The organism is Caulobacter endophyticus (assembly GCF_003116815.1).
Taxonomy (GTDB): domain Bacteria; phylum Pseudomonadota; class Alphaproteobacteria; order Caulobacterales; family Caulobacteraceae; genus Caulobacter; species Caulobacter endophyticus.
In genome coordinates, this window is the sequence record NZ_QDKQ01000071.1 from 57,672 (window position 1) to 284,629 (window position 226,958).

Below are 226,958 nucleotides of genomic sequence, written 5' to 3' on the forward strand. Positions count from 1 at the left end.
GCTTTGGCGCGGCCTCCGTCGAGGAGGCTCTGGAGCGTCTGTCTGACGCGATGGAGGAGGGCCGCCCCAACGCCTGGTCGCCCACCGAGATGGGCGAACGCTACGGGCGCCTGGGCCGCGGTGTCGTCGCCTTTCGGGCGCAGGTCGAACGTGTCGACGGCCGCTTCAAGCTGGGGCAGGACGAGCGCGACGACGTCTATGCCGACATCATGGCTGGCCTGGGCCAAGGCGATCTGGCCGACTGGATGACGCGGTTCAATCCGGGCCGCTGAGGCCCTGCCATCGCCTAGACGCTGCTTAGCAACAGACTGGTCTCGCTGTTCTGAATGCCGGGGATCTCGCGTACGTCGCGCAGCACCCGGTCGAAGTCGGCAAGGCTGGCCGCGCGAATCTCGGCCACCAGGTCCCAGGCCCCGTTGGTGGTGTGCAGCGAGTGCAGCTCGGGCAGGCCCCGCAGGCTGCGGATCGCCGCCGTTGTCGACTTGCCCACCACCTCGATCAGCATCACCGCCCGCACCTCGCCGGGGTCCAGGTCCTGGCGCACCCGTACGGTGAAGCCCAGCACCGCGCCGCTGTCGATCAGCCGCCCCAGGCGGCTCTCCACCGTCTGACGCGACACGCCCAGCTGGGTCGCCAGCCGGGACACGGGCGCGCGTCCGTCCTCACGCAGCAGGGCCACCAGGCGCTTGTCGAGGGGGTCAAATATATGCATGCGAAAAGTTCGTGTTCGGGCTGTGCAATTCGCCAAGAGACGGCGTGAAATCGATGAGGTTTCGCAATGTCGGCCGTATCGCCGCCCGGCCTAGGCTCTCTCCACTGATCGAGGAGGAGAGAAGGCCTTGCTGTTCGTTGATGTCGCCGCCGTCGTGAAGCTGGTCGAGCAGATCGGGATCGAGACCGTGCTTGCCGAAATGGCGGGCTATATCGAGGAGGACTTCCGGCGCTGGGAGGACTTCGAGAAGTCGCCTCGCCTGGCCAGCCACTCCGACCACGGCGTGATCGAGCTGATGCCCACCAGCGACGGTCGCGAATTCACCTTCAAGTACGTCAACGGTCACCCCGGCAACACGGCCGACGGCCTGCAGACGGTGGTCGGCTTCGGCGTGCTGGCCAATGTGCGCACCGGCTATCCGGAGATGATCGCCGAGATGACGCTGACCACGGCCCTGCGCACGGCGGCGACCTCGGCCATGGCGGCCCGTCACCTGGCCCGCGACGACGCCGAGACCATGGCGATCATCGGCCTGGGCGCACAGTCGGAGTTCCAGGCTCACGCCTTCCGCGCCGTGCTGGGCGTGCGCCGCCTGCGGGTGTTCGACATCGACCCGGCCGCGACCCGCAAGTTCATGGCCAACATGCGCGGACGCGGCTTCGACATCGTCGCCGCCGCCAGCGCGGCCGAGGCGGTGTTGGGGGCCGATATCGTCACCACTGTCACGGCCGATCGGGCCCGTAATCACATCCTGTCGGACAACATGGTCGGGGCCGGCGTGCACCTGAACGCGGTCGGGGGCGACTGCCCGGGCAAGACCGAACTGCAGTCCGATATCCTGAGGCGCGGCGAGGTGTTCGTGGAGTTCACGCCCCAGACCCGCATCGAGGGCGAGATCCAGCAGCTGGAGCCCGATTTCCCGGTCACCGAGCTGTGGCAGGTGGTCAGCGGCCAGGCGCCTGGCCGGCGCGGGGCGGGCCAGATCACGGTCTTCGACTCCGTCGGCTTCGCGATCGAGGACTTCTCGGCGCTGCGCTACCTGCGCGACCGCATCGCCGTCGTCGGCGGGGCCACGCGACTGGACATGCTGGCCGCGCCCGCCGACCCGCGCGATCTCTTCGGCCTGGTGGGCGCCGAACCGGCGGTCGAGCGGGCGCTCGCCAGCTGATCGCCGGCCGGCGCCGCTCCGGGGGGCGGCGCCGGAAGCTCCGATTTCAGGCGGCAAAGCGCTGCTTGCCGCCGACGATGGTCCGCAGGACCTTGGTCTTGGGAAGGCCGGCCGGATCGATGGCCAGCAGGTCGGCGTCCATCACCACGAAGTCGGCGAGGAAGCCTGGCGCCAGTACGCCCAGGCGGTCGTCCTGGAAGCCGGCATAGGCGTTGGTGCGGGTGTAGGCCGTGAGGGCTTCCTCGATCGACACCTTCTCCTGCGGCTGCCAGCCGCCGGGATTGGCGCCGTCGATGGTCTCGCGCAGCACGGCGGCGACCAGGCCCTGGCGCGGGTCGAGCGGGGCCACCGGCCAGTCCGAGCCGAAGGTCACTCGCGCGCCGGAATCGAGCAGCGAGCGGAAGGCATAGGTGCCCTTCAGGCGCTCGGCGCCGATGCGGTTGATCGCCCAGCGGCCGTCGTCGATGGCGTGGTAGGGCTGGACCGAGGCGATCACGTCCAGCGCCTTGAAGCGACCGATCGCGCCCGGCGCCAGGTGCTGGGCGTGCTCGATGCGGAAGCGGCGGTCGCGCTTGCCATTGGTCCTCTCGACCTCGGCATAGATATCGAGAATCTCGTCGTTGGCCGCGTCGCCGATGGCGTGGACCGTCACCTGCAGGCCTGCCTTGTCGGCGCCTGTCACCCATTCCTTCAGGTCGGCGGGCTTGGTGACGACGATGCCGGTACTGTCCGGCGCATCGACATAGTGGTCGTGGAAGAGGGCGGTGCGCGAGCCCAGCGAGCCGTCGACCAGGCCCTTCACCCCGCCCCAGCGCACCCAGTCGTCGCCGCGTCCCTCGGCCGCCACCAGGTCGGCCAACCTGCGCCAGTCGACCAGCGGCACGAACGAATAGAAGCGCAGGTCGGTCTCGCCGCGCTTGCGCAGGCGGCGCAGGCCTTCCTGCGTCACCCAGTCGATCTCGGTGTTGTGCACCTGGGTCACGCCCAGGCTCAGGGCGTAGGCCGCGCCGCGCGCCAGGGCGTCCTCGACCTCGCGGTCACTGGCAGGCGGGATCACGCGCTTGACCAGTCGGCGGGCGCCGTCCTTCAGCACGCCCGTCGGCTCGCCCCTGGCGTCGCGCACGATCACCCCGTCTTCGGGATCGGGCGTGTCGCGGGTGATGCCGGCCAGCCTCAGCGCCAGGGCGTTGAGCAGCAGCATGTGCTGATCCTGGCGGGCGACGGCCACGGGGGTGTTGAGGGTGACCGCGTCGATCCAGGCGTGGGTCGGCAGTTCGCCGCCCCAGCGCTCGTGGTCCCAGTTGCCGCCCTGCAGCCAGGCGCCCGGCCGCAGCGCCGCCGCCGAGGCGCCGATCAGGCGCACCAGCTCTTCGCGGCTGGCCGCGCCGCGCAGGTCGGCGGCGCTCAGCGCCTGCGAAGCGCGCAGGAAGTGGGTGTGGTTGTCGGTGAAGCCGGGCAGCACGAACGCCCCCTGCAGGTCGACGACGCGCGTGCGCTTGCCGCTCATGGCGCGCACCTGCTCGGCGCCGATCGCGGCGATGCGGTCGCCGATGACGCCCAGGGCGCGGGGACGGCCCGACGCGCCGGGCGCGCCTGTCCAGATCGAGGCGTTCACATAGGCCACGTCTAGGGTGCGGCCGGCGGCGAAGGCCATGGCCGGCGCGGCGAGGCCCGCGCCCAGGCTCCCGAGAAGCTGTCGTCTGTCGAGCATCGTCCCGCCGTCCCCGAAAGTTCAGTCGCCGGACGAACGGTCCGGCCTCGCCGCCAGCCTAAGGCGCGCGCCGGGGCTGTTGCATGCGAAAGGCGGTATCTGTCGATGCGCCCCAGCTATCAATGGCTGTGGATGGCAGGGGAGGACGCGGCTTTCGTTCAATCCTGGCATCAACCTATGACCATGTTGTCATTGGTCGTGACGCGGCTCGTGGCTAGCGTCGCCGAAAATAACCGGTTCGGGCTCGGGGCGAACGCCGCGAAGACCGGCCGGGACGCAGAGTAGGGGAGGGCGCCATGGAACGCTCAGACAACCGCGCGGCGGGCGCCCGCGCATGACGGCGCTTCCTTCAGAACGTATGGCTTCAGAAACCCCGATCACCTCCGCTTCCGAACTGACCCGTGGCCAGCGGCTGCGCGCCATCATGGCCGGCTCGGCGGGCAATCTGATCGAGTGGTACGACTTCTACGTCTACGCCTTCATGGCGCTGTATTTCGCGCCGCTGTTCTTCCCGCAGGGCGATCGTACGGCTCAGCTGCTGAACGTGGCGGGCATCTATGCGGTAGGCTTCCTCATCCGTCCGCTGGGCGGCTGGTTCTTCGGCCGCTACGCCGACCGGCGCGGCCGCCGCGCGGCCATGGTGGCCTCGGTGCTGCTGATGGGCGCCGGATCTCTGCTGATCGCCGCCCTGCCGACCTACGCCGTGATCGGGGCCGCCGCCCCGCTTCTGCTGCTGGTCGCGCGCCTCGCCCAAGGTTTCTCCACCGGCGGCCAGTACGGCGCGGCGGCGACCTATCTCAGCGAAGTGGCCTCGACGAAGAACCGCGGCTTCTACGCGGCCTTCCAGCACGTCACCCTGATGGGCGGCCAGCTCAGCGCCCTGCTGGTGCTGATCCTCGTGCAGCAGGCCTTCCCGGAAGACACGATCCGCGCCTGGGCCTGGCGCATCCCGTTCGCCCTTGGGGCGGTGATCGCGCTCGTCGTGCTGCTGCTGCGCGACCACATGCACGAGACGGTGACCCCGGCCGACGGCGCCAAGGACCGCGAGGCCGGCAGCCTGGCGGCTCTGGCCCGCCACCCGCACGCCCTTTTCGTGGTGGTCGCGCTGACCGCCGGCGGCGCGGTGACGCTCTATACCTTCACCACCTACATGCAGAAGTTCCTGGTCAATTCGGCCGGCATGGACGTCAAGACGGTCAGTGGCGTGATGACCGCGGCCATGGTGGTGTTCATGCTGCTGCAGCCGGCTATCGGCGCGCTGTCGGACCGCATCGGCCGCCGCACCTGCCTGCTGATCTTCACCGGCGTCATGACACTAGCCGCCGTGCCGTTGCTGACGGCGCTAGGCAAGGTCGAGGGGCCGGTGCAGGCCTTCCTTCTGGTGCTTGCGGCCCTGACGATCCTCAGCTTCTACACGGCGATCAGCGGCCTGTTCAAAGCCGAACTCTTTCCTTCGCACGTGCGGGCTCTGGGCGTTGGCCTGGCCCACAGCGTGTCGGCGGCGATCTTTGGCGGATCGGCTGAGTACCTGGCCCTGTGGTTCAAGCAGGTCGGGCACGAGGGCTGGTTCTTCGTCTATGTCGCGGGCCTTTGCCTGCTGTCCTTCCTGGTGGCGCTGTCCACGCGAATGCCGCGCCGCGACGACATGACCGCCTGACGCTTCGGCCCTTTCAGGACGCTTCCCATGACCGGCAAGACCTATGACGCCCTCCTGGAGGGCGAGACGATCACCCATGCCTTGCGCCGGACGGTGACCGAGACCGACAACCTGACCTTCTGCGTCTTCACCCACAATCCGCAGCCGCTGCATCTCGACGCCGAGTACGCGGTCGGCACGGAGTTCGGGCGGATCGTCGTCAACGGACTCTATACGTTCTCGCTGATGGTCGGCGCGTCGGTGGGCGACACCACCCTGGGCACGCTGGTGGCCAATCTCGGCTACGACGCGGTAGCCATGCCCGCGCCTGTGTTCCTGGGCGACACCTTGCGTTTCGAGACGCAGGTGATCGAGCGGCGCGAAAGTCGCTCGCGGCCCGACGCCGGGATCGTGGTGTTCGAGCACCGGGCCTTCAACCAGGGTGACCAGCTCGTCTGCCGCTGCCGGCGCACAGCGCTGATGCGGCGCGAGGCGGCGTGATGCGCAGCCTGCTGTTCGCCCCGGCCGACGCGCCGCGAAAGATGGAGAAGGCGCTGGCCTGCGGCGCCGACGCGGTGATCCTCGACCTGGAGGACTCGGTGTCCGAAGCGGGCAAGGCCTCCGCGCGCCGCCTGGCGGTCGAGGCGCTCTCGGCGGCCCGCGCCTGCAAGGCGCTGGTGCGGATCAATCCACTGTCCTCGCCCCACGCCCTGGCCGACCTGGCGGCGGTGGTCGAGGCCGCGCCCGACGCGATCGTGCTGCCCAAGCCCGACGGCGCCGAAGACGTGTCGCGGCTGGGCCTCTATCTCGACGCCCTGGAGGCGAGGGCGGGCATGCCCATCGGATCGATCGGCGTGCTGCCGATCGCCACCGAGACCCCGGCGTCGCTGTTCAGCCTGGGCTCCTACGCCAGTGTCAGGGGCCGGCTGATCGGCCTGACCTGGGGGGCGGAAGACCTGCCTGTCGCGCTGGGGGCGGCGACCAATCGCGGAACCGACGGCGGCTACAGCGACGTCTGCCGGCTGGCGCGCTCGCTTTGCCTGGCCGGAGCCGCGACCGCCGGGGTCGGGGCGTTCGAGACCGTCTATCCGGCCTTCCGAGACCTGGAGGGGCTGGCGGATTACGTCGCGCGGGGAAGGGCGGAGGGCTTCGTCGGGATGATGGCCATCCATCCCGACCAGGTCTCGGTGATCAACACGGCCTTTGCGCCGACAGATCAGGAGCTTTCCTGGGCAAGGAAGGTGGTCGAGCTGTTCGCCGCTTCGCCTGGCGCGGGGGCTTTGGCGCTCGACGGCCGCATGCTGGATCGCCCGCATTTCGAGCAGGCCCGCCGCCTGCTTGAGCGCGCGGGAGCCGGCCCTGCCGAGAGCGGGGCGCGTCAAGCCCTGGCGGGCCAGGGCTGAGCGGGGCGATGACGCGGCGGCTATCGATTGATGAGGCAAATGTCATTGCCGCGCGAATGGCCGCCTCCAATCGTGAATGCAGAGGGGAAGAGCAGTCGGGTCTGCTCTCAAATAAAAAATGGGGATCGCTAGTGTCCAACAAGCGCAACATGCTGGTGGCGACGATTTCGTTGGCCGCCATGTCGACGGGGTTCTCGTCTATCGCAATGGCGCAGGAGGCAAATTCTGAAAGCGTCTCTTCCGCAGGGCAAGTTCTGGTTGAGGAAGTCATCGTCACCGGGACGTTGATCCGTAATCCCAACCTTCAGAAGTCCACCCCCGTGGCGGTGATCGGGGCCGGCGAGATCGCCATGCGCCAGTCCAACGTCGCCGAGGAAGTGCTGCGCACCCTGCCGGGCGCGGTGCCGGGCGTCGGCTCCAATGTCAGCTTCGGCAGCCGTGGCGCGGCGACGGTGAATCTGCGGGGCCTGGGGGCCAACCGCAACGTCGTCATGCTGGACGGCTCGCGCATCGTGCCGACCGACCTCAACGGCTTTGCCGACCTCAACAACATCCCGCTGGCCCTGGTCGATCGCGTCGACGTGCTGACCGGCGGCGCCTCCACCACCTACGGCGCCGATGCGGTGTCGGGCGTGGTGAACTTCATCACCAAGCGCGACTTCAGCGGCGCCCAGATCACCGCCAGCCACCAGGTCACCGAGCAGGGCGACGCCAAGGTCTGGCGGATCGACGGCGTGGTCGGCGGCAATTTCGACGATGGTCGCGGCAACGCCGTGCTGGGCCTCGGCTACCAGAAGTCCGACGCGCTGTTCCAGGATCAACGCGATTTCGCCAGGATCAACATCAACTCGGTGACCGGTGCGACCAGCGGTTCGACCTTCACTGCGCCCGGCGCCTTCTCGCTGCCGGGGCTGGGCACACGCCAGATCAACCCGACCACAGGCGCCTTCTCGACGGCGCCCGCGCCTGAGGGCCTGGCCCGCACGCTGTTCAACGTGAACCCCTACCAGCTCTTCCAGACGCCGCTGAAACGCTTCAACGCCTTCGGCGCGGCCCGCTACAAGGCCAATGACGCGCTGGAGATCTACGGCCAGTCGCTGTTCTCCAAGAACATCGTGACGCTGCAGCTGGCGCCGTCGGGCCTGCAGGGCGAGACCTACACGATCCCCTACAGCAATCCGTACCTTCCGGCCGCCGCCCGCAGTCAGTTCTGCGCCGCCAACGGCCTGAGCACGGCCCAATGCGCGGCCGCCGCCGTCGCCACCAGCCCGTCGGACCCGAACTACCGCACCTTCAACACCACCGGCGTGCGCCGCTTCTCCGAAGGCGGGCCGCGCGGCACCGAGATCACCACCACCTACTTCCAGCTAAAGGGCGGCGTGCGTGGGGCGATCACCGACAATCTCAGCTACGACGTCTACGGGACGTACGGCGAGAGCGAGGTCATCAGCCGCAACAGCGACCTGCCGCGCTTCTCGCTGGTGCAGCAGGCCCTGCTGGCCACCAACGCCAACACTTGCCTGACCAACACCAACGGCTGCGTGCCGCTGAACGTGTTCGGCGCCGAAGGCTCGATCACCAAGGAGATGCTGGCCTTCCTCAACACCACGACCGAGCAGCGGACCAAGACCTCGCTGCTGACCCTGAACGGCGTGGTCAACGGCGATCTGGGCTTCTCCAGCCCGCTGGCCGAAAACCCCGTGGCCATCGCCGTCGGCGCCGAGTACCGCAAGTACGTCGCCTCGACCGATGCGGACTCCCTGAGCAAGATGTCGGGCGAGATCCTGGGCCAGAACGTCACCGTGCCGGTGCGCGGCGAGTACGACGTCACCGACCTGTTCGGCGAGCTGATCGCCCCGCTGGTCGAGGACAGGCGCTTCGTCCGCAGCCTCACCCTGGAGACGGGCGTTCGCTACTCCGACTACTCCACGGCCGGCAAGAACTGGACGTGGAAGGCCGGCGGCAGCTGGGAGCCGGTGTCGGGCGTGAAGTTCCGCGGCAACTACCAGAGCGCGTCGCGGGCGCCCAGCATCTCCGAGCTGTTCTCGGCCACGGCCACGACCACGGGCCAGCTGGTGGTGGATCCCTGCCAGCTGGCCCTGCCGGTCAACAACGCCGCCCTGCGCGCCATCTGCCTGGCCCAAGGCGCGCCGGAAAGCCAGATCGGCTCGATCAATCCGCCGGCGGCCGGTTCGGTCAACGTGACCAGCGGCGGCAATCCCGACCTCGGGGTCGAACACGCCAAGACCTACACCCTGGGCGTGGTGCTGCAGCCGCGCGCGATTCCGGGCCTGACGGTGACGGTCGACTACTATGACATCCGCATCACCGACGCGATCACCTCGCCGACCATCGGCGACGCGGTCGACGCCTGCTTCGGCTCGGTCAACCCGAGCCTGGCCGTCACCGCCGCCTGCACCGCCATCCGCCGCAACCCGCTGACCGGCCAGCTGTCGGGTCCAGTGTCCAACACCGCCGGCCTGCCGCTGCGTTTGTCGAACCTGGGCGTCATCGAGACAGACGGCGTCGACCTGACGGTCAACTACCGCCACGACCTGGGCTTTGGCCGTCTCGACGTCGGCTTCAACGGCAACTGGACCCACGCGTCGAAGTTCCAGGCCACGCCGACCTCGGTCAACCGCGAGTGTGTCGGCTACTACAGCACCAACTGCAACGCCTTCGGCTTCAACGCCACGACCAACGGCGCCATCCAGCCCAAGATCAGCTGGAACCAGCGCACGACCCTGACGGTGGGCATGTACGAGGCCTCGCTGCTGTGGCGCTACATCGACGAGGTGAAGTACGAGCCGCTGGGCTCGACGGCGGTGCTGCCGCAGTTCGCCCGCATCAAGGCCGCCAACTACTTCGACCTGACAGGCAAGGCCAACCTGCCCAATGACGTCACCCTGACGCTCGGGATCCAGAACCTGTTCGACCGCCAGCCGCCGATCGTCGGCGCCAACGCGGGGCCTTCGTCCTTCAACGCGGGCAACACCTATCCGTCGACCTACGACGTCCTGGGGCGGCGCTACGCCGTCTCGGCGACCCTGCGGTTCTAGGGGGAGAGTGAGATGAAGCGCACGATCCTCGCGACGCTCATGGCCCTGGCCCTCGCTGTTCCGGCGGCGAGCCTGGCCCGGGCCCTCGACCCGACCGAGACCTATGTCCTGGCCGGGGCCTTGCTCGACAAGCCGGGGACCGCGCCGCGCGGTCCCTCCACCCTGGTGCTGCGCGGCGGCAAGGTCGCCGAGGTGCGCTCGGGATTTGCGGAGGCGCCGGCGGGGACGCGGGTCATCGACCTGCGCGACCGCTTCGTGCTGCCGGGCCTGATCGACAGCCACGTCCACCTCAACGGCAGGGGCAATCCCTTGCTGGCCCGCATGGACGCCAGCGGCCGCGACGTGCAGGACGTGTTCGTCACCATGCAGATGAGCGCCCGCGCCACGGTCGAGGCCGGCTTCACGACGGTGCGCGACCTGGGGTCGGACCCCCGGTCGATCCGTGCGCTGCGGGACGCGGTTGATCGCGGCGACGTGGTGGGACCGGGCATCGTCAACGCCGGCCAGATGATCTCGGTCACCGGCGGCCACGGCGACGGCCGCAACGGCCTGCGCGAGGGGATTTCCGACACGGTCGAGCTGCACCAGATCAATGTCTGCGACGGTCCCGACGACTGTCGCCGCGCCGTCCGCCGGCAGATCGCCCTGGGCGCGCTGGTCATCAAGTTCGCCGCCACCGGCGGTGTCACCTCCAACGTCGCCGGCGGGCTTGGCCGGCAGATGACGCCCGAGGAGATGAAGGCCATCGTCGAGACCGCCCACGCCTTCGGACGCAAGGTCACGGCCCACAGTCACGCCATGGAAGGGACCAAGGCCGCTTTGCAGGCCGGGGTGGACTCCGTCGAGCACGGCACTTTCCTCGACGACGAGACGATCCGGCTGTTCAGGGAGAAGGGCGCCTTCCTGGTGCCGACCATGCTGGCGCCGGTGGCCACCCTGGCCCAGGCCAGGGCGGGACAGCTGGGACCGGCTGCAGCGGCCAAGGTAGGGGAGGGGCGCTCGGCTGTACCCAACCACGAAAGGGCCATACGCGCGGGCGTGAAGATCGCGTTCGGCACCGACAGCGGCGTGTCGGTCCATGGCGACAACGCCCGGGAGTTCGCCCTGTTGGTCGAGCGAGGGCTCACGCCGATGCAGGCGATTTCGGCCGCAACGGCTAACGCCGCCTCGCTGCTCGGCCGCGGTGACAGCATCGGCGCCCTGACGCCGGGCATGGACGCCGACATCATCGCGGTGAAGGGCAGCCCGCTCGAGGACGTGCGCCGGCTGGAGCAGGTCGACTTCGTCATGCATCGCGGCGCTGTGATCAAGCAGGCGGGGGTGCGTGCGCCATTCCCGCCGACGGAGGGACTGGCATTGAAAGCCGACCGCTAGAAGTCGATGTACAGGCCCAATCCCAAGGCCGACGCAGCGGCAGGATCCATCGTCTTGTCGGTAGGCCAATGTCTGCAATCGACTTCGCAGCCGTGGCTTGGGTGAACTAGGCGAGGGGCGCGCGCTGTTGGCGCCAGAAGGTCTGCTCCGGCCACCGCTCTTCGGACCGATAGAGCGCCTGTCGCCGTTCGGAATATATGGCGGTCACGCGGGCAAGCTCGGCGGCGTAAGCGGTCGCGTCCGGTGTCCGAGCGGTAATGATCGCTTCGGCGGCCGCCAATGCCGTGCGGAGGGCGTTGAAGAGGCCCTGTCCGGCGATCGGATCGAAGGCGAGCACGGCGTCGCCCACCGCAAACCAGCCAGGACCGCTGGACATGGTCGCGGTCAGGCCTCGCGCATCACGAGTGACCATCGGTCCTTCCCACGCCAGGGCGCCCAGGCAGGCGGAAAGGTAGGGCGCGCTCGCGATGGCCGCGGCCTGCTGCGCCTCACACGCGCGCAAGCGCACCGCGTCCTGGGGCAGCGTGTGATAGCCGATCGCCCAGCGACCGTCGCTGAGCTTGCCCGCATAGAGCCAGCCGTCGGGCCTGGCCTCTATGAGGGTGCGCGCCATCGCGGCGTTCTTCTCTGGTCGCGCAACTCGATAGAGGGCGGTCAGCGGCGCACCGCGGCGTCTGGACTGCCCGAGAAGCCGCAGCAACCGCGCCGACCGTCCGGTTGCATCTATGATGATGCGGGCCCGCACGGCGGAGCCCGCGTCTCGAGAGATGACCCAGTCGTCGCCGTCGCGTTCGAGATGGCGGGCGTTGGTTCGCGACCATAGGCTTCCCGCCGCGACGCTGGCGTCGCGCAGCGCCGCGTCGAACCGCGCCCGGTCAAGCCGCGCGCCGGCTCCATAAGGATCTCGAAGGGCGTCGCTCGCGACGGGTCGGTCATCGCCCCAGATCACCAGTCCGCCGGTGACGGCTGAGTGGTGGCAGGCGGCGGTCAGTTCGCCCAGGCCCTCCTGCACCAGCAATCGCTGCGCCGCGCCTGGCAGAACCTCGCCCAGACGGATGGAAGCCGGTCGAAGCCGATCGAGCATGAGCACGTCAAGACCGCTGCGCGCCAGCCGGCGCGCGGCGATCGATCCGGCAGGGCCTGCGCCCGCGACCACGACGTCAAACGTCTTGGCGCGCCCCGCCAGGTCGTCATCGGGGAAAGCTTCCGCGGCGGCTTCAGCGCTTCTGGACACGAACCGCTCGGAAGGCCTCCAGTTGCTCTTGGCTGGCCCAGCCTGCCTGTTCCAGTTTCGTCGGCGGATGCGGCGCCTCGGCCAGCAGACGGACGGCCTGATCGGCGGCGGCCTTGAGCTTTCCGGGCGCCAGCGTCTCGACATAGATGTAGTCGGGGAAGTCGGGATCATCCTTAACGCCGGGACGAGCCTCGACGATGCCCAGTTGGCCAAATTCCGCGATCATGTCGAGCATCACCTGCGGCGGATCGGGGTTCAGGATCGCCCGCAGCCAGTTGACCCGACGGTTATAGGCCTGGACGCGCTCGGCGCGGGGCAAGCTGGTGTCGATGACCTTATTGTAGTCATCTTCGCTCAGCACCTGATTGGGCACCCGAGCCGCCCAGAACGTCGGCAGGTACGGGTCGAACTGCGGATCATAGCCGGACCGGCAAAACGCGGTGTCGCCTTGCCACGGGATCGCCATCCAGCGCGTGATCCCGCCAGGCGGCTGAGCATAGAGCGGACCGTTGACCTTCTCGACCAGCACAGGCGTCATCGTCGGACCGTAGTCGGGTTCGGGTTGGTCGGCTGGTCGCTGACGGATGCGGAACGGCGATGAGTACAGGCTGGCGTGGCGCATCGGCCAGGTCATTTCGCAGCCTGGATGGAAGGTGTCCGAGAGGCAGTAGTGCAAGGCCGCCTGGTCGAGCATATTCGGCTGCTCGGCCAGCGGCGTCTGGTCGATCGTCGCCGGCGGCTTCTCCTTGTCCGGCCAGTCGGCGACGAAGTCGCCTTGCGCCCATTGCCGCAGGATCGCCTCCTGAAGTCCGGTCATGGTCAGCATGTTGCCGGGACCCGTTTCGGAAAAGCTGCCGAAGGCGTCGCCATAGATCCAGGGCTGGACATGCGGCCATTGCACCGGTTCGGCGACTATGGGGGCAGGGGGGCGAAATCCGTTGAAAAGGGTGCCGCGCAGTTCACCATAGGGGTCCTCGCCGTCGCGTTGCCCCGCCGGCTTCAGGGAGAGACGCCCAAGCAGGTCGGGATTGGTGAAGTCGAGCGGACAGCCCTTACCGAAATAGGCGGAAAAGCCCTTGTTCACCCATTGCAGGTTGCTGAGCCGCTGCAGGATCGGCAGGACGTCCCGGCAGAATGATGGAGTTTGCGGCGCCGCCATCCAGCCGGCCTGAACCGACACATCGCACATCAGGTCGTACATCGTACGCCAGCTGACAATGTCGGGTGCGTAGTTTGGCGGCGCGGTGACGACCCAGGCGGACTCCACCGGAATGGCCACGCCATTGATGCTCACCTGGGCGGTGATCGGCCCGTCGGAGGTATCGTCATACCAGTCGTCGGCGTTGTTGAAGCTCGGCGGATTGGCCGGATCGAAGACCGGCGCCCCGGTCGGAGAGGCCGACTTGCCGTGACCGCCCAGGAAGATCAGTCGACCGGCCTCGTCCGTCTGGATCTCGCCGAGCGGTACGACGACCGGCTCGGCCGCCGCTGCTTGGAACACGCCGGTGTCGAACGCATAGGCCGGCCCCGACACGGATCGTCCAGAGATGCTGCGGGGGCCCGGATCGATGGCCAGGGTCGCGCGGTCCTTGACCTTGGGATTGCGCAGCGAAAAGGCGTTATCGGGGGCGTTCAACGCTTCGGGAATGTCGAGCGCGTACTGGAACTGGTACCATTGCGCCTTGCGGTTGGCGACGTGCGCTGTCCAGGTGACGTCGGCGTTGTCGCTCGTCAGCTCGCTGACGACCTCTCCGGCGGCGTTGTAGCCATAGATGCGGAAGCGCGCCGCCTGGCGTTTGATCGCCCCGGTTTCGTCGCGATAAAAGTCGGGCGGCGGGGCGCTTTCGGGCGGCGCATCGACCACTTCAGGCCCAATGAACCAAGCCTCCTCGGCGTCGCCAATGCGCGCTATGCCAATGGCGGGATGGATCGCGGCGCGTACGATGGTCATATCTTTCCCCTCGGGAGCTTGGACAACCAGTGGACGCGGCGTATCGGGCTCGCCCAGCGGGATGCCATTGACGTTGCGACGCAGGTCCGCGGCCGCCGCGTAGACGACGCGCCGCGCGTCGGCGATCGAGCCGACGGGCTTGTGCGGTTCGGTGACGCGCCAGATGTTCATGGAAAGGTTTTCGCCGTAGTCCGCCTGACCGCGCGCATTGACGTCCTGCGCCGGAATGACGAGATCGGCGACATGGAAGGGCGCGCTCAGGTCCTCCGGCCACACGACGGTCGCCGCGTCCAGCGGCATGGCGTCGGGCGTCGTGCGCAACTGCACCATGAAGCGGAAACGCGCTTCGCCAGCCTTCAGGCGGGCGGCCAGGTCCGCCGCCAGATAGGTGGGATCAGCCGGATCCGCGGCCGGCGGATCGACGTAAAGCGTCGGCTCCAGCTTGTACTTGGCGTAGGTCTCCCCGAAGCCAAAAGGCAGGCCGCTCCAATAGGACGTGGCCAGCACGCTCGCGACGGGCTTGGCCATGGCGTCGAGCAATTGGGCGGTTTTCGGATGCGCCTTGAGGTAGGGGTCGTAGTCGTGGTTGACGACGCCCGCCTGGGTGAAGGCGCACATGTCACTGGCGGTGTCGACGAAGAAGACGTCGAAATTCTGCAGAATGAAGTCGAAGGTCGGCGAGTCCGGATTGCCGATCAGCTTCTTGCCCGGAACGTCAAAGAGCTTGATGCCGATACCCAAGGTCGTCTTGTAGTCGTCTAGCGAGGGCAGCGTATCGGACGAGAAGCGGACCCAGGCTTCGAACACCTTGCCAGGGTTGGAGAAGAGGCCGACGCGATAGGGTTCGGGCAGATCAGAACGGATTTGGAATTGCGCCGCCGCCACGCCATGCGGCTTTAGGAAGACCGGCCGCAAGGCGGGGCATTGCCCCTTGGCGATACGACCGGCCTGAACCATGTCGACGAACATGGTCTTCAGCGACATGATCGGATCGGCTGCGCAATCGACCGACGTCTGGGCGGCCGGATCGGACGACTCCGCGCCGTTAGACGCCTTTAGATGATCCATCGGTTCCGCCCCTGGAACTGCGAGAAACAACTATAGCAAGAGTGGTCCGATTTTCGCAATCAATGAGATTGGCTGCTGGCAGCTTATTGCTGACGGCCCGAATGCACGCCGCGCGGCGTCTTTGCGGGCCTTCCGGCTGAGCCCACGGCGGCGCCGTGCGTCAGGATCGTCTTCACCCGGCCAAGGTCGATCCCGATCATGACCGGCCTCGCGCCCGAAGGTCGATCAGGTCGGCAAATCTCGTATGCTTAGACGGCTTCGACGGAGGCCTCCGCCCGATGTCGATCTCGCGCTCGCTGCGGTAACGTTCGACGCTACCGCGATCGTGCTCTCGAAGGAGGCCTGTGCGGCCGTGCTCAAGAACCGCCGCGCTTATGCAGGATCGCCCCGATCCGATGGGCGAGATCGGCGATGGCGAACGGCTTGGCGATGATCTCCATGCGCGCGGCCAGGAAGGCCGACTGGTCAGCGGCCTGTTCGGCATAGCCCGTCATGAACAGGATCGGCAGGTCGGGACGTCGCTCGCGCGCGATGTCGGCGAGCTGGCGGCCGTTCAGGCCGGGCAGGCCGACGTCGCTGATCAGCAGGTCGATATGGCGGTTCGACTGCAGGATCGGCATGGCGTCGCGGCCGCTTTCGGTCTCGATCGCCTGATAGCCCAACTCCTCAAGAACTTGGACGACGAGCAGGCGCACCGAAGGATCGTCCTCGATAACCAGGACGGTTTCGCCAGAACCCGCGCCGGCGTTCATCGCGTCGTTCGTGGCCTGGTCGGCGATCTCGCCCCGGTGGCGGGGCAGATAGAGATGGATTGTCGTGCCTAAGCCTTGCCGGCTTTCGATGCGGACGTGGCCGCGCGACTGCTGGACGAACCCGTAGATCATCGACAGCCCCAGGCCCGTGCCCTGGCCGAGCGGCTTGGTCGTGAAGAAGGGATCGAACACCTTTTCCAGCACGTCCGGCGGCATGCCCGAGCCGGTGTCGGAAACCCTCACCTCCACATAGTCGCCCGGCTCGGCGCGGTCGCTGTGGACGAGCGCCTCGGCGGGCAGGGTCACGTTGTGGCTTGAGATCGTCAGGCGGCCGCCGGTCGGCATGGCGTCGCGCGCATTGATCGCCAAGTTGAGGATCGCGCTTTCCAGCTGGTTGTCGTCGGCCAGGGCGGGCCAGAGATCCTGGTCGGCGGCGATGCGAAGCTGGATCTGCTCGCCCAGCGTGCGGAGCAGCAGATCGCCCATCGACTCGGCCAGGGCGCCGACATCGAGCGGCCGGCTGTCCAGCGTCTGGCGACGGGAGAACGCCAGCAGGCGATGGGTCAGCGCCGCCGCCCGCTGCCCCGACTGCATGGCCGCCTCCAGGAAGCGATCGATGTCGGCGATACGTCCCTCCGCGATGCGCCGGCGAACCATGTCGACGCCGCCCATGATGCCGGTGAGCATGTTGTTGAAGTCGTGCGCCAGTCCGCCGGTCAACTGGCCCACGGCCTCCATCTTCTGGCTCTGGCGAAGCTGGTCTTCGAGCAGCTTGCGCTGGGTGATGTCGCGCCCGACGGCATAGACGGCGTCGCCCTCGGGCAAGGCGGTCCAGTTGATCCAACGATAGTCGCCGTCCCGCGTGCGGACCCGGCAGTCGAAATCGGCGAGCGGCTCGCCATGACGCAGGCCGGCGGCCTTCTCCAGGGCCTGGGCGAGGTCGTCCGGGTGAACGAGCTGGCCCATGGCCGTGCCGACGAGGTCAACCGCTGAGTAGCCGAGCAGCTTTTCCCATGCCGGGTTGACGGCGCGGTAGACGCAGTTGGTGTCCGTGATGCTCAGGAGGTCGCGCGACAGTTTCCAGACGCGATCGAGTTCCTGGGTGCTGGTTTCGACGCGAACCTCAAGCGCCTGCGTCAGCGCCCGCAGGCGGGCTTCCGTCTCCTTGGTTGCGGTGACGTCGTAGACCACGCCGATGAAGCTGAGGCCGCCGGCCGCCGCGGGCTGGTATTCTCCGCGCGCGGCCAGCCAGCGCTCCTCGCCAGTGTCGGCTCGGCGGATTCTGAATTCCTGGAAGGCGGGGCCGACCTCGTGATGGCCGTCGCGCCCGGCGATCAGAGGCGGATCGTCGGGGTGGACGACGGAGTTGATGGTGCGGACCGGCAGGCTGCTGGCCGGCTGGAGGCCCAGAAGTCGGCAGAAAGCTTCCGAAACCTCGGCCGTGCCGAAGCCGCTGAGATATTCGAAAGAGCCGACGCCGCCGGCCGTTTGGGCGATGCGCAGCCGCTCCTCGACCTTCTTCTGCTCGGTGATGTCGACCAGAACGCCGGTGAAGCGGGCAGGGGCTTCGGCGTCGTCGAGATAGGTCCGGCCTCGGGCGGAAACCCAGCGCAGCTCGCCGCCGGAGATCAGGCGATACTCCCGTGAGAACACCTCTGCGCCGTTCAGCGCGCCGGCGATGGCGATCTTCAAACGCATCCGGTCGGACGGATGCACGCCCTCGAAGAAGGCCGAGGTAGGCAGGCCTTCCGCGGCTTCCACGGGATCCAGCCGGTAGAGGTCGGCGAACCGGGCGTCGGCGATCAGCCGGCCCGAAGGAATGTCCCACTCCCAGGCTCCGGCCGCGCCGGCCACGCGCTGGGCCAGGCGAAGCCGCTCCTTGGCTTCGATCAGACGGCGCTGATTGACGCCCAACTGGTCGCCGACGGCCGCGTCCTGGTATTCCACGCTAACGTCGACCTGGGTGGCCAGCCGAAACGCGGGCGAGCCGCTGGCGTCGCGCAGGGTGGTGATGCTGATCCGGTTCCAGAACAAGGCGCCGTCGCGGCGTTGGTTGAGAAGATCCGCCGAGGCCGCTCCGCTGGACACCAGGTCTGCGGTCAGCTTGGCCAGGGTAGCCGCGTCGGTCTGGGTCGTCTGCAGGAAACGGCAGTTGCGCCCCACCGCCTCGCGGGCCTCGTATCCCGTCAGCACTTCGAACGCCCCGTTGACGAAGACGATGGGATCGTCCGGCTGGCGGGGATCGGTCACGGTCAGGGCGACGCCCGCGCCCGCCAAGGCGTCGAGCATCGGGCCGGCCAGGGCGCGCAGGGCGTCGAGGTCCGCGCTGGCGCCCCCTTCACGATGGCGGGTCGCTGGTCCGGCTAGATCGGTCATGACCTCACCACAACGCCAAGCTGGACAATAGGTTCAGACAGTGAGGGCATCAGCCGACGTCGCCCGCCACCCGCTCGATGAAGTCGTTGATGAGAGTCTTCAGGGCCTGCAGCGAAGGCAGGTCCATCAGCATCGCGATGTAGCCGCGGATGTCGCGGTCATTGATCGCGAAGTTGATGTAGAGGAAAAGCACCACGCCGCCATCGGCGTTCTCGTCCGACAGCGTGAACAGCGAGGCGCCGTCGCCGCGCAGCACTTCCGGCAGCGACATGGTCAGCGGCTGCTGCAGCATGTTGGCCATTGTGGCCAGGCAGCTGTTGAGAACGACGTTGCCGGTCTCGGCCAGCGCCTCGTTCTCCATCTCGGCGGCCTCGTCGACGGAAAGCGCGCCGCCGGTCACCGCGTGCACAAGGGCCATGCTGTTGGTCTCGGGGAAGATCAGCAGCGCGCGGCCCGAGAAGACGCCCTGGAAATCCTGACGGACGGCGACCAGTTCGCCGCTCTCGCGCTCGCGGATCAGCACGGCCGCGCCTTCACGAGTCATGACCTCGACGGCCGGCACCGACAGCAGCACCTGCTCACCGACCATCTTGCGCAGACTGCTCGCCGCGCGGCTGACGCCGATGTTGACCAGTTCGGTCAGGGCGTCGCGTTCCAGTTCTTCCAGGAAGATCGTGTGGGCGCTCATTGCGCCGCCGATCGCAGACGCAGGGCGGCGCCGGAGATGAAGCCGCGCATGCCGTCTTCGGTGACCGGCTTGGGAATGAAGGTCGCGCCGGCCTCGCGCGCCCGGGCGATGATTTCGTCCTGCACGTTGGCGGTGGCGATGGCGATCGGCATGTTGGGGAAGCGCCCGCGCAGTTCCTCGGCCAGTTCCAGGCCGTCGCGGCCGGGCATGTTGAAATCCAGCACCACGACGTCGATCGCCTGGCAGTCCAGAAGCGCCAGGGCCTCGTCGGCGCCGCTTGCTTCAAGCCTATTCCAGTCGGGCTGCAGCGCCGCGATGGCCTTGCCCACGACGATGCGGGCCAGCTTGCTGTCGTCGACGATCAGAACCGTCGTCCCCATGATACTCTCCAGTTCGCCGGCCTTCCGGGGCAATCGGCGTTACGACTATAACTTGGTCGGGCGGAGCCCGGCGAGCGCCGGCGCCAGATGGTCTTTCAAGAAGCCCTCCGTCGGCCACGCGACCACCGGACGGCCGAAGGCGAGCATGGCCTGGACGACTGCGGCATGCATGCCTTGGCAGGCGGCGAGGTCGAGCTTCGCCTCCGGCGCCTTGTGTAGCAAAGCCACCAGAGTCTCTGTGTCTTCTACCCGACACTGTCCTTCGAAGCGAATGACGTCGCCGTCCAGCCGCAGGCTCATCCGACCAACTCCTGAAGATCAAGCACCATCAGCACCGTCCCGTCCGCCAGCAGGGTCGAGCCGTTGACGCCCGGCGCGTTGACCAGCAGGCCGCTCATCGGCCGGATAGTGGCGTCCAGGCGATCGACGACGGCGTCGACGACGATCCCGACGGATTCGTCGCCGACCTTGGCGACGACGACCCTCAGCACCTCCGGCCGCGTAGGCCTGGAGGCGCCTACGAGGTCGGCCAGGTGGACCAGGGGTACGACCTGATCGCGCAGGACGAAGGCTTCGGTGTCGCGCACGGGCGTCAACTGGCCGATCGCGACGCGGGCCGTCTCGGCTACGCCCTCGATCGCCAGGCCGAACCGCTCGCCGCTACAGGTCACGACCATGATCTTGGTCAGCGCCATGCTGATCGGCAGGACTAAGCGGATGGTCGAGCCTTTCCCGACCTGGCTGGCGATCTCGACCCGCCCGCCCAGGCGCGCGACGGCCGAGCGGACGGCGTCCATGCCCACGCCGCGACCCGACAGATCACTGGCCGTCGCGGCGGTAGAAAAGCCGGGAAGGAAGATCAACTCCAGGGCGGCGCGGTCGTCCAGCGCTGCGGCCTGGCTCTCGTCGATCAGGCCCCTGGCGAGCGCCATGTCCTGGATTCGTCGCGGATCCATGCCCGCGCCGTCGTCGATCACCTCGATCACGACCCGGTCGCCGGCTGATCGGGCGGAAAGGCGCAGCGCGCTGGCGGCGCTCTTTCCCGACGCCTCCCGCATCGCGGGGGTCTCTATCCCATGGTCCAGCGCGTTACGCAGCACGTGCAGGAGAGGCTCGTACAGTCCGTCGACCACGGCCTTGTCGACCTCGGTCTCGCCGCCCTCGACCTCGAAGCTCACGGTCTTTCCCAGTGACCGCGCGACTTCGCGTACAAGGCGCGGGAAACGGTTGAACAGCGGGGCGAGGGGCGCCTGCCGGATCCGGCCGACCGTTCCGTGCAGTTCGCCGACAAGGCGGTCGAGCCTGGCCTGCTGCGCCCGCAGCGCCTGGGCCAGGACGTGGCCTTCGGCGAGGCGTTCGGCTTGCGCGGCCAGCAGCGCCAGCCCGCCCTTGGCGATCACGAGTTCGTCGGTGAGATCCGACAGGTGATCGACCCGTTCGGCCGCGACCCGCAGGGTGCGGACCTCGGCTTCCACGGTTTCGACACTGGCCGTCTGGGCGAGCTCCGACAGCACGACCTGATCGGCCACCAGGCGCAGGGCGGCCTCGACCGCTCCGCGCTCGGCCGTCGAAACGGCCTCCATGACAAGGTTGCAGGTGAAGGGATCATACCGGGCCAGATCGCCGAATGGCTCGCGTGGAGCGATCCGCAGATCGACGAGCCCCGGTACGGCTCGGATGATCGCGAGAGGATCGTCCCCGGCGAAATAGCAATCGGCGCGGGGCGTGTATCGGATCGCGACGCCGCCAAGTCTGGTCGTGACGGGATCGGTGTCGCTGGCCTCCGGCGGCGGGGCGCGGCCCATGAGCGCGGCGAGGCGTTTCTCGACCTGTTCGGCGCCGGTCTTCAGGACCGCGGATGCGGCCAATTCGTCCAGCCAGCGGTCGGTCTGATCCACCACCTCGATTAGCGCGGGCAAGGCCGCCGGATCGGCCGTCGCGCCGCTTCGCATGGCGCCCAGCAGGTCTTCCGCCGCATGCAGCAGGCGAACCATCGGCGGCAGGTCGAAGAGGGCGGCCGATCCCTTCAGCGTATGGATCGCCCGAAAACAGCTATCGAGCGCGATCTTGTCGGGGCCGCGCGCGAGCATCTGCAGGTCGTGCGCCGCCTGTTCGGTCAGATCCCGACCCTCGATCAGGAAATGCGGCAGAAGATCGTCGTTCAAGCCGGTCGCTCCGGCCGCTGATAGACTACGGCGTCGTCGAACCGGCGCGCGACGAACCGGTCGCTGATGCGGTTCATGGACTCCGTGTGGCCAAGGCATAGATAGCCGCCGGGCGTGAGCCGGTCGTAGAGGTTCCTGGCCGCGGCCAGCCGCGAGGCGTCGTCGAAATAGATCAGCACGTTGCGGCAGAAGATGACATCGAACTGGCCTTGCGCCGCCAGGGACGGTCCGTCGATCAGGTTGGCCGGAGTGAAGGTCACCGACTCCCGCAAATCGTCGATGATCTGCCAGCGATGGCGCTTGGCGGGCTCGAAATAGGCCTGCCGAAGCGCTTGCGGCAGGCGGGCGAGGGAGCGCTCGGCATAGGCGCCGGCGTGCGCGGCTTCCAACGCTCGGGTGTCGATGTCCGAGCCGACGATCTCAACGTTGTAGGCGTCGACCATGCGCCAGTTCTCGAGCAGCCAGATGGCGATGGAATAGGCTTCCTCGCCGGTCGAGCAAGGGGCCGACCAGATTCTGATCTTGTCGCCGGGCCGCCGCTTGCCGGCCAAGTCGGGCAGCAGGTCGCGGCTCAGGCAGGCCAGCTGGTGCTCTTCGCGATAGAAGTAGGTCTCGTTCACGGTGAACGCATTGATCAACGCCTCGCGCTCGGCTGGTTCGGCGCGCAGCACGCCGAAATAGGCGCCGAAGCTCGCGCAGCCGGTGGCGGCCATGCGATCGGCGACGCGTCTTTCGATGTAGTAGCGCTTGGATTCGCCGAACAGCATTCCGGTCTGGCGATAGAGGAAGTCGCTCAGCCGCTGCAGGTCTTCGGGGGCGAGGGGAGGCGAGCTCATCGCATCAGCATCTGGATGAGACGGCCGGCGATGTCGTCCAGGTCCTCGACGAAGTCCGCGCCGTCGGCCCTAACCAGTTCGCCTGGCATGCCCCAGACGACGGCGGAGGCTTCCGACTCCGCGATCGTGCGTCCGCCGGCGGCGCGCAGGGCCGCCATGGCGCCGGCGCCGTCGTTGCCCATGCCGGTCATCAGCACGCCGGCCAGCCGGTCGGCCGCCAGGTGGTCCATCGCGCTGACCATCAGCCGATCGACGCTCGGGTGCCACCGGTGCTTGGCGCTGGAAGGCGCGGGCAACACCACCAAGCCTTCGGAACGGCGGCTGACGATCATGTCGGCGTCGCCCCGCGCCACGTACACCACGCCTGTCTCGATCAGGGTCGGCGCCGTGACCTCGACCACCGACAAGGCGCAGAGGCCGTCCAGACGCGCGGCCAGAGAGCCGGTGAAGCTGGCCGGCATGTGCTGGGCCACCAGAACCGGCCACGGGAAGGTCTCGGGCAGATCGGACAGAACCACGTCGAGGGCGGCGGGGCCGCCGGTCGAGGTCCCGATCACCACCAGGCCGGACGGGGCGCCCGAGGCCGAGGATGTCGATCGCGTCACCGACGTGCGCTTCCTCGCGCCCGCCGCGCCCGTCGTTCGACGTGCGCGCAGGCGCTCGACCAGCCTGAGGGAGCTTCGCACGCGAGCCTTGGCGGCCAAGGCGACCGTGTCGATCAGTCTCGGGGCCAGTTCGTCCGCGGACAGCGACAGCACGCCGCCGGGCTTGGGCACGAAGTCGACGGCCCCGAGCTCGAGGGCCGTAAGCGTGGTCTCCGCGCCCTCGCTCGTCAGGGACGAGACCATGACGACAGGGCAGGGGCGCTCGACCATGATCCGGTCCAGCACCTCCAGTCCGTCCATCCCGGGCATCTCGACGTCGAGGGTCACCACGTCCGGCTTGAAGGCGTGCAGCCGTTCCATCGCCTCCACGCCGTCACGCGCGAACTCGACCTCGAAGTCGCCTTCGCGGAGTATTTCTCCGAGGACCCGGCGGACCAGGGCGGAATCATCGACGACGAGGATCCGGGTCACGAAGCGATCGACTTCGCCGTCAGGTCGCTCAGCAGGTCGGCCTCTGCGCGGTCCAGCAGGGCCTTGGGATCGATCAGCAGCACCACCTCGCCGTCGCGCTCGACGGCCTGGTCGAAGACCCGGCCGCCCTCGTCGGTCAGGTCGGGAGCCGGCAGGAGGTCAGCCGTATCGACTTCCAATATGCTGTCCACGCCGTCGACCGCGAAGCCGGCCTGCAGGGCGCCGATCGTAACCACCACGACCCGGCCCGCTCCCGTTGAGGGGCTGGTCACCGAGAACCGCAGACGCTGGTCGATCACCGGAACGACCTTGCCGCGCAGGTTCATCACGCCGCGCACATAGGTTGGCGCTCGGGGCAGGCGGCTCAGTGTCTCTGGCAGCCGCACCACTTCGTCCACCGCCGCGATCGGCAGGCCATAGCGTTCCTCGCCCAGGCGCAGCACCACGAAGCGCTCGCGCCGCGCGTCGCCGACGGGGGTGGCCATCTTAATCTCCTTGGAACCTGCGGCCGAGCCCAGCAGGCGTGCGACGCGGTCATCGGCCAGCAGCTTCTCCGGCGCGAGCACCGAGACCAGGCCCTTTCCGTCGGCCAGGCGCAGGACGGAGTCGATCCGAGCCTCGCCTTGCCCGCGATTGAAAAGGCTGGACGCTGGCCCCAACCTATCCTCGGGCGCGCGCAGGATCGCGCTGACCTCGTCGACGACCAGACCCAGTTCGTGACCGCCGACCCGGGTTACGACCAGCCGGTCCTTGTTCTGCTCGACGCGCCGGGGCAAGCCCAGGAGCCCGCGCAGAGACACGATCGGCAGTACGGTTCCACGCCGTTCCGACACGCCCAGCAGCAGTTCGTCGGTCCTGGGCAGGCTCGATACTTCGGCGGGGACAGCGCTCACGTCCAGCACCGACTCGATCGGCAGCGCATAGGGCTGCCCCGCCAGGTTGAAGCGCAGATAGGCGTACTCGTGAACAAGGGACCCGACCTTGGACGAATCGGTCCGCTCTGCGCTTTCGGACCGGGCAGCCGATCTGAAGGTCGCGAAGCGCGCGTCCAGGGCCGCGCCCAGGTCGAACCAGCGCGCGCCGTCCGCGTCGTCCAGCAGCAGGCGGCCGTCCTCGGGCGCGCCCGCGCCGTCCACGGTCTTCACCGCCTCGATCCCCTCGACCGCCAGGGCCAGCGGCGGCTCCCGGCGCAGCACGATGACGCGATCGACCGCCGCGACCTCGCCGCCCAACAGGCTGCTGAGGGAAACCACCGGCAGTACGCGGCCGCGCAGGTGCGTGACCCCGAGCAGCCCCGGAGGGCCGTGCGGCATCCGGGTGATGCGAGGGCCGCGGATCACCTCGACCACGCCTTCGGCGGCCATGGCGACCCTGGCGTCGCCGGCGCGAACGGTCAGCCGTTGGCATGACGCGGTCATGGTCAAGGCTTCGCGGTCTGCTGCAGTTCTCCGGCCAGCAACGCGACCTCCTCGATCGCGGCGGCCAGGTCCTCGGCGCCCTGCGACTGCTGGCGGGCGGCCGTGGCCGCCTGGGCCGCGGCCGCCGAGGCCTGCTCGGCGGCCGCGGCGATCTGCTGCACGCCGGTCAGTACCTGGGACGCGGCCGAGAGGATGGAGACGGACGCGCCGGCGATCTCCTCGGCCCCGACCTTCAGCGCCTCTACGTCGCCTGCGACGACGAGCAGGCGTTCTTCGATCACCCGATTGCGGTCGATCTCCAGCTCGGCCACCGCCAGGGTCTGGTCGACCTCGCGCCGCACCTTGCCGACCTGTACGCCGATCGTGGCGATCAGCTCCTTGACGGTGTCGGCGTTGGCGCCAGCGTCGCGGGCCAGGGTGCGGATATCGCCCGAAACCACCGCGAAGCCGCGTCCGGCGTCGCCGGCGCGGGCGGCCTCGACCGCGCCGCTGGTCGCCAGCATCGTCGTCTGGACGGCCACCAGGGCAAGCCCGTCGACCAGCCTACCGATCACGCCGATCTCGGTTTCCAGGGTCTCGATAAGGTCGCTAACGGCGAGGTTCTCTTCGGTGGCGCGCGAGACGCCCGAGACGAGGCCCGTGATGGCGGTGCGGCTCGCCTGAAGCTTGTCCTGCATGGCGGCAGCCCGTCCGGCGGCGGCTTCGCCGTTGGTGCTGGACAGCCGCGCGGCCTTTTCGATCTGAGACATGGCCGCGCTGGCCTGCTGGGTGGCGGCGGCCTGCACCTGGGCGCCCCGGCTGATCTGGTCGATCGCCACCAGAATTTCCCCGGCCGCGCCGGACAGTTCCTGGATGGTGGCCGACAGTTCTTCCGCCGCAGCCGCGGTTTCCTGCGCGGCTTCCGCCACGCCGTCTTCACCCGACAGCGTCTCCGCCATTTCCGACAATGTTTCGGCCGCGCCCTGGCTTTGGTCCAGCGACTGGCTCTGCTGCAGCACGGCACGTTGAGCCTCCGCGGCGGCGGCGGCCTGCTCTTCGGCGGCGCTGGAGACGCTCTCAGCGCCGCGCCGGGCCTCGTTGGCCGCGCCGACGGCTTCTACGGCGGCGATCAGTATGGCCTGACCGTCTTCGCTGAGGCGGCTCATCTCGTCGCGAATTTCGCCCAGGACGATCGAAATGCGCTCACCAGCAGTCGCTTCGCCCTCGGCCAAAATCGAGGCGGCGCGAAGGCGCTCGCCGATCTCCCGCACCCTGTCGGTGACACGCCCGGCGGCGGCGCGGATGTCCAGCGAACGCTTCTCGGCGGTTTCGGCCAGGGCGCGTACTTCGTCGGCGACGACCGCGAACCCACGTCCTTCATCTCCGGCGCGCGCGGCCTCGATCGCCGCGTTCAGGGCCAACAGATTGGTCTGGTCGGCCAGGTCGGCGACACCGGCCGTGATCTCGCCGATGCGCTCCACCTGCCGCTCCAGGGCGCCGACCGTATCGACGCTGGCCAGCTGGCGGCGGGCATTGGCCGCCACGGCCTTCACCGAGGCGCCGATCGCGGCGCCGGATTCCGACAGCAGGCCCTGCAGCGCCTCGGCGCGCTGGCGCGAGGTTTCGGCCCGCTCGCGCGCCACGCCGAAGGAAACGGTCATGTCGGTGATCGCCGCCAGGGATTCGTGAGCCGCGCCGGCCGCCTCCTCGGCGCCGCTGGAGATCTGCCCGAGAGTCCTGCGCAGTTCCTCCACGGCGCTGGCGGCCTGGATTATGCCGCTAGCCAGCTCCAGGGTCGCAGCCCCGATCCGTTCCGATGCGGTTTGGCGGCGGCTTGAGGGCTTGCGAGCGACCGTTCGTTTGACGGGAGCCGTCGGTGCGCCGTCCGATGCGCCGGCCGTGCGTTCCTTGGCCCGTCCGGCCAATCTCGTCGTCTTCACCAACGCCATGCGCCCACCCCTGCCTGCGACGCCACCGCGTCGCGATATCGCAGATGTCTGTTTGGCGCCGAGGGAGTAGTCAAGCTTGGGTCGGGAAGCCGGCCGTGCCTGGCTGTCCTGCTGTCATGCCGGAAACTCTCGCGGCGCGCCCTCCGTCCGCGACCCGATCCAACCTAGCTCGCGAAATCGCAAAAGGTTCCCGACACGAGGGCAAGCAACTATCCGCGGCCCTCGGGTCACCGTCGAGGCAGGGCGTAGGCGATCACATGGTCGCCCGCCGGGGTCTCCATGAAATGATGTCCGCCAGCCATGATCACCACGTACTGGCGACCGTCCTGCTCATAGACCATCGGATTGGCCTGGCCACCAGCCGGGAGCACGTCGCTCCACACGGTCTTGCCGGTCTCGATGTCTATGGCGCGGAACAGGTTGTCGGTCGCCGCGGCGATGAAGACGAGGCCGCCGGCGGTGACGACGGAGCCGCCGTTGTTCGGCGTGCCGATGTCGATCGGAAGCATCGATGGGATCCCGAACGGGCCATTGCGCCGCGCCGTGCCGAAAGGACGGTCCCACAGGGTCGCGCCGGTCTTCAGGTCGATGGCCCGGATGCCGCCGTAGGGAGGCTTCTTGCACAGCATGCCGGTGCCCGGCATCCGCCAGCCGGCATTGACGGCGATGGCATAGGGAACCCCCGTCTGCGGGTCGGCCGCGCCTTCGCCGCCGGGCTTGGAGGGCTTGGCGCGCGGATCGCCGCGGGGAAACCAGCCCTTGGCGTCAGCCACGGCGCGCGGGATCAGCTGGTTGTAGTTGGGCATGTCGTTGTAGTTGGCGACGATCACGCCGCGGCGCGGGTCCAGCGCTACGCCGCCCCAGTCCGAGCCGCCGTTGTAGCCGGGATACTGGATCCATCGGGCCTTGGCCTCGGGAGGCGTGTAGGGGCCCTTGTAGACTGCGCGCTTGAACTGGATGCGGCAGATCATCTGGTCGATGGGCGACATGCCCCACATGTCCTTCTCGGTCAGCGGGGCCTTGGCGAGGGTGTGGTAGAGCGAGAAGGGCTGGGTCTTGGCGCGCTCTGCCGGCTCGACGCCGCCGCCCGGGACAGGTCGTTCCTCCACCCTTGTCAGCGGCCGACCGGTGGCGCGGTCTAGCACGTAGATCTCGCCCTGCTTGCTGGGCAGGATGATCGCCGGAACGGTCCCGCCGGCCGTGGGAAAATCGACCAGCGTGCCTTGCGAGCCCAGGTCGTAGTCCCACACGTCGTTGTGAGCGGTCTGGAACTTCCAGCGCGGTTTGCCGGTCGTCACGTCCAGCGCCACCAGGGCCGAGGACCATTCCTTTTCGGCTGGGCGTCGCAGCGAGCTGTAGTAGTCGGCGGCCGAATTGCCCATCGGCAGATAGACCAGGCCCAGGGCCTCGTCGCCCGTGGCGGTCGTCCACATGTTGGGCGTGCCCGGGGTGTAGGTGCGGCCGGGCGGAGGCTGGGCGGAGATGTCGGGCGCCATCATGTCCCAGGCAAAGCGCATCTGGCCGGTGACGGCGTCATAGCCCTGGATCACGCCCGACGGCGCCCAGCGCTTCTGGCCGTCCAGCACCTGGTGGCCGGTAACGATGATCCCGCGCACGATGGTCGGAGCCGAAGTGATCGACACCATGCCCGGCACGACCTGGCCCATGCCGAGCTTGATGTCGACCTGACCGTTCCGGCCGAAACCCGGGCAGGGCTTGCCGGTGCGGGCGTCGACGGCGATCAGGCGACCGTCCAGCGTGCCCTCGATGATCCGCGTCGCGCAGGCCGCGCCTGGCGGGGCATCAGGCTGGGCGAAGTAGGTCACGCCACGGCAAGCGGCCGTGTAGGGGATGGCGTCCTTGGAGACCTTCGGATCGTAGGTCCAGCGCTGCTTGCCGTCGCGGGCGTCCAGCGCGAACAGCTTGTTCATCGCCGAGCACAGATAAACGCTGTCGCCGATCTTAAGCGGCGTGGTCTCGGCGCCGAATTTGTCGGGAATGTCGCCGGTGCGAAAAGTCCAGGCGCGCTCGAGCTCGCCGACATTGGCCGGGGTGATCTGGGCGGCGGCCGAGAAGCGCTGGGCGTCGTGCGAGCCGCCATAGGCGATCCAGTCGCTGCCCATCGCCCGGCCCGGGCCGGCTATGGGGGGCGGCAGGGGCTTGGCCGGCGCGGCGCGGTTGGCCATGGCGACGACGCCGCCGCCGGCTCCGACCAGCAGGACGAAAGCCGCGAGGCTCGCCAGCATCGACTTGCCGCCATGTCGGGTCAGCGCCGGCAATGACAGAATGACCAGCAGCAGGATCACGAGCGGCGCGACCAGACGCGGCACGAGGCTCCAGCCGTCGAGCCCGGCCTCCCAAACCGCCCAGATGAGGGTGACGGCGAAGACCGCCAGATAGGCCACGGCGCCCGCGAACCTGAGGCGGGCGAGCAGAAGGCCCGAGGCGAGCAGACCGACGCCGGCGACGACGTAGTAGGGAGACCCTCCCAGCACCGTCAGCCAAGCGCCGCCGATACCCAGCACGAGGCCGATGAGAACCAGGAGCGCGCCCAGCAGGCGTACCGCGATCGACATGCTTCCCTCCGCCGCAGCTTGGTTCGACAACACCGGCGAGCGACGGGCGTTCCTCCACGCGGTTCTGAACCTAGAGGCGCCTGGCGTGTTCAGCCGTCATGACCAACACCTCGCTCATCCCCTCCGCCCTGATCGGCGCCGTCGCAAGCGCGCGATCGATGACACCCATGGCGACGATCGCGTCGGCGCGACTCGTCCATCGCGCCGTTCCTGGCAAGCTGGTGCTGCTCGACCATCCTCTGTTCAAGTTCGGCGCCCTGGCCATGGGGATCGGCGAATTGCTGGGCGACAAAATGAAATCCGCGCCCGACCGGACGGTGTTCCTGGGCCTCCTCGCCCGCGTCGCCAGCGCCGGCATAGCCGGAGCGGCCCTGGCGCCGCGCGGCCGCGAACGCGCCGGGGCCGGGGTGGCGATCGCCACGGCCGTGCCGTTGGCCTATCTGACCTTGGCCGCCCGCAAACGGGCCATGTCGAAGTTCGGCCAGACGCCAAGCGGTCTGGTGGAGGACGCGCTGGTGGCCGCCGTGGGCATCGCCACGGTCGCGTTCTTCACTCGCCAGCGCTGAGCGGCGCGGCTCAGCCGCCTCAAGCTACGCTTCTGCGCGCCGGCAGTCGGCCGAAGTGTTCTCATCCGAGGAAATCCACATGACCGATCAGGACCCCAGCGAGCCACAGGAAAATCAGTCTCCGGCGACGCGACCCGGCGGCCTGGAGGCCCCGCAGCACCCGGCGCTCGATCCGAACCAGAAGACCGACGCCACCCATGACCCGACGGCCGGAGACCCCGGCAACGGCGCCGACTAGGCCGCTCTTACCGCACGGCCCGAAGCCGTGGCACGCTATAGGCGGGGATCAGGGCCATGGGTTCGCGCTCGCCGCCATCAGCGGCGAGCCAGCGCGCCAACTGGCGCAACGCCACGGGGGCGCAGAGCGTACGATCGTCCTTGCAGGCTAGGATGTGCGGCTTGGCGTCCGGCTGGAATTCCACCTCCATGTCGAGCGCGCGGGCCGCGCCGCTTCCCGGCCTTTCGATGCTGGTCGGTCCCAACCGTTCGGCGCGATCCAGAACGAGGCGAACGGGCGCATAGCCGGCGCCGCGCAGGGCGGCGAGCGCCAGAAAGAGCTTTTCCTCGTAGTCGATCTCGACACTGGCCATGGCGCCCCTCCCCAGAAGCCAGGCCATGGACGCGCCGAACGCGAGTCCTGTCAACGCGGAGAGGGCGCGACCAAGGGTCTCATTCGATCGTCCACCAGAAAGGCGAGCCGCCCGTCAGGCGTGACAAAGACCTTCCGTCGGGAAGGGCGGCGTCGGCCCACCAAGTCGCGTCCGCCTTGGGCGCGCGGCCGAGGATACAGGTCTCGGCGCAGCGGATCGCCGCCACGACCAGAAGGCGGCGGTCGCCAGCCGCACGCTCGAAGCCGATTGCGCTTTCGGCGCGTGCGCCTTCGATCTGCAGCGGCGCCAGGGATGCCGTGAAGAGGTCAGGGTGTTCGCGTCTGGCGGTGAGCAGGTCATGGATCAGGGCCTGTTTCGTCGCGCCGTCGCGCCAGTCTTGCTCGCCGTTCTGTTCGAGCGCGGACCGGCGCTGGTCGTAGTCGACAGGCCGTCGGTTGTCGGGGTCCACCAGGCTGAAGTCCCAGAACTCCGTTCCTTGGTATAGGTCCGGTGCACCGGGCAAGGTCAGCTTCAGGCCGGTCTGGACGAGGCTGTTGGCGACGCCTGCGGGCGCGATGCGGTCGACGAAGGCGTGGGCGTTCTGCCGAAATTCACCTTCGTCTTCGGTCAGCAACCGCTGAAGATAGGTCTCGCAAGCTGCTTCGTAGGCCTCGTCCTGCACCGTCCACGAGGTCCGCAGTTTGGCCTCGCGCAGCGCCTTGCGCTGCCAGCCCGCCAGGCGGTCGGCGAAAGCGGCCATCGCCTTGGCGTCGTCGGGCCTCAGGTCCAGGGGCCAGGCCCCGACGATCATCTGGTGCAGCATGTGCGCATCGCCTGGGTCGACGCCCTCCAGCGGCGCCAGCGAAAGCCAGGCCTTGGCGCGTTCGGACCAAAGGTCGGGGATTTCGCTGAGCACCGCCAGCCGCGCGCGCACGTCCTCGCCGCGCTTATGGTCGTGCGTCGCTGTCGCCAGCAGGCTGCTTGGGAACGCTTCGCCACGCTCGGCGGCCCGTTGCAGGAACCGCTCCGGGGAGGTCGAGAAGCGCCCGGGATCGAAGCCGACGTCGTTGCGTGATAGCAGCCGGCCGTAGCGATAGAAGGCGGTGTCTTCCACGGCCTTGGCCGCCACGGGCGCTGACAGCTGTTCCAGGCGGCGGATGGCGTCGGCCCGAAGATCGGCGGGAACCTCGCCCTGTCCGGATAGCCAGGCGGCGATTTGATCCAGCGCGGGGGCGGAGGCTGGTTGCGACGCCTTGGCGCGCGCGAGGGCCTCGGCGGGCGCCAGCTGGGTGTCGGCGGCGTAGGTTCGATAGGTCCTGAAGGCTTCGACCAGCGCAGCCAGGGCGCGTCGCAGAGCGGGGAGGGGCAGGTCGCGCGTGGCGATGTCAGAGCGCGCCAGCCGGTGGAAGGCGATCGCTGCGGCGTCCAGTTGGCCGGCGAAGCCGCCAGCCAGGATCTCGCGCCGGGCCATATGTTCCTCGGCCTCGAAATCGGCTGAACGTCCGCTGATCTCCTGCCAGAGCGCGGCCAAAGGGGCTGCCCCCTTCGGATCGTGCTGCAGGGCCGAGATCTCGTTCATGACCTCGTAGCCGGTGGTCCCGTCCACGCCCCAATTCGAGGCCAGGGCCTCGTCAGCGCCGAGGATCTTCTCGACCACCAGCCACGGCGTGCGCCCCGGATCGGCCGAACGCAACGCCTCCCGCAGCCGTCGGCAATAGGCCGGCGGATCGGCGAGGCCATCGACATGGTCCACCCGCAGGCCATCGATCAGGCCCTCGCGATAGAGGCGAAAGGGAAGGGCGTGCACTGCCTCGAAGACGGCGGGATCCTCGATGCGCAGGCCGGCCAGTTCGGTGATGTCGAAAAAACGCCGCCAGTTGATCGCGTCGCCGGCCGTCCGCCACCAGGCCAGGCGATAGTGCTGGCGCTCGAGAAGGTCGTGCAACCGCGCGCGGCCTTCGGTGGTCTGCGGGTCGTAGGCGGCGAGGCGGGTGGGAACCAGGTCCTCGATCCGCGACACGCCGGCGGTTGAGAGAACCTCGGCATAGTCGCAGCGGCGTAGCGGAAACCGGTGGGTGTCGTGGGCCAGGACCGAAATACGGCCTGGTTCGACGCCCAGCCGGATCGCGCCGCACGACAGAGCCTCTGCGTAGGGGGCGCCCAGGAACGGCGCCAGCAGCTTGCCGGTCAGCTCGGGATCGGCCGGTGCCCAATCGATGTCGAACATGCGGGCAAAGGGGCTGGCGCGGCCGTTTTCCAGGACGTCCAGCCACCAGGCGTTGTCGCCGCCGCCGACCGCCAGGTGGTTGGGCACGATGTCGAGGACGACGCCCAGGCATTCGGCCCGTAGCGCAGCGACCATGGCGCGAAAGCCGTCCTCCCCGCCCAGCGCCGGATTGATCGTGGAGGGGTCCACGACGTCGTAGCCGTGCATCGAACCGGCCCGCGCCGTGGCGATCGGCGAGGCGTAGACATGGCTCACGCCGAGCTTGGCCCAGAAAGGCGCCAGGCCGGAGGCGTCTGCGAAGGTGAAGCCGGCGTGGAACTGCACGCGATAGGTGGCGGACGGTTTCATCGGGGTCTCTGGGCGTTCAGGCGAGCCAGGCGGCGGCCGACGTCGGGCGCGCTCAGCAGCGCCTGGCTCGTCGTCGGCAGCCGCCGCCGCCAGTTGGGGTGGACGTCGACCACGCCGGGGAGGTTGGGTTGCTCCTCCAAGCCGAGCAGGTCTTCGATGGGGATGAGGGCGAGCTCGCACGGGGTCTGGCCGACCACGGCGAGCGCGGCGTCGACGACTGGATCGGGCGCTTCCGGCGCCGGCGTCACGCCGTCGGCGAGCCCGGCCTGGGACGCCATCTTCCAGAAAGCGGCGCGGTCTTCGCTACGCTGTTCGCGTTCGTCGTCGCGATCGCCGGGCGCGCCCAGATGCGCGCGCCAGTCGATGTCGCGCCCGCGCCACCAGCCGGCTGTCGGCGGCAAGTCGTGGGTGCTGGTCATGGCCACGGCGCGGCGGTCCCAACCCTGGGGCGGGGTGAAGGCGCCGGCCTCGTCGCGCTCGAAGGGCAGCACGCGCATGCCCAGCAGGCCATGCTCGTCGAGGTCGGCCCTAAGCCCGGGCGGCACCACGCCCAAATCCTCGCCAATGACCACCGCGCCGGCGCGATGCGACTCGAGCGCGATCAGCGGCAGCAGGTCTTCGATGGGATAGCGCAGATAGGCGCCCTGGTCGGCCGAGGCGCCGTCCGGGATCACCCACAGGCGGCCCAGCCCCAGAGCATGATCGATGCGGACGCCGCCGGCATGGCGCAAGGCCGCGCGAAGCGTTTCGAGGAAGGGCCGATAGTTGGCGGAGAGGAGGGCGTCGGGGGCGAAGCTGGTCAGGCCCCAACCCTGTCCCGCGGCCTGGAAGGCGTCGGGCGGCGCGCCCAGCGTCAGGCCGAGCATCAGTTCATTGGGTCGTCGCCAGGCATGCGAACCGCCGGGATCAAGACCGACCGCCAGGTCGGCAATGAGGCCGATGCCCATGCCCGCGCTCTTCGCCTCAGCCTGCGCCTGCTCCAGACCCAGGTCCGCCAGCCACTGCGCGAAAAGGAAGAAGCCGACCCGATCGCCCAGTCCCAACCGGCCGACGGCGGTCTCCGCAAGGGCGACGTCCCGATACTCCGTGGGCCAGCGACGCCACCCTCCCGCGCCGAAGATGTGGCCGAGGCGTTCGTCGAGCGCTTCGAAGATGGCGTGGCGGCGAAGCTCGGCGCCGCCGGCGGCGATGAAGTCTTCGAAGCGCCGATCACCGGCGAAGGCGTGATAGGCCGCGTTCAGTCGCGCCGCCTTGGCCCGCGCCGCATCAGACCAGGCGATCAGCTCGGGTCCGCCCGGCGGCAGGGGCGCGACGCCGAGTGCGGCCGGATCACCATAGAGGATGTTCAGGTGGTCGCGGCTCGATGGCGAATAGGGGCTGCATCGTTCTGGCGCGGCAGGAAACAGCGCGTTCGTCGGGCTGATCGCCAGGGCGTCGGCGCCGGCCTGGCCTGCAGCGCGGGCGAAGACGGCCAGGGACGCGAAGTCGCCGAATGCGCCATGGTCGCGTAATCCATAGATTTGGGCGGTCAGGCCCCAGGCGTCGCGGCCGAGCAGGTCGCGCGGCGTGACGCAGCGCGGGGGACAGACCGCCAGCGTCATCAGGCGGTCGTCCAGTTCCAGTGTGTGGTAGCCCGGCTGGGAGATGTTCAGCGTCAGTTCGTCGCCGTCGCGCATGGCGTCGAGCCGGCGTCCGTCTTCCAGCGTCACATGGGCGCGAGCGGCCCCAGTGAACGTGATCGGCGCATCGACGCCTACGATCAGCATGTCGGGGGAGGGGCGGTTTCGCAGGGCCGCCAGAGCCTCGCCGGGCGCGGCGACATCGTGGCCGAGGGCGGACAGCACCGCGCGGACAGTATCCAGCTCTACCCGGCGTTCGCGACCGTCGAAGTCGGTCCAGTCGACCAGGACGCCGACCGCGTCGGCCAGCGCCAGAAGTTCACTATCGCTCATGGTTCTTGCGCCAACCAGGCGGCGAAGGCGGCGGGCGGCAGCTGGCCATCGCTCGGAGCATCGCCCACGACCACCAGCGGAGGTCCCGGGGGCGCCGGCGACAGGGGCGCGGCTGCGTCGCCGAGATTGACGGCCAGGATGTAGGTCTTGTCCCCCAGCCGCCAGGCCGCCTGCACAGCCTTGGGGCCGATGGCGCTGGCCCCCAGGCTGATCGCGCTGTCGAGATGCGGCGCGAGGTTGTCGCGGCGCAGGCGCAGCAGATGGCTGATCAGCTCGCGCCAGCGCTCGGCGTCAGGACCGGCGAGCGGACGCGACGCCTCGAAGGTGGACGGCGCGTTGGGGTCGGGAATGGCCTCGCGCGATTGCGGGTCGGCGAAGGCCGGGAACTTGGCGAACTCCCGCCGCCGGCCCTCGCGCACGGCGTCGGCGAGGTCGTCGTGGAAGTCGGTGAAGAACAGGAAAGGCGTTTCCGATCCGCTGTCCTCGCCCATGAACAGCATCGGAATCTGCGGCGACATCAGCAGCAGACCCATGGCCGCCCGCAGGCGATCCTGCGAGACCAGCGTCGTCAGACGCTCTCCCAGCGCCCGGTTGCCGATCTGGTCGTGGTTCTGCAGGAAGTTGACGAAGGCGGTCGGCGGCAGATGCGCGCTCGCCCCGCCGCGGGGCTTGCCGTCGTGGTTGGGCGAGCCTTCTCCCTGGTAAATGAAGCCCTCGGCGAGGCATCGCGCCAGGCGCTCGGCCGGCCGGTCGGCGAAGTCCTGGTAGTAGCTGCTTGTTTCGTCGGTCAGCAGCACGTGCAGCACGTTGTGGAAGTCGTCGTTCCACTGAGCGTCGAAGCCGCGCGTCAGGCGCTCGGCGTCGTTGGCCTCGTTCTCCAGCACCAAGTGGATGTGGCGATCCGGGAAGCGGGCTCGAACCTCGGCGGCCAGTCGGTCCAGGAAATCGTTGTCGCCGATCGCATGCACGGCGTCGAAGCGCAGGCCGTCGAAGCGAAAGGTCTCCAGCCAATGGATGGCGTTGTCGATGAAGAACCGCGCCACCGGCTCGCGCCCGAAGGCGATCGCCGGCCCCCATGGCGTTTGGCGCGCCTCGTCGAAGAAGTCCTTGGCGTAGGCTGGCAGGTAGTTACCGTCCGGGCCGAAGTGGTTGTAGACGACGTCCAGCAGCACCATCATGCCCAGGCCGTGGGCGGTGTCTACCAGGGCCTTGAGATCGTCCGGCGATCCATAGGCGCCGGCGGGCGCATAGGGCAGCACGCCGTCGTAGCCCCAGTTGCGTGAGCCGGAGAAGGCGTTGATCGGCATCAGCTGCACGACGGTGACGCCCAGCGCCGACAGATCCTGCAGCCGTTCGCTTACGCCCACGAAACCGCCAAGCGCGCCGGCGTGGACTTCGCAGATCACGGCGTCCGACCAGGCTCGCCCGAACCAGCCGGGGTTTCGCCAGGCGTAGGCGTCAGGTCCGACCAGGAGGCTCCAGCCGTGCACGTCTTCGGCCTGGGCCCGGGCTGCGGGGTCGGGCACGACGAGATCATCGTCAATGCGGAAGCGGTATTTCACGCCCGGCGCGGCGTCCGCATCGTGCTCGAACCAGCCCTCGCCAGCCGGGGTCATGGCGAACGCGCCGGTTCCATCGAGCTCGACGGCTACTCGCTTTCGGCCCGGCGCCCAGAGCCGAAAGCGCACCTGCGCGTCGTTCAGCCAATATGGTCCATGACCTTGGGTCATTCAGGCGCTCCGACCCCGCGCAGGATGACGGCCGCGCCGCCCGGCAGTTCGAGTTTGTCGTCGACCGGGCCGGGCTCGGCATCGGGTTCGGCGCTGTCGATCAGCCGCTCGAAGGTCAGGCCTTCGGTCGGAAGCACGAAGGTCAAGGACTCGGCCGCGCCGTTCATGGCCAGGGCGATCAGCTCTAGCGGCCCGTCGGGCAGGCGGCGGGCGCGGCGCATCAGCAGGGCGCGACCCTCGGGATTACGCCAGTCGTCCTCCGACAGCCGCTGGCCGCGTTCGTCGAACCATTCGATGTCGAGGACGCCGGGCGCGATCTCGTCCTGGCCGTACAGGAAGGCGCCGGCGCGCAACAGGGGGTGGGCCTTGCGCAGGGCGATCAGCCGGGCGGTGAAGTCGATCAGCGCCTGGCCCGGGTCGCTGGCGGCCAGGCTCCAGTCGAACCAGCTGATCTCGTTATCCTGGCAATAGGCGTTGTTGTTGCCGTTCTGGGTGCGGCCGAACTCGTCGCCGCCCAGCAGCATGGGCGTGCCCAGCGATGCCATCAGCGTCGTCAGCATCGAGCGCCGCACCCGATCGCGGTGGTCCTGGATGGCCAGGTCGTCGGTGGGGCCTTCGGCGCCCCAGTTGCGGGAGTAGTTCTCGCTGTGGCCGTCCTGGCCGTTTTCGCCATTGGCCTCGTTGTGGCGGCCATCGTAGCTGACCACGTCGTTCAGCGTCATGCCGTCGTGGGCGGTCAGCATGTTGACGCTGGCCCAGGGACGGCGGGCGCGGCGGTCGAAGAGGTCGCCCGACCCCGACAGGCGGGCGGCGAGGTCGGGACGCTGGTCGGCGTCGCCCTTCCAGAAGCGGCGCGTGGTGTCGCGGAACTTGTCGTTCCACTCGGCGAAGCTGGGCGGGTGCTGGCCCAACTGGTAGCCGCCAGGACCGATGTCCCAGGGCTCGGAGATCAGCTTAAGGCGGCCCAGCACAGGATCTTGCCGCAGAACGTCGAAGAAGGCCGCGCCCGGCGAGAAGCCGGCGTCGCCCTCGCGACCCAGGGTGACGCCGAGGTCGAAGCGGAAGCCGTCGATCCGGAACGACTGGGCCCAGTAGCGCAGGGAGTCGGCGACCATCTGCACCACCCTGGCCGATGCCATGTTGAGGCTGTTGCCAGTGCCGGTGTCGTTGATGCAGTGGCGCGGGTTGTCGGCCAGCAGCCGGTAATAGGTGGCGTTGTCCAGGCCCCGCAAGGACAGGGTCGGCCCCAGTTCGCTACCCTCGGCGGTGTGGTTGTAGACCACGTCGAGGATGACCTCGATGCCGCTGGCGTGCAGGCGGCGCACGGCCAGGCGGAACTCGTCGTGGCTGCCGGTCGCCAGGTAGCGGGCCTCCGGCGCGAAGAAGGCCAGGGTGTTGTAGCCCCAGTAGTTCGACAGGCCGCGCTCCTGCAGGAAACGGTCCTGGGTAAAGGCGTGTACCGGCATCAACTCCAGCGCCGTAACGCCCAGGCGCTGCAGGTGGGCGATCACCTTGGGATGGGCGAGCGCCGCGAACGTGCCGCGCTCCGACGGCGTGACCTCTTCGAGCAGGGCTGTCAGGCCCTTGACGTGGGCCTCGTAGATCACCGTCTCTGACCACGGCGTGTTTGGCCGCCGGTCGCCGTCCCAGTCGAAGGCGTCGGCCGAGACGACCGCCTTTGGCATGGCCGGAGCGCTGTCGCGGCGGTCGAAGCTGAGGTCGCTCCGCGGTGAGCCGACGTGATAGCCGTGCAGGGCGTCGGTCCAGCGCAGCTGGCCGGCCAGCCTGCGGGCATAGGGGTCGAGCAGCAGCTTGTTGGGATTGAACCGGTGGCCCTGTTCGGGCGCGTAGGGTCCATAGGCGCGGAAGCCGTAGAGCTGGCCGGGGCGAGCGTCGGGAAGATAGCCGTGCCAGACCTCGTCTGTGCACTCGGGCAGGGGAAAGCGCGCTATCTCCTTGCGGCCGGACGGGTCGAACAGGCACAGGTCGATCCGCTCGGCGTTGGCGGAGAACACGGCGAAATTGACGCCGAGCCCATCGAAGGTCGCGCCCAGGGGGTAGGGAGCACCGGCTTCGAGGCGTTCAGGCAGTGGGGTCAAGCTTCAGGGTCCTTCATAGCGCAGGAAGATCGCGGCCAGCGGGGGCAGGGTCAGCTCGACCTGCTCGCCGTCGCCGACGGAAAAGCTCGTGACGCCGCCCTGGTTGCCAAGATCGCTTCCGCCGTAGATCGCGGCGTCGGAATTGAGGATCTCGGTCCAGCGGCCGGGCAGAGGAACGGGCACGCGCCGGCGCTCGTGCGGCGCGGGCGTCATGTTGACGGCCACGACCAGCGGCGTGCCGCCGTGAAACGAACGCCGCTCGAACAGGAAGACGCCGTCGCCTTCGTTGTTCTCGGCGATCCAGGAAAAGCCCCGGGGATCGGCGTCGGTGTGGTGCAGGGCGCCTTCGTCCCGGTAGATCCGGTTGAGATCGCCGACCAGACGCTGCAGGCCGCGGTGGTCGGCCTCTTCCAGCAGGGGCCAGTCCAGTTCGCGATCGTGGTTCCACTCGCGTAGCTGGCCAAGCTCGCCGCCCATGAACAGCAGCTTCTTGCCGGGATGAGCCCACATCAGCGCCAGCAGCGCCCGCAGATTGGCAAATTTGCGCCAGCGGTCTCCGGGCATCTTGGCCAGCAGCGCGCCCTTGCCGTGCACGACCTCGTCGTGGCTCAGCGGCAGGATGAACTTCTCGCTGAAGGCGTAGACCAGCCCGAAACCGATGTCGTCGCCGTGCCAGCCGCGATGCACCGGATCGCGGTGCATGTAGCGCAGGGTGTCGTTCATCCACCCCATGTTCCACTTGTAGGTGAAGCCGAGCCCGCCCTGGTCGACCGGTGCGGTGACGCCCGGCCATGAGGTCGATTCCTCGGCGATCGTGACGGCGGTGGGGAAGCGCTCGGCGATCGTTGCGTTCAGACGCTGCAGGAAGGCCACCGCCTCGAGATTCTCGCGACCGCCATGGATGTTGGGTTTCCACTGTCCAGGCGCGCGGCTGTAGTCGCGGTAGAGCATCGAGGCCACGGCGTCGACGCGCAGGCCGTCGATGTGAAATCGGTCCAGCCAATGCAGCGCCGAGGCGATCAGGAAGGCCTGCACCTCCTCGCGGCCGAGGTTGTAGATCAGGGTGTTCCAGTCCGGATGGAACCCCTCGGTGGGATCATCGTGCTCGTACAGCGCCGTGCCGTCGAAGCGTTCGAGACCGTGGGCGTCGTTGGGAAAGTGGGCCGGCACCCAGTCGAGGATGACGCCGAGCCCGGCCTGGTGGCAGCGGTCGACGAAGCGCGCCAGGGCCTCGGGCGAGCCGTATCGCGCCGAGGACGCGAACTGCGACAGCGGCTGGTAGCCCCAGGAGCCGCCGAAGGGATGCTCCATGATCGGCATCAGCTGCACGTGAGTGAAACCAAGGCCCGTGACGTAGGGGATCAGCTGCTCGGCCAGTTCGTCCCAGTCATGATGCTGGCGCTCGTCCCAGGGCCGCCGCCAGGACCCGGCGTGGACCTCGTAGATCGAGATCGGCGCGCCGGGGTGCTGGCGTTCGCCGCGCGCAGCCATCCAGGCATCGTCCCCCCAGGCGTGATCCAGCAGAGGGGCCACGATCGAGGCCGTGGCCGGCGGAGCTTCGGTCGCACGGGCCAGCGGGTCGGCCTTGCGGCGGATCACGCCGTCGGCGCCCTCCACCTCGAACGTGTAGCGTTCACCCGCGGCGAGGCCGGGAATGAAGATCTCCCAGACGCCTCGGTCATGGCGCAGCCGCATCGGATGACGCCGGCCATCCCAGTCGTTGAAGTCGCCGACAAGGCTGACGCTGCGGGCGTTCGGCGCCCAGACCGAAAAGGCTACGCCGTCTACCTCGTCCACCCTGCGTGGCGCCGCGCCCAGCCGTTCGGCAAGGCGAACTGGATCGCCGCCGCCGATCGCCGCCAAGTCCTGGTCGGAGAGAACCGGCCCGAAGCCGTAAACGTCCTCGATCTCCTGGGGACCGTCCGGCCAGATGATCCGCAGGCAGTAGGCCGAGCGGGCTTTCAATTCGCCCTCGAACAGGCCGGGAGAAACCTCCGTCAGGGTCGCCAGTCGGCGGCGGGTCTTGCGTGCAATGACCTCGACCGCCGCCGCACCCGGCTGATAGGCGCGCACCACCCCGCCATGCCGCCCCAGGAAGCCGAAAGGGTCGGCCGCCCAAGATCGCCCCGTCTCAACGCCCACCCGAATGCCTCCGCTATGCTGCGGGTGCACAACGGACGATCACGAAATCCGTGCCCGACAACATCAAAAAGAAAAGCACGGAACCCTTGGCCTCGCTTGCTGTTTCGCCGAACGTCTCATGGAGTTTCCTGGTCATGACCTTCGGGGCGCGTCGACGTCTTGTGTGCGGTAGCGAACATTTCTCGCAAGCCTTGAGCTTCGGCTTTTCCCGATGAGCGGCCCCGACGTTCTTTCCGTCACCGCCGAAATCTTTCCCCTCATCAAGACCGGCGGCCTGGCGGACGTGGCCGGCGCCCTGCCGCTGGCGCTGGCCAAGCAGGGTGTTCGGGTCACCAGCCTGGTTCCCGGCTACCCGGCGGTCATGGCCGCGCTGGAAGGCGCCGAGCGCATTCATCGCTTCAACAGCCTGATGGGCGGCCGGGCCAGCCTGCTACGCGCCAGGGCCGGAGCGCTCGACCTCCTGGTCATCGATGCGCCACACCTCTACGATCGGCCGGGCAATCCCTACCTGCAGCCGTCGGGCAAGGAGTGGGCCGACAACGGCGTACGCTTCGCAGCCTTGGCCAAGGTTGCGGCCGAGATCGGCATGGGCCTTTTGGCGGACTACCGTCCCGACGTCATCCAGGCGCATGACTGGCACGCGGGCCTCACGCCAGCCTATCTGCGCTACGCCCGCAAGGACGCCGGCCGCAGAGCGCCGCCGGTGGTGCTCTCGATCCACAACCTCGCCTTTCAGGGGCGTTTCCCGGCGCGTCTGCTGGCCAAGATCGGCTTGCCGCAAGAAGCCTTCGCGATCGACGGGGTCGAGTACTACGGGGACATCGGCTACCTGAAGGCGGGCATTCAGTTCGCCGACCAGGTCACCACCGTCTCGCCCAGCTACGCCGCCGAGATCACCACCGAGGAGGGCGGCATGGGCCTGGGCGGACTGCTGAAGTCGCGCGCAAGGCATCTGGTCGGCATTCTCAACGGGATCGACACGGAGGTGTGGAATCCCGCGACCGATCCCGACATCAAGGCCCAGTACACGGCCGAGAACGTGGAGCTTCGGGCGATCAACAAGCTGGCGGTCCAGTCGCACTTTGGCTTGCGACCCGACTCCGAGGCCCCGTTGTTCGGCATCCTCAGCCGCCTCACCGACCAGAAGGGCGTCGATCTTCTCTTGGACGCGCTGCCGGTTCTCTGTGCCGAAGGCGCGCAACTGGTGGTCTGCGGTCAGGGCGAGGCGCGGTACGAAGCCGCCTTTGCCGAGGCTGCCAGGACCTATCCGGGTCTCGTGGGACGCTTCGTCGGCTACCGCGAGGATCTCGCGCACCTGATCCAGGCCGGGGCCGATGCGATCCTTGCGCCGTCGCGCTTTGAACCCTGCGGTCTCACCCAGCTTTGCGCCATGCGTTACGGCGCTATCCCGGTGGTCTCGCGCACCGGCGGATTGTCGGACACCATCATCGACGCCAACTCCGCCGCCATCGCCCGCTCGGCCGCGACCGGCGTGCAGTTCGCTCCACCGACGCGGGACATGCTCGAGGACGCCATACGTCGCACCTGCGCCCTCTATCGCGATCCCATCGGCTGGCGGCGCGTACAGCTGAACGCCATGGCCTCCGACAGCTCCTGGCGGGTTTCGGCCGGCGAGTACGCGGCGATGTTCCGCCGCCTGCTGGTCGGTCGAGATGTGGTCATGCCCGCCAACGACGCCGCGCCCGAGGAACCGCGCAGCTTCGCCGGCTATGGCGAGGAGCCGGCGCGGCGGCCGTCGCGCCGACGCTCGCCCAGCCGGCCTCTGCCCACGCAGGAGATTCCGCGAGCGGCAGAGAGCGCATGATCGTCGCCGACCTGATCCGCCTGCTGAAAACCTGCGACCCCAACGCCATCGTGCTCATCCCGCGCGACGGCGGCCCGGGCGATGCGACGGAGCGGGTGGCGGAGGCAGCCTCGATCCCGGCCGAGCGCTTCGCCGGCGGTCCGGCCGCGACCCACGGCGCGCTGCGCCTGCTAGGTCTGCCGGCGACGGTCGGAGCGGAGATCACGGCCGACTGAAATCCGCGGCAGGGTATCAAAGGATACGCGGCGGGGCCGTGGCCGAGAGGCGTGCGTTAACTCGGCGCGCTCCAGGAGTTTTCCATGACCTCGCCCGACGGTACGTCCCGCGAACGGGCTTTCAAGGCCGAGCTGATAGAGGTCGTGCCGCGTCTTCGCGCCTTCGCCCGAAGCTTGGCGGGAGACGCTCATGCGGCCGACGACCTGGTGCAGGACACCCTGCTGAAAGCCTGGAACGCCCGCGAAAGCTATGTCGTGGGCACCAACATGAAGGCTTGGGCCTTCATGATCCTGCGCAACCAGTTCTATTCCGGGAAGCGCCGTTCCTGGCGACTGCTGGAACTGGATCAGGAGACCGCCGAGCGAACGCTTGTGGCCGCCGACGACGCCCACGCCGTTCTCGATCTCGACGATCTGCGGCGCGGTCTGGCGCTGCTTCCGGAGGAACAGCGCGAGGCTCTGATCTTGGTCGGCGCCGGCGGCCTTTCCTATGACGAGGCGGCCACGATCACCGGGGTCGTTGTGGGCACGGTGAAAAGTCGCGTGAGCCGCGCCCGCGCATCTCTGGCTCGTATTCTCGAAGAACAACGGCTGGAGCCGCGCTCCGCGCCGGTCGGCGCCGCCATGGCGTTGATCCTAGGCGAGGTCGACAGGATTCGTTCCCGCGCGGCCTGAAGTTCAGGCTTCGCGCAATCGGCGATGAATATCCGCCGCGGCGATGGCCGCTTCGGCGGTGGCGACCGTGATCTGATTGAGGCCCCGGACCACGTCGCCCGCGGCGTACAGCCCATCGATCGAGGTCTGCTGGTGACGATCGACGATCAGGTTGCCGCCGTCGTCGTGCGCCGCGCCCCAGCGCACCGCCAGCCTGCTTTGCATCTCGCAGCCGAGCGCCAGGTAGAGGCAGTCGAACGTGCGCTCCCGGCCGTCGACGCTCACCTGGACTGCCTCGTCAAAACGAATATCGGCTGGCGTTACCGACATGACCCCGACGTCGTCTGCCAACAGCCGCCCAACGTCTGGCAGGGCGTCGAGCGAGCCCTGGTGCAGCAGCGTCACGCTGTCCGAATAGGTCTTCAGGAACAGGGCTTCCCGCGCGCCGAGCGGGCCGTCGCCCAACACCGCTATCCGCTGGTCTATGGCCTCGTAGGCGTCGCAGATCGGGCAGATGCGCACGAGCGCCCGCCGGACGGCTTCGTCGATGCCGTCTATATCGGGCTTGCGGTCGACCACGCCTGTGGCCAGCAGCACGAACGGCGCCTTCACTGGCGTCGACGAGCCGTCGAGGGCGACCTCGAAGCACTCCTCGACCCGGGCCAGGCTGTCGGCGCGCGCCTCGATTGTCGTGGCGCCGTAAAGTTCGGCCTGCCGCCGCAGTCGGCTCAGTAGCGCCGGCCCACCGACGCCGTCGGGAAAACCTGGCGTGTTGTGGCTTTCGGGGATCCAGTTGGCGCGGGGCTCGCCGCCGTCGAGGACCAGCACCCTTCGACGGAAGCGACCCAGATAGGTGGCGGCGGTCAGGCCGGCCGGCCCCGCGCCGACCACGATGGCGTCATAGCGCATGGCTTGCCTCCACGGGTTGGGACGACCGCGGGCGTCCCAGAATGCGGGTCACCGCCAGGTCTGCGGTGACATTGCCCAGCGTGCGGAAGAGGTCGGGGATCGTCTCCACCGCCAGCAGCAGGGGCAGCGCCCCGAGCGGCGCTCCTAGCGCCAGGGCGACGGGACCGATGGTGGCGAAGAACGACACCTGTGCAGGCAGGCCGACGGCCGCCAGGCTGACCGCGGCCGCGACCAGAACGGCCACACACACGGTGGCGGGCGTCAGCGCCACGCCATGGGCCTTGGCCAGGTAGATCGCCACCGCGACATTTGCCGCTCCGCTCGCGGCCCGAAAGATCGCCACGGCCAGCGGCAGGACCACGCTCGACACCGAGACCGACGTCCTCATGGCGCTCGACGCATCGATCATCGCCGGCAGGCAGGCCAGCGACGACTGGGTGCCCAGCGCGATCGCCTGGACGGGACCGGCCCTCCTGGCGAAGGCGAACGGCGAAATCCTGCCCACGAGCGCGACAAGGATGTAGGCCGCGACCGTGACGGCCAGGCAGGCGAAGACCACCGTCAGCACGTAGTGCAAAAGGGCGCCGGCCGCGCCGCCGCCGGCCTGCGCGCCGACGCCAAAGCCCAGCGCCATGACGCCCAGTGGTCCCGCCAGCAGCACCCATCGGACGATCACCAGCATCGTCTCGACCAATCCCTCGAAAACCCTGGCGAGCGAGATGCGCAGATCCTCGCGGATCCGCGTCATGGCGAAGCCGAAGAACAGGGCGAAGACGACCAGCGGCGTCATGCTCGTCTCGGCGGCGGCCTTGACCGGATTGGCAGGGATCAGGCCCTCGAACCAGGCGCCTTGTTCGACGGGCGGGGACGGCGCCTGTGTGCTCCGCAAGGTCAGGCCGCCGTCGGGGATCGGCAGCCAGTCGAGCAGAGGCAGTGTCACCAGCGCCCCGATGGCGCAGGCGCCGATCAGCAGGGCGGAGAACCAGGCCATCGCGCGGGCGGTCGCGCCACCGGCCGAAGCACTGGACGCCGCCGAACCGATGGCGGTCACGAGCAAGCCGAACACGAGTGGAACGACGGTCATAGTCAGGGCGTCGAGCCACAGGCGTCCGATGGGCGTGGTCATGGCCAGCGCGGGCTCGCTCAAATGCGGCGCCTGTCCGCCCACGGCCATGCCCGCCGCCAGGCCGATCGCCAAGCCGATCAGGATACGGGTGGACGGGGTGTTCCAGCCGAGCGGGGGGCGAGGCGGTGCTGAGGCGTGGTTCATGGCGTCTCCCGAAGTCGCCATCGCAAACGCCACAGTCAGCCAATCGCTCCGCTAATGGTTCAGTGAAGCAGTTGGTTTGCGAACTATGCAACAAGGAAAATAGCGAGGAACCGCGGCGAGCGCGCTGGATTCATCGGGATCCAAGGCATGGTCGAGCGCAGTTAAATCAGTTCCTTGGGAAAACAAATGTTATCCGGAGGGCATGTTTCATCCGAAGACCACATAAATCGCCTTGAAGGCCCATTGTTCGGCATAGTAGAGCGGCAGAAAAGCCGCGAAGCGGACAGTGTGAGTGATGGTCGACAGGCAGCGAAAGCTGAGCGAGCGCGATAGCGCCGAACGCAATCGGCTTCTTATCGATTCCATCGTCGACTATGCGATCTACCTGGTCGATGCGGACGGAATGATCGCCACCTGGAACACCGGCGCGGCGCTGTTCAAGGGATATGCGGCCGAGGAGGCTATCGGTCGCCACTTCTCGATCTTCTATACTGAGGAGGACCGCGCGCGAGGAATGCCCGCTCGCGCGCTGGAGACGGCGCGCAGCGAGGGGCGCTTCGAGGCCGAGGGCTGGCGCGTGCGCAAGGATGGCTCGCGCTTCTGGACCCACGTCGTCATCGACCCAGTCTTCGAGCACGGCGAAGTCATAGGTTTCGCCAAGATCACGCGCGACGTCTCGGCCCGCAAGGCGGCGGACAAGGCGCTTTACGAAAGCGAGCAGCGCTTCCAGCGCCTGGTGCAGGGCGTCCGCGACTACGCCATCTACATGCTCGATCCCGTCGGCAACGTCACCAACTGGAACTCCGGCGCCGAGACCATCAAGGGCTACAAGGCTGGCGAGGTTCTCGGGCGCCATTTCTCGATGTTCTACACGCCCGAAGATCGCGCCGCTGGCGCGCCCAAGGCGGCGCTGGCCAGGGCGCTCGAGCACGGCAAGTTCGAGGGCGAGGCGATCCGCGTGCGCAAGGACGGACAGTCGTTCTGGGCCCATGTCCTGATCGATCCGATCCGCGACGAGGGCGGACGTTTGCTCGGCTTCGCCAAGGTGACGCGAGACATCACCGAAAAGCGCCGCGCTCAGGACGAGATCGAGCGCACTCGCGAGGCGCTGGCCCAGGCCCAGAAGATGGAGGCGATCGGCCGGCTGACGGGCGGAGTGGCGCACGATTTCAACAACCTTCTCACGGTCATCCGATCCTCGGCGGAGTTCCTGCAGCGCGCCGACCTCGCGCCGCGTTGGGGCAAGTACGTGGAGGCGATCGCTTCGGCCTCCGAACGAGCAGCCTTACTGACGAGCCAGTTGCTCGCCTTCGCGCGTCGCCAGCCCTTGCGGCCGGAGACGTTCAACGCGGTCGCTCGCTTGGAAGGCCTGGGACAGATCATCGCCGCTTCGGCGGGCTCGTCTGTCCAGGTCCGTCAGTCCTACGAAGCGCGCGAACTCTGGGTCAGCGCCGATCCTGGACAGTTCGACACCGCGATCATCAACATGGTGGTCAATGCGCGCGACGCGATGCCGGAGGGCGGCGGCATCACCATCCGCGCAGGACGCGCGGACGGGGTGCCGGCCGTTCGGGGGCACGCCGCAGCGCCTGGCGAGTTCGTGGCCATTTCGCTGGCCGACACCGGTACGGGGATGTCGATCGAGACCCTCGCCCAGATCTTCGAGCCCTTCTTCACCACCAAACCGATCAATCGTGGGACCGGCTTAGGTCTCAGCCAAGTCTATGGCTTCGCCAAGCAGTCACGAGGCGAAGTCGCGGTGGAAAGCCGGGAAGGGGAGGGATCGACCTTCACGCTCTTCCTCCCCAGGACCTCGGCCGGGCCTGTCGAGGCGGTTCGACCCGAGCCCGAGGAACTCGTCGAGCCGATGCGCATCCTTCTGGTCGAGGACAATATCGAGGTCGGCCAGTTCGCCACCGGCATGCTCGAGGAAATGGGGCATGCGGTGACGAGAGTCTGCGATGCCCAATCGGCCCTGTCCGCCCTGGAGGCGGCGACAGGCGCTTTCGACCTTGTGTTCACCGACGTGGTGATGCCAGGAACGAGCGGCGTCGATATGGCCCGCGAGGTCCGCGAGCGTTGGCCAAGCCTGGGCATCATACTGACCAGCGGCTACAGCCACGTCCTGGCGGACGGCGCGCACGGCTTTCCGCTTCTAAGCAAGCCATACACGCTCGACAGCCTGTTGCGGGCCTTGCGCAAGGCCCGCTGACATTCACGGGCTAATCCCGCCGGCGTGACGAGGCGACGGCCTGGATGACCTTGTCCATGGCCGCGGGCTTTTTCAGCCGTTTGACCTCCAGTAAGTCTGGTGGAAAGGCGATGTCGTCATAGCCGGTCAGGAACACGAACGGCACCCGCGCCGTCTTCAGGGCCCGGGCGACCTTCAGGCTGGGGCCTCTGCCCAGGTTGACGTCGAGCACGGCGCTGGTCGGCATCTCCTCGTCGATCGCGGCCAGGGCGGCTTCCTCCGCCGAGAAGGGGCCCAGCACCTGCGCACCGGCGTCCTGAAGCGCCTGGGCGGCCTCCGAGGCCAGGAGGAAGTCGTCTTCCAGCAGCAGGATGCGTTGGCCCGAAAGATCCGGCGGCGCCTCGTCGAGCGCTTCGTCGAAAACCGTACCCCGATCGGGAACGCCGGTTTCGAGCACGCTGGCGCGATGCATCAGCGGGAAGGCCAGCCGGCACGCCGCGCCGTCCTGGCCGATGAGCAGCTCGCTCTCGCCTTGAAGATCGTACGGCACGCGGCGCTCTATCAGTTCGCGACCAAAGCCCCGTCGCTCGGGTTCGTCGCCAGTCTTTGTGCTCGTGGCTTGCTCGCGCCAGAGGAATGAAAGCCAGCGGCGACCCTCCCTCGTCTCAACCGACCAGGACACCTCGATCCTGCCGTCGGGCACGGAAAGCGCGCCATGCTTGAGGGCATTGGTGGCCAGTTCGTGCACGGCCAGCGTCACAACCTCGGCGGCCTTGGGCGGCAAGGTGAGATCCGGCCCTTCGACCTGATAAAGGCTCTCGTCCGAGGCCTGCGCGGCCAATTCCTCGCGCACGATCGACGCCAGGTCGATGCCGGTATTGGCCGAGCGGGTCAGCAGCGCCTGGACCCGTGCAAGTATGGCCAGACGGCCGCGCCACGCGGCGGCGAATTCCTCGAGCGAGGCCGATCCGCGCAGCGTGCGGTCCGATATTGTGCGGATCATGGCCAGGGTGTTGCGCACGCGGTGCTGCACCTCGGCCAGCAGGATGGCCTGGCGTTCGGCCGAGCGCTTGGCCTCGGTTATGTTGGTGAACAGTACAGCGACCTTCCGCTCGGTCGGATCACCCACCCGGAAGGCATAGAGGTCGAAAATCCGGCCCTCCAAAGCGCCAGAGGGCTCCTGGAACCGCAGGCTCTCACCGGTTTGAGCGACGCGATCGTAGATCTCGATCCATCGCCGCTCGATCCCGGGCGCCAGTTGTTTGATGGTGCGGCCCGTGGCGTTGGTCAGGCCATTGTGCTTCTCGAAGGCTGGGTTGACCTCGATGAAGAGCCAGTCGTCGGCCACGCCGTCGGCGTCGTAGAGTATCTGGATGATGCAATAGCCCTCATCCATCGACGAGAAGAGCGTGCGGTAGCGCTCTTCCGAACGTCGCGTCTCCTGTTCGGCGCGGGCCCTCATCACCTCGGCCCAGGTCCGCTCCGCGACCTCGCCCATCAAGGCGATCTCCCGCTCGTCGAACCGATGCGCCGACTGGAAATGCACGAAGAGAACAGCGCGCAGTTCGCCGTCCTTCAACAGTGGCACGTTGACCGTGGCTCCTAGCGCCAGCGCCTCGTGCGCGGCCTTCTCGGCCTCTGTCAAACCAGGGTCGCCGGCGATGTCGTCGCGCACCACCGTCCTGCCGTCCCGAAACGCTGCGAGCAGTTCGGGGCCATAGTCGTCGTAGCGATAGCGACCCTCGATACCCGGCACGCCATCGACATAGTTTCGGACCACCGCGATCTCGCCGCCGCCCAGGTCCTCGGCATAGCCGACGCGGTTGGCCCCGAGACGCTGGCCAAGGGCCTGGGCGGCCACCAGTTGGATTTCGTTGGCGTCGCCCATTGGGCGCAGGGTGTCGGCGAGTTCCAGCAGGAAGCCCTGCCGTTCCCGATCGCTTTGCAGCGCCGCCTCGGCCGCGTGCCGGCGCGTGGTGTCGGTGGCGACGATCAGGAATCCGCCGACCGTGCCGTCGTCCAGGCGGATAGGGGTCCAGGTGGCGGTGAACCAGCTGGTCGGCGGCGCGCCCTCGACGACGTCGAGCTCGAACGGGGCGTCCTCCCAAAGCTGGGCTTCGCCGGCGAACACGCCCCGCAGGGCCGGACGCAGCGTGGGCTCAAGCTCGGGCCAGATGTCGCAAAGCGGCTTGCCAAGCGCCCAGGGATGCCGGTTGCCGAGGATCGTCCGATAGAGGTCGTTGTAGATGAGCCGCGCATCCGAGCCCCAGCAGACGCAGGCTGGCTGCGCCATCGACAACGCCATATCGACCGCGGCCCGCGCCACCGGCGGCCAGGCCGTGAAAGGGCCCAGCGGCGTGTCTTCCCAGCGAAGCTCCAAGGCCGCCGCCCTCATGCCGCCATCGGTTTGCGGCCGGCCATTCTTACTCGCGATCATGATCCTTCCCAGCCACTCGACGTACCAACGCGCGATGCGGGATTTGGACGTCGTCAGAAAGGGGCGACCTAAAGGATGGTGATGGAGGGCAGGTCGCCGGCGCCGTGGAACAGTCGCCCTCGAATATCAAAGGACGCTCCTGGCAACGTCCCTTCGCCGGTTGAATTTCGGCTCCGGACCCTCCAGCAGCAAGGACGACACATGCCCAAGGTGATCGGCAAGGACACCGGCGCGGCTTCGATCGCGGCCGAGTTCGCCACTGAACGCGGTCAAGCCGGCGAGCTTCACCAGATCGCGCCCGACGGCGGTGACGTGCTGACCACCCAGCAGGGCGTTCCTGTCGCCGACGACCAGAACACCCTGCGGGTCGGCGAGCGCGGTCCCGCCTTGCTGGAGGACTTTCACTTCCGGGAGAAGATGTTCCACTTCGACCACGAGCGCATTCCCGAGCGTGTGGTCCATGCCCGTGGCTACGGCGTGCACGGGACCTTTACCCTGACGGAGTCGCTCGAGGAATTCACCCGCGCCAAGGTGCTGACCGAGGTCGGCGAAAGCACGCCGATGTTCGTCCGTTTCTCGACCGTCGTCGGCAACAAGGGGTCGTTCGACGTCGCGCGCGACGTGCGCGGCTTCGCGGCGAAGTTCTACACCAAGGAGGGCAATTGGGACCTGGTGGCCAACAACATCCCGGTGTTCTTCATCCAGGATGCGATCAAGTTTCCAGACCTGGTCCATGCGGCCAAGCCGATCCCCGACCGCGAGTTTCCCCAAGCCCAGACCGCACACGACAATTTCTGGGACTTCATCACCCTGACGCCGGAGTCGATGCACATGATCATGTGGGTCATGTCCGACCGGGCTATCCCCCGCTCGTTCCGGTTCATGGAGGGTTTCGGCGTCCATAGCTTCCGGCTGATCAACGCCGACGGCAAAAGCACCTACGTCAAGTTCCACTTCAAGCCGCGCCTGGGGCTGCAGTCGCTGACGTGGAACGAGGTCCAGAAGATCAACGGCGCCGATCCCGATTTCCACAGGCGCGACCTTTGGGACGCCATCGATCTTGGCGCGCCGCCGATCTGGGACCTGGGGGTGCAGCTGTTCGATGACGACTTCGCCGATCAGTTCGAGTTCGACATTCTGGATCCGACCAAGATCATTCCCGAGGAACAGGTCCCGGTGCGGATCGTCGGCGAGTTCGTGCTCGACGGCCTGGTCGACAACTTCTTCGCCGAAACCGAGCAGGTCGCCTTCTGCACTCAGAACGTCGTTCCGGGCATCGGCTTCACCAACGACCCGCTGCTACAGGGGCGCAACTTTTCCTATCTCGACACGCAGCTGAAGCGCCTGGGCAGTCCCAACTTCACCCAATTGCCAATCAATGCGCCGCGCTGCCCGGTCAGCAACTTCCAGCAGGACGGCCACATGGCCGTGCGCAACGTGAAGGGGCGCGCCAACTACGAGCCCAACAGCTGGGGCGGGCCGCGCCAGAGCCCCACGCTGGGCTATCGGCATTTCGACGCCGCCGAGAACGGCCGCAAGGTTCAGGAACGACCCGGCTCGTTCTCCGATCACTACAGCCAGGCGCGGCAGTTCTTCATCAGCCAGACGCCTATCGAGCAGAAGCACATCGGCGATGCCCTGGTGTTCGAACTCGCCAAGTGCGAGCGGGTCGACATCCGCCAGCGCATGGTCGCCCACCTGCGCAACATCGACGAGGGCTTGGCGAAGGTGGTCGCCAATGGCCTTGGCCTGCCGGCGCTACCCGATCCGGCGCCGGCGGCTTCGCCGACGATGACGACCCTGGAGCCCTCCGATCCGCTGTCGATCGTCAAGCGCGCGCCGGGCAGCTTCGCGGGCCGCAAGCTCGGCATCCTGGTCACCGACGGCGCGCCGGTGGCGCTGGTCGAGGCCTTGACCGAGGCGGTGAAGGCGTTGCCGGCCGTCTACGAGATCATCACGCCCAAGGCCGCCGGCGCCGTGCTCGACGACGGCACGATCGCGCAGGCCAAGCATAAGATCGATGGCGGGCCTTCGGTTCTCTACGATGCGGTGGTGCTGGCGGTCTCGGCTGAAGGGGCGGCCCTGCTGGCGAGCGACAAGACCGCCAAGGACTTCGTCAACGACGCCTTCGCCCACTGCAAGTTCATCGGCTACACCGCTCAAGCCCTGCCGCTGCTCGCCAAGGCGGGCGTCGCGCCGGAAGATCATGATGAAGGCCTGATCCAGATCGACGGCGCAGACGACGTGGCGGCCTTCCTCGCCGCTTGCGGGCAACTGCGTTTGTGGAACCGCGAGCTGAAGGTCGATCTGGACGCCGCAGCCTTTCTAGAACACGGCGGCAACCCGCCGAGGGGCGCGTAAGTCGGGGGAGCTGAAGGTCAGGAAAGCCAATCGTCCAAGGCCAGGGCGCGCGAGGAGGCCGTGCGCGCGCCCATGCTGTTGCGCATGATCTCGAGGGCCCAGGCGTCCCGTTGCGGATCGTCGCTGGCCACGAGGTTCTCCGGAACCCAGAGGCCGTACTCACGCATGTGGGCGTCGGCGGCGGTGAACAGCACGCAGATGTCGGTGGCGACCCCGGTCAGGATCAGGCGCTGGATCCCCAGTTGCGGCAACAGCACCGGCAGGGTCGTGGCGTAGAAGCCGGAGAACCTCGGCTTGATGACGAAGAAGTCCTTCTCGCGGGGCTTCAGCTTTTCGACGATGTCGCGGGCCGGACTTTCCGCGCGAGCCGCGTGGGCGACGATTTCAGCGCGCTCCCCGCGCCACTGGCCGAAGTTGTCATTGACGTAGATGGTCGGAACTCCGGCCTCGTCGGCCTGAGCGCGAAGGCCAAGCAGGTCGTCGACGATGCTTCGGCAGGCCTTGCGAAGGGGCTCCGCCCCGGGGAAGGCAAGGTCGTTGATCAGGTCGATGATCAGGAGGCCAACCCCGCTGGGCGACTTGATCGATAGGCATGGATCGTCCGTGTGCATACCGGCGCAACGCACGAGGGCGCCGACGGCGCCGTCGAGCGTCCAATGACATGCAACGGCAGGCGGCCATCGGCGTTCGCGAGGCCAGAATTATGGCAGCGTTTTCAATCTATTACATTTGATGCTCGCCGAAACGGCGCTGCCCGCGCGCCGTTCTGCCTCCGACCGGGGGCGCCTGTTCCCCCTGCCGGCTTCACCGGAAGCCAGGGCCGCTGGCGCGGGCGCGCTGCTCTGCCGGCCGCTTCATCGATATCGACGGAGATTTCATGCCGACAGACACCGATGCGCCGATCACGCCGGCCAATCTGGTCAAGCAGCCCGGCGGCCAGACCTATGTTTCCCGGGCCATCACCATCGACCGCCCCCGGGAGGAACTCTACGCCTTCTGGCGCAACCCCAAGAACCTCCAGCGCCTGATGGACAACGTCGAACGCATCGACGTGATCGACGAGCGCCGCTCCCATTGGGTCGTCAAGGGGCCGGCGGGCGCCGACATCGAATGGGACAGCCTGATCGTCGAGGACCAGCCTGGGCGGCGCATCGCCTGGCAGGCCGACGAAGGCGCCCAGGTCGCCAACCGCGGCTGGGTCGAATTTCGCGACGGCCCGCCGGGGCGCGGGACCGAGGTCCACGCCCTGATCGAATACGACGCGCCCGGCGGAGTGCTCGGCCGGCTGATCGCCAAGCTCTTCCAGCGCGAACCCAACACCCAGACCCGCCGCGAACTGCGGCGCTTCAAGCAACTGATGGAGACCGGCGAGATCACGACCTCGGAAGGTCCACGCGGCGCCGGCCGTCACGAGAAAAAGGAGGCCTGATGCGCGCCCTGACCTGGCATGGAAAGCACGACGTCCGCGTCGAAACCGTCGACGATCCCAAGATCGTCAATCCGCGCGACCTGATCTTGAAGGTCACCGCCACCGCGATCTGCGGCTCGGACCTGCACATCTACGACAGCTTCATTCCCTCGATGATGGCCGGCGACGTACTCGGCCACGAGTTCATGGGCGAGGTGGTGGAGGTCGGGCCGGGGCTGCGTGGCGAGGGCGATAATGCGCCCCTGAGGGTCGGCGATCGAGTCGTCGTGCCGTTCAACATCGCCTGCGGCGCCTGCCGGCCCTGCAAGACCGGGCAGTTCTCGGGGTGCGACAACTCCAACCCCGCCGACAAGGGCGACATCAGCGAAGTCGCCTACGGCCACGCGGTTTCCGGGATCTTCGGCTATTCGCACATGACTGGCGGCTATGCCGGCGGCCAGGCCGAGTACGTGCGCGTGCCCTATGGCGACGTCGGGCCGGTCAAGGTGCCCGACGGCCTTACCGACGAGCAGGTGCTGTTCCTGTCGGACATCTTTCCGACCGGCTGGATGGCGGCCGAGAACTGCGGGATCGAGCCGGGGGACACCGTCGCGGTCTGGGGCTGCGGGCCGGTGGGCCAGTTCGCGATCCGCTCGGCGCTGCTGCAAGGCGCTGCGAAGGTCATTGCCATCGACCACCACGCCAATCGCCTGGCCCTGGCCAAGGCAGCCGGCGCCGAGGTGCTGAACTACCACGAAGTCAAGGTCCGCGAGGCGTTGATGGAGCTGACCGGCGGCAGGGGGCCAGACTCCTGCATCGACGCGGTCGGCATGGAGGCCCACGGCTTCTCGCCCGACAACATCGCCGACGCCGCCAAGGCCGCCGTGCGTCTGGCCACCGACCGCACCCATGCGCTCCGCGAGGTGATCATGGCCTGCCGCAAGGGCGGCCATGTCTCGGTGCCGGGCGTCTATGGCGGCATCACCGACAAGTTCCCCGTCGGCGCCTTTATGGAGAAGGGGCTGACCATGAAGACGGGCCAGACCCACACCCAGAAATACATGAAGCAACTGCTGGAGATGATCGAGGCTGGCCAGATCGACCCGACCTTCGTCATCAGCCATCGCCTGCCGCTGGAAGAGGCGGCCGAGGGTTACCGCCTGTTCAAGGAGAACCAGGACGAGGTCACTAAGGTGGTGCTGCGTCCATGAGCCTGGAGGAAAGACACATGAACGCCCCGCGTCCCCTCGCCGTGGTCACCGGCGCCTCCAGCGGCATCGGCTACGAGCTGGCCAAGCGCTGCGCCGATCATGGTTGCGACCTGATCATCGCCGCCGACACCTCCCTGACGGAGGCCGCCCAGGTTCTACGGGACCTTGGGGCCGACGTCGTGGCGGTCCGCGCTGACCTCTCGACCATCGACGGTGTCGACCAGCTCTATGCCGCCGTTTCCCAGGCCGGTCGGCCGGTCGACTATCTCCTGGCCAACGCCGGACATGGCCTCGGCCACGCCTTTCTCGACCAGGATTTCGCCCAGGCGCGTCATGTGATCGACACCAACATCACCGGCACGATCTATTTGCTGCACCTGATCGGCCGCGACATGCGCGGTCGCGAGCAGGGCAGGATCCTGCTTACCGGATCGATCGCCGGCCTGATGCCCGGCTCCTTCCAGGCTGTCTACAACGGCACCAAGGCCTTCATCGACAGCTTCTCCTTCGCCCTGCGCGATGAGCTGAAAGATAGCGGCGTCACCGTCACCTGCCTGATGCCCGGCCCGACCGACACGGCCTTCTTCGAGCGCGCCGGCATGACCGACACCCAGGTGGGGCAGGCGAAGAAGGACGATCCGGCCGATGTCGCCAGGACCGGCTTCGAGGCGATGATGCGCGGCGAGGGCGACGTCGTGCACGGCCTGAAGAACAAGGTGCAGGCCGCGGCGGCGGCTGTCACGCCCCAGTCGGCTCTGGCTAGACAGCATCGCAAGATGGCCGAGCCCGGTTCCGGAGATTGATGGCTCCGCGCCACGCTTGATGCTTCACGATCGCTATGGGGCGGCCTCTACCCGGCGTCGGTCTGCAGGACGCTGCGTCTGGCGATCAGCGGAAAGGCGATAGTGCAGCGCACGCCGCCCGGCGCGAAGGTCAGCGCGCCTTCGCCCATCAGTTCGTAAGGCACGCGCTGCTCGATCAGCACCGAGCCGAAGCCCGACCGTCGCGGCGCGGCGGCGGCGATCTTCACCCCGTGCTCGCACCAGTCGAAAGCCAGCCAATCGACCCCGTCTCTCGCCGCGACCGTCCAGCCGATTTCGAGGCGGCCGCTGGCATTGGACAGGGCGCCGTACTTGGTGGCGTTGGTGGCCAGTTCGTGGACGGCCAGGGTCATGACCTCTGCGGCCTTGGGCGGCAGCAGGATTTCCCGGCCGCCGATTGTGACCCGTTCCTCGTCGGCCACCTGCGCCAGTAGCTCGTCGCGCACCAGGCTTTCCAGGTCGACACCCGCGCCTGGACTGCGGGTCAGGAGCACCTGGGTGCGGGCCAGCGCCGACAGCCTGCCGTCGAGATGGGCCGAAAGGTCTTCGACGGTTTCGCTGGTCTCGGCCGTCCGGCTGACGATCGATCGGATCACGGCCAGGATATTGCGCACCCTGTGCTGAAGTTCAGCGACCATCAGGTTGCGGGCCTGGCCGGCTCGCACGCGCTCCGTGGTCTCGATCAGGATCAGGAAGGTGGCGACCACGCTTCCGTCCTCGTCGCGGACCGGGGAGCAGGACAGGGTGAAGCAGGCGTCCTCCACCGCGCCGTCGCGTCGGAAGGGCAGGGGATGATCCTCGAGCGTCACCGTCTCGCCACGCCAGGTGGCCTCGCGCGCGGGCGCCAGGGTGGCGCGGGCGGGTTCCAGCGATCCAAGGCCGGCATGGCCAAGATCGTCGCGTCCGTCCAGCAGGGCGGCGTACGCATCGTTGTAGAGGGTGGTGGCTTCGCTTCCGGCCCAGAGCACGGCGGGAAAGCCGCAGCCGAGCAACACATCGATCGCCGTTCTTCGGCTTTGCGGCCAAGTCTCCGATGCCCCAAGCGCCGTCTCGCGCCAATCGAAGGCGCGGATGCGGCCGGCCATGCCGGGTGAGGCCACTTCGCCGCTGGTATCCCCCATGAATTGCCTTCTTACGCTTCAATGTCGGATGTCCGACGTAGCTAGCTTCGGAGCCTGTGGCGATAACGCGAAGCTTGGAAGATCGCCACAATCGGAGCGAAAGTTTTCTCAGAACGCACCAATACGGGTCGACGGCGCGTTGAGCATATCAGATGATAAAGACCGGGATGGGGCTCGCTGCTAGCACGGAGCGAGCGATGAAGATTCGGATGGCACCCTCAAGGCCTGGAAAGGCCTGCGCGTCATGCTAGGCGTCCCCGCTCCGCGGACGAGCGAGAGGGCGTACCTCACCCGGCTGAGACGTCACGGCCACCTTCATGACGAAGACGTCGTCGCGCTCGAGGCGCAACTGGGCCGTATCGAATCCTATCCGGCGGGCAAGGACCTGGCTCTGGTTGGCGCGCCGCCGATGTTCGTGATGTCGGGCTGGGCCTGTCTTTCGCGAACGTTGCGGGATGGGCGTCGGCAGATCCTGGCCTTCCTCCTGCCCGGCGACGGCGTCGGATTCGACTTGCTCACAAGGTCTCAGCGCTCGATCGAAGCCATAGCCCTGACGCCCTTGAAGGTCCGCTACGCCCAAGCCGGTTTCACGGCCGGCGGCGATCGCCTGCCGCGCGCTTTCGCAGCCGCGGCGATGGTCCAGCAGGGGCGGATGATCGACCAGATGGTGCGTCTCGGCCGCCAGACGGCCTATGAGCGCATGGCCCACCTGTTGCTGGAACTGCATGGACGCCTGGCCGAGATCGGCGAGGTTCGCGGTGACAGCTTCCATCTGCCGGTCAAGCAGGAGGTCCTCGCCGACGCTCTGGGCTTGAGCTTGGTGCACGTCAACCGCACCCTGCAGCAGATGCGCAGGGACGGCCTGATCGACATGCGCGGCTCGCAGATGACCTTGTTGGACCGTCCGGCCATGGAACTGGCTTCTGACCAGAGTTCCTAGGAATTAACATAGGTTATTTGGCCCCTTCGGCGGTTCTCCTATGCCTGGCCCGAGTTGAGCGGGGCTATGCATGGCGGATTCTCTGGAAGGCTTGGCGGTCTTAATCGTCGAGGACGAGTTCTATCTCGCCGATGATCTGGCCTCCGCGCTTGGCGAGGCGGGCGCACGGGTTCTGGGGCCCTTCGGCCGGGTCGAGGACGCCCAACGCCTTATCGAGAGCGGCCAGGCGGTCGATATCGCCATCCTCGACATCGATCTGGTTGGAGACAGGGTCTTTCCCGTAGCGGACATGCTGCGGGAGCGCGGGACGCCGTTCCTGTTCGCCACCGGTTACGACCCCGACATCATTCCCAGCCGCCTTTCCGACGTGCCTCGCCTCGAAAAGCCGGTGACGACGGCGGCCGTTGTCCGGCTTCTGCTGGTCCTGCATCTGTCCCGATGACGGATACCGACCGCCGCCTGGGCGTTTGAGAAGAACCTCGCCGTCATGGAGGGCTCCCATGCCCGAAAGGACGTCTCCAGAAACGCCCGATCTTTCCGGCCGACGCGTCCTCGTCGTCGAGGACGACTTCTATCTGGCCGGCGACACCAGCCGCGCCCTGCGCGAGGCGGGAGCCGAGGTGGTCGGTCCCGTTCCGCGCCCCGGCCCTGCATTGGAGGTCTTGGCGCGCGAGGATCTCGACGCCGCGGTGGTCGACATCAATCTCGGCGAAGGCCCATCGTTCGCCCTGGCCGACGCGCTGAAGCGCGCGGGCGTGCCGTTCCTCTTCGTTACCGGATACGACGAAGCCCTGATCCCGCAGCGCCTCTCGAACGTCGCGATGATCCTCAAGCCTGCCGACAAAGCCGCGATCCTGGAAGGCGTCGCCGACCTCTGGCGGGTTCCCGCCATCAAATGACGCAGGGGCGAGCCCCGGTTCGCCTCGAACGTTGGTCCTCCTGAAACCGAGGAGGGACTTAACTCATGCGCGCGACGGCTCTTATCCTGGCGACCGCCTGCCTGTTGGCGGCCTGCAACAAGGCCCCCGACGAACAACGGGCCGAAGGGCAGAAGAATGAGCCCGCCAACATCGCCCAGGACGTCGCCGGCGCGGCGACCGGCGTCGCCACTGGTGCGACCGGCGCCGTGAACGCCGAGGCCTTCGCGCGCGACGCGGCGATCGGCGGGATGTACGAGATCGAGTCCTCCAAGCTCGCTCTTGAGAAAGCCGCCAATCCCGACGTGAAGGCGTCGGCGAAAATGATCATCGCTGACCACGAGGCCGCCGACGCCAAGCTCAAGGCCCTCGTGGCGGCCGGCAAGGCGCCCGGGCCGCTTCCCACCGCCTTGGATGAGCGCCGCAAGGGCATGCTCGACAATCTGCGCGGCGCCTCGGCCAAGGATTTCGACGACCGCTATCTCGACCAGCAGACCATGGCCCACCACGAGGCGCTGCTGGCCTTCAACGGCTACGCCAAGACTGGCGACAACGCAGACCTGAAGGCCTTCGCCGCCGAGACCGCACCGAAGCTGGAAAAGCATGCGCAGATGGTCACCAAGCTCGACCGCTCCACCAACGCCGACGACGAGACCGGCTCCGGCAGCGCCGCCAAGCCCAACGCGGTCGGAAAGGCCGCTGACGACATGCGCCACTAGGCATGCATGCGCCCGTCAGCCCGCCGACTGTGAAAGGGCCGTTGGGACGCGACCTTCCGGCCTATATTTCCAATGGTCTCATAGGCCTGCGTCTTCGCGAGACCATCGTGCAAAGCGGCATGGCGCTGGTTTCGGGCTTCGCCGGCGTCCATCCCGAACGCGGGATCGAAGGTATCGCCCAGGCGCCGTTTCCATTCGGCGTCGATCTTGCCGTCGACGGCGTCTGGGTCAGCGACGCGCCCCATGCCGTCGAGCCGGTCGACCAGGTCCACGACTTCGAGACGGGCGAACTCGTCACCCGCGCCATCCTCCGTCTCGGCGACAGGGTGCTGTCCTTGCGGACCGTCGCCTTCTGCAGTCGAACACAGCCGACGATCGTCGCACAGGAACTGGTCGTCGAGGCCGATGGGCCGTGCCGCCTGGAGTGGCGCAGCTTCGTCGACGTCAAGGGCCTCCGCGGTCGCCTTGCGGATCTTCGCCTGGATACGCCAGGTGAAGCCGAGACGGTCGGCGACGGCGTGCTGTGCTGGGAAGGAAACGGCGGCTCGGGCCGTTGCGGCGTCGCCTTCGCCTCCCGGGCGCCAGAGGGAAGCGATAGGAGCCAGGCCCTGTCGCATCCGCTGGCCCCGGCGGTTGTCACCCACGCCGTGCCGCTGGCGACCGGCAAACCCCGCCGACTGCTGCAGGTCGTCAGCCTCGTGCCCAGCGTGTTGCATCGGCAGCCCGACTACGAGGCGGTGCGGATGCTGGCCCGGGCGCTCGAAACCGGCTTCGATCGCCTGCGCGCGGACAACCGCGCCTGCTGGAAAGACCTGTGGCTTGGCCGCATCCGGCTGATCGGCGCCGAGCCGCGCTGGCAGGCGCTGGCCGACGCGGCCTTTTATTACCTGAACGCCTCGGTGCATGGCGCCTCGCCATGCTCGACCTCGATCTTCGGCTTGGCCAGCTGGCACGACTATCACTACTATTACGGCCACGTGATGTGGGACATCGACGCCTTCGCGATCGAGCCCCTGTCCCTCCTGCAGCCCCAGGCGGCTCGCGCGCTGCTCGACTTCCGTAGCCGGGGCCTCGTCGCCGCCCGCAACAACGCCAAGCTGATGGGGCGCGAGGGCCTGCAGTTTCCCTGGGAAGCCGCGCCGCTCACCTACGAGGAGGCTGCGCCCGGCGGCGGCTCGGGGGCCTGGCGCGAGGATCACGTCACGCTCCACGTCGCGCGCGCCTTCGCCCAATACGCCGCCGCGACCGGCGACGCCCGCTTCGCCGACGAGGAGGCCTGGCCCGTGCTGGCCGGCGTCGCCGACTGGATCGCCAGCCGCGTGACCTCTCGTGACGAGGGTTACGCCTTCCTGCACCATGGGGGTCCGGCCGAACGGGTCGAACCGGTCGACAACGACGCCCTGACGATCATGGCCGCCAAGGTGGTGCTGGGGCAGGCCCTGGCCGCCGCTCGCGTCAAGGGGCTCCATCCACGCGAAGCTTGGGGGCGCATCGCCGGTGGTTTGGCGCCGCCCATGCGCTCGGACGGCGCGATCGCCGCCCATGACGGCTTCGTGGTCACCGAGGAGAAAGGGGCCACGCCGTCGCCGCTGATGGGTCTTTATCCCTACGGCTATCCGGTAGACCCCGACACCGAGCGCAGGACCTTGGCCTTCTATCTTGGCCGCTGGGAAGATTATGTCGGCTCGCCGATGCTGTCCGCGCTCTATGGCGCCTGGGCCGCGATGGCGGGCGACCGTCGGCTGGCGCTGAAGCTGCTGGATGAGGGCTATGGCCGATACGTCGTCGGCCGCTTTCACCAGACCCTGGAGTATCGCCTCGACAAGATGCCGGACGGCGCCCCTGCCGGACCGTTCTTCGCCAACATCGCCGGTTTCCTTTCGAGCTTGCTGTTCGGGTTTACAGGCCTTCGGATCGGGTCCGGTGAACCGGAAAGCTGGTCCAGCCGTCCCGCGATCCTGCCTGCCGGCTGGCAAGCGATCGAAGTCGATCGCCTGTGGGTTCGGGGCAGGGCGATGCGCTTGCGAGCGCGGCACGGCGAGCCTGCGACTCTCGACGACGCATGAATCCGCACCCGTACTGAGGAGCTTTCGCGATGAAGCGCTACGCCTATGGCTGGCTGACCGCCGCATTCTTCCTGATCTCGATCGTCGGCCACTGGGCCTTCGGCTGGTACGCCTTTGTCGACGAGCAGCAGGCCCTGCACCAACCCGCGGCGCTGTCCGCCTATCTCGTGGAGATGGGCCGCGACACTTTCGAGAACTGGCAGTCGGAATTCCTGCAACTGATCTGGCAGGTCGTGGGCCTCGCCTATTTTCTCTATGTCGGCTCGCCCGCCTCCAAGGAAAACGACGACCGCACCGAGGCCAAGCTGGACGCCCTGATCCGTCTCCAGGCCGGCGAGAAGGCCGAGGCGATCCTGGCGGATATCGACCGGCGCTTCCTTCGCACCCATGGCCACCCGAAACCCCATGGCCATGGCGCGGAAAGGGTGGTCGCGGGCCGCGAATGAGGCGCCGCCGAGGGGCAGCGCCAGGTCAAGCGGAGGTTTTTTGAATGAGCAGCCGCGCATCCTGCGGCGCGGCGCTCTTGATGTCGTTGTCGAAGTAGCTGAACACCCCGATCCCGTCCTTCAGCCGCGCGTCGATCCACCTGGCCCAGTCGTCGAGGACGTTGGCCGTGTAGCGACCATGATATCGGCCGCCCGGACCATGGCCGCGTACATAGGCGAAGTCGGCGGTGACCTCCCAAGGCGACGGCGCGTCGTGGTGGTCGGAAATGCAAAAGGCCGCGCCGTGGTCGCGCAGGATGTCGAGGACGCCGGCGTCGTACCAGCTGTCGTGGCGAAACTCGACGGTGACCTTCTCGCCGCGCGGGATCCACGACAGAAAACGCTTCAGGCGCTCGTCGTCGCGGCGAAGCATCGGCGGCAGTTGCACGAGTGCGGGCCCTCGCTTGTCGCCCAGCGGCGCCATGCGGCCGAAGACGAGGTCGACGCTGTCCTGGCAGTCCTTGAGCTTCTTGTTGTGGGTGATGTAGCGCGACACCTTCCAGGCGAACAGGAAGGTGTCCGGAACCTGGTCAGCCCAACCGTTCACGGCTTTTTCCGACGGCAAGCGGTAGAAGCTGCCGTTGATCTCGGTCGTGTCGAAGACCGAGGCATAGTAGGCAAGCCGATCCTTCAGCCTGACGGTCTCCGGATAGAACGGGCCGCGCCAGTCGTCATAGGTCCAGCCCGAGCAGCCGATGCGAGCGGTGGCTTCCATCTTGTTATCCTGATCAGCGCAGCGCCGCAGCAGGGAGAAGGTTCCGTGCAGGCTGCGGCGCGGATGCGACTCTCGGGTTGCCGGCGGCGTAGACGGGAAATCCCTGGCTCGATTTTACAAACAACGTCCCGGTTCTTCGCGATCCAGTTCGCCAAGCTTCACAAGTTCTCGAAATAGGCGCAGCCGAGGCGCGATTGAGCTTACATTGCGGGGTCTGGTTCTAGGAGCGCTGAAGGCCAGCTTCTGGCGCTGTCTAGCTGGTGACACGAGCTCAGAACTGTTGCGAAGAGGGGATGCCGGCCCGTAAAGCAGGCAAGTGGTTGTCCAGTCAGCTGAGACGCTGCTGGACGCAACTGAGGTCGGATTCATGTCGCAAGCTGAACTCCCAAGCCGTGCAGCCTGATCTCAACGCCCTTTCGGTCTTCGCGCTTGTCGCCGAGGAGCGCAGCTTTCGCGCGGCGGCCGACCGCCTCGGCGTGACGCGCTCGGCGGTCAGCCAGACCATGAGCCGCTTGGAGGAAGCTCTGGGGATCGCTCTGGTTCGACGCACGACCCGTAGCGTCAGCCTGACCGAGGAAGGCGAGCGTCTCTACATGCAGGTCGCGCCTTCGCTCGCCGAAATGCGCGCGGCCGTAGAGGCGGCGGGCAACCTCGATGAGCGTCCGCGCGGACAATTGCGCCTGGCCGTTTCTTCGATCGCCGAGCGCTTTCTTTCGGGACCGTTCCTCGCCAATTTCGCCAGCGCCCATCCCGACGTGCAGCTGGACGTCAATGTGACCGACGAAGAGTTCGACATCGTCGCCGAGGGCTATGACGCCGGGGTACGGCTGGGCGAGGTGATCGAGCAGGACATGATCGCCATCGCCGTCGCCAGCGAAGAGCGCCAGCTTGCCGTCTGCGCCCCGGCCTATCGCGACCGCTTCGGCGCGCCTGCGCATCCTCGCGACCTGGCGGCGCACCGGTGTATCGGCTGGCGACCTACGCCGAAGTCGGCGCCCTACCGCTGGGAGTTCGCCGAAGGCGGCAAGGAGTTCAGCGTCTCGGTCGAGCCGGAGATCACCACCAACGACATGGCGTTGATGGTCAAGTTGGCGGTGGCCGGCGCCGGGATCAACTTCGGGATGGAGGAGTGCTTCCGCCCCTCTATCGAGCGGGGCGAGCTGGTTCCGCTTCTTGAGGACTTCTGCCCGCGCTTCGCCGGCTTCTATCTCTACTATCCCAACCGCCGGAACATCTCGCCCAAGCTTCGGGCGCTGGTTGAGCACATTCGACGCTGGAAGTGATGCTCGGGAAGCGCGGAAGAGCCGCCTTCCTCCGCCGCGGCCGTGCCGTCGGCGGGGAAAGCGGCCCGCTGAGCGAGCGGCGGCTCATGCAGCCGCCGCCTGGCGCTAGGAGACCTTCAGCAGGTGCTCGTAGCCCATCATCCCGAAGACCCGCGCGGTTTGCGCCTCGACCACGTCGTTGACCAGCGGGGCGCCGTAGTCCGAGTAGTCGACGACGGTGCGCATGGGCTTCTCGCCCTTAGGGATCGACAGCACCCGCGCGATCTCGTCGGCGACGCCCTGGACGGGCGCGTCGGCGCCGGCCAGGAGCGCGCGCAGGCCCGGCCCGATGTTGTCGAAGTCGTCCTTGAACCGCTCATAGCCCTCGACGACGTCCTGGTCGCCTGGATGGACGGCTGACTGGAAGTGGGCGGTTCCGTCAGGGAAGATGCCCGGCATGACGATCACCGTTTCGACGCCGAAGCGGTTGACCTCGTAGGCGGTGACCTCGGCCAGGGCGTCCAGCGCGTACTTCCCGGTGATGTAGGGTCCCACGAACGGCGTGACGATGCGGGTGATCGTACTGCCGACATAGAGCAGGACGCCGTCGCCCTGCTTGCGCAGCTGGGGCAGGGCGGCTCGGTTGAGCCTGTGGGCGCCGACGACATTGGTGTTGAGGCAGTCGGTCAGCTGCTCGGGCGTGAAGCCCTCGTAGACGCCGATGAACAGGTGGGCCGCATTGTGGATGACGATGTCCAGGCGGCCATGATCGGCGACGACCCGATCGACGGCGGCCTGGCAGGAGGCCTCGCTGTGGATGTCCAGGTCGACGACGCGGACATAGCCGCCATGGTCCTGGGCGTAGGTTTCGAGCGCCTCGCGGCGGGCCAGGCTCCGCCCATTGGGATCGCGAACGCCGGCATAGACCGCGTAGCCCTGGCGGATGAGGGTTTGGGCGGTGAGCAGGCCCATGCCCGTTCCTGCACCCGAGATGATCACCGTTTTCATCATATCTCTCCTTGATCGCGCTCCAGAAAAGAAGGGGATCGCCAGCGTGGAGGCGTGCGCCAGCGATCCCGGCAAGCAGGGGCTTGAGGCTCGGATTGGTTGGATGTTGATGAGGAGGCCGGGCGTTGGCCCGGCGAGGGGCGACTAGCGTTCGCGAAAGAAGATCATTCCGCCGTGGTGAAGCTCGTCTGGGGTGACGAACTCGCCATCGGCCGTGAACCCGGTGTCGTCCCAATAGGCGATATGGGTGGCGTCGACTTCGTACCGCCCACGATAGGCGCTCTTCCTGGCCCCGCGCGCTTCGTCGTAGCGTCCGTTGGCGAGCAGTTCCTGGCGGATGCGACCGTCAGCGGTGACCCACATGCCGACATAGGGGTGCTGTGCAGCTGTCTGCGGCGTCATGGCTGGGCTCCTTTCTGCCGAAGTTTCAGCGCCGGGCCTGCAGCGTCGAGGTCCCGAAAATCAGCTGCTGGGCCATCGGACGCCCGATGAAGCGGTCCGGGAAGATCGGCGTCGGCGCGCTCGCCGCATTCAGTCGGGCCAGCTGGCCGTCGTCGAGGGTCACGTCCAGGGCGCCGAAGTTGTCCTGCGCCTGCTCCAGCGTACGCGCGCCCATGATCGGCGAGACGACGGCGGGGTTGGCCAGGGTCCAGGCGATGGCCACCTGCGAGCGCGACACCCCAAGTTCCGCGGCGACCTCACCGACGACGTCGGCGATGTCGAGCGAACGCTGATTGAGGTGGCCGGTGGAGGCGATCACGCCCTTGCGGTCGGCCGCGACGTCGGAGCCGTTGTCGTCCGAGAGGTCCTCGCGACGGTACTTGCCCGTCAGGATGCCGCCGCCCAGCGGGGACCACGGCATGACGCCCAGGCCCAGTTCGCGCGCCATCGGCATCAGCTCGTGCTCGACGGTGCGTTCCACCAGGCTGTACTCGATCTGCAGGGCCACCAGCGGCGCCCAGCCACGCAGGTCGGCGATCGACTGGAGCTGCGCCACCCGCCAGGCTGGGGTGTTACAGATGCCGACGTAGAGGATCTTGCCGGCGCGAACGAGGTCGTCCAGGGCGCGCAGCACCTCCTCGGGACTGGTGGTGAAGTCCCAGGCGTGGAGGTACATCAGGTCGATCCGGTCGGTGTCGAGCTGGCGCAGGCTGGTCTCGACCGAGCGGACCAGGTTGTAGCGGTGGTTGCCCCCCGAATTGATGTTCGAAGGATCGCGCGCCATGGTGAACTTGGTGGCGACCACCATCCGCTCGCGCTTGTCCTTGATGAAGCCGCCCAGCATGCGTTCGGAGGCGCCGTCCGTGTAGTTGACAGCCGTGTCCACGAAGTTGCCCCCGCGATCGGCATAGGCGTCGAAGATCCGGCGGGCGTCGGTTTCGTCGGCGCCCCAGCCCCAGTCGGAGCCGAAGGTCATGGTTCCCAGCGCCAGCGGCGATACGCGAAGCCCGGAGCGGCCGAGCAGGCGGTAGTGATCGAGAGCGGTCTTGAGGGTCATCGCGATCTCCTTTCGGGAGGTTCAAGGTGGTTGGTTCTCGTGCCGCCGAAGCAGCTGCCTGAACCTAGCCACGCCTCATTGTCGCGATAAGTCGGCCATTAGTATCCAATGTGGTTAGTAATTCTAACCAGTGTCGGCTGGCGGGGGCGATCTGCAGGAGCTGTGGTGGGCCGGGGAGGGGAGTTCCTTCACCCCGCCTTGCTGACTTCCCGAACGATGTCGAGGAACGCCCGGAGCGCAGAGGGGACGCTGCGATGTCCTGGATAGTAGACGGCTGCGGCTTCGGTGGCCTGGAGCCACGGCGACAGCACTTCGCGCAGTTGCCCGGCGGCGAGCGCGGCAGCGGCCGCGGCCTCGACCACATACGCCACGCCGAGGCCACAGACGGCGGCGTCGACCATCAGCTCCTCGTCGTCGAGCACGACGGGCCCAGTCACATCGACCGAAAGCGCCTGGCCGTTTCGCTCGAAATCCCATCGATAGAGCCTGCCGCCGGGCAGCCGGTGGCCGATGCACTCGTGCATCTTGAGATCCTCGGGAGTCTTGGGCGAGCCCGCGCGATCCAGATAGGCGGGCGCCGCCACGCAGACAAACCGCATGGGGCGGGTCAACGGCACGGCGATCATGTCCCGAGGGATGGAGCCGACCAGTCGCACGCCGGCGTCGAAGCCGCCGGCCACGATATCGACCAGCTCGCCCTCGACGACGATGTCTACGCTCACTTCGGGGTGGCGGGCGGCCATCAGCGGGAGCACGTCCCTGACGATCAAGGCCGCGCCGACACGCGGCGCATTGATCCGCACCGCGCCGGTCACCTCGCCGCGAAAGCCGGCAACGCTTTCGAGAGCGTCGTCCAGCGCACCCAGCACCGGTTTCAGCCGGGCTAGCAGTTCCAGGCCGGCCTGGGTGGGCGCGACGCTGCGGGTCGTCCGGTTGAACAGGCGCACGCCCAGCCGCGTCTCCAGCGCGCGGATCGTATGGCTCAAGGTGGAGGGCGCCGTCGCAAGCTCATCGGCCGCTCGACGGAAGCTGCGATGGCTGGCGACGGCCACAAAGGCCGTCAGGTCGGTGATCGAAGGACGCGACATTGATGGTGATTTCACATCAAGCCATGCCGATTTCAAATTCTAATCGAACAGTCCGCGACGCCGCATCTAAGCCCCGTCGACGGACCTTCCGCCGTCGGCAGCAGAAAAGGAGCCACTCATGGCCGAGCGCGACGCGATCTTTCCTAATTCCAAGAACGCCCTCAACGACCTTCACCAATACTCGCCGGCGATCCGGTCAGGCGACCTTCTCTTCGTGTCCGGCCAGGTCGGCGCACGCGGCGACGGTTCGCCCGAACCGGACTTCGAGGCCCAAGTCCGGCTGGCGTTCGCAAACCTGAAGGCGACGCTGGCGGCGGCTGGATGCGGGCTGGACGACATCGTCGACGTGACCAGCTTTCATACCGATCCCGAGAGCCAGTTCGACACGGTCATGGCGGTCAAGAGCGAGATGTTCCCGCAGGCGCCTTATCCAAACTGGACGGCGCTCGGCGTGACCTGGCTCGCCGGCTTCGACTTCGAGATCAAGGTCATTGCGCGCATCCCTCGATAGGCTGCCCGACACGTGCGGGGCCGAGCCGAACATTGCCGGCTTGGCCCCTGACGCTTGCCGAAAGCGGATTGAAGGTTTGCTTGCTGGAGGAAGGCCAAGAACAGGAGGGCGGAGAACTGCTAACCGCCCAAGTCGAACAGGATCTTTCCTTTGCGACCGGAGCTCGCTTGGTGGGCCAGCGCATCCCGGAAGGCTTCCAGCGGATAGTGGGCCGCCACGACCGTAGTCGCCGCGCCGGCGCGGATTTTCACGAAAGTCTCCTCCATGGTCACATGAGGCGAGGCATTTTGTGTTCGGCATGGAAGCGTCCTTGATGGGCATGATCACGCCGCCTTGCGGCTGGCGGCGGCCGTGAGCGCGGCCGAGACAAAGAGGATCAAGGCGGCGACGGTGAAGGCGGCGGCATAGCCATTGGCGTCGACCAACAGGCCTCCGAGGCCGGCCCCTAGGGTGATGGCCAGTTGGATGACGGCGACCATCAAGCCGCCGCCGGCTTCGGCGTCCTCGGGCAGCGTCCTGCTGAGCCAGGTCCACCAAGCCGAGGATGACGGCGTGCTGATCAGACCCCAGAGACCAAGGAGTGCGGCGGTGACGATAGGCAGGGCGCCGAACCCGATCAGCGCCAGCGCCAGGACCGCCATTGCGGCTGGCGGCGCGATCAGGGCGATCCGTAGGCCTTTGCGCAGCAAGGGGCCGACAAGGACCGAGCCGACCAGGCCGGCAAGGCCTATGAGCAGGAGAAACAACGACAGAGCGCCGGGACCAACACGCGTCACGCCTTCCAGGAACGGGCGCAGATAGGTGAAGAGCGCAAAGCGTCCCGCGAACAGGGCGGCCACTGCGGCCATGCCGATGGCGACCCTCGGAGCGCTCAGGACCTGGAGAACGCCAGCCGACCGCACGGTCGAGGTCGCCGGCAGGGCGGGCAGGGTCAGGTATTGCAGGTTGAGGGCGCGAGGCACGTCGGCCTCGGGCACCAGGCGCATCACCGTAGCGGCGGACATCGACCAGAAACCGCCGACCACAACGCCGATGAGGGCGCGGCCGGCCATGAAGAAACCAGGTCCCGGAGCGAAGGCGACCATCAGGCCCGAGAGGATCATCAAGCCGGTAAGCCCGAGCAGTACCTGCCGGCGATCCAGATCGCGGATCAGCCGTGGGATCATCAGACTGGTGATCACGGCGAAGGCGCCGGAGATGGCGATGGCCTGGCCGGCCTGCCCCTCGGTGATGCGAAGGTCGGAGGCGATGGGCGTCAGCAGGCTGACGGGCAGGAACTCCGAGGCAATCAGGGCCGAGACACAGAGCGTCAGGGCGTAGACGGCGCCCCATGAACCTTGGCGGGCCTTCGCGATAGGGCTTTTTGCTGCGGCGTCGACGGACATGATTTCTCACGCTGATCGGGGGCGTGCCCGGGACAGTGAGATAGCGGCCATTGAGGGTGGGGATTAGAGGTCGATCGCACGATGGACCGATGAATTTTGCTCAACGATCGTGAGGAGGATCTAGAGGCCCAGCGGAGCCATCTCGCGCACCAGGTCGATGAACAGGCGAAGCGCCGCCGGCACTTGGCGGCGACTGGAATAGTAGATGTGGTAGCCGCCGCCGATCGGCGCCCAGTCGTCCAGGACGGTTTTGAGCCGCCCGCTTGCCAAGTGCTCGCGCACCATGGTGTCGGCCACGTACATCAGGCCCGCGCCCTCCAAGGCGGCGGCGACGCCAAGACGACCGTCGTCAACGGTCAGGCTGCCCGGGACGGCGATCGCCAGGTGTTCCTCGCTCCGTTCGAACTCCCAGCGATAGAGGCTTTCGTCGCCGATGCGGATGCGGATGCAGCGGTGAGCGACCAGATCGTCCGGGTGCTGCGGAGCGCCGAACCGTTTAAGGTAGGCGGCCGAGGCGATGACGATCCAGCGGATATCAGCCGACAGGCGCTGGGCGATCATGTCTTCCGGAACGGTGCCGCCGTAGCGGATGCCCGCGTCGTAGCCAGCCTCGATGACGTCGATCAGGCGATTGCTGACCGACACCTCCAGTTCGACGTCGGGGTAGCGCTCGACAAAGGTCGGCAGGACAGGGGCTACGAGGTGATCGGCGGCGTCATTGGGAACGTTCAGGCGAACGCGGCCCATCGGCGCGTCGCGGAAACGGTTGACGATATCCAAGGACTGGCCGATCTGCGCGAACGGCTCCTGGATAGCGGCGTGCAGCGCCTCGCCGGCCGCAGTCAGCGTCACGCTGCGGCTTGTACGGTTGAACAACCGCACGCCGAGCCGCTCCTCAAGGCCCCGCAGGGCATGGCTGAGGGCCGACGCGCTAAGGCCAAGCTCGAGACCGGCGCGGCGGAAGTTTCGATGCCGCGCGATCTCGAGGAAGTAGGACAGATCGGCGAAGTCGGATCGACGGAACTGCATCTGTTGGCTTGTCTGCCGCGGTGGGGACGGAAGTACCGACAACTAGCCTCAGTTTGGCCTCATCGCACGCCGTTTCGCGCGGACCGTTGAGCCGGCCTCAACGGGCGTGCCTGCCAACTCTCAGTTCATTGCGCCGTCAAGGACGGGCGGACGGATCCGCCCCAGCTTGCTGCGCAGCGTCTCCAGGCTGCCGGCCTTGGATGGACCCGGCGCACGGCCGACGCCTTGACGTCCGCAATATGAAGGTCGATCAGGTCGGCAAAATCTCGTATGCTTGGACGGCTTTCGACGTGGGCTTCCGCCCGATGTCGATCTCGCGCTCGATGCGCCGAGCCCACATCTCCGCATCTTTGCGTTGGATGAAGGTCTGGCTCGTATATTGGCCTCGACGCCGAATGACGACCCGCCACTTGCCGGAGGGAAGCTCTTGGATCGTTGCCGATGTATGTGCATCCCGTGTGCGGTGAGCGATCGTAGAGCGGCGAAAAGTGTCGTAGCAGGGCGTGCAAAGGGCGAACTTGCACAAGTTGCAAGATCTTGATCTTAGTAATGAAGCAATTTCAAGCACATAGATTTTCCGTTGCGCCCATGATGGACTGGAGTGATCGCCATTGTCGGTCGCTGCATCGGGTGCTGTCGTCGCGGGCGCTGCTCTATTCGGAGATGGTCACCACCGGCGCGGTGCTGCACGGCGATCGCGAGCGACTGCTTGCCTATGACGCTGGCCAGCATCCGGTGGCGCTGCAACTGGGGGGCTCGGAGCCTGCGGATCTCGCCGCGGCCGCGCGGATCGGCGAGGACTACGGCTATGACGAGATCAATCTGAACGTCGGGTGCCCGTCCGACCGCGTGCAGAGCGGGAAATTCGGCGCCTGCCTGATGCGCGAGCCCGATCTCGTCGCCGACTGCATGGCCGCCATGGCGGCCGCCGTGAAGGTTCCGGTCACGGTCAAGTGCCGCATCGGCGTCGATGACCAGGATCCGGAAGAGGCGCTGTTCACGCTCGTGGACAAGTGCGTCGCCGCCGGCGTGTCGACCTTCATCGTCCACGCCCGCAAGGCCTGGCTGCAGGGCCTGTCGCCCAAGGAGAACCGCGACGTCCCGCCGCTCGACTATCCGCTGGTCTATCGGCTCAAGCGCGAGCGTCCGGGCCTGACCATCTCGATCAACGGCGGCGTGCCCGGCGTCGACGCGGCGCTGGAGCACCTGCAGCACGTCGACGGCGTCATGCTGGGCCGCGCGGCCTATCACGAGGCCGGCCTGCTGGGCGCGGTCGATCGCCGGGTGTTCGGACTGGATGCGCCGGACGTCACGCCCTTCGAGGCCGTCGAGCGCTATCGCCCCTATATCGAGGCCAGCCTGGCGCAGGGATGGCGCCTGGCCGGGATCACCCGTCACATGCTGGGTCTGTTCCACGGCCTGCCGGGCGCCCGCGCCTGGCGTCGCATCCTCACCGTCGAGGGGGTGGGCGAGGGGGCCGGTATCGAGGTCGTCGACAAGGCTCTGGAAGCCGTCCGTCGCGCCGTCGAGGAGCGCGACACCCGTGGCGCCCAGAACACGGTCGAGACCGCCGCAGGCTGAGCCTTAGGAACTCTTGCGGCGTCTTGCGGGTTTGCCGCCCGAACAAGACTTCAAGGGACTTCCGAAAATGAAGATGCGGATTTTCGCGGCGACGGCGGGCGTGGCTCTTCTCGCGGCCGCCGGCGCCCACGCCCAGGACGGCGGCAATTTCGCGCTCGGCGCCAATGTCGGCACCCCGGGCCTCGGCGTCGAGGCCCAGTTTAGGCTGAACGACAGCCTGGTCGTGCGCGGCGGCGGCGACTGGCTCGACTTCGACCACGACGAGACCTATGGCGACGTCGCCTACAAGGGCAAGATCAAGTCCAAGACCGGCGGCGTCTTCCTCGACTGGCACCCAATGCAGGGCGGGTTTTTCGTCTCGGGCGGCAGCTATTTCGGCAAGCGCAAGCTGAACCTGGCCGGCACGCCGACCGGCGACACGCAGATCGGCGGCGTCACCTTCACCCCCGCCCAGATCGGCACCATCACCGGCGACGTCGAACTGTCGGACGCCCAGCCGTTCGTCGGCCTGGGCTGGGACAACACCTTCACCCGCGACGGCGCCTGGGGCTTCCGGGCCCTGGCCGGCGTGTCGTTCAGCGACAGCCCTAAGGTCGACCTCACCGCTTCGGGCGGCACGCTGTCGAACGACCCGACCTTCCAGCAGCGCCTGCGCGAGGAAGAGGCCGAGGTCCGCGACGACGCCAAGGACTTCAAGTACTTCCCGGTCGCCCAGGTCGGCGTGACCTACCGCTTCTAGGCCACCAGAGGCGCGCGGACGGCGCTCGCCGCCGCCTGTGCGTCGGCCGGCGCCAGCAGCACCTGCAGGCCGCGCTGGCCGCCGTTGATGTAGACCCGGTCCAGCGCGAAGGCCTCGTCCTCGATGGCGGTCGGGACCTTCTTCCTCTGACCGAAGGGGCTGACCCCGCCCACCTTGAAGCCGGTCAGGCGCTCGGCGTCGGCCGGCTTCATCATGGCCGCCGCCTTGCCGCCAAAGGCCGCCGCCAGCTTCTTCATGCTGACCTCGCGGTCGGACGGCACGATCACGCAGACCGGCTTGCCGTCGACCTGGGCCATCAGGGTCTTGAGCACCTTGCCAGGCTCGACGCCCAAGGCCTCGGCGGCCTGCAGACCCACGCGCTCGGCGCCCGGGTCATAGTCGTAGGTCGCCACCTCGAAGGCCACGCCGGCCTTGGAAAGCGCCAGGGTGGCGGGCGTGCTCTTGGACATGGAAGCTCCCTTCGACTGCGCGCCGGTTGATGGCGCAAAGCGAAGAACCGGTCTAGCAGTCGCTCGCAGTTTTCCGACGGACCGCCTCAAGATGACCCGCGCCGAGATCGAGCCCTTCCACGCCATCGGCATCAGTCGCCTGGCGCACCAACTGAAGGGAGAGGGGGCTTCGATCATCCACATGGAGTTCGGCCAGCCCTCGACCGGCGCGCCCGCGCCCGCCATCGCCCGCGCCCATCAGGTGCTCGACACCGACGGCATGGGCTACTGGGAAAGCCCGGCGCTGAAGGCCCGCATCGCCCGCCACTACCAGGAGGCCTATGGGGTCTCGATCGAGGCCGAGCGGGTGGTGCTGACCTGCGGCGCCTCTCCGGCATTGGTGCTGGCGCTGTCGAGCGCCTTCTCGCCCGGTGATCGCGTCGCCCTGGCTCGGCCGGGCTATGTCGCCTACCGCAACAGCCTGAAGGCGCTTCACCTGACGCCGGTCGAGATCGCCTGCGGTCCGAAGAGCCGCTACCAGCTCACCGCCCGGGCGCTGGCCGACCTCGACCCGGCGCCGGCTGGCGTCATCATCGCCAGTCCCGCCAATCCCACCGGCACGATCATTCCGCCGGAGGAACTGAAGGCCATAGCGGACGTCTGCCGCGAGCGCGGAATCCGCATCGTCTCCGACGAAATCTATCACGGCCTGTCCTATGTCGGGCCGACCCACTCGATGCTGGAGTTCGAGTCGTCTGCGCTGATCGTCAACAGCTTCTCAAAGTACTTCAGCATGGTCGGATGGCGCCTGGGCTGGCTGGTCGCGCCGGCCGATCTCGTTTCGCGCGCCCGGGCCTTCGTCGGCAACCTGTTCCTGACCGCCCCGTCGCTGAGCCAGCACGCCGGCCTGGCCGCCATGGACGCCCGCGACGAGCTTGAGGGCCATGTCGCCGTCTATCGCACCAACCGCCAGCTGCTGCTCGACGCCCTGCCGTCCTTGGGCCTCACCGCCATCGCTCCGCCCGACGGGGCCTTCTACATCTGGGCCGACATCGGCCACCTGACCGACGACAGCCTGGCCTTCTGCGAGCGCCTGCTGCGCGACACCGGCGTGGCCACCGCGCCAGGCCTCGACTTCGATCCGGTCGAGGGCCGCCACTTCATCCGCTTCAGTTTCGCGGTCTCTACGCAAGAGGTGCGCGAAGCCCTGGAGCGCATTCAACCGTGGTTTGCAGCTCAGGTGCGAAATTCCAGATAATGCGTTGACTATCCATTATGTGAGAATAAAGCTGCGCCCGTTCCGGTGTTGAAAGGGTGGCGACGGCTGCTCGCGCGGCGTCTCGACCGCCCCGGTACGGGAGGGCGCACCGCCATGGATCCTTTCAACCGCCGCGATTTCCTGCGCACCGCCGCCCTGGCCGGCGCGGTCGCCCCGATGGCGGCTCAAGCCGCCCAGGCCAAGGCTGCGTCCAAGGCGCCCGCCAATCTCGACGCCGAGGGCGTGCGCTGGCTGGACGGCGCGCCGCCTGCCGCCCACGAGGGCCAGACCTTCGGCCTGCCCTGGCCGCGCGGCGCCCAGAAGCCCAAGGCGACCTTCGCCATCGCCGGCGCTGACGGCCAGCCCGTGCCAGTCCAGACCTGGCCGCTGGCCTACTGGCCCGACGGTTCGCTGAAGTGGACCGGCCACGCCATTCCCGCCGACGCAGGCCGCGCCGAGACCCTCAAGGTGGTGGCCGGCAAGCCCGCTGCGCCGGCCGCGGCCGTCTCCGTCCGCGAGAGCGCCGACGCTGTCGAGATCATCAGCGGCGAGCAGTCCTGGACCATCCCGCGCAAGGGCGCCGACATCATCGCTCGCGCCACCGTCGCCGGCCGCGAGACCGTCCGCAACGTGCGCCTGGTGGCCCTGACCCAGGACAAGCCCGACTTCGACAGCGGCCCGGTCGCCGAGACCCGTTTCGAGGGTCGGATCGAGAGCCTCGTCGTCGAGCAGAAGGGGCCCGTCCGCGCGGTCGTGAAGCTGGAAGGCAAGCACCGGGGCGCCGGCCGCGAGTGGCTGCCCTTCACCCTGCGTCTCTACGTCTATGCCGGCGGCCGATCGCTGCGGATCATGCATAGCTTCGTCTTCGACGGCGACGAGAACCGCGACTTCATCCGGGGCCTGGGCCTCGTCGGCCAGGCGCCGATGACCGACCCGCTGTACGACCGCCACGTCCGCTTCGCCGGCGAGAACGACGGCGTCTGGGGCGAGGGGATCCGCCCGCTGACCGGCCTGCGCCGCGATCCGGGCAAGGCCTGGCGCGACGCCCAGGTCGCCGGCCAGAAGACCCCGGGGCTGGAGGGCATGGCCCCGACCGTCTCCAAGCGCCTGGACCTGATCCCGGCCTGGGGCGACTTCACGCTGAGCCAGCCCAACTCCGACGGCTTCTCGATCAAGAAGCGCACCAAGCCGGGCCACGGCTGGATCGACGCCATCACCAGCGGCCGGGCCACGGGGCTTGGCTATATCGGCGGGGCCAGCGGGGGCGTGGCCTTCGCCATGACCGACTTCTGGAAGCGTTGCCCGACGCGGCTCGATATCCGCAACGCCCATACGGACTTTGCCGAATTCACCGTCTGGCTGTGGTCGCCCGACGCCCCGGCCATGGACCTTCGTTTCTACCACGACGGCATGGGCATGAACGATCACCCGGCCGAGCGCGAAGGCCTGGAGATCACCTACGAGGACTACGAAAAGAACTGGGGCCGGCCGCTGGGCATCGCCCGCACCAACGAGATCACCCTCTGGGCTCTGCCCTCGACGCCCTCGCGCCCCGACTTCGCGGCCATGGCCGCCCGGCTGCGCGCAACGCCGCGCCTGGTGGCCACGCCGGCCCGCCTGAAGGCCGCCGGCGTGTTCGGCGACTGGAGCCTCGTGGATCGCTCCACCCCCACGCGCCGGGCGCTGGAAGACCAGAATGACGGCCTGCTCGAGTTCTACATGCTCGATGTGGAGCAGCACCGCTGGTACGGCTTCTGGAACCACGGCGACGTCATGCACACCTATGACAGCGACCGTCACGTCTGGCGCTACGACATCGGCGGTTTCGCCTGGGCCAATTCCGAGCTGTCGCCGGATCTTTGGCTGTGGCTGTCTTTCGTGCGCTCGGGCCGGGCCGACGTCTTCCGTCTGGCCGAGGCCATGACCCGGCATACCGGGGAGGTGGACGTTTGTCATATCGGCCCGTACCGGGGGCTGGGCACGCGGCACGGCGTGCAGCACTGGGCCGACAGCTCCAAGCAGCCGCGCGTCTCCAACGCCGCCTACCGCCGCTACTACTACTACCTGACCGCCGACGAGCGGGTGGGCGACCTGATGCACGCCCTGATCGACTCCGACGAGAGCCTGACCCGCGTCGATATCGGCCGCAAGCTGCCGGGCGCCCAGCCCTCGCGCCCGCCGGGCGTGGTCGACATGGGCTTCGGCACCAGCTGGAGCGCCTTCGCCGCCGCCTGGCTTACCGAGTGGGAACGTACGGGTGACAAGCACTGGCGCGACCGCATCGTGGCCGGCATGGACACCATCGCGGCCATGAAGCAGCAGTGGTTCGCTGGCGGCACGGACTTCGACCTCAAGACCGGCAAGTTCCTGGGCAAGGGCGAGACCGTCAGCGTCTCGCACCTCAACGCCGTGTTCGGCGCGGTCGAAGTGCATTCCGAGCTGTTCCAGCTAATCGACAATCCGCGCTATCGCGAGGCCTGGCTCGACTACTGCCAGTTCTACAACGCCTCGGACGCAGAGTTCCGGGCCAAGACCGGCGCGCCGGCCAAGGGGCGCAACCTCAAGGAAGGCCATTCGCGGCTGACCGCCTACGCCGCCTTCCACCGCAAGGATCCGGCCCTGGCCCAGCGGGCCTGGCGCGAATACTTCAGCGGCGATGCGGGCCTGGGCATCGGCACGATCGCCACCAAGCGCCGTGTCGATGGTCCCGCGGTCATCGAGCCGATGGAAGAGATCCCGCGCATCTCCACCAACGCCAGCTCGCAATGGGGCCTGGCCACCATCCAGAACCTGGCTCTGATTGGCGACGTCCTGGAAGAAGCCCGCGCCAACCTGCCGGCCGTCGGCAAGCGCGGCCAGGATTTGGGCAAGGACACGTTCTAGGACTGGTTTGCTCGGGTTAGCCGAGCTGCTCACCATCCGTAAAATCCCTGCGTTCGCGGGGGTTTTACGGAGTAAAAAACTACTCCGCCGCCTCCAGCATGGCCGGCGGTTCCTGCGCGCCGCCGCGCTGGACGGCCAACGGCAGGCGCACCTGGGCCATCAGGCCCTCGCCGGTGTTGGACAGGCGGATTTCGCCGCCGTGGGCGCGGACGGTGGTGCGCGAAGTGGCCAGGCCCAGGCCCACCCCCTGCTTGGTCGAGGTGCGGGCCGCGACGCTGCGATAGAAGGGGGTGAAGACACGGCCCAGCTCGTCCTCGCTCATGCCCGGACCCCGGTCGCGGATCTCGGTCACGGCCTCGTCGCCGTCGACATAGAGGCGCACCCGGGCGCTGTCACCGTACTTGACGGCGTTGTCCACGAGGTTGGTGAACACCCGCTGCAGGCCCAGCACGTCGATCTCGACCTGCGGCGCGGCGCCGGCCTCCAGCACCACGTCGCCGCCGGTGATCTCGGCGTCGTCGACCACGCATTCGACCAGCGAGCGCAGATCCACGTGCTGACGAGCCCCAGCCTCGGCGTTCTCGCGCATGAAGGCCAGCACCGAATTGATCATCGCCTCCATCTGGTCGATGTCCTGGCCGATCTCGCGGCGCAGGGCCGGCGAGGCGCGCTCCAGCCTGAAGCGCATGCGGGTCAGCGGGGTGCGCAGGTCGTGCGAGATGGCCCCGATCATCGCCGTGCGGTCGTTGATGAACCGGGTCAGGCGGGCCTGCATCTGGTTGAAAGCCCGCGCGGCGCGGCCGATTTCGGCCGGCCCGTTGGCGGCCAGCACCGGCGAGGACGGGTCGCGCCCTAGAGCTTCGGCGGCGTCGGCGAAGCCGGCCAGCGGGGCGACAAGACGGCGGGCGAACAGGTAGCCCACTGGTCCGACGATCGCGAACGATACCAGGAACCACAGCAGGACCCGGCGCTGCCAGCTGTTGGGGAAGCCCTCGGGCTTGGGCTGCAGGGTCACCCAGCGGCCGTCGGCGATGCGCAGGGCGGCCACGAAGTCGCCCTCGATATAGGGCGCGGGCGCCAGGCCGAATAGGCCGCGGGCCGTCGGCGCGGGCAGGGCGCGGCCCTGCGGTTGGGGCTTGGCCTCGGCGACGACGGCGGGCCGGAGCGCTTGCGGCGCGGCCAGGCTCGGCGCGGCGGTCACCGTCTCGACCAACGGGCGGACGCGAGGCGTCAGGGGCGGCGGCGTGGCCACGATGTGGGCCGCCATCGGCTCGGGCGAGGCCTGCGGCGGAGGCGCGGCCACGGGCTCGGATGGTTGGGAGACCGCCATGAAGGTCGAGGTGCGGAACGGGGCGGTGAACAGCGGGTCGGCCGAGAGGCGTTGCGCCAGGCGGGGCATCACGCGCGGCGGTCCGGCGATCGCCGAGCCGCCTGCGCCGAGGCCGGCGGGACGGCCGAAGCCGCCCTGTCCTGGGCCGCCTTGTGCGACCTGTCCGGGTCGGGCCTCGCCCGGGCGCATGGCCGGACGCGCGTCGCCGATCACGCCGCCGGGGCGATAGTCGGCGCGAGCCAGGCCCTGCTGCGGGATCCGTCCCTGGCGCCAGGCGCCGCCGGGCGTCGGCGCGCCGGAAAAGGATCCGGCCGGAAAGCCCTGGGCCCCCACGGCGCCCGGCGGGCGCATGCCGGGCATCGGCCGGGGCATGCCGCCGGGGCCGGCCATCGGCTGGGCCTGGGCGTAGGAGGTGAACAGCAGGGTGATGGGCGAGGGGCTGGCCTCGGCCCTCTGGCGCAGCGCCCCGCCGCCCGCGCCGGCGAACGGCGGCGGGGCGTAGAACAGCAGCCGCACGTCGTCGGGATCGGCGTTCAGCAGCCGCGCCAGGTCGGCGCTGGAGCGCTCGGAGGCGACCCAGCCGGCGCTGTTGAGGCTCGGCGGCTCGTTCTCGATCGTCCGGACCAGCGGGCGACTGGAGCCGGTGTCGATGGCTGCGCCCCTCAGGCCGGCGGCGATGTCGGCCAGGCTGTGCTGCTCGGGCGGCTTGGGCGGCAGCAGCAGGGTCAGGGCCAGGGTGGCCAGCTGGGCCACCACCAGGCTGCCGACCAGCAGGCAGACGATGCGCAGGGCGATAGGCGCGTCGGGGCGGCGCAGCTGGGCGATCAGGCGCTTCATTCGATCACCACCTTGGCGTCCAGCACGTAGCCGACGCCGCGATAGGTCTTGATCAGTTCCTGGTCGCACTGGGCCTCGATCTTGCGGCGCAGACGGCTGATGTGCAGGTCGACGCCCCGGCCGACGGTCTCGGCGGCCTCGCCGCGGATGACGGTCAGCAGGTCTTCGCGCGAGACCACCGAGCGGGCGTTGTCGAGAAGGAGCGAAAGGATGGCCAGTTCGCCTCGCGTCAGCAGCAGCAGCATGCCGCCCGGGGCGGTCAGCTGGCGGGCCGAGAGGTCCAGGCGAAAGCCAGCGAAGGCGTAGATGTTGCGCTTGGGATTGCGGCCTTGCGGCCCGGCGGCTGCGCGGCGGCGCATCAGGGCCTTGACCCGGGCCAGCAGTTCGCGCGGCGGGATCGGCTTGACCACATAGTCGTCGGCGCCCAGTTCGAGGCCCAGGATCCGGTCGACGGCCTCGCCCATGGCGCTCAGCATCAGGATCGCCGGGCCGTCGGGGCGGGCCAGCTGCCGGCACAGAGACAGGCCGTCCTCGCCGGGCAGGTTGACGTCCAGCACCACGACGTCGACGGCGTGGGCCTCCAGGATCTCGCGGGCGGCCTCGACGGCGCCGGCCTGGCGCACGGCGTAGCCCTGGGCGCCGAGATAGGCGGCCATCTCGCGGCGAAGGACGTCGTCGTCCTCCACCAGCAGGACGGTCGCGGTCTCGGTGATCGAGGCGTCGGGGGTCATGGGCTCCCGGTTATGACATGGCGAAAGCATCCGCGTCCCGGCCGCGGGCAGGGCGAGGGGGCGGCGGCGCGCGTCATGACGTCGCGGCGGCGCCTGCGGGGCGCCTGGGGGCGCGACTGGCGCGGGAGGCGGGCTCAAGGTTCCGCTCCATGGTTGCGGCGCGGACATGCCTCTTCAATTCGAACTGCCGGCGATGGTCGCCAAAAAGTACGGAATCGTTGCGGATCCTGGCCCATGAGCCAGCTTTGCAGGCGTAACGCGTCTGCAATTTGTCGCTATGTATCCGCCTTGTATCGTTCGGCGCGGCTGCAGATACGCAAGGCTCGGACGTGTTGGGAGTCGGCCGGCGGCCTGTCGGTCAACGCCCGCTGGCGACAGGACCCAGGAGCAACCGCAGTGCGCCGGCCCCTGGGTCCCGGATCGGCCTTCGGCCGTTCGGAAAGGCGCTAGTTCGCGATCTTCGGCAGCCCGTCCATGATCGCCGTCAGCGCCAGCACCGTCTGGCCTTCCATGGCGCTGTGGCCGGCGTCGGTCTTGACGTAGCTGGCCGGCGGCGCGCCGATCTCTTCCAGGGCCGCGACCAGGCGCGAGGCCTGCGACAGCGGGCAGACCTGGTCGAAGCGGCCGTGGACGATGTGCAGGTCCAGGCCCTTCAGCTTGTCGACGTTGCGCACGATGTAGTCTGGCTCCAGGAACAGGCCATTGGCGAAGAAGTGGGCCTCGATCTGGGCGAAGCACAGGGCGAAGTCGGCCTCGCCGAACTTACCCGCGTCGGCATTGTCGGGGATCATGTTCGAGATCGTGCCTTCCCAGACCGACCAGGCCACGGCCGCCTTCAGCTGGCGCTCACGCTCGGCCGCATCGGCCGGGACCATGTCGAAGATCTTCTTGTAGGCGCCCATGATGTCGCCCCGATCCTCGGGCGCGATCACCTCGACGAAAGCCTTCCACTCGTCGGGATAGGCGATGTAGGCGCCCGGTTCGGTCAGGGCGTAGGGCGTCTGGGTGAAGGCCGCCGCATTGCCCTGGTACATGTAGAGCAGGTCTTCGGTCGCGCCGAGGAAGATGCCGCGCAGGATCAGCGAGGCCACTTTGTCGGCGTGGCGGATGGCGTAGGTCAGCGCCAGGGTGCTGCCCCAGCTGCCGCCGAACACGTGCATGCGGCCGGTAATCCCCAGCGCGTCGCGCAGCCTGTTGATGTCGTCGACCAGGTGGTCGGTGGTGTTGTTGGTCAGGGCCGTCTGCGGGCCGGCCGAGGCGACCGTCGGCTCGCTCTTTCCGCAGCCGCGCTGGTCGAACAGGATCACGCGATAGCGCTTGGGATCGAAGAAGCGGGCCATCGGCGGGGCGCACGCGCCGCCGGGGCCGCCGTGCAGGAACATCACCGGCTCGCCGTCCGGATTGCCGTATTCTTCCCAATAGAGCTTATGGTCGGGCGCGGTGTCGACCTGCAGCAGGCCGCTCTTGTTGGCGATCGGCTGATCGTACTTCCATTCACCAGTGACCTTGCTGGTGGTCCGCAACCGCGAGAAATTCATAACTCGACCTTTCGTGAGGCTGTCCGCCCGTGTCGCTTAGATGCGCTCGTCAACGACGACCGCAAGTCAAATCGGCCGATCTCGACAGGATCGGGGCGGCCGCGTAACTCAGCCTTCCGCCGCGCCCGCAAGGAGGGATCATGGCCAATCCCGTCTCGCTGCTGGCGCCGGCCCTGATCCCGTCGTGGAACTTCTTCGACGTCATCGCCGCCTCGCCGCGCGTCGAATACGCCCTGGCCGACGCGCGCGACGCCGTCTTGGACGCCTGGACCGAATTTAGGCCGCGGCCCCAGCGGCTGTCGCCGGTCGCCATGCTGGCGCGGCTGTTCTGGAACGCCCGCTGGAACGAGAGCCTGTTCCTGGTCAGCTGCGCCGAGCGTCTCGTGGAGGAACCGACGGCTCACGGCGAGGACGAGATCTTCCGCCGCATCGCCGCCGACCTCGCCGGGCAGCCGGACGCCGCGCCGTGGCTGTCGTTCCGGCTACTGTTCATCGATCCCACGGGCGAGCGCGAGGTGCTCTACCAGGCCGCGCCGCGCCGGCTGGCGGACCTCGACCTCCGATGAGCTTCGATCATGCCCTTCGCCTGACCGAGGCTTTGCTGGCCCTCGCCCTGGTCCAGCAGAGCCTGGAGCACCTGCGCGCCTTCCGCCATGAACGGTTTCTGTTCGGCGTGCGCATCGTCCTGTGCCTGCTGGTTCTGGTCGGCGTCGCCTCGCCCTGGCCGCTGGTGGCCCTGGCGGGCCTGTCGCTGCTGATCCTCCAGCGCTTCCAGGGCCCCTACAACGGCGGCAGCGACCGGCTGGGCCTGCTGGCGCTGTGGTGCGTGACCCTGGCGCGGGTGCTGCCGGTCGAGCAATGGCGCGAGCTGGCCTTCGGCTATCTGGGCGTGCAGCTGATGCTGTCCTACTTCATCTCCGGCTGGGTGAAGATCGTGAACCCCGACTGGCGCAGGGGCGTGGCGCTGCGCCAGGTCTTCGCCTTCTCGGCCTATCCCGTCGCCGAGAGCCTGCGCGGCTGGGCAGGCCGGCCGCGATTGCTTGTAGCCATGTCGTGGGCGGTGATGCTGTTCGAGCTGGCCTTTCCGCTGACCATGATCTCGCAGCCGTCGCTGATCGTCGGTCTCGTCGTCGCGGCGACCTTCCATCTGGTCAACGCCTGCCTGTTCGGCCTCAACCGCTTCTTCTGGACCTGGCTGGCGGCCTATCCGGCCATCCTCTGGCTGCAACAGCGCCTGTTCTAGCCCCAGGCGGGGAAGGTAAGGCAGGTCGGTCGATTGACGGCCAGCTCCTGGCCGGTGGCGGTCAGGCGGCCCGATGCGCTGTTGCGCGCAAGAACCGTCACCGTATCCGAGCCTTGGTTGGCCACCAGCAGCCAGCGGCCTGACGGATCGAGGCCGAAGCTCCATGGCGTCTTGCCGCCGGTGGGGACGCGCTGGATCTCCCGCAGTCCGCCCCCGACCTTGTCGACCTCGTAGACGATGATGACGTCCTCCACGCGGATCGAGGCGTAGACGAAGCGACCGTCGGGGCTGACCGCCACCTCGGCGCCGTTGATCGGCGGCAGCCCGCCAGCACGCAGGGTCTGCAACAGCTCCAGCTGGCCGCCCCGCAGGCGATAGACGTGGATCTCGGGCGTGATCTCGCTGAGCAGATAGAGGTATCGGCCGGTCGGATGCAGCGCCATGTGGCGGGGTCCCGTTCCAGGCGGCAGCACGGCGGAGGCTTCGCTCGCCGGACCCAGCGTCTGGGCGGCCGCATCGTAGGGGTGGACGAATATCCGGTCCGCGCCCAGGTCGGCGACGAGGGCGTGACGTCCCGTCGGGTCGACCAGCACCGCGTGGGCGTGCGGCCCATGCTGCTGCGGCGAGGGCCCCGAGCCCGTATTGGCCTGCACCGAGACCGGCGGTTCCAGTCCGCCGTCGCCGCGGACGGGCAGGGCGGCGACATGGCCCGTGCCATAGTGCGCGACCAGCAGGCCGCCGGCTTCGCTGTCCAAAGACATGTGCGCCGGACCACCGCCGCCGGAGGCGACCGTCGAGATCACCGTCAGGGCGCCGGTCGCCGGATCGGCCTTCAGCGCATGGACCTTGCCCTGTTCGCCTTGGCCGTAGCCGGTCTCGCTCAGGGCGTAGAGCGCAGGCAAGGCGGGATGGGCGACCAGCCAGGTCGGGCGCAGCAGGGGCGCGACGACGCCGATCGCAGTCAGCTTGCCGGCGCTAAGGTCCAGTCGGGCGGCGAAGATCCCCTGGCCGTCCTTGTCGGCCTGGCCGCCGACATAGACCAGCCGCTCGCCCCGCGACGCCGCATGCGAGACCGGCGCGGCCATCAGGCCGAGCGCGCCGGCGGCGACCGTGCGGCGGGTGGGCGAACCGTGTCTGGAATCGGTCATCGGCGTCTCCTCGCACCGTGCTTGTCAGGCTTTCGGCGCCTCGTCGATAAGACCACTCGGGTTTCTGCTTCGAAGAAAATCGCGCCGGGTTTGACGGAAATCGGCGGGCCGTGCATCGCTCCCTCCAGAACAACTCGACCAGAGTGATTGGGGCGGAAACGGTGTCGGAGGGGCGTGCGCGCGTCGTGGCTTGGATCGGGCGGGAAATCCTGCCCCACGAAGCCGACCTGCGCGCCTGGCTGCGGCGGGCCTTCGCCACGGCCGGCGACGTCGACGACATCGTGCAGGAGACCTACTGCCGCCTGGCGGGGCTGGCCCATGTCGACCACATCGGCGAGCCTCGGGCCTATCTGTTCCAGGCCGCCCGCAGCGTGGCGCTGGAGCAACTGCGGCGAGCGCGGGTGGTGCGGATCGACACGGTGACGGAAATCGACGCGCTGAACGTCGAACTGGACGAGCCTTCGCCCGAGCGCATCGCCGGCGGCCGGCGCGAGCTGGAGCGGGTGCGGCGGCTGATCGCCGCCTTGCCCGACCGCTGCCGCCGGATCTTCGAGATGCGCAAGATCGAGGGATTGCCGCAACGCGAGATCGCCCGCCGCATGGGCGTGACCGAGAACGTGGTCGAGAACGAATCCGTGAGGGGGCTGCGCGCCATCCTCGCCGCCCTCGCCGAGGGTGAAACCGAACAACCCACGGCCGTCAGGAGGCCGAGTGCGCATGACCGAACGCGAAAGCGCCGCTGACATCGAGGCGGCCGCCGCCCGATGGGTGGTGCGCGCCGATCGCGGAGACCTGGATCCGGCCGAGCTGGAGGCCTGGCTGGCTGCCGATACGCGTCGGCAGGGCGCCTTCGTACGCGCCCAGGCCGCCTGGGGTCTGCTGGATCGTGGACGGGTGCTGGGCGCACAGGAGCCCAAGGACGCGCCGCGTCGCCGCATTGGGCGCCGGGGCCTGCTGGCCGGATTGGGCGCGGCGGCGGCGGCGTGCGTCGCCGTGGTCGTGTCGCCGCGCCTGCTGTCGGCGCGCTACGGCACTACGGTAGGCGAGATCCGCCGCGTGCCGCTGGCCGATGGTTCGCTCGCCGCCATCAACACCGACACGGCGCTGGAAGTGGCGATGAAGCCGCGCAAGCGCGAGGTGCGCCTCGATCGGGGCGAGGCCTGGTTCCAGGTCGCCAAGGACGTCGAGCGTCCGTTCGTGGTCGAGAGCGGTCCGGTGCGGGTGAGGGCGGTCGGCACCGCCTTCTCCGTGCGCCGCCGCGACGGCGGCTGCGAGGTGCTGGTAACCGAAGGCGTAGTCGAGGTCTGGTCGGAAGGCGCTGGCGAGGTCCCGCGACGCGTGACGGCCGGCGAACGTGTCTTCGCCTCCGACAGCGCTGGCGCGGCCCAGCCGGTGCCGGCGTCGCTGGAGATCAACCGCGAGCTGGCTTGGCGGGAGGGCCAGATCGTGCTCGATGGCGAGGCTTTCGGAGCGGCGGCGCAGGAGTTCAACCGCTACAACGCCCGCAAGATCGTCATCGCCGACCCGGCCCTGGCCGAGCAGAAGCTGGTCGGCTGGTTCCGCACCAACGAGCCCGAAAGCTTCGCCCGCGCCGCCGCCGCCAGCTTCGGCGCCCGCGTCACCGTGCGCGGCGACGCCATCCTCGTGCAGTCCGTCGCGCCTTTGGCGGAATAGGGATTTCGCCGCTCACGGAGGACGGCCTCCGAAAAAAATTCGCAGCGTTCTGACGGAAACCGGTTTCCGGCCCGTCGCTCAAGACAGGCGCTCCCAGAAGCGCCGTGCGAAACAAACAAATAGGGAGGGCGCGGAATGGGTTATCCGCGAGACGTCTACGGAAAATCGGCCCTGATGCTGGCGGCGGGCGCCGCCGCGGTGCTGGCCAGCAGCCAGGCTCAGGCCCAGACGCGCAAGTTCGACGTGCCGGCCCAGGCCGCGGCCACCGGCATTCCCCAGTTCGGCAAGCAGGCCGACCTCCAGATCCTGGCCCCGCAAGCGGCCGTCCAGGGCAAGCGGGTCAACGGCGTTCACGGGACCTACACCGTCGCCGAGGGCCTGTCGCGTCTGCTCGATGGCGCGAACCTGACCGTGGTTTCCAACGACGGCCGCACCGCGGTGCTGGGTCAGAAAGGCTCGGTGCAGCTGGCCTCGACCGCGCCCATCGCCATTCCGCAGCAGTCAGAGCCCGTCGGCGACACCATTGAGGAGCCGGCCGCCGTCGAGGAGGTGGTCGTCACCGGCTTCCGCGCCAGCCTGGGCAGCGCCCTGAACATCAAGAAACGGACCAGCGGCGTCGTCGACGTCATCAAGGCCGAGGACATCGCCGACTTTCCCGACGCCAACCTCGCCGAGTCCATCCAGCGCGTGCCGGGCGTGTCGATCGCCCGTGACGCCGGCGAGGGACGCCAGATCACCGTCCGGGGGCTGGGTCCCCAGTTCACCCGCGTGCGCATCAACGGCGTCGAGGGGCAGAGCACGGCCAGCGGCACCGACAGCTCGGGCGGCGCCAACCGCAACCGCGCATTCGACTTCAACGTCTTCGCCTCGGAGCTCTTCAACAGCATCACCGTGCGCAAGACCGCCTCGGCCTCGACCGAAGAGGGTTCGCTGGGCGCCACGGTCGACCTGCAGACGGGACGGCCCTTCGACTACAAGGGCGCGACCCTCGTGGTCTCGGCCCAGCAGGGCTACAACGACCTGTCGGAAAGCTGGGACCCGCGCTTTGCCCTGCTGGCTTCCAACACCTGGGCCGACGGCAAGCTCGGCGCCCTGGTCTCGGTGGCCTACACCGAGCGCAACCTGCTGGAAGAGGGGCACGGCTCGGGCGGCTGGCTGAACGGCACGGAGGTCGGCGGCTTCAGCCCGGCCTCGACCTTCAGCCAAGCCAGCTCGGCCAGCGTCTTCACCCCGCGCTTCCCCCGCTACGGCCGCCTGACCCACGACCAGAAGCGCCTGGGGATCACCAGTTCGCTACAGTTCCGGCCCGACGAGAAGACCTTGGTCACGGCCGACTTCCTCTATTCGGACTTCAAGGCCACCCGCACCGAGAACTGGCTGGAAGCTCTCTCGTTCGCCCGCAACGCCGCCCAGGGCGGCCGCCCCGAGATCATCGTCCGCGACGGCGTGGTGAACTCGAAGGGCGACATGGTCTATGGCCTGTTCGACGACGTCGACGTCGAGAGCGAGACGCGTTTCGACAAGCTCCGGACCAAGTACACGCAGGCCACCTTCACGGCCGAGCACCGCTTCACCGACCGTTTCAAGGTGACGGGCCTGGTCGGCTTCTCGAAGTCCGACTTCGACAACCCGATCCAGACGACGGTGATCCTCAACCGCGAGAACGCCGACGGCTTCTCCTATGACTACCGCAACAACGCCAAGCTGCCGGCGATGAACTTCGGCTTCGATGTCACCGACCCGCTGGCCTACAATTTCGGCGCGGCGCGTTCGGAAATCCGCTTGCGGCCGCAGGGCGTGACCAACACCATCCAGACCGCCCAGCTCGACGGCGACTATGAGCTCAACGACACCTTCCGCCTGAAGGCGGGCGTGAACCTGAAGAAGTACGAGTTCGACTCCTGGGCCCTGGCGCGTGTCAACGAGTCCGTCGTGCCGACCCTGCCGGCCGGCGTCACCCTGGCCAGCCTGACCAACCTGGTCAGCGGCTTTGGCAAGAACCTCGGCGGTTCGGGCTATCCCACCAGCTGGGCCGCGCCGGACCTGAACGCCTTCGCCAAGCTGTTCGACATCTACAGCGGCACGGGCCTGTTCGAGCTGTCGGGCGCCAGCAACTCGGCCGCGCGCGGCAACATCCGCAGCGTCGAGGAGAAGGACACCGCAGCCTACGTGCAGCTGGACTTCAACTCCGACCGCTTCGCCTGGCCGATCCGCGGCGACGTCGGCGTGCGCTACGTCAAGACCGAGCAGAGCTCGACCGGCTACCAGCTGGTCTCCGGCGCGGCCCAGCAGGCCACGGTCGATCGCGACTACGAGGACGTGCTGCCGGCCCTGAACCTCACCGCCGAGGTCACGCCCGACTTCCTGCTGCGCTTCGGCGCGGCCAAGGTCATGACCCGTCCGAACCTGGGCAGCCTGACGCCCGGCGGCAGCCTCAGCGTCGTGGGCGTGTTCAGCGTCAGTTCGGGCAATCCCTATCTCGACCCGATCCGGGCCACGACCTACGACCTGTCGGCCGAGTGGTACTTCGCCAAGGACGCCCTGCTGTCGGTCGGCCTGTTCTACAAGGACATCGACAGCTACATCCAGACGCAGCGGGTCTCGCAGACCTTCGCCGCCTCGGGCCTGCCGACCAGCCTGCTCGACGGCCTGGCCGGCGTGTCGGCCAGCGACACCTTCCTGTTCAGCAAGCCGGTCAATACCGAGGGCGGCCCGCTGAAAGGCATCGAGATCAGCTACCAGCAGCCGTTCAGCTTCCTGCCGGGCCCGCTGCGCCACACGGGAGCGATCTTCAACGTCACGATCGTCGACTCCAAGATCGACTACATCTCGTCACGCTCGGCCACGGGCTTCGTGCAGAACGACCTGGTGGGCCTGTCGAAGAACGCCTTCAACGCCACCCTCTACTACGAGGACAGCAAGTTCAGTGCCCGCGTCTCGGGCGCCTATCGCGACAAGTACCTGACCGCCGTGCCCAGCGGTACCTCGACCAACGACATCGACGGGGTGCGCGACACCTTCACCGTCGACGCCTCGGCTTCGTACCAGATCAACAAGCGCCTGAAGATCACCTTCGAGGGGCTGAATCTGACCGACGCGTTCAACGAGCAGTACACCGACAGCGTGCGCGACAGCATCTACGTCTATTCGCACACCGGCCGGCAGTACAATTTCGGCCTTAGGTACTCGTTCTAGGCCGCACCGAACCTTCCTCCTCCCAGGGGAATGTTGGGCGTCGGCCGTCCCTCCCGGCCGGCGCCCGCTCTTTTTCTTTCGAGGCTTCGATGACGATGGTTTCGCGACGGGCCGTGGCGGCCGGACTTCTGCTGCTTCCTGGCGTCGCCTCCGCCGCACCACGCTATGACGCCGTGCTTAAGCGCCCGGACGATCCGCGCCGGTTCTCGGCGCCGACCTACGACAAGCTGTCGGCGGCCGTTGCCGCGGCGCCGGCGAACGGGACGCAGCCCTTCCGCATCCTGGTGACCAAGGGCGCGTTCGACGAGCAGGTGGTCATCGACAAGCCGTTCATCCACCTCGTGGGCGAGAGCCGCACGGGCTCGATCATCACCCATCTGGCCGCCTCGGGCCTGACCGCGCCCGACGGCAAGCGCTGGGGCACCTTCCGCACGCCGACCGTGTTCGTCCGCGCGCCGGACTTCGCGGTTCGCAATCTCACGATCCGCAACGCCTTCGACGGTCTGGGGGAAATGACCAAGCCCGGCGGCCTGCATTCGCACGACGGCGGCGGTCCGCAGGCCGTCGCCCTGATGCTCGACAAGGGCAGCGACCGCGCGCGGTTCGCCCAGGTCGATATCCTCAGCTACCAGGACACCCTGTTTCCCGACGCTGGCCGCAGCCTGTTCGAGCGCTGCCTGATCACCGGCAGCTACGACTTCATTTTCGGGGCGGGCAGGGCGTTCTTCAGGGACTGCGAGATCCGCTCGCTGCCGCGACCGGTCGACCCGGTCGACGGCTATGTCGTCGCGCCCAGCACGCCGATCGACCAGCCGTTCGGCTTCGTCTTCAAGGATTGCCGCCTGACCAAGGCTGTGGGCACGGCGCGACACTCGGTCTATCTGGGCCGGCCCTGGCGCCCGTCCAGCCAGTTCCCGGATGGTCGCTATGGCGACCCCAGGTTCGTCGGAGCAAGCGCTTTCATCGACTGCTGGATGGACGACCACGTCGCCCCGGAGGGCTGGACGCAGATGTGGTACACTGACAAGGACGGCAATCCGCGCACCATGCTGCAGCCGGAGGACGCCCGCTTCTCGCAATACGGCTCCAAAGGCCCCGGCGCGGCCGCCTTCCGGCGCGGCCGCACGCTGAGCGCGACCGAGGCCAGGGCGATGGACGTCCGCGCGGTGCTAGCCGGCTGGTCCGTCTGAGGCTTCAGCGCGCGAACGGGAAGGGGGTCACCGACTTGCTGGCCTCTTCGACCAGCAGGGTGCGGTTGATCGGGGCGGCGGCGCGCTGTGGGCAGGCCGGCCGCTCGCAGATCCGGCACGAGGGGCCGATCTCCACCGCCAGCGGCGAGGCGATGTCGAGCCCGCGCGAGGCCGCCAGCTTGCTGGCGAACTTCAGTTCGCAGCCCAGGCCGATCACCAGTTCGTCCTCCAGCCCCGCCTGCAGACCCGAGGTCCGCCTCACGGTGCGCGACAGGGTGAAGTAGCGCTCGCCGTCGGGGGTCTCGATCACCTGGGTGACGATGCGCCCGGGAGTCTTGAAGCTGTCGTGGACGTTCCAGCGCGGGCAGGCCCCGCCGAAGCGCGAGAACGGGAAGGGGCCGGCCGCGAAGCGCTTGGAAATGTTCCCCGCCGCGTCCAGCCGCATCATGAAGAACGGGATGCCCCGCGCGCCAGGACGGCTCAGCGTCGTCAGGCGCTGGGCGGCCTGCTCGTAGCTGACGCCGAAGCGCGGCCGCACCCGCTCGATGTCGTAGCCGCTGGCCTCCATGGCCGCGTGGAACGGCTCGTAGGGCATCATGATCGCCGCGGCGAGGTAGTTGTCGAGGAACACCTTCAAGAGCTGGCGCGTCGCGCGGTCGGGCGCGGCGAAGCGGTCGGCCAGGCGGGTGAGCGCCTCGGGCGCTTCCATCAGGCCCAACTGGTAGCACATGGCGAAGATGCGGCTGGCCGGGGCCAGGGTCTCCGACACCATCAGCCGCTTGCGGTGGTGGTCATAGCGGCGCAGCGAGCCGGCCATGACCTCGGCCGGCATGACCCTGGTCTGGATGCCGTGGCGGGCGACCAGGCGCTCGCGCACGGCTGGCCCCAGGTCCTGTAGGTCGGCGTCCAGCGCCGCTACGATGGCTTCGGCCGCCGTCTCCAGCTCGGCGAAGTGGTTGCGTTGCGAGCCGACGAGATCGCGCACCCAGTCGGTCGGCGATGACGAGGCCGCCGGCGTGCCGTCGGGACGCTCGAAGGCGCCCAGGTCGATCATCCGGCCGCGGTCGAGATAGGCGCGATAGAGGCGTGCCATGGCCTCGGCCAGGCCCGGCGAAAGCTCGGCCACCTCAGCCGCCTCGTGGCGGCCGATGCCGAGGTCGGCGAACATCTTGTCGGCCAGCACCTCTTCCAGGCCCGCCCCGCCGCCCGGATCGTCGGCCGACAGGGTGCGCAGATCCAGGTCATAGGCCTCGGCCAGCCGCAGCAGCATCTGGGCCGTCACCGGCCGCTGGTTGCGCTCCAAGAGGTTCAGGTAGCTGGGCGAAACGCCCAACTCATCGGCCATGCGGCTTTGGGTGACGCCCAGGTCGCGGCGCAGGCGTTTGAGGCGGCCGCCCAGGAACAGCTTTTTGTCGGTTGTGACCATGCCTGTCACGTTGTCATGATTTTACAAAATACACAAAGTCGATTTGTGACAAATCGTCTTCAATAGGTTCGACCGCCTTGCCGCATCGGCGTTAGCTCCCTGTCACAGCTTACAGCCCGCCTCCCAACAAGCGGGCCCCGATGGGGAAGACGAACGACCATGCGCAAGACCTACGCCGAGCACCGCCAGGACCTTATCGCCCGCTATCCGCAAGGCGTGACGTCCGGCGGCGTCGCCATCGACGACATCATCCAGCTGAAGCTGCAGAACACCTTCAACACCCATCTGGACATCGCGCGCGAGATGGCCGTCGTCATGCGCGCCGACATGGCAGCCTATGACGCCGACTCCAGCAAGTTCACCCAGTCGCTGGGCTGCTGGTCCGGCTTCCACGCCCAGCAGATGATCAAGTCGGTCAAGCGCCTGCGCGGCACGACCAAAGGCGCCTATGTCTACCTGTCGGGCTGGATGGTCGCGGGTCTGCGCAACCGCTTCGGCCACCTGCCGGACCAGTCGATGCACGAGAAGACCTCGGTCGTCGACCTGATCGAAGAGATCTACGTCTCGCTGCGCCAGGCTGACGAAGTGGCGATCAACGACCTCTTCAAGGCGCTGAAGACCGCCCGCGACGCCGGCGACCAGGTCGCCGAGCAGGCCGCGATCAAGGCCATCGACACCTTCGAGACCCACGTCGTTCCGATCATCGCCGACATCGACGCCGGCTTCGGCAACGAGCACGCCACCTACCTGCTGGCCAAGGAGATGATCAAGGCCGGCGCCTGCTGCCTGCAGATCGAGAACCAGGTCAGCGACGCCAAGCAGTGCGGCCACCAGGACGGCAAGGTCACCGTGCCGCGCGAGGACTTCATTGAAAAGCTGCGCGCCTGCCGCCTGGCCTTCGAGGAGCTGGGCGTGGACGAGGGCGTCATCGTCGCCCGCACCGACAGCCTGGGCGCGGGCCTGACCCAGAAGGTTCCGGTCAGCCAGGGCGAGGGCGATCTGGCGGCCGAATACATCAAGTGGCTGAAGACGGAAGCCATCACGGCCGAGAACCCGCTGCGCGACGGCGAGATCGCGATCATGAAGGACGGCGCCTTCGTCAAGCCGGTGCGGATGGCCAACGGCCTGTTCGCCTTCCAGGACGGCACGGGCCGCGCCCGGGTCATCGAGGACTGCATCGCCAACCTGACCCAAGGCGGCGCCGACCTGCTGTGGATCGAGACCGATACGCCCAACGTGGACGAGATCGCCTCGATGGTGGCCGAGGTCCGCAAGGCGGTGCCGAACGCCAAGCTGACCTACAACAACTCGCCTTCGTTCAACTGGACCCTGAACCTGCGCAAGCAGGTCCGCGCCCAGTGGATCGCCGAGGGTAAGATCCACGAGGACTCCTATCCCGACGGCAACGTCCTGATGTCGGCCGAGTACGACGCCACCGATCTGGGCCGCGAGGCTGACGAGCGCCTGGCCCGCTTCCAGGTCGACATCTCGGCCCGCGCGGGGGTGTTCCACAACCTGATCACCCTGCCGACCTTCCACCTGACCGCCAAGAGCGTCGACGAGCTGTCGCGCGGCTACTTCGGCGACCAGCGGATGCAGGCCTACGTCAACTCGGTGCAGCGCGAGGAGATCCGCCGCGGGGTCTCGGCGGTGAAGCACCAGCACGAGGTCGGCTCCGACCTCGGCGACACCTTCAAGGAAATGGTCGGCGGCGAGCGGGCGCTTAAGGCCGGCGGCCACGCCAACACCATGAACCAGTTCGCCGCCGAATAGCCCGGCGTCCGAAACCGACAACCCACTGGCGAAAACCTACAGGAGAGAACGCCATGACCAACGTCACGCAATTCGCTCCGGCCGCGATGCCGGACTCGTCGGCCCAGGATCGCGCCGTGGACCGCCTCGCCGAGGCCTCGCACCGCCTCAACGAAGCCGTCCGCCGCGCCATCGAGGCGGGCTACTCGGTCGAGCTGGTGCGCACCTCGCGCCACCATGACGGCTCGGGCAACTGGGGCGACCAGATCGTCCCGACCGTCCGCGCCAACGAAGCGCCCAAGAGCGCGTAAGACGCTCGGGCGCCTGCGGGCGAGGGGAGGCGCCTGCTTCCTCCTCTCGCCCGCCACACTGCAATCGTCATCCCGGAGGGCGCGCAAGCCCCATCCGGGACCCAGGGGCCGCCGTACGGCGTCGAGGCTTCTTCGCGGTGGCCGGCGCGGTGCGCGCGGTCCCTGGGCTCCGGTTTTCCTTCGCCGGAAAGGGATGACGAAACTTGGGTGCGCAGGCCGCATCCGATACATCCTTCCAAGTCCGCGTCACCACACCACGGAACACGCCATGCCTCTCGACATCGCCGCCAACGTCCAGATTCTCGGCCCGATCGAGGGTCGTGCGGTAGAGATCCTCACGCCAGAGGCCGTGGCCTTCGTGGCCGACCTGCATCGCCGCTTCGACGGCCGCCGGCGCGAACTGCTGGCCGCCCGCCAGGCGCGCCAGGCCCGCTTCGACGCCGGCGAGCTGCCCGACTTCCTGGCCGAGACCTCGCACGTCCGCGCCGCCGACTGGCGTGTCGCCCCCATTCCCGCCGACCTGCTCGACCGCCGCGTCGAGATCACCGGGCCGGTCGATCGCAAGATGATCATCAACGCCCTGAACTGCGGGGCGAAGGTGTTCATGGCCGACTTCGAGGACGCCACGGCCCCCACCTGGGCCAATGTCATTGAAGGCCAGGTCAACCTGAAGGACCGCTGGAACGGCGTCTTGGACCACGTCGATCCGAAGTCCGGAAAGGCTTACGCGCTGGGAGCCAACCCGGCCGTCCTGAAGGTGCGGCCGCGTGGCTGGCACCTTCCCGAAAGCCACCTCGAAGTCGACGGCGCGCCTGTCGCCGGCGCGCTGTTCGACTTCGGCCTCTACGTCTTCCACAACGCCAAGGCCGCCCTGGCGCAGGGCTCGGGCCCGTACTTCTATCTGCCCAAGCTGGAGAGCCATCTGGAGGCGCGCCTCTGGAACGACGTCTTCGTCCGCGCCCAGGAGGCCCTGGGCCTGCCCGTCGGCACGTTCAAGGCCACGGTGCTGATCGAGACGATCCCCGCCGCCTTCGAGATGGATGAAATCCTGTTCGAGTTGAAGGACCACATCGTCGGCCTCAACTGCGGCCGCTGGGACTACATCTTCTCGTTCATCAAGCGCCTTGGCCGCCGGCCTGAGTTCCTGACCCCGGACCGCTCGGCCATGGTCATGGGCAAGGCCTTCCTCGGCGCCTATTCGCTGAAGCTGGTCCAGACCTGCCACCGTCGCGGCGCCTTCGCCATGGGCGGCATGGCCGCCCAGATCCCGGTCAAGGGCGACGAGGCCGCCAACCAGGCCGCCTTCGCCAAGGTTCGCGCCGACAAGGAGCGCGAGGCGGGCGCCGGCCACGACGGCACCTGGGTGGCCCACCCCGACCTGGTGCCGGTGGCCATGGAGGTCTTCGACCGCCTGATGCCGTCGCCCAACCAGCTCGACAAGACGCTGGAAGGCCTGGAGATCACGCAGAGCCAGATGCTGGAGCTGCACGACGGCGCCCGCACCGAGGCCGGCGCCCGCGAGGCCATCCGCGTCGGCGTGCGCTACACCCAGGCCTGGCTGGAGGGCCGGGGCGCGGTGCCGCTCTACAACCTGATGGAAGACGCGGCGACCGCCGAGATCTGCCGCACCCAGCTGTGGCAATGGGTGCGTCTCGGCGCCGAGCTCGAGGACGGTCGGGCGCTGACCTCGGAGCTGTTCGTCGGCCTGTTCACCCAGGAGATGGCCGACCTGCGCCGCGAATTCGGCTCGCCGCGCCTGGAAGAGGCGGCCCATCTCTTCACCCGGATGGTGCTGTCCGACACGCTCGAGGAATTCCTCACCCTGCCGGCCTACGAGCTGATCGGCTGACCTTGCTGATCGGCCGGTCCCGGCGCGGCGGCGCTCCCCCGGAGCGCCGCCGCGTTGCGTCGGGCCGCTGACACTTAAGGACCGAAAAGACCGGAGCCATGCAGGCGCCGGCGCGTTTGACGCTCGACCAGTAACGAAGGCGGGCGTCGTCATGACCAGCTTCTCCCTGCGTCGGGATCTCCTCACCCGACCCATCTTTCATTGGGCCCAAGGCGTGCTGCCGGCCCTGTCCCAGACCGAGCGCGACGCCATCGACGCAGGCGACGTCTGGTGGGACGCGGCGCTGTTCACCGGCGATCCCGACTGGAACGAACTGCTTTCGTTCCCCAAGCCCCAGCTGCGACCCGACGAGCAGGCCTTCATGGACGGCCCCGTCGAAAAGCTCTGCGCCATGGTCGACGAGTGGACCATGACCTGGGAGACGCGTGACCTGTCGCCCGAGGTCTGGACCTTCCTGAAGGAAAGCAAGTTCTTCGGGATGATCATTCCCAAGCAGTACGGCGGCCTGGGCTTTTCTGCCTTCGGTCATGCCGAGGTCGTGCGTCGCATCGCCACCCGCTCGGTGACCACGGCGGTGACCACCATGGTTCCCAACTCGCTCGGCCCGGGCGAGCTGATCATGCGCTTCGGCACGAAGGACCAGCAGGACCATTGGCTGCCACGCCTGGCCGACGGTCGCGAGGTCCCGGCCTTCGGCCTCACCAGTCCCGAGGCCGGCTCGGACGCCTCGGCCATGGTCGACGAGGGCGTGGTCTGCCGCGGAACCTGGGAAGGAAAGGAGGTCCTGGGCATCCGCCTCAACTGGCACAAGCGCTACATCACGCTGGGACCCGTCTGCACGGTGCTGGGCCTGGCCTTCAAGCTGCGCGACCCCGACCACCTGCTGGGCGAGCGCGAGGACATCGGCATCACCTGCGCGCTGGTGCCGACCACCACGCCGGGCGTCGAGATCGGCCGGCGCCACCTGCCGGCCTTCCAGACCTTCCAGAACGGTCCCAACTGGGGCACGGACGTCTTCATCCCCATGGACCTCGTCATCGGCGGCGTCGATCGGGTGGGGCAGGGGTGGAAGATGCTGATGACCGCCCTGGCGGCCGGTCGCGGCATATCGCTGCCGGCCCTGTCGGGCGCCGCGGCGGCCTTCAGCGCCCTGACCACCGGCAGCTACTCGCGCGTGCGCCAGCAGTTCGGCATCTCGATCGGCAAGTTCGAGGGCGTGCAGGAGCGCCTGGCCCGCATCGCCGGCAACGCCTACCTCGTCGATGGCGCGCGTCGCCTGACCTGCGCGGGTCTGGACCTTGGCAAACATCCGTCGGTTATCTCGGCCCTGCTGAAGTCCGGCGCCACCGAGCGAATGCGCACCGTCGTCAACGACGCCATGGACGTCCACGGCGGCAAGGCCATCATCGAAGGGCCGCGCAACTACATGGGCGCGCAATACCGGGCCATTCCCGTCGGCATCACGGTCGAAGGCGCCAATATCCTGACCCGCAGCCTGATGGTGTTCGGCCAGGGCGCGATCCGCGCGCATCCCTACATGCTCAGGGAGATCCTGGCGCTTGGCGACGCCAACGCCCAGCGCGGCCTGGAGCAGTTCGACGAGGTGTTCTGGAGCCACGTCGCCCACGCCCTGCGCAATGGCGTCCGCACCTTCGCGCGCAGCTGGAGCAATGGCGCTCTGTCGCCGGCCCCGGACGCCGGCCGGGCCACGCGCTTCTACCGCCAGGCGGGCCGCTACAGCGCCGGCTTCGCCCTGGCTTCGGACCTGGCCCTGCTGACCCTGGGCGGCGATCTCAAACGCAAAGAGATGTTGTCGGCCCGCCTGGGCGACATTCTCTCCGAGCTCTACTTCCTGTCTGGCGCGCTGAAGCGCTGGGAGGATGAGGGCCGCCAGGACGCCGACTTCCCGCTGCTGCAATGGTGCGCCGACACCGCCTTCGCCACCATCGAGCAGCGTTTCGACGAGGTGTTCGCCAACCTGCCCAACCGCCTGGCCGGATGGCTGCTGCGGTCGGCGATCTTGCCCTTCGGCGCCCGTCGCCGCGGCCCCTCCGACAGGGTCACCCAAGCCTGCGCAGAGCTGCTGCTGCACCCTTCGGAGACCCGCGATCGCCTGGTCGAGAACGTCTATGTCGGCGGCAAGGATCAGGCCGTCGGTCAGCTGATCGACGCCTTCGAGCGCGTGGTCGCCACCCAGCCGATCCATGATCGCCTCAAGGCCCAGAAGATCCGCGACTGGAAGTTCGCCGCCGAAAGGGGGCTGGTGACCGAAGCAGAGGTCGCTCAGTTGGAGGCCGCCGACAAGGCCGTGGCCGAGGTGATCGCCGTCGACGACTTCGCCCACGACGGTCTGGCCACGGAAGTCCGGGCCCAGGCCCGGACCGACGCGGTCAGCGACAAGCGCGCCAGGGCGCAGGGCGACGGCGAGATCCCCGAACGGCCCGGCCAGGGCGAGGCCCGCAGCTTCGAGGTCCGCGCGTGAGCCGGCCGGTCTATGTCGTCGACGGCGCCCGCACGCCGTTCCTCAAGGCGCGCAAGGGGCCGGGACCGTTCACCCCGGTCGACCTGGCCGTCCAGTGCGGGCGACCGCTGCTGCTGCGCCAGCCCTTCGCGCCCGACGCCTTCGACCAGGTGATCCTCGGCTGCGTCAACGTCATCGCCGACGAGCAGAACCCCGCCCGCGTCGCGGCGCTGCGCCTGGGCTGCGGCCCGGAGATGACGGCCTTCACCGTGGCCATCAACTGCGGCTCGGGCATGCAGTCGATCGACACCGCCTTTCGCTACATCCGCGAGGGATCGTCAGACCTGATCCTGGCCGGCGGCGCCGAAGCGCTCAGTCACGCGCCCCTGGTGCTCAGGCAGTCAGCCGTCGAGTGGCTGTCGGCCTTCCAGGGCGCTAAGTCGCCGCTCGACAAGGCCAAGGCGGCTGCGGCCTTCCGGCCCGACATGCTGCAGCCGGTCATCGGCCTGGAACGCGGCCTGACCGACCCGATCACCGACCTGGGCATGGGCCAGACCGCCGAGGTGCTGGCCCATTACTTCAACATCAGCCGCGAGGCGGCGGACGCCTACGCCGTCGAGAGCCACAAGCGGCTGGCCCGCGCCCAGGCCGAAGGCTGGCTGGCCGGCGAGGTCGAGCCCGCCTTCGCCCGCGACGGCACGGTCTACGACCATGACGACGGCGTGCGTCCCGACAGCAGCGTCGAGAAGCTGTCGACCCTGAAGCCCGCCTTCGAGCGGCCGTTCGGCAAGGTCACACCCGGCAATAGCTCGCAGATCACCGACGGCGCCTCGTGGGTGATCCTGGCCTCTGAAGAGGCGGTGAAGAAGCACGGCCTGACGCCGCGCGCCGTCATCCTCGACAGCGAATGGGCCGCTCTGGATCCGTCGATCATGGGCCTTGGACCGGTGCTGTCGTCCTCGGCCCTGCTCAAGCGCGCGGGCCTGTCGCTGGGCGAGGTCGATCTCTGGGAGCTGAACGAGGCCTTCGCCGCCCAGGTGCTGGCCTGCCTGGCGGCCTGGGAGGACGAAGCCTTCGGCCGCGAGATCCTGGGCCTTTCCGGAGCGGCCGGGACCATCGATCGCGAGCGTCTGAACGTCGATGGCGGGGCCGTCAGCCTGGGCCACCCGGTCGGGGCCAGCGGCAACCGCATCGTGCTGCACCTGATCACCGCCCTGGAGCGCCTGGACCTCAAGCGCGGGATCGCCACCGAGTGCATCGGCGGCGGCCAGGGCGGCGCCATGCTGATCGAACGGGTCTGAGGAGGGAAACGACCATGCAAGACCGTGTCCTGACCCTGCTCGAACCCCGCGACTTCGACCTTGGTCCCAAGCCGGCGGGCGACGGCCCCTACAAGCACTGGAAGCTGACCCGCGACGTCGACAACGTCGCCTGGGCGGTGGTCGACAAGGCCGGCGCTAGCGCCAATACGCTCGATGACGCCGTGCTGGTCGAGCTGGACCAGATCCTCGACCGGCTGGAGGCCGACCGGCCCGCCGGCCTGGTCATCCGGTCGGCCAAGGCCTCGGGCTTCATCGCCGGGGCCGACGTCAGCCAGTTTCGCGGCGCGACCGATGTGTCCGAGGTCGAGCAGCGCATGGCCCGCGCCCATGCCATCACCGACCGGCTGGAGGCGGTGACCTTCCCGACCGTGGCGGTGATCCACGGCTACGCCCTAGGCGGCGGGCTGGAAGTCGCCCTGGCTTGCCACAGCCGCATCGCCGTCGAGGGCGCAAAGTTCGGCTTTCCCGAGGTGCAGCTGGGCCTGCATCCCGGCCTTGGCGGCACGGCGCGGTTCACGCGCCTGATCGATCCGCTGCAGGCCATGCAGTTCATGCTGACGGGCAAGTCGATCCCCGCCCGCAAGGCCAAGGCGCTCGGCCTGATCGACGTCATCGTGCCCGAACGCCACGTCCGGGCGGCCGTCCGCGCGGCGGTCAAGGGCGAGCTGAAGCACGACCAGCCCAGCATTCTCGACCGCCTCAAGGACAGCGGTCCCGCCCGGCGTATCGCCGCCCGGCGCATGCGCGAGGAGGCCGCCAAGCAGGCCCCTGGCGAGCATTATCCGGCCCCCGGCGCGCTGATCGATCTGTGGGAGCGCCATGGCGGCGACTTCGAGGCCATGAAGGCCGCCGAGATCGGCTCGTTCGCCCGGCTGATGGTGTCGCAGACGGCCCAGAACCTGATCCGGGTGTTCTTCCTGCGGGAAAAGCTGAAGGGCCTGGCCGGCGGCAAGTCGGCGATCAAGCGGGTCCACGTCATCGGGGCCGGGGCCATGGGCGGCGACATCGCCGCCTGGTGCGCCTGGAGCGGCCTCACCGTCACCCTGACCGACGTCAAGGCCGAGCCGATCGGCGGAGCGATCAAGCGAGCCGCCGCCCTCTACGGCAAGATCGGCCGCGACGACCGCCTGAAGGTGCGCGACGCGCTTGACCGCCTGATCCCCGACCTGAAGGGGCAGGGCGCCCGGCTGGCCGACCTGGTCATTGAGGCCGCGCCCGAGAAGGTCGACCTCAAGAAGAGCCTCTACGCCAAGCTCGAAACGGTGATGAAGCCGGGCGCGATCCTGGCCACCAACACCTCGTCGATCCCGCTGGAGACCCTGCGCGAAGGGCTGCAGCGACCCGAGCGTCTGGTCGGACTGCACTTCTTCAATCCGGTTTCGCGCATGCAACTGGTCGAGGTGGTGCGCCACGACGGCTTGGACGCCGAGGTCGAGACCGCCGCCCGCGCCTTTACCGGCGCCATAGACCGCCTGCCGGCGCCGGCGAAAAGCGCGCCGGGCTTCATCGTCAACCGCGCCCTGACGCCGTACCTCGCCGAGGCCCTGGTCATGCTCGACGAGGGCGTCTCCAAGGAGACCATCGACAAGGCGGCCGAGGACTTCGGCATGCCGATGGGCCCGATCGAGCTGGCCGACCAGGTCGGGCTCGATATCTGCCTGGCCGTGGCCGACATGCTCAAGCGCGAGCTGGGCTGGGCCATTCCCGACACGCCGCAATGGCTGCGCGACAAGGTCGAACAGAAGAAGCTCGGCAAAAAGACAGGCGAGGGCCTCTATGTCTGGAAGGAGGGCGAGCCGGTGAAGGCCCACGACGCGCCCAAGCCCGATCCCGACATGGCCGACCGCCTGATCCTGCCGCTGGTCAACACCGCCGCGGCCCTGCTGGGCGAGGGCGTCTCGGAGGATCCCGACGTCGTCGATGCGGCGATGATCTTCGGCGCCGGCTTCGCGCCGTTCCGGGGCGGGCCGCTGCACTACGCCCGTCGGCGGGGCGTGTCCGAGGTCAAAGCGCGGCTGGAGGAACTGGCCGGCAAGTACGGCGAGCGCTTCAAGCCGGCGGCTGGATGGTCCAAGCTGGAAGGATGACGCCGCGCTTCACCGACCCGGACGCGCTGGCCGACGCGATCATCGAACGCGTCGGCCGCCGCATCGTGCTGGGCCTGCCGCTGGGCCTGGGCAAGGCCAACCACGTGGTCAACGCCCTGGTGGCGCGTGCGTTGAAGGATCCGTCGATCCATCTGCATGTCTTTACGGCCCTGACCCTGGAGCCGCCGCGCCCCAAATCCGACCTGGAGAAGCGGTTCCTGGGCCCGATCATCGAGCGCACGCTCGGCGGCTATCCGGCGCTGGCCTATGCCGAACTGCAGCGGCGCGACGCCCTGCCGTCCAACATCGAGGTCGATGAGTTCTTCTTCCAGGCCGGCACGCGGCTAAGCACGCCCAGCGCCCAGCGCAGCTACATCTCGGCCAACTACACCCACGCCGCCGGCTATCTGCGCGAGCGCGGCGTCAATGTCGTGGCCCAACTGGTCGCCCGGCGGGGCGATCGCCTTAGCCTGTCGTGCAACACCGACATAACGCTCGATCTCCTGGCGGCGCGAAGGGCGGGGCAGGACGACTTCATGCTGGTCGGCCAGGTCAATGACGAACTGCCGTTCATGCCGGGCGACGGCGACCTGCCGGCCGACGCCTTCAGTCACCTGCTCGACGGGCCGGACGTGCAGTTTCCGCTGTTCGCCCCGCCCAAGGAGCCGATCCCCGACGCCTCCTACGCCATCGGCTTCCACGCCGCTTCGCTGGTGCGCGACGGCGGCACGATCCAGATGGGCATCGGCGCCATCAGCGACGCGGTGGCGCAAGGGCTGATCGTGCGTCACCGGCGGCCTGACGTCTTCGTCGACACCGTCCGGCGCCTGTCGCCAGACCAAGCCGCGCCGGTCGCCTGCGGACCGTTCGAGATGGGGCTCTACGCGGCCACCGAGATGTTCGTCGACTGCCTGCTCGACCTCTGGCGGGCGGGCGTGCTCAAGCGTCAGGTCGACGGCGCGGTGCTGCATGGGGGCTTCTTCCTCGGCCCGCGCGCCTTCTATCGGGCCCTGCGCGAGATGCCCGAGGACGAGCGGGCGAAGTTCCAGATGCAGGCCATCTCCGGCATCAACGAGATCTATGGCGACGAGGCGGCCCGCCGCGCGGCTCGCGTCGACGCCCGCTTCGTCAACACCGCCATGATGGCGACCCTGCTGGGGGCCGCAGTCTCCGACGGCCTCGACGACGGCCGCGTGGTCAGCGGGGTGGGCGGCCAATATAACTTCGTCGCGCAGGCCTTCGCCCTGGAGGGGGCGCGCTCTATCATCACCCTGCCGGCGGTGCGCGGAAGCGGCCGCAAGGCGGCGTCGAACATCCTGTGGTCCTACGCGCACGGCACGATCCCGCGTCACCTGAAGGACGTGGTCGTCACCGAATACGGCGTCGCCGACCTGCGCGGCCGCACCGATCGAGACACCATCGTCCGTATGCTGAGCATTGCGGACTCCCGCTTCCAGCCCGAGCTTCTCGACGAAGCCAAGCGGGCGGGAAAGGTCGAGGCCGGCTATGTCATCCCGGAGGCGTTCCGCAACAACACGCCCGAGCGGATCGCCGAGGCGCTGAAGCCGGCCAGGGACGCGGGTCTTGCGCCGCTGCTGCCGTTCGGCTCGGATTTCGACGCCGTCGAGCAGGGCCTGCTGCCGGTGCTGGGGCGATTGAAGGCCGCCCAGGGCGATTCGCGGGCGCTGCTGGCCTATGTCTGGAAGGGGCTGGGCGCGCCGGCGCCCGGGGATGGCCTTCGCCGGCTGGGTCTCGAACAGCCCAGGACCTTGAACGAGCGGGTCCTGGCTCTGGCCGTGCGGGGCGCGGCGGCCGGCTGAGCGTCAGGCGAAGATCTTGATCACCGTGGCCAGGATTTCTTCCTTTGAGCGCACGCCCATCTTGCCGTGGATGTGCTTGATGTGGGTGCGCACAGTCAGCACCGAGACGCCCTTGATCTCTGCGATCCGATCCGCGCTATGCCCGGCGATGATCTCTGCCAGGATCCGGGCTTCCATGATGCTAAGGCCGAACAGGGCGCCCAGGCGGGGCAGGTGCGCGGGGGCGTCGAAGTCCTTGAGCACGATCACCAGGGCCAGCTGATCGCCGTCCTGCACCGCACGCATGCGCAGCAGGAAGCGCCGATCCCCGTCGTCGCTCTCGATGAACTGGCAGACCTCCTGGCCGCTAAGGGCCTCGGCCATGCGCTCCATCAGGAAATGGTGGGTGCGGCGATCCACGCCGCCGATCTTGCCGCCGCGATCGACCAGCGGGCTTGGGCCGGACAACAGGGCCGCCGCGGCCCGCGAGCGCCAGAGCACGGTCGCCGTCTGGTCGATGACGATGCGGGCGATCTGGTCCTCGTCGAGGCAGAAGCGCACTGCACTGGTGTCGAACATCGTCGCAGCCGCGTGAGAGCCGTCCATCTTTCCCTCCCTCGCCGACCTTTGGTCGACGCTGGACCCAGCTGCTTTGGCTAGGCCGACTTTGTATGCAGTTAAAGCCAACTAGGGATAATTTATCCACAACCTGGGATTACCAGGTGTTGCGTAGCGTCGGTTTGTCGCACGATTTTTGAGAATGCTTATCACTGAGGTCTAGGTATATATATTTGTATTACTAAGCGCACTGTAGGTGTCCGTATTTTATTCAAATTCTCCTGGCTGGTGAAACTGTACTAGCTACCCAAGGTGGGGGATTTCAGGTCCTCGGTTCTCTGCAATCGTTCATTAAGAACTTGTTAAGAGAAACGGGGTCTGGGACATGGCTGGCAAGCAACTGACGCTTCCTCGCGCCGTGCGCACCCAGCGCAAGCCGTCCTATAGGGACTGGATACTTGGCGGGAGCTTGCTGGCGGGAATGATCCTGGCCGCGAGCGTGACGGAAAGCCGGGCGCAGGTTACGGCCTACGCTGGCGGCTCGCCGTCCAATATCGTCCTGTCCATTCCCGTGACGGCTTCCGTGGGCGGCCGCTGCGGCTTCGCGCCGGGCGCCGCGCCGAGCGGGAGCAAGGACGTGGGCGAGGTCAACAACGCCTTCACGGCGGACTTTCCCTTTACTCTGCAATGCACGGTGCCTTTCCGGGCGGCGGTGATCTCGGCCAATGGCGGCCTGCTGGCTTCCGGCGTCACGCCGGCCACGGGCTACACCAACCTGGCGCCCTACCTGGTCGACCTGAACCTGGTCGGAGACAGCGGCGTCGGCACGGCCAGCGCTACCTGCGACACCGGCGACCTGAAGACCACCTCGGGCGCGACCTGCGGCTTCAAGGGGCCGGCCTCGGCCAGCCAGGGCCTGCGCCTGAACGGCTCTTCCTACGACGTCGGCGGCTCGTATGTGCGGGTCCATCGCGCCGCCTATGCCGGCGCGCAGATCCTGGCCGCCGCCAACACCTATTCGGACTCGCTCACGGTGACGCTCAGCGTCTCGCCGTGACCCGCCTTCCGGGCCCGCTCCCCCGGCGGATCCGGCGTCCTTCGAAGGGGGAGGGGGTGCATGCCCCGGAACAAGCAGAAGTCGGCCCCGCCGACACAAGACCTTGGGAGTGAAGAGATGAAGAAGACGATCCTTCTCGGCGCCGCCGCCCTGCTGGGCCTGGCGATCGCCCCGGCCGCCATGGCCCAGACGGTCACCGGCACGGTCAACGTCACCGGCAGCGTCGCGGCCAAGTGCGTCGTCATCACCGGCGGCAGCGGCGGCACGTTCTCGGGCTCGATCCCGCTGGGCGAACTGGCCCAGGCGGACGGCACGCTGTCGACCACCCTGGCGGGCTCGACCAACGCCAGCCCCGGCGGCTCCACCCAGTTCCGCGTGAACTGCAACAGCGCCGCTCCCAAGGTGACGCTGAGCTCGACCCGCCTATCCCTGACCCCCAGCGCCGCCGCACCGACCGGCTACACCGGCGACATCGACTACACCGCCGCGCTGGACGCCGCCCTGGCCAACAGCACGACCCAGACCGTCAGCTACGTGACCGCCGCCGCCCTGCCGGCCGCCACTGTGCAGAGCCTGTCGAGCAGCCTGGCCAACAGCGCCGGCAACCTGACGGTCAAGGCCTACGCCCTGAACACCGCCTCGGGCGCGCTGCTGATGGCCGGCAACTACCAAAGCACGATCTCGATCACCATCGAGCCCTCGTGAGCGGACGAGAAAGGGAGGAAGCGCCATGCGTAGCACCTTTCTCCTGACCGTCGCCGCGGCGAGCCTCGCGCTCGCCGCCGCTGCGGGCCAGGCGCAGGCCCAGAGCGTGACGGGCACGGTGCAGGTCAACGGCACGGTGGCCAATCGCTGCCTGTTCGTGACCGACAACGTGGTCCTGGACCTGGGCGAACTGTCGCTGCAGACCGGCGACGTCTCGGCCATCGGCCGGCTCGACGGACCCAAGCTGACCAGCCGCACGGCCACGCTGAACGGCTGGTGCAACGGGGTGTCGGCGACCATGGCCGTCGAGGCCCAGCCGATCTTCAACACCAGCTTCACCAGCACCGCCCCAACCGGGTTCGAACGGCGGATCGACTACACCGCCACCGCCACGGTCTCGCCCGCCAGCGGGTCGGTGTCGGCGTCCGACAGCACACTGGCCTCCGGCGCTGGCGCGGCCAGCACCACGGGCCTCTTCGCCAGCGACATCGTCGTCAGCTTCGCCGACGCGGCCACGCCGGCCGGCGGTCGGCTCGTCTCCGGGTCCTATTCGGGCTCGGTCGCCGTGACGCTGGCTCCGGCCACCTGAGGGGAGAAAGGTCGTCATGATCCTGCACCGAACCTGCCTTGTCGGACTCGCGGCGACCGCTCTTCTCGCCCCGCTGGCCGGGGCGACCGGCGCCTGGGCCCAGGATCCCGTCCAGGGAACCGTCGGGCTCGACGCCCAGGTCGCCCAGGTCTGCGTGCTGGGCGCGCCCAGCCCCGGCGCCCTGGCCCTGGGCCAGATTTCCGAGAGCTCGGGCGTCCGAGTGGGCCGGCTGGCGACCATCGCCAACCAGTCGATCCAGCTGCCCGGGACCTTCTGCAACTACGCCGGCGCGGCCCTGGCCATCTCGGCCTCGCCGCTGGCGGTGACCGGAACCACGACCCAGCCCGGCTTCGTCGGCTCGGTGGACTACACCTGCACGATCAGCGCCTGGGGCGCGACGTCGGCCACCGTCCGCACCAGCGCCGGCAATGCGTCGGGTGTCGGGTCGCCCTCGACCAGCAGCGCGCCGAAGGAGACCGACCTGACACTGGTGGTCTCGGACTTCGCCACGGCCACCGACAGCCAGCTGCAGCCGGGCGCGTACCTGGCGCTCGTCACCATCACGCTCGGGCCCGACGCGGGCCTGGCCGCTTCGGGGAGCTGAACCATGCGGCGCTCGCCTTTCCTCATCGCCCTGGCGCCGCTGGCCATCGCCGGCGCCGCCTCGGCCCAGACCTACGGACCGTCCGACAGCGTCGGGCCCATCCAGATCACCGCCACCGTGCCCGACAACATCTGCACGATCGGCGACCTCAGCGATGGCGACAACCTGTTCGACGTCGGGGTGATGATCGACACCACCACGGGCCTGCTGCTGCCCAGCCTGTCCGCGCCGCCCAAGGTGCTGACCGGGACGCAGTGCGGCGCGCCCAGCCAACTGACTATCGCCGCCACCCAGATGACGGCCCAGGCCTTCACGAACGCGGCGCCCACGGGCTTCTCGCGGGCCGTCGACTACACGGCCACGGCCTCGGGCTGGACGCCGGTGGACGCCAGCTATTCGACGGGCGCGGCCGCCAACGCCGGCGCGTCCCAGACCCGCGACAGCGGCGGCTCGGGCCAGATCACCATCAGCCTGTCGAACTTCGCCACGTCCGGCGGACCCAGCCTGCGGCCGGTCGCCGACGACACCTACCAGGGGGCGATCGTCGTCACCCTGGCGGCGGCCAGCTGAGCGGGGAGGGCGTCATGACCAGAACCAACCGCTTCAAGGCCGCCGTCCTCGCCGGCGCCTCGGCCGTCACCCTGCTGCTGCTGGGCCAGTTGGCCCGCGCCCAGGAAACCGACAACACCCGCGACTTCGTGGTGCGCGGCCAGGTGCCGAAGGTCTGCACCATCGCCGCGCCGACTATCGGCGCGGGCCAGGTGGTCAACTTCCTCAGCCTGACCGGCGGAACCCTGCAGGTCGACCAGCTGACCGATCCCGTCACCCTGTCGACCCGGGCAGCCTCGGCCCAGGTCAACTTCGCCGCGGTGTGCAACTACGCCCACCAGATCGTGCTCGAGAGCCAGAACAACGGCCTGTGGCGCTCGGAGCTGGGCCTGACCCCGGCGCCGACCGGCTTCAGCGACGCGGTGCCCTACACCGCGACCCTGGCCTGGGGGCCGGTCAACAACCGCTTCGAGGCCGACGCCAGCGCCCGCCGCATCCGCGACAGCGCCCAGCTCGTCGACCAGCCGGTCGTCGGCGACGTGACCCTGCGGCTGGATATCCAGCCGGGCGCCACGAACCTGCAGACCAACGCCCCGCTGGTGTCCGGCGTCTACCGCGACACCCTGCGCCTGACGGTGGAACCCCAATGAAGACCGTCCTTCTCATCGCCGCCGTGACGCTGGGCGTCACCGCCGCCGCCAGCGCCCAAACCCTACCGACGGGAGACGAGGCCTCGAGCGAACTGCAGTTGATCGGCCAGGCGCCCAGCGCCTGCGTGCTGTCGCCGCCGTCGGCGGCCGCCGGCGTCAACACCAGCTTCGCCGCCCAGGGCGGCCAGGCAGGGGTGGTGCGCTTCACCCAGTTCGTCGATCCCCAGACCGCCCAGCCGCGCGACGCCTCGATCAGCCTGGCCTTTCCGGTGGTTTGCAACTCGGCCCACCGCCTGGTGGTGCGCACCGATGGCGCGGGCATGAACCGGGTCGGCGGCGGCGCGACCGCTCCTGGCTTCCGCGACCGCCTCGACTTCCAACTGACGGCCGACTGGGCCGGCGCCAGCGCGTCGGGCGCCAGCACGGTCGCCACCCCGATCAACCTGGCCACCGCCAACGGCGCGGCCGGGCAGATGAACCTCGTCGTCGCCGTCACCGGCGGCGGGGCGCCGATGGTCGCCGGCGACTACGCCGGAACCCTCGTCGTCGAGCTCGAGGCCCAGAACTGACCCACGAACCGAACTGAATCCATGAGGAGCGGACACCGAATGACTCGTTCGAAAACCTTCCGAGGGCGCTTGCTGGGGGCGGCTTGCGCCGGTCTCCTGGCGCTCGCGGGACTGGCGGCGCAGGGGGCGCCGGGCCTGGGCGGGGGCGCCCTGGCCATGACCGTCCAGCCCGTCGTCATCGACCTGAAACCGACCGGTCGGGGCATGTCCCAGATCGTCACGGTGCAGAACACCTTCGCCAATCCGCTGCCGGTGGAGCTGCGCGCCGAGGAGCTGTCCTTCGACGAGAAGGGCGCCCGCCCCAGCGACATCCCCAGCAACGACCTGCTGATCTTTCCGCCCCAGGCGGTGATCCAGCCGGGCGAGACCCAGTCGTTCCGGATCCAGTGGGTCGGCGATCCGGCCCTGGCGCAGAGCAAGCACTACTACGTCACCGTCGCTCAGATGCCGGTGAAGCTGCCGGAGGGCCAGTCGGCCATCCAGATCCTCTACAACTTCCAAGTCCTGGCCAGCGTCGCGCCCTCGGGCGGCAAGCCGGTCCTGGCCCTGTCGAAGAGCGAGATCGGCGCGGACGCCGACGGCAAGCCCGTCCCGGTCGTCTACGTCGCCAACACGTCCAACACGCACGGATACCTGTCCCGCGGAAAGCTGAAGATCATCGAGAAGGACGCCTCGGGCAAGGCGGTCTTCACGCGGACCATTCCCGGTCCGGAGATCCAACAGACGATCGGCTTCGGCCTGATCGCCCCCGGCCAGACGCGGCGCATCGCCGTTCCCATCGAACTGCCCTTGACGGCGGCAGCAGGAGGCTCCCTTGAGGCCCAATTCTCGTCAGACGAAGGGCGCTAGGTCGCGCGCCTACCGTCGCTGGCTGATGGCGGGATGCCTGGCCGGCGCGGTCCCCTTCGCCGCCCCCTTGGCCGCCCTGGCCGAGCCCATCCCCTACGCCATGCTGGCCTCGACCCAGGAGCCGACCAGCGCGCCCTCGGCCGGCGCGGCCACCGCGGCCGACGCCCGCCGACAGTTGAACCCCACCGGTCGCGACGTGACCCTGACGGTCCCGCTGAAGGACGGCGAGTTCTATGTCGGCGACATGCCGCTGGCGATCTCGGCCGATGGACAGCTGTCGATGCCGTCCGACCGCCTGCTCAGCCTGGTCGCTCCGCTGCTCGACGCCCCGGCGGTCGGCGCCCTGCGCACGGCCCTGGCCGGGCGCGGCGTGGTATCGCCCGAGGTGGTCTCGTCCGCCGGCATGTCCATGACCTATGACCCTCGGGCGCTTGAGCTGCGGATGAACATTCCTCCGGAGCTGAAGGTGGTGCGCAGCCTGCAGGTCACGCCGATGGACCGCATGGGCCTTGGCTCCTACGTCGCGCCCGCCGGCTTCAGCGGCTATCTCAACATCCGCGGTTCGGTCGACTACGTCGAGCAGGGCTTCGATGAGGGCTTCGGCGACCCGACCTTCCTGCTCGACAGCGCCGTGCGCCTGAACGGCGTGGTGTTCGAGAACGAGGCCGTCTGGCAACCGGGCGGAACCGAGGACTTCCAGCGGCTGGGCACGCGCTTCGTCTATGACGACGTCAAGAACGTGCTGCGCTGGACCGCCGGCGACCTGCAGGCCGTCGGCCGCGGCTTCCAGTCCGCGCCCGACATGGCTGGCCTGTCGATCTATCGCTCCTACAGCGTGCTGCAGCCGCAGACGATCGCCCGCCCGCGTGGTCGTGAAAGCTTCACCTTGGCCCGGACCTCCGACGTCAGCGTGATCCTCAACAACCAGCTGACCCGGCGCATCCGCCTGGATCCTGGCCGCTACAACGTGCGCGACTTCCCGTTCGCGCAGGGCGCCAACGACGTGCGCCTGGTCATCGAGGACGACACCGGCCGTCGCGAGACGCTGCAGTTCAACGTCTTCTTCGACCGCGCGCAGCTCGATCCGGGGTTGTCGGAGTTCGGCCTGTTCGCCGGCGTGAAGGCGCCGCTGCTGCTCGACGGACCCGACTACACCGAGGAGTGGACGGTCAGCGGCTTCTACCGGCGCGGCATCAACGATCGGGTGACCCTGGGCGTCAACGGCCAGGCCGACGACACCACCGTCATGATGGGCGCCGAAGGCCTGTTCGGCACCAAGATCGGCACCCTCGGCGTCGACTTCGCGCTGTCGCACATCGACACCTACGGTTCCGGCTATGCGGCGATCGTCAGCTTCCAGCGGCTGTTCCAGTTCGCCGGCGGCCGCGCCGACGCCCTTAACCTGTCGTTCGAGACCCGCAGCCGCGAGTTCGGGCCTGTCGGGACCTTCTTTCCCGACAATCGCTACAACTACGAGATCGGGGTCGGCTATTCGCACGCCTTCAGCGACGCGATCTACGCCAGCATCGATGGCCGCTATTCCAGCGGCCGCGACGAGTTCCCCGACGCCAGCGCCTATCGCCTGGGCATGGGCTACCGCCTGACCTCGAACCTCGCGGTCACGGCCAACCTCATGTACGACGACGTGCCCGGGCGCCGCGAAACCTCGGCCCTGATCTCGCTGTCCTGGCAGTTCTCTAACAACTCCAGCCTGCGGGCCGAGTACGACGGTCGCGAGGATCGGGCGCGGATCGCCTATCAGACGATCCATGGCCAGGGCGTGGGCTCCTACAACGCCTTCGCCGAGGTTTCCCGCTCGCCCGACGACTCCGCCTTCAACGGCAGTCTCAACTACATCGCCAACCGGGCGGAGCTGGGCGTGTCGCACTTCCAGGCCTTCGATGGGCCGGACAATGGGCGCACCTCGCTGCGGGCGGGAACCTCGATCGGCTTCGCCGACGGCGCGGTGTCGGTCGGGCGGCCGGTCTATGACAGCTTCGCGATCATCAAGGGCCACAAGAGCCTGAAGGGCGCCGACGTCGTCGTGAACCCGACCCCGTTCGGCTACACCTCGAACACGGGCGAACTGGGCACGGCGCTGGAAACCAACCTGGCGGCCTATGCCGAGAGGACCATCACCGTCGACGCGCCCAACGCGCCGGCCGGCTATGACCTCGGCTCCGGTTCGTTCCGTCTCTTCCCGCCGTACCGCTCGGGCTATCGCCTGGAGGTCGGCTCGGATTACTCGATCACCGCCATCGGCCGCATGGTCGACGCCGAAGGCCAGCCGCTGGCGCTGGTCTCGGGCCGCGCGGTCGAGGTGACGCCCGGATCCAAGAGCGAGCCGATCACCATCTTCACCAACCGCGTCGGCCGGTTCGGCGCCTCGGGCCTGCGGCCCGGTCGCTGGCGGCTGGAAATGGGGACGACGCCCCCGACGGTCTACTACCTCGACGTGCCGCAAAGCGCCGAGGGCTTCGTCAAGACCGACGACCTCAAGCCCAGCGCGTCGGGAGGCTGACATGAAACGCCGATCGCATTCCCTGTTCATCGGACTGGCCGCCGGCGTCGGCGGGGTCATGCTGGCCGCGGGCGCGGCCCAGGCCCAGTGCGTGACCTTCGATCCTGTCGTCTTGTCGGGCACCTTCGACCCGTTCAACCCGACCGGCACGACGGTGCAGACTCTCGCCATCACCGCGCGGCGCCCGCCGGCGGTGGGCGGCAAGAAGACGCAGGAGGTGAACTTCATCTATCTGCGCCGGCCCGACACCCCGTCGAGCCTGACGATCGTCCAGACCTCGACCGGCGGCCAGATCCTGGAGAACCCGCCTGGGCACGTGCTCGACCCCAACAACGTCAATCCCAACGAGGTCGAGCTCAACTTCGGCGGCGTCGGCCAGCCCGACGTTCAGACGTTCATGGTGACGATCACCGTTCCTAGCGGCGCCGACCTGCCGGCCGGCACGACCGACCTCTTCCTGGACCAGAAGTACTACTGCAAGCGCACCGGCGGCGCGGCCGACGAGCAGGGGGTCATTCCCAACTCGCTCGACATCCGCATCAACGTGCTCAGCGCCCTGCAGGCCAGCTTCGTCGGGCCTGCGCTGGACTTCGGCGAGATCGGCGCGCTGACGACCGCCTCGCTGCCGTCGACGCCCAATTCGGTCAAGCAGCGCACCGGCAATGTGCGGGTGGCCAGCTCGGGCCCGTACTCCGTGGCCCTGACCTCGGCCAATCAGTTCCGGATGACCTATGCGGGCGGGAATCTCGCCACGGCCAACCAGCGGATTCCGTACCAGCTGGACTTCCTGGGGCAGAGCAAGACCACGGCCTCGCCGACCTTCAACACCGTCATCTGCGCCCGCGCCGGCCTGTCGGGCCAGTACCTGGCGGTGACGCCGACTCTGCTGGAAGGCGGGGCCGGCAAGGTTCCGTCGCCCAACTATCAGGACATCCTGACGGTGACCGTGACGCCCCTGGCCGTGCCGACGGCCACCACCCCTGTCGCCTGCATGTAACCTCGGCCCAGCCTGAAAAAGCCCCGCCGGCGCGAGCCGACGGGGCTTTCCTTTTGCCGGCCGCCCGGGGGGAAGGGCGGAGCAAAAACGGGATCAGAGCGCGGTGATGTTCACCGACAGGTCGCCAACCTGGCCGGCGTCGGCGCCGGGATCCAGGCGCAGGCTATGGCTCTGCGAGGCCGCGGTGCTCGAGCGGCTGATCAGGGTGACGCCGGTCGACGACAGCTGGATCTTCTGGCCGTCGACATAGACGGCCGCGTCGCTCAGGCCCTGGGCGTGCGTCAGGCGCACTTCATAGCCCGAGGCGCTGTTGCAGAACTCGGTCATCCGGCCGAGGTCGGTCGGCTCGGCGCTCGAGGCGGTGGTGGCGTCCAGGCTGACGCGGCAGATGACCGGCACGTGCCCTTCGAGACGAAGCTCGTAGCTGGCCGGCGCGGCGGAAGCGGTAGTGGCGGCCAGAGTGGTGAAGGCGGCGGCCAGGATCATCGGAAAGCGCATTGCAAACCCCAGAAGTGAGGATGATGGGAGGATCATCACGAGGGAGGGTTAAGCAGAGCGGCCTAAAGGACGGTAAACGATTTGCATAGTAAGAATGACAGCATGTCGCACTTAAATATAGGCTATGTCTCTTATTTAATATGATTTGAATAGTGTGTTTTTACTATGCGTGTTCACGGCTGCCGTGAGGCTAAGCCGTGGAGGGGATTTCTGGGTTGTGTTGGCAGGCTTCAGTCAGCGCGGGTGCGCGATCGACCGGCGCCGGGTCAGGACGAGGGGGTGCTGATGTCCTGACCCGGCGCTCGGCGGGCGGGGCGCGCCGCCGAGGATCGTCGATGGCGTTGCGGACAGCCTCGGCGAGCCGGTCATTCGTCGCGGCGGTGACAAAACGGGGGGATTTGCCCTCGCGACTTGTAAATATTAACATATACAGATCGTGCGGCAATAATTCGGCCTTACTAACTGTAAGAATAGATCGCTGAGTTTATCTCATTCGAGAATGTCGGCCGAAGAGATGACAGAGACCAGTTCGGCCTGGCGGTGCACGCCGACCTTGACCATGGCCGACGCCATCTGCACGCGCAGGGTGTTGATGCTGACCTTGCGCTCGGCGGCGATCTCGGCCGGCTCGCGGCCCTGGGCCACGCGGGCGACGATCTCGGCCTCGGCCGGCGAGAAGTTGAACATCATCCGAGCCCGCTCGGCGATGTGCGGCGAGGCGCGGCCGACCTCGCGGACGGTGACCAGGGCGCAGCGGAAGCCGCTGTCGTCGGTGCTGAAGGGTTCGATCAGCACCACCAGCGGCTTCTGGCTGCGCGAGCGGTGAACCAGCATGGCGCCCGAGCGGCCCTGGCGCACCGCCGCGGCGATGCGGTTGTGCAGGGCCTCTGACTCGAAGCCGTTCTCCGCCGTCAGCAGTCCGCCCTTTTCGGAGAGGCCGTCGCCGTGCGCGACATAGCTCCAGGCCAGGTCGTTGGCGGCGTAGACGCAGCCCTCGCTGTCGGCGACGATGACGCCGAAGTTCACCAGATTGAGGATTGCGTTGGCGACGTGCGACTCGAACACGCCGCGTTCGACCTCCGAATCCACCACCTCGATCATCTTTATCAGTCCCATGTGCGACGCCCCGTATGGCTCGCCGCCGGTTCAGGAAGAAAGATCAGGCCCGTGATCGCGACGAAACTCTCGATTGGAATGCTGTCGCAATTGAAAACCGTATTGATTTATTCTGCCCACCGTCGGCTGGTTTACTGATTGGATATTATTTCCGGCGGGCTCGCATACCCTCCATTGGGTAGTCCAAATGACTAAGTCGGAAAGGCAACGTTGTCAGATTTGCGGGAAAGGCGCGGTTTTCTCCTGTTGGGCGAAAAGTGCGCAAATACAGGGAAATGTCCTTTTCTTGCTTTCAAAGTTGTAAGTGGGTCAGGCGCTGGCTGATCGCCAGCAGTCCCGTGGTCGCGCCGACGTGCAGGGCGCCGGCCGCGATGGCCACGCCGTAGGGGATGCCCGCACGGGTGCGGATCCAGCCGCCGAACGCGCCGGCGTAGGGACGGGCCGCCAGGGCCACCAGGACCAGGGCGCCGCCGGCGATGGCGGTGGCCACCAGCAGCAGCAGCAGGTTCTCCATGCCCGCGAACAGCGCCGCCACGGCCAGCAGCTTGACGTCGCCGGCGCCGATCAGCCGCCGGGCGAACATCGGCATGCCGGCCAGCATCACCAGGCCGAAGGCGCAGAAGCTCGACAGCCAGTTGGGCGTCGACCAGGTCAGGAGCTGGGCGAACAGGAACAGCACCGCCAGGGCGGCGACGGTCCAGTTGGGGATCTTGCGGGTCCAGGCGTCCCAGCCGGCCGCGACGACGAAGAGCGCGGCGTAGGCGACCGATCCGGCAAGGCGAACGAAGTCGATTTCCATCGGATTAGTCTCCCGACCGCCCTAAGAGCCGCCGCCGGGCATGGGAACGACCTCGGCGGGCGGTCCTCCGGCCAGAGTCGTCTGCGGCTGGGCCAGGGCCTGCAACACGCCAGCGGGCGGCTCGCGCCCCTGCAGGCGGGCCGAATAGGCCATGTTGCTCAGGACGATCCGCGAGTGAGGATCGGCTTCCATCGCGCGGGCGTAATAGCGCTCGCTCAAGTCGAAGCGGCCCAGCTTGTCGTAGACCACGCCCTGGGCGTTGAGCACCCGCACGTCGCCGGGCGCGCGGGTCGCGGCCAGTTGCAGCAGCTCCAGCGCCAGCGCGTAGTCGCGAGCCTTGATCGCCTGCGCCGCGCGGCCATAGAGCCGGTCCACCGCGGCGGCGGGGGCGGGCGGGGGCAGGGCGGCCAGGGCGCGGATCTCGGTCTGCGCGGGCTTGGGGCCCATGAAGGCGCTGGCCAACTGCTTGAGTGTGGCGCAGCCCGACAGCGGGACGAGCAGGGCGCAGGCGACGGACACGATGAGGAGCTTGGGCATCTCTAATGCCTCTTCATGGCGGGCATGAGGTTGTGGACGACGTCGAGGCCGGCCGGCAGCAGCAGAGCGGTGATGATCACCGGCAGGATGCAGGCCACCAGCGGGATGGTCAGCAGCACGGGGATGCGCATGGCCTTCTCCTCGCCCTTCAGGAACCGCTTCTCGCGCAGTTCGCCGGAGTAGGAGCGCAGGGTCTGGGTGATGCTGGCCCCCAGGCTGTCGGTCTGGATCATCAGGGCGGCGAAGGCGCGCAGGGCGTCGACATTGACCCGGTCGGCCATGCGCCGCAGGGCGTCGGCGCGGCTGCGGCCGGCCCGCAGCTCCTGGGAGACCTGGCTGAATTCGCGCGAGATCTCCGGGTGCGAGGGTTTGATCTCCTGGCTGACGCGGATGAAGGCCGCGTCCACGCCCAGGCCCGCCTCGACGCAGACCACCATCAGGTCCAGCGCATCGGGGAACTGGTGCTCAAGGCGCTCGCGGCGGCCGGTGGCCTTCAGATCGACGAAGATCGCCGGGATCACCAAACCCAGGCCGCACAGCAGCAGGGCGCCGGCGATCAGCGGCAGGCCGACGACGGGCTTGGCCGACAGCTTCTGGGCCAGCAGCAGGATGGCCGGCAGGCCGATGGCGCTGACCACCCGCACGAGGAAATAGCCGGGCACGGCGGCCGGGCCCTCGAAGCCGGCCTCGGCCAGGGTGCGGGCCAAGCCGGTGCGCTTCTCAGGCGTGTCGGCGCGCGGCGCGCGGGCCTGCAGCCAGTTCAGGAAAGGCGTCTTGGGCTTGGAGTCCTTGAGCAGGCCGCCGGTCGGGCCGGTCGCCAGGGCCGCGCCGCCCGCCGCTCGCTCTCGCATGCGGCGCTTGAGGGCGGCGCCCGCGTCGACCTGGCGAAACACCAGCAGGGCCATGGCGCCTACCGCCAGGAAGACGGCGACCTGCAGTCCGACGGAAACGAAAAGGTCCATGGCGAGGCCTCAGTACTTGAAAGTGACGATCCGGCGGATCATCAGCTGGCCGATGAGGTAGAGGACCACAACGCCGCTCACGACGGGCCAGAACGCCGGGTCCGAGAACTTGGTGGTGTAGAATTCCGGACGGAACACGCTGACCACGCCCACGCAGAACAGCGGCAGCAGGCTGAGGATCAGGGCCGACATCCGCCCTTCGCTCGACAGGGCGCGGATGCGCTTGGCCAGCGAGGCGCGGCCGCGGATCACCGTGGCCAGGCCGGCCAGGATCTCGGCCAGGTTGCCGCCTGTCTCGCTCTGGATGGCGATGCTGACGGCGAAGAAGGCCACGTCGGGCGATCCGGTGCGCCGGGCCAGGTTCGACAGGGCGTCGCGGAACTCCACGCCATAAGTGGTCTCGTCCAGCACCAGGCCGAACTCGGTGCCGATCGGGTCGGGCATCTCCTGGGTGACCAGGCCCACCGCCGAGATCACCGGATGGCCGGCGCGCAGGGCGCGGATCATCACGTCCAGGGCCAGCGGCAGCTGTTCCTCCAGTTTCGCCAGGCGCGCGGCGTGGCGCCGGACGATCCATATCGCCGCCACCGCGCTGCTGACGGCGGTCGCGCCGACGGCGGTGACCAGCACCTGCGAGACCGGCGTCTCGACCGGCTGGCCGCGCAGGAACACCAGCGCCAGCAGCCACAGGCCGGCCGCGGCGGCGGCCACCACGCCCAGCACCTGCAACGGACCGGCGGTCAGTCCCGACTGGCGCAGGTAGAGCGTGGCGCGACCATGCAGAGCGCCGTAGGGGGTGCGGTCGATCCAGCTGCCGCGCGGATCGCGCACCAGCGACTCGTAGACCTTGTCCTGGCTCATGCCGGCGGCCATCAGGGTCAGGCGTCGATTGACCCTCTGGGTCTGTTCGCGGGCCGACAGCAGCAGGCCGAAGATGGTCTGGCCGGCCAGCACCGCGGCCACGAAGGCCAGCACCAGGGCCATGGGAAAGAGAAGTCCTTGCATGGCGTCACCCCGAGATCCGGCCGGGCGAAAAGAGATTGGAAGGCAGCTCGACCCCGCGGGCGTGCAGCACCTCCATGAAGCGCGGGCGCACGCCCGTGGCTTCGTAGTTGCCGGACACCTTGCCGTCGGTCGTCCGGCCGGCCCGGCGGAAGCGGAAGATCTCCTGCATGCAGATGACGTCCTCCTCCATGCCGGTGATTTCCGACACCGACACGATGCGGCGGTGGCCGTCCTCCATCCGCTCGGCCTGAACGACAACGTGGATGGCCGAGGAGATCTGGCCGCGCACCGAGCGGGCGGGAATGTCGAGGCCCGCCATGCCGACCATCTGCTCCACTCGCGAAAGGGCGTCGCGCGGCGTGTTGGCGTGGACGGTGGTCATCGAGCCGTCGTGGCCGGTGTTCATGGCCTGCAGCATGTCGAAGGCCTCGCCCGAGCGGACCTCGCCGACGATGATGCGGTCGGGCCGCATGCGCAGGGCGTTGCGGACCAGTTCGCGCTGCTGCACCTCGCCTTGGCCCTCGATATTGGCCGGGCGGGTCTCCAGGCGGCCGACATGCGGCTGCTGCAGCTGCAGTTCGGCGGAGTCCTCGATGGTGATGATCCGCTCGCGCTCGTCGATATAGGCCGACATGGCGTTGAGCAGGGTGGTCTTGCCAGAGCCCGTGCCGCCCGAGATCAGCACGTTGCGGCGGGCCTGGACGATGGCCTCGAGCACCATGGCCATCTCCTGGGTGATGCTGCCCAGCTCGACCAGGCGGCTCATGGCCAGCGGCACGCGCGAGAACTTGCGGATCGACACCAGGGGGCCGTCCACGGCCAGCGGCGGGATGATGGCGTTGACGCGGCTGCCGTCGGCCAGGCGCGCGTCGACCATCGGCTGGCTCTCGTCGATGCGCCGGCCCACGGCGGCGACGATCTTGTTGATGATCCGCACCAGGTGCCGGGTGTCCTGGAACCGCACGTTGGTGCGATGCAGGCGGCCCTGCCGTTCCACATAGACCATCTCGTGGGTGTTGATCAGGATATCGGTGACGGTGTCGTCCTTGAGCAGCGGCTCGAGCGGGCCAAGACCCAGGAGCTCGTCCAGGATCTCGTCGACCAGCTGGTCGGTCTGGGCGGGGGTCAGCAGGCGCTTTTCGTCGGCCAGCAGGCCGCTGACCGCGCCCCGGATCTCCTGGCGCAGCGTCTCGCGCGGGGTGCGGTCCAGCAGGCTGAGGTTCAGAAGGTCGATCAGCCGCTGATGCAGGCGCACCTTCAGGCCCAGGGCGTCGTCGATCGGCGCGGGCTGGGCGAAATCGGCCGCGACGGCCTGGCTTTCGATCCGGCGTGTTTCTTCGCTCCAGAGCATGATCTATCTCCCGACCTGGGCGAGGGCGACCGGCTGGGCCGGAACCAGGGAGTCGGCGAGACGCCCGATCGCCGCCTCGAGCTTGCTGCCCCGGCGCACCGCGCTCAGCGCCAGGCCCTGGTTGATCGCCTGGTGCATCAGCTTGCGATCCTCGGGGATCACCATGTCGAAGGGCCGGCCGATGGCCTGCTCGGCCGCCTTCAGCGACAGGCCGCTGGCGCTGTCGGGCTCGACCTGGTTGCAGACCAGCGTCACCGGTACGTCGTCCAGCCGCTGGGCGCTCAGCATGTGCAGCTGCCGGCGGGCCAGATGCACGTGCGGCACCGACAGGTGGGTGACCAGCATGATCCGCTGCGACTGGCGCAGCAGGCGGTTGGTCCAGGCGGTCCAGACGGTGGGCAGGTCGACCAGGGTGGTCTCGAAGTCGCGGCGCAGGGCGGCCATCAGGCCGTCGACCAGGGTCGGGCTCAGGGCCTCGACCGGCATCATCTCCTGCGGGGCGCCCAGTACGGACACGCCGCTGCGGTGGGTGGGCAGGGACGAGGCGAAGGGCATTTCCTCCACCGCGCCGCCGGCCGCCAGCACCTGGCCCACCGTCACGGCGTCGCCGACGTCGAGATAGAGGGCCGCGGCGCCCATCTGCACGTCCAGGTCCGCCAGGCAGACGCCAGCTGCGCCCGCGCGGCCGGCCAGCATCACCGCCGTCTGGACCGCCAGCGATGTGGCGCCGACCCCGCCGCCGGCCTTGAGCACGCTGATGATCTCGCCGCTGCGCTTGTGGGCCCGGCCGGTGTCGAGGCGGCAGAATATCCTTTCCAGGGCGATGGCCAGGGTGGTGTCGCTGACGGGGGCGGGAAGCACGTCGGCCGCGCCCTGGTGCAACAGGCGCCGCGTCGCTTCGATGTCGGCGCCGCGCATGGCCACCAGCACTTCGAACCGCCCGGCGCTGGCCGCGATCCGCGAGGTCATCCGCTCCAGCTCTGCCGGGTCGCCGGCGTCCACGCCGACGATCAACAGGTCGAAGGCGTGGGCGGCGCGCTCGGGCCAGGCGCAGTCCAGCAACCGGAAGGTCACGGCCGGGAACATCGCCGACAGCATCGCCACCGGCGGATCGGCGCCCAGGCCCGCGCCGCAGAGGCCCACGCGCCAGGCCGTCGGACGGCTGGGCTGGGGCGGCGGGGCGACGGTCTTGGGACGGCCGAAATGGAGCAGGCTCACGACAGGCTCTCTCCGCTGAGTGTCGACGTCATGGTCGGCAGGGTGAAAGGGGCGACGCCGAAGATCTGCAGCGCGGCGCTCTGGAAGGTCAGGTTGGACACGCTGACGCTGACCAGCGGCTCCATGTCGGGGGCGTACGGGTTGCCCACCTTGCCGATGCCGACATGGCGATAGGTGATGGTCACGTCCGCGGCGGTGATGTCGGGCTGGTAGGCCTGCATCTTGTTCAGCACGGCGGTGAAGGTGGTGTTGTCGAAGCCCGGCGAACCGCCGCTGCCCTGAGTCTGCGTGCAGGTCGTGTTCGAGCCGGTGCAGCTGAAGGCCATGTCGGGCACGGCGCCGCCGCCGGCGATGCCCTGGGCGATGCCGTCGTAGCCGGCCATGTAGGTCGAGACCATCGGGCTGACGACGGCCAGGCGCGCACCCTCGCGGGTGGCGGTCTTGGCGGTGTTGATGGTCCAGCCCAGCCGGCCCATGTCGATCACCGCCAGAAGCATGGCGATGAAGGCGAAGCACACCAGGCCGAACTCGGCGGCCGTGGAGGCGTCTTCGTCGCGGGCCAGGCGCCCGAGGAGGGGAGCAAGGCGGGTCATTCGGTCCACGCCTGCTGGGCGCTGACCGTGAACGAGGTCAGCGAGACGCCGGTCAGCGGACCAAAGGATTCGATGTAGGGCGGGGTCGCGCTGACCTGCACCCGGGGCACGCCGGTCATGCCGTCGTAGCGGCCCGAATAGGTCCCGCCGGCGTTGCTGACGCAGGTGACGGTGACCGTCACCGTGGCGTTGCTGGTCCAACTGGCGATCAACGGCGCGCCCGAGCCGTCCCTGGTGCCGGTGCGGGTCAGGTTTTGGACGTTGGTCACGTCGCCGGCGTTGGTCAGGCCCGCGCAGGTCATCGGCAGGCGGGCGGCGTAGCGGGCGGCGTCGCGCACCGACGAGACGGCGATGTGGTAGTTCCAGAAGAGCCTTCCCGCACCGACGAAGGCGAAGCACAGCAGCACCATGAACGGCAGCACCAGGGCGAACTCCACCGCCGCCGAGCCCTCGCGCCCGACAAGCAGCCGGTCCAGCAGGCGGTGGGAAGGGGAAGGGCGCTCAATCATAGAGGCGCACCGAGTAGAGCATGGTCTCTGCGCCCACCGCCGAGGTGTCGGTGGTGGCGCCGATGACCTCGCCATAGATCGAGTTGCTGACGGCCGGGCCGATCAGGAACAGGTCGACATAGGCGATGACGTTGACGGTCGAGCTGCCGTGCACGTTGTCGGCGTTGCAGTTGACGACGACGGCTGAGATCGTGCGGCGATCGGGCGAGACCTGGGCGCCGGTCTTGTTGCACTGGGGCGCGGCGTAGTCGTGCGAGCCGCTGGTGGCTGTCTGGCTGTCCGAGAAGGCGCCGGCCGGCTTGGCGATGGCGCTGCTCAGCATCGCCAGTTCCCACTTGTAGACCTGATAGCGCGTGGGGCTGGTGGCGCCGGCCACCGGGGCGGGGCCGTAGGCCAACCAGCCCGTGCCGGTCGCGCCCGCCGGAACCTGCGGCGTATAGGTCGTCGGATTGATGCCCGAGTGGTTGGTGGCGAAGTACTGGGCGACGTTCCAGACGCCGCTGCCGACCACGCTCGACTGGTTGCAATCGCGGGGGAAGCCCATGCCGGTGGCGACCGCGGCGCTGCTGGAGCAGCTGTTGCTCGGCACGGCGACGGTGGGCGTGCAGGCGTTGGCGCCGGCGTTGGTCTTGGCGCCGACCATGGTGTTCATCGCCGGCAGGTACAGCGGGTCGTTCTTCAGGCCGCTGGCCGACGACTTGTAGACGTCGAAGCGGACGTTGAAGTAGTCGTCGGCCGAGGCGATGTTGCCGGTCTGGGTCTGGGCCACCGACCCGAAGCACTCGGTCAGCGGGGGGCTGCGGCCCATGGCGTTCTTGACGTCGGCCGCGCCCGACCCCACCGACAGGAACCCGAAGTTCCCGGGCCCCCAGGCCCCGTTGCCGCCGGGCGGCGGGGTCAGGACGAAGTTCTTGCCGATGTAGCTGTCCCCGTCGAACACCAGGCTGGTGGCCTCGTTGGGATTGCAGATCATCAGCGGCGGCACCTTGCAGATCGCCGTGCCGTAGCCGGCCACCGCGCGGGCGGTGGCGTTGAAGCCGGCCGCGCCGGTCAGCGCCCCGAACACCAGGCCGCGCGAGCGCGGCGCCAGATTGATGCGGATGAACTTGGCCGCGGCGTCGGTGGTCGCTGTGACGTCGGGGTCGCGACTGGAGAGAAAGATGATGTCGCTGGCGGCGACGGCCACGTTGGCCTCGTAGGTGTCGCCCAGGGCCTGGCGGTTGCTGACCAGGCTGCCCATGGCCGCCGTCTGGGCGCGTCCCATCGCCCCGCTCGCGCCATCCAGCTGGCTGGCGCCGGCCAGGGCGGCGGCGTCGACGGCGTTCTCCAGTTCGGCCCGCAGGGCGAGCGCCCGGCTGACGTCGAAGGCAAGGCCCCCGATGGCGACCAGTCCGATCAGGGCCACTCCTGTTAGGGTGGCCACCGTGCCGGAACGATCCTGGATGAAGCGCTTGGCGAGGGAAGGAACGGGCGACATGGTCAGTTGGCCGGAGACTTGGCCGCTCCCTTGTTGTCGATGCTGGAGGTGCTGGCCTGGGCGGGCTGGATCACCTGGTTCTTGCCGTAGCGGGTCGCCGCCAGGGTGGCCCGGACGCCGTCGCCGCCGGGCTGCAGCACGCCTTCGTAGCGGGCTTCCGGATCGGCCTTCTGGGCGGCGAGGTTGCTGCGCAGGGCCACGCCGAAGTCCGGCGACAGGTCCTTGCGGGCATCGGTGCAGCCGGTGAGGGCGGCAAGGGACGCGGCGACGAGCAGGGGCCTATTGAAGGACATGGCCTTGAGGTCCATCGACCCCTCCCTTGGCTGGTTGGGTGCTCGACTGGGTCTTGCCCAGCAGGAACAGCTCGGTGTCGGACGGCGGGACGAAGTTGTCGGCCGGCGTCGCCTGCCGGGCCCGGGTCGGCCGCACCAGGTGCGGGGTGACCAGGATCACCAGTTCGGTCTGGTTGCGCTGGTAGCTGGTCGAACGGAATAGCGAGCCCAGGATCGGCAGGTCGCCCAGCATCGGGAACTGGCGGATCTGATCCTGGTAGTCGTCGCGGATCAGGCCTGCGATCGTGAAGGACTCGCCGTCGCGCAGCTCGACCGTGGTCTTGGCGCGGCGCACCTTGATGCCGGGGATCCGCAGGCCGTTGCTGACGAACGAGGCGTTGGGGTCGATGCTCGAGACCTCGGGGTTGACCACCAGGTTCACCATGCCGTCCTGCAGGACGGTGGGGGTGAAGGCCAGGCCGATGCCGAACTGCTTGAACTCGACCGTGATCGTCGTCTGGCCGCCGCTCTGGTTCTGGGCCACGGGAACGGGGAACTCGCCGCCGGCCAGGAAGTTGGCCGTGTCGCCCGACATGGCCGTCAGGTTCGGCTCGGCCAGGGTCTTGACCAGGCCCTTGGTCTCCAGCGCGTCGAACAGCACGTCCAGGTCGACGTCGCCGGCCCGCAGCGGAAACTTCAGCAGGCCGAAGGTGTCGGTCAGGGTGGTGGCCACCCCTGTGTCGCCGGTGCCGATGACGAAGTTGTGGTAGTTCGGCGAGGCCGGGTTGGCGGTGTTCATATTCAGCCGCAGGGCCTTGGCCGTGGCGCGCTCCATCTCGACGATGCGCACCGACAGCGTGACCTGCTGGCTGCCCTGCACCGACAGCATGTTGACCACCTGACCGGGTGCATAGCTCTCGGCCAGGGCCGCGGCGCGGCCGGCCACGGCGCCGCTGCTGGCGGTGCCGGTCAGCACGATCGATTGGTTGCCCGAGGCGACCTTCAGGTTCTCCTCGTTGGGCAGGGCGTCGCGCATCCGCTGGCGCAGGGTCTCGACGTCGGCGCCGACCACCACGTTGGCGGCCGCCACCAGCTTGCGGCCGGGGCCATAGGCGGTCAGCGTCGTGCCGCCCAGCTTCTTGCCGACCACATAGACCGACCGCGAGGTCAGGGGCAGCACGTCGGCGGTGTCGGGATTGCCGATCATGATGTCCGTGTACGGAGCGGGCAGCTCCAGCACCTGGGCCTTGCCGACGGCGACATTGACCTCGACCTTGCGGACGGCGACGTCCGACAGAGCGGCCGGGGGCTGGGCCAGCGCGGTGGTCGGAGCCGCCGCCAGCAGGGGCAGCAGTCCGGCCGCGGCGGCCAGCAGCGAGCGTTTCAGGGTCATTTGAGCGGGTCCTGCGCCGCGCGCCTCAGCGGCGCGCCGGCGGGAGGGAGGGGGAACGGTGCGGGCCATGGTCACAGCCCCACCCGATAGCCGGTCGTTTCGACGCCGCGGGTCACGCGGACTTCGGTCGAAGGCGGGGCCATGGAAGAAGAGGCGGACCGGGGCGCGGCCGGACGGCGGGGCGCGACGGCCCGGACGGGCGTCAGCGCGGGCGCGTTGACCTGGGTAGGTCCCATGCCTCGCGACAGGTCGGCCAGCGTCATGGTCCGGCGGCCCAGCGGGGCCTGGTCGGAGATCTGCCGCAGGGCCAGCGACACCGCGCCCACGGCCTGGGCCAGGGTGATGGCCTGGGCCTGGTCGGGCGTAACCTCGACGGTGATCGCCTTGACCACTACGGGCTTGTCGGCGCCCTGGTCGTCGGACTGATCGACGCCGACGACGCGGACGTTCTCGGCCAGCACCTGGGTCAGGCTGGTCTCGGGCTGGTTGTTGTCCTTGCTGCGGGTCAGCAGCACGTCCACCCGGTCGCCCGGCAGCACGAACCCGCCGACGCCGGCGACGTCGTTGGCCCGCAGCGACACCGCCCGCATGCCTTCGCCCAACGAGCTGGCGAGGTTGGAGCGGCCGCCCGAGCCCGACACGCGGTCGGCCAGGATCGGCTCGTTGGCGGCGATGTCCTTCAGCGCGATGCGCGCGCCGCCCGGGCCTGACGCGGCCTCCGGGATGGAGCGGAAGGCGCCGGCCGGCACGGCGTCGGTCGGATAGTGCGCGACCTTGAGCACGGTGGACTGGAGCTTGAAGCCCCTCGCCAGCGGCTGGGCGGCGACGACGACCGGCGTCGAGCCGGTGTCCTTGACCACCGGGGCGTCCACGCGCCCGGCGCTCATATAGACCCGTGCCGCGAGCACGGCGCCCAGGCCCAGCACAGCGGCCGCGCCCAGGGATATGACGGTTTTCGTCTGCATTGTTGCAACCCCCTCCCCACGTCAGCGGGGAGCCTGTCCTGGCTCACCGCCATGGGTCGGCGACGCGGCTTGCCGCCCCGCGCCGCCGACGACTTGGTTCAGCAGTTCGCGGCCGACGGATTGGCCACGCAGGTGGCGGCGTCCGTGATGGCCGTGCCGATGTTGGTGCCCAGCAGCACCGCCGCGACGGCGATCGCGCTGCCGATGATCGCCAGGATCAGGGCGTATTCGGCCGCGGCCGCACCGTCTTCTTCAAAGAACAGTTCGCGCAGAGTATTCATGGCGTATCCTCCTCTAAGTTTTCTCAACCGCGCTGCTTTAGGCGCGGACAAAGAAGAGGTTTCCCCCTTCGTCGGAGATTTAACGTCTTAATTCTTTGGTAAGTAAATACATCGGCCGCCTTAATATGAAATCGGTATGGCGGGCCGCGATGCATATGGAGGATGCACTATTTTTCAGTATTTAGGGCGCGCAGGTCGCGTGTTTGGCGAATATGCTTTTGGGTGCGTGCGCCTGTTTGCCGCCAATAGGTTGTCGATGCGAGTTCTTCGCTCGGCGACCGCGATCAAGATTTCGGCCGGAGGTTGCACTACTCAATTTGGGGTGCCTGTTTGACCGCCTCCAATGCTCCGCAAGACGCCTTTCCGAGCCCGCGCCGCGTCGCCCGGGCGGGTGTCTTCCATTTGAAATAATTGATATTTTTGCTCGGCGTAAGCAGCGTGGTGCGACAGGATGACGCCCCGGCCACGAACCGCTCCGGGGCGCGATGCGCCGTTTGTCACCGCAGTGTTCGTCAACCCCGGAGAGAAACTGCTGGTTTGTGAAACCAAATATCACCATTCAGTCACGGTTTGACGCCTGGGGGATCGGAACGTGGCGAAGAAGCAGACCATTTCCCGGCTGGCTCAGGCCGCCGCGCTCGTCGACCAGCTGATCCACGCCATCGACACCGAGGGCCTTTCCAGGCGAGAGGCCGCCGCGGCCGCCGCCCAGGTGCTGGGCCTGGTTCAATCCCTCTCCCTGCGCGGCGATCCCGACGCCTCTGCCCTCAAGGCCGCCCTCGGCCGCCTGGCCGAGCGCCTGGCCCTGGCCAAGGACGATCCGGCCGCGCCCGAGGCCCCCGCCGTCGAAACCTCCGTCGCCGGATCCCGCTTCGCCAAGCGGCTGAAGCGCCTGGCCATGATCGTCACCGCGGGCGCGGTGCTGACCGCGCCGATGGCCGCCGCCGCGCGCGAGACCGGCGCTGGCCTGGCCGGATCTCTGATGGGGTCGTCGGCGGTGTCGATCGCCCTGATGGGCGCGCTGCCGGTTTATAATGTCGGCGACATGATCGTGAACCCCGTGTCGGGCGCCAGCGAGAAGGTGGTCGAGAAGCTGACCACGGTCGCGGTGCGCACCGAGGCGGGCAACATCATCCTGCTGGCGACCACGGTCGGCGACACCTTCACAGATCCCCAGGACGGCAAGTCCTACGAGGTTACGGCGGTCACCAAGAACACCGACGACCGGGTGATCGGCGTCACCGTCAAGGAAGCCGTCTCGGGGGCGAACTCCAACTTGGTCGTCGTCACCAACAAGTCGACCGACATCGGCAATGTCACGACCCCGCCGGGAACGGGCGGCGCCGGCGCGGGCAGCTTCGCGTTCACGCCGGCCACCGGCGACGTCAAGACCTTCGCGGACGCCAAGTTCGGAGCCAATGGCGGCAACGGCCATGATGGCGGCGGGGTCAGCATCTGCATCCCGTTCATCGGCTGCGCGACCATCGCCTACAGCCCCAGCGCCGGCGGGGCGGGCCAAGCCGGCCCGGCCGTCAGCCACGACCTGACCGTGGCCAACAACGGCGACATCCAGGTCGTCTCCGACAACCTGCCCGGCGTAGTGGTGTCCAGCGTCGGCGGCAACGGCGGTTCGGGCGGCGACGCCTATGGCAACATCAAGGGCGCGGCGGGCGGCGCGGCGGGCGCGGGCGGCGCGGTCACCCTGAGCAGCGCGGTGACCATCGTCACCGACGGGGTCAATTCGCATGGCGTCTTCGCCCAGAGCCGCAGCGGCCAGGGCGGCCAGGGCGGCACGGGTTATATCGCCGGCAGCGGCGGCACGGGCGGCACGGCCGGCCAGGGCGGCTCGGTCGCCGTCACCAATACCGGCGCGATCTACACCGGCAAGGCCGGGGCGATCGGCATCCTGGCCCAGAGCCTGGGCGGCGCGGCCGGCGGCGGGGGCGACAGCTACGGCATCATCGGCGATGCGGGCAGCGGCTCTGTGGGCGGCAACGGCGGCGCGGTGCTGGTCCAGCAGGCGGGCCTGATCCAGACCAAGGGCAAGGACGCTCACGGCGTGCTGGCCCAGTCGATCGGCGGTTCGGGCGGCAACGCCGGCGACGCGGGCGGGATCGTCACCTTCGGCGACAGCGGCCAGGCCGGCGGCACGGGCGGTTCGGCGCAGATCACCGCCCAGTCCGGCTCGACCACGCTCACCGAAGGCGAGGGCGCCCATGCCCTGTTCGCCCAGTCGGTGGGCGGCGGCGGCGGCAACGGCGGCGTCTCCATCGGCCTCGTCGCCCTCGGTTCGGGCGGCGGCGCGGGCGGCGACGGCGGCACGGCCAAGGTCACTGTCGAGAGCGGTGCGACCGTGGCCACAAAGAACGCCGACGCCCACGCCATCTTTGCCCAGTCGGTCGGTGGCGGCGGCGGCAGCGCCGGCGTCAGCGGCGGCCTTGTGGCGCTGGGCGCCAAGGCCGACGCCGGCGGCGTCGGCGGCGCTGTCGAGGTTTCCAGCAGCGGCGTCGTCTCGACCGACGGCGTCGACTCGCGGGGCGTCTTCGCCCAGAGCGTGGGCGGCGGCGGCGGTGCGGCCTCCGGCACGGGCGGTCTGGTCTCGCTCGGCGGGGCCGGTGCGCTCGGCGGCATTGGCGGCTCGGTCACGGTCACGACGGGCGCCGGCGGTTCGGTGAAGACGACCAAGCAGGGCGCCGATGCGATCTTCGCCCAGAGCGTGGGCGGCGGCGGCGGATCGGGCGCCAGCTCCGGCGGCGTCGTGGCCCTGGGCGGCACGGCCGGCGGCGGCGGCGCGGGCGGCGCGGTGATCGTCACCAACGGCGGCGTGGTCGAGACGGCCGGCGACAAGGCGCGGGGGATCTTCGCCCAGTCGGTGGGCGGCGGCGGCGGTTCGGGCGGCGACGGCGGCGGCCTGGCCACCATCGGCGGCAAGGGCGGCGCGGCCAGCACCGGCGGCGCGGTGACGGTGGCCAATACCGGCGCGATCACCACCAAGGGCGATCTATCCAGCGCCATCCAGGCCCAGAGCGTGGGCGGCGGCGGCGGCGACGGCGGCAGCACCGGCGGCGTCTTCCTGACCATCGGCGGCGGCGGCAGCACCGGCGGCGGCTCGGGCCTCGTCACCGTCAAGCACGCGGGCGACATCTTCACCGGCGGCGACGACTCGCACGGCATATTCGCCCAGAGCGTCGGCGGCGGCGGCGGCAACGGGGGCTCCAGCGTCTCGGTCAGCGCCTTCGCGGGCGTGGCCATCGGCGGCGACGGCTCGCTGGGCGGCGAGGGCGGCATGGTCGATATCGACCTCAGCCAGAGCACCATCACCAACGGCGGCTCCACCAGCCTGGTCAATCCGCTGATCGTCACCGACGGCGAGCGCTCGCGCGGGATCTTCGCCCAGAGCGTGGGCGGCGGCGGCGGCAGCGGCGGCTTCGCGGCCCAGGTCTCGGCCGGCTACGGCGTCGGGGCCAGCGCCGCCGTGGGCGGTCGTGGCGGGGCCGGCGGCAAGGGCGGCGCGGTCGATATCGACGGCGACGTGCTGATCCTGACCAAGCGCGACTATTCCGAAGGCCTGTTCGCCCAGTCGGTGGGCGGCGGCGGCGGCTCGGGCGGCTTTGCGCTGTCGTTCGCCTTCGCGGGGGGCGAGACCGCCGCGGCGGCCTTCTCGGTGGCGCTCGGCGGCAAGGGCGGCGACGGCGGCGAAGGCGGCCTGGTCGATATCAAGTCGGGCGGCGCGATCCTCACCGAAGGCAAGTTCTCGACCGGCCTCGTCGCCCAGAGCGTGGGCGGCGGCGGCGGCAACGGCGGCTACACCGTCAGCTTCTCGGGCGCCGGCGCAGGCGTGGCCTCGGCCTCGGCGGCCGTGGGCGTCGGCGGCAGCGGCGGCAAGGGCGGCAAGGGCGGCGTGGTCGATGTCGACTTCGACGGCGCCATCACCACGGGCGACGATGACTCCATCGGCGCGCTGATCCAGTCGGTCGGCGGCGGCGGCGGCGGCGGCGGCTTCAACGTTTCGGGCGCGATCGCCGTGGCCGGCACGGCCGGCGTCGGCGCCTCGGCCGGGGTCGGCGGCAGCGGCGGCGACGGCGGTTTCGGCGACGCTGCCACGGGCCGGATCGGCGGCGACGTGACCACCGGCGGCAAGCGCTCGACGGCCGTGATCGTCCAGAGCGTGGGCGGCGGCGGCGGCTCCGGCGGCTTCAATGTCGCCGGATCGATTGGCGGCGCCGGTACGGCCGGCGTGGGCGTTTCGGTCGGGATCGGCGGAGCGGGCGGCGGCGGCGGCGACGCCGGGACCGCCGCCGGCACGGTCGAGGGCGACATTCACACCAAGGGCGACCAGTCCGGCGGCCTGCTGGTTCAGAGCGTGGGCGGCGGCGGCGGCTCGGGCGGCTTCAACGTCTCCGGCGCGATCGGCGTCGGCCAGACGGCGGGGGCGGGGATCTCGGTCGGCGTAGGGGGCGCGGGCGGGGGCGGCGGCGACGGCAAGCTGGTGATCGCCAGCATGACCGGCGACACCCTGACCGAAGGCGCGGACGCCGACGGCGTGGTGGCCCAGAGCATCGGCGGCGGCGGCGGGGCTGGCGGCTTCAACGTTTCCGGCTCGATCGGCGGCGCGGCCACGGCGGCCGGCGGCATCAGCGTCGGCGTGGGCGGCAGCGGCGGCGACGGCGGCAAGGGCGGCGAGGTTCGCCTGGACGTGGTCGGCACGACCGCCACCAAGGGCGCGCACAGCGACGCCATCATCGCCCAGAGTGTTGGCGGCGGCGGCGGAAGCGGCGGCTTCTCGGTCGCGGCGGGCATCGGCGTCTCGGCCAACGGCGCGGGCACGGTCAGCGTCGCCGTGGGCGGCAGCGGCGGCAAGGGCGGCGACGCCGACATTGTCACCCTCAAGGTCAATGACGGCGCGGTCGATCCGCTGGGCGACCTGATCGCGGCGGTGACCGAGGGCGACGGCGCGCGCGCCGTCGTCGCCCAGTCGGTGGGCGGCGGCGGCGGCGCCGGCGGCTTCACCATCGCGGGCGGCTTCTCTGCGGCCAAGAACGGCGCGGGCAACATCGGTGTCGGCGTGGGCGGCGGCGGCGGCGACGGCGGCGACGGCAAGGCCGTGACCGGCAAGATCACCGGCGACGTCGGGACAAAGGGCGCGGACGCCTCGGGCGTGCTCGTCCAGAGCGTGGGCGGCGGCGGCGGCAGCGGCGGCTTCAACGTCACAGGCGGCATCGCCGCGTCCAAGACCGTGGCCGGCAACATCCTGGTCGGGGTCGGCGGCCTTGGCGGCAAGGGCGGCGACGCGGGCAAGGTCGACGGCGGCGTCACCGGCGACATCGTCACCGTGGGCGATCGCGCCTTCGGGGCCAGCTACCAGAGCCTGGGCGGCGGCGGCGGCGCGGGCGCCTTCAACATCACCGGCGGGATCAGCCTGGCCGCCAGCGGCGGCGGGAGCGGCACGCTGGGCGTCGGGGTCGGCGGCTTCGGCGGCGACGGCGGCAAGGCCGGCGAGGTCGACGCCACGCTGACCGGCAATATCTCGACCAAGGGCGACGACGCCCACGGCGCCCTGCTGCAGAGCGTGGGCGGCGGCGGCGGCTCGGGCGGTTTCAACGTTACCGGCCTGGTCAACGCCTCGCAGGGCGCCAACGGCGCCATCGGCTTTGGCCTGGGCGGCTTCGGCGGCGGCGGCGGCGGCGCCGACATCGTCAAGGGCGTGCTGACCGGCAATGTCGCCACGGAAGGCGACGGCTCGTTCGGCGCCATGCTGCAAAGCCTGGGCGGCGGCGGCGGCAACGGCGGGATCAATGTCAGCGGCTCGGTGGCCCTGTCGGCCAGCAGCAACGCCGCGGTGGCCATCGGCCTGGGCGTCGGCGGCTTTGGCGGCGGCGGCGGCGACGCCAGGGACGTGACCGGAACCGTGACCGGCCGCTACCAGACCTCGGGAGACGAGGCCGACGGCGTGGTGGCCCAGTCGATCGGCGGCGGCGGCGGTTCGGGCGGTCTCAATGTCTCGGGCGCGGTGGCGGTCAGCGCCGGCACGGCCGGGACCGGCTCGGTCGGCATCGGCGGCTTTGGCGGCGCGGGGGGCGGTTCCGGCGCCGTGACCCTGACCCGCGTGGGCGACACCCTCACCGACGGGGCCAATTCGGACGGAATCATCGCCCAGAGCGTCGCCGGCGGCGGCGGTCAGGGGGGCATCAACGTCGCCGGCGGCCTGTCGGCGACCACCAAGGGCGGCGCCGGCAGCTTCGGCTTCGGCCTTGGCGGCTTCGGCGGCGACGGCGGCGACGCGGGCGACGTGAAGGCCAGCGTCACCGGCAATGTCTGGGCCCAGGGCCTGGAGTCCGACGTCACCACGCCGCAGCAGGTGGTCAAGATCCCGCTGCTCGGCTCGGAGTTCGAGTTCATCATCCCGGCCGACCGCACGCGCCTCAACGGCTCCAACGGCGTCGTCGTTCAGAGCGTGGGCGGCGGCGGCGGCTCGGGCGGTCTCAACGTCACCGGCCAGCTGTCGCTGACCAAGCCCGGCGGCTCCTCGTCCGCCCGCGCGATCTCGCTCGGCGTCGGCGGTTTCGGCGGCGCGGGCGGCGACGCCGGCAAGGTCGACCTGGCCATCGCCGGTCCCGCCGCCGACCACGTGCAGGTCACCGCCGTCGGCGACGACCGTTACGCGGCCGTGGCCCAGTCGATCGGCGGCGGCGGCGGCGCGGGCGGCATCAACGTCTCAGGCGGCCTCGCCATGGACGGCCAGCTGGTCGCGGGCGTCGGCGGCTTCGGCGGCGACGGCGGCCTCGGCAAGGACGTCAAGGCCGACGTCACCGCCAACCTGTTCGCGGCCGGCGATCGTTCGCGCGGCCTGATGGCCCAGTCGATCGGCGGCGGCGGCGGCGCTGGCGGCATCAACATCTCCGGCGGGATCAGCGCCGACACCTCGGGCGACGAGCCCTCGGTCGTCTTCGGCATCGGCGGCTTCGGCGGCGCGGGCAACATCAGCGGCGACGTCACGGTCTCCCAGGACGGCCAGGTCTGGGTCGAGGGCGTCGACGCCATTGGCGTGCTGGTGCAAAGCGTCGCCGGCGGCGGCGGCTCGGGCGGCCTCAATGTCGCGGCCGACGTCAACATGGGCAAGTCGACCTCGTCCTCGAACGGCTTCGCCATCGCCGTCGGGGTCGGCGGCAAGGGCGGGACGGGCGCCGACGCCGGCGACGTCTCCCTGAACAGCCTCGGCGACGTCATCATCAACGCCCGCCTGAAGGCCAATCCGATCGCGGGCGAGGACACGCTCGAGGCGGTCGATTTCACCGGCGGCGCCAAGGGCGTGCTCGTCCAGTCGATCGGCGGCGGCGGCGGGGTGGGCGGCGTCAGCGCCACCGGCGCCATCGCCCCGTCCGGCAATCCGGTCGCCCTGGGCGTCGGCGGCTCGGGCGGTTCGGGCGGCGACGCCGGCACGGTCACCGTCGTGCGCGGCTATGCCGACGACGGCTCGGTCGAGGCCCGCCTGATCCGCACGTTCGGCGACGACTCCAGCGGCCTGGTGGCCCAGAGCATCGGCGGCGGCGGCGGCTCGGCGGGGATGAACTTCACCATCGCCGCCACCGTGGCCAACAAGACCGATAACCCCGTCGCGGCCATCATCACCGTCGGCGGCGACGGCGCAGGCGCCGGTTCGGGCAAGAAGGTCGACGTCGCCCACGCCGGCAACATCGTCACCGACGGCGCCCATAGCGACGGCCTGATGGCCCAGAGCGTCGGCGGGGGCGGCGGCTCGGGCAATTTCAACATCGGCGCCGGCGTGCTGAAGGACGCCTCCGCCCTGAACATGGCCATCGGCGGCGCGACGGGCGCGGCCGGCGACGGTGGCGAGGTCACGGTCGACCATCTCGGGACCATCGTCACCAAGGGCGACAATTCGGTCGGCCTGCGCGCCCAGTCGATCGGCGGCGGCGGCGGCAACACCGGCCTCGACATGGCCATGGGCCCGCTGAACCGCAACGAGGTCAACATCACCATCGGCCGCATCGGCGGCTCGGGCGGCGTCGGCGGCAAGGTCGACGTGACCTCCAAGGGCGCCATCGACACGACGGGCGACGAGTCCTCGGCCATCTTCGCCCAGAGCGTGGGCGGCGGCGGCGGGGCCTCCAGCGCCACCACGGTGAGCATCACCGGCACGCGCGGCCAGGGCGAGAACGCCGAGTCCTTCGGCGGCGCGATCAGCGTCGGCCTGGATGGCGGGCTCGGGGCCAAGGGCGGAGACGTCAAGGTCGACGTGGAAGGCGCGCTCACGACACGCGGCGACGACGCCCGCGGGATCTTCGCCCAGAGCCTGGGCGGCGGCGGCGGCGTCGGCGGCGGCGCGTCCAACACCATCGTCCGCGCCTCGGCCGCGGCGGCCGTGGGCGTCGGCGGCAAGGGCGGCGTCGGCGCGATCTCGGGCAAGGTCGAGGTCGACAGCGACGCGACCATCGTCACCGAGGGCGCACGCTCCGACGGGATCCTGGCCCAGGCCATCGGCGGCGGCGGCGGTCTTGGCGGCATGACCCGCACGATCGCCTTCCAGGTCGGCGGCGCGCCCTCGGGCACGACCACCCGCACGGCTACGGTCAGCGTCGGCGGCGACGGCGGCTCCGGCGCGGTGGGCGGCGCGGTCGAGGTTGCAAGCAGCGGCGTCATCTACACCAAGGGCGACGACGCGTTTGGCGTCCGCGCCCAGTCGATCGGCGGCGGCGGCGGCATCGGCGGCGCGGTGCTTCAGGTTCGCGCCCAAGGCACGAACAGCAACGACTCCTTCGACCTCAACATCGGCGGCTCGGGCGGAACGGGCGGCGCCGGCGGCGCGGTCGAGGTGCTCAACACCGGCCTGATCGTCACCGAAGGTCGCGGCGCGGCAGGGATCTCGGCCAACAGCATCGGCGGCGGAGGCGGCGACGGCGGCATCGTCGTCGACGTGGTCGGCGGCTACACCGGCGCGGACAAGCAGAGCCACCGCTACGTGATGAACATCGGCGGTTCGGGCGGCGACGGCGGCACGGGCGGCGACGTCACCGTGACCAACCGCGCCCTGGCCGGCGTCAAGGACAGCGGCGCGATCTCGACGTCGGGCGAGCGGGCCTACGGCGTCTTCGCCCAGAGCCTGGGCGGGGGCGGCGGCAACGGCTCGACCATCCTGTCGCTGACGGCCCTGAAGAGCGGCGAGAACAGCGCCTCGATCGGCCTCAACATCGGCGGGATCGGCGGCTCGGGCAACGCCGGCGGCAAGGTCGTGGTCGACAACGCCGGCCTGATCCAGACCACCGGCGCGGACGCCTACGGCGTGCTGGCCCAGTCGATCGGCGGCGGCGGCGGCAACGGCGGCATGGTCATCGCCGCCAACCTGTTGATCGGCGCGCTCGGCAATGCCCCTCTGGTTTCGCTGGGCGGGCTCGGCGGCGACGGCGGAGACGGCGGCGAGGTCATCGTCACCAACAGCGGCCGCATCCTCACCACCGGCGCCCGCGCCCACGGCATCGTGGCCCAGAGCATCGGCGGCGGCGGCGGCGACGCCCAGATGGCCTTCAGCCTGACCGGCGAGGCCAAGAGCCTGATCCTCTCCAACGCCCTGGCTGCTACGGTCGGCGCCGTCGGCGGCGGTTCAGGCGGGCAGGGCGGGGCGGTCACCGTCAACCACTCCGGCGACATCACCGTGCTCGGCGACGGCGCCATGGCGATCAAGGCCGAGAGCATCAACGGCGGCGGCGGCACGCTCGGCCTCGACTTCTCGGGGATCATCGGCCTGCCGGGCCAGCCCTATCTCAAGCCCGACGGCTCCACCGGCCGTGTGGATCCGATGGTCGTCGCCAAGGCGGGCGCTGAGAACGTCTCCAGTGCGGCCGGCGGCCTCGTCACCGTCAAGACCACGGGCACGTTCGGCGCGGCGGGCAAGAACGGCGTGGCCTCGTTCGCCCAATCGATCGGCGGCGGCGGCGGCGCGATCGACCTCAATCTGCTGCTTTCTGGCCAGCTCGACGAGGTCAATGTCGATGCTCCGGTCGCCACCCAGGTCCAGCTGGGCCTCGGCGGCTCGGGCGGCCAGGACGTCGGCGGCGGGACCCTCGTCAGCGAACACGCCGGCCAGATCGTCACCACCGGCGTCAACACGGCCGGGGTGCTGGCCCAGTCGATCGGCGGCGGAGGCGGCCGCGCGAGCGGCGACATCGCCGTTCCGGCCGGCGCGCTGCTGGGTGCAACGACCCTCACCCTCGGCGGCCAGAACCAGACCGACGCGGCCGGCGGCGCGGTCACCCGCATCCAGGGCGGTGCGGTCACCACCACCGCGGCCAGCGCTTCGGGCGCGATCCTGCAGTCGATCGGCGGCGGCGGCGGTTCAGCCGGCGTCAACCTGACGGGCGCGGGCTCGACGGGCGCGACCGTGGTCGCGGCCCTGGGCGCGCAAGGCGGTTCGGGCCTCTCCGGCGGCGACGTCACGGGCGTCTTTACCGGCGGCGTCACCACCGTGGGCGACCATGCCCTGGGCCTGGTGGTCCAGTCGATCGGCGCAGGCGGCGGCGAGGTGCATGTCACCGGCTCGCCCAAGCTGACGGTCGCCCTGGGCGCTACGGGCGGCACGGCCGGCGACGGCGGCGACGTGACCCTGGCCAACACCGGCGCGGTCTATACGGCGGGCGCGGGCGCCCACGGCGTCTTCCTGCAGTCGGTCGGCGGCGGCGGCGGCGCGGCCTTCGGCGGCTCCTCGGCCTCGACCGTGGCGCTCAACGCCGGCGGCGTCGGCGACGGCGGCCATATCGACTTCCGCCAGGCCGGCGACATCGTCGCCACCGGCGCGGGCGCCTATGGCGTCGTCGCCCAGAGCCTCGGCGGCGGCGGGGGCTGGGTCGACGGCAAGTTCGCAGGCTCGGCGGGCGGGCAGGGGCAGGGCGGGGCGATCGACCTCGTGCTCTCCGGCCAGGTCTATGCCGGCGGCGCCGACTCCACCGCCGTACTGGCCCAGAGCCTGGGCGCGGACGGGGCGGGGAGCATCGCCGTGCGCACAACCGGTTCGGTGCGCGGCGGCTCGGGAACGGGCGCCGGCGCCCAGATCAGCGGCGGGGCGGCTAACGCCCTGGCCAACACCGGCCTGATCTCGGCCGTCTCGGGCAAGGCCATCGTGTCGGGCCAGGGCGACGAGCGGATCGACAACCGCGGCGTCGTCATCGGCGATATCGACCTGGGCGCGGGAATCAACGCCTTCGACAACCAGTCGGGCGGGGCCTTCATGGCCTTCAGGACCATCGACCTGCGCGATCCGGCCGGAACCGGTCCGCTGTCGACCCTGGGCGGCGGGATCTCCACCCTCGGCGTGTCGGCCCAGGCCGTTCCCAACGGCGCGGCGACCTTCACCAACAGCGGCGACTTCCTGATGGGGCTCTCGGCCTCGCGCGCGCCGATCGACCTGGCCGCCGGCGCTGCCTTCGCCAACCTCGACGCCCTCGGTGACGCCAAGACCAACGCCTATTACGGCGCGCGGGTGATCAACACGGTCGCTCTCGACGGCCACTTCGTGCAGACGGCGACCGGTCGTTCGGTCTTCGACGTCGCCTTCGGGCCCTACGCCTCCGACCGCGTCGACGCCACCGGCGACGTGGCCCTGGCCGGAACCGGCGACGTCACCCTGACCTGGCTCCAGGATTCAAAGCCCGTGACCCTGTTCACGGCCGGCGGCTCGGTCAGCGACAACGGCTTCAAGGTCACCGACACCCTGGCCATGGACTATCGCGTCCAGGCCAGCGGCGGCGCGGTTCAGCTGGCCTTCGACACCCGCTTCGACCAGGGCTTCCTCGCCCTGAACGAGCGAGCGCTGGGCCAGCACATGAACTCGGCGGTCAAGGTCGGCGACAGCGGCGGCATCGGCCGCCTGATGGCTCTGATCGGCAACCTGCAGGTCGGCCAGGAGGCTGCCTACAAGTCGATCTTCGCCAGCCTGAACCCCGAGCCGCACCTGGCCCCGCTGCGCAGCCAGCTGGCGACCGCCAACGGCTTCTCGCAGGCCATGTTCGGCTGCGCCAACCCGACCCTGCAGGTGGACGGCAAGTGCTCGTGGGCGACCATCGAGCGGGCCGTGGCCGACGGCGAGCGCGATCCCGACACCCTGGCCGTCAAGGCCGAGGGCGGCCGCCTGCGCGGCGGCTTCGAACAGACCCTGGACGACGGCTGGTCGTTCGCCACGGCGGTCGGCTACGAGCGTCTCGACCGGGTGATCGTCGACGGCGGCCGCTCGTGGTCGCAGGGCCAGGGCTTCAGCGCCGGCGCGGGCTTCAAGCATCGCTCTGGCGGGGCGGAGATGGCCTTCTCGCTGTCGGGCGGCTGGCAGTGGATGGAGACGGCGCGCCTTGTCGACCTCTTCACCATCGGCCGCGCCGAGTCCGATCCGGAAAGCGGCTACATCCGCGCCGACACCCGTTTTGCCTACGTCGTCGAGAACGGCCGCCTGTTCGTGCGTCCGGCGCTCAACATGTGGGGTACGGGCCTGCATCAGCGGCGCTTCGAGGAGCGCGGTCTCGACGGCATGGGCGCGCGGGGCCTCTCGCACACCCAGCTGATCTGGACGGCCAATCCCGAACTCACCCTGGGCTTCGTGATGAAGGAGACGGCGCGCAGCCAGGCGGCGGTGTCGTTCACCGTCGGCGGGCTGTTCAACTCGACCGACAGGATAGAGATGCCGTTCCAGCTGATGGGCGCCAACGCCTCGTCCGACGCGGCCGACATCCGCACCGCGCTCGACCGTTCGGGCTGGCGCGCGGGGGTCGACTTCCAGGTGATCGGCGACGACAAGGTCTCGGTGAAGTTCAACTACACCACCGAGTTCGGCGACCGGACCAGCAACCAGGCCGCCGGCCTGAACGTGCGGGTGCGGTTCTAGGGGCGACGGCTTTGGGAGGGCGCCGTTTCGGCACGGCTCCTCCCGAAGTTGTCCCCAAAGGTGCGACATCCGGGGCACAGTCGGGTTTAATTGACGCTGCGGCGCGCAACGCTCTGGCGGCGCAGCGGCTTGATCTCCATGTGGGGGCTCGAAGGACCCCCATGGACAACTTGCTTCAATCCGTCGCCGCTTTCGTCACCGAGCACCAGAGCTGGGCGGGCTTGATCCTTGGGGCCCTGACCTTCGCCGAATCTCTCGTGCTGATCGGCGCCTTCGTGCCGGCGACGGCACTGATGCTGCTGGCCGGCACCCTGATCGGCGGCGGCGTGCTCGATCCGTTCGAAGTGCTGCTGTGGTGCACCATCGGCGCCGTGCTGGGCGACGCGGTCTCCTACGCCCTGGGCCGGCGGCTGGGTCCGCGCGTCCTGCGCATCCCGGCCTTCCGCGATCACCGCCGCACCATCGCCCGCACCCGGCTGTTCAACCGCCGCTTCGGCGTCGCCTCGATCTTCATCGGCCGCTTCTTCGGTCCATTGCGCGCCTTCGTGCCGATCATGGCCGGCATCCTGCAGATGAAGTCCTGGACCTTCCAGACCGCCAACTTCCTGTCGGCCATCGTCTGGATCGCCAGTCTGCTGGCCCCCGGTTACCTGGCCGCCCGTAGCCTGTCGGGCGTCAGCCTGGAACTGGGCCTGGCCATCTCGGCCGGCGTGGCCCTGACCGTGCTCGGAGTGGTCGTCGCCTGGCGCTTCGCCGCCTCGCGTCGCAGCGTGGCCGCCGCCAAGGCCAAGGCCGCCTCGGCACAGGTCGAGAGCGGTGTCCAGGTCGTCGAGCTGAAGCCCAAGCGCGCCTGAGGCTAGGCGGCCGCGCCGGCCGTCAGCCAGCGACCGACCAGACGGCCGCCGCGATCGTGAATCCTGACCTCGGTGGGCGCCAGGGCGTCCTGCGCCAGCTTGCGCGCGCGCCGCTCGGCTTCCCCGCCGCCGGCGAAATGCAGGACCTCTCCGGTGTCGTGAATCCTCACGCACCAGCCGCCTTCGCACGGAACGACATCGACGACCCCTGGCATGTCGTACCCCTTCGATACGCTGAACTCGGGCTGCCAAACGCCGGTCTCGGGAAAGGGTTCACCGCAGCGTTCACCCTATTTGCGACGAAGTATTTCCAAGGGCTGGCGTTTTGTCTGAGCTTTCATAAAATGATATAAAGTACCAAAATATGGGATTCGCCTCGACGCGAATTCCAGGGAGAAAACTATGGCTCATTCCTTGACGCGCGGCGTCTCGCGCCTGGCCCTGGCGGCCGTTCTTGGCCTCTGCGCCCTGCCGGCCTTCGCGGCCGACCGCCTGACGACGCCGCTGGCCGACGGCTGGACCTTCTTCCAGGGCGACCCCGAGGGCGCCGAGACGGCGGCCTTCAACGACAGCGGCTGGACCAAGGTCTCTGTGCCGCACGACTGGGCCATCAGCGGGCCGTTCAACATCAAGGCCCGCGCCGGCGGGGCGGGCGGCTTCCTGCCCACCGGCATCGGCTGGTATCGCAAGACCCTCGACGTCAAGCCGCCCACGCCCGGTCGCCGAATCTATGTCGAGCTCGATGGCGTGATGGAGCGTAGCGGCGTCTGGATCAACGGCCATCACCTGGGGCATCGCCCCAGCGGCTATGTGGCCCTGCGCTATGACATCACCGACTTCATCAAGGCCGATGGGTCGAACGTCCTGGCCGTGCGGGCCGACACCGAGCACGCCCCGTCCTCGCGCTGGTACGCGGGCTCGGGCGTCTACGGCAAGGTCCGCCTGATCGAGAGCGCCGCCCAGCACGTCGAGCAGGGCGGGGCGTTCGTCAGCGTCACCAGGATCGCCGAGGGCAGGGCCACGGCCGATATCGCCGTCGACGTGGTCAATGACGCCAACCGCGCCGCCAAGGCCGGTATCGAGGTCGTGCTGCGCGATCCGGCCGGCAAGGAGGTCGCCCGCGGCGCCGTGCCCGCCGTCGCCATCGATCCGGCCCGCACCGAGACCCTGAAGCTCTCGCTCGACATCGCCGCGCCCAGGCGCTGGGACATCGAGACGCCTAACCTCTATCGCGCCGAGATCCGCGTGGTGGGCGAGGGCGGGCAGGGCCTCGACGCCGAGACCGTGCCCTTCGGCGTGCGCGAGGCGGCGTTCAAGGCCGACAGCGGCTTCTCGCTGAACGGCAGGAACATCAAGCTCAAGGGCGTGGCCCTGCACATGGACGGCGGCGCGGTCGGCGCGGCCGTGCCGATGGATGTCTGGCGCCAGCGCCTGGCGGCCCTGAAGGCCCAGGGCGTCAACGCCATCCGCACCGCCCACAACCCGCCGTCGCCCGGGTTCCTCGACCTCTGCGACCAGATGGGCTTCGTGGTCATGGACGAGCTGTTCGACCAGTGGAACGTCTCCAAGACCCCTGGCGACTACCACCTGTTCTTCAGCGACTGGCACAAGCGCGACGCCCGCGACATGGTCCGCCGCGACCGCAACCACCCCAGCATCGTCCTCTGGAGCGCCGGCAACGAGATCCATGACACGGCCTATCCGGTGCAGGCCAAGGCGGCCCTGACCAGCCTGCTGAACGTCATGCACGCCACTGATCCGACCCGGCCGGTGACCATGGGCCTGTTCCGTCCCAACGTGACCGGTGACTACCAGAACGGCTTCGCCGACATGCTCGACGTGGTGGGCCAGAACTATCGCGAGAACGAGCTGATCGCCGCCCACAAGCAGAATCCGGCCCGGATCATCGTCGGCACCGAGAACAGCAAGACCCGCACCTCCTGGGTCGCCGTGCGCGACTACCCGGCCTATTCGGGCATGTTCCTGTGGACCGGCATTGACTACCTCGGCGAGGCCGACCGCAGCGGCTGGCCCAACATCGACAACCCGGCCGGCATCGTCGATCGCACCGGCGCGCTGAAGATCGTCGGCATGCAGCGGGCCTCGTGGTGGTCGGAGAAGCCGGTGCTGCACGTGGTGCGCAACGCCATGCCCGCCGCCCCGCCGCCGTCCTCGGACGGCGCTGGCCCGGCGCCGGCCCTGCCGACCATGGTCGCCGTCGCCACCCCGCCGCCCAAGGTCGCCATCTTCGACGACTGGACCCCTTCGGACCTGGCGCCGCACGAGGAGACCATCGAGGTCTATTCCAACTGCGCCAGCGTCGACGTCGCCCTTAACGGCCGCTGGCTGGGCGCCAAGCCGCTGCCGGCCGACGCCTCGCCGCGCCAGTGGGCCGTCACCTTCGCGCCGGGCGAGGTCAAGGCCGCCTGCCGTGATCCGGGCGTCAAGCTGGAGGACGTGCTGCGCACCGCTGGCAAGCCCGCCCGCATCGAACTGGCCGCCGATGGAGACAAGGTGGGCAGGAGCTTCGACGACCTGGCCTTCGTTCGCGCCCGGGTGGTCGACGCCAAGGGCGTCGTGGTGCCGTCGGCGGCTGACGCCATCACCTTCCAGGTCTCGGGCGCGGGCGCCTTCGTGGCCGCCGACAACGCCGCTCCCACCGACCATACGGCCTTCGCCTCGTCGACTCGCAAGGCCTGGCAGGGCAAGGCCGTGGCGCTCGTGCGCGGGGCGGGCGAGGGGGCTTGGCTGACGGTCACCGCCACCGCGCCGGGGCTTGTCGCGGGCAAGGCGTCGCTGAAGGTGGTTAGCGAGCGCGCTCAGTGAACATGTTCTGCGACAAAGCGTCACTTTCGTACGGTTGGGGGTTGAAAACCCAGCTGGTAGCGCTAACTACAACCCCGTGAGGCGCGAGCGCCTCTGCCCTTCCTGGGCGTTTCCTCCCTAATGAACTAAGCCCGGCGGGTAACCGCCGGGCTTCTTTTTTGTCTATTTGTCCGTGGTGACCCGGAAGACCATCTTGTTCTGGTAGGTCTGGCCCGGGTCCAGCCGCACCGGCGCGAACTGCGGCTTGTTGGGCGCGTCGGGGAAGTGCTGCGGCTCCAGCGCGATGCCGTCGCCCTGGCGATAGATCTTGCCGCTCTTGCCGATCGTGGTGCCGTCGATGAAGTTGCCGGCATAGAACTGGATGCCCGGCTGCTCGGTCAGGATCTCCAGCACCCGCCCGCTCTTGGGGTCGGCCAGGCGCGCGCCGAGGCGAAGGGCGCCGCCCGACTTGCCCGTCAGCACGTAGTTGTGGTCGTAGCCGCGCCCGGCGACGATCTGCGGATCGCTTGCATCACGAATGCGATCGCCGACGGCGGTCGTCTTGCGGAAGTCGAACACGGTGCCAGCCACCGGCGTCGTCTCGCCGGTCGGGATCAGCTCGCCGTCCACGGGGCTGTAGCCGTCGGCCGGGATGGTCAGCACATTGCCCATGGCGCCTTCCGGGGCGCCTTCGCCGGCGACGTTGAACAGGGCGTGGTTGGTGATGTTGACGATGGTCGGCTTGTCGGTCGTCGCGCCGTAGGTGACGGTCAGCTGGTTCTGCTCGTCCAGGGCATAGGTCGCCGTGGCGGTCAGCGTGCCGGGATAGCCTTCCTCGCCGTCGGGGCTGACATGCTTGAAGGTCACCGAGGCCACCGGGCCGGCCTTGGCCTCGACCACAGTCCAGACCACCTTGTCGAAGCCCTTGACCCCGCCATGCAGCGCCGCGACGCCGTTGTTGTTGAGCGCCAGCTGGTAAGTCTTGCCGTCCAGCGTGAAGCGGCCCTTGCCGATGCGGTTGGCGAAGCGGCCCACCGAGCCGCCGAAATAGTTGGCGGCCTTCACGTATTCGGCCGCGTCCTTGTAGCCCAGAACGATGTCGGCCTTCTTGCCGGCGCGGTCGGGGGCGACCAGGGCCTGCAGCGTGGCCCCGTAGCTGATGACGGTGGCGCTGACGCCCTTGGCATTCGTCAGGGTTATGGCCTCGACCGCCTGGCCGTCGGGCGTCTGGCCGAACGACTTGCGGCTGATTTCGGCGCTCTGGGCGGCGAGCGGAGCGGCCGCGGCGGCGGCGAACAGGGCAAGGCTCGGCAGGGCGTGACGCCAGGTCTTCATCGGGTTTCCTCTCAGGCGGACCGTTCGCGCTCTCTGTCGGCGTTGACGGCCAATATGCCGCCATATACTCAGACAAAAAACCGCCACGCAACGCCAAGACGTCGCGAGGCTCGACACGGGAGACCCGGGAATGCCCGCACCGATCACCACGCCCTCAGGAGCCGGCGCGGCCAGCGTGGGCGACGCCTGCGCCCAGCGCTCGGCCCTTACCCTGCTGGCCAGCCTCTTCTTCATGTGGGGCTTCATCACGGTCATCAACAACACCCTGCTGCCGCACCTGCGCTCGGTGTTCGACCTCAGCTACACCCAGACGACGCTGATCGAGTCGGTGTGGTTCATCGCCTACTTCTTCGCCTCGATCCCGTCGGCCAAGCTGATCGAGGCGATCGGCTACAAGAAGTCGATGGTCACGGGCCTGCTGATCATGGCCGCCGGGGCGCTGCTGATGATCCCGGCCGCGCGCATTCCGTCCTACGGCGTGGTGCTGACGGCCCTGTTCATCATCGCCTCGGGCATCACCCTGCTGCAGGTCGCCGCCAACCCCTATGTGGCCGTGGTCGGCCCGCCGGAGACGGCGTCCTCGCGCCTGAACCTGGTGCAGGCCTTCAACTCGCTGGGCACCACCCTGGCCCCGCTGTTCGGCGGCTATCTGATCCTCAGCCGCAGCGCCTCGGGCAACGCCGAGGCCGGCCATGTCATGACCCAGGCCGAACGCCTGGCCGACGCCCAGTCGGTGCAGCTGCCCTACTTCATCGTCGCCGTGGTGCTGGTGCTGCTGGCCGTGGTGATCGGCCGCTACAAGCTGCCGGACCTGGGCGGTTCGAACCGCCGCGCCGCCGCGCAGGACCGCAAGAAGCATTCGCTGTGGAAGCACCGCAACCTGGTGCTCGGCATCCCGGCGATCTTCATCTACCTGATCGCCGAGATTGGCGTCTCCAACCTGTTCATCAACTTCGTGTCCGATCCCAAGATCGGCAACCTGACCCACGCCCAGGCCTCGAACTACCTGTTCCTGCTGTGGGGCGGCATGATGGTCGGCCGCTTCATCGGCAGCTTCTGGATGCGCAAGGTCGATCCGGGGAAGGTGCTGGCCATCTTCTCCAGCCTGGCCTTCGTGGTGATGGTCATCACCGTCTTCGCCAGCGGCCCGGCCGCCATGTGGAGCCTGATCGCCGTGGGCCTGTTCCACTCGATCATGTTCCCGACCATCTTCACCCTGGGCATCAAGGGCCTGGGCGCCCTGACCGAGGAGGGCTCGGGCCTGCTGGTCATGGCCATCGCCGGCGGCGCGCTGGTCGTGGTGCAGGGCGTGCTGGCCGACAAGTTCGGCCTGCAGATCTCGTTCCTGCTCACCGCCGTCTGCGAACTCTACGTGCTGTTCTACGCCCTGTGGGGCAGCAAGACGACGGTCGAGGAAGAGCCGGTGGCCCTGGAAGCCCAGTCGGCTCCGGCCGAGTGATCGGGGAGGGGAGCGGCTCGCCGCTCCCCGGCCCATTGCGCAAAAGAGAAGGCCTCGCACCGCAGGGTGCGAGGCCTTCTTGCTTCGTGGGGCCGAAGGACGAGACCACGCAGTGCGTTTCAGAGCGCCTTCACCACCACCGTGACCTCGGCGGGCGCGGCGTCCTGGGCCAGGGGGTTGCGCACCGGCAGGCCGAACGGGGCGGCCTCGATCTCGAACACGTCGCCGACCTGCGTCTGGAAGCCTTCCGAGAACGACAGGGTGGCCGTGCCGAAGAAGTGCACGTGCACGTCGCCCGGGCGGCGGAACAGCGCGTACTTGAAGTGATGGTGCTCCAGGTTGGCGATGGTGTGGGACATGTTGGCTTCACCCGACAGGAAGGGCTTTTCCCACACCGTCTCGCCGCCGCGCACGATCCGGCTGGCGCCGCGCACGTCGGCCGGCAGTTCGCCGCTCAGCAGTTCCGGGCCCAGCGCCGCCTGTCGCAGCTTCGAGTGGGCCAGCCACAGGTAGTTGCCGCGCTCGATCACGTGGTCGGAGAACTCGTTGGCCAGGCAGAAGCCCAGGCGGTGCGGCGTTCCGTCGGGGCCGATCAGGTAGACGCCGGCGATCTCGGGCTCTTCGCCGCCGTCCTTGGCGAACGAGGGCGAGGTCAGGGGCTGGCCGGGGCCGACCAGCTGGCCGCCGTCGCCCTTGTAGAACCACTCGGGCTGCACGCCTTCCTGGCCGTCGGCGGGCTTGCCGCCCTCGACGCCCATTAGGAACATCCGCATGGAGTCGGTGAGGTTCTCACCAGACTGGGCGGCCTTGTGCATCTTGTCGCGACCCTCGGCCGAGCCCAGGTGCGTCAGGCCGGTGCCGGTCAGGATCAGGTGGGCCGGGTCGACGTGGTCGATCGGGGCCAGCACCCGGCCCTCGGCCAGGGCGGCGGCGACGTCGACGGTTTCGCCCAGCGGCTGGGCGGCGTCGGCCAGGCTGACGCCCTTGTCGATGGCCAGTTGGCCCAGGGCGTAGAGGGTGTCGGCGGACCCGACCTTGCGGGCGGCGCCCGTCTCGTCCACCGCCGCCAGGGCGCGGGCGCCGTCGGGCGTCTTCAGCTGCACGAACCGCAGGGGCATCGGGTCGATCCTCTCGTCTATAATTAGTCAGACAAATAGCGATCGGTGCGAGCCTGTCAAACCCGGATCGCAGGGGTTCGCGCCGTCGTCGGGGCCTGGCGGGGATCTGTCGCCTGAACCCTGTGATCGCGCCTATCACCTGATTTATCATACTTTTAAGCGCGGCCGGCGCGGCGTCCGCCAGCGCGCTGACTGGTGAATTTCCTTGTCGTCAGACAATTAGTCTCGCTAGAGTCGCTCCGTGACCGGCGGCGACGCCGTTCGGTGATTTGCGGAGGCGGTGTGGTCAAGGGCAAGGGAACGGGCGCGGACGGCGAGTTCGAGCGCGAGGAAGGCTTTTCCGGCCGCATCCATGGCTCGATCGCGCGCACGCTCGGCATCGCCATCGTCTCGGGCCAGTACGCCCCGGGCGACGTGCTCAACAACGAGATCGACGCCAGCGAGCAGCTGAACGTCTCGCGCAGCGCCTACCGCGAGGCCATCCGCATCCTGGCCGCCAAGGGACTGGTCGAAAGCCGTCCCAAGGCCGGCACCCGCGTCAGCCCGCGCTCGCGCTGGAGCCTGCTGGACCCCGAGGTCCTGGCCTGGTTCTTCGAGGCCGAGCCCAGCGAAGAGTTCCTGACCAGCCTGCACGAGCTGCGGATGATCGTCGAACCCGCCGCCGCGGCTCTCGCCGCCGAACGCCGCAACGACGAGCAGCTGGAGCGCATGCGCAACGCGCTGATCCAGATGCAGCAGCACACCCTGTCGACCGAGGCCGGCCGCGCCGCCGACCGCGACTTCCACGACACCGTGCTGGAAGCCACCGACAACGAGCCCCTGCGCACCCTGTCCAGCAGCATCGGGGCTGCCGTGCGCTGGACCACGATCTTCAAGCAGCGCGACCGCGAACTGGCCCGCGACCCGATCCCAGACCACTGGAAAGTCTTCGACGCCATCGCCGCCAGCCGCCCAGACCAGGCCCGCCAGGCCATGGAACGGCTCGTGGGTCTGGCCCAGGACGACACCCGCGCGGCGATCGCCCGGCGGACGGGCGCGGCGTAGGGCGTTTCCGCATTAGGAACCTCCCCCTGTGGGGGAGGCGGCCGAAGGCCGGTGGGGGGAAGTTCTCAGGTGCCGCAGGGCTGGCCGATCCCGCACCACTCCCCCCACCGATCGCTCCGCGATCGCCTCCCCCACAGGGGGAGGTTCCCAGTTACGGGGATAGAGCAGCGTGCATCCTCTGCGTTCAGCGGATGAACCCCAACGATCTCAACTGCTTGCAACTTTCTCGCGCTCATCAATCAGACGCGCTCAAACCCGCTGCATAATCAAAGCTGTCCCGTCGCAGGGAGAGGGCGCAAGGATCCGGCCCGAAGCGGCGACGTGGATGCGATCGAGCGGGGCTTAAGGAGCGGCGTGAGCCGGGCCTGAAGGCTTAAATGAGGATGGGGGACGTAAACCCATCCATCGGAAGGCTGCCGTTCATGGCCTTCCGCCCGTCCAAGGGTTCGCGCCGCCATGCACGCCTGGCCGCCAAGAAACGGGGCGCACTGCATGGGGAAGGGGCACAGGGCGGAAGAGGCCCGCGCGCCCCGGCCTGAGGACAAACGATCGCGCGGGGCGTTCTGCTTCGTCGAAACGGTACTTAGAACAAACACATCCGGGCGAGGCCCGGACGCCCCGCGCTCTCTCCATCAGCTCAGCGGCAAGCCGCGTGAGGCGCGAGCCCGTACCCAAAGATCCTCCCCCCGAAGGGGGAGGTGGCCCGAAGGGCCGGAGGGGGAAGTCCCAGATTGGGTCAGCACATCCCCAACGCCAGCAATCCCTTCCCCCTCAGTCGCTCCGCGACAGCTCCCCCTTCAGGGGGAGCATCTGGCGAACCAAGCCGTCGTGACAACCCTCACACCCCAATCATCCGACAAACCAACCGCCCACAACCCCGCCCTATATCGTTGTATTGCTGGCCGCCGACCGTCGATGCGCCTCGATTGACGCTCCTCTCGCGCGAGTATACTCAGACAAATAACAAGGGGCCTCTGTCGCGTCGTGCGCGGCAGGACGCGCGCCTGTCCGAGCCGGCGTCGCGCGCACGGCGAGCAGAGGGAGAAACGACGTGAATTCCAAGATGCTTAGGCACGCCCTGATGGGCGGTGTCGCCGCGGCCCTGCTGATGGCCGGCGGGGCCCTCGCCCAGACCAAGGTCAGCGGGACCCTGCGCGCGGACCAGCCCGGCGCCGTCATCCAGCCGGAAGTCTACGGCCAGTTCGCCGAACACCTGGGCCGGGGCATCTACGAAGGCGTCTGGGTCGGCGAGGACAGCAAGATCCCCAACATCAAGGGCTACCGCAAGGATGTGGTCGACGCGCTCAAGGCGCTGAAGGTGCCGGTCGTGCGCTGGCCGGGCGGCTGCTTCGCAGACGACTATCACTGGCGCGAGGGCATCGGCCCGCGCGACAAGCGTCCCGTCAAGGTCAACGTCATGTGGGGCGGCGTCGAGGAGCCCAACACCTTCGGCACCCACGAGTTCATGGACTTTGCCGAACTGATCGGCACCAAGACCTATGTGGCCGGCAATGTCGGCACCGGCACACCGCAGGAAATGTCGGAGTGGGTCGAGTACCTGACCTCGCCGACCAATTCCTCGATCGCCAACATGCGCCGCGCCAACGGGCGCGACAAACCCTGGAAGGTCGACTACTTCGGCGTCGGCAACGAGAACTGGGGTTGCGGCGGCCAGATGACGGCCGAGCACTACACCAACCTCTATCGCAACTTCGCCGAGTTCGTCCGCGCCCCGCGCGGCAACCGCCCGGTGAAGGTCGCCGCCGGTCCCAACGCCGAGGACTACAACTGGACCGAGGTCCTGATGAAAGGCGCGGCCAAGAACATGAACGCGCTCAGCCTGCACTACTACGTTATCCCGACCGGCAACTGGACCAAGAAGGGTTCGGCCACCGTGTTCGACGAGCAGGGCTGGGGCGACACCATGGTCCAGGCGCTGAAGATGGAAGAACTGGTCACCAGGCACAGCGCGGTGATGGACAAGTACGACCCCGAGAAGAAGGTCGGCCTCTATGTCGACGAATGGGGCGTCTGGTACGACGTCGAGCCGGGCACCGAGCCGGGCTTCCTCTACCAGCAGAACACCATGCGCGACGCCGTGGTGGCCGCCGCGACGCTGAACATCTTCCACAAGCACGCCGACCGGGTGCGCCTGGCCGCCATCGCCCAGATGGTCAACGTGCTGCAGGCCATGATCCTGACCGACAAGGAAAAGATGGTCCTGACGCCTACCTACTGGGTGTTCGACCTCTACAAGCCCTTCCAGGGCGCGACCTTCCTGCCGGTCGAGATCGACACCCCGCAGTACGTGATCGGCAAGTCGTCGGTTCCGGCCGTGACCGCCTCGGCGGGCAAGGGAACGGACGGCGCGGTGCACGTGGCGCTGGTCAATCTCGACCCCAACAAGTCGGCGACGGTCAGCGTCAAGCTCGCCGGCTCGACCGCCAAGACCGCCAAGGGCCGTGTGCTCACGGGGCCCGAAATGGCCTCGCGCAACACTTTCGAGACGCCGCATGCGGTCAAGCCGGCCGAGTTCAAGGGCGCGACCATCAAGGGCGACACCCTCACGGCCACCCTGCCGGCCAAGTCGGTGGTGGTGCTCGACCTCAGCTAGAGGTCGGGCGGACCGCCGAAACGATGAAGAGCGCCGGCGAAAGCCGGCGCTCTTTTTACGTGACACCTTCAAAGCTCGTCATCCTGGGATCGGCCTCAAGCCGTTTGGGATGACGATCGGAGCTTACGGAAGGGTCGTTGGACCTCGCGGCTCGACCGGCTGGGGCGGAGCCGCCGGCGCCGCCGGAGCCGGAACCACCGGAGCCGGCGCTGTCGGATCGACAGGGCCCTCGCCCTCGACCGGCGGGGCTTCGGGCGGCAGCGGCAGGCCGTCGGGGCCCAGGATCGGTTCGGCCAGGCTGGCGTCCTCGGCGGCGCTGAGCGCGTCGTCCTCGACCGGCTTGGGCGCGCCGCCGGTGGCGGCCAGGGCGAAGGTCTTCCAGATCTTGGCCGGCAGGCCGCCGCCGACGACGCCGTTCATGGCGCTGTTGTCGTCGTTGCCCACCCAGACGCCGATCACCAGGTCGCCGACATAGCCGACGAAGATCGCGTCGCGATAACCCTGCGTCGTGCCGGTCTTGCCGAAGGCGCCGGGGATGGCGGCTTCGACGCCGGTGCCGCGATGCACGGCCGAGCGCAGCAGGTCGCGCATGCCGGCCAGCTCGGCCTTCGACAGGGCGCGGGCCTTCTTCGGGGCCTTGAAGTCGGCCAGGCCATGCGGCGTCACCGGGGTCTCGCCGGCGGCGATGGCCGCATAGGCGCCGGTCAGTTGCACCAGGCTCATCGGGCCGGTGCCCAGCGCCAGGGTCAGGTCGTCGGGGATCGGCTCGGTGACGCCCAGGTCGCGGGCGGTGTCGACGATCGCCTTGCGGCCGACCTGCTGGGCCAGTCGGACGGCCGCCACGTTGGACGAGCCGGCGAAGGCGGTGATCAGCGGCACTTCACGGCCGGCGTACTTGCCCTCGTGGTTCTTCGGGCTCCAGCCGCGCACGTCGACCGGCGCGTCCAGGATCGGCGAGGTCGGGGTCATGCCCTGGCGGATCGCCGCGAGATAGACGAACAGCTTGAAGGCGCTGCCGGGCTGGCGGCCGGCGTCGGCGCGGTTGAACTGGCTTTGCTTGTAGTCGCGGCCGCCGACCATGGCCACGACGCTGCCGTCGGTGCGCATGGCCACAAGCGCGCCTTGCGTGACATTCAGCACCTTGCCGTCGCGGGCGATGGCGTCGTTGAGGATCTTCTCGGCCTTGGCCTGCAGCTTGGCGTCCAGCGTCGTCTTGACGATGGTCTCGCCGTAGCGGGCGTCATAGGCGGCGCGGGCCTGCGGGAAGACCCAGTCGGCGAAGTACGAGCCGGTCGGCAGCTTGTCGCGCGGCGGGATCGGATGCATGTCGCGCTTGGCCCGGTCGGCCTGGGCTTGGGTGATCACCTGCGTCTCGACCATGGCGCCCAGCACGACGTCCATGCGCTCGCGGGCGCCTTCGAAGTTCTCGGTAGGGGCCAGGCGCGAGGGGGCCTTGACCATGCCGGCCAGCATGGCCGCCTGGCCGACGGATAGCTTCTCGGGCGTGGTGTCGAAATAGTGCCGGGCGGCGGCGCGCAGACCAAAGGCGCCTTCGCCAAAATAGACCGCCGACAGATAGCGCGACAGGATCTCTTCTTTCGAGAGCCGGGCTTCCAGCCACAGCGCGATCAGCGCCTCCTGGGCCTTGCGACGAAGATTGCGGTCGCTGCTGAGGAAGGCGTTCTTGGCCAGTTGCTGGGTGATGGTCGAGCCGCCTTCGGAGACGCCGCCGGCCTTGGCGTTGGCGCCCAGGGCCCGCGCGATGGCCTTCGGGTCGACGCCCATGTGCGAATAGAAGCGCCGGTCCTCGATGGCGATGAAGGCGCCCGGCACATAGGCCGGTAGCTTGGAGGCCTCGATCGGAGCTTCCTTGTAGGAACCGCGGCGGGCGATCGGCGAGCCGTCCGAGGCCAGCAGCACCATGGTCGGATTGTTGGCCGGCTCCAGCGCCCGGCCCAGCGGCAGCGACCACAGGAGCCACGTCACGACCGCCACGATGGCCAGCACCAAGACGCCGGCGCCGATCTGCCAGGGACGCTGCTTCCAGATCGGAACCCGCCTGGGCTTCACGGGCTCTTCGGGCGTGGTGATCGCCGGCGTTTCCGGCGCGGTCTCGGCTGGGGGCTTCGGGGCCTTGTCTTCGGCGTCGTCGGGACCGGTTTGCGGAGCGGCGGGATCGGACATGCGCGATTGGGACTCGAAAAGGACGCCGAGGCGAGCGAGGCGCGTCAATACCACAGGCGAGGCGACCGCCCAGCCCACAAGCTCTATTTGGGGAAACGCCGGTTCAGGCCGGAACGCTCCGCCGCTTCTCCAGCAGCAGCAGCGTCAGGGCCGCCAGGAAGCCGAAGCCCAACAGCAGGGCCGACAACTGGTGGGCCTTGTCCCATTCCAGGCTTTCGACCAGGCGATAGATCTCGATCGACAGCACCTGGGTCTCGCCCGGAATGCCGCCGCCCAGCATCATCACCACGCCGAACTCGCCGATGGTGTGGGCGAAGGCCAGGAGGGCGGCGACCGCATAGCCGGGGAGGGCCAGAGGCAGGGCGACGCGGGCGAAGATGTCGGCCTTGCCCGCGCCCAGCGTCGCGGCGACTTCCAGCGGCTCGTCGCCGATGGCGAGGAAGGCGTTGCGCAGCGGCTGCACGGCGAAGGGTAGGGAATAGACCAGCGAGCCGATGACCAGCCCCTCGAAGGTGAAGGCCAGGGTGCGGATTCCCAGCGGACGCAGAAGGGCCATCAGCGGACTCTCGGGACCCAGAGCGATCAGCAGATAGAATCCGAGCACGGTCGGCGGCAGAACGATAGGCAACGCCACCAGCGCTCCCACCGCCGGCTTCAGGGCCGAGCGCCCGCGCGCCAGCCACCAGGCCAGGGGCGTGGCCAGCAGCAGCAGCAGGACGGTCGTGACCGTCGCCAGCTTCAGGGTCAGCCAGACGACCTCGACCATGGGCGTCAGCGCACCTCGTAGCCGTAGCGGCGGATGATCGCCTTGGCCTCGCGGCCTTTCAGGAAGGCCAGGAAAGCCTTGGCCGCCTCGCTGTTCGATCCGGTCTTCAGCAGCACGGCCTGCTGGTCAATCGGCGTGTGATTGCTCTTGGGCACCACCCAGCGCGAGCCGCCCTTGTCGTCGACCACCTGCGACAGGGCCACGAAGCCGAGCTCGGCCGCGCCGGTCTGGACGTACTGATAGGCCTGGGTGATCGACGAACCGGTGACGATCCGGGGCTTGAGGCCGTCATAGAGTTTCAACCTGGTCAGGGTCTCGACCGCCGCCAGGCCGTAGGGCGCGGCCTTGGGGTCGGCGATGGACAGCTTCCGGAACCTGCCGCTGGCCAGCACCGCGCCCTGGCCGTCGACCAGGCCGGGCGTCTTGCTCCACAGAACCAGGCGTCCGGTGGCGTAGGTGAAGCGCGAGTTGGGCACGGCCAGGCCTTCGCTTTCCGCCTTCTGCGGCCGCTCAACGTCGGCGGACAGGAAGACCTCGTACGGCGCGCCATTGGCGATCTGGGCGTAGAACTGGCCCGACGAACCGAAGCTGAGCGTGGCCTTGTGGCCGGTGGCCTTCTCGAACCGGGCGGCGATGGCCTTGGCCGGCTCGGTGAAGTTGGCGGCCACCGCCACCTTGGTCTCGCCCGCGAAAGCCGCGCCGGCCGCCAGCGACAGGGCCGCGGTCAGGACGGCGGCGAACAGAGGGCGGCGGGCGAGGATCATCGGCGGCTCGGATCAGGCGGATATGTATAGCGAGTACATAACGAGCTTTGAGGCGGTGTCAGGCTGTTTTTTCAGCGCTTGGCGGGCCACAAGCGATCCGAACGGAGTCGGAGGACATCGATGAGCGGAGCCGGTGATCTCAGCGCCAGCCTGATCCTGCGACGCGGCGCCCTGGCTCGCGTCGGACTGGAGCGCGTGGCCCTCATTGAGGCCGTGGCCGAGCTCGGCTCCATCAGCGCCGCCGCCAAGCGCCTGGACCTGTCCTACAAAGGCGCCTGGGACGCGGTGCAGGCGTTGAACAACCTCTTCGACGCCCCGCTGATCGCTGCCGGCGCTGGCGGCCGGTCGGGCGGCGGGGCCCAGGTCACGCCGCGCGGCTACGCCGTGGTGCGCGCCTTCCGCGACATGGAGCGCGAGGTCGGCGCCGCCCTGGCGAGGCTCGAGGCCGGGCTGGCGTCCGAGGTCGGCGAGGACCTGTTCTGGAGCCTTGGCTTGCGCACCAGCGCCCGCAACGCTCTGCGCGGAACCGTGGTGGCCCTTGGCCCGTCCGGCGTGACCGTCGAGGTGCGGCTGGCGCTCGGCGACGGGCTCTCGATCGTGTCGGTGATCACCCGTCGCAGCGCCGAGGAGTTGGGCTTGGCCGTCGGCCGCCCGGCGGTGGCGCTGATCAAGTCGAGCTTCGTGCGGCTGACGCTCGACGCGCCGGCCGGCGCCGCCGACAACGTCCTGGCGGGGCAGGTTCTCGACCGTGAGGACGGCGAGGCCGCCAGCGAGGTCGTGGTCGCCCTGGCCGAGGGCAAGACCCTGGTCGCTACGGTCCCGAGCGTCCTGGCCGCTGGCCTGGCGCCGGGGGCCAGAGTCCACGCCGTCATAGCTCCGTCCGACGTCATTCTGGCCGTGGACTAGCTGGGCGCCGCCCTTGGTCGCAGAGGCGCAGTCGCTGGCCTGCTTTAGCAATATGCAGCGGCGCCCGCGGATTGAGCGGAACTCTGTTCGAGCGTGACCATGGCCGCAAAACGCTCCCCCGTGGCGTCGAGGCTCCTTAGGGCGTTGGACATGCGCGTTCTCGTCATCGATCCTGACCCGGCCCGGGCCGCCCTGGTGGCGGAAGGGCTCGAGGGCGTGCATCCGCTGGAGGTGCGCCGTTCCGAGCGCTTCGACGAGCGCGAGGCGGCGCAGTTCGCGCCCGACGTCGTGGTCATCGCCGCCGAGAGCCCTGATCGCGACACGCTGGAAAGCCTGCGCGAGGCCAGCCAGTCCAATCCACGTCCCGTCGTGATGTTCGTCGACCGCTCCGAGCCCGGCCTTGCTGAGCAGGCGGTCCGCGCCGGCGTCGCCGCCTATGTTGTCGATGGCCTGGCGCCCGCCCGCGTGCGGCCGATCCTCGACGTGGCCATGAGCCGTTTCGCCCTGACCCAGCAGCTTCGCGGCGATCTGGCCAAGGTGAAGGCCGACCTGGAGTCGCGGAAGACGGTCGAGCGCGCCAAGGGCCTTCTGATGAAGGAGCGCGGCCTCGACGAGGACGGCGCCTATCGCCTGCTGCGCAAGCTTGCGATGGACCGGGGCAAGCCGATCGGGGCGGTGGCCGCCGATCTGCTGGCCTTCGCGGGGGTGCTGAAGGGAGACGCGTCGTGAGCGGCCTGGCCGATCTGAAGCTGGGCTTCATTCCTCTGACCGACTGCGCGCCGCTGGTGGTGGCCAAGGCGCTGGGCTTCTTCGCAGAGGAAGGCCTCGACGTCTCGCTGAACCGCGAGGCCTCCTGGGCCACCATCCGCGACAAGGTCGCCGTGGGCGCCCTCGACGGCGCCCACATGCTGGCGCCGATGGCCCTGGCCGCCGCGGCCGGGGCTTCAGGCGGGCTGACGCTGGACGTCGGCCCGTCGCTGATCGCGCCCATGGCCCTGAACCGCAACGGCAGCGCCATCACGGTTTCCAGGTCGCTGGCCGACACGATGCGCGCCGCCGATCCGCAGGCCATGGCCGGGCCGCCTGTCTCGGCGCGAGCCCTGGCCAAGGTGATCGCCGAAAGGGCGGGGCAGGGTGCGCCGCCCCTGACCTTCGCCGTCGTCTTCCCTTATTCGATGCACAACTACGAGCTTCGCTACTGGCTGGCGCAGGCGGGTGTCGATCCCGACAAGGACGTGCGCCTGGTGGTCACGCCGCCGCCGCGCATGGTCGAGCAGATGCGTGCGGGCGAGATCGACGGCTTCTGTGTCGGCGCGCCGTGGAATGCCGTGGCCGAGCGCGAGGGGCTGGGCGAGATCGTCATCACGGCCTCGGCCTTCTGGCCGGGCGGGCCCGACAAGGTGTTCGGCGTCACCGAGGCCTGGGCCCACCACTATCCCGATGAACTGCGCGCCGCCTTGCGGGCGCTGATCCGCGCCTCCGCCTGGTCCGACGACCCGGCCAACCGTGACGAGCTTGTCGTTCTGCTTGCCCGTCCCGAGCATGTGGGCGTCTCGCCGAAGGTGCTGGAGCGCGCCCTGGCCGACGAGATCGTCTTCCACCGCGATGGCGCCGGCGTGCCGCGGCGCGAACACGCCCTTTGGTTCCTGTCGCAGATGGTCCGTTGGGGCCAGGTCGCTGCCGACACGGATATCCACGCGGTCGCCGATGCGGTCTATCGCCCGGACATGTTCCGCGCCGCGGCCCTGTCGGCCGGGCCGCTGCTCGATCCTGCCCAGGCCTTCGCCGATGGCCCAGGAGAGCTCGCGCCGCTGTTCGAGGGGCCAGCCTTCGATTCCACCCGCGCGGGTCCTTACGCCACGGCGTTTTCGATCGGCCGCGCCCGCGTCTGACGGGCTTCGGGTCGAGCCGCCTCTTCGCATCTGCACAATTCGAAGGCGTCGCCGGCGCCTTTTTGCTGAGCAATCACGCTGCGCATGCGTTGTTCGGGCCGCGTCGCCGACAGCGCGTGACATCCGTCCCCGGACCGATGTTCAGTGAGTTCAAGCCTTCGGACAACGGCGTCCGTGGCTGCCAGAGACGACCGCTCGGATGCGGTCACCCGACGAGGCGACGACGCCTCGCTCTCGCAGACACGCAACACTCCGAGGCGCATCATGATTTCTCGTGACTTCCTCAAGGCTGGCCATGCGCCGACTCTGTTCGCCGCGTTCCTCTATTTCGACCTTTCGTTCATGGTCTGGGTGATCCTGGGTCCGCTGGGCGTCGCCATCGCGAAAGATTTCGGGCTCGACCCCGCCCAGAAGGGCCTGATGGTCGCCATTCCGGTGCTCGCCGGCGCGCTGCTGCGCCTCGTCAACGGCATCCTGGTCGACCGCATCGGTCCAAAGAAGACCGGCATGATCGGCCAGCTGATCGTGCTCGCTGGCCTGGCCGTGGCCTGGAGCCTCGGCATTCACAATTACCATCAGGTCCTGGCCCTGGGCGTGGTGCTCGGCGTGGCCGGCGCTTCGTTCGCGGTGGCCTTGCCGCTGGCCTCGCGCTGGTATCCGCAGGAGCATCAGGGCCTGGCCCTGGGCATCGCGGGGGCCGGTAATTCGGGCACCGCCCTGGCGGCCCTGTTCGCGCCCATGCTGGCCAAGACCTTCGGCTGGCAGAACGTGATCGGCCTGGCCGCCATTCCGCTGGCGCTCGCCTTCGTCGTCTACATGCTGCTGGCCAAGGACGCCCCCGAGCAGCCCGCGCCCAAGAAGCTGGCCGAGTATCTCGACGTGCTGAAGGTGCCGGACGCGTGGTGGCTGATGCTGCTGTACGCCGTCACCTTCGGCGGTTTCGTTGGCCTGGCCTCGTCGCTGACCATCTACTTCAACGCCGAGTATGGCCTGGATCCTGTGACGGCCGGCTTCTTCACCGCCGCCTGTGTCTTCGCCGGTTCGTTCATCCGCCCGGTCGGCGGGGCGCTGGCCGACCGCCACGGCGGGGTGCGCACTCTCAGCGTCGTCTACGCCCTGGCGGCCCTGGGTCTTGCGGTCGCCAGCTTCAAGCTGCCGACGGCCTGGTTCGCCCTGGCGGCCCTGATGTTCTCGATGCTGGCGCTGGGCGCGGGCAACGGCGCGGTGTTCCAGCTGGCCCCGCAGCGCTTCCGCAAGGAGATCGGCGTCATGACCGGCCTGATCGGCATGACCGGCGGCATCGGCGGCTTCTACCTGGCCTCGACCCTTGGTTTGGCCAAGAAGATGACCGGCGACTACCAGATCGGCTTCCTCGGCTTCGCGGCGCTGGCGTTGTTCGCCCTCCTGGCCCTGCACGGCCTCAAGGCCCGCTGGCGCGCCGTCTGGCCGACCCTGCACGGCGACGCCGCCCCGGTCCGCGTCTGATCCCTCTCACCGCAACGAGCTAGAACCATGACCAAGGAAAAGCTGGTCGTCATCGGCAACGGCATGGCCGGTTGCCGGGCGGTCGAGGAAGTCCTCAAGCGCGATCCCGAGCGCTACGAGATCGCCATCTTCGGCGCCGAGCCGCGGGTCAACTACAACCGCATCATGCTGTCGCCGGTGCTGGCGGGCGAGAAGACCTTCGACGACATCGTCATCAACGACGAGGCCTGGTACCGTGACAATGGCATCACCCTTCACGCCGGGCGCTGGGTCACGGGGGTCGATCTCGAAGGCCGCAAGGTGATCGCCGAGGGCGGGCTTGAAGTCGCCTACGACAAGCTGGTCCTGGCCACCGGCTCGGATCCTTTCCGCCTGCCGCTGCCGGGCGCCGACCTGAAAGGCGTGGTCACCTTCCGCGACCTCGACGACGTCGACGCCATGATCGCCGCCTCGGCCAAGCCCGGCGCCCGCGCCGTGGTCATTGGCGGCGGCCTCTTGGGCCTCGAAGCCGCCTACGGCCTGGCCCGTCGCGGCATGGGCGCCACCGTCGTCCACCTGATGGACGTCTTGATGGAGCGCCAGCTCGATGAGAGCGCCGGCTATCTGCTGCGCGAGGCCCTGCTGGAACGCGGCGTCGAGACCGTGCTCGGCGCCCACTCCGAAGCCATCGTCGGCGAGGACGGCCAGGTCACCGGCCTGAAGCTGAAGGACGGTCGCACCCTGCCTTGCGACATCCTGGTGATGGCGGTCGGCATCCGGCCCAACGCGACCCTGGCCAAGGCCAGCGGCCTGCAGGTCAATCGGGGGATCATCGTCGACGACGCCATGCGCACCTCCGATCCGGCGGTGTTCTCGGTCGGCGAGTGCGTCGAGCACCGCGGCGCCTGCTACGGCCTGGTGGCGCCCATCTGGGACATGTGCCGCGCCCTGGCCGAAGAGCTGACCGACGGGGAGGGGGCCTATCAGGGCTCGGTCCTCTCGACCCGCCTGAAGGTCTCCGGCGTCGACGTGTTCTCGGCCGGCAAGTTCGCCGGGGGCGAGGGCTGCGAGGACATCGTGTTCCGCGACGCCGCCCGCGGCGTCTACAAGCGCGTGGTCATCGAAGGCGGCAAGGTGGCCGGCGCGGTGCTGTTCGGCGATGCCGCCGACGGCGGCTGGTACTTCGACCTGATGAAGGCCGGGACCGACGTCGCCGAGATCCGCGACACCATCATCTTCGGCCAGGCGATCACGGAGGGGCTGTCCGGCCTGGACCCTAGCGCGGCCGTTGCGGCCATGCCCGACACGCAGGAAATCTGCGGCTGCAACGGCGTCTGCAAGGGTGCGATCACCTCGGCGATCACCGCTCAGGGCCTGACCACGCTGGACGACGTGCGCGCCGTCACCAAGGCCTCGGCCTCCTGCGGCTCGTGCACGCCGCTGGTCGAGCAGGTCATCCGCGCCACCCTGGGCGACGGCTTCAAGGCCCAGACCGGTCCCAAGCCGATGTGCAGGTGTACGCACCACCCGCACGGCGTGGTGCGCGAGGCGATCCTGGCCCAAGACCTGAAGTCCATGCCCGCGGTCATGCAGGCCATGGAATGGACCACGCCCGACGGTTGCGCCTCGTGCCGTCCGGCCCTGAACTATTACCTGCTGTGCGCCTGGCCCGGCGAGTACAAGGACGACAGCCAGTCGCGCTTCATCAACGAGCGGGTCCACGCCAACATCCAGAAGGACGGCACCTACAGCGTCGTTCCGCGGATGTGGGGCGGCATGACCACCCCTGACGAGCTGCGGGCCATCGCCGACGTCGCCGACAAGTACGCCATCCCGTCGGTGAAGGTCACCGGCGGCCAGCGCATCGATCTTCTGGGCGTCAAGAAAGACGACCTGCCGGCGGTGTGGGCCGACCTCAACGCCGCGGGCATGGTCAGCGGCCACGCCTACGCCAAGGGTCTGCGCACGGTGAAGACCTGCGTCGGCAGCGACTGGTGCCGGTTCGGCACCCAGGACTCCACGGGGCTCGGCATCAAGCTCGAGAAGTTCATGTGGGGCTCCTGGGCGCCGGCCAAGGTCAAGCTGGCTGTCTCGGGTTGCCCCCGCAACTGCGCGGAATCGACCTGTAAGGACATTGGCGTGATCTGCGTCGACAGCGGCTACGAGATTCATGTCGGCGGCGCTGCCGGCCTGCACATCCAGGGCACGCAGCTGCTGACCAAGGTCGCCACTGAGGAAGAGGCGATCCAGCTGATCTCGGCGGTCATGCAGATGTACCGCGAGGGCGGCTGGTACCTGGAGCGGATCTACAAGTGGATGGCCCGCATCGGTCTGGAAACCATCCACGCCGCTACAGTCGAGGATCTCGACAACCGCGCGGCGCTGTTTGCTCGTTTCGTGAAGTCGCAAGAGACCGCCCAGGTCGACCCGTGGGCCGAGCGCGCCACGGGCGGCGTGGAGGCCGGTGAGTTCAAGCCTATGGCGACGCTTCCGATGAGGATGGCTGCGGAATGACGATCCAGACTTTCGACATCGATCCGGCCTGGCACGACGTCGGCGCGTTCACCGACATCCCCGAGCGGGGATCGCGGCGCGTGGCGACCGCTCAGGGCGACGTGGCGGTGTTCCGCACCAGCGACGGCCAGGTCTTCGCCCTGGTCGACCGCTGTCCGCACAAGCATGGTCCGCTAAGCCAAGGCATCGTCCATGGCCACGGCGTGACCTGCCCGCTGCACAGCTGGGTCATCGACCTGAAGACCGGCCATCCCACCGGAGCCGACGCCGGCAAGGGCTGCACGCCGGTGGTTCCGGTGCGGGTGCAGGACGGCCGCGTCCTGCTGGCCCAGCCGGTGATGGCGGACTGACCCCATGGCCGACGGCTCCGGCGTCATCACGACGGTCAGGACCACCTGCCCCTACTGCGGTGTGGGCTGCGGCGTCGCCGGCGCGGCGGGACCCGGCCGGGCCCTGGCCGTGTCGGGCGACCGCCAGCATCCGGCCAATCTGGGGCGACTGTGCTCCAAGGGTTCCGCCCTCGGGGCGACTGTCGGCCTGGGCGGGCGTCTGCTTGAGCCGTCCATCAACGGCCGGACGGCAAGCTGGGGCGAGGCCACGGCGCTGGTCGCCAAGCGCTTCCGCGACACCATCGCCCGCCACGGCCGCGACAGCGTCGCCTTCTACGTCTCGGGCCAACTGCTGACCGAGGACTATTACGTCGCCAACAAGCTGATGAAGGGCTTCATCGGCTCGGGCAACATCGACACCAACAGCCGCCTCTGCATGGCCTCGGCCGTGGCCGCCCACAAGCAGGCCTTCGGCGCCGACCTGGTGCCCGGCTGCTACGAGGATCTCGACGAGGCCAACCTCGTGGTCTTCGCCGGCCACAACGCCGCCTGGACCCACCCGATCCTGTTCCGTCGTCTGGAGGCGGCCAAGGCTCGTGGCCAGAAGCACGTGGTCATCGACCCGCGCCGCACCGACACCGCCGAGGGCGCGGACCTGCATCTGGCCATCGCCCCGCAGAGCGACGTGCGCCTGTGGAACGGCCTGCTGGCCGAGATGGACCGTCGCGGCCGGCTCGACCTCGATTACGTCGCCGAGCACGTGAACGGGATCGAGGCAGTGCGCGAGGCCTTGGCGGACGCCGACCAGTCGCCTGCCGCCGTCGCCGCCGACTGCGGGATCGCGCTGGAAGACCTGCTGGCCTTCTATGACCTGTTCGCCGCCAACCCGAAGACGGTCAGCCTGTTCTCGATGGGCTCCAACCAGTCGGCACAGGGCGTGGCCAAGGGCCTGGCGATCCTCAACGTCCATCTGGCCGCGGGTCGCATCGGCAAGCCCGGGGCTTGCCCGTTCTCGATCACCGGCCAGCCCAACGCCATGGGCGGACGCGAGACCGGCGGCATGGCCAACACCCTGGCGGGCCACATGGACTTCGCCTCTGAGGATCGCGACCGCGTGGCCCGGTTCTGGGGCGCGCCGCACACGGCCCGCGCGCCGGGCCTGAAGGCCGTCGAGATGTTCGAGGCGGTGCGCTCTGGCAAGATCAAGGCGATCTGGGTGATGGCCACCAACCCCGCCGTCAGCCTGCCCGACGCCGGCGCGGTGCGCGAGGCGCTGGAGAAGTGCCCCTTCGTCGTGGTCTCCGACTGTGTCGAGACGGACACCACGGCCTACGCCCACGTGAAGCTGCCGGCCCTGGCCTGGGCCGAGAAGGACGGCACGGTCACCAATTCCGAACGCCGGATCTCGCGCCAGCGCGCGCTGTTCCCGGCCCCCGGACAGGCCCGCGCCGACTGGCGGATCATGGCCGACGTGGCTCAAGGCATGGGTTTCGACGGCTTTAGCTGGCCCTCCCAGGCCTCGATCTTCCGCGAGTGGGCCCGCCTGACCGCCTACGAGAACCAGGGCGCGCGCCTGCTCGACCTCTCTGGCCTTGCGGCCATGACCCCCGACGACTACGCCGCTCTCACCCCGATCCAGTGGCCGGTCCGCACCGGCGGCGGGGGCACGCCGCGCCTCTTCGTCGACGGCCGCTTCCAGACCCCGGACGGCCGGGCCCGCATGGTCCCGGTTCGCCCCAAGGGTCCGGCCGACGCGGTCAGCGACGCCTTCCCGATGTCGCTCAACACCGGCCGCATCCGCGACCAGTGGCACACCATGACCCGCACGGGCCTGGCCCCCGACCTGTGCCGCCACGCGCCAGAGCCCTTCGTCGAGATCCACCCGCGCGACGCCGAGGCCGCCGGGATCAAGGACGGCGCCCTGACTCGCGTCTCCACCGCGCGCGGGGAGGCTGTGGCCCTGGCCAAGGTCACCGACCGCCAGCGGCTGGGCGGGCTGTTCATGCCGATGCACTGGACAGACGCCTTCGCCCCGTCGGGCAAGTCGAACCATCTGATCGCGCCGAACCTGGATCCGACCTCAGGCCAGCCGGAGTTCAAGCACACCCCAGCTCGGGCGCGGCCTTATCGCGAGACCTGGAAGGGCTTCTTCCTGACCCGCGAGATCGTCGCTGCGCCGACCAATCTGGATCTCGTCTGGCGGCGCATTCCGCAGGACGCCGCCCAACTGCACGAGTTCGCGGGCAGGGGCGACGCCGCCGAGCGCGAGACCTTGCGCAAACGCCTGACCAAAGGCTTGGCCGGCGAGACCACGGTGTTCGAGGACGTCGGCGCCGGCTCACGTCGCGAGGCCTGGATCGAGGACGGCAGGCTGGTCGCGGTGCTGTTCCAGACCGCCGCCGGCCGCCTGCCGCCGCGCGACTGGCTGGCCGACCTGTTTGCGCTCGATGCGCTGACCGCCGAGGCTCGCTCGGCCCTGCTGATCGGTCGTCCGCCCGGCGCGCAGGTCGACAAGGGACCGATGGTCTGCGCCTGCCTGAAGGTGGGCGCAAAGGCGGTCGACGCCGCCATCGCCGCCGGGGCCGCCACCGCCGATGCGGTCGGTGCGGCTACGGGCGCCGGAACCAACTGCGGCTCGTGCCGTCCGGAGATCGCCCGGATGATCGCGGCCGCTTCGCTCAAGGCCAAGGAGACCGCCGATGTCGCATGACGCTGCTGCTCTGGGAGACGTCCTGCTGGTCGGCGCCGGTCCTGGCCCGGTCGACCTGATGACCCTGCGCGCCGCCCGCGCGGTCGAGAGCGCCCAGGCGCTGCTCTATGACGCCCTGGTTTCGGACGAGGCGATCGCCCTGGCCCCGGCCGGCTGCGTGCGCATCCTCACCGGCAAGCGCTCTGGCCGTCCCAGCATGAAGCAGGAGGCGATCAACCGCCTGATGCTGCGTCTGGCTCGCCGCGGCCTGCGGGTGGTGCGGCTGAAGGGCGGCGATCCCTCGGTGTTCGGCCGGGTGGGCGAAGAGGCCGAGTTTCTCCGGGCGCATGGCGTGTGCGTCGAGGTGGTGCCCGGCGTCACCGCCGCCAGCGCCGCCGCCGCCCAGTTCAACTTTCCGCTCACTCATCGTGGCGAGGCCCGGCGGGTGATCTTCACCACGGCCCGCGTTGGCAGCGGCGACGTCATCGAGGACTGGGCCGCCGCGTCGGATCCGGAAGCCACGGTCGCCGTCTACATGGGCGGAGAGGCGGCTGCCGAGCTTGGTCGTCGCCTGATCGCCGCCGGTCGCGAGCCGAGCACGCCGGCCCTGGTGGTGGAGCGGGCCGGCGATCCGGCCGCCGCCTTGCGCACTGGCCGCCTCGACGACCTGCCGCGCCTGCTGGCGGGCGGAACCGGCGGACCGGTCCTGATCGTCATCGGCGCGGTGGCTCGCCGCGCCCAGGACCTGCGCTGGACGCCGGAACTGTCGGAGATCGAGGCCGCCGCCCGACGGGCTTGAGGCTTCAGGCCGTCGCCATCGCCGTCGCGCCGTCTTCCTCCCCACGCACCCGAAGCTGCGGCCCGGCCGGCCGGCCATAGGCCTCGCGCAGCAGGCGCGAGGGCGAAAGCTCGCACGGCGCCGTCAGAAGGCCACGCCGGCGCAAGGCCAGGCCCCAACGGGCGCTGCCGGTAAGCACCGAGGCGGCCGGGGCGATGATCAGGCCGATGGCGGCCGGCAGGATCCAGACGCCCAGCGTCGGCCCGGCCAGGGCGGCGCAGGCCAGCAGCACGCAGCCTGCGACGATCTCGGGCGCATGGCGCTTTAGGGCTTCGCGCCACAGCGTTCCCTCGGCCTCGCGGCGCTGAGCCGCCCAGCCGGAGTCGCGGCCCGCCAGGATGTCGACCAGGCAGCGGGCGTGGCCGAACAGGATAGCCGGCGCCGTCAGGGTCGAGTGCAGGGTCTCCACCGCCACCGAGACCAGCAGCGGCCCGACGCCGCCGAAGCCCTCGGCCTTGCCCTCCTTGCAGGTCAGGATTACGGCCAGCAGCTTGGGCGCGAACAGGAAGCCCAGCGAGACGGCAAAGGCCGCCGCCGCACCCTCGACCAGGAAGAGTTCGGCCCGCGCGCCGCCCAGAACGGGGAAGGCGGCCAGCATGGCGCTGAGCACGACCAGCAGCAGCCACACCGGGGCCAGCGCATAGGCCAGGGCCCCGCGCAGCAGGTGCAGGCGGCTGACCGGGTGCAGGCCCTTCACGCCCAGGATGCCCAGATGCTGCAGGTTGCCCTGGCTCCAGCGGCGGTCGCGCACCAGCATGTCCGAGAGGGTGGGCGGGGCTTCCTCGTGCACGTCCTCCAGCGACGGCGCCATGCGCACGGCCCAGCCGCCGCGCCGCATCAGGGCGGCCTCGACGAAGTCGTGGCTGAGGATCGCGCCGCCGAACGGCGCCTTGCCCGGCAGGTGCGGCAGGCCGCAGCACTCGGCGAAGGCCTTGGTGCGGATCATGGCGTTGTGGCCGAAATAGTTGGCCTCGGCGCCGCTCCACCAGGCCAGGGCCCAGGTGGCCAGGGGGCCGTAGACCCAGCTGGCGAACTGCTCGGCGCGGCCGAACAGCGTGGTGCGGCCAACGATCGTGGTGCCCGCCTGCAGCACGCCCAGAGCAGCGTCGGTTTCCATCGCCCCGGCCATGCGGCGCAGCGACTTGGCGCTGATCAGGCTGTCGGCGTCCAGCACCGCCATGCATTCGTAGGCCCCGCCGAAGCGGCGCACCCATTCGGCCAGGTTGCCGGTCTTGCGGTCGGTGTTCTGCTCGCGGCGGCGGTAGTAGAGACGGGTAGGCGAGGGGCCCGAGCGCGCGGCGATCACGGCAAGGCGCTCGGCCTCGGCGATGTCGGGATCGCGTGTGTCGCTCAGCACGAAGACGTCGAAGGTCGACGACAGGCGCTCGCGATCGAGATCGGCGCGCATGGCCTCGATCCGCGCGAATACGGCGGCGACGTCCTCGTTGTAGATGGGCGCCAGCAGGGCGACCTTCTTGCGCAGGTGCGGCGGCGGATCGTCCAGCCGTCGCTCCCAGGTGTAGGGGTTCAGCGCGAGCTGGAAGCCGCCCAGGGCCGCGGCGCAGGAAAAGCCGGTCCACGCCAGCAGCACGGCCACGAGCAGGGCGTCGATCCATTCGAGCAGGGTGACGCCGCCGGCCGTGAAGGCGTCCAGCATCGTGGTCAGGCCGAAGGCGAAGGCCAGGATCGTGAAGGCGCCCAGGCCCAGCCGCCGGCGCTGGCGAGAACGGGCCAGGCGACGCCAGCCGACGTCCGGCGCCGACAGCTCGCGAACGGGCATGTCCAGCGCGGATTCGGCGGGAAGCCAGGCCGCCGGCGGCGCCTTATCGGAAGCGTTGCAAGGCGGAAGCCGGTCGGCGAGGCGTATGTCCATCAAGGGTCCTTTCGCGCGAAGAACCCTCACGGCGACGATCAGTTGCGATGCGAAGGAAATATAACCATGGTCAAGTTTGCAGGACCGTGGCCGCGCGTATGTACTGCTGAATAACTTCGCATATTCAGCCGTTTGGGCATAATCTGGCCCCGCTTGCGGCGAGGGTGTGGCGCCATGTTGCGGTGCGGAAACAGTCGGGTCCGCGAGCCGCAACCCCCGCCTGGTCGCAACGTCGGCGATCAGGCCGCCGCCAGGGCCCTGAAACCGCGCTCCAGGTCGCCGATCAGGTCGATCGGATCCTCCAGCCCGATGTGCAGGCGCAGCAGGGGACCTTCGAAGTTGACCGGTGTGCTGCGGCTCTTCAGCTGCGGATCGCAGTGGATCGCCAGGCTCTCGAAGCCGCCCCATGAGAAGCCGAGGCCGAACAGGGTGAGCGCGTCGAGGAAGGCGTGCACCGAGCGCTGGGTCGTGGGTTTCAGGACTACGCCGAACAGGCCGCAGGCGCCGGAGAAGTCGCGCTTCCAGATCGCGTGGCCGGGGTCGTCGGGCAGGGCGGGGTGCAGCACGCGGGCGACCTCGGGCCGCTGCTCCAGCCAGCGGGCCACCGCCAGGCCGTTGGCCTCGTGGCGCGGCATCCGGGTGGCGAGGGTCCGCAGGCCGCGCAGCATGGTGTAGGCGTCGTCGGGCGAGACCGACCAGCCCACGTCCCACATGGCGTTGCCCAGCTCGTCGCCGATCACCGGGTCCATGGTGGTGGCGCTGCCCATGAAGCAGTCCGAATGGCCGCCGACATATTTGGTCAGGGCCTGGACGCTGATGGTCACGCCGTGCGCCAGCGGCTTGAACAGCAGGCCCGCGCCCCAGGTGTTGTCGATCAGGGTGAGGATGCCGCGCGCCTTGGCGGCCGCGGCGATGGCCGGCACGTCCTGCATCTCGAAGGTCAGCGAGCCCGGCGCTTCAAGCAGGATCAGCCGGGTGTTGGGCTGGGCGAGGGCCAGCAGGGCGTCGGCGTCGAGGGCGGGGTCGTAGTAGCGGGTGGTGACGCCGAAGCGGGTGAGGAAGCGGTCGCAGAAGCGGCGCGTGGGCTTGTAGGCGCTGTCGACCACCAGCACGTCGTCGCCGGCCTTGAGCACCGCCATCATCGCCCCGGTGATCGCCGCCAGGCCCGAGGGATAGAGCGTGACGTCCGGCGAGCCTTCCAGCTCGGCCAGGGCCGCCTGCAGCGCGGCCGGCGAGGACAGGCCGGTGATGCCGTAGGTCAGCTGGCTGTCGTCGTACAGCGAGGCGGCGCTGGGCATCAGCACGGTCGAGCCGCGCTGGATCGGCGGATTGACGGTTCGCGCCAGCGACGGGGCCTGCAGGCCCGAGCGGATCAGGCGGGTCTTTTCGTCCATGGCGGCGGGGACTCGTGCGTACGGATGGAACCTGTCGTTTAAGGGCGGCGGCGCTCCCGGTTCAAGGACTGGATCAACGTCATGGCGAGCGGGGCGGGGAATCTGCCATTCAGGGCGGCGCGCGTCGGCGGGGGCCGGCGTCTTCGGGGAATTCACATGCGACTTCGATCCATGCTCGCGGCGGTCTTGTGCCTGGCCCAGGCGCCGCTGCTCGCCGCCGGCGGCGCCCATGCGGCCGAGGATCCGCCGCCGACCCCGCCGCCAGTCGAGGTGGAGGCGCTGGCTGGCTGCTGGAAAGGCCAGGGAACAGTGATGGGCAAGCCGGTGACGATCGCCCTGAAGGCTGCGCCGATCGTCGGGGGCGCGATGATGCTGGTCCAGGCCGACAGCGCCGCCAAGGCCGATCCGACCGACGCCTATGCCGCCCACCTGCTGCTGGGCGGGCGCAAGACCAAGGCGGGCGAACCCGCCGCCATCGTGGGCCTCTGGGCCGACAGCTTCGGCGGCGACGGCGCCTCGCAGGGAGCGGGCAAGGTGACGGCGGACGGCTTCGAGGTGACCTATCCGTATGGCGAGACCGCTTTCGTCAATCGCTGGGTCCGGTCCGGGGAGCATCTGGGCTGGTCCATCGTCATGCGCGGCGCGGGCGGCAAGGAGCAGGGCTTCGCGAGTTATGAGCTGGACCGGGTCGGCTGCCCGTAGAGGGGGCGTCAGGATGCTCCCTCTGAAGGGGGAGCTGTTGCGGAGCGATCGAGGGGGCTGACCTTATCAGGGACTTCCCCCTCCGGCCCTTCGGGCCACCTCCCCCTTCGGGGGGAGGATCTTTGGGTACAGGCTCGCGCTCTCATGCGGCTTGCCGCTGAGTGGATGGAGAGGGCGCGGGGCGTCCGGGCCTCGCCCGGATGTGTTTGTTCTAAGTACCGTTTCGACGAAGCAGAACGCCCCGCGCGATCGTTTGTCCTCAGGCCGGGGCGCGCAGGCCTCTTCCGCCTTTGACCCCTTCCCCATGCAGTGCGCCCCGTTTGTTGGCGGCCAGGCGTGCATGGCGGCGCGGACCCTTGGACGGGCGGAAGGCTAAGTCGGCAGCCTCCCGATGGATGGGTTTACGTCCCCCATCCTCATTTAAGCCTGGCCCGGCCCTGCTCACGCAGCTCCGGCGGCCCCGCTCGATCGCGTCCACGTCGCCGCTTCGGGCCGGATCCTTGCGCCCTCTCCCTGCGACGGGACCCAATGATTATGCGGCGGGATTCAGCGCGTCTGATCCAGGCGTTTGAGAAAGTTGCAAGTGGCTGGATTGGTTCAGGTCTTTGCGCCGAACGCCGGGGATCCACGCTGCTCTATCCCCGTCTGACCCACCTTCCGTAAAATCCCCGCGAAAGCGGGGACCCAGGTGTTTTCTGAAACGCGCGGCGCTCGACGATAAAAAGCCTAGGTCCCCGCTTTCGCGGGGATTTTGCGGGTGGGGTGTGGTCTTGCTCCGAGAGGGCTGCCAGCCCTGCCCAAGCTGGGGACGGTAATCCTTAGCGCCGACGCTGCCCCCTCCGGCCCTTCGGGCTGCCTCCCCCTTCAGGGGAGGATCTTGGGAGGCGCCTTCTTCGTCCTTCGGATCTTGTCGCCGCTACTCCGCCGCCGCCGCACCGCGCATGCCGCCCATTATCCGCTGCGCCTGCTCGATCAAGGACCGTCGGCGCTCGGCGGCCTGGGCGTGCTGGCGTTCGACCTCGGCGAGGTCGGCGGCGCAGTGGGGGCAGTCGGTCTCGTGGGGCCAGACGTACTGGTCGCAGGAGCGGCAGACCTTCAGCCGGGGCGGAAGGGCGCCGCCGACGGCGGTGCGCTGGCGGTGGGCGATGTGCACGCGGGCCGGATCGCGGACGGGCAGGGGAACGGCCTGGGCGCCGGGTATGGCTTCGCGGACCAGGGCGAACTCACCGATGGCGAAGCTGTCGGGCGGGGCGTCCTTGACCTTGGTTACTCGCTCGCGCCAGCCGTGGCGGGCGAGGTCGAGGACCCGGTGGTGGCAGTAGGGGTTGTTGCCGCGCTTGCCCAGCAGCGACTCCGAGGTCCAGGTGCAGCCGGCCCGGCAGACGTCGGCGTAATAGCAGGTGCGGCAGTAGTCGTAGAGCTCCTCGACGTCGCGCACGCGGCCGAAGGCGATCTTTTCGCTGTAGCGCCAGATGTCGGCGAGGCTCATCTCGCGGACGTTGCCGGCGGCGTAGAGCGAGGTGGCCAGGGACGGGCAGCCCTTGATCGTGCCGTCGGCCTCGATGCCGATGCCGCCCTGGCCGGCCGCGCAGCCGTTCCAATGGTCGGCCTCGTCGCCCAGGCCCCGCCACATACGCTCGTAGGGGCCGAAATAGCCGACATTGTTGCCGACGATCATCAGGAGCCCCCGCTCCAGCCCCTCGCGATAGAGCCTGGCCAGGAGCGGCATGACGTCGAGCAGCTGGTAGGGCTGCAGCAGGAGGTCGGGATTGTCGACGGCGTTGCCCATGGCCACGGTCAGCTGGATCTGCCAGTGGGTGGCGCCGGCCTCGATGATCCGCTCCATCAGCTCGGGCAGGTGAGCGGCGGTCTCGGCCCCGATCTGCGTGTTGACCGAGACGGCCAGGCCCCGGGCCTTGGCGCGCCTCAGGGCGCTGATCGCCTGGTCGTAGGAGCCTGGCACGCCGCGCACCCGGTCGTGCAGGTCGGGCAGGCCGTCGATCGACACGCCGATGCCCTGCAAGCCGGCATCGGCCGCCTCGTCCAGGCGCTTGTCGGTGAGATTGCGGGCGCCGGTCTGGACGGCGGTGCGGATGCCGTGCGAGCGGCTGCGGCGGATCAGCTCGATCCAGTCGCGGCGCAGATAGGCCTCGCCGCCGATCAAGGTCAGCTCGCGCGTGCCCAGGGCGGCCAGGTGGTCGATCAGTTCCAGCGCCTCGGCCGGGTTCAGCTCGTCGGGACGCGGCCGGCCGGCGCGCGAACCGCAGTGCTGGCACTTGAGATTGCAGGCGAGGGTGACCTCCCAGACCACGTGGACGGGGGTCAGCTGCTCATAGTCCTCGTCCGTGCGGAAGCGGACGGACTTGCCTTCCGGGCTGGTCCGAACGGCGGGCGGCAAGGTGTCGGTCATGCGCGCTTTTCCCCCGAACGCGATGGGCTGGCCCCGAAACGCGATGGGCGGCGGCGTCGCCGAAGAGGCGCCGCCGCCCGCGCCTGACTAGCTCTTGCGGCCTTCGAGCTTGGCGATCTCGAGCTTGAGCAGCGGCAGCAGGGTGGCCACATCGCCGTACTCGGCCAAGTGGGCCTCGGCCGCGGCCTCGGCTTCCTTCAGGCGCGAGAGGTCGCCCGAGGCGATGGCGTCGGTTACGGCGACGCCGTAGGGCTTGATGTTCATGCGGATCAGGCCTCGGCTTTGGCGATTTCGAGCTTCAGGGCGGTCAGCAGCGTGGCCACGTCGCCGTACTGCTGCAGGTGGGCCTCGGCCTCGGCGGCCAGCTTCTTCAGCTGTTCGAGATCGCCGGAGGCGACGGCGTCGGTAATGGTGACGGCGTAGAGCGGTCGGAACGACGACATGGCGTTTTCTCCCCACGGGCGCGCCGGCGGCTCCGCCGGTCGCGCGGTTGCGTGCTCGGCGCGGGCTGCGCGCCGATGGTCGTTAAGCTGACGGGCACTGGCGGGGAGAGGCGCGCGGCGTGGCCGCGATCCAAGGCGGTGCGGGACCGACCCCCAACACGTCGAGGGTCGGCCACGGAATGCGCCTTGTCAATCCAGGATTGTATATCCTGAGCGTGTAATCTTTGGGTGTTTTTACACAGCCGGCCCGGTCGCGACCGGGGCGTCGTCGCGCCCGCCCCATTCGGTCCACGAGCCGTCGTAGACGGCGGCCCTCGGCTTGCCCAGGCGATTCAGTGCCAGCGACACGACCGAGGCGGTGATGCCCGACCCGCAGGTGGTGGCGATCGGCTTGTCGATGTCGACGCCGGCGTCGGCGAAGACGGTCTTCAGCTGGTCGGCGGGCAGCATGGCGCCATCGGGACCCAGCAGGGCCGACAGCGGGATGTTGCGCGAGCCGGGAATGTGGCCGCTGGCCAGGCCCGCGCGGGGCTCGGGAACCTCGCCGTTGAAGCGCGGAGCCGCGCGGGCGTCGATCACCTGCTCGCGGCCGGTCTCCAGGTTCTTCTTCATCTGGTCGAAGGAGCGGACGAGGTCGGCCTGCAGGCGCGGGGTGAAGTGGCGCTCCTGCGGGACGGCGGGACCGTCCTCAAGCGGGCGGCCCTCGGCGATCCACTTGGGCAGGCCGCCGTCCAGCACCACGACGTCCTCGTGGCCCATCACGCGGAAGTTCCACCACACGCGGGCGGCCGGCAGGATGCTGGTGCTGTCGTAGACGACGATGCGCGAGCCGTCGCCGAGGCCCAGCTTGCGCACCCGCGAAGCGAACTTCACGCCGCTGGCCAGCATGTGGGGCAGGGGCGAGGTCTCGTCGGAGATCTCGTCTATGTCGAAGAACACCGCGCCGGGGATGTGGCCGGCCTCGAACTCGACCTTCGGATCGCGCGGCGTGCCGGGCATGAACCACGAGGCGTCGACGATGCGCACGTCCGGGGCGTCGAGATGGTCGGCCAGCCAGGCGGTCGAGACGAGCGGATCGGCGTGGGTCATGGCTGGCCTTTCGGATTTAGGCGCCCTGATCGGGCGGCGGCAACTTCACGTGCGTCGCAGCCCCGCGCAAGCGCGCCTTTACAGCCAGGGCGGGGTCGGCAGGCCCTTCTCGGCCAGGAAGGCGGGGTTGAAGAGCTTGCTCTGGTAGCGCGAGCCGTGGTCGCAGAGGATGGTCACGATGGTGTGGCCGGGGCCAAGGTCGCGGGCCAGGCGCACGGCGCCGGCGACATTGATGCCCGTCGAGCCGCCCAGGCACAGGCCCTCGTGCTGCACCAGATCGAAGATCTGCTGCATCATCTCCTCGTCGGAGACGCGGTAGGGGTGGTCGATGGCCAGGCCTTCGAGATTGGCGGTGATCCGGCCCTGGCCGATGCCCTCGCTGATCGAATTGCCCTCGGCCTTCAGCTCGCCGGCGGCGTACCAGTTGTAGAGCGAGGCGCCGCCCGGGTCGGCCAGGCCGATCTTCACCTCCGGCTTGCGCTCGCGCAGGGCCTGGGCCACGCCCGCCAGGGTGCCGCCCGAGCCGACCGCGCAGATGAAGCCGTCGACCTTGCCGCCGGTCTGCTCCCAGATCTCCGGGCCGGTCGTGTCGTAGTGGGCCTGGCGGTTGGCGACGTTGTCGAACTGGTTGGCCCAGATCGCGCCGTTGGGCTCGGTCCTGGCCAGTTCCTCGGCCAGGCGGCCGGAGTAGCGGACGTAGTTGTCGGGGTTGGAGTAGGGGGCGGCGTCGACCTCGACCAGCTCGGCGCCGAGCAGGCGGATGGCGTCCTTCTTCTCCTGGCTCTGGGTGCGCGGGATGACGATGGTGGTCTTGTAGCCCAGCGCCGAGGCGACCATGGCTAGGCCGATGCCGGTGTTGCCGGCCGTGCCCTCGACCACGCGGCCGCCCGGACGCAGAAGGCCCTTGGCTTCCGCGTCGCGGATGATGCTGAGCGCGGCGCGGTCCTTCACCGACTGGCCGGGGTTCATGAACTCGGCCTTGCCCAGGATCTCGCAGCCGGTGGCCTCGCTGGCCCGGTTGAGGCGGATCAGCGGCGTATTGCCGATGGCGTCGAGAACGTTGGCGGTGACGGGCATGGTCGAAAATCTGCGGCTTCGCGCGAAGAGGCGCCGTTGGAGGCAACGGTAGATCGCGATGCGGCCGCCCGGATCAATCCAGTTTTCCTGAAAGCGGCGGCTTTCGGGCCAGGTTCAGTGGGCCGTGGGTTCGGTCTGGATGACGTTGAGCAGGGCAAGACCCCCAGCCGCCGCCGTCGCCGCGCACCAGGCGCCGCAGAGGCCGTCTATGCCCACCAGGCTGTTCTCGACCGCGTCGGCCATGATGCCCTCGGCGACCAGGGAGGACGGCTCGCCCAGCAGCTGGTTGTCGTGCAGTTCGCGGCACCAGGCGCCGACCGCCTCGACGGGGGTCTCGGCGTCGAACTGCGAGAGGTAGGTGCCGCCGTGATAGTCGAGGACCAGGGTGAAGAGCGACACTGGCAATGCTCCTCTAGCTCTTGGCCAGGCCAAGCTGGACGACGTTGGTCCGCTCCGTGCGGAAACCGGCCTCGCAATAGCTGAGATAGAAGCGCCACAGCCGGCGGAAGCGCTCGTCGAAGCCCAGCGGCCGGATCTGGTCCCAGGCCGCCTCGAAGCGCCTGGCCCATTCGGCCAGGGTGTCGGCGTAGTCCTGGCCAAAGCGCCGCACGCCGTCCCAGGAAAGGCCGGCCTTGTCGGTCTCCTGGCGCAGGCGGGTCTCGCTGGGCAGCATGCCGCCCGGGAAGATGTAGCGCTGGATGAAGTCGGTGTGCCGGCGGTAGCGGTCGAACAGGTCGTCCTTGATGGTGATGATCTGCAGGCCGGCGCGGCCGCCCGGCGTCAGCACGTCGTGGATCTTGCCGAAATAGGTCGGCCAGTATTCCTCGCCGACGGCCTCGAACATCTCGATCGAGGCCACGCCGTCGAACTGGCCCCGCACGTCGCGATAGTCGATCAGCCTGATGTCGGCCTTTTCGGCCAGGCCCTGGTCGAACAGGCGCTTCCTGGCGAAGTCGTGCTGGGCGGGCGAGATGGTGATGCCGGTGACCTTGGCTCCGACCTCCCTGGCGGCGTACTCGGCGAAGCCGCCCCAGCCGCAGCCGATCTCCAGCACGTGCTTGCCGGGCGCAAGGCCGATGGACTGGGCCAGGGCCTCGTACTTGCGGGTTTGGGCCGCGTCGAGCGAGGCGGAGGCGTCCTTGTCGTAGAGGGCCGACGAATAGGTCATCGTCCGGTCCAGCCACTGGGAATAGAAGGCGTTGCCCAGGTCGTAATGGGCGTGGATGTTGCGCTTGGAGCCGCTGCGGTCGTTGCGGTTCATCCAGTGGAAGATGACGTTGATCAGGTGCATGACGGGATTACCCCGCACCAGCGCCGCCAGCTTGTCGAAGTTCAGCGCGAAGGCGGTCAGCACCGCCGACAGGTCGGGCGTGTCCCACTCGCCGGCCATGTAGCCCTCGGCGAAGCCGATGTCGCCCGAGGCGAAGGCGCGGCGGATGAAGCGATAGTCGCGGATGCGGACCACGGCGTCGGGGCCCGGCGTCTTGCCGTCGATGCGCAGCGGCTTGCCCGAAGGCAGGACGAAGGTGAGGGATCCGATCGCCCAGTTCTCGACGGCGATATGCAGCGCCGTGCGGAAGGCCGGCGGCGCGGCGCGGAGATCTTCGTCACGCCACGAGGCGGGCAAGGTGTCGGTCATCAGCGCTCCCAATCCCTTGAATGGGACAAGTAAGACCCCCGAAAGCCGAACTGTAAATGGGGCCGCTGGGCAACGTTCACCAGGGGATCATTCGTCGCCGGGCTCTCCCCTGAGCTGGCGATAGGCCTCCAGCGCCGCGGCCCTGGCGCGGGGATGGTCGACGACCGGTTTGCCGTAAACGGCCCTGGCGCCGGCGCTCAGGCGTTCGGGCGCGGCCCACGGCTGGTGGATCACGTCGGCCGGCAGGTTGGCAAGCTCGGGGATCCACTGCTTGACGTAAGTCCCCTTGGGATCGAACTTTTCGCCCTGGCCAATCGGGTTGAAGATCCGGAAGTAGGGCGAGGCGTCGGCGCCGCTGCCGGCCACCCACTGCCAGTTGCCGACATTGTTGGCCAGGTCGGCGTCGACCAGGGTGTCCCAGAACCAGGCCTCGCCCTCGCGCCAGTCGACCAGCAGGTGCTTGATCAGAAACGAGGCGGTGATCATCCGTACGCGGTTGTGCATGAAGCCGGTGGCCCACAGCTCGCGCATGCCCGCATCGACCAGCGGATAGCCAGTGCGGCCTTCCGTCCAGGCTTCGAAGCCGCGCGGGTTCTTCGACCACGGAAAGGCGTCGAATTCGGGTCGGAAGTTCTTCTTCGGAAGCTCCGGCCAGTGGAAAAGGATCGAGTGGTTGAACTCGCGCCAGCCCACCTCCGACAGGAACTTCTCGATCTCGCCGTGCGGGGCGTCGCCGGCCTCGGCGGCGTTGCGGGCGGCGGTCCAGACCTGGCGCGGGCCGATCTCGCCGAAATGCAGGTGGGGCGACAGGCGCGAGGTCGCCTCCAGGCCGGGGACGTCGCGGCCTTCGCCATAGCCGTCGACCGGGCCCGAGAGGAAGTCGTCCAGCCGCGCCAGGGCGCCGGCCTCGCCGGGCGTCCAGATGGAAAAGCCCTTCGACCAGTCGGGCTTCCTAGGATGCAGGCCCCAGCCGTCCAGGGCGTCGCTGTGGGGCCAGTGCTTGGGGGCTTCCAGCCGCTTGGGCGCGGCCTCGACCTCGACGTGGGTCAGGTGCGCGCGGGCCGCCCGCCAGTAGGGGGTGAAGACCTTGTAGGGCTGCCTGGAGCCGTTCTGTACGGTCCAGGGCTCGTTCAGCAGGCCGGCGATGCAGCTTTCCACCACTACGCCGTCGGCCTTCAGCGCCGTCTTGATCTCGGCGTCGCGGGCGATGGCGGCCGGTTCGTACAGGCGGTTCCAGGCGACGCCGGCGGCGCCCGCGTGGACGATCACGTCCTTTAGCACCTCCTGGGCCGGGCCACGCCGCAGGATGAGCTTAGAGCCGATGCTCTTGAAGCTCTCGGACAGCGCCCGCAGCGACTTGTCGAGCCACCACAGCGAAGCCGCGCCCATAGGCCGCACGCCGCTTGTCTCGTCGAGTATATAGAGCGGGATCACCGGCCGACCCGTGCCGGCGGCGGCCTTCAGGGCCGGATTGTCGGCCAAGCGCAGGTCGTTGCGCAGCCACACGATAACGGGTCCGGGGACGCCTGGATCGATCCGCACTTGCACCTTTCGGCCGTTGGGGCCACCTGTGGGGCCAATTCGGCGCCACCTTGTTCGCCACTCTCTAACTCGGAAGTCCCGCCTTGAGTCAGCCCGTCGCTCCCAACGCCGTCGTCGAAGTGAAGACGGAGACCGGCAAGGCCGTCCGCATCGGCAACGCCGAACGCCTGACCTTCATCGCTGGTCCCTGCCAGATGGAGAGCCGCCAGCACGCGCTGGAAACGGCCCACGCCCTCAAGGAGATCGGCGAGCGCCTGGGCGTCGGCCTGATCTACAAGACCAGCTACGACAAGGCCAACCGCACCTCGGCCACGGCGGCGCGCGGCATCGGCCTCTATGACAGCCTGCCGATCTTCCAGGAGATCCGCGAGGTCACCGGCCTGCCGACCCTGACCGACGTGCACGAGATCAGCCACTGCGATCCGGTGGCCGAGGCTGTCGACGTGATCCAGATCCCGGCCTTCCTGTGCCGCCAGACCGACCTGCTGCTGGCCGCCGCCAAGACCGGCCGGGCGATCAACATCAAGAAGGGCCAGTTCCTGGCCCCGTGGGACATGAAGAACGTCATCGCCAAGGTCACCGACGCGGGCAATCCCAACGTCATGGCCTGCGAGCGCGGCGCCTCGTTCGGCTACAACACGCTCGTCTCGGACATGCGCTCGTTGCCGATCATGAAGGAGATCGGCTGCCCGGTGGTGTTCGACGCCACCCACAGCGTGCAGCAGCCGGGCGGGCAGGGCACGTCGTCGGGCGGCCAGCGCGAGTTCGTGCCGGTGCTGGCCCGCGCCGCCGTGTCGATCGGCGTGGCCATGGTGTTCATGGAAACCCACCCCGACCCCGACCACGCCCCGTCGGACGGCCCCAACATGGTGCCGCTGAGCCAGTTCGAAGGCCTCGTGGCCGAGCTGCTGGAATTCGACGCCCTGGCCAAGCGCAAGCTGGCGGCTTGATCCTGGTCAACCTCTCCCATGGGGAGAGGAAGGGGCCCACCGCGTAGCGGTGGGAGGGTGAGGGGGTAAACCCTCACCGCTTAAACCCCTCATCCTCCCACGCCTGCGGCGCGGGCCCCTCCTTCTCCCTCTGGGAGAAGAGTGGTGGGGTTGCCCCTTGTATGGCGTGTGCCATAACCCGCCCATGTCCAGACGCATCGTTCTCGTCACCGGCGGCGCCGGGTTCATCGGCTCCAACATCGTCGCCAGACTGTGCGAGGATCCGGCGCTCGACGTCGTCGTCTGCGACTGGCTGGGCCAGGCGGCCGAGGGCAAGTGGCGCAATATCGCCAAGCACCCGATCGCCGACTTCGTCGCCCCCGAGCAGCTATTCGACTGGCTGGCTGTGCGCGGCGACGAGGTCGAGCTGGTCATCCATATGGGCGCCATCTCGTCGACGACCGAAGCCGACGCCGACCTGATCGTGCAGTCCAACTTCGTGCTGTCGCGCGACCTCTGGCGCTGGTGCGCCAGGAACCAGACGCGCCTGATCTACGCCTCGTCGGCCGCCACCTATGGCGACGGCACGCAGGGCTTCGACGGCAAGGACGACATCGACACCCTGATGGGCCTGCGCCCGCTGAACGCCTACGGCTGGTCCAAGGCGCTGTTCGACGTGTTCGCCGTGCGCGAGGCCGCCCGCGGCCACGCCCCGCCGCAGTGGGTCGGCCTGAAGTTCTTCAACGTCTACGGCCCCAACGAGGACCACAAGGGCGGCATGAAGTCGGTGGTCTGCCAGATCTGGCCGAAGATCCAGGCGGGCGAGGGCGTGCGGCTCTTCAAGTCGCATCACCCGGACTACGAGGACGGCGGCCAGCTGCGCGACTTCGTCTACGTGCGCGACGTGGCCGACGTGATCGCCTGGCTGGCCAAGAGCCCGCACGTCAACGGCGTCTACAACCTTGGCTCGGGCAAGGCCCGCTCGTTCAAGGACCTGGCCGAGGCGACCTTCGCCGCGATCGCCCGCGAGCCCGAGATCACCTATTTCGACATGCCCGAAGTGCTGCAGGGCAAGTACCAGTACTTCACCGAAGCCGACATGAGCCGCCTGCGCGCGGCCGGCTACAACGCGCCGATGACCTCGCTGGAGGACGGCGTGGCCGACTATGTGGCAGGCTTCCTGAACACGGACGATCCCTACCGCTGACGAGGCCCGCCATGCCCGCCGATCCCGCCGTCGTCGATACCGATTGCTGCATCGTCGGCGGTGGTCCGGCGGGGATGATGGCCGGGCTTCTGCTGGCCAGGGCGGGGGTGAGGGTCGTGGTGCTTGAGAAGCATGGCGACTTCCTGAGGGACTTCCGGGGCGACACCGTCCATCCTTCGACGATGCAGGCCATGGCCGACCTTGGCCTGCTGGATGACTTTCTGAAGCTGCCGCATACCGAGGTCCGCGCGCTGTCGGGCCAGGTCGGCGACGAGGTCGTCCACCTGGCCGACTTCAACGGCCTGAAGACCGCCGCGCCCTTCATCGCCCTGATGCCGCAGTGGGACTTCCTCGACTTCCTGGCAGACGCCGCGCGGCGCTATCCGACCTTCGACCTGCGCATGAACGCTCGCGCCGAAGGCGTGATCGAGCGCGACGGCCGGGTGGCCGGCGTCCGCGCCGCGACCCCCGACGGGCAGATGGAGGTCCGGGCGCGGCTGGTGATCGCCGCCGATGGCCGCCGCTCGCTGCTGCGCGACGCCGCCGGCCTGCCGGTCGAGGATCTCGGCGCGCCGATAGACGTGCTGTGGATGCGCCTGTCACGCAGGCCGGCCGACGATCCGGAGGCGCCGCTGGGGCGGGCGAGCGCCGGGCGGATGTTCGTGACCATCCCGCGCGAGGGATACTACCAATGCGGCTACGTCGCCGCGAAGGGCGGCTTCGAGGTCATCAAGGCCGCCGGCATCGAGGCCTTCCGTCGCGACGTCGCCCAGGCCGCGCCTATGCTCGCCGACCGGGTGGGCGAGCTTGCGAGCTTTGACGACGTCCACCTGCTGACCGTCGCCGTCGACCGGCTGACGCGGTGGTCGAAGCCCGGCCTGCTGTGCATCGGCGACGCCGCCCACGCCATGTCGCCGGTCGGCGGGGTGGGGATCAACCTCGCCGTCCAGGACGCCGTCGCGGCCGCCAACATCCTGCATGACGCCTTCGCCCTGGACGACGCGGCTCTCGACGAGCGGGCCCTGGCCGTGCAGCGCCGTCGCCTGCCGCCGACGAAGGCCATGCAGTCGCTGCAGGTGCTGATCCAGAACCGTCTGATCGGCGCCGCGCTCAGCGGCCGGCCCCTGAAGGCGCCTGCGGTGATGAAGCTCTTCGAGCGCTTTCCACGCCTTCGCCGGATCCCCGCCCGCGTGCTGGGCCTCGGCTTCCGCCTGGAGCGCGTAACCTCGCCCGACGCCTTCTCCGGTTGACCAAGGGGCACGCTTGCGGACCCTTGCCGCGCGCGTAACCTGAACCTCGATAAGTCGCCGGATAAGGCGTCGGTCAGGGAGTGGAACATGGTCGGCATCGCCGCCTGGGGCGCCTATGCGCCGCGTCTTCGCCTCAGCCGCAAGGCCGTCGTCGCCGCCAACGCCTGGATCGCGCCGGGCCTGGCCGGCAAGGCCAGGGGCGAGCGGTCCATGGCCAACTGGGACGAGGACGCCCTGACCATGGCCGTCGAGGCCGCCCGCGACGCCCTGGGGCCGGACGACGAGGGCAGGGCGGCCGTGAACGCGGCGATCTTCGCCTCGACGACCGCACCCTTCGCCGATCGCCAGAACGCCGGCGTCCTGGCCGCCGCCCTGACGCTGGAGCCCTCGATCGCCTCGGCCGACGTCACCGGTTCGCAGCGCTGCGGCCTGACGGCGCTCGGCCAGGCGCTCGACGCCGCCGCTTCGGGCAAGCGCGTGCTGGTCGCCGCCGGCGAGCATCGCCGGGCCCGCGCGGCCTCGCCCCAGGAACTGGATTTCGGCGACGCCGCCGTCGCCTTCGTCATGGCGCCCGATGGCGCCGCCGCCGAGTTCCTGGGCCGGGGCACGGTCACCGACGATTTCGTCGACCACTTCCGGGGCGCCGACGCGCAGTTCGACTATGCCTGGGAGGAGCGCTGGATCCGCGACGAGGGCATCGTCAAGCTGGTTCCGCCGGCCATCCGGGCGGCGCTTGAGGCGGCGAGGCTCGACGCCGCCCAGGTCGACCACTTCTGCTTTCCGTCGGTGTTCGCCGGCATGGGCGCGACCTTGGCCAAGGTTCTGGGCATCCGTCCCGAGGCGGTGCGCGACACGCTCGGCGCTCAACTTGGCGAAGCAGGCGCGGCCCATGGCCCGCTGCTGCTGGCCCATGCGCTGGAGGAAGCCTCGCCCGGACAGATCGTGCTGGTCGCTCAGTTCGGCCAGGGCGCCGAGGCCTTGCTTTTCCGCGTGGGCGATACCGCCGTCCGCCCGGCGCGCGGCGTCACCGGCTCGCTGGCCGATCGGCAGGAAGAGACCAACTACCTGAAGTTCCTTGTCTTCAACGACCTCGTCGAATGGGACCGGGGCATGCGGGCCGAGAAGGACAACAAGACCGCCCTGACCACCCTCTATCGCAACCGCGACCAGATCCTGGGGCTGGTCGGCGGCCGCTGCCGCGAGACCGGCGTCGTCCAGTTTCCGCGCACCCGCATCTCCGTGGCCCCCAACAATCCGGCCGTCGACACCCAGGAGCCCTACCGCTTCGCCGAGCGGGCGGCCCACGTGCTGACCTACTCGGCCGACTACCTGACCTTCTCGATGAGCCCGCCCAACCACTACGGCATGATCGTCTTCGAGGGCGGCGGGCGGATCATGCTCGACATTACCGATGTGGCCCCGGGCGAGGTCGAGACCGGCCTGCCGGTGAAGATGGTCTTCCGCATCAAGGACCGCGACGAGAAGCGCGGCTTCGTCCGCTATTTCTGGAAGGCTGCGCCCGACCGGTCGGCTATGGCGGCCGTCACGGCCCAGGCGGCGGAGTAGGGCGGTGTCAGATCGCCCGCGCGACGTCGGTGGCGGCGAAGTCCTCGCCCTTGAACAGCAGAGGCAGGCCGCGCGCCTTGGCCAGGGCGTAGGCGAAGCAGTCGCCGAAGTTCAGGCCGTGGCGGCCGGCGCCGTATTCGGCGAAGGCCCGTTGCGCGAGCGCCAGTTGCGGCTCGTCGAAGGGCTCCAGTCCGATCTCGAATTCGGTGACGAAGCGCTCGATGTTCTCGACCTCGGCCGGGCCTTTGCGGCGCAGGCAGACGATCTGAAGTTCAAGGCGGGTCGCGGTCGACATCACAAGCGCATCCGCGTCGGCCACCATTCTCATGAACAGGTCCGCCTCGGGCTCGCCCCAGAGGATGGCCAGCACCGCGGACGTGTCGAGGACGATCACTTCGGCAGGCCGTCTTCGTCGTACAGCAGCTCTTCGGGCGTTCGAGGATCGAGGACGGGAAGCGCGGCCGAACGCGCCTGCAGCTCGGCTATAAAGGCCAGCTTTTCCTCGCGCGTCTTGGGCCGTCGCCTGGGCGGCATGCGATCGAGTTCGGCGCGCACCGCCTGGGCGAAGACGTCGTGCAGGCTCAGACCCTTACGATCCGCCAGTTCCTGCGCCATGCGCAGCGTTTCCTCGTCGTGGATCACCATGCCCATGGCCTCGACGTTACACCCGATCAATACGCCCGAGAAGGCGAGCTGAAGGAGACCCCGATGGCCAGCGGCATCCGCGACAAGGTCGCCATTCTCGGCATGGGCTGCAGCAAGTTCGGCGAGCGCTGGGACGCTGGGCCCGACGACCTGATGGTCGAGGCCTATGTCGAGGCGATGAGCGACGCGGGCATCGAGGCCAGCCAGCTCGATGCGGCCTGGTTCTCGACCCACATCGACGAAATCGGCACGGGCAAGGGCGGCACGCCGCTGTCGATCGCCCTGCGCCTGCCCAACATCGCCGTCACCCGGGTGGAGAACTTCTGCGCCTCGGGCTCGGAGGCCTTCCGGGGCGCGGTCTACGCGGTGGCCGCCGGCGCGGCCGACATCGCCCTGGCCGTCGGCGTCGAGAAGCTGAAGGACACCGGCTATGGCGGCCTGCCGTTCGGCGCGCCCGGCACGCTGGCGCCGCAGGTCATGCCCAACGGCTCGGCGCCCGGCAACTTCGCCCAGCTGGCCAGCGCCTACCGCGCCAAGCACGGGGTCTCCAAGGAGGACCTCAAGCGCGCCATCGCCCACGTCTCGGTCAAGAGCCACGCCAACGGCGCCAAGAACCCCAAGGCGCACCTGAGGAAGCCCATCACCGAGGAGCAGGCGCTGAAGGCCCCGATCATCGCCGAGCCGCTGGGGCTGTTCGACTGCTGCGGGGTGTCGGACGGCGCGGCCGCCGCAATCGTCACCACGCCCGAGATCGCCCGGGCGCTGGGCAAGCATGACCTGGTCACGGTCAAGGCGCTGCAGCTGTCGGTCTCCAACGGCTACGAGAGCCAGTACAACGGCTGGGACGGCAGTCACTTCCACACCGCCCGCATCGCGGCGGGCAAGGCCTACAAGGAGGCCGGCATCGAGCGCCCGCGCGAGCAGGTCTCGATGATGGAGGTGCACGACTGCTTCTCGGTGACGGAGCTGGTCACCATGGAGGACCTGTTCATCTCGGCCGAGGGGCGGGGCTGGCGCGACGTGCTGGACGGCTTCTACGACGCGGACGGCGCGCTGCCGTGCCAGATCGACGGCGGGCTGAAGTGCTTTGGCCATCCGATCGGCGCCTCGGGCCTGCGCATGCTCTATGAGATGTACCTGCAGCTGCAGGGACGGGCGGGCGAGCGGCAATTGCGCGACCCGGTGCTGGGCATGACCCACAATCTCGGAGGGGCCCCGGCCAGCAATGTCTGCTCGGTGGCCATCATCGGGCGGGAAGGGGCGTAGTGCGACGCCCCGACCTGGTGTAGTCGAGACACATGTCGGGACGCTTCAAGGGCTTCAAGCGCTGGATCTTCGCAGGATGCGTCCTCGTGCTGGGGATCGTCCTGACGGCGGCGTTCTACTGGCGCTACGATATCCTGCGCACGACGCTGGACCCCAAGGTCCCGTTCCAGACCTACGACCCGCCGCCGGCCCCCAACTATGCCGATCCGGCCGCCTGGGCGCTGCTGCCGCGCGGGGCCACGGGCATGGACCGGGCCGCCGACGTGTTCTTCGTCCATCCGACCACCTTCGACGGCGGCCGCGACTGGAACGCGCCCTACGACCAACCCAAGGCCGGCCGCTATCTGAACCGCGTGGTGCTGCCCAACTACGCCGCGCCGTTCTCGCGCGTGGGGCGGATCTTCGCGCCCCATTATCGCCAGGCCAGCCTCTACACCTTCCTGACCCTTCGCGACGACGCCCGCGAGGCGCGCCGCTTCGCCTATGGCGACGTGCGCGAGGCCTTCCGCGCCTGGCGCGACCACTACGATCAGGGCCGGCCGCTGGTGCTGGTCGGGGTGGAGCAGGGCGGCAGCCTGCTGGCCCGCCTGATCGCCGAGGAGATTGCGCCCAATCCCGCGCTCAAGGACCGCCTGGCCGGGGTCTACCTGATCGAGACCGCGGTGCCCGCCGACGAGTATGGCCCGGCCGCGCCCGTGCCTGCCTGCGTCCGCCGCGACGAGGCCGGCTGCGTGGTGGCCTGGGCCTCCCTGACCGACGGCGACTTCCAGAAGGCCCAGGAGTGGCTGGGCCGCTCGCTGACCTGGATGGGCGGCGACCAGCTGGAAAACCTCAACGGCCGCAAGCCGCTGTGCGTCAATCCCGTGCTCGGCGCACAGACCGACGAGCGCGCTCAGGCCAGGCTCAATCTCGGCGCTGTCAACGCCACCGGCCTGGAATGGGGCGCCCGTCCGGCCTTCCTCAAGCGCCAGGTCTGGGCCCAGTGCGAGAACGGCCTGCTGCACACCGGCCGGCCCAAGTCGGCCTCGCTGCGCGACACCGGCTCCTGGACCGATCGCCGCAAGGTCGACGGCTACAACCTGTTCTGGGCGGATATCGAGGCGGATGCGGCGGCCAGGGTGGCGGCGCTGGCCAAGCGGGCGCCGCCGGTGATCACGACGCCGAAGGCGTAGGGGTCGACACCGGAAGTCCTGGCCCCGAGCGGGAGCACCTTGGGGCCGGAGGCGATCTCGCAGCGGAGGCGTCACGCACGATCCTGCCGCTAGCCCTCCAGCCAAGCCGCCGATCCTGCCCCTTGCGTCAACCGCCCAGCTTGCTTTCCTGCAGCTTCGCCACCAATGCGCGACTTGTCGCCGCTGGGAGGCGAGCATGCTTGAACCAAGTCGCAAAAGGTCCACATAAATAACGACCATCCGCCCAGTCCCGGGCGGACGGACTGTACGACTCAGGCGCATCGTCTGAAGTGACGGCAGTCCGCATGGCGAGGCGCGGGGTTTGCGCGCCGGCCGGGAGTGAAAATATGTCTGAGATCCGTACGCTTCCTGTGTTGCCCCTGCGGGATATCGTTGTGTTCCCGCACATGGTGGTTCCGCTGTTCGTGGGCCGCGACAAGTCCGTGCGCGCCCTCGAGGAAGTAATGCGCGGGGACAAGCAGATCCTGCTCGTCACCCAGAAGAACAGCGCCGACGACGATCCGGCCCCGGCCGACATCTATGACGTCGGCGTGATGGCCACCGTTCTGCAGCTGCTGAAACTGCCTGACGGCACCGTCAAGGTGCTGGTCGAGGGCAAGGGCCGCGCCGCGGTCGTGCGCTTCACCGACCAGGAAGCCTATTACGAGGCCCAGGTCGGCGAGGTCAGCGAGGACCAGGGCGCGGGCCCCGAGGCCGAGGCGCTGTCGCGCGCGGTCGTCGAGCAGTTCGAGAACTACGTCAAACTCAACAAGAAGGTGCCGCCCGAGGCCCTGGCCGCGATCCCGCAGATCGCCGAGCCGGGCAAGCTGGCCGACAGCATCGCCGCTCACCTGTCGGTGAAGATCGGCGACAAGCAGCACCTGCTGGAAATCTTCGACGTCACCAAGCGCCTGGAGAAGATCTTCGCCCTCATGGAAGGCGAGATCTCGGTGCTGCAGGTCGAGAAGAAGATCCGCTCGCGCGTGAAGCGCCAGATGGAGAAGACCCAGCGCGAATACTATCTGAACGAGCAGATGAAGGCGATCCAGCGCGAGCTGGGCGACCCGGATGACTCGCGCGACGAACTGATCGAGCTCGAGAAGCGCATCAAGAAGACCAAGCTTTCGAAGGAAGCCCGGGCAAAGGCCGAGGGCGAGCTGAAGAAGCTGCGCAACATGAGCCCGATGTCGGCCGAGAGCACGGTGGTCCGCAACTATCTGGACTGGCTGCTGTCGATCCCGTGGGGCAAGGCCAAGAGCAAGAAGATCGACCTGGCCGAGAGCGAGGACATTCTCGACGCCGACCACTACGGCCTGGAAAAGGTCAAGGAGCGGATCCTGGAATACCTGGCCGTGCAGGCCCGGACCAATTCGTTGAAAGGCCCGATCCTGTGCCTCGTCGGCCCTCCGGGCGTCGGCAAGACCTCGCTGGGCAAGTCCATCGCCAAGGCGACGGGTCGCGAATTCGTGCGCATGAGCCTCGGCGGCGTGCGTGACGAGGCCGAGATCCGCGGTCACCGCCGCACCTATATCGGCTCGATGCCCGGCAAGGTCATCCAGTCGATGAAGAAGGCCAAGACCACCAACGCCTTCGTCCTGCTCGACGAGATCGACAAGATGGGCAGCGACTACCGCGGCGATCCCGCCTCGGCCCTGCTCGAAGTGCTCGATCCGTCGCAGAACTCGACCTTCGGCGATCACTACCTGGAGGTCGACTACGACCTGTCGCAGGTGATGTTCGTCACCACGGCCAACAGCCTGAACATGCCCCAGCCGCTGCTGGACCGCATGGAGATCATCCGCATCCCCGGCTACACCGAGGACGAGAAGCTGGAGATCGCCAAGCGTCACGTCCTGCCCAAGCTGGCCAAGGATCACGGGCTGAAGGACAGCGAGTTCGTTGTGCCGGACGCGGCCATCCGCGACCTGATCCGCTACTACACCCGGGAAGCCGGCGTGCGGTCGCTGGAGCGGGAACTGGGCAACCTGGCCCGCAAGACGGTGCGTGACCTGGCTCGCGAGAAGCTGACTAGCATCACCATCGACGACGCGCGCCTGGCCAAGTACGCCGGCGTCAAGAAGTACCGCTACGGCGAGACCGACGAAGTCGACCAGGTCGGCATCGTCACCGGTCTGGCCTGGACGGAGTTCGGCGGCGACATCCTGACCATCGAAGCCGTGAAGATGCCGGGCAAGGGCCGCATGACGGTCACCGGCAACCTCAAGGAGGTGATGAAGGAGTCGATCTCGGCGGCCAACAGCTACGTCCGCTCGCGGGCGACGTCGTTCGGCATCAAGCCGCCGATCTTCGAGAAGACCGACGTCCACGTGCACGTGCCGGACGGCGCCACGCCCAAGGACGGTCCGTCGGCCGGCATCGCCATGGCTCTGGCCATGGTCTCGGTGCTGACCGGCATCCCGATCCGCAAGGATATCGCCATGACCGGCGAGATCACCCTGCGTGGCCGGGTCACCGCCATCGGGGGTCTGAAGGAGAAGCTGCTGGCGGCCCTTCGTTCGGGCGTCAAAACTGTGCTGATCCCGCAGGAAAACGAGAAGGATCTCGTCGACGTGCCGGAAAGCGTGAAGTCGGGCCTGGAGATCATTCCGGTCTCCACGGTCGACGAAGTGCTGAAGCACGCGCTGGTCGGACCGCTGACTCCGGTCGAGTGGAGCGAATCGGAAGAGCCCCTTTCGGGCCCCGCCAAGGCCGACGACGCCGGGGACGACGCCGTTCTTACGCACTAACAGTAACTTATTGTTGATAAGTAGGGCGGCGCGGGATCTTTCCGCGCCGCCTTCGTTTGACGGGGCTTGCGAAGCCCGCATACTTCCACGCGAGCGAAGCGGCGTAAGCTGTTGCAGCGCCGCCGCTTATTGGCTGGGAGACAAAAATGACCACGAAAGCCGAACTCGTCACGGCGATCGCCGAAAAGGCGGGCATCAACAAGAACCAGGCGAAGGACGCCCTGGAAGCTTTCATCGACACCGTGACCACTTCGCTGAAGTCGGGCTCGGACGTGCGTCTGGTGGGCTTCGGCACCTTCAAGGCCGTGACCCGGGCCGCCGGCACCGCGCGCAACCCGCGCACCGGCGAGACCGTCGAGCGTCCGGCCTCGAAGACCGCCCGCTTCCAGGTCGGTGAAGGCCTGAAGACCACCCTGAACGGCTGATCCCGTTTCGGTTTCTAAGGGGCGGGGCGTTGGATGACGGCCCGCCCTTTTCTATGCGCGCTTCCCATGCGGCCCGACTGCGGCTAGAAGGCGCGACCCTGCGAAGGGGCGGTTAGCTCAGCGGTAGAGCGTCTCGTTTACACCGAGAGGGTCGGGGGTTCGATCCCCTCACCGCCCACCAGGATCCTTAAAGGCCAATGCTGACACCAGGCTGTCAGCGGACCTTCGGCAGTCTCCCCAGCATTGGACGCCAAAGGGAGATCGCCATGTCCGTCAAGGGAAGCTGCCATTGCGGCGCCACCCAGTTCCAGGTCGAGACCGCGCCGACCGAGCTGACCAGTTGCAACTGCTCGTTCTGCTCCAAGCGCGGCGCGCTGGTCGCCTACTACACGCCGGAGACCTTCAGGCTGCTGACCGCGCGCGACCGGGTTTCGACCTATCAGTGGGGCGGTTACATGGGCTCGCACCATCACTGCGCCATCTGCGGCTGCGGGACCTACAGCGAGTTCCCCGACTTCAGCACCGGCGTGGCCGACTACGACAACCCGCGTGTCAGCATCAATGTGCGGCTGCTGAACGACTTCGACCTGTCGCCGCTGCCGGTGACCTATCTGAACGGCCGCGACGATTGGTGAGCGGCTAAACCAGCGTCTCCAGCGCCTGGGCGGCGTGGCGCTCCTCGGCGTCGCGGGAGATCCCGTCGCCCAGGGCCTTGGCCGCTTGGCGGTAGGTCGGATCGTCGAGCAGGCGGGTCAGCGCCTCGGCGATGCGGTCGGGAGAGGCGTCGGGCGCCAGGGTGATGGCCGCGCCGCGGTGGGCGGCGCGCATGGCGTTGTCGTTCTGGTCGCGGCCCATCGGCAGGCACAGCAGCGGAACCCCGGCCATCAGCGGCCGCAACACCGAGCCGTGGCCGGCGTGGGTGACGATGGCGGCGGCGTCTTTCAACACCTCGCCGTGAGGGGCGCTGCGCACGATCTTCACGTGGGCCGGCGCCTCGAACTGCGCCGGATCCAGCGTTGGACCGGTGGTCACCAGCGCGCGAACGGGCAGGCTGGACAGGGCTGCGATGACGTTGCGCAGCGTCGCCTCCTGCGCCTGGTAGAGGCTGGAGAACGACACCAGCACCAGCGGCGCGTCGCCCTGCGGCAGCGGCGCGGGCTCCACCCAGGCCGGATCGGCCAGGTATGGGCCGACATGGGAGAACGGAGCAGGCAGGGGATCGGGCGCGAAGTCGAAGGCCGGGCTGGTCGCCAGCAGGATGGCGTCGGCGGCGTCGAACTGGGCGAAGAGATCGTCCAGCGCCGGCAGGCCATGCTCGGCGCGGGCGGCGTTCAGCGCCGGCAGGCCTGATTGGAACAGGCCCCGGGCCATTTGGGCGACCATGGCGTGCATGGCCCGCTCCTGATCGTCGGCCGCCGGGGCCATGCCGGCCCCGAACGGCGGCGCGCCGGGCAGGTTGGGCAGCGACCAGATATTGGCCGAAAGCAGGGCGAGCTTCGTTCCCCGCGTCTGGGCGGCGACCATCACGCCCAGCAGCAGTTCCTGGGTCACGACCACGTCGGCCGGGAAATCGTCCAGGGCGTCGAGCGTGTCGCGGGCATAGGCGCCGGCGGGGCCGGTCATCACCCGTTCGAGCAGACGCTCTATGACGGCCATCGGATTGTCGGCCTCGAAGTCGCGCAGACGATCGTCGTCGCGGGTCTTGCCGGTCTGGAACGGCGCGGTCGTCCAGGGACGGAACGGAACGCCCAGGGCCTGGGCGTCGGCGGCGTTGGCCGGATCGCTGATCGCCAGCACCTCGTGGCCGCGCGCGATCATGTCGGCGGCGACCATCAGCAGCGGCTGCACATGACCGCCGCCTTCCCAGGTAGTGAACAGAAAACGCGCCATGTCGGATACCCCCGTTGGCTCCTCCTACGACGCGGGAGCCGATCAATCCAGGGAACCGAAATATGGTTTTTGCGCCGGTGCGCGACGCGACGTAGGGTGGCGTCACGCGGCTGGACAACGGTCCAGCTTCGGAGGAACCTCCCGCCGCCCGAGCACCTTATGGCTTGGCGGCCGCGTAAGACGGCTCCCTCTGCAGTAGCGAGGTACGGCGTGATCGATTTGCTGCCCTCTTCTCCGCCGAGCCCCGACGCCGGCGCGCCGCAGGACCAGATTCGATCAAAACCAGGCCGGCCGGCCCGTCTCGTCGATACGACGATGCTGTATGCGCCGCGCAGCGGCGGGGTGCGGCGCTATCTGAACGCCAAGCGCGCCTGGCTGGCCGAAAATCGGCCCGGCGTGCGCCACACCCTGGTGGTGCCAGGGCCGCGCGATGCTCATGACGGCCACGGACGGGTGTCGATCTACGCCGCGCCGCTGCCGTTCGGCGACGGCTATCGCTGGCCGATCGGCAAGACCAGCTGGATGGAGCGGCTGATCCGCCAGCGTCCCGACGTCATCGAAGCCGGCGATCCCTATACGCCGGGCCTGGCCGCGCTGAAGGCGGGCGACGCTCTGGGCGTGCCGGTCGTCGGATTCTGCCATACCGATCTGGGGGCCCTGGCGGCGCTGCACATCGGTGAATGGGCGGAAAAGCCGGTCCAGAAGCGCTGGGCGGCGATCTACCGCCAGTTCGACCAGGCCGTGGCCCCCAGCCATTTCATCGCCGGTCGCCTGGTTGAAGCGGGAGTTCGCGACGCCATCGGCCTGCCGCTGGGTGTCGACGTAGACACCTTTCATCCCGCGCGTGGGGATCGCGCGGCCCTGCGCAAGCGCCTGGGACTGACAGATCGCCACCGGATCCTCGTCTTCGCCGGCCGTCCGGCGCGGGAAAAGAAGCTCGACGTGCTGGTCGACGCGGTCGAGCGGCTGGGCGAGCCCTACGTGCTGCTGCTGATCGGGGCCGGCGCTGGCGCGCGGGCCAGCGATCAGGTGATCGCCATGGACTATCAGCGCGATCCCGAAGCCCTGGCCGCGATCCTGGCCGGCTGCGACGCCTTCGTTCACGCCAATGACAACGAGCCTTTCGGCCTGATCGTGCTGGAAGCCATGGCCTGCGGCCTGCCGGTGGTCGGGGTGGCGGCCGGCGGCGTGGCCGAAAGCGTCGACGAGGAGGTTGGGGTGCTGGCCTCGGCTTCGGAAGGCGGCGTGTTCGCCGAAGCGATCGAGGCGCTGTTCGCCCGCGACATGGCCGCCCTGGGCCGCGCCGCGCGGCTGCGGGCCGAAACCCGCCACGGGTGGACGCCGGTGTTCCAGCGCCTGACCGAAATCTATGCCCGCCTCAGCGGAGCGCGGGCCTTTCTCGGCGAAGCGGCCGTCGCGGCCGCCTCGCACTAGAGAATAAAGAGAACCTCAGGCGGCGCGGCGAAGTTCGTCGCGCAGGCCTGCAAGAATCTCATAGCTGCGCAGGCGCGCGGCGTGGTCATGAATCTGCGAGGCGGCCATCACCTCGTCGGCGCCGGTGGCCTCGATCACCGCGCGCAGCTTGTCGGCCACGGTCGCGGGCGAGCCGATCGCCGAATAGCGGAAGGTGTTGTTCACGCCGGCCAGCTCGGCGGGCGAGGCGATGGCGGTGATGTCGTCGACCGGCGGCGGCAGCAGGCCGGGGTTGCCACGGCGCAGGGCCAGAAACTGCTGCTGGGTTGAGGTGTGCAGGCGCTGGGCCTCCTCGTCGGTGTCGGCGGCGCAGACCCCGATGCAGATCATGAAGTAGGGCTTGTCGAGCTGGGCCGACGGGCGGAAGCCGCGGCGATAGACCTCGACGGCCTGCATCAGCTGTTCCGGCGCGAAGTGGGCGGCGAAGGCGTAGGGCAGGCCCAGGGCCGCGGCCAGCTGGGCGCCGTAGGTGCTGGAGCCCAGCAGCCACAGCGGCACGTCCTGGCCTTCGCCCGGAACCGCGCGCACGGCTTGGTCGGGCGTGGCCGGTTGGAACCAGTGCTGAAGCTCGACGACGTCCTCGGCGAAGCGGTCGACCGAGCCCGCATAGCGGCGCAAGGCGCGGATCGTGGCCTGGTCCGTACCCGGCGCGCGGCCAAGGCCAAGGTCGATTCTGCCCGGATGCAGCGCCGCCAGCGTACCGAAAGCCTCGGCGATCATCAGCGGCGCGTGGTTGGGCAGCATGATTCCGCCAGACCCGACTCGAATCTTCGAGGTTCCGGCGGCCACGTGACCAATAACCACGGTTGTGGCGGCGCTGGCGATACCGGGCATGTTGTGGTGCTCGGCCAGCCAATATCTGTGGAAACCTAGCGACTCGGCGTGGCGAGCGAGGTCCAAAGTATTGGCGAGCGCCTGACTGACCGTTGTTCCTTGAGGAACCGGCGACAGATCGAGGACGGAAAACGGAAGATCGGCGGACTGGGTCATGTCCGCTACATGGGATGCGACCGGTCGGTAACAACCGTTGGCCGACACAATTTGTCGCAGTGGCCGCGAGGACCGCGCGCTCAAGCGGCACGAAGCGACGCCTAAGCGGGCAGACTTGAAAAAGGGGGGAGGGGAGAAATGGCGCGAATGACGGGGCTCGAACCCGCGACCTCCGGCGTGACAGGCCGGCGCTCTAACCAACTGAGCTACATCCGCGTCGCGTAAGGCCGTTAAACCCTACGAAGCGCTCGCTTTTAACTCGGATCGCTACCTTCGAGAAGAAGGTGGCGCGAATGACGGGGCTCGAACCCGCGACCTCCGGCGTGACAGGCCGGCGCTCTAACCAACTGAGCTACATCCGCATTTGCTGTCCGCCGAGGCGGAAGTGCGACCCGCCGTAGCGGCGAGGGGCGTCTGATATGTCGGGCCGAGACTCGTGTCAACGGCCATGTCGCAGAACCTGTGGATGGCTTGCAGTTGCGATCGTTTCTCAATGTGGCCCGGGCGTTTGAAGCGGGGGAAACACTGGGCTACAACGCGGCCGATTCAAGCCAAGGGCTGTCATGAACGCCTTCCTTCTCCAGTACCTGCCGATCGTGATCTTCCTCGGGATCGCGGCTGTTATCGGCATCGTCTTCATGTTGGCTGCCGCCGTGCTCGCGCCCAAGGCGCCGGACCCGGAAAAGCTGTCCGCATATGAATGCGGCTTCAACGCCTTCGACGATGCGCGCATGAAGTTCGACGTCCGGTTCTACCTGGTGTCGATCCTCTTCATCATCTTCGACCTCGAAGTGGCGTTCCTGTTCCCGTGGGCCGTCACGCTGCTGAAGTTGCCGCACGACGTCGCCGCCTACGCCTTCTGGTCCATGATGGCGTTCCTTGGTGTTCTGACCGTCGGCTTTATCTACGAATGGAAGAAGGGCGCCCTCGAATGGGAGTGATCGTTCCCGCCAACAGCTCGCCCGTCGTTCCGGCCGGCGCCGCTGGCCGCTCGACCGTGCAGGGCTATGACCCCAAGCTGCACGACGCCTTCTTCGACGGCGTATCGCAGCAGCTGGCCGACAAGGGCTTCATCACGGCCGCCGCCGACGACCTCATCACCTGGGCCCGCACGGGCTCGCTGATGTGGATGACGTTCGGCCTGGCCTGCTGCGCCGTCGAGATGATGCACTCGGCCATGCCGCGCTACGACCTGGAGCGCTACGGCTTCGCCCCGCGCGCCAGCCCGCGCCAGTCGGACGTGATGATCGTCGCCGGTACGCTGACCAACAAGATGGCTCCGGCTCTGCGCAAGGTCTACGACCAGATGCCCGAGCCCCGCTACGTCATCTCGATGGGCAGCTGCGCCAACGGCGGCGGCTACTACTATTACAGCTACAGCGTCGTTCGCGGCTGCGACCGCGTCGTGCCGATCGACATCTACGTGCCGGGCTGCCCGCCTACGGCCGAAGCGCTCGTCTACGGCGTGCTGCAGCTCCAGAAGAAGATCCGTCGCACGGGGACCATCGAGCGATGAGCCAAGACCTCGAAGCCCTCGGCCAGGCGATCGTCGCCAACTCGGCCGGCGCGATCGCCTCGTACAACGTGGCGTTCGGCGAGCTGAACCTGCTGGGTTCGGCCAACCGCGTGGTCGAGCTGCTGACCTACCTGCGCGATCACCCCGACTACCGCTTCCACCAGCTGGTGGACCTGACGGCGGTCGACTATCCGGAACGCGCCGCGCGTTTCGACGTGGTCTACCACCTGCTGTCGATGGTGAAGAACGTCCGCGTCCGCGTGAAGGTGCAGACCGACGAAGACACCCCGGTGCCGAGCGCTACGCCCGTGTTCCCGGTCGCCGATTGGTTCGAGCGCGAAGTGTTCGACATGTACGGCGTGTTCTTCGAAGGCCACCCGGACCTGCGCCGCATCCTGACGGACTACGGCTTCCACGGTCACCCGCTGCGGAAAGACTTCCCGATGACGGGCTATGTCGAGGTCCGCTACGACGACGAGCTCAAGCGCGTCGTCTACGAACCCGTGAAGATCACCGAGTACCGCGCATTCGACTTCCTCTCTCCGTGGGAGGGCGCCAAGTACGCCCTGCCGGGCGACGAGAAGGCGGAGAAGGCTTAAGTCATGACTGGCACGAACGCTCCCGCCGCGGCGACCGACTTCTTCCGCGACGAACCGACCGTTCCGGCGATCCCGGAAACCCCGGTCCGCAAGTTCAACATCAACTTCGGCCCCCAGCACCCGGCCGCGCACGGCGTGCTGCGCCTGGTGCTGGAGCTCGACGGTGAAATCGTCGAGCGCGTCGATCCGCACATCGGCCTGCTGCACCGCGGCACCGAGAAGCTGATGGAAGCGCGCACCTATCTGCAGAACATTCCGTACTTCGACCGCCTCGACTACGTGGCGCCGATGAACCAGGAGCATGCGTTCTGCCTGGCGATCGAGAAGCTGCTGGGCGTTGAAGTGCCCAAGCGCGGCCAGATCGTGCGCGTGCTGTTCTGCGAGATCGGCCGGATCCTTAACCACCTGCTGAACGTGACGACCCAGGCCATGGACGTCGGCGCCCTGACGCCGCCGCTCTGGGGCTTCGAGGAGCGCGAGAAGCTGATGGTGTTCTACGAGCGCGCCTGCGGCGCTCGCCTGCACGCCAACTACTTCCGTCCGGGCGGCGTCCACCAGGACTTGACCCCGAGCCTGATCGACGACATCGAGACCTGGGCGAAGGCTTTCCCCAAGATCTGCGACGACATCGAAGGCCTGATCACCGACAACCGCATCTTCAAGCAGCGCAACGTCGATATCGGCGTCGTGAGCAAGGAAGACGCCTGGGCCTGGGGCTTCTCGGGCGTGATGGTGCGCGGTTCGGGCATCGCCTGGGACCTGCGCCGCAACCAGCCGTACGAGAACTACAACGAGTTCGAGTTCGACATCCCGCTGGGCAAGAACGGCGACTGCTACGACCGTTATCTCTGCCGCATGCAGGAGATGCGCGAGAGCACCAAGATCATCCTGCAGGCCGTGGCCATGCTGCGCGCCACGCCGGGTCCGGTGCTGAGCGAGGACAACAAGGTCAGCCCGCCCCGTCGCGCCGAGATGAAGCGCTCGATGGAAGCCCTGATCCACCACTTCAAGCTCTATACCGAGGGCTTCAAGACGCCGGAAGGCGAGGTCTACGCGGCCGTCGAAGCCCCCAAGGGCGAGTTCGGCGTCTACGTCGTCAGCAACGGCACCAACAAGCCGTACCGCTGCAAGATCAAGGCTCCGGGCTTCTCGCACCTGGCCGCCATGGACTGGATGAACCGCGGCCACCAGTTGGCCGACGTTTCGGCCATCCTGGGCTCGCTCGACATCGTGTTCGGCGAGGTCGACCGATGAGCCTGGAAACCATCGCCCAGGCCCAGCTGGACGCCTACAACGCCCAGGATCTGGACGCCCACTGCGCCCACTTCGCCGACGACGTGGTCGTTGCCGGCCTGAACGGCGAGGTGGCGCGCACGGGCATCGAGGCCTACCGCGCCTTCTACGCCAAGACCTTCGCCGAGTTCCCCAAGAACCACGCGAAGCTGCTGAACCGCATCGTGGTCGGCTCGAACGTGATCGATCACGAGCACGTCGACCGCGGCAACGGCGACGCGCCTTTCCAGGTCGCCGCCATCTACACCTTCAAGGGCGACAAGATCGTCCGCGTGGATTTCGCCCGATGAGCGTCCGTCGTCTCGCCAAGGAACAGCCCGCCAGCTTCGCCTTCTCGGCCGAAAGCCAGGCCAAGGCCGACTGGTGGAAAGCCAAGTACCCCGCCGCCCGCAAGCAGTCGGCGGTGATCCCGATGCTGTGGCTGGCCCAGAAGCAGGAAGGCTGGGTGCAGGAGCCCGCGATCCAGGAGATCGCGCGCCAGCTCGAGATGCCGGTCATCCGCGTTCTCGAAGTGGCCACCTTCTACGTGATGTTCCAGCTGGCCCCGGTGGGTAAGACCGCCTTCGTCCAGCTGTGCGGCACCACGCCCTGCCAGCTGCGCGGCGCGCTCGACCTGCGCTCGGTGCTGGAGAAGAAGATCGGCCCGGCCCACTCGGTCTCGGCCGACGGCAAGTTCAGCTGGGAAGAGGTCGAGTGCCTCGGCGCCTGCTGCAACGCCCCGATGGCGGCCATCAACGACTACTACTACGAAGACCTGACGCCGGAGAGCCTGGCCCAGATCCTCGACGACTTCGCCGCGGGCAAGGCCCCGCAGCCGGGCAGCTACGAGGGCCGCAAGTCCTCGGAGCCGAAGGACAAGATCCAGACCTTGACCGATCCGAAGCTGTACGACGGCTCGGCGGCCAAGAAGATCAAGATCCCGAACCTGCCCGAGAAGCCGAAGAAGACCAAGGCGGAGCCCGCCGCCTGATGACCGACGTGGCCGTCCAACAGAAGAAGCGCTTCACGACGATGATCGCCATCGACGTCGTGTGCTTCCTGCTGGCCGGCGCGGCGATCGTCGGGCACGTGGCTTTCCACGTCTCCTGGCTGCTGCCGGTGTTCGTCCTGGCGATCGTCGCCGGGCTGGGCGCCCAGATCTGGTTCGTGCTCGGCTGGCTGAATGCCACCAAGCCTGAAACGCCGGAAGCGGGGAGGGCGCCATGAGCGACGACCTCGCCGACAAGCGGCGGGCCTACGTGGCCACGATCCGAAGCCTGTACCGCAAGGAACGGGCCTTCGGTTTCCTGGCCAGCCTGGCGGGCGTGCTGCTGCTGATCTGGGGCCGGGAGGTCCCCGGCGCGCCAGCCTGGGCTACGCCCACAGGTCTTTTGGTGATCGGCGCCGGTTGGCTGCTTTTCGCCTATGTCATCGTCCGGCGGACGCGCTATGTCCGCACCCATCCATTCGATCCGCAAAGCTAGAGTCATGGTCGGTATCCTCGAAGACAAGGATCGCATCTTCACCAACCTTTACGGGCTCCAGGACTGGGGTCTGGAAGGTGCGAAGGCGCGCGGTTGCTGGAACGGCACCAAGGATATTCTGGACGCCGGGCGCGACTGGATCATCGAGAACATGAAGAACTCCGGTCTGCGAGGCCGTGGGGGCGCTGGTTTCTCGACCGGTCTGAAGTGGTCCTTCATGCCCAAGGAAGTGAAGGAAGGTCGTCCGCACTATCTCGTCGTCAACGCCGACGAGTCCGAGCCGGGCACCTGCAAGGACCGGGAGATCATGCGGCATGACCCGCATCTCCTGATCGAGGGCTGCCTGATCGCCTCGCGCGCCATGCTGGCCCACGCCTGCTACATCTACATCCGCGGCGAATACGTCTTCGAGCGCGAGCGCCTGGAAGCGGCGATCAAGCAAGCCTACGAGGCCAAGCTAGTCGGCAAGGATAACATCCACGGCTGGGACTTCGACATCTACGTCCACCACGGCGCCGGCGCCTATATCTGCGGCGAAGAGACGGCCCTGCTGGAAAGCCTGGAAGGCAAGAAAGGCCAGCCGCGCCTAAAGCCTCCGTTCCCGGCCGGCGCTGGCCTCTATGGCATGCCGACCACGGTCAACAACGTCGAGAGCATCGCCGTCGCCGGTACGATCCTGCGCCGCGGCGCGGCCTGGTTCGCCGGTTTCGGCCGTCCCAACAACGCCGGCACCAAGCTGTTCTGCGTCTCGGGCCACGTGAACCTGCCCTGCAACGTCGAAGAAGCCATGAGCATCCCCTTCCGTCAGCTGATGGAAGATCACTGCGGCGGCATCCGCGGCGGCTGGGGTAATCTCAAGGCCGTCATCCCCGGCGGTTCGTCGGTTCCGATGATCCCGGCCGAGCAGTGCGAAGACCTGCCGATGGACTTCGACGCCCTGCGTAACCTGAAGTCGGGCCTGGGCACCGCCGCCGTCATCGTCATGGACAAGTCCACCGACCTGGTCCGCGCCATCGCCCGCCTGTCGTACTTCTACAAGCACGAGAGCTGCGGTCAGTGCACGCCGTGCCGCGAAGGCACCGGCTGGATGTGGCGCGTCATGGAGCGCATGGCCACCGGCGAAGCCGATCCGAAGGAAATCGACACCCTTTTGGACGTCACGACCCAGGTCGAGGGTCACACCATCTGCGCCCTGGGCGACGCGGCCGCCTGGCCGATCCAGGGTCTGTTCCGCCACTTCCGCCACGAGGTTGAAGAGCGGATCGCTTCCTATCGTAGCGGTCGCCTGCACGTGCAGGGCGCCAAGCTGATCGCGGCGGAGTAACGAGAATGGCAATCGCCAAGGTCAACGGCGTCGAGGTCGAGTTCGAACCCGGCATGACGGTTCTGCAGGTTGCGGAACTGGCTGGGGAAGAGATCCCGCGCTTCTGCTATCACGAACGTCTGAGCATCGCCGGCAACTGCCGCATGTGCCTGGTCGAGGTTAAGCCCGGCCCGCCGAAGCCGCAGGCTTCGTGCGCCCTGCCGGCCGCCGAGGGCCAGGAGATCTTCACCAAGACTCCGATGGTCAAGAAGGCCCGCGAAGGGGTGATGGAGTTCCTGCTCATCAACCACCCGCTGGACTGCCCGATCTGCGACCAGGGCGGCGAGTGCGACCTGCAGGACCAGGCCGTCGGCTACGGCCGCGACGACAGCCGCTACGACGAGAACAAGCGCGCGGTCGAAGAGAAGGCCATGGGCCCGCTCATCAAGACCGTGATGACGCGCTGCATCCAGTGCACCCGCTGCGTCCGCTTCATCACCGAAGTCGCCGGCTCGCCGGAAATCGGCCTGATCTCGCGCGGTGAAGACGTCGAGATCACGACCTACCTGGGCGCCGCGGTGACCTCGGAACTGTCGGCCAACGTCATCGACCTGTGCCCGGTCGGCGCCCTGACCTCCAAGCCGTACGCCTTCGAAGCCCGCCCGTGGGAACTGAAGAAGACCGAAAGCATCGACGTGATGGACGCGCTCGGCTCGTCGATCCGCGTCGACGGCCGCGCCAACGCCGTGCTGCGCGTGCTGCCGCGCATCAACGAGGAGGTCAACGAAGAGTGGATCTCCGACAAGACGCGCTACGCCGTCGACGGCCTGCAGCGCCAGCGCCTCGACCGTCCGTACGTCCGCGTCGACGGCAAGCTGAAGCCGGCCACCTGGGCTGAAGCCTTCGCCGCCGTCTCCGCCAAGATCAAGGCGACCGCGCCCGAGCGCATCGGCGTCATCGCCGGCGACCTGCAGGACGCCGAAAGCCTGAAGGCGACCAAGGACCTCTTCACCGCTCTCGGCGTGAAGAACCTCGACGCCCGCCAGGACGGCGCGGCCCTGGGCCAGGGCCCGCGCGAGAGCTGGCTGTTCAACTCGACCATCGCCGGCATCGAAGACGCCGACGTCGTCCTGTTCGTCGGCAGCAACCCGCGCCTCGAGGCCCCGGTCCTCAACGCCCGCTTCCGCAAGCAGTGGCTGGCCGGCAAGACCCGCTTCGGCGTCATCGGCGAGCAGGTCGACCTGACCTTCGGCTACGACTACCTCGGCGCGGGCGCCAAGACCCTGTCGGGCCTGGCCAAGGCCAAGAACGACTTCGTCGCCGCCTTCGAGGCCGCCGAGCGTCCCGCGATCATCATCGGCCAGGGCGCCCTGGCCCGCGCCGACGGCGCGGCGGTCCTCAAGGCCGCCGCCGGCCTCGCCAAGACCTTCAACGTGGTCCGCGAAGGCTGGAACGGCTGGAACGTGCTGCACACCGCCGCCGCCCGCGTGGCTGGCCTCGACCTGGGCTTCGTGCCTGCCGAGGGCGGTCTGTCGACCGGCGACATGCTGAAGCCGGGCGCGCTGGACGTGCTGTTCCTGCTGGGCGCCGACGAGTGCGAAAGCGCCGCTTCGGACGCCTTCAAGATCTATCTCGGCACCCACGGCGACGCCGGCGCCCACAAGGCCGACGTCATCCTGCCTGGCGCCGCCTACACCGAAAAGAACGGCCTGTACGTGAACACCGAGGGCCGGGTGCAGATGGGCAAGCGGGCCGTGTTCCCGAAGGGCGAGGCCAAGGAAGACTGGTCGATCCTGCGGGCGCTGTCGGAAACCCTGGGCCACAAGCTGCCTTATGACAGCCTGGACCAGCTGCGCGCCAAGCTGTTCGCGGATCACCCCACCTTCGGCCAGATCGACTTCGCCCCGGGCTCGGTTCCCACCGTGTTCGACCTCGCCGCCGTCGGCGGGGAAGGGGAGGCGACCGACGCTCCGTTCGAGAGCCCGGTGAAGGCCTTCCACCTGACCAATCCCATCGCGCGCGCCAGCGTGACCATGGCCGAGTGCGCGGCCAACGTCTCGGCCGCCTCCAAGATCGCCGCGGAGTAAGCCGTGAACGAGATCAATCCGCTTCTCTGGTTCGGCCTCACGCTCGGCGGCATCCTGCTGGTCGTGATCTGGGTCCTGCTGAGCCTGGCCTTCCTGCTGCTGGCCGACCGCAAGATCTGGGCCGGCGTCCAGATGCGCAAGGGCCCCAACGTCGTCGGTCCTTTCGGCCTGCTTCAGTCGTTCGCCGACTTCGGCAAGTTCGTGCTGAAGGAAATCGTCATCCCGGCCGGCGCCGACAAGGCCATCTTCCTGCTGGCCCCGCTGATCAGCCTGATCCTGGGCTTCATCGGCTGGGCCGTGGTGCCGTTCGCGCCGGGCTGGGTCGTCTCCAACCTGAACGTCGGCATCCTCTACCTGCTGGCGATGAGCTCGCTGGGCGTCTACGGCATCATCATGGGCGGCTGGGCTTCGAACTCGAAGTACCCGTTCCTGGGCGCGCTGCGTTCGGCGGCGCAGATGGTGTCGTACGAAGTGTCGATCGGCCTGATCATCATCACGGTGATCCTGCTGGCCGGTTCGATGAACCTGTCGACCATCGTCGAGCATCAGTCCGGCTGGATCTGGAACTGGAACGTCTTCGGCGGCGGCCTCAAGAACATCGTCCTGCTGCCGGTCATGGTGATCGCCATGGGCATGTTCTACATCTCGGCCCTGGCCGAGACGAACCGCCCGCCGTTCGACCTTCCGGAAGCTGAATCCGAACTCGTGGCCGGCTACCAGGTCGAGTACTCCTCGACCCCGTACCTGCTGTTCATGGTCGCCGAATATTCGAACATCGTCCTGATGTGCGCCATGATCAACGTGCTGTTCTTCGGCGGCTGGAACCCCGGCTTCCCGACGGACTTCATGGCCACCTGGCCGACTTTCGCGGCCAACCTGCTGCTGGCCTTGGTGTTCTACGCCAAGATCTGCTTCTGGTTCTTCATGTTCGCCATGGCCAAGGCCATCGTGCCCCGCTACCGCTACGACCAACTGATGCGCCTGGGCTGGAAGGTCTTCCTGCCGATGTCGCTGGTGCTGGTCGTGCTGGTGGCCGGCTGGCGCGTCTTCTCGCCGGTGGCGGGATGAGGCGTCCGCTCGCCCTGGCCCTGACCGGGCTGGTCCTGACGACGGCGGGCGCCTGCGCGTCCGTCGCCGAGGACCGCTCCTATTCGCTGGGGCGAGGGATCGTGAACTACGACGAGCTGCGTCGGGCCGGCGACAAGTGCCAGGCCGAAGGCGGATCGTTGCAAGCCAAGATGGACGGGGGAGATCCCGCCCAGCTTTCGAACTACACCTGCGTCATTCCGAAGGTTAAGCGGCCATGATGAGTCGTATCACCCAAGCCGTCAAAGGCGTCGCCCTGCTGGACTTCGCGGGCGCCTTCGGCCTGGCCATGAAGTATCTGGTCGCGCCGAAGAAGACCGTGATCTATCCCAACGAGCGCGGCCCGCAGTCGCCGCGCTTCCGGGGCGAGCACGCCCTGCGCCGCTACCCCAACGGGGAAGAGCGCTGCATCGCGTGCAAGCTGTGCGAGGCCATCTGCCCGGCCCAGGCCATCACCATCGAAGCCGAACCGCGCGAGGACGGCAGCCGCCGCACGACCCGGTACGACATCGACATGGTCAAGTGCATCTACTGCGGCCTGTGCCAGGAGGCCTGCCCGGTGGACGCCATCGTCGAAGGCCCGAACATCGAGTTCGCGGTCGAGACGCGTGAAGAGCTCTACTACGACAAGGAAAAGCTGCTCGACAACGGTGACCGTTGGGAGCGGCTGATCGCGAAGAATCTGGAGTTGGACGCTCCGTACCGCTAAACGGTCGGCGCGAATCCGAGTTGGCGGCGTGCGCTTCGCACGTCGCTGTTATTTGAACTTATCAGGGGAGCACCTGGGCCAATGGCCTTGCAGGCGATAGCTTTCTACTTGCTGGCGTTCGTGACCATTGCGGCGGGTCTTCTCGTCGTCTCGGCCAAGAACCCCGTGCACTCGGTGCTCTTCCTGATCACCGCCTTCTTCTCGGCCGCAGGCCTCTTCGTCCTCCTGGGCGCGGAGTTCCTCGCGATGCTGCTGATCGTCGTCTATGTGGGCGCGGTCGCGGTGCTGTTCCTCTTCGTCGTCATGATGCTCGACATCGACTTCGAAGCGCTTCGGGACGGCTTCGCCCAGTACCTGCCGATCGGCGGTCTGGTCGGCGGCATCCTGACGATCGAGATGATCATGGTCGCCGTCAGCGTGGCCACCAACGGCGCGGCCGCCAAGAACGCCGCTCCGCTGGCGTCGCCGGGCGGTGTCAGCAACACCGAGGCCATCGGCCGGGTGCTCTACACCGACTACATCTTCTTCTTCCAGGCTGCGGGTCTGGTGCTGCTGGTCGCGATGATCGGCGCCATCGTCCTGACCCTGCGTCACAAGCCGGGCGTCAAGCGCCAGGATATCGGCAAGCAGGTCGCCCGTACGCCCAAGACCGGAATGGAACTCGTGCAGATCAAGCCGGGCGAGGGGATCAGCGAATGATCGGCCTTCCGCATTACCTCATCGTCGCCGCCATCCTCTTCACGATCGGCGTCTTCGGGATCTTCGTGAACCGCAAGAACATCATCGTCATCCTGATGTCGATCGAGCTCATTCTGCTGGCGGTGAACATCAACCTGGTCGCCTTCTCGGCCTACCTGCACAACGTTGTGGGCCAGATCTTCGCGATGTTCGTGCTGACCGTGGCGGCCGCAGAGGCCGCCGTCGGCCTCGCCATCCTGGTGACCTTCTTCCGGAACCGCGGCGACATCGCGGTCGACGACGCCAGCATGATGAAGGGCTGACCCAGTGCAATCGCTCGTCACCATTCTCGTCTTCGCCCCGCTGGTGGGCGCGATCATCGCCGGCCTGTTCGGCCGGCGGATCGGCAACGTCGCGTCGCAAGCCGTCACCACGGGCCTGCTGATCCTGGCCTGCGCCCTGTCGTGGGTCACCTTCAGCCAGTGGACCTGGGGCCACATGGAGGCCTTCACGGTCTCGCTGCTGCCCTTCATCCACGTGGGCGACTTCATCGCCAACTGGTCGATCCGCATCGACGCCCTGTCGGCGACCATGCTGATCGTGGTCACGACCGTCTCGGCGCTCGTCCACATCTACTCCTGGGGCTACATGGCCGAGGACGACAGCAAGCCGCGCTTCTTCGCGTACCTGTCGCTCTTCACCTTCGCCATGCTGTCGCTGGTCACCGCCGCCGACTTCATGCAGCTGTTCTTCGGCTGGGAAGGCGTGGGCCTGGCCTCGTACCTGCTGATCGGCTTCTGGTTCAAGAAGCCGTCGGCCAGCGCGGCCGCCATCAAGGCCTTCGTCGTCAACCGCGTCGGCGACTTCGGCTTCGCGCTCGGCATCATGACCGTCTACTGGGCGTTCGGCACGATCAACTTCGCCGAACTGTTCCCGATGATCCAGGCGGGCGCCGCCCGCAGCTGGCAGTTCGCCGGCCATAGCTGGCCTCTGGTCGACATCGCCTGCTTCCTGCTGTTCATCGGCGCCATGGGCAAGTCGGCGCAGTTCTTCCTGCACACCTGGCTTCCGGACGCCATGGAAGGCCCGACCCCCGTGTCGGCGCTGATCCACGCGGCCACCATGGTGACCGCCGGCGTCTACATGCTGTGCCTGCTGTCGCCGATGTTCGAATACGCCCCCGTGGCCAAGAACATCGTCACGGTGATCGGCGCCGTCACGGCTCTCTTCGCCGCGACGGTCGGCCTGACCCAGAACGACATCAAGCGCGTCATCGCCTACTCGACCTGTTCGCAGCTGGGCTACATGTTCTTCGCCGCCGGCGTGGGCGCCTACCAGGCGGCCATGTTCCACCTGTTCACGCACGCCTTCTTCAAGGCGCTGCTGTTCCTGGGCGCCGGTTCGGTGATCCACGGCATGCACCACGAGCAGGACATGCGCCGCTACGGCGCCCTGGCCAAGCTGCTGCCGGTGACCTTTATCGCCATGACGATCGGCACGATCGCCATCACGGGCCTCGGCTTCCCGCCGCTGCACCTGGGCTTCGCCGGCTTCTACTCGAAGGACACCATCATCGAGGCGGCCTTCGCCGCGGGCGGCCACAACCAGATCGCCATGTTCGCGTGGGTCATCGGCGTGCTCGTCGCCGGCCTGACCTCGTTCTACTCGTGGCGCCTGGCGTTCTTCACCTTCAACGGCAAGGCCCGCTGGGGTCATGACGACCACGGCCACGACGATCACGCGCACGCCGCCCATGGTCATGACGACCACGCCCACGGCGCGCACGACGATCATGGCCATGACGACCATGGCCATGGCCACGATCACAAGCCGCACGAGAGCCCGTGGGTGATGCTGTTCCCGCTGGTCGTGCTGTCGATCGGCGCGGTCGCCGCCGGCTTCGTCTTCACCGGCTACTTCGTGGGTCACCACGAGGCCGAGTTCTGGCGCGGCGCGATCTACAACGCCCCGACCAACCACGTGCTGCACGACGCGCACAACGTTGCGACCTGGGTGAAGTGGAGCCCGCTGATCGCCTCGCTCATCGGCCTGGCCATCGCCGTCTACGTCTACCTGATCAAGGGCAACGAGCGGCTGGGCCTCAAGCTCGCCGAGCGCAAGGGCCCGCTGTACGTGTTCTTCTACAACAAGTGGTTCTTCGACGAGCTGTACGACGCCACCTTCGTGCGCGCCGCCCGGTTCCTCGGCGACCTGTTCTGGAAGGGCGGGGACCAGAAGATCATCGATCGCCTGGGTCCCGACGGCGTCAGCGCCGTCTCCTACGCCGTCGGCCGCAAGACGGGCAAAGCCCAGACCGGCTACGTCTACCACTACGCTTTCGTCATGCTGCTCGGCGTCGCCGGCCTGCTGACGTTCGCCCTTTACGCATTCCGTTGAGGACGGATCGATGACCGGCCTGCTCAGCCTTACGACCTTCGCTCCGCTCGTCGGCGTGGCCCTGATCCTGGCGGCTCGCGCCGCCAAGGGGCCGGGCGCCGCCACCGACACCCTGTCCAAGTGGATCGCCCTGGCGACCACCCTGGTCACCTTCGCCCTGGCGCTGGTGGTGACCCTGCAGTTCGACCCGAAGAACCCGGGCTTCCAGTTCGTGGAAGACGTCGCCTGGTTCGCGGGCCTGCACTATCGCATGGGCATCGACGGCATCTCGGTGCTGCTGGTCCTGCTCACCGCCTTCCTGCTGCCGATCTGTATCGTGGCCAGCTGGAAGTCGGTCGAGAAGCGCGTCGTCGAATACCTGATCGCCTTCCTGGTCCTCGAGACCCTGGTGGTCGGCGTGTTCTGCGCGCTGGACCTGGTGCTGTTCTACCTCTTCTTCGAAGGGGGCCTGGTGCCGATGTTCCTGATCATCGGCATCTGGGGCGGCAAGCGCCGGATCTACGCGGCCTACAAGTTCTTCCTCTACACGCTGCTCGGCTCGGTGCTGATGCTGGCGGCCATCCTGGCCATGATCTCGATCGCCGGCACCTCGTCGATCCCCGAGCTCATGACCTACAAGTTCGCCCCGTGGCTCCAGACCTGGCTGTGGCTGGCCTTCTTCGCCTCGTTCGCGGTGAAGATGCCGATGTGGCCGGTGCACACCTGGCTGCCCGACGCCCACGTTGAAGCCCCGACGGCGGGTTCGGTCATCCTGGCCGGCATCCTGCTGAAGATGGGCGGCTACGGCTTCATGCGCTTCAGCATCCCGATGTTCCCGAACGCCTCGGAGATGTTCCAGCCGCTGGTGTTCGCCATGTCGGGCATCGCCATCGTCTACACCTCGCTGGTCGCCTTCCGTCAGACCGACATCAAGAAGCTGATCGCCTACTCGTCGGTCGCCCACATGGGCTTCGTGACCATGGGCATCTTCTCGGGCAACGCCGCCGGCGAGCAGGGCGCCCTGTTCCAGATGATCAGCCACGGCGTGATCTCGGGCGCGCTCTTCCTCTGCGTCGGCGTGGTCTACGACCGCATGCACACTCGCGAGATCGCCTTCTACGGCGGCCTGACCAACCGCATGCCGCACTACGCCTTCGTGTTCCTGCTGTTCACGATGGGTAACGTCGGCCTGCCGGGCACCTCCGGCTTCGTCGGTGAAATCCTGACGATGACCGGCGTCTACCAGGCCTCGACCTGGACGGCGATCGTGTCGGCCACCGGCGTGATCCTGTCGGCGATGTACGCCCTGACGCTGTACCGCCGCGTCATGTACGGCGAGATCGTCAATCCGGAACTGAAGACGATCACCGACCTCGACGCGCGCGAGATCCTGCTCTTCGTGCCGCTGATCATCATGACCCTGGTGCTCGGCATCTATCCCAATCTTGTGTTCAACCTGACCGCGTCGTCCGTCGACGGGCTCGTCGGCGCCTGGCGCGCCGCCGTGGGCGGGTGAGGGACCCCATGACGTTCTCCGCCAACATCTCCCTCGTCCTGCCCGAGCTGGTCCTCGGGGTCTCGGCCCTGCTGCTGCTGGTCTGGGGCGCCTTCTCCAAGAAGACCACGCCGGTCTTCACGGGCGCTTCGGTCCTGGCGCTGCTGGCCGCCGCCGTCCTGGCGGCGATCGGTCCGCACGGCCACGCCTTCAACGGCGTCTACTCGGCCGACGCCGCCGCCAGCTACGCCAAGGTCGCGATCTTCCTGTTCAGCGCCCTGGCCATCGTGCTCGGCGATCGCTGGCTGGCCGCCCGCGGCGACCAGAAGTTCGAGTTCCCGGTCCTGGTCGTACTGTCGGCCGTCGGCATGGGCGTCACCGCCTCGGCCGGCGACCTGATCAGCCTCTATATCGGCGTCGAGCTGCAATCGCTGGCCCTGTACGTCCTGGCGGCCTTCCGCCGCGACGACGCCAAGGCCTCGGAAGCGGGCCTGAAGTACTTCGTGCTGGGCGCGCTGTCGTCGGGCATCCTGCTGTACGGCGCCTCGCTGATCTACGGCTTCGCCGGTTCGACCCGCTTCGCCGACATCGCCGTCGCCTCGCACGGCGCTCATGGCCTTGGCCTGCTGTTCGGCCTGATCTTCGTGATCTGCGGCCTGGCGTTCAAGGTTTCGGCCGCGCCGTTCCACATGTGGACGCCGGACGTCTACGAAGGCGCCCCGACCCCGGTCGTCGGCTTCTTCGCCGCCGCGCCGAAGCTGGCCGCCATGATGATGTTCGCCCGCGTGCTGGGCGACGCCTTCCCCGACGCCGTGTCGCAATGGCGCCAGGTGCTGATCATCGCGGCCCTGCTGTCGGTGTTCGTCGGCGCCTTCGCGGGTCTGGCCCAGACCAACCTCAAGCGCCTGTGGGCCTATTCCTCGATCGCCAACGTCGGCTACGCCCTGCTGGGCGTCGCCACCGGCGGCGAGGTCGGCATCCACTCGATGCTGGTGTTCATGGTGCTCTACATGGTGGACGTCACCGGCTTCTTCGCCTGCCTGCAGGCGCTGAACCGCGACGGCAAGCCGATGGAGACCATCGAGGACATGGCCGGCCTGGTGAAGCAGCGTCCGGGCGTGGCCCTGGCCCTTACAGCGTTCTCGCTGTCGGCGCTCGGCCTGCCGCCGTTCTCGGGCTTCTGGGCCAAGTTCTACGTCTTCAAGGCCGCCATGGGCGCGGGCGACGTGCCGCTGCAGTGGGCCGCCGTGCTCGGCCTCGTGGGCAGCGTCGTGGCCGCCTTCTATTACCTGCGCCTGATCAAGGCGATGTGGTTCGATGCGCCGGCCGGCGCGGTGGACAAGCCGCAACCGACCGCTCGCGCGATCGGCTTCGCCGCGGCGCTGTTCTCGTTCCCGGTCGTCCTGGTCGCGCTGATCTGGCTCGACCCCGCCGCCAAGCTCGCGGCGGCGGCTTTCGGCCACCTGTGACGTGACGGGCGGCCCCCCGTTCGACAACGGGGCGGGCAAGGGGCCGCCCGTCGTCGTTCTCGACGAGATCGACTCGACCAACGCCGAGGTCCGCCGTCGCGCAGAAGCGGGGCGGACCGACGCCGTCTGGATCGTCGGCCTGCGGCAGACCGCGGGCCGGGGGCGCCGGGGCCGCGCCTGGGAAACCGGCGACGGCAACCTGGCCGCCACCCTTCTGCTCACCCTCGACAAGCCGCCGGCCGAGGCCGCCCAGGTCTCGTTCGTCGCCGCCCTTGCGGTGGCCGACCTGCTGGCGACCTATGTGCCCGAGCGTCTGGTCAGCCTGAAATGGCCCAACGACCCGATGGTCGGCGGCCTGAAGATCAGCGGCATCCTCATCGAGTCCGGCAAGTCGCCGGACGGCGGCCTGTGGCTGGCCGTGGGGATCGGCGTCAACTTGGCCCGCAAGCCCATCGACAGCGAGCGCCCGACCACGGCGCTGCCGACCTGGCGCGCCGAACCGCCGCCGTCGCCGGAGGAGGCGATCAAGGTGCTGGCCGCTTCGTTCGACCGCTGGCTCGACGTCTGGATGCGCCTGGGCTTTCCCGCCATCGCCGACGCCTGGACCGCCAAGGCCCACGGCATGGGCGAACCCTGCGTCGCCCGGCTCGGCAATGAGACGGTGGAGGGCATAGCCGAGGGCCTGGACAGCGATGGGGCCTTGCGCCTGCGCCTGGCTGACGGCCAACTGCGCCGGATCACCGCCGGCGACGTCTTCTTCGGAGCTTCCTGATGCTGCTGGCCATCGAACAGGGCAACACCAACACCATGTTCGCCATCCACGACGGCCAGTCGTGGATCGCCCAGTGGCGGGCCGCCACCGAGAGCACCCGCACCGCCGACGAGTACGTGGTGTGGCTGTCGCAACTGATGTCGATGCAGGGCCTGGGCTTCCGCTCGCTGGACGCCTGCATCATCTCCAGCGTCGTGCCCCAGTCGCTGTTCAACCTGCGCAACCTGTCGCGCCGCTACCTGAACGTCGAGCCGCTGGTGATCGGCGAGAACGCCAGGCTGGGCGTCGATATCCGCATCGACAAGCCGTCCGAGGCCGGCGCCGACCGCCTGGTCAACGCCGTGGGCGCCAGCATGCTCTACAAGGGGCCGCTGATCGTCATCGACAGCGGCACGGCCACGACCTTCGATATCGTGGCCGCTGACGGCGCCTTCGAGGGCGGCATCATCGCTCCCGGCATCAACCTCTCCATGCAGGCGCTGCACGAAGCGGCCGCCAAGCTGCCCCGCATCGCCATCCAGCGTCCCGGCAAGATCGTGGGCACCGACACGGTCGGCGCCATGCAGTCGGGCGTGTTCTGGGGCTATATCTCGCTCATCGAAGGCCTCGTCTCGCGCATCAAGGAAGAGCGCGGCGAGGCCCTGACCGTGGTCGCCACCGGCGGCGTCGCCTCGCTGTTCGAGGGCGCCACCGACAGCATCGACCACTTCGACCCTGATCTGACCATCCGTGGTCTCCTCGAAATTCACCGCCGCAATACCCACCTAGAGATCGAATGAAAAAGCAAACCAACGACGAGCTCGTCTTCCTGCCGCTGGGCGGGTCGAACGAGATCGGCATGAACTTCAACCTGTACGGCTACGGCCCCGCCGACGACCGCAAGTGGATCGTCGTCGACCTGGGCGTCACTTTCGGCGACCAGACGACGCCGGGCGTCGAGATCATCCTGCCCGACCCCGAGTACATCGTTCCCTATGCCGACGACATTCTCGGCATCGTCCTGACCCACGCGCACGAAGACCACTTGGGCGCCGTCGCCTGGCTGTGGCCGCAGCTGAAGGCGCCGGTCTACGCCACGCCCTTCACCGCCTTCCTGCTGCGCGAGAAGCTGCGCGACGCCAACCTGCTGGACGAGGTCGAGATCATCGAGGTGCCGCTGAGCGGCAGCTTCGACCTGGGACCGTTCCACCTGGAAATGGTCACCCTGACCCACTCGATCCCCGAGCCGAACGGCCTGGCGATCAAGACCCCGCTGGGCACCATCCTGCACACCGGCGACTGGAAGATCGATCCCGATCCGCAGCTCGGCGCAGCCACCGACGTCGAGGCCCTGCGCCGCCTGGGCGACGAAGGCGTGCTGGCCATGGTCTGCGACAGCACCAACGTCTTCGTCGAGGGCGAGTCCGGCTCGGAAGCCGACGTTCGCGTCGAGCTGAACAAGCTGATCGGCAGCCTGACGGGCAAGATCGCCGTGGCCTGCTTCGCCTCGAACGTGGCGCGCATGGACACCGTGATCCGCGCCGCCCAGGCCGCCGGCCGCAAGGTCTGCCTGGCTGGCCGCTCGATGCACCGCATGGCCGCCGCCGCTCGGTCGGTCGGGCTGCTCGACGGCCTCGACCCCTTCGTCACCGACGACCAGGCCAAGCACATGCCCGAGAATGAGATCCTGTATCTCTGCACCGGCAGCCAGGGCGAGGCGAGGGCGGCTCTCGCCCGCATCGCCGAGGGCAACCACCCGCACGTCAAGCTGTCGTCGGGCGACCACGTGGTGTTCAGCTCGCGCGTGATCCCGGGCAACGAGATCCCGATCCGCAACCTGCAGAACAAGCTGGCCGACCGCGGCGTGCGCCTGCACACCGAGCGCGACACCCCCGGCATCCACGTCAGCGGCCACCCGTGCCGCGACGAGCTCAAGCAGATGTACCAGTGGGCCCGCCCGCAGATCGCCGTGCCGACCCATGGCGAGCGCCGTCACCTGCTCGAGCACGCCGCCTTCGCCAAGGACCTGCAGGTCCCGCACGCCGTCAGCCCGCGTAACGGCGACATGGTGCGCCTGGCGCCCGGCCATCCGGAGATCATCGACGAGGTGCCGGCCGGTCGCCTCTATGTCGACGGCGGCGTCGTGACGCCCGAGAACGGCGAGGCCCTGCGCGAGCGTCGCCACGCGGCGTTCAACGGCGTGCTGGCCGTATCGATCGTGCTGGACGGCCGCAACAAGATCGTCTCGGGCCCGCAGGTCCGCGGCCTTGGTTTGGCCGGCGACGAAGAATACCCCCTCGACGAGGCGCTCGACGACCTGGCGGAAGAGGCCGAGGAGGCCTTCAAGCGCCTGTCGGGCGACGACCGCGAGATCGACGAGACGATCGAGAACGCCATCTCGCGCGCGGTCAAGAAAGCCGCCTTCCGCATCTGGGAACGCAAGCCGGTCGTCGAGACGACCGTGCTGCGTCTCTGACGCCCGCATGAGCATCGACGATCTGGCCCCGACCGAGCCCCCGGAAACGCCTTCGCGGCGAGAGGGGATCTTCGGCCAGGGACCAGCCGTCATCTGGTTCGAGGCCTGGCCGGTCCTGGTGATCCTGGGCCTGATCTGGATCGTCTTCGCCGCCCAACTGGCCAGCGCGCCTCTGGGGCTGGAGGAGCGGATGCTCAGCTACGGCGCCTTCCACCCCGGCAATTTCCGGGACGGACTGTGGTGGACGCCGCTGACCTCGATGTTCCTGCACGCCGGCTGGCTGCACGTGGTCATGAACTCTGCCGCCCTGGTCGCCCTGGGGCCGGGCCTCGCCCAGCGCCTGGGGCGAGACGCCTTGGGCGGCCTGCTGTTCGCCGGGCTCTATATTGGCTGCGGTCTGGCCGGCGTGGCGCTGGCCGGGCTGTTGATGCCCGACGCCTGGCTGCTGGGCGCCTCGGGCGCGATCTGCGGCCTGTGGGGCGCGAGCGCGCGGCTGGTCGGGCCGGGCAGGGAAGAGCTGCATCCGATCTTCTCCAAGGCCGTCGGCCGTTCGGCCCTGTCGTTCCTGGTGATGAACCTGATCGTCGTTGTCGCCGCCGGCGCCTACGGCCTGGCCAGCCAGCAGGGGCTGATCCTGGTCTCATGGCAGGCGCACCTGGGCGGTTTCGTGCTAGGCCTGCTGCTGGTCGGCTTGCTGCCGGTGCGCTTCCACTGGCTGAAGGGCCTTCGCGGCGCTTGACTGCCGCGGCCGGAGGCGCGGTTAGTTGGGCTCCAACTCCGCACGAACCGGGACAGGAACCATGATCGGCAGGCTCAACCACATCGGCGTCGCCACGCCCTCCATCGACGAGTCGGTGAAGATGTATCGCGAGCTGCTGGGCGCCACCTCGGTCACCGAGAAGTGGGCCATGCCCGAGCAGGGCGTCTGGGTCTGCTTCGTCAATCTGCCCAACAGCCAGATCGAGCTGATCGAGCCCTATGGCGAGGCCTCGCCGATCCACGCCTTCCTGGCCAAGAACCCCAAGGGCGGCCAGCACCATGTGTGTTTCGAGGTCGAGAACATCCATGAGGCGCGTGACGCGCTGGTCGCCAAGGGCGCGACCGTGCTAGGCGAGCCCAGGATCGGCGCCCACGGAACGCTGATCATCTTCGTTCACCCCAAGGACATGGGCGGCATGCTCGTGGAATTGATGGAAAGCCCCAAGGACGCGCATCACTGATGGGCCCGATCACCAGCGTCGCGATCTTCCTGACCATCTGGTGGACGGTGCTGTTCGCCGTGCTGCCCCTGGGCGCGCGCAGTTACCACGAGATGGGAATCGAGCCGCCGCCCGGCGCGGATCCCGGCGCGCCGGTGAACCCCAACCTCAAGCGCAAGTTCCTCACCACCACCTGGGTGGCGGCGCTGCTGTTTGCGATTCTCTGGCTGGTGGTGAAGTTCCAGCTGGTCAGCCTGCCGGAGCTGCCCTCGACCTACTGAAAACTTTTGCAGCCGGGGTGTCGGCGCCCAAGCCTTGTGCGACCCGCGATCTCCTACCCGTCAAACGCCCATGTCTTGGGCGAAACGCGCGGAGCTTGAACGTCAGCCGCAATCGCATGCCCCAACAGCCGTTCGACGGTCGTAGATTGTCATGACGAGGCCGGGTTCGGCCTTGCTCTGTGGCGTCTTCCCCGACGATGAACTTGAACGGCCGCGCGATTGAACCGCGCGGCCTTCTTTTCGTTTAGCCTGGCCCGAAGGCGTCGGGCCAGGCGAGGGCGGCTTCGGCGCCCAACTCTTTCGACAGTTAGGCGCCCTCGACACTCAAAACGTCATCTTTTCGCCGCGCGCGTTGCCAAGCTGAACGGCGAGCGGCTATCTCAACGCCTCGAATACTCCCGGAGACGTCTCGTCCATGCGCCTGTCGCGCTACTTCCTGCCCGTCCTGAAAGAAGCTCCCTCCGACGCCCAGATCGCTTCGCACCAGCTGATGCTGCGCGCGGGCATGATCCGCCAGGAGGCCGCCGGCATCTATGCGTGGCTGCCACTGGGCCTGCGGGTGCTGAACAAGATCGAGCAGATCGTCCGCGAGGAGATGGATCGCGCCGGCGCGATCGAGCTGTTGATGCCGACCTTGCAGCTTGCCGACCTCTGGCGCGAGTCGGGCCGCTACGACGCCTACGGACCGGAGATGCTGCGCATAACCGATCGTCACGAGCGCGAGCTGCTGTACGGGCCCACCAACGAGGAGATGGTCACCGAGATCTTCCGCGCCTCGGTGCGGAGCTACAAGGACCTGCCCAAGAACCTCTACCATGTGCAGTGGAAGTTCCGCGACGAGCGCCGCCCGCGCTTCGGCGTGATGCGCGGCCGCGAGTTCCTGATGAAGGACGCCTACAGCTTCGACCTCGACGCCGAGGGCGCGCGCAAGTCGTACAACCGCATGTTCGTGGCCTATCTGAACCTCTACGCCCGCATGGGCCTGAAGGCCGTGCCGATGCGCGCCGACACCGGCCCGATCGGCGGCGACCTGTCCCACGAGTTCATCGTGCTGGCCGAGACGGGCGAGAGCGCCGTCTTCTGCCACAAGGACCTGGTCGAGATGGATCCGCCGGGCGCCGATGTCGACTGGTACGGCGACCTGCAGCCGCTGGTGGACCAGCGCACGGCCCTCTACGCCGCCACCGAGGAAATGCACGACGAAGCCGCCTTCGACGCGATCCCCGAGGGCGACCGCCTGTCGGCCCGCGGCATCGAGGTCGGCCACATCTTCTCGTTCGGCACGAAGTATTCCGAGCCGATGAAGGCCAACGTCATGGGCCCCGACGGCAAGGAAGTTGCGGTCCAGATGGGCAGCTATGGCGTCGGCGTTTCGCGCCTGCTGGGCGCGATCATCGAGGCCAGCCACGACGAGGGCGGCATCATCTGGCCCGAAAGCGTCGCGCCGTTCCACGTCGGCATCGTCAACATGCGCCAGGGCGACGCCGCCTGCGACGGCGCCTGCGAGGCCGCCTACAAGGCCCTGCAGGCCGCCGGTGTCGACGTGCTGTACGACGACACCGATGCTCGTGGGGGCGCCAAGTTCGCCACCATGGACCTGATCGGCTTGCCCTGGCAGCTGATCGTCGGCCCCAAGGGCGTGGCCGAAGGCGTGGTCGAGCTGAAGAACCGCAAGACCGGCGAGCGGGTCTCCGAACCGCTCGACGCGGTTATCGCCCGCCTGACCGGCAAGGCCGCCGCCTGATGGCGATCGGCGCGGGACCCTTCGGGATCTGGGAACGGACGGTCGCCTGGCGTTACCTGCGCACCAAGCGCAAGAACGGCGGCGTCGCCTTGATCTCGGTGATCTCGTTCAGCGCGGTGATGCTGGCGGTGTTCGCCCTCATCACCGTGATGAGCGTCATGAACGGCTTCCGCGCCGAGCTTCTCGGCCGGCTGCTCGGCTTCAACGGCCACATCTATGCCCAGGGGCCGCTGGTCAACGGCCCTGATCGCGAGGGCGTGATCGCCCGCATCAAGGCCAGTCCTGGCGTGGTGCAGGCCGCCCCCCTGGTCGAGGCCCAGGCCATGGTCATCGGTCCCAACCAGGTGACCGGCGCCATCGTCCGCGGGGTCAATCCCGCTGACCTGCGCGGCATGAAGCTGATCTCCGGCAACATCAAGCAGGGCTCGCTCAACGGCTTCGGCGAGGGCGAGTACGGCGGCGAGATGGTGCTGATCGGCGACCGCATGGCCCGCAATCTGGGCCTTTCGGTGGGCGACCCGATCACCCTGATCTCGCCCTCGGGCCCAGCCACGGCCTTCGGGACCTCGACGCGCGAGAAGGACTACGTGGTCGGCGGCGTGTTCAGCGTCGGCATGAGCCAGTTCGACGAGAGCTACGTGATGATGCCGCTGGCCCAGGCGCAGCTCTTTTTCGGCCGCGACACGGCCATCGACTATGTCGAGGTCAAGCTGACCGATCCAGACAACGCCAAGCAGGCCAAGGCCGCCATCGAGCAGGCCGTCGGCCCCGGCGCCTTCATCACCGACTGGATGGACAAGAACAGCAGCTACTTCAACGCGCTGCAGGTCGAGCGCAAGGTCATGCGCCTGATCCTGTTCTTCATCGTGGCCATCGCCACCCTGAACATCATTTCCGGACTGGTCATGCTGGTGAAGAACAAGGGGCGCGACATCGCCATCCTGCGCACCATGGGCGCCAGCCAGTCGTCGATCCTGCGCATCTTCATCATGGCCGGCGCCTCGATCGGCCTGGCCGGCACCCTGATGGGCCTGCTGCTGGGCGTTCTGTTCTGCGCCAACATCACGGCCATCCAGAACTTCGTCGAATGGGCGACAGGCACGGCGGTGTTCAGCGCCGACATCTATTTCCTGGCCCACATCCCGGCCAAGATCGACTGGGTCGAGGTGGCCGGCGTGGTTTCGATCTCCACCCTGATGAGCGTGCTGGCGACCTTGCCGCCGGCGCTGCGGGCCTCGCGCCTCGATCCCGTTGAGGCCCTTCGCTATGAGTAGCCCCGTCCTGTCGCTGCGCGGCGTCGAGCGCACCTACGTTACCGAGGCGGGCAAGCTGACCGTGCTGCGCGGCGCCGATCTCGACGTCTATCCGGGCGAGGTCGTGGGCCTAATCGGGCCGTCGGGCTCTGGCAAGTCGTCGCTGCTGCACGCGGCGGGCCTGCTGGAGCGCCCTGACGCGGGCATCATCGCCGTCGACGGCAAGGACTGCTCCAAGCTTTCCGAGCGCCAGCGCACCAAGGTGCGGCTGTCGACCGTGGGTTTCGTCTACCAGTTCCACCACCTGCTGCCGGAATTCACCGCGGCCGAGAACGTGGAGCTGCCGCAGATGATCGCAGGTCGCCGCCGGGCCGAAGCCCGCGAGCGCGCGGTCGGCCTGTTGGGGCAACTGGGTCTTGCGGCTCGCGTCGACCACCAGCCGGGTCAGATGTCGGGCGGCGAGCAGCAGCGCGTGGCCATCGCCCGGGCGCTCGCCAATTCACCCAAGCTGCTGCTGGCCGACGAGCCGACCGGCAACCTGGATCCGGCGACCTCGGCCGCCACCTTCCAGGCGCTCTACGACCTGGCGCGCGGCCAGGGCGTCGCCGCCCTGATCGCCACCCACAACATGGAACTGGCCCGCTACATGGACCGGGTCTTCGCCCTGCGCGACGGCCACCTGGAGCCACAGACGTTCTAGGCTTCCTGTTCCGGCGAGGTTGGCGCTTCAAGGCAAGCTGTCAGTCAACAGTCGCCTCCCTCGCCCTTGTGGCGAGGGTCCATGCCGGCGACCGCAATGTCTACCCGCTCTAGAGCAGCGCCTGCCGCATCGCCGCGAAGAACCCCGCCTGGTCGATCTTCTTGATCACCCGGGCGTTGGGCTCGCGGCGCTTCAGGGCCGGGTCGGCGATCTCGATGTCCGGCAGGATCGAGTGAGAGACGCTGAGATAGCCGCGCGTCAGCTCGCCCATCGTCTCCACGTCGATCACGCAGCGCTCGGCTTCCAGCACTAGGGCCTCGTCGAGCATGGCCGCGCAGGTCAGGGCGTCGGGGTGCAGGCTGCCGTCCAGGCCTTCGGTGTCGCGGGCGAAGGCCAGCGAGGCCTCGTTGACCTTGGTGAAGAATTTGGCGCGCGGCGTGCCCAGCGCGTTCAGCTCGCCCAACTGCGCCGTGGTCAGCAGGCCGTCGCGCAGGGTCTCGGTCCAGGTCACCACGTGCAGGTCGAAGCCGGCGTTGACGACGATCTTGGCCGCCTCGGGATCGACATAGAAATTGTACTCGGCCGCCGGGGTGACGTTGCCGACGCCGTTGTCGGTTCCGCCCATCACCCACAGGGCCTTGGCGGCTTGGGCGATCCTCGGCTCGCGCAGCACGGCCAGGGCGATGTTGGTCAGCGGGGCCTGGGCCAGCAGGGTGAGCTCGCCGGGCGCTTCCATCACCCGCCGCACGATCTCGTCGGCCGCGTGGCCGGGGGAGGGGCGCTGGGCGGTCTTCGGGAACGCGGCATCGCTCATGCCGTCCTCGCCGAACACGTAGGCGGCGTCGAGCGGCGCGCGGTTGAAGGGCTTTCCCGCGCCCAAATAGACCGGCACGCCGACCGCCTCGCAGGCCTCCAGCGTCACCAGGGCGTTCTCGGCGTGCTGTTCGAAGCCGACATTGCCGTGGCTGATGGTGATGGCTTCGACGGTCACGCCGGGGCGGCGCAGGGCGAGCATCAGGGAGAAGACGTCGTCTCCGGCGGTGTCGGTGTCGATGATCAGGCGCATGGCGGGGCTTCTGCCGCGTTCCGCCGCCGAAGGCCAGAGCCGCCCGGTTGATCCGCGACCATAGGCCCCGCGTGACAAAAACGCTCGCAATTCGCCTGTGGACTATTGTGGTGAGAACGAAAGGGGAATATAGAACAAAAGGGCAACTGGCCAACGAGCTGTGGAGGGATGTTATGGTCCGGATCGCGCGTGAGTCTTTGGCGCTTGTATCTGTCGCCGGGTTCGTCTGGATGATGTGTTCGGTCGCCCAGTTGGTGGCTTGAGTCGGAAAGCTGCGAGGTCGAGGTCATGTCGGGTGTTGAAGGCCAGGGTTTCGTCCACCTTCGCGTCCGGTCGGCCTATTCGCTGCTGGAGGGGGCCATCAAGGCCGACAAGATTCCGGGCATGGCCGCGGCCGCCGGCATGCCCGCCGCGGGAATCACCGACCGGGCCAACCTGTTCGGGGCCTTGGAATTCTCCGTCTATTCGAAGGACAACGGCATCCAGCCGATCATCGGCTGCGCCCTGCCGGTGAAGGGCATTGGCGCCAAGCCGGCCGAGCGCTGGGCGCGCGAGCCGACGATCACCCTGCTGGTGCAGAACGAGCGGGGCTACCTGAACCTCTCGGAGCTGTCGTCGCTGGCCTATCTGGAAAGCGGCGAACTGGCCGAGCCGGTCGTGCCGTGGGCCAAGGTGGTCGAGTACTCGGAAGGGCTGATCCTGCTGTCGGGCGGAACCGACGGCCCGGTCGACAGCCTGTTCGCGGCCGGCAAGACGGCCGAGGGCAATGCGGCCCTCGCCGAGATGCAGAAGGTGTTCGGCGACCGCTTCTATGTCGAGCTGCAACGCCATGGTCTGCCGCAGCAGGCGGCGGCCGAGCCGGGTCTCGTCGACTGGGCCTACGACCACGACGCGCCGCTGGTGGCCACCAACGACTGCTATTACGCCAAGCCCAATCTCTATGACGCCCATGATGCGCTGCTGTGCATCGCCGACGGCTCGTTCGTGGGCCAGGACGAACGCCGCCGGGTGACGCCCGAGCACTGGTTCAAGCCGGCCGAGGACATGCGCAAGCTGTTCGCCGACCTGCCGGAAGCCTGCGACAACACGCTCGACATCGCTCGCCGCTGCGCCTTCATGGTCAAGAAGCGCGACCCGATCCTGCCCAGCTTCCCCACCGGCGACGGCCGCAACGAGGCCGAGGAACTGGCCCACCAGGCGCGCGAGGGGCTGCGCATGCGCCTCGAGGGCCTGACCCTGGCGGTGGAAGAGCACGTCTACTGGGAGCGGCTCGATTTCGAGCTGGGCATCATCGTCAAGATGGGCTTCCCCGGTTACTTCCTCATCGTTTCCGACTTCATCAAGTGGGGCAAGGACCACGGCATCCCGGTCGGTCCGGGGCGGGGGTCGGGCGCCGGTTCTCTGGTCGCCTGGGTGCTGACCATCACCGACCTCGACCCGCTTCGCTTTGGCCTGCTGTTCGAACGCTTCCTCAATCCCGAGCGGGTTTCGATGCCCGACTTCGACGTCGACTTCTGCCAGGAGCGACGCGAAGAGGTGATCGCCTACGTGCAGGACAAGTACGGCCGCGACCGCGTCGCCCAGATCATCACCTTCGGCAGCCTGCAGGCTCGCGCCGTGCTGCGCGACGTGGGCCGGGTGATGCAGCTGCCGCTGGGTCTGGTCGACCGTCTCTGCAAGATGGTGCCCAACAACCCGGCCGCGCCGGTGACCCTGGCCCAGGCCATCGACATCGAGCCGCGCCTGAAGCAGGCCAAGGACGAGGACGCCAACGTCTCCAACTGCCTGGACGTGGCCCTGCAGCTGGAAGGCCTGTTCCGCAACGCCTCGACCCACGCAGCCGGCGTGGTGATCGGCGACCGGCCGCTGACCCAGCTGACGCCGCTTTACAAGGATCCGCGTTCGGATTTTCCGGCCACCCAGTTCAACATGAAGTGGGTCGAGAGCGCGGGCCTGGTGAAGTTCGACTTCCTGGGCCTGAAGACCCTGACCGTGCTCGATCGCGCGGTGAAGCACCTGCGCAAGCGCGGCATGGAGGTCGATCTGGGCCGCCTGCCGTTCGACGACGCCAAGAGCTACGAACTGCTCGCCTCGGGCCAGACGGTCGGCGTGTTCCAGCTGGAAAGCCAGGGCATGCGCGACACCCTGCGCAAGATGCGCTGCGGCTCGATCGAGGAGATCACCGCGCTGATCTCGCTCTATCGTCCGGGCCCGATGGACAACATCGACACCTTCGTCGACTGCAAGTTTGGCCGCAAACCCGTCGACACTCTGCATCCGTCGCTGGAGAACGTGCTGCGCGAGACCTACGGGGTCATCGTGTACCAGGAGCAGGTGATGCAGATCGCCCAGATCCTGGCCGGCTACAGCCTGGGCGAGGCCGACCTGCTGCGTCGCGCCATGGGCAAGAAGAAGAAGGAGGAGATGGATCTCCAGAAGATCCGTTTCGTCTCCGGCGCCAAGGAAAAGGGCGTGCCCGAGGAGCAGTCGGGTTCGATCTTCGAACTGGTGGCCAAGTTCGCCGGCTACGGCTTCAACAAGAGCCACGCGGCCGCCTATGCCCTGATCGCGTACCAGACGGCCTGGCTGAAGGCCAACACGCCGGTCGAGTTCCTCGCCGCGTCGATGAGCCTGGATATCTCCAACACCGACAAGCTGGCGGTCTTCCATCAGGACGCCCGCCGCTTCGACATCACGGTGCGGGCGCCGGACGTGAACCGCTCGGGCGCGGACTTTGAAGTCGAGAACGGCGAAGTGCTCTACGCGCTTGGCGCCGTCCGAAACGTCGGCCTTGAAGCCATGAAGCACCTGGTCGCCGTGCGGGACGAGGGCGGGCCGTTCCGCGACATCTTCGATTTCGTCGAGCGGGTGGATCCCAAGCAGGTCAACAAGCGCGCTATCGAAAACCTGGCGCGGGCAGGGGCCTTCGACTCCTTCAACAAGAACCGCGCCCAGCTGTTCGCCAACGCCGACGTGCTGATCGCTCACGGCCAGAGCGTTGCGGCCGACCGCCAGGGCGGCCAGCATGCCCTGTTCGGCGGCGACGCGGCGGCCAGCCGCCCGCGCCTCAAGAAGGTCGAGCCCTGGACCCAGGTCGACCTGCTCGACGAGGAACTGTCGGCGATCGGCTTCTATCTGACCGGTCACCCGCTGGAGGACATGGTCGGCATGCTGCGCCGCCGGCGCACCGTGATGCTGACCGAGGCCATGGCCCAGGCCGAGGCCGGCGCCGAGGCCCTGCGCATGTGCGGCATCGTCCGCCGCCGGCAGGAACGGGCCTCCCAGAGCGGTGAGCGCTTCGCCTTCGTGTCGCTGTCGGACCCGTCAGGCGAATACGAGGTGCTGTTCCCGCCGGAATCCCTGCGCAAGTGCCGCGACGTGCTGGAGCCGGGCAAGGGCGTGGTCATCAAGGTCCGCTCCAAGGCCCGCGACGGCGAGGTGCGGTTCTTCGGCGACGACGCCGAGCCGATCGAGAAGGCCATCGAGAACGTTGTGGCCGGCCTGAGGGTGCACCTGTCGCCCGCCGCCACCGAGATTGAGGCCCTCAAGCGCCGCATCGAGCCTGCCATGACCCAGAAGGGCGGCGAGATCAGTTTCGTGGCGGCCCTGGGCGGGGGGCGTGAGATCGAGCTGAAGCTGCCGGGCCGCTACACGCTGGACGCCTCGCTGCGCGGCGCGCTGAAGACTGCCCCGGGCGTGGCGCTGCTGGAGGATATCTAGGGTCGATCCCGCTGGCGCTGTCGCTGGCGCTGGTGGTGGTTTCATCCCCCGTCGAAGGGGGCGGACGGACCTGAACTGTGAGAAGTCTCGACTGGGGTCTTGGGCGTCGTCCTGATGAGTTTGGTCCCTATTTTTTGTCGGGACCGCGGGGCGGGTCTGGGGTGCGAGGATAGGCTGGGCGCGGCCCGATCGGGTTCGAGAGGTTTGGCGCTGCGCTGGCCCGACTGAACGCTGCTTGCAGCGGCTTCAGGCTGGCGACGGATCGTCTCCGGGCCGCTCGTGCGCTGGCGTTGTCGGCCTCGGGATGGCCTTGGCTGGCGGGACGGCGGATCGATAGACTGTGAGGGCGCGGGATCCTGAATCCGGCGCGACAGGGAGGAAGCGATGACACAGCATACCGGCGGCTGCCAGTGCGGCAGGGTCCGCTTCGAGGTCGAGGCGGACCTGTCCCAGATCATCAGCTGCAACTGTTCGCGCTGCGCCAAGCTGGGCTCGGTGCTGGCCTTTGCGCCGATCGAGCAGTTCCGCCTGCTGTCGGGCGAGGAGGCCCTGAGCGAGTACCGGTTCAACACCGGCAAGATCCAGCACCTGTTCTGCGGCGACTGCGGCATTGAATCCTTCGCCCGCGGCGAGGCGCCGAGCGGCGCGGAGATGGCCGCCATCAACGTCCGCTGCGTCGATGGTGTAGACGTCTTCGCCCTGGAGCCGCAGCAGGTGGACGGCAAGTCGTTCTGAGGGCGATCGCCCTGGCGCTCTAGTCGCGCGCCTGGGTGGCGTGAGCGGATCGGGAAAGTGGCCGGCCCGGCGGAGCGGAGGGATGATCGACAGTCGGCCGCTCCAGGCAGGACCTTGGGGCGGCGCCTACGGCGTCGGGCGTGTCCTGGCCGTGTGGCCCCGCGCCAGCGACACGAGGGCGCGACGTCCGGCGTCGGTCGGGCGCGAGAGATCTTGTATCAGATATCAGTTTCGGTGCGCGGCTTGCGTGAGGCGCTGGCCATTGTTCGATCGCTTCGTCGCCTGTCCGGCAATGGCTGCGAGGCGCTGTCGAACGAGTGGGGACGAGCGGCCCGGCCGGCGGCGAAGGCGTGCGCTGGTCCGTGAATGTCCGGAAAGAACGCCCCTCCAGACCGGCGGGCTTCGGGAAAGGCTTGCATTCTAGCCGTTTCACGACTATCTGCGCGCCATTCCACACGTGGACGTTCGGCAGCGCCGGGGAGACATCCCGACGTCGCCGTTCCGGTCCCGCCTCCAGAATGGTCTGGAGCGGGGGTGTCCACGGAGGTTCAACCGGAAAAAGGATTAAGGCCCGATGGCTCTTCCCGAATTCTCCATGCGTCAGCTCCTGGAAGCCGGCGCCCACTTCGGCCACCAGACCCACCGCTGGAACCCGAAGATGGACCGCTACATCTTCGGTTCGCGCTCGAACATCCACATCATCGACCTGTCGCAGACCATCCCGCTGCTGCACCAGGCCCTGGTGAAGGTCCGTGAAGTCGCCGCCGCCGGCGGCCGCGTGCTGTTCGTCGGCACCAAGCGCCAGGCTTCGGATCCGGTCGCCACGGCCGCCAAGCGCTGCGCCCAGTACTACGTGAATCACCGCTGGCTCGGCGGCACCCTGACCAACTGGCGCACCGTCTCGGGCTCGATCGCTCGCCTGCGCGAGCTGGAAGGCATCATGAGCGGCGAAGGCGCCGGCCGTTCCAAGAAGGAACTGCTGCAGCTGACCCGCGAGCGCGACAAGCTGGAACTGTCGCTGGGCGGCATCAAGGACATGGGCGGCATCCCCGACATCATGTTCGTGATCGACACCAACAAGGAAGCGATCGCGATCCTGGAAGCCCGCAAGCTGAACATCCCGGTCGTCGCCATCCTCGACACCAACTGCGATCCGGACGGCATCACCTATCCGATCCCGGGTAACGACGACGCCGCCCGCGCCCTGCAGCTGTACTGCGACCTGATCGCCGACGCCGTCCTCGACGGCCTGGCCGCCGGTCAAGCCGCCTCGGGCGTCGACCTGGGCGCCTCGGTCGCTCCGATCGAGCCGGCCCTGGCCCGCGAACTGACCCCGGAAGCCGCTCCTGAAGCAGCCGCCGAAGAAGTCGCTGCTCCGGCCGCCGACTGATTTCTCTTCGGCCGCCGGCTCTCCTGGCGAGGGCGGGCGGCCGTCGCGCTACCGACACGCGACCGGGCTATCAAGCCCGGTCGCTAAACGTTTGAATCTGGAGATATTCCATGGCTGAGATCACGGCTGCGCTGGTCAAGGAACTGCGCGAGAAGTCCGGCGTCGGCATGATGGACTGCAAGAAGGCCCTGGCCGAAAACAACGGCGACATCGAGGCTTCCATCGACTGGCTGCGCGCCAAGGGCCTGTCCAAGGCCGCCAAGAAGGCCGACCGCGCCGCCGCCGAAGGCCTGGTGGCCATCGCCGTGTCGGAAAACGGCGCGGGTGAAACCGCCACCGCCGTCGAAGTGAACGCCGAAACCGACTTCGTGTCGCGCAACGACCTGTTCCAGGTCGCGGCCCGTCAGATCGCCGGCGCCGCCCTGGGCACCGACGGTTCGATCGACGCCATCACCAGCGCCAAGCTGGCTGGCGGCGAGACCGTTCAGGACCACCTGACCAACCTGATCGCCACGATCGGCGAGAACATGATGGTCCGTCGCGCCGCCAAGCACACCGTCGAGAACGGCGTCGTCGCCTCGTACGTCCACAACGCCACCGCTCCGGACCTCGGCCGCATCGGCGTGCTGGTCGCCCTGGAGTCGACTGCTGGCGACAAGGCCGCCCTGCGCGAGCTGGGCCGCAAGATCGCCATGCACGTCGCCGCGACCGCCCCGCTTTCGCTGTCGCCGGAAGATCTGGACCCGGCCGCCATCGAGCGTGAGAAGGCCGTGTTCACCGAGCAGGCTCTGGAGTCGGGCAAGCCGGAGTCGGTCATCGAGAAGATGATCGAAGGCCGCATCCGCAAGTTCCTGGAAGAAGTCGTGCTGCTGAAGCAAGCCTTCGTCATGAACCCGGACCAGACCGTCGAGCAGCTGGTGGCCGAAGCCGGCAAGACCCTCGGCGCGCCGATCACCGTGAAGGGCTTCACCCGTCTCGCCCTCGGCGAAGGCGTGGAAAAGAAGCAGGACGACTTCGCCGCCGAAGTCGCCTCGATGACCGGTCAGGCCTAAGGCCGACCATGACAATGGAGACGGCGGGCCTCGGGTTCGCCGTTTTCACGGTCGATAAATCAAGGGCGCGGCGCGCATCGAGCGCGCGCCGCGCCCTTTTTTTGTGCTTGAACAGGCGCGCGCTCGCCTGGCGCAAAACCGATCCCACTTTTGTGTAACGCGCACTATGGTGCGTGCCGACGACTCAGGAAGAGCCCGGTCCATGTCTGATCCCATCCCCGCCAAGCCGTACCGTCGTCTTCTGCTCAAGGTTTCCGGCGAAGTGCTGATGGGCGACACGCCCTACGGGATCGACACCAACACCGTCCAATCGGTCGCCCTGGACATCGCCGAGATCGTCAAGTCGGGCGTCGAGCTGTGCCTGGTCATCGGCGGCGGCAACATCTTCCGCGGCATGGCCGGCGCCGCCAAGGGCATGGAGCGCTCCAGCGCCGACTACATGGGCATGCTGGCGACCGTGATGAACGCCCTGGCCATGCAGGACGCTCTCGAGCGCATCGGCGTCGAGACCCGCGTGCAGTCGGCCATTCCGATGGCCACCGTCTGCGAGCCCTACATCCGCCGGCGCGCCCAGCGCCACCTTGAGAAGGGCCGCGTGGTGATCTTCGCCGCCGGCACCGGCAACCCGTTCTTCACCACCGACACCGCTGCCGCCCTGCGCGCCGCCGAGATGCAGTGCGACGCGCTGTTCAAGGGCACCAGCGTCGACGGCGTCTACACCGCCGATCCCAAGAAGGATCCCAACGCCCAGCGCTACGACCGCCTGAGCTACATGGACGTGCTGGCCAAGGACCTGCGCGTCATGGACGCCTCGGCCGTGGCGCTGATGCGCGACAGCAACATCCCGATCGTGGTGTTCTCGATCAAGGGGCGGGGTAACCTGCTCAGCGTGCTGCGTGGCGAAGGCACGCACACCGTCGTCGCGAACGCCTGATTTCACTTAAAGCGAAGAGAGCCCAAGCCATGGCCGCCGCCGAAAAGCCCGTCCTTTCCCGCTACAAAGACCGCATGGACAAGGCCGTGCTCGCCCTGAAGGACGAGTTCGGCTCCCTGCGCACCGGCCGCGCCTCGGCCAGCCTGCTCGACCAGGTGATGGTCGAGGCCTACGGCTCCACCACGCCGCTGAACGCGGTGGCCTCGGTCAGCGTGCCCGAGCCGCGCCAGATCAACGTCAGCGTCTGGGATCGCGGCGTCGTCGTTTCGGTCGAGAAGGCCATCCGCGCCTCGGGCCTGGGCCTGAACCCGGTGGTCGAGGGCCAGAACCTGCGTATCCCGATCCCGCCGCTGACCGAGGAGCGCCGCAAGGACCTCTCGAAGATCGCCGGCAAGTACGCCGAGCAGCAGAAGATCGCCGTGCGCAACATTCGTCGCGACGCCAACGACGACCTGAAGAAGGCCGAGAAGGACAGCGTCATCAACGAAGACGATCGCAAGAAGATGGAAACCGAGGTCCAGAAGCTGACCGACGAGGCCGTCAAGCGCATCGACGAGGCCTTGAAAATCAAGGAACAAGAGATCATGCAGGTCTGATTGTCCTCTCTGGTGGGCTTCTGGGGGATGAGAAGGGAAGGCTAAGAGCGCATGTCGCCGAAGACCGGCCTGCAGACCAAGACCGCGCGCCCCGGGGGCGAGGCCGGCGCGGGACTGCATGCGGCCATCATCATGGACGGCAACGGCCGGTGGGCGAAGCGT

General features: G+C 68.6%; 187 protein-coding genes and 3 tRNA genes (1 of these 190 only partly in view). 112 read left to right on the top strand and 78 right to left on the bottom strand.

The window, feature by feature from the left end:
• Positions 1 to 272 carry the final stretch of an FMN-binding negative transcriptional regulator gene (locus tag DDF67_RS21765; RefSeq protein WP_158278095.1) on the top strand. Its footprint begins 328 nt before the window's first position, so the window shows 272 of its 600 coding nt (coding positions 329–600); the start codon falls outside the window, past its left edge; its stop codon occupies positions 270 to 272.
• A 14-nt stretch (positions 273 to 286) separates the two neighbouring features.
• Here DDF67_RS21765 and DDF67_RS21770 read toward each other — a convergent pair whose 3' ends face one another.
• Positions 287 to 712 carry an Lrp/AsnC family transcriptional regulator gene (locus DDF67_RS21770; protein WP_109454885.1) on the bottom strand — a complete coding sequence of 142 codons (426 nt, stop codon included), beginning with the start codon at positions 710 to 712 and terminating at the stop codon, positions 287 to 289.
• A 127-nt stretch (positions 713 to 839) separates the two neighbouring features.
• Between DDF67_RS21770 and DDF67_RS21775 the strand changes: the two genes are divergently transcribed.
• A complete protein-coding gene (locus tag DDF67_RS21775; RefSeq protein WP_109454886.1) occupies positions 840 to 1,880 on the top strand; it encodes an ornithine cyclodeaminase in 1,041 nt (346 codons plus the stop codon).
• Positions 1,881 to 1,926: 46 nt separating this feature from the next.
• Here the strand turns inward: DDF67_RS21775 and DDF67_RS21780 are convergent, their stop codons facing one another.
• Complete coding sequence (locus DDF67_RS21780) at positions 1,927 to 3,591, bottom strand: amidohydrolase (protein ID WP_109454887.1); 1,665 nt, start codon at positions 3,589 to 3,591, stop codon at positions 1,927 to 1,929.
• A 358-nt stretch (positions 3,592 to 3,949) separates the two neighbouring features.
• Between DDF67_RS21780 and DDF67_RS21785 the strand changes: the two genes are divergently transcribed.
• From DDF67_RS21785 to DDF67_RS21805, 5 genes are all read left to right on the top strand, one after another.
• Positions 3,950 to 5,248 carry an MFS transporter gene (locus DDF67_RS21785; RefSeq protein WP_109454888.1) on the top strand — a complete coding sequence of 433 codons (1,299 nt, stop codon included), beginning with the start codon at positions 3,950 to 3,952 and terminating at the stop codon, positions 5,246 to 5,248.
• A gap of 27 nt (positions 5,249 to 5,275) precedes the next feature.
• Positions 5,276 to 5,728, top strand: a complete 453-nt coding sequence (locus tag DDF67_RS21790; RefSeq protein ID WP_109454889.1) for a MaoC family dehydratase — start codon at positions 5,276 to 5,278, stop codon at positions 5,726 to 5,728.
• Positions 5,728 to 6,630 carry an HpcH/HpaI aldolase/citrate lyase family protein gene (locus DDF67_RS21795; RefSeq protein ID WP_109454890.1) on the top strand — a complete coding sequence of 301 codons (903 nt, stop codon included), beginning with the start codon at positions 5,728 to 5,730 and terminating at the stop codon, positions 6,628 to 6,630. The genes DDF67_RS21790 and DDF67_RS21795 overlap by 1 nt, the downstream gene beginning before the upstream one ends.
• Before the next feature lie 320 nt (positions 6,631 to 6,950).
• The gene (locus DDF67_RS21800; RefSeq protein ID WP_199229313.1) at positions 6,951 to 9,689 is read left to right on the top strand and encodes a TonB-dependent receptor domain-containing protein; all 2,739 of its coding nucleotides are present in this window, start codon (positions 6,951 to 6,953) and stop codon (positions 9,687 to 9,689) included.
• A gap of 12 nt (positions 9,690 to 9,701) precedes the next feature.
• Positions 9,702 to 11,063, top strand: coding sequence for a metal-dependent hydrolase family protein (locus tag DDF67_RS21805; RefSeq protein ID WP_109454892.1), 1,362 nt, complete (start codon positions 9,702 to 9,704; stop codon positions 11,061 to 11,063).
• Positions 11,064 to 11,169: 106 nt separating this feature from the next.
• On the opposite strand, the gene DDF67_RS21810 is transcribed toward DDF67_RS21805, so the two are convergent.
• From DDF67_RS21810 to DDF67_RS21865, 12 genes are all read right to left on the bottom strand, one after another.
• Positions 11,170 to 12,297, bottom strand: a complete 1,128-nt coding sequence (locus tag DDF67_RS21810; protein WP_158278096.1) for an NAD(P)/FAD-dependent oxidoreductase — start codon at positions 12,295 to 12,297, stop codon at positions 11,170 to 11,172.
• Positions 12,281 to 15,232: a LodA/GoxA family CTQ-dependent oxidase gene (locus DDF67_RS21815; RefSeq protein ID WP_199229314.1), complete on the bottom strand. Its 2,952-nt coding sequence runs from the start codon at positions 15,230 to 15,232 to the stop codon at positions 12,281 to 12,283. The genes DDF67_RS21810 and DDF67_RS21815 overlap by 17 nt, the downstream gene beginning before the upstream one ends.
• Before the next feature lie 440 nt (positions 15,233 to 15,672).
• Complete coding sequence (locus DDF67_RS21820) at positions 15,673 to 18,444, bottom strand: PAS domain S-box protein (RefSeq protein ID WP_109454895.1); 2,772 nt, start codon at positions 18,442 to 18,444, stop codon at positions 15,673 to 15,675.
• A gap of 49 nt (positions 18,445 to 18,493) precedes the next feature.
• Positions 18,494 to 19,132 (bottom strand): chemotaxis protein CheX, encoded by a 639-nt coding sequence (locus DDF67_RS21825; protein ID WP_109454896.1) that lies wholly within the window; start codon positions 19,130 to 19,132, stop codon positions 18,494 to 18,496.
• A complete protein-coding gene (locus tag DDF67_RS21830) occupies positions 19,129 to 19,512 on the bottom strand; it encodes a response regulator transcription factor (RefSeq protein ID WP_109454897.1) in 384 nt (127 codons plus the stop codon). The genes DDF67_RS21825 and DDF67_RS21830 overlap by 4 nt, the downstream gene beginning before the upstream one ends.
• A gap of 45 nt (positions 19,513 to 19,557) precedes the next feature.
• Positions 19,558 to 19,812 (bottom strand): hypothetical protein, encoded by a 255-nt coding sequence (locus DDF67_RS21835; RefSeq protein WP_109454898.1) that lies wholly within the window; start codon positions 19,810 to 19,812, stop codon positions 19,558 to 19,560.
• Positions 19,809 to 21,776 (bottom strand): chemotaxis protein CheA, encoded by a 1,968-nt coding sequence (locus DDF67_RS21840; protein ID WP_109454899.1) that lies wholly within the window; start codon positions 21,774 to 21,776, stop codon positions 19,809 to 19,811. Before DDF67_RS21840 ends, DDF67_RS21835 begins: the two co-directional genes overlap by 4 nt.
• Positions 21,674 to 22,513: a CheR family methyltransferase gene (locus tag DDF67_RS21845; RefSeq protein ID WP_109454900.1), complete on the bottom strand. Its 840-nt coding sequence runs from the start codon at positions 22,511 to 22,513 to the stop codon at positions 21,674 to 21,676. Before DDF67_RS21845 ends, DDF67_RS21840 begins: the two co-directional genes overlap by 103 nt.
• Entirely contained in the window at positions 22,510 to 23,589 is a 1,080-nt protein-coding gene (cheB, locus tag DDF67_RS21850; RefSeq protein ID WP_109454901.1) for a chemotaxis-specific protein-glutamate methyltransferase CheB, read from the bottom strand. Before cheB ends, DDF67_RS21845 begins: the two co-directional genes overlap by 4 nt.
• Complete coding sequence (locus DDF67_RS21855) at positions 23,586 to 25,007, bottom strand: chemotaxis protein CheW (RefSeq protein WP_109454902.1); 1,422 nt, start codon at positions 25,005 to 25,007, stop codon at positions 23,586 to 23,588. Before DDF67_RS21855 ends, cheB begins: the two co-directional genes overlap by 4 nt.
• A 2-nt stretch (positions 25,008 to 25,009) precedes the next feature.
• On the bottom strand, positions 25,010 to 26,935 hold the full coding sequence (locus DDF67_RS21860) for a methyl-accepting chemotaxis protein (protein WP_109454903.1): 1,926 nt from the start codon (positions 26,933 to 26,935) through the stop codon (positions 25,010 to 25,012).
• Positions 26,936 to 27,162: 227 nt separating this feature from the next.
• Positions 27,163 to 29,511, bottom strand: coding sequence for a membrane-bound PQQ-dependent dehydrogenase, glucose/quinate/shikimate family (locus DDF67_RS21865; protein ID WP_109454904.1), 2,349 nt, complete (start codon positions 29,509 to 29,511; stop codon positions 27,163 to 27,165).
• Positions 29,512 to 29,678: 167 nt separating this feature from the next.
• Between DDF67_RS21865 and DDF67_RS21870 the strand changes: the two genes are divergently transcribed.
• Together DDF67_RS21870 and DDF67_RS25650 are read left to right on the top strand one after the other, a co-directional pair.
• Positions 29,679 to 30,077 carry a hypothetical protein gene (locus tag DDF67_RS21870; protein ID WP_233247734.1) on the top strand — a complete coding sequence of 133 codons (399 nt, stop codon included), beginning with the start codon at positions 29,679 to 29,681 and terminating at the stop codon, positions 30,075 to 30,077.
• A gap of 79 nt (positions 30,078 to 30,156) precedes the next feature.
• A complete protein-coding gene (locus tag DDF67_RS25650; protein ID WP_158278098.1) occupies positions 30,157 to 30,315 on the top strand; it encodes a hypothetical protein in 159 nt (52 codons plus the stop codon).
• A 7-nt stretch (positions 30,316 to 30,322) separates the two neighbouring features.
• Here DDF67_RS25650 and DDF67_RS21875 read toward each other — a convergent pair whose 3' ends face one another.
• The 6 genes from DDF67_RS21875 to glgB form a co-directional block, all read right to left on the bottom strand.
• Positions 30,323 to 30,667 carry a hypothetical protein gene (locus DDF67_RS21875; protein WP_109454906.1) on the bottom strand — a complete coding sequence of 115 codons (345 nt, stop codon included), beginning with the start codon at positions 30,665 to 30,667 and terminating at the stop codon, positions 30,323 to 30,325.
• Between the two features lie 79 nt (positions 30,668 to 30,746).
• Positions 30,747 to 33,242: a malto-oligosyltrehalose synthase gene (treY, locus tag DDF67_RS21880; RefSeq protein WP_109454907.1), complete on the bottom strand. Its 2,496-nt coding sequence runs from the start codon at positions 33,240 to 33,242 to the stop codon at positions 30,747 to 30,749.
• Positions 33,239 to 35,194 carry a 4-alpha-glucanotransferase gene (gene malQ, locus DDF67_RS21885; protein ID WP_109454908.1) on the bottom strand — a complete coding sequence of 652 codons (1,956 nt, stop codon included), beginning with the start codon at positions 35,192 to 35,194 and terminating at the stop codon, positions 33,239 to 33,241. Before malQ ends, treY begins: the two co-directional genes overlap by 4 nt.
• Positions 35,191 to 36,924, bottom strand: coding sequence for a malto-oligosyltrehalose trehalohydrolase (gene treZ / locus DDF67_RS21890; RefSeq protein WP_109454909.1), 1,734 nt, complete (start codon positions 36,922 to 36,924; stop codon positions 35,191 to 35,193). Before treZ ends, malQ begins: the two co-directional genes overlap by 4 nt.
• Positions 36,921 to 39,023, bottom strand: a complete 2,103-nt coding sequence (gene glgX, locus DDF67_RS21895) for a glycogen debranching protein GlgX (protein WP_109454910.1) — start codon at positions 39,021 to 39,023, stop codon at positions 36,921 to 36,923. The genes treZ and glgX overlap by 4 nt, the downstream gene beginning before the upstream one ends.
• Positions 39,024 to 39,026: 3 nt before the next feature.
• Positions 39,027 to 41,165 carry a 1,4-alpha-glucan branching protein GlgB gene (gene glgB / locus DDF67_RS21900; protein WP_199229315.1) on the bottom strand — a complete coding sequence of 713 codons (2,139 nt, stop codon included), beginning with the start codon at positions 41,163 to 41,165 and terminating at the stop codon, positions 39,027 to 39,029.
• Positions 41,166 to 41,376: 211 nt separating this feature from the next.
• Between glgB and glgA the strand changes: the two genes are divergently transcribed.
• The 3 genes from glgA to DDF67_RS21915 all read left to right on the top strand — a co-directional run bounded on the left by glgA (position 41,377) and on the right by DDF67_RS21915 (position 43,880).
• Positions 41,377 to 42,990, top strand: coding sequence for a glycogen synthase GlgA (gene glgA / locus DDF67_RS21905; RefSeq protein ID WP_109454912.1), 1,614 nt, complete (start codon positions 41,377 to 41,379; stop codon positions 42,988 to 42,990).
• Positions 42,987 to 43,205, top strand: coding sequence for a hypothetical protein (locus tag DDF67_RS21910; protein ID WP_109454913.1), 219 nt, complete (start codon positions 42,987 to 42,989; stop codon positions 43,203 to 43,205). The genes glgA and DDF67_RS21910 overlap by 4 nt, the downstream gene beginning before the upstream one ends.
• An 84-nt stretch (positions 43,206 to 43,289) precedes the next feature.
• The gene (locus tag DDF67_RS21915; protein WP_109454914.1) at positions 43,290 to 43,880 is read left to right on the top strand and encodes a sigma-70 family RNA polymerase sigma factor; all 591 of its coding nucleotides are present in this window, start codon (positions 43,290 to 43,292) and stop codon (positions 43,878 to 43,880) included.
• Between the two features lie 3 nt (positions 43,881 to 43,883).
• On the opposite strand, the gene DDF67_RS21920 is transcribed toward DDF67_RS21915, so the two are convergent.
• Positions 43,884 to 44,768 (bottom strand): NAD(P)/FAD-dependent oxidoreductase, encoded by an 885-nt coding sequence (locus DDF67_RS21920; RefSeq protein ID WP_109454915.1) that lies wholly within the window; start codon positions 44,766 to 44,768, stop codon positions 43,884 to 43,886.
• A complete protein-coding gene (locus DDF67_RS21925; protein WP_158278099.1) occupies positions 44,758 to 46,038 on the bottom strand; it encodes a dicarboxylate/amino acid:cation symporter in 1,281 nt (426 codons plus the stop codon). The genes DDF67_RS21920 and DDF67_RS21925 overlap by 11 nt, the downstream gene beginning before the upstream one ends.
• Positions 46,039 to 46,333: 295 nt before the next feature.
• Between DDF67_RS21925 and DDF67_RS21930 the strand changes: the two genes are divergently transcribed.
• Complete coding sequence (locus DDF67_RS21930; protein ID WP_109454917.1) at positions 46,334 to 48,250, top strand: hybrid sensor histidine kinase/response regulator; 1,917 nt, start codon at positions 46,334 to 46,336, stop codon at positions 48,248 to 48,250.
• A 10-nt stretch (positions 48,251 to 48,260) separates the two neighbouring features.
• Here the strand turns inward: DDF67_RS21930 and DDF67_RS21935 are convergent, their stop codons facing one another.
• Positions 48,261 to 50,666: an HWE histidine kinase domain-containing protein gene (locus tag DDF67_RS21935; protein ID WP_109454918.1), complete on the bottom strand. Its 2,406-nt coding sequence runs from the start codon at positions 50,664 to 50,666 to the stop codon at positions 48,261 to 48,263.
• A gap of 201 nt (positions 50,667 to 50,867) precedes the next feature.
• Here DDF67_RS21935 and DDF67_RS21940 point away from each other — a divergent pair, with 201 nt between their 5' ends.
• Positions 50,868 to 53,027 (top strand): catalase, encoded by a 2,160-nt coding sequence (locus DDF67_RS21940; RefSeq protein ID WP_109454919.1) that lies wholly within the window; start codon positions 50,868 to 50,870, stop codon positions 53,025 to 53,027.
• 17 nt (positions 53,028 to 53,044) lie between these two features.
• Here the strand turns inward: DDF67_RS21940 and DDF67_RS21945 are convergent, their stop codons facing one another.
• Entirely contained in the window at positions 53,045 to 53,638 is a 594-nt protein-coding gene (locus DDF67_RS21945; protein ID WP_109454920.1) for an isochorismatase family cysteine hydrolase, read from the bottom strand.
• 266 nt (positions 53,639 to 53,904) lie between these two features.
• Between DDF67_RS21945 and DDF67_RS21950 the strand changes: the two genes are divergently transcribed.
• From DDF67_RS21950 to DDF67_RS21960, 3 genes are read left to right on the top strand one after another with little or no spacing between them, the layout of a single operon-like run.
• Positions 53,905 to 54,456, top strand: coding sequence for an SRPBCC family protein (locus DDF67_RS21950; protein WP_109454921.1), 552 nt, complete (start codon positions 53,905 to 53,907; stop codon positions 54,454 to 54,456).
• The gene (locus DDF67_RS21955) at positions 54,456 to 55,646 is read left to right on the top strand and encodes a zinc-dependent alcohol dehydrogenase (RefSeq protein WP_109454922.1); all 1,191 of its coding nucleotides are present in this window, start codon (positions 54,456 to 54,458) and stop codon (positions 55,644 to 55,646) included. The genes DDF67_RS21950 and DDF67_RS21955 overlap by 1 nt, the downstream gene beginning before the upstream one ends.
• A gap of 17 nt (positions 55,647 to 55,663) precedes the next feature.
• The gene (locus tag DDF67_RS21960) at positions 55,664 to 56,449 is read left to right on the top strand and encodes an SDR family NAD(P)-dependent oxidoreductase (protein ID WP_109454923.1); all 786 of its coding nucleotides are present in this window, start codon (positions 55,664 to 55,666) and stop codon (positions 56,447 to 56,449) included.
• 47 nt (positions 56,450 to 56,496) lie between these two features.
• On the opposite strand, the gene DDF67_RS21965 is transcribed toward DDF67_RS21960, so the two are convergent.
• On the bottom strand, positions 56,497 to 57,588 hold the full coding sequence (locus DDF67_RS21965) for a sensor histidine kinase (RefSeq protein ID WP_109454924.1): 1,092 nt from the start codon (positions 57,586 to 57,588) through the stop codon (positions 56,497 to 56,499).
• 244 nt (positions 57,589 to 57,832) lie between these two features.
• On the opposite strand from DDF67_RS21965, the gene DDF67_RS26285 reads away from it, so the two are divergent.
• The 6 genes from DDF67_RS26285 (at position 57,833) to DDF67_RS21995 (ending at position 62,676) form a co-directional block, all read left to right on the top strand.
• Complete coding sequence (locus DDF67_RS26285) at positions 57,833 to 58,528, top strand: Crp/Fnr family transcriptional regulator (RefSeq protein WP_109454925.1); 696 nt, start codon at positions 57,833 to 57,835, stop codon at positions 58,526 to 58,528.
• 70 nt (positions 58,529 to 58,598) lie between these two features.
• On the top strand, positions 58,599 to 58,970 hold the full coding sequence (locus tag DDF67_RS21975) for a response regulator (protein WP_109454926.1): 372 nt from the start codon (positions 58,599 to 58,601) through the stop codon (positions 58,968 to 58,970).
• Between the two features lie 58 nt (positions 58,971 to 59,028).
• A complete protein-coding gene (locus DDF67_RS21980) occupies positions 59,029 to 59,427 on the top strand; it encodes a response regulator (RefSeq protein ID WP_109454927.1) in 399 nt (132 codons plus the stop codon).
• 65 nt (positions 59,428 to 59,492) lie between these two features.
• Positions 59,493 to 60,164 carry a DUF4142 domain-containing protein gene (locus DDF67_RS21985; RefSeq protein WP_109454928.1) on the top strand — a complete coding sequence of 224 codons (672 nt, stop codon included), beginning with the start codon at positions 59,493 to 59,495 and terminating at the stop codon, positions 60,162 to 60,164.
• A gap of 41 nt (positions 60,165 to 60,205) precedes the next feature.
• Positions 60,206 to 62,230, top strand: coding sequence for a glycoside hydrolase family 65 protein (locus DDF67_RS21990; protein WP_233247736.1), 2,025 nt, complete (start codon positions 60,206 to 60,208; stop codon positions 62,228 to 62,230).
• 29 nt (positions 62,231 to 62,259) lie between these two features.
• Positions 62,260 to 62,676, top strand: coding sequence for a DUF6766 family protein (locus DDF67_RS21995; RefSeq protein ID WP_109454930.1), 417 nt, complete (start codon positions 62,260 to 62,262; stop codon positions 62,674 to 62,676).
• A 25-nt stretch (positions 62,677 to 62,701) separates the two neighbouring features.
• Here DDF67_RS21995 and DDF67_RS22000 read toward each other — a convergent pair whose 3' ends face one another.
• A complete protein-coding gene (locus tag DDF67_RS22000) occupies positions 62,702 to 63,430 on the bottom strand; it encodes a DUF72 domain-containing protein (RefSeq protein ID WP_109454931.1) in 729 nt (242 codons plus the stop codon).
• Between the two features lie 392 nt (positions 63,431 to 63,822).
• Here DDF67_RS22000 and DDF67_RS22005 point away from each other — a divergent pair, with 392 nt between their 5' ends.
• Entirely contained in the window at positions 63,823 to 64,713 is an 891-nt protein-coding gene (locus DDF67_RS22005) for a LysR family transcriptional regulator (RefSeq protein ID WP_109454932.1), read from the top strand.
• Positions 64,714 to 64,818: 105 nt separating this feature from the next.
• Here DDF67_RS22005 and DDF67_RS22010 read toward each other — a convergent pair whose 3' ends face one another.
• From DDF67_RS22010 to DDF67_RS22025, 4 genes are all read right to left on the bottom strand, one after another.
• On the bottom strand, positions 64,819 to 65,700 hold the full coding sequence (locus DDF67_RS22010; RefSeq protein WP_109455056.1) for an SDR family oxidoreductase: 882 nt from the start codon (positions 65,698 to 65,700) through the stop codon (positions 64,819 to 64,821).
• 144 nt (positions 65,701 to 65,844) lie between these two features.
• On the bottom strand, positions 65,845 to 66,102 hold the full coding sequence (locus DDF67_RS22015; protein ID WP_109454933.1) for an Atu4866 domain-containing protein: 258 nt from the start codon (positions 66,100 to 66,102) through the stop codon (positions 65,845 to 65,847).
• A 25-nt stretch (positions 66,103 to 66,127) separates the two neighbouring features.
• The gene (locus DDF67_RS22020) at positions 66,128 to 67,198 is read right to left on the bottom strand and encodes an aldo/keto reductase (RefSeq protein ID WP_109454934.1); all 1,071 of its coding nucleotides are present in this window, start codon (positions 67,196 to 67,198) and stop codon (positions 66,128 to 66,130) included.
• A 188-nt stretch (positions 67,199 to 67,386) separates the two neighbouring features.
• A complete protein-coding gene (locus DDF67_RS22025) occupies positions 67,387 to 68,286 on the bottom strand; it encodes a LysR family transcriptional regulator (RefSeq protein WP_109454935.1) in 900 nt (299 codons plus the stop codon).
• A gap of 118 nt (positions 68,287 to 68,404) precedes the next feature.
• Between DDF67_RS22025 and DDF67_RS22030 the strand changes: the two genes are divergently transcribed.
• Positions 68,405 to 68,797: a RidA family protein gene (locus DDF67_RS22030; protein WP_109454936.1), complete on the top strand. Its 393-nt coding sequence runs from the start codon at positions 68,405 to 68,407 to the stop codon at positions 68,795 to 68,797.
• A 119-nt stretch (positions 68,798 to 68,916) separates the two neighbouring features.
• Here the strand turns inward: DDF67_RS22030 and DDF67_RS26165 are convergent, their stop codons facing one another.
• The 3 genes from DDF67_RS26165 to DDF67_RS22045 form a co-directional block, all read right to left on the bottom strand.
• Positions 68,917 to 69,048, bottom strand: a complete 132-nt coding sequence (locus DDF67_RS26165; RefSeq protein ID WP_233247737.1) for a hypothetical protein — start codon at positions 69,046 to 69,048, stop codon at positions 68,917 to 68,919.
• Between the two features lie 72 nt (positions 69,049 to 69,120).
• Positions 69,121 to 70,182 (bottom strand): MFS transporter, encoded by a 1,062-nt coding sequence (locus tag DDF67_RS22040; RefSeq protein ID WP_109454938.1) that lies wholly within the window; start codon positions 70,180 to 70,182, stop codon positions 69,121 to 69,123.
• A gap of 120 nt (positions 70,183 to 70,302) precedes the next feature.
• Positions 70,303 to 71,211, bottom strand: a complete 909-nt coding sequence (locus DDF67_RS22045; RefSeq protein WP_109454939.1) for a LysR family transcriptional regulator — start codon at positions 71,209 to 71,211, stop codon at positions 70,303 to 70,305.
• A gap of 549 nt (positions 71,212 to 71,760) precedes the next feature.
• Here DDF67_RS22045 and dusA point away from each other — a divergent pair.
• Positions 71,761 to 72,792 (top strand): tRNA dihydrouridine(20/20a) synthase DusA, encoded by a 1,032-nt coding sequence (dusA, locus tag DDF67_RS22050; protein ID WP_408608627.1) that lies wholly within the window; start codon positions 71,761 to 71,763, stop codon positions 72,790 to 72,792.
• Between the two features lie 67 nt (positions 72,793 to 72,859).
• The gene (locus DDF67_RS22055; RefSeq protein WP_109454941.1) at positions 72,860 to 73,531 is read left to right on the top strand and encodes a hypothetical protein; all 672 of its coding nucleotides are present in this window, start codon (positions 72,860 to 72,862) and stop codon (positions 73,529 to 73,531) included.
• Here DDF67_RS22055 and ybaK read toward each other — a convergent pair.
• Positions 73,528 to 74,001: a Cys-tRNA(Pro) deacylase gene (gene ybaK, locus DDF67_RS22060; protein ID WP_109454942.1), complete on the bottom strand. Its 474-nt coding sequence runs from the start codon at positions 73,999 to 74,001 to the stop codon at positions 73,528 to 73,530. The genes DDF67_RS22055 and ybaK overlap by 4 nt on opposite strands.
• A gap of 91 nt (positions 74,002 to 74,092) precedes the next feature.
• On the opposite strand from ybaK, the gene DDF67_RS22065 reads away from it, so the two are divergent.
• On the top strand, positions 74,093 to 75,238 hold the full coding sequence (locus tag DDF67_RS22065; protein ID WP_109454943.1) for a pyridoxal phosphate-dependent aminotransferase: 1,146 nt from the start codon (positions 74,093 to 74,095) through the stop codon (positions 75,236 to 75,238).
• Positions 75,239 to 75,352: 114 nt separating this feature from the next.
• A complete protein-coding gene (locus tag DDF67_RS22070; protein WP_109454944.1) occupies positions 75,353 to 78,121 on the top strand; it encodes an exo-rhamnogalacturonan lyase family protein in 2,769 nt (922 codons plus the stop codon).
• Between the two features lie 79 nt (positions 78,122 to 78,200).
• On the opposite strand, the gene DDF67_RS22075 is transcribed toward DDF67_RS22070, so the two are convergent.
• From DDF67_RS22075 to pip, 3 genes are all read right to left on the bottom strand, one after another.
• Positions 78,201 to 80,288, bottom strand: coding sequence for an ATP-binding protein (locus DDF67_RS22075; protein ID WP_109454945.1), 2,088 nt, complete (start codon positions 80,286 to 80,288; stop codon positions 78,201 to 78,203).
• Positions 80,285 to 81,019, bottom strand: coding sequence for a response regulator (locus tag DDF67_RS22080; RefSeq protein WP_058347945.1), 735 nt, complete (start codon positions 81,017 to 81,019; stop codon positions 80,285 to 80,287). The genes DDF67_RS22075 and DDF67_RS22080 overlap by 4 nt, the downstream gene beginning before the upstream one ends.
• Before the next feature lie 446 nt (positions 81,020 to 81,465).
• Entirely contained in the window at positions 81,466 to 82,557 is a 1,092-nt protein-coding gene (gene pip / locus DDF67_RS22085; RefSeq protein ID WP_109454946.1) for a prolyl aminopeptidase, read from the bottom strand.
• Positions 82,558 to 82,697: 140 nt separating this feature from the next.
• Here pip and DDF67_RS22090 point away from each other — a divergent pair, with 140 nt between their 5' ends.
• Together DDF67_RS22090 and DDF67_RS22095 are read left to right on the top strand one after the other, a co-directional pair.
• Positions 82,698 to 83,123: a hypothetical protein gene (locus tag DDF67_RS22090; RefSeq protein WP_109454947.1), complete on the top strand. Its 426-nt coding sequence runs from the start codon at positions 82,698 to 82,700 to the stop codon at positions 83,121 to 83,123.
• Positions 83,120 to 83,800 carry an HTTM domain-containing protein gene (locus DDF67_RS22095; protein WP_109454948.1) on the top strand — a complete coding sequence of 227 codons (681 nt, stop codon included), beginning with the start codon at positions 83,120 to 83,122 and terminating at the stop codon, positions 83,798 to 83,800. The genes DDF67_RS22090 and DDF67_RS22095 overlap by 4 nt, the downstream gene beginning before the upstream one ends.
• Here DDF67_RS22095 and DDF67_RS22100 read toward each other — a convergent pair.
• A complete protein-coding gene (locus DDF67_RS22100) occupies positions 83,797 to 84,948 on the bottom strand; it encodes a lactonase family protein (RefSeq protein WP_109454949.1) in 1,152 nt (383 codons plus the stop codon). The two genes, DDF67_RS22095 and DDF67_RS22100, sit on opposite strands and share 4 nt — an antisense overlap.
• 161 nt (positions 84,949 to 85,109) lie before the next feature.
• Here DDF67_RS22100 and DDF67_RS22105 point away from each other — a divergent pair, with 161 nt between their 5' ends.
• The 4 genes from DDF67_RS22105 (at position 85,110) to DDF67_RS22120 (ending at position 91,007) form a co-directional block, all read left to right on the top strand.
• Positions 85,110 to 85,691 carry an RNA polymerase sigma factor gene (locus DDF67_RS22105; RefSeq protein WP_109454950.1) on the top strand — a complete coding sequence of 194 codons (582 nt, stop codon included), beginning with the start codon at positions 85,110 to 85,112 and terminating at the stop codon, positions 85,689 to 85,691.
• A complete protein-coding gene (locus DDF67_RS22110) occupies positions 85,666 to 86,622 on the top strand; it encodes a FecR family protein (RefSeq protein ID WP_109454951.1) in 957 nt (318 codons plus the stop codon). The genes DDF67_RS22105 and DDF67_RS22110 overlap by 26 nt, the downstream gene beginning before the upstream one ends.
• 135 nt (positions 86,623 to 86,757) lie before the next feature.
• Positions 86,758 to 89,817, top strand: coding sequence for a TonB-dependent receptor (locus DDF67_RS22115; protein ID WP_109454952.1), 3,060 nt, complete (start codon positions 86,758 to 86,760; stop codon positions 89,815 to 89,817).
• 89 nt (positions 89,818 to 89,906) lie between these two features.
• Entirely contained in the window at positions 89,907 to 91,007 is a 1,101-nt protein-coding gene (locus DDF67_RS22120; RefSeq protein ID WP_109454953.1) for a pectinesterase family protein, read from the top strand.
• A 4-nt stretch (positions 91,008 to 91,011) separates the two neighbouring features.
• Here the strand turns inward: DDF67_RS22120 and DDF67_RS22125 are convergent, their stop codons facing one another.
• Positions 91,012 to 92,433, bottom strand: coding sequence for a helix-turn-helix domain-containing protein (locus DDF67_RS22125; protein WP_109454954.1), 1,422 nt, complete (start codon positions 92,431 to 92,433; stop codon positions 91,012 to 91,014).
• A gap of 159 nt (positions 92,434 to 92,592) precedes the next feature.
• Between DDF67_RS22125 and DDF67_RS22130 the strand changes: the two genes are divergently transcribed.
• The 7 genes from DDF67_RS22130 to DDF67_RS22160 all read left to right on the top strand — a co-directional run bounded on the left by DDF67_RS22130 (position 92,593) and on the right by DDF67_RS22160 (position 104,035).
• Positions 92,593 to 94,206, top strand: a complete 1,614-nt coding sequence (locus DDF67_RS22130) for an isocitrate lyase (protein ID WP_109454955.1) — start codon at positions 92,593 to 92,595, stop codon at positions 94,204 to 94,206.
• A 53-nt stretch (positions 94,207 to 94,259) separates the two neighbouring features.
• Positions 94,260 to 94,496, top strand: a complete 237-nt coding sequence (locus tag DDF67_RS22135) for a hypothetical protein (RefSeq protein ID WP_408608628.1) — start codon at positions 94,260 to 94,262, stop codon at positions 94,494 to 94,496.
• Between the two features lie 268 nt (positions 94,497 to 94,764).
• Entirely contained in the window at positions 94,765 to 96,345 is a 1,581-nt protein-coding gene (aceB, locus tag DDF67_RS22140) for a malate synthase A (protein ID WP_109454956.1), read from the top strand.
• Positions 96,346 to 96,496: 151 nt separating this feature from the next.
• Positions 96,497 to 98,827 carry an acyl-CoA dehydrogenase gene (locus DDF67_RS22145; RefSeq protein WP_109454957.1) on the top strand — a complete coding sequence of 777 codons (2,331 nt, stop codon included), beginning with the start codon at positions 96,497 to 96,499 and terminating at the stop codon, positions 98,825 to 98,827.
• A complete protein-coding gene (locus tag DDF67_RS22150) occupies positions 98,824 to 100,107 on the top strand; it encodes an acetyl-CoA C-acetyltransferase (RefSeq protein WP_109454958.1) in 1,284 nt (427 codons plus the stop codon). Before DDF67_RS22145 ends, DDF67_RS22150 begins: the two co-directional genes overlap by 4 nt.
• Positions 100,108 to 100,121: 14 nt before the next feature.
• Positions 100,122 to 102,215, top strand: coding sequence for a 3-hydroxyacyl-CoA dehydrogenase NAD-binding domain-containing protein (locus DDF67_RS22155; RefSeq protein WP_109454959.1), 2,094 nt, complete (start codon positions 100,122 to 100,124; stop codon positions 102,213 to 102,215).
• Positions 102,212 to 104,035 (top strand): acetyl-CoA hydrolase/transferase C-terminal domain-containing protein, encoded by a 1,824-nt coding sequence (locus DDF67_RS22160; protein WP_109454960.1) that lies wholly within the window; start codon positions 102,212 to 102,214, stop codon positions 104,033 to 104,035. The genes DDF67_RS22155 and DDF67_RS22160 overlap by 4 nt, the downstream gene beginning before the upstream one ends.
• 3 nt (positions 104,036 to 104,038) lie before the next feature.
• On the opposite strand, the gene DDF67_RS22165 is transcribed toward DDF67_RS22160, so the two are convergent.
• Entirely contained in the window at positions 104,039 to 104,620 is a 582-nt protein-coding gene (locus DDF67_RS22165; RefSeq protein WP_109454961.1) for a helix-turn-helix transcriptional regulator, read from the bottom strand.
• Positions 104,621 to 104,957: 337 nt separating this feature from the next.
• On the opposite strand from DDF67_RS22165, the gene DDF67_RS22170 reads away from it, so the two are divergent.
• The 10 genes from DDF67_RS22170 to DDF67_RS22215 all read left to right on the top strand — a co-directional run bounded on the left by DDF67_RS22170 (position 104,958) and on the right by DDF67_RS22215 (position 113,662).
• Positions 104,958 to 105,629 (top strand): hypothetical protein, encoded by a 672-nt coding sequence (locus DDF67_RS22170; RefSeq protein WP_146198073.1) that lies wholly within the window; start codon positions 104,958 to 104,960, stop codon positions 105,627 to 105,629.
• A gap of 117 nt (positions 105,630 to 105,746) precedes the next feature.
• Positions 105,747 to 106,334 (top strand): hypothetical protein, encoded by a 588-nt coding sequence (locus DDF67_RS22175; protein WP_109454963.1) that lies wholly within the window; start codon positions 105,747 to 105,749, stop codon positions 106,332 to 106,334.
• Between the two features lie 25 nt (positions 106,335 to 106,359).
• The gene (locus DDF67_RS22180; protein WP_109454964.1) at positions 106,360 to 106,923 is read left to right on the top strand and encodes a hypothetical protein; all 564 of its coding nucleotides are present in this window, start codon (positions 106,360 to 106,362) and stop codon (positions 106,921 to 106,923) included.
• A gap of 16 nt (positions 106,924 to 106,939) precedes the next feature.
• Positions 106,940 to 107,527, top strand: a complete 588-nt coding sequence (locus tag DDF67_RS22185) for a hypothetical protein (RefSeq protein ID WP_109454965.1) — start codon at positions 106,940 to 106,942, stop codon at positions 107,525 to 107,527.
• 3 nt (positions 107,528 to 107,530) lie between these two features.
• Positions 107,531 to 108,097 carry a hypothetical protein gene (locus DDF67_RS22190; protein WP_109454966.1) on the top strand — a complete coding sequence of 189 codons (567 nt, stop codon included), beginning with the start codon at positions 107,531 to 107,533 and terminating at the stop codon, positions 108,095 to 108,097.
• A 14-nt stretch (positions 108,098 to 108,111) separates the two neighbouring features.
• Entirely contained in the window at positions 108,112 to 108,726 is a 615-nt protein-coding gene (locus tag DDF67_RS22195) for a hypothetical protein (RefSeq protein ID WP_109454967.1), read from the top strand.
• Positions 108,723 to 109,295, top strand: coding sequence for a hypothetical protein (locus DDF67_RS22200; RefSeq protein ID WP_109454968.1), 573 nt, complete (start codon positions 108,723 to 108,725; stop codon positions 109,293 to 109,295). Before DDF67_RS22195 ends, DDF67_RS22200 begins: the two co-directional genes overlap by 4 nt.
• A 39-nt stretch (positions 109,296 to 109,334) precedes the next feature.
• Complete coding sequence (locus tag DDF67_RS22205; RefSeq protein ID WP_109454969.1) at positions 109,335 to 110,144, top strand: fimbrial biogenesis chaperone; 810 nt, start codon at positions 109,335 to 109,337, stop codon at positions 110,142 to 110,144.
• Entirely contained in the window at positions 110,110 to 112,665 is a 2,556-nt protein-coding gene (locus DDF67_RS22210; RefSeq protein WP_109454970.1) for a fimbria/pilus outer membrane usher protein, read from the top strand. Before DDF67_RS22205 ends, DDF67_RS22210 begins: the two co-directional genes overlap by 35 nt.
• Before the next feature lies 1 nt (position 112,666).
• Complete coding sequence (locus DDF67_RS22215; RefSeq protein WP_109454971.1) at positions 112,667 to 113,662, top strand: hypothetical protein; 996 nt, start codon at positions 112,667 to 112,669, stop codon at positions 113,660 to 113,662.
• A gap of 93 nt (positions 113,663 to 113,755) precedes the next feature.
• Here the strand turns inward: DDF67_RS22215 and DDF67_RS22220 are convergent, their stop codons facing one another.
• The 15 genes from DDF67_RS22220 to DDF67_RS22290 all read right to left on the bottom strand — a co-directional run bounded on the left by DDF67_RS22220 (position 113,756) and on the right by DDF67_RS22290 (position 126,638).
• Positions 113,756 to 114,160 carry a hypothetical protein gene (locus tag DDF67_RS22220; protein ID WP_109454972.1) on the bottom strand — a complete coding sequence of 135 codons (405 nt, stop codon included), beginning with the start codon at positions 114,158 to 114,160 and terminating at the stop codon, positions 113,756 to 113,758.
• Positions 114,161 to 114,649: 489 nt separating this feature from the next.
• Positions 114,650 to 115,276, bottom strand: coding sequence for a helix-turn-helix transcriptional regulator (locus tag DDF67_RS22225; protein WP_109454973.1), 627 nt, complete (start codon positions 115,274 to 115,276; stop codon positions 114,650 to 114,652).
• Between the two features lie 292 nt (positions 115,277 to 115,568).
• Positions 115,569 to 116,075 (bottom strand): A24 family peptidase, encoded by a 507-nt coding sequence (locus tag DDF67_RS22230; RefSeq protein ID WP_109454974.1) that lies wholly within the window; start codon positions 116,073 to 116,075, stop codon positions 115,569 to 115,571.
• Between the two features lie 21 nt (positions 116,076 to 116,096).
• Entirely contained in the window at positions 116,097 to 116,612 is a 516-nt protein-coding gene (locus tag DDF67_RS22235) for a tetratricopeptide repeat protein (RefSeq protein ID WP_109454975.1), read from the bottom strand.
• Between the two features lie 2 nt (positions 116,613 to 116,614).
• Entirely contained in the window at positions 116,615 to 117,574 is a 960-nt protein-coding gene (locus DDF67_RS22240; protein WP_109454976.1) for a type II secretion system F family protein, read from the bottom strand.
• A 9-nt stretch (positions 117,575 to 117,583) separates the two neighbouring features.
• Positions 117,584 to 118,579, bottom strand: coding sequence for a type II secretion system F family protein (locus DDF67_RS22245; protein ID WP_109454977.1), 996 nt, complete (start codon positions 118,577 to 118,579; stop codon positions 117,584 to 117,586).
• Between the two features lie 4 nt (positions 118,580 to 118,583).
• Complete coding sequence (locus tag DDF67_RS22250) at positions 118,584 to 119,930, bottom strand: CpaF family protein (RefSeq protein WP_109454978.1); 1,347 nt, start codon at positions 119,928 to 119,930, stop codon at positions 118,584 to 118,586.
• Positions 119,931 to 119,933: 3 nt separating this feature from the next.
• Positions 119,934 to 121,148, bottom strand: a complete 1,215-nt coding sequence (locus DDF67_RS22255) for an AAA family ATPase (RefSeq protein ID WP_109454979.1) — start codon at positions 121,146 to 121,148, stop codon at positions 119,934 to 119,936.
• On the bottom strand, positions 121,145 to 121,741 hold the full coding sequence (locus tag DDF67_RS22260; protein WP_109454980.1) for a TadE/TadG family type IV pilus assembly protein: 597 nt from the start codon (positions 121,739 to 121,741) through the stop codon (positions 121,145 to 121,147). The genes DDF67_RS22255 and DDF67_RS22260 overlap by 4 nt, the downstream gene beginning before the upstream one ends.
• On the bottom strand, positions 121,738 to 122,250 hold the full coding sequence (locus DDF67_RS22265) for a TadE/TadG family type IV pilus assembly protein (RefSeq protein WP_158278100.1): 513 nt from the start codon (positions 122,248 to 122,250) through the stop codon (positions 121,738 to 121,740). Before DDF67_RS22265 ends, DDF67_RS22260 begins: the two co-directional genes overlap by 4 nt.
• Positions 122,243 to 123,727, bottom strand: a complete 1,485-nt coding sequence (locus tag DDF67_RS22270) for a pilus assembly protein TadG-related protein (RefSeq protein ID WP_109454982.1) — start codon at positions 123,725 to 123,727, stop codon at positions 122,243 to 122,245. Before DDF67_RS22270 ends, DDF67_RS22265 begins: the two co-directional genes overlap by 8 nt.
• 2 nt (positions 123,728 to 123,729) lie before the next feature.
• On the bottom strand, positions 123,730 to 124,035 hold the full coding sequence (locus tag DDF67_RS22275) for a hypothetical protein (RefSeq protein ID WP_109454983.1): 306 nt from the start codon (positions 124,033 to 124,035) through the stop codon (positions 123,730 to 123,732).
• Positions 124,007 to 125,392 carry a type II and III secretion system protein family protein gene (locus DDF67_RS22280; RefSeq protein WP_158278101.1) on the bottom strand — a complete coding sequence of 462 codons (1,386 nt, stop codon included), beginning with the start codon at positions 125,390 to 125,392 and terminating at the stop codon, positions 124,007 to 124,009. Before DDF67_RS22280 ends, DDF67_RS22275 begins: the two co-directional genes overlap by 29 nt.
• A 71-nt stretch (positions 125,393 to 125,463) precedes the next feature.
• Entirely contained in the window at positions 125,464 to 126,357 is an 894-nt protein-coding gene (gene cpaB / locus DDF67_RS22285) for a Flp pilus assembly protein CpaB (protein ID WP_109454985.1), read from the bottom strand.
• 98 nt (positions 126,358 to 126,455) lie between these two features.
• Complete coding sequence (locus tag DDF67_RS22290; protein ID WP_109454986.1) at positions 126,456 to 126,638, bottom strand: Flp family type IVb pilin; 183 nt, start codon at positions 126,636 to 126,638, stop codon at positions 126,456 to 126,458.
• Between the two features lie 592 nt (positions 126,639 to 127,230).
• On the opposite strand from DDF67_RS22290, the gene DDF67_RS22295 reads away from it, so the two are divergent.
• Both DDF67_RS22295 and DDF67_RS22300 read left to right on the top strand, forming a co-directional pair.
• Positions 127,231 to 139,521 carry an autotransporter outer membrane beta-barrel domain-containing protein gene (locus DDF67_RS22295; protein ID WP_109454987.1) on the top strand — a complete coding sequence of 4,097 codons (12,291 nt, stop codon included), beginning with the start codon at positions 127,231 to 127,233 and terminating at the stop codon, positions 139,519 to 139,521.
• A 161-nt stretch (positions 139,522 to 139,682) separates the two neighbouring features.
• Positions 139,683 to 140,375 (top strand): DedA family protein, encoded by a 693-nt coding sequence (locus DDF67_RS22300; RefSeq protein ID WP_109454988.1) that lies wholly within the window; start codon positions 139,683 to 139,685, stop codon positions 140,373 to 140,375.
• Positions 140,376 to 140,377: 2 nt separating this feature from the next.
• On the opposite strand, the gene DDF67_RS22305 is transcribed toward DDF67_RS22300, so the two are convergent.
• Positions 140,378 to 140,590, bottom strand: coding sequence for a DUF2188 domain-containing protein (locus tag DDF67_RS22305; protein WP_109454989.1), 213 nt, complete (start codon positions 140,588 to 140,590; stop codon positions 140,378 to 140,380).
• Positions 140,591 to 140,777: 187 nt separating this feature from the next.
• Between DDF67_RS22305 and DDF67_RS22310 the strand changes: the two genes are divergently transcribed.
• Positions 140,778 to 143,201, top strand: coding sequence for a glycoside hydrolase family 2 TIM barrel-domain containing protein (locus tag DDF67_RS22310; RefSeq protein ID WP_109454990.1), 2,424 nt, complete (start codon positions 140,778 to 140,780; stop codon positions 143,199 to 143,201).
• Between the two features lie 162 nt (positions 143,202 to 143,363).
• On the opposite strand, the gene DDF67_RS22315 is transcribed toward DDF67_RS22310, so the two are convergent.
• Positions 143,364 to 144,515 carry an aldose epimerase family protein gene (locus DDF67_RS22315; RefSeq protein ID WP_109454991.1) on the bottom strand — a complete coding sequence of 384 codons (1,152 nt, stop codon included), beginning with the start codon at positions 144,513 to 144,515 and terminating at the stop codon, positions 143,364 to 143,366.
• Between the two features lie 130 nt (positions 144,516 to 144,645).
• Here DDF67_RS22315 and DDF67_RS22320 point away from each other — a divergent pair, with 130 nt between their 5' ends.
• Positions 144,646 to 145,974 carry a sugar MFS transporter gene (locus tag DDF67_RS22320; protein ID WP_109454992.1) on the top strand — a complete coding sequence of 443 codons (1,329 nt, stop codon included), beginning with the start codon at positions 144,646 to 144,648 and terminating at the stop codon, positions 145,972 to 145,974.
• Positions 145,975 to 146,093: 119 nt separating this feature from the next.
• On the opposite strand, the gene araD1 is transcribed toward DDF67_RS22320, so the two are convergent.
• Complete coding sequence (gene araD1, locus DDF67_RS22325) at positions 146,094 to 147,092, bottom strand: AraD1 family protein (RefSeq protein ID WP_109454993.1); 999 nt, start codon at positions 147,090 to 147,092, stop codon at positions 146,094 to 146,096.
• Between the two features lie 282 nt (positions 147,093 to 147,374).
• Here araD1 and DDF67_RS22330 point away from each other — a divergent pair, with 282 nt between their 5' ends.
• Positions 147,375 to 148,136 (top strand): FadR/GntR family transcriptional regulator, encoded by a 762-nt coding sequence (locus DDF67_RS22330; RefSeq protein WP_109454994.1) that lies wholly within the window; start codon positions 147,375 to 147,377, stop codon positions 148,134 to 148,136.
• A gap of 1,063 nt (positions 148,137 to 149,199) precedes the next feature.
• The gene (locus tag DDF67_RS22335) at positions 149,200 to 150,750 is read left to right on the top strand and encodes an alpha-N-arabinofuranosidase (protein ID WP_109455058.1); all 1,551 of its coding nucleotides are present in this window, start codon (positions 149,200 to 149,202) and stop codon (positions 150,748 to 150,750) included.
• 123 nt (positions 150,751 to 150,873) lie between these two features.
• Here the strand turns inward: DDF67_RS22335 and DDF67_RS22340 are convergent, their stop codons facing one another.
• The 3 genes from DDF67_RS22340 to modA form a co-directional block, all read right to left on the bottom strand.
• Positions 150,874 to 152,934 (bottom strand): transglycosylase domain-containing protein, encoded by a 2,061-nt coding sequence (locus tag DDF67_RS22340; protein ID WP_269845471.1) that lies wholly within the window; start codon positions 152,932 to 152,934, stop codon positions 150,874 to 150,876.
• Positions 152,935 to 153,037: 103 nt separating this feature from the next.
• Positions 153,038 to 153,700 (bottom strand): molybdate ABC transporter permease subunit, encoded by a 663-nt coding sequence (modB, locus tag DDF67_RS22345; protein ID WP_109454995.1) that lies wholly within the window; start codon positions 153,698 to 153,700, stop codon positions 153,038 to 153,040.
• Positions 153,701 to 153,705: 5 nt separating this feature from the next.
• Complete coding sequence (gene modA, locus DDF67_RS22350; protein ID WP_109455059.1) at positions 153,706 to 154,461, bottom strand: molybdate ABC transporter substrate-binding protein; 756 nt, start codon at positions 154,459 to 154,461, stop codon at positions 153,706 to 153,708.
• 123 nt (positions 154,462 to 154,584) lie between these two features.
• On the opposite strand from modA, the gene DDF67_RS22355 reads away from it, so the two are divergent.
• The 8 genes from DDF67_RS22355 (at position 154,585) to cobA (ending at position 165,057) form a co-directional block, all read left to right on the top strand.
• Positions 154,585 to 155,370 carry a TOBE domain-containing protein gene (locus DDF67_RS22355; RefSeq protein WP_109454996.1) on the top strand — a complete coding sequence of 262 codons (786 nt, stop codon included), beginning with the start codon at positions 154,585 to 154,587 and terminating at the stop codon, positions 155,368 to 155,370.
• Between the two features lie 150 nt (positions 155,371 to 155,520).
• Positions 155,521 to 156,099, top strand: a complete 579-nt coding sequence (locus DDF67_RS22360) for an ANTAR domain-containing response regulator (RefSeq protein ID WP_109454997.1) — start codon at positions 155,521 to 155,523, stop codon at positions 156,097 to 156,099.
• Positions 156,096 to 157,262, top strand: coding sequence for a CmpA/NrtA family ABC transporter substrate-binding protein (locus DDF67_RS22365; protein ID WP_109454998.1), 1,167 nt, complete (start codon positions 156,096 to 156,098; stop codon positions 157,260 to 157,262). The genes DDF67_RS22360 and DDF67_RS22365 overlap by 4 nt, the downstream gene beginning before the upstream one ends.
• Positions 157,263 to 157,526: 264 nt before the next feature.
• Positions 157,527 to 158,747, top strand: coding sequence for a nitrate/nitrite transporter (locus DDF67_RS22370; RefSeq protein ID WP_109454999.1), 1,221 nt, complete (start codon positions 157,527 to 157,529; stop codon positions 158,745 to 158,747).
• Between the two features lie 27 nt (positions 158,748 to 158,774).
• Positions 158,775 to 161,240, top strand: coding sequence for a nitrite reductase large subunit NirB (gene nirB, locus DDF67_RS22375; RefSeq protein ID WP_109455000.1), 2,466 nt, complete (start codon positions 158,775 to 158,777; stop codon positions 161,238 to 161,240).
• A complete protein-coding gene (gene nirD, locus DDF67_RS22380) occupies positions 161,237 to 161,590 on the top strand; it encodes a nitrite reductase small subunit NirD (RefSeq protein ID WP_109455001.1) in 354 nt (117 codons plus the stop codon). The genes nirB and nirD overlap by 4 nt, the downstream gene beginning before the upstream one ends.
• A 4-nt stretch (positions 161,591 to 161,594) precedes the next feature.
• On the top strand, positions 161,595 to 164,279 hold the full coding sequence (locus DDF67_RS22385) for a nitrate reductase (RefSeq protein ID WP_109455002.1): 2,685 nt from the start codon (positions 161,595 to 161,597) through the stop codon (positions 164,277 to 164,279).
• A complete protein-coding gene (gene cobA / locus DDF67_RS22390; RefSeq protein WP_109455003.1) occupies positions 164,269 to 165,057 on the top strand; it encodes a uroporphyrinogen-III C-methyltransferase in 789 nt (262 codons plus the stop codon). Before DDF67_RS22385 ends, cobA begins: the two co-directional genes overlap by 11 nt.
• Before the next feature lie 4 nt (positions 165,058 to 165,061).
• Here the strand turns inward: cobA and mdoH are convergent, their stop codons facing one another.
• The gene (mdoH, locus tag DDF67_RS22395; RefSeq protein ID WP_109455004.1) at positions 165,062 to 166,969 is read right to left on the bottom strand and encodes a glucans biosynthesis glucosyltransferase MdoH; all 1,908 of its coding nucleotides are present in this window, start codon (positions 166,967 to 166,969) and stop codon (positions 165,062 to 165,064) included.
• Positions 166,970 to 167,208: 239 nt separating this feature from the next.
• Positions 167,209 to 168,363, bottom strand: a complete 1,155-nt coding sequence (metC, locus tag DDF67_RS22400; RefSeq protein WP_109455005.1) for a cystathionine beta-lyase — start codon at positions 168,361 to 168,363, stop codon at positions 167,209 to 167,211.
• A 156-nt stretch (positions 168,364 to 168,519) separates the two neighbouring features.
• Between metC and DDF67_RS22405 the strand changes: the two genes are divergently transcribed.
• Complete coding sequence (locus DDF67_RS22405; protein ID WP_233247738.1) at positions 168,520 to 169,065, top strand: hypothetical protein; 546 nt, start codon at positions 168,520 to 168,522, stop codon at positions 169,063 to 169,065.
• Between the two features lie 916 nt (positions 169,066 to 169,981).
• Here the strand turns inward: DDF67_RS22405 and DDF67_RS22410 are convergent.
• The 8 genes from DDF67_RS22410 to DDF67_RS22445 all read right to left on the bottom strand — a co-directional run bounded on the left by DDF67_RS22410 (position 169,982) and on the right by DDF67_RS22445 (position 177,271).
• Positions 169,982 to 171,475: a GDL motif peptide-associated radical SAM/SPASM maturase gene (locus DDF67_RS22410; protein WP_109455006.1), complete on the bottom strand. Its 1,494-nt coding sequence runs from the start codon at positions 171,473 to 171,475 to the stop codon at positions 169,982 to 169,984.
• Positions 171,476 to 171,562: 87 nt separating this feature from the next.
• Positions 171,563 to 171,739, bottom strand: a complete 177-nt coding sequence (locus DDF67_RS22415; RefSeq protein WP_109455007.1) for a DUF1843 domain-containing protein — start codon at positions 171,737 to 171,739, stop codon at positions 171,563 to 171,565.
• A gap of 5 nt (positions 171,740 to 171,744) precedes the next feature.
• Positions 171,745 to 171,918, bottom strand: coding sequence for a DUF1843 domain-containing protein (locus DDF67_RS22420; protein ID WP_082656637.1), 174 nt, complete (start codon positions 171,916 to 171,918; stop codon positions 171,745 to 171,747).
• A 234-nt stretch (positions 171,919 to 172,152) separates the two neighbouring features.
• On the bottom strand, positions 172,153 to 173,007 hold the full coding sequence (gene sseA, locus DDF67_RS22425) for a 3-mercaptopyruvate sulfurtransferase (RefSeq protein WP_109455008.1): 855 nt from the start codon (positions 173,005 to 173,007) through the stop codon (positions 172,153 to 172,155).
• Between the two features lie 78 nt (positions 173,008 to 173,085).
• Entirely contained in the window at positions 173,086 to 174,084 is a 999-nt protein-coding gene (locus DDF67_RS22430) for a cysteine synthase A (protein ID WP_109455009.1), read from the bottom strand.
• 114 nt (positions 174,085 to 174,198) lie between these two features.
• Positions 174,199 to 174,483, bottom strand: coding sequence for a hypothetical protein (locus tag DDF67_RS22435; protein WP_058348305.1), 285 nt, complete (start codon positions 174,481 to 174,483; stop codon positions 174,199 to 174,201).
• A gap of 13 nt (positions 174,484 to 174,496) precedes the next feature.
• On the bottom strand, positions 174,497 to 175,723 hold the full coding sequence (locus DDF67_RS22440) for an SAM-dependent methyltransferase (protein ID WP_109455010.1): 1,227 nt from the start codon (positions 175,721 to 175,723) through the stop codon (positions 174,497 to 174,499).
• 87 nt (positions 175,724 to 175,810) lie between these two features.
• On the bottom strand, positions 175,811 to 177,271 hold the full coding sequence (locus tag DDF67_RS22445) for a cryptochrome/photolyase family protein (RefSeq protein WP_408608631.1): 1,461 nt from the start codon (positions 177,269 to 177,271) through the stop codon (positions 175,811 to 175,813).
• A gap of 77 nt (positions 177,272 to 177,348) precedes the next feature.
• Here DDF67_RS22445 and kdsA point away from each other — a divergent pair, with 77 nt between their 5' ends.
• The 4 genes from kdsA (at position 177,349) to DDF67_RS22465 (ending at position 182,217) form a co-directional block, all read left to right on the top strand.
• Positions 177,349 to 178,215 (top strand): 3-deoxy-8-phosphooctulonate synthase, encoded by an 867-nt coding sequence (kdsA, locus tag DDF67_RS22450; protein ID WP_109455012.1) that lies wholly within the window; start codon positions 177,349 to 177,351, stop codon positions 178,213 to 178,215.
• 184 nt (positions 178,216 to 178,399) lie between these two features.
• Positions 178,400 to 179,401, top strand: coding sequence for an ADP-glyceromanno-heptose 6-epimerase (rfaD, locus tag DDF67_RS22455; RefSeq protein ID WP_109455061.1), 1,002 nt, complete (start codon positions 178,400 to 178,402; stop codon positions 179,399 to 179,401).
• An 11-nt stretch (positions 179,402 to 179,412) separates the two neighbouring features.
• Positions 179,413 to 180,651 (top strand): FAD-dependent oxidoreductase, encoded by a 1,239-nt coding sequence (locus tag DDF67_RS22460; RefSeq protein WP_109455013.1) that lies wholly within the window; start codon positions 179,413 to 179,415, stop codon positions 180,649 to 180,651.
• 87 nt (positions 180,652 to 180,738) lie between these two features.
• On the top strand, positions 180,739 to 182,217 hold the full coding sequence (locus DDF67_RS22465; protein WP_109455014.1) for an OB-fold domain-containing protein: 1,479 nt from the start codon (positions 180,739 to 180,741) through the stop codon (positions 182,215 to 182,217).
• Between the two features lie 7 nt (positions 182,218 to 182,224).
• Here the strand turns inward: DDF67_RS22465 and DDF67_RS22470 are convergent, their stop codons facing one another.
• Positions 182,225 to 182,611: a type II toxin-antitoxin system VapC family toxin gene (locus DDF67_RS22470; RefSeq protein ID WP_199229316.1), complete on the bottom strand. Its 387-nt coding sequence runs from the start codon at positions 182,609 to 182,611 to the stop codon at positions 182,225 to 182,227.
• Entirely contained in the window at positions 182,608 to 182,868 is a 261-nt protein-coding gene (locus DDF67_RS22475; RefSeq protein WP_109455015.1) for a type II toxin-antitoxin system VapB family antitoxin, read from the bottom strand. Before DDF67_RS22475 ends, DDF67_RS22470 begins: the two co-directional genes overlap by 4 nt.
• Before the next feature lie 57 nt (positions 182,869 to 182,925).
• On the opposite strand from DDF67_RS22475, the gene DDF67_RS22480 reads away from it, so the two are divergent.
• The 6 genes from DDF67_RS22480 (at position 182,926) to DDF67_RS22505 (ending at position 189,107) form a co-directional block, all read left to right on the top strand.
• Positions 182,926 to 184,128: an acetyl-CoA acetyltransferase gene (locus DDF67_RS22480; RefSeq protein ID WP_109455016.1), complete on the top strand. Its 1,203-nt coding sequence runs from the start codon at positions 182,926 to 182,928 to the stop codon at positions 184,126 to 184,128.
• A 32-nt stretch (positions 184,129 to 184,160) separates the two neighbouring features.
• Positions 184,161 to 185,300, top strand: a complete 1,140-nt coding sequence (locus tag DDF67_RS22485) for a DUF3089 domain-containing protein (RefSeq protein ID WP_109455017.1) — start codon at positions 184,161 to 184,163, stop codon at positions 185,298 to 185,300.
• Positions 185,301 to 185,647: 347 nt separating this feature from the next.
• Positions 185,648 to 188,047 carry an endopeptidase La gene (lon, locus tag DDF67_RS22490; protein WP_109455018.1) on the top strand — a complete coding sequence of 800 codons (2,400 nt, stop codon included), beginning with the start codon at positions 185,648 to 185,650 and terminating at the stop codon, positions 188,045 to 188,047.
• A 146-nt stretch (positions 188,048 to 188,193) separates the two neighbouring features.
• Positions 188,194 to 188,472, top strand: coding sequence for an HU family DNA-binding protein (locus DDF67_RS22495; RefSeq protein WP_058346343.1), 279 nt, complete (start codon positions 188,194 to 188,196; stop codon positions 188,470 to 188,472).
• Between the two features lie 106 nt (positions 188,473 to 188,578).
• Positions 188,579 to 188,653: transfer RNA gene (locus DDF67_RS22500), tRNA-Val, on the top strand.
• A gap of 85 nt (positions 188,654 to 188,738) precedes the next feature.
• Positions 188,739 to 189,107, top strand: coding sequence for a GFA family protein (locus DDF67_RS22505; RefSeq protein WP_109455019.1), 369 nt, complete (start codon positions 188,739 to 188,741; stop codon positions 189,105 to 189,107).
• A gap of 4 nt (positions 189,108 to 189,111) precedes the next feature.
• Here DDF67_RS22505 and DDF67_RS22510 read toward each other — a convergent pair whose 3' ends face one another.
• Positions 189,112 to 190,362 (bottom strand): glycosyltransferase, encoded by a 1,251-nt coding sequence (locus tag DDF67_RS22510; protein WP_109455020.1) that lies wholly within the window; start codon positions 190,360 to 190,362, stop codon positions 189,112 to 189,114.
• 270 nt (positions 190,363 to 190,632) lie between these two features.
• Here DDF67_RS22510 and DDF67_RS22515 point away from each other — a divergent pair, with 270 nt between their 5' ends.
• Positions 190,633 to 191,796 carry a glycosyltransferase family 4 protein gene (locus tag DDF67_RS22515; protein WP_332888339.1) on the top strand — a complete coding sequence of 388 codons (1,164 nt, stop codon included), beginning with the start codon at positions 190,633 to 190,635 and terminating at the stop codon, positions 191,794 to 191,796.
• Between the two features lie 15 nt (positions 191,797 to 191,811).
• Here DDF67_RS22515 and DDF67_RS22520 read toward each other — a convergent pair whose 3' ends face one another.
• The 3 genes from DDF67_RS22520 to DDF67_RS22530 form a co-directional block, all read right to left on the bottom strand.
• Complete coding sequence (locus tag DDF67_RS22520) at positions 191,812 to 192,825, bottom strand: LLM class flavin-dependent oxidoreductase (protein ID WP_109455022.1); 1,014 nt, start codon at positions 192,823 to 192,825, stop codon at positions 191,812 to 191,814.
• 139 nt (positions 192,826 to 192,964) lie between these two features.
• Positions 192,965 to 193,041: transfer RNA gene (locus DDF67_RS22525), tRNA-Asp, on the bottom strand.
• A gap of 69 nt (positions 193,042 to 193,110) precedes the next feature.
• A tRNA-Asp gene (locus tag DDF67_RS22530) sits at positions 193,111 to 193,187 on the bottom strand.
• A gap of 201 nt (positions 193,188 to 193,388) precedes the next feature.
• Between DDF67_RS22530 and DDF67_RS22535 the strand changes: the two genes are divergently transcribed.
• From DDF67_RS22535 to DDF67_RS22665, 27 genes are all read left to right on the top strand, one after another.
• Complete coding sequence (locus DDF67_RS22535; RefSeq protein ID WP_109455023.1) at positions 193,389 to 193,766, top strand: NADH-quinone oxidoreductase subunit A; 378 nt, start codon at positions 193,389 to 193,391, stop codon at positions 193,764 to 193,766.
• Positions 193,736 to 194,341, top strand: coding sequence for a NuoB/complex I 20 kDa subunit family protein (locus DDF67_RS22540; RefSeq protein ID WP_101712996.1), 606 nt, complete (start codon positions 193,736 to 193,738; stop codon positions 194,339 to 194,341). The genes DDF67_RS22535 and DDF67_RS22540 overlap by 31 nt, the downstream gene beginning before the upstream one ends.
• On the top strand, positions 194,338 to 194,940 hold the full coding sequence (locus tag DDF67_RS22545; protein WP_109455024.1) for an NADH-quinone oxidoreductase subunit C: 603 nt from the start codon (positions 194,338 to 194,340) through the stop codon (positions 194,938 to 194,940). The genes DDF67_RS22540 and DDF67_RS22545 overlap by 4 nt, the downstream gene beginning before the upstream one ends.
• Positions 194,941 to 194,943: 3 nt before the next feature.
• Entirely contained in the window at positions 194,944 to 196,194 is a 1,251-nt protein-coding gene (locus DDF67_RS22550; protein WP_109455025.1) for an NADH-quinone oxidoreductase subunit D, read from the top strand.
• Positions 196,191 to 196,523, top strand: a complete 333-nt coding sequence (locus tag DDF67_RS22555; protein ID WP_109455026.1) for a nuclear transport factor 2 family protein — start codon at positions 196,191 to 196,193, stop codon at positions 196,521 to 196,523. The genes DDF67_RS22550 and DDF67_RS22555 overlap by 4 nt, the downstream gene beginning before the upstream one ends.
• Positions 196,520 to 197,203 carry an NADH-quinone oxidoreductase subunit NuoE gene (gene nuoE / locus DDF67_RS22560; protein ID WP_109455027.1) on the top strand — a complete coding sequence of 228 codons (684 nt, stop codon included), beginning with the start codon at positions 196,520 to 196,522 and terminating at the stop codon, positions 197,201 to 197,203. The genes DDF67_RS22555 and nuoE overlap by 4 nt, the downstream gene beginning before the upstream one ends.
• A complete protein-coding gene (locus DDF67_RS22565) occupies positions 197,203 to 197,439 on the top strand; it encodes a hypothetical protein (RefSeq protein ID WP_109455028.1) in 237 nt (78 codons plus the stop codon). Before nuoE ends, DDF67_RS22565 begins: the two co-directional genes overlap by 1 nt.
• The gene (locus DDF67_RS22570) at positions 197,436 to 197,696 is read left to right on the top strand and encodes a hypothetical protein (protein ID WP_101719846.1); all 261 of its coding nucleotides are present in this window, start codon (positions 197,436 to 197,438) and stop codon (positions 197,694 to 197,696) included. The genes DDF67_RS22565 and DDF67_RS22570 overlap by 4 nt, the downstream gene beginning before the upstream one ends.
• A 4-nt stretch (positions 197,697 to 197,700) precedes the next feature.
• Positions 197,701 to 199,020, top strand: a complete 1,320-nt coding sequence (gene nuoF, locus DDF67_RS22575; protein WP_109455029.1) for an NADH-quinone oxidoreductase subunit NuoF — start codon at positions 197,701 to 197,703, stop codon at positions 199,018 to 199,020.
• Positions 199,021 to 199,025: 5 nt separating this feature from the next.
• Entirely contained in the window at positions 199,026 to 201,086 is a 2,061-nt protein-coding gene (nuoG, locus tag DDF67_RS22580) for an NADH-quinone oxidoreductase subunit NuoG (protein ID WP_109455030.1), read from the top strand.
• A 3-nt stretch (positions 201,087 to 201,089) separates the two neighbouring features.
• Positions 201,090 to 202,154, top strand: coding sequence for an NADH-quinone oxidoreductase subunit NuoH (nuoH, locus tag DDF67_RS22585; protein WP_109455031.1), 1,065 nt, complete (start codon positions 201,090 to 201,092; stop codon positions 202,152 to 202,154).
• Positions 202,151 to 202,393 (top strand): hypothetical protein, encoded by a 243-nt coding sequence (locus DDF67_RS22590; RefSeq protein ID WP_109455032.1) that lies wholly within the window; start codon positions 202,151 to 202,153, stop codon positions 202,391 to 202,393. The genes nuoH and DDF67_RS22590 overlap by 4 nt, the downstream gene beginning before the upstream one ends.
• Positions 202,390 to 202,881: an NADH-quinone oxidoreductase subunit NuoI gene (nuoI, locus tag DDF67_RS22595; RefSeq protein ID WP_058346359.1), complete on the top strand. Its 492-nt coding sequence runs from the start codon at positions 202,390 to 202,392 to the stop codon at positions 202,879 to 202,881. Before DDF67_RS22590 ends, nuoI begins: the two co-directional genes overlap by 4 nt.
• An 81-nt stretch (positions 202,882 to 202,962) precedes the next feature.
• Positions 202,963 to 203,580: an NADH-quinone oxidoreductase subunit J gene (locus tag DDF67_RS22600; protein WP_058346360.1), complete on the top strand. Its 618-nt coding sequence runs from the start codon at positions 202,963 to 202,965 to the stop codon at positions 203,578 to 203,580.
• Positions 203,577 to 203,882 carry an NADH-quinone oxidoreductase subunit NuoK gene (nuoK, locus tag DDF67_RS22605; protein WP_058346361.1) on the top strand — a complete coding sequence of 102 codons (306 nt, stop codon included), beginning with the start codon at positions 203,577 to 203,579 and terminating at the stop codon, positions 203,880 to 203,882. The genes DDF67_RS22600 and nuoK overlap by 4 nt, the downstream gene beginning before the upstream one ends.
• Before the next feature lie 4 nt (positions 203,883 to 203,886).
• Positions 203,887 to 205,956: an NADH-quinone oxidoreductase subunit L gene (gene nuoL / locus DDF67_RS22610; protein ID WP_109455033.1), complete on the top strand. Its 2,070-nt coding sequence runs from the start codon at positions 203,887 to 203,889 to the stop codon at positions 205,954 to 205,956.
• A 10-nt stretch (positions 205,957 to 205,966) separates the two neighbouring features.
• Positions 205,967 to 207,451 carry an NADH-quinone oxidoreductase subunit M gene (locus DDF67_RS22615; protein WP_109455034.1) on the top strand — a complete coding sequence of 495 codons (1,485 nt, stop codon included), beginning with the start codon at positions 205,967 to 205,969 and terminating at the stop codon, positions 207,449 to 207,451.
• 8 nt (positions 207,452 to 207,459) lie between these two features.
• Entirely contained in the window at positions 207,460 to 208,899 is a 1,440-nt protein-coding gene (gene nuoN, locus DDF67_RS22620) for an NADH-quinone oxidoreductase subunit NuoN (RefSeq protein ID WP_109455035.1), read from the top strand.
• Between the two features lies 1 nt (position 208,900).
• Positions 208,901 to 209,671, top strand: coding sequence for a biotin--[acetyl-CoA-carboxylase] ligase (locus DDF67_RS22625; protein WP_109455036.1), 771 nt, complete (start codon positions 208,901 to 208,903; stop codon positions 209,669 to 209,671).
• Entirely contained in the window at positions 209,668 to 210,450 is a 783-nt protein-coding gene (locus tag DDF67_RS22630; protein WP_109455037.1) for a type III pantothenate kinase, read from the top strand. The genes DDF67_RS22625 and DDF67_RS22630 overlap by 4 nt, the downstream gene beginning before the upstream one ends.
• Complete coding sequence (locus DDF67_RS22635; RefSeq protein WP_109455038.1) at positions 210,447 to 212,126, top strand: ribonuclease J; 1,680 nt, start codon at positions 210,447 to 210,449, stop codon at positions 212,124 to 212,126. The genes DDF67_RS22630 and DDF67_RS22635 overlap by 4 nt, the downstream gene beginning before the upstream one ends.
• A 7-nt stretch (positions 212,127 to 212,133) precedes the next feature.
• Positions 212,134 to 212,865 (top strand): rhomboid family intramembrane serine protease, encoded by a 732-nt coding sequence (locus tag DDF67_RS22640; protein ID WP_109455039.1) that lies wholly within the window; start codon positions 212,134 to 212,136, stop codon positions 212,863 to 212,865.
• A 61-nt stretch (positions 212,866 to 212,926) separates the two neighbouring features.
• On the top strand, positions 212,927 to 213,346 hold the full coding sequence (mce, locus tag DDF67_RS22645; protein ID WP_109455040.1) for a methylmalonyl-CoA epimerase: 420 nt from the start codon (positions 212,927 to 212,929) through the stop codon (positions 213,344 to 213,346).
• Entirely contained in the window at positions 213,346 to 213,606 is a 261-nt protein-coding gene (locus DDF67_RS22650; RefSeq protein ID WP_109455041.1) for a DUF1467 family protein, read from the top strand. The genes mce and DDF67_RS22650 overlap by 1 nt, the downstream gene beginning before the upstream one ends.
• Positions 213,607 to 214,021: 415 nt before the next feature.
• A complete protein-coding gene (gene proS / locus DDF67_RS22655; RefSeq protein WP_109455042.1) occupies positions 214,022 to 215,350 on the top strand; it encodes a proline--tRNA ligase in 1,329 nt (442 codons plus the stop codon).
• The gene (locus DDF67_RS22660; protein ID WP_109455043.1) at positions 215,350 to 216,624 is read left to right on the top strand and encodes a lipoprotein-releasing ABC transporter permease subunit; all 1,275 of its coding nucleotides are present in this window, start codon (positions 215,350 to 215,352) and stop codon (positions 216,622 to 216,624) included. The genes proS and DDF67_RS22660 overlap by 1 nt, the downstream gene beginning before the upstream one ends.
• The gene (locus DDF67_RS22665) at positions 216,617 to 217,303 is read left to right on the top strand and encodes an ABC transporter ATP-binding protein (RefSeq protein ID WP_109455044.1); all 687 of its coding nucleotides are present in this window, start codon (positions 216,617 to 216,619) and stop codon (positions 217,301 to 217,303) included. Before DDF67_RS22660 ends, DDF67_RS22665 begins: the two co-directional genes overlap by 8 nt.
• 109 nt (positions 217,304 to 217,412) lie before the next feature.
• Here DDF67_RS22665 and DDF67_RS22670 read toward each other — a convergent pair whose 3' ends face one another.
• The gene (locus DDF67_RS22670; RefSeq protein WP_109455045.1) at positions 217,413 to 218,369 is read right to left on the bottom strand and encodes a nucleoside hydrolase; all 957 of its coding nucleotides are present in this window, start codon (positions 218,367 to 218,369) and stop codon (positions 217,413 to 217,415) included.
• A 173-nt stretch (positions 218,370 to 218,542) separates the two neighbouring features.
• Between DDF67_RS22670 and sidA the strand changes: the two genes are divergently transcribed.
• The 7 genes from sidA to frr all read left to right on the top strand — a co-directional run bounded on the left by sidA (position 218,543) and on the right by frr (position 226,796).
• Positions 218,543 to 218,632 carry a cell division inhibitor SidA gene (gene sidA, locus DDF67_RS22675; RefSeq protein ID WP_058346375.1) on the top strand — a complete coding sequence of 30 codons (90 nt, stop codon included), beginning with the start codon at positions 218,543 to 218,545 and terminating at the stop codon, positions 218,630 to 218,632.
• A gap of 25 nt (positions 218,633 to 218,657) precedes the next feature.
• On the top strand, positions 218,658 to 222,089 hold the full coding sequence (gene dnaE / locus DDF67_RS22680) for a DNA polymerase III subunit alpha (RefSeq protein WP_109455046.1): 3,432 nt from the start codon (positions 218,658 to 218,660) through the stop codon (positions 222,087 to 222,089).
• A gap of 384 nt (positions 222,090 to 222,473) precedes the next feature.
• Positions 222,474 to 222,824 (top strand): GFA family protein, encoded by a 351-nt coding sequence (locus tag DDF67_RS22685; RefSeq protein ID WP_109455047.1) that lies wholly within the window; start codon positions 222,474 to 222,476, stop codon positions 222,822 to 222,824.
• A 574-nt stretch (positions 222,825 to 223,398) separates the two neighbouring features.
• Positions 223,399 to 224,214 (top strand): 30S ribosomal protein S2, encoded by an 816-nt coding sequence (rpsB, locus tag DDF67_RS22695; RefSeq protein WP_109455048.1) that lies wholly within the window; start codon positions 223,399 to 223,401, stop codon positions 224,212 to 224,214.
• Positions 224,215 to 224,324: 110 nt separating this feature from the next.
• On the top strand, positions 224,325 to 225,266 hold the full coding sequence (tsf, locus tag DDF67_RS22700) for a translation elongation factor Ts (protein WP_109455049.1): 942 nt from the start codon (positions 224,325 to 224,327) through the stop codon (positions 225,264 to 225,266).
• Positions 225,267 to 225,468: 202 nt separating this feature from the next.
• A complete protein-coding gene (pyrH, locus tag DDF67_RS22705) occupies positions 225,469 to 226,200 on the top strand; it encodes a UMP kinase (protein WP_109455050.1) in 732 nt (243 codons plus the stop codon).
• A 29-nt stretch (positions 226,201 to 226,229) separates the two neighbouring features.
• Entirely contained in the window at positions 226,230 to 226,796 is a 567-nt protein-coding gene (frr, locus tag DDF67_RS22710; protein ID WP_109455051.1) for a ribosome recycling factor, read from the top strand.
• The last annotated feature ends 162 nt before the right edge of the window (positions 226,797 to 226,958 follow it).

What these genes read in the sequence shown, in the direction of transcription:
- cobA (WP_109455003.1), top strand. Translation starts at nt 164,269, where the DNA reads ATGTCGCATGACGCTGCTGCTCTGGGAGACGTCCTGCTGGTCGGCGCC.
- proS (WP_109455042.1), top strand. Translation starts at nt 214,022, where the DNA reads ATGCGCCTGTCGCGCTACTTCCTGCCCGTCCTGAAAGAAGCTCCCTCC.
- DDF67_RS22305 (WP_109454989.1), bottom strand. Translation starts at nt 140,590, where the DNA reads ATGCCAGGGGTCGTCGATGTCGTTCCGTGCGAAGGCGGCTGGTGCGTG.
- DDF67_RS22635 (WP_109455038.1), top strand. Translation starts at nt 210,447, where the DNA reads ATGAAAAAGCAAACCAACGACGAGCTCGTCTTCCTGCCGCTGGGCGGG.
- DDF67_RS21845 (WP_109454900.1), bottom strand. Translation starts at nt 22,513, where the DNA reads ATGAGCTCGCCTCCCCTCGCCCCCGAAGACCTGCAGCGGCTGAGCGAC.
- treY (WP_109454907.1), bottom strand. Translation starts at nt 33,242, where the DNA reads ATGAAACCGTCCGCCACCTATCGCGTGCAGTTCCACGCCGGCTTCACC.
- DDF67_RS22540 (WP_101712996.1), top strand. Translation starts at nt 193,736, where the DNA reads ATGGAAGAAGGGCGCCCTCGAATGGGAGTGATCGTTCCCGCCAACAGC.
- DDF67_RS22275 (WP_109454983.1), bottom strand. Translation starts at nt 124,035, where the DNA reads ATGGACCTCAAGGCCATGTCCTTCAATAGGCCCCTGCTCGTCGCCGCG.
- DDF67_RS22430 (WP_109455009.1), bottom strand. Translation starts at nt 174,084, where the DNA reads ATGCCCGTCACCGCCAACGTTCTCGACGCCATCGGCAATACGCCGCTG.
- DDF67_RS22090 (WP_109454947.1), top strand. Translation starts at nt 82,698, where the DNA reads ATGGCCAATCCCGTCTCGCTGCTGGCGCCGGCCCTGATCCCGTCGTGG.
- DDF67_RS22155 (WP_109454959.1), top strand. Translation starts at nt 100,122, where the DNA reads ATGCAAGACCGTGTCCTGACCCTGCTCGAACCCCGCGACTTCGACCTT.
- DDF67_RS22045 (WP_109454939.1), bottom strand. Translation starts at nt 71,211, where the DNA reads ATGCAGTTCCGTCGATCCGACTTCGCCGATCTGTCCTACTTCCTCGAG.
- DDF67_RS26285 (WP_109454925.1), top strand. Translation starts at nt 57,833, where the DNA reads ATGCTAGGCGTCCCCGCTCCGCGGACGAGCGAGAGGGCGTACCTCACC.
- DDF67_RS21835 (WP_109454898.1), bottom strand. Translation starts at nt 19,812, where the DNA reads ATGAGCCTGCGGCTGGACGGCGACGTCATTCGCTTCGAAGGACAGTGT.
- DDF67_RS21795 (WP_109454890.1), top strand. Translation starts at nt 5,728, where the DNA reads ATGCGCAGCCTGCTGTTCGCCCCGGCCGACGCGCCGCGAAAGATGGAG.
- DDF67_RS21935 (WP_109454918.1), bottom strand. Translation starts at nt 50,666, where the DNA reads ATGATCGCGAGTAAGAATGGCCGGCCGCAAACCGATGGCGGCATGAGG.
- DDF67_RS21830 (WP_109454897.1), bottom strand. Translation starts at nt 19,512, where the DNA reads ATGGGGACGACGGTTCTGATCGTCGACGACAGCAAGCTGGCCCGCATC.
- DDF67_RS21875 (WP_109454906.1), bottom strand. Translation starts at nt 30,667, where the DNA reads ATGGCCAGTGTCGAGATCGACTACGAGGAAAAGCTCTTTCTGGCGCTC.
- DDF67_RS22550 (WP_109455025.1), top strand. Translation starts at nt 194,944, where the DNA reads ATGACTGGCACGAACGCTCCCGCCGCGGCGACCGACTTCTTCCGCGAC.
- DDF67_RS22460 (WP_109455013.1), top strand. Translation starts at nt 179,413, where the DNA reads ATGCCCGCCGATCCCGCCGTCGTCGATACCGATTGCTGCATCGTCGGC.
- DDF67_RS22160 (WP_109454960.1), top strand. Translation starts at nt 102,212, where the DNA reads ATGACGCCGCGCTTCACCGACCCGGACGCGCTGGCCGACGCGATCATC.
- dusA (WP_408608627.1), top strand. Translation starts at nt 71,761, where the DNA reads ATGAAGCAATTTCAAGCACATAGATTTTCCGTTGCGCCCATGATGGAC.
- DDF67_RS22185 (WP_109454965.1), top strand. Translation starts at nt 106,940, where the DNA reads ATGATCCTGCACCGAACCTGCCTTGTCGGACTCGCGGCGACCGCTCTT.
- ybaK (WP_109454942.1), bottom strand. Translation starts at nt 74,001, where the DNA reads ATGTCCAAGAGCACGCCCGCCACCCTGGCGCTTTCCAAGGCCGGCGTG.
- DDF67_RS22110 (WP_109454951.1), top strand. Translation starts at nt 85,666, where the DNA reads ATGACCGAACGCGAAAGCGCCGCTGACATCGAGGCGGCCGCCGCCCGA.
- nuoN (WP_109455035.1), top strand. Translation starts at nt 207,460, where the DNA reads ATGACGTTCTCCGCCAACATCTCCCTCGTCCTGCCCGAGCTGGTCCTC.
- glgA (WP_109454912.1), top strand. Translation starts at nt 41,377, where the DNA reads ATGAGCGGCCCCGACGTTCTTTCCGTCACCGCCGAAATCTTTCCCCTC.
- DDF67_RS22650 (WP_109455041.1), top strand. Translation starts at nt 213,346, where the DNA reads ATGGGCCCGATCACCAGCGTCGCGATCTTCCTGACCATCTGGTGGACG.
- mce (WP_109455040.1), top strand. Translation starts at nt 212,927, where the DNA reads ATGATCGGCAGGCTCAACCACATCGGCGTCGCCACGCCCTCCATCGAC.
- DDF67_RS22615 (WP_109455034.1), top strand. Translation starts at nt 205,967, where the DNA reads ATGACCGGCCTGCTCAGCCTTACGACCTTCGCTCCGCTCGTCGGCGTG.
- rpsB (WP_109455048.1), top strand. Translation starts at nt 223,399, where the DNA reads ATGGCTCTTCCCGAATTCTCCATGCGTCAGCTCCTGGAAGCCGGCGCC.
- DDF67_RS22420 (WP_082656637.1), bottom strand. Translation starts at nt 171,918, where the DNA reads ATGTCGTCGTTCCGACCGCTCTACGCCGTCACCATTACCGACGCCGTC.
- DDF67_RS22040 (WP_109454938.1), bottom strand. Translation starts at nt 70,182, where the DNA reads ATGTCCGTCGACGCCGCAGCAAAAAGCCCTATCGCGAAGGCCCGCCAA.
- DDF67_RS22495 (WP_058346343.1), top strand. Translation starts at nt 188,194, where the DNA reads ATGACCACGAAAGCCGAACTCGTCACGGCGATCGCCGAAAAGGCGGGC.
- DDF67_RS22235 (WP_109454975.1), bottom strand. Translation starts at nt 116,612, where the DNA reads ATGCCCAAGCTCCTCATCGTGTCCGTCGCCTGCGCCCTGCTCGTCCCG.
- DDF67_RS21930 (WP_109454917.1), top strand. Translation starts at nt 46,334, where the DNA reads ATGGTCGACAGGCAGCGAAAGCTGAGCGAGCGCGATAGCGCCGAACGC.
- DDF67_RS22010 (WP_109455056.1), bottom strand. Translation starts at nt 65,700, where the DNA reads ATGAAAACGGTGATCATCTCGGGTGCAGGAACGGGCATGGGCCTGCTC.
- DDF67_RS22510 (WP_109455020.1), bottom strand. Translation starts at nt 190,362, where the DNA reads ATGGCGCGTTTTCTGTTCACTACCTGGGAAGGCGGCGGTCATGTGCAG.
- DDF67_RS22115 (WP_109454952.1), top strand. Translation starts at nt 86,758, where the DNA reads ATGGGTTATCCGCGAGACGTCTACGGAAAATCGGCCCTGATGCTGGCG.
- DDF67_RS21920 (WP_109454915.1), bottom strand. Translation starts at nt 44,768, where the DNA reads ATGCGCTATGACGCCATCGTGGTCGGCGCGGGGCCGGCCGGCCTGACC.
- sidA (WP_058346375.1), top strand. Translation starts at nt 218,543, where the DNA reads ATGGTCCGGATCGCGCGTGAGTCTTTGGCGCTTGTATCTGTCGCCGGG.
- DDF67_RS21770 (WP_109454885.1), bottom strand. Translation starts at nt 712, where the DNA reads ATGCATATATTTGACCCCCTCGACAAGCGCCTGGTGGCCCTGCTGCGT.
- DDF67_RS21870 (WP_233247734.1), top strand. Translation starts at nt 29,679, where the DNA reads ATGGCGACGATCGCGTCGGCGCGACTCGTCCATCGCGCCGTTCCTGGC.
- DDF67_RS21945 (WP_109454920.1), bottom strand. Translation starts at nt 53,638, where the DNA reads ATGCACACGGACGATCCATGCCTATCGATCAAGTCGCCCAGCGGGGTT.
- DDF67_RS21840 (WP_109454899.1), bottom strand. Translation starts at nt 21,776, where the DNA reads ATGCCTTGGCCACACGGAGTCCATGAACCGCATCAGCGACCGGTTCGT.
- DDF67_RS21815 (WP_199229314.1), bottom strand. Translation starts at nt 15,232, where the DNA reads ATGTCGCTGAAGACCATGTTCGTCGACATGGTTCAGGCCGGTCGTATC.
- DDF67_RS22410 (WP_109455006.1), bottom strand. Translation starts at nt 171,475, where the DNA reads ATGACCGACACCTTGCCGCCCGCCGTTCGGACCAGCCCGGAAGGCAAG.
- DDF67_RS22465 (WP_109455014.1), top strand. Translation starts at nt 180,739, where the DNA reads ATGGTCGGCATCGCCGCCTGGGGCGCCTATGCGCCGCGTCTTCGCCTC.
- metC (WP_109455005.1), bottom strand. Translation starts at nt 168,363, where the DNA reads ATGGACGAAAAGACCCGCCTGATCCGCTCGGGCCTGCAGGCCCCGTCG.
- DDF67_RS22130 (WP_109454955.1), top strand. Translation starts at nt 92,593, where the DNA reads ATGCGCAAGACCTACGCCGAGCACCGCCAGGACCTTATCGCCCGCTAT.
- dnaE (WP_109455046.1), top strand. Translation starts at nt 218,658, where the DNA reads ATGTCGGGTGTTGAAGGCCAGGGTTTCGTCCACCTTCGCGTCCGGTCG.
- DDF67_RS22265 (WP_158278100.1), bottom strand. Translation starts at nt 122,250, where the DNA reads ATGATTGAGCGCCCTTCCCCTTCCCACCGCCTGCTGGACCGGCTGCTT.
- DDF67_RS22145 (WP_109454957.1), top strand. Translation starts at nt 96,497, where the DNA reads ATGACCAGCTTCTCCCTGCGTCGGGATCTCCTCACCCGACCCATCTTT.
- DDF67_RS21825 (WP_109454896.1), bottom strand. Translation starts at nt 19,132, where the DNA reads ATGAGCGCCCACACGATCTTCCTGGAAGAACTGGAACGCGACGCCCTG.
- DDF67_RS22590 (WP_109455032.1), top strand. Translation starts at nt 202,151, where the DNA reads ATGAGGCGTCCGCTCGCCCTGGCCCTGACCGGGCTGGTCCTGACGACG.
- DDF67_RS22565 (WP_109455028.1), top strand. Translation starts at nt 197,203, where the DNA reads ATGACCGACGTGGCCGTCCAACAGAAGAAGCGCTTCACGACGATGATC.
- pyrH (WP_109455050.1), top strand. Translation starts at nt 225,469, where the DNA reads ATGTCTGATCCCATCCCCGCCAAGCCGTACCGTCGTCTTCTGCTCAAG.
- DDF67_RS22520 (WP_109455022.1), bottom strand. Translation starts at nt 192,825, where the DNA reads ATGACCCAGTCCGCCGATCTTCCGTTTTCCGTCCTCGATCTGTCGCCG.
- DDF67_RS22245 (WP_109454977.1), bottom strand. Translation starts at nt 118,579, where the DNA reads ATGCAAGGACTTCTCTTTCCCATGGCCCTGGTGCTGGCCTTCGTGGCC.
- nuoK (WP_058346361.1), top strand. Translation starts at nt 203,577, where the DNA reads ATGATCGGCCTTCCGCATTACCTCATCGTCGCCGCCATCCTCTTCACG.
- mdoH (WP_109455004.1), bottom strand. Translation starts at nt 166,969, where the DNA reads ATGGACATACGCCTCGCCGACCGGCTTCCGCCTTGCAACGCTTCCGAT.
- DDF67_RS22215 (WP_109454971.1), top strand. Translation starts at nt 112,667, where the DNA reads ATGAAACGCCGATCGCATTCCCTGTTCATCGGACTGGCCGCCGGCGTC.
- DDF67_RS21975 (WP_109454926.1), top strand. Translation starts at nt 58,599, where the DNA reads ATGGCGGATTCTCTGGAAGGCTTGGCGGTCTTAATCGTCGAGGACGAG.
- araD1 (WP_109454993.1), bottom strand. Translation starts at nt 147,092, where the DNA reads ATGCCCCTGCGGTTCGTGCAGCTGAAGACGCCCGACGGCGCCCGCGCC.
- DDF67_RS22385 (WP_109455002.1), top strand. Translation starts at nt 161,595, where the DNA reads ATGGCCGACGGCTCCGGCGTCATCACGACGGTCAGGACCACCTGCCCC.
- DDF67_RS22315 (WP_109454991.1), bottom strand. Translation starts at nt 144,515, where the DNA reads ATGAAGACCTGGCGTCACGCCCTGCCGAGCCTTGCCCTGTTCGCCGCC.
- pip (WP_109454946.1), bottom strand. Translation starts at nt 82,557, where the DNA reads ATGAATTTCTCGCGGTTGCGGACCACCAGCAAGGTCACTGGTGAATGG.
- sseA (WP_109455008.1), bottom strand. Translation starts at nt 173,007, where the DNA reads ATGACCCACGCCGATCCGCTCGTCTCGACCGCCTGGCTGGCCGACCAT.
- DDF67_RS22095 (WP_109454948.1), top strand. Translation starts at nt 83,120, where the DNA reads ATGAGCTTCGATCATGCCCTTCGCCTGACCGAGGCTTTGCTGGCCCTC.
- DDF67_RS22100 (WP_109454949.1), bottom strand. Translation starts at nt 84,948, where the DNA reads ATGACCGATTCCAGACACGGTTCGCCCACCCGCCGCACGGTCGCCGCC.
- DDF67_RS21805 (WP_109454892.1), top strand. Translation starts at nt 9,702, where the DNA reads ATGAAGCGCACGATCCTCGCGACGCTCATGGCCCTGGCCCTCGCTGTT.
- DDF67_RS22545 (WP_109455024.1), top strand. Translation starts at nt 194,338, where the DNA reads ATGAGCCAAGACCTCGAAGCCCTCGGCCAGGCGATCGTCGCCAACTCG.
- cpaB (WP_109454985.1), bottom strand. Translation starts at nt 126,357, where the DNA reads ATGCAGACGAAAACCGTCATATCCCTGGGCGCGGCCGCTGTGCTGGGC.
- DDF67_RS22135 (WP_408608628.1), top strand. Translation starts at nt 94,260, where the DNA reads ATGACCAACGTCACGCAATTCGCTCCGGCCGCGATGCCGGACTCGTCG.
- DDF67_RS22170 (WP_146198073.1), top strand. Translation starts at nt 104,958, where the DNA reads ATGGCTGGCAAGCAACTGACGCTTCCTCGCGCCGTGCGCACCCAGCGC.
- DDF67_RS22660 (WP_109455043.1), top strand. Translation starts at nt 215,350, where the DNA reads ATGGCGATCGGCGCGGGACCCTTCGGGATCTGGGAACGGACGGTCGCC.
- DDF67_RS21820 (WP_109454895.1), bottom strand. Translation starts at nt 18,444, where the DNA reads ATGACCGATCTAGCCGGACCAGCGACCCGCCATCGTGAAGGGGGCGCC.
- nuoF (WP_109455029.1), top strand. Translation starts at nt 197,701, where the DNA reads ATGGTCGGTATCCTCGAAGACAAGGATCGCATCTTCACCAACCTTTAC.
- nirD (WP_109455001.1), top strand. Translation starts at nt 161,237, where the DNA reads ATGACGATCCAGACTTTCGACATCGATCCGGCCTGGCACGACGTCGGC.
- DDF67_RS21980 (WP_109454927.1), top strand. Translation starts at nt 59,029, where the DNA reads ATGCCCGAAAGGACGTCTCCAGAAACGCCCGATCTTTCCGGCCGACGC.
- DDF67_RS22555 (WP_109455026.1), top strand. Translation starts at nt 196,191, where the DNA reads ATGAGCCTGGAAACCATCGCCCAGGCCCAGCTGGACGCCTACAACGCC.
- DDF67_RS21855 (WP_109454902.1), bottom strand. Translation starts at nt 25,007, where the DNA reads ATGACCGCGTCATGCCAACGGCTGACCGTTCGCGCCGGCGACGCCAGG.
- DDF67_RS21910 (WP_109454913.1), top strand. Translation starts at nt 42,987, where the DNA reads ATGATCGTCGCCGACCTGATCCGCCTGCTGAAAACCTGCGACCCCAAC.
- DDF67_RS22570 (WP_101719846.1), top strand. Translation starts at nt 197,436, where the DNA reads ATGAGCGACGACCTCGCCGACAAGCGGCGGGCCTACGTGGCCACGATC.
- tsf (WP_109455049.1), top strand. Translation starts at nt 224,325, where the DNA reads ATGGCTGAGATCACGGCTGCGCTGGTCAAGGAACTGCGCGAGAAGTCC.
- malQ (WP_109454908.1), bottom strand. Translation starts at nt 35,194, where the DNA reads ATGAGCGATAGTGAACTTCTGGCGCTGGCCGACGCGGTCGGCGTCCTG.
- DDF67_RS21985 (WP_109454928.1), top strand. Translation starts at nt 59,493, where the DNA reads ATGCGCGCGACGGCTCTTATCCTGGCGACCGCCTGCCTGTTGGCGGCC.
- DDF67_RS22290 (WP_109454986.1), bottom strand. Translation starts at nt 126,638, where the DNA reads ATGAATACTCTGCGCGAACTGTTCTTTGAAGAAGACGGTGCGGCCGCG.
- DDF67_RS21960 (WP_109454923.1), top strand. Translation starts at nt 55,664, where the DNA reads ATGAACGCCCCGCGTCCCCTCGCCGTGGTCACCGGCGCCTCCAGCGGC.
- DDF67_RS22240 (WP_109454976.1), bottom strand. Translation starts at nt 117,574, where the DNA reads ATGGACCTTTTCGTTTCCGTCGGACTGCAGGTCGCCGTCTTCCTGGCG.
- DDF67_RS22220 (WP_109454972.1), bottom strand. Translation starts at nt 114,160, where the DNA reads ATGCGCTTTCCGATGATCCTGGCCGCCGCCTTCACCACTCTGGCCGCC.
- DDF67_RS21950 (WP_109454921.1), top strand. Translation starts at nt 53,905, where the DNA reads ATGCCGACAGACACCGATGCGCCGATCACGCCGGCCAATCTGGTCAAG.
- DDF67_RS22405 (WP_233247738.1), top strand. Translation starts at nt 168,520, where the DNA reads ATGCGACTTCGATCCATGCTCGCGGCGGTCTTGTGCCTGGCCCAGGCG.
- DDF67_RS22310 (WP_109454990.1), top strand. Translation starts at nt 140,778, where the DNA reads ATGGCTCATTCCTTGACGCGCGGCGTCTCGCGCCTGGCCCTGGCGGCC.
- DDF67_RS21785 (WP_109454888.1), top strand. Translation starts at nt 3,950, where the DNA reads ATGGCTTCAGAAACCCCGATCACCTCCGCTTCCGAACTGACCCGTGGC.
- DDF67_RS22070 (WP_109454944.1), top strand. Translation starts at nt 75,353, where the DNA reads ATGGATCCTTTCAACCGCCGCGATTTCCTGCGCACCGCCGCCCTGGCC.
- DDF67_RS22030 (WP_109454936.1), top strand. Translation starts at nt 68,405, where the DNA reads ATGGCCGAGCGCGACGCGATCTTTCCTAATTCCAAGAACGCCCTCAAC.
- rfaD (WP_109455061.1), top strand. Translation starts at nt 178,400, where the DNA reads ATGTCCAGACGCATCGTTCTCGTCACCGGCGGCGCCGGGTTCATCGGC.
- DDF67_RS22000 (WP_109454931.1), bottom strand. Translation starts at nt 63,430, where the DNA reads ATGGAAGCCACCGCTCGCATCGGCTGCTCGGGCTGGACCTATGACGAC.
- DDF67_RS22270 (WP_109454982.1), bottom strand. Translation starts at nt 123,727, where the DNA reads ATGTCGCCCGTTCCTTCCCTCGCCAAGCGCTTCATCCAGGATCGTTCC.
- DDF67_RS22225 (WP_109454973.1), bottom strand. Translation starts at nt 115,276, where the DNA reads ATGGGACTGATAAAGATGATCGAGGTGGTGGATTCGGAGGTCGAACGC.
- DDF67_RS22015 (WP_109454933.1), bottom strand. Translation starts at nt 66,102, where the DNA reads ATGACGCCGCAGACAGCTGCACAGCACCCCTATGTCGGCATGTGGGTC.
- DDF67_RS22535 (WP_109455023.1), top strand. Translation starts at nt 193,389, where the DNA reads ATGAACGCCTTCCTTCTCCAGTACCTGCCGATCGTGATCTTCCTCGGG.
- DDF67_RS22475 (WP_109455015.1), bottom strand. Translation starts at nt 182,868, where the DNA reads ATGGGCATGGTGATCCACGACGAGGAAACGCTGCGCATGGCGCAGGAA.
- DDF67_RS22125 (WP_109454954.1), bottom strand. Translation starts at nt 92,433, where the DNA reads ATGGTCACAACCGACAAAAAGCTGTTCCTGGGCGGCCGCCTCAAACGC.
- DDF67_RS22640 (WP_109455039.1), top strand. Translation starts at nt 212,134, where the DNA reads ATGAGCATCGACGATCTGGCCCCGACCGAGCCCCCGGAAACGCCTTCG.
- DDF67_RS22200 (WP_109454968.1), top strand. Translation starts at nt 108,723, where the DNA reads ATGAAGACCGTCCTTCTCATCGCCGCCGTGACGCTGGGCGTCACCGCC.
- DDF67_RS22355 (WP_109454996.1), top strand. Translation starts at nt 154,585, where the DNA reads ATGAGCGGAGCCGGTGATCTCAGCGCCAGCCTGATCCTGCGACGCGGC.
- DDF67_RS22670 (WP_109455045.1), bottom strand. Translation starts at nt 218,369, where the DNA reads ATGCGCCTGATCATCGACACCGACACCGCCGGAGACGACGTCTTCTCC.
- nuoE (WP_109455027.1), top strand. Translation starts at nt 196,520, where the DNA reads ATGAGCGTCCGTCGTCTCGCCAAGGAACAGCCCGCCAGCTTCGCCTTC.
- DDF67_RS21995 (WP_109454930.1), top strand. Translation starts at nt 62,260, where the DNA reads ATGAAGCGCTACGCCTATGGCTGGCTGACCGCCGCATTCTTCCTGATC.
- DDF67_RS22505 (WP_109455019.1), top strand. Translation starts at nt 188,739, where the DNA reads ATGTCCGTCAAGGGAAGCTGCCATTGCGGCGCCACCCAGTTCCAGGTC.
- DDF67_RS22440 (WP_109455010.1), bottom strand. Translation starts at nt 175,723, where the DNA reads ATGACCGACACCTTGCCCGCCTCGTGGCGTGACGAAGATCTCCGCGCC.
- DDF67_RS22360 (WP_109454997.1), top strand. Translation starts at nt 155,521, where the DNA reads ATGCGCGTTCTCGTCATCGATCCTGACCCGGCCCGGGCCGCCCTGGTG.
- frr (WP_109455051.1), top strand. Translation starts at nt 226,230, where the DNA reads ATGGCCGCCGCCGAAAAGCCCGTCCTTTCCCGCTACAAAGACCGCATG.
- DDF67_RS22205 (WP_109454969.1), top strand. Translation starts at nt 109,335, where the DNA reads ATGACTCGTTCGAAAACCTTCCGAGGGCGCTTGCTGGGGGCGGCTTGC.
- DDF67_RS22300 (WP_109454988.1), top strand. Translation starts at nt 139,683, where the DNA reads ATGGACAACTTGCTTCAATCCGTCGCCGCTTTCGTCACCGAGCACCAG.
- DDF67_RS22055 (WP_109454941.1), top strand. Translation starts at nt 72,860, where the DNA reads ATGAAGATGCGGATTTTCGCGGCGACGGCGGGCGTGGCTCTTCTCGCG.
- DDF67_RS22280 (WP_158278101.1), bottom strand. Translation starts at nt 125,392, where the DNA reads ATGACCCTGAAACGCTCGCTGCTGGCCGCCGCGGCCGGACTGCTGCCC.
- DDF67_RS21790 (WP_109454889.1), top strand. Translation starts at nt 5,276, where the DNA reads ATGACCGGCAAGACCTATGACGCCCTCCTGGAGGGCGAGACGATCACC.
- DDF67_RS22175 (WP_109454963.1), top strand. Translation starts at nt 105,747, where the DNA reads ATGAAGAAGACGATCCTTCTCGGCGCCGCCGCCCTGCTGGGCCTGGCG.
- modB (WP_109454995.1), bottom strand. Translation starts at nt 153,700, where the DNA reads ATGGTCGAGGTCGTCTGGCTGACCCTGAAGCTGGCGACGGTCACGACC.
- DDF67_RS25650 (WP_158278098.1), top strand. Translation starts at nt 30,157, where the DNA reads ATGACCGATCAGGACCCCAGCGAGCCACAGGAAAATCAGTCTCCGGCG.
- DDF67_RS22415 (WP_109455007.1), bottom strand. Translation starts at nt 171,739, where the DNA reads ATGAACATCAAGCCCTACGGCGTCGCCGTAACCGACGCCATCGCCTCG.
- DDF67_RS21925 (WP_158278099.1), bottom strand. Translation starts at nt 46,038, where the DNA reads ATGAACCACGCCTCAGCACCGCCTCGCCCCCCGCTCGGCTGGAACACC.
- treZ (WP_109454909.1), bottom strand. Translation starts at nt 36,924, where the DNA reads ATGACCCAAGGTCATGGACCATATTGGCTGAACGACGCGCAGGTGCGC.
- nuoG (WP_109455030.1), top strand. Translation starts at nt 199,026, where the DNA reads ATGGCAATCGCCAAGGTCAACGGCGTCGAGGTCGAGTTCGAACCCGGC.
- nirB (WP_109455000.1), top strand. Translation starts at nt 158,775, where the DNA reads ATGACCAAGGAAAAGCTGGTCGTCATCGGCAACGGCATGGCCGGTTGC.
- DDF67_RS22180 (WP_109454964.1), top strand. Translation starts at nt 106,360, where the DNA reads ATGCGTAGCACCTTTCTCCTGACCGTCGCCGCGGCGAGCCTCGCGCTC.
- DDF67_RS22250 (WP_109454978.1), bottom strand. Translation starts at nt 119,930, where the DNA reads ATGCTCTGGAGCGAAGAAACACGCCGGATCGAAAGCCAGGCCGTCGCG.
- DDF67_RS22665 (WP_109455044.1), top strand. Translation starts at nt 216,617, where the DNA reads ATGAGTAGCCCCGTCCTGTCGCTGCGCGGCGTCGAGCGCACCTACGTT.
- DDF67_RS22335 (WP_109455058.1), top strand. Translation starts at nt 149,200, where the DNA reads ATGCTTAGGCACGCCCTGATGGGCGGTGTCGCCGCGGCCCTGCTGATG.
- DDF67_RS22370 (WP_109454999.1), top strand. Translation starts at nt 157,527, where the DNA reads ATGATTTCTCGTGACTTCCTCAAGGCTGGCCATGCGCCGACTCTGTTC.
- DDF67_RS21955 (WP_109454922.1), top strand. Translation starts at nt 54,456, where the DNA reads ATGCGCGCCCTGACCTGGCATGGAAAGCACGACGTCCGCGTCGAAACC.
- DDF67_RS21860 (WP_109454903.1), bottom strand. Translation starts at nt 26,935, where the DNA reads ATGGCGTTGGTGAAGACGACGAGATTGGCCGGACGGGCCAAGGAACGC.
- aceB (WP_109454956.1), top strand. Translation starts at nt 94,765, where the DNA reads ATGCCTCTCGACATCGCCGCCAACGTCCAGATTCTCGGCCCGATCGAG.
- DDF67_RS21780 (WP_109454887.1), bottom strand. Translation starts at nt 3,591, where the DNA reads ATGCTCGACAGACGACAGCTTCTCGGGAGCCTGGGCGCGGGCCTCGCC.
- nuoI (WP_058346359.1), top strand. Translation starts at nt 202,390, where the DNA reads ATGATGAGTCGTATCACCCAAGCCGTCAAAGGCGTCGCCCTGCTGGAC.
- DDF67_RS22230 (WP_109454974.1), bottom strand. Translation starts at nt 116,075, where the DNA reads ATGGAAATCGACTTCGTTCGCCTTGCCGGATCGGTCGCCTACGCCGCG.
- DDF67_RS22120 (WP_109454953.1), top strand. Translation starts at nt 89,907, where the DNA reads ATGACGATGGTTTCGCGACGGGCCGTGGCGGCCGGACTTCTGCTGCTT.
- DDF67_RS22195 (WP_109454967.1), top strand. Translation starts at nt 108,112, where the DNA reads ATGACCAGAACCAACCGCTTCAAGGCCGCCGTCCTCGCCGGCGCCTCG.
- DDF67_RS22080 (WP_058347945.1), bottom strand. Translation starts at nt 81,019, where the DNA reads ATGACCCCCGACGCCTCGATCACCGAGACCGCGACCGTCCTGCTGGTG.
- DDF67_RS22165 (WP_109454961.1), bottom strand. Translation starts at nt 104,620, where the DNA reads ATGGACGGCTCTCACGCGGCTGCGACGATGTTCGACACCAGTGCAGTG.
- DDF67_RS22075 (WP_109454945.1), bottom strand. Translation starts at nt 80,288, where the DNA reads ATGAAGCGCCTGATCGCCCAGCTGCGCCGCCCCGACGCGCCTATCGCC.
- DDF67_RS21865 (WP_109454904.1), bottom strand. Translation starts at nt 29,511, where the DNA reads ATGTCGATCGCGGTACGCCTGCTGGGCGCGCTCCTGGTTCTCATCGGC.
- DDF67_RS22480 (WP_109455016.1), top strand. Translation starts at nt 182,926, where the DNA reads ATGGCCAGCGGCATCCGCGACAAGGTCGCCATTCTCGGCATGGGCTGC.
- DDF67_RS22190 (WP_109454966.1), top strand. Translation starts at nt 107,531, where the DNA reads ATGCGGCGCTCGCCTTTCCTCATCGCCCTGGCGCCGCTGGCCATCGCC.
- DDF67_RS21940 (WP_109454919.1), top strand. Translation starts at nt 50,868, where the DNA reads ATGCCCAAGGTGATCGGCAAGGACACCGGCGCGGCTTCGATCGCGGCC.
- DDF67_RS22020 (WP_109454934.1), bottom strand. Translation starts at nt 67,198, where the DNA reads ATGACCCTCAAGACCGCTCTCGATCACTACCGCCTGCTCGGCCGCTCC.
- lon (WP_109455018.1), top strand. Translation starts at nt 185,648, where the DNA reads ATGTCTGAGATCCGTACGCTTCCTGTGTTGCCCCTGCGGGATATCGTT.
- DDF67_RS21965 (WP_109454924.1), bottom strand. Translation starts at nt 57,588, where the DNA reads ATGGGGGATACCAGCGGCGAAGTGGCCTCACCCGGCATGGCCGGCCGC.
- DDF67_RS22685 (WP_109455047.1), top strand. Translation starts at nt 222,474, where the DNA reads ATGACACAGCATACCGGCGGCTGCCAGTGCGGCAGGGTCCGCTTCGAG.
- DDF67_RS22025 (WP_109454935.1), bottom strand. Translation starts at nt 68,286, where the DNA reads ATGTCGCGTCCTTCGATCACCGACCTGACGGCCTTTGTGGCCGTCGCC.
- DDF67_RS22600 (WP_058346360.1), top strand. Translation starts at nt 202,963, where the DNA reads ATGGCCTTGCAGGCGATAGCTTTCTACTTGCTGGCGTTCGTGACCATT.
- DDF67_RS21915 (WP_109454914.1), top strand. Translation starts at nt 43,290, where the DNA reads ATGACCTCGCCCGACGGTACGTCCCGCGAACGGGCTTTCAAGGCCGAG.
- DDF67_RS22340 (WP_269845471.1), bottom strand. Translation starts at nt 152,934, where the DNA reads ATGTCCGATCCCGCCGCTCCGCAAACCGGTCCCGACGACGCCGAAGAC.
- DDF67_RS22320 (WP_109454992.1), top strand. Translation starts at nt 144,646, where the DNA reads ATGCCCGCACCGATCACCACGCCCTCAGGAGCCGGCGCGGCCAGCGTG.
- DDF67_RS22485 (WP_109455017.1), top strand. Translation starts at nt 184,161, where the DNA reads ATGTCGGGACGCTTCAAGGGCTTCAAGCGCTGGATCTTCGCAGGATGC.
- DDF67_RS22260 (WP_109454980.1), bottom strand. Translation starts at nt 121,741, where the DNA reads ATGACCCGCCTTGCTCCCCTCCTCGGGCGCCTGGCCCGCGACGAAGAC.
- DDF67_RS22065 (WP_109454943.1), top strand. Translation starts at nt 74,093, where the DNA reads ATGACCCGCGCCGAGATCGAGCCCTTCCACGCCATCGGCATCAGTCGC.